We start from the raw sequence: 204144 nt of genomic DNA, 5'->3' as shown, positions 1-204144 counted from the left end.
CCCCACCAAATCCCCCTCTACTAAAACCCCCGCGGGGGGCGGCGCGCGCGGGTGTCTTCTCGCGCGCGGGGGGGGGGGGGGCGGGGCCGCCGCCCCCCCCCCCCCCCCCCACCAGGATATGTTTTTTCTTGCCGAGTGAAAGCTTTACGACCTTTTCCGGACTCAGGTCCTGAAGCGTCACCGTGCGTCGCTCGTCGGTAATAGCTTCGTCGTTGAGCCGCACTGCACCGCCCTGTACGTGGCGGCGCGCCTCGCCATTGGAGGCGGCGAGTCCGGCCCGTACTACCAGCGCCAGCAGGCCGATGCCGCTCTCCAGTTCGGAGCCCGGCACTTCGATTGACGGCAGATTGTCGGCCAGCGCGCCTTCCTCGAACGTTTTGCGCGCTGTCTCAGCGGCTTCTTCGGCGGCAGCTCGACCGTGCACGATGGCTGTCACTTCGGTGGCGAGCACCTTCTTCGCTTCGTTGAGCTCCGAACCGCCCAGCGTTTCCAGCTTCGCGATCTCCGCGAGAGGTAGCCGCGTGAAGATCTTGAGGAAGCGGCCGACATCGGCGTCCTCCGTATTGCGGAAATACTGCCAGAAATCATAGGGGCTGAAGAGATCCCCGTTGAGCCAGACCGCGCCCGACGCGGATTTGCCCATCTTCTCGCCCGAGGATTTGGTGAGCAAAGGCGTGGTCAGCGCGTAAAGCTGTTGACCGCCCATGCGATGGTTGAGGTCGACCCCGTTGATGATGTTGCCCCATTGGTCGGAACCTCCCATCTGCAGCACCGTACCGTAGCGCCGGTTGAGCTCGGTGAAGTCGTACCCCTGCATGATCATATAGTTGAATTCCAGGAACGATAGCGACTGCTCGCGATCGAGCCTGAGCTTGACGCTGTCGAAGGAGAGCATCCGGTTGACCGAAAAATGACGGCCGACGTCGCGCAGGAATTCGACGTAGTTGAGCTTCAGGAGCCAGTCGGCATTGTTGACCATGATGGCGGGGTTCGAGCCGTCATAGCGCAGGATATTGCTGTAGACTTTCTTGATGCTCTCGATGTTGGTGGCGATCTTTTCCGGGGTCAGTAGCTGACGCTGTTCGTCGCGGAAAGAAGGGTCACCCACCATAGAGGTGCCGCCCCCCATCAAGGTGATTGCCTTGTGGCCGGTTTCCTGCAGCCAATAGAGCATGGTGACGGTGATTAGGTTGCCGATGTGGATCGAGGTCGCCGTGGCGTCATAGCCGACATAGCCGCAGATCTGGCCCTTGCTGGCCAGCGCATCCAACCCTTCCGGATCGGAAATCTGATGGATGAAACCACGTTCATCGAGAACGCGCAGAAAGTCGGACTTGAAAGCAGGCATGACGAGATTCCGGAACAACAAGAAAACAGCCGGACCTTTGGCGCGGGCTGCCCCGCGCCCTTTAGCATCGCCGGGCCCGATGTCACAAGAATGTCGGTCGAGAATGCTCCAATCTGCATGAGCGGCTGGCGAGAATGTTTCGAGGTTGCTGGCTTCGATGGCGCAGCGCAGTCTTGGGCGAATGCAGGACGCCGCCGAAATTCACCCCTCGGATATGGAAGGCTCATCCAGGCGGGATGATCACGCGTCCGTGAAAGCTGTTGCGGCATGTCCTGAGCTTGCCACGGTCCGGCCGCTGGCGTAAGGAAAGCCCGCGTTCCGGTGGACGCGCCGCCGTTCCAAAGCACGCGTCGGGCCGACCGCGTCGCTTGACATCCGTGAAGCTATTCCGGCCGATCTGATTGCCATGGCGGACGCCTTGATCTCCATTGTTATTCCAGGCCGCAACGAGGCGGCCAATCTGCCACTGCTGATCGACGAGATCGCAACCGCCATGAGGGGGCGCGAATTCGAGGTGATCGTCGTGGATGACGGTTCGACAGACGACACTGGGACGGTGCTTGCTGCTCAAGCTGCAGCACGACCTTTTCCGGTTCGTCACATTCGCCATGACAAGTCGTCCGGCCAGAGCCTTGCCGTTCGTTCCGGCGTCTGGGCGGCGCACGGCGACATCGTCGCCACCATTGACGGCGATGGTCAGAATGATCCGCAATATATTCCCGTTCTGGTCGATGCGCTGCGTGAGGCAGGGCCAGAGATCGCTGCCGCTCAAGGACAACGGCTCAAGCGGCGCGACAGCAAGGCCAAGCAGCTTGCGTCGCGTTTCGCCAATTGGCTGCGCAACGCGATCCTACACGATCAGACACGCGATACCGGCTGTGGGCTGAAGGCCGTTCGCACCGACGTGTTCCGCAAGCTTCCATTCTTCGATGGCACGCATCGCTTTGTGCCGGCGCTGGTCATCCAGGAAGGTTATGGTGTGGTACATCGCGACGTGGTGGACCGCTCGCGCCGCCACGGCAAATCCAACTACGGCATTTTTGATCGGGGCCTACAGGGTGCTGCCGATCTGCTTGGGGTCTGGTGGCTGCGCCGCCGCCGCCGGCGCATGCCAAGGGCAAGGGAAATCGCGCATGGATAATGTGTTCCAGGAGTTGTTGACCTGGATGCACGAAGTCTTCGTGCTGCAGTTCGATGGCTGGGTTCTGCTAGGTTTTGTTGCCCAGATGTTCTTCACCATGCGCTTTGTGGTGCAATGGGTGGCGTCGGAACGTGCCAAACGCTCGGTGGTACCGATCGCTTTCTGGTTTTTCTCGCTGGGCGGCGGCGCTTTGCTTTTGGTCTACGCGATCGCGCGTCGCGACCCGGTTTTCATCGCTGGGCAAGGCCTGGGTCTCTTCATCTATATCCGCAATCTCTGGCTGATCGCCAACGAGCGTAAAGCCGCCATGAGCAAGGTAGACTGACCTCATGGTACTGCCGTCCACGGCGGGTCAATCTTTGAATAAGGGATCGGGCGCGTGGAGATGACCCGGAAATACCTTTTCCTTTTCCTCTTCAGCCTCGTGCTTTCCGCATCGGGGCTGGCCAGCCTGCCGGTCGTGGACCGCGATGAAGCGCGCTTCGTCCAGGCCACCAAGCAGATGGCCGAGAGCGGCGATTACATGGATATCCGCTTCCAGGAGGCCTCGCGCTACAAGAAGCCGATCGGCATTTACTGGCTTCAGTCGGCGGCAGTTGCGCTGAGCGGGGAGGGCGCTGCTGCGCCGATATGGGTTTATCGCCTGGTTTCTGCCCTCGGCATCGCCATTGGAGTGGTCGCCACCGCGTGGACGGCTACCGTGTTGTTCGGCACCAACGCCGGCATGGCTGCAGGGCTGGTTGTGGCGGCGATTTTCGCAACTGCCTTCGAAGGACGTATCGCCAAGACCGATGCATTCCTTCTTGCCTGCTGTGTGCTCGCGCAAGGCTCGCTGGCGCAGATCTATGTCGCGGCCCGCCGCAGTGAGCCGTCGGCGAACTATCTCCCTTGGCTGTTCTGGATAGCGCAAGGGGTGGGTATTTTGATCAAAGGGCCGATCACACCGGCCATCTCGCTTCTGACCGTTCTGGTTCTACTCGCGTTCGAGCGGGATGCCCGATGGCTTTCGCGCCTCAAGGCCGGGCGTGGGCTTTTGCTTACGGTGCTGATCGTCGTGCCGTGGCTCGCCCTTATAACCTGGAAGAGCGGTGGTGCCTTCTGGCAGGAAGCGGTCGGCAAGGATCTGGTCGGCAAGGTCGCCGATGGCCAGGAATCGCACGGCATGCCGCCGGGCTACTATTCGCTGACCTATTCGCTTTTCATGTGGCCGTTCAGCCTGATCGCCATTGGCGCCGGGCTGGCTGCCCTCAACCATGTGCGCGGTGATCCGCGCCTTCGTTTCTGTCTTGCCTGGTACATACCATTCTGGCTCTTGCTCGAGCTCGTGCCTACCAAGCTGCCGCACTACGTGCTTCCGGCCTATCCAGCGGTAGCGCTGCTGGTCGGCTGGCTGCTCACCTTGTCGCCTGAACAGGCTGCACTGAAACGCTGGCAAACCTGGCTCTATTGGGCGACCGCCTTTGGGCTCGTCGTAGTGACGCTCGGCCTGGCAGCGATCGCGGTCGGGGCGCCGCTTTATCTGACCGGCGTGTTCAATCCTTGGAGCATTCCGACCGCCATCTTTGCACTCGCGACGGGCTATCTGGCATTTCCGCGCCAAACGCGGCTTTCGCTCGGTCGTATCGGCGCTGCCGCTGCGGCGGCCGGCGCGACCTATGCGCTTTTGATCGGTCTCGTCGTGCCGAGTTTGACGCCGATTTGGCTGACGCCGCGCATCGTTGCGGCGATCGACCAGTATCGGCCATGCGAAAAATCCGTCCTGGCGTCTTCGTTATATCACGAGCCGAGTCTGATTTTCATGGCAGGCACCGGCACCAAACTGACTGATGCCGAAGGTGCCGCGGCCCATCTCGCAGCCGATTCGGCCTGCGCGCTCGCTTTGGTTCCGATTGCCGATGAAACGACGCTTCAGTCGAGATTGGCAAGTTCGGGAAAGACCGCCACGCGTCTGACGGAAATCGACGGCATCAATTATTCATCCGGCGACAACTTGGCCCTCGGGCTCTATAGGGTCGCCAGCCCTTGATCATTCATTAGCCAGACCTTGATGATCTGTCATGATAGCGTCACTCTATCGATGTGTTGCTGCCACCATGTGGCAAGACGGGGTCGAGGGGCTAAGATCATGAAGGACGCCGGCGTGCCGTCGCGGCCGCTATTCCTGCGCATGCTTGCGCGCAGCCGGGAAAACTCGGGTGCTACTTTCGCGGTGATTGCCCGACGCTTTCGCCAGCGCCCGGCGCGATACGACCGTATGTTCTGGCTCTCCTGGACGCTCGCCTGCGTTTTGCTCGCGGGGCTGGCAGCAGTCTTCCTCGATCACGCCGCCGTGAGAAGCTGGCCACCGGCCTTCAGCGCCTTGGCGGAAATTTCCACGCCTCTCGGGCTTGGCGAATGGTATCTCTGGCCGGCGGCTGCCTGGCTCCTGATCGCCAACCAGATCGATTGGTCCGGTCTAGGGCGCAAGCAGCTTATCGCAGTCTACAACCGCACTTGCATAGCACTGTTCGTGCTCGTGGCAGTTGGTCTGCCTGGTCTGCTCACCATTGTGCTGAAGATATTGATCGGTCGCGCGCGCCCAGCGCTCTATGACCAATATGGCGCGTTTTCATTCCATCCATTCACGGTGAAGGCGGTCTTCGCCAGCTTTCCCTCGGGTCACGCCACCACGATCGGCTCGGTCACTGCCGTCCTCATCCTTTTGTTCCCGCGCGGAAAGTACATTTTCTTGTTGCTGGGATTCTGGTTTGCCTCGACGCGCATCCTTGTCGGTGCCCACTATCCAAGCGACACCATTGTCGGCTTCGGCCTTGGCTTCGGCTTGGCCGTGATGGCGGCGGTTATCTGTGCCCGACTGGGTTTCCTGTTCCGCTCCAATCCGGTTGGACTGCCACGGCTGAGACGAACGGTGTGGTGCACGCCGAAAGCCGAGCGACACCTAAGCTCGTACGCTGTTCATGGTCAGGCGGTAACCCTGCACTAAACAGGTTTCGCAGAGATGCCTCCCAGGATCAGAACCCGCGACGAAACAAATGCGCCAAGCTGACGAACCAATGGCGTACCACGCGCGTGTCTTCGCTCGGCATCATTCCCCATTCAGCCCACCGTATCGCCGCACGAGGGTGGCCATATCCGGTGACTGGGGCGAGGCTTCATGGTCAAGGCCCCTTGCCACACCCTCGCGGTCCGCGATCGGCCGGTTCTGACTCACTTTCCATTTGCCGGTGATGTCCTCGATGGTGATTTCCAGCCCGACAATGCCTTTGATCTGCGCCTGGATAAAATCCGGCGGAGCGTCGGTGACGGCCCAGGCCTGCTCGCGCCCGTCCTCGTGCTGACCGGTCAGATCGGCGATTTGGCGGGCAAGCCAGGCGCCGTCGTCGATGATCTTTGCCGTGCCGCGCACCTGTACGATGGCATAGTTCCAGGTCGGTACCACCTTGCCGGTCTGCCGCTTGGTTTCATACCAGGAGGGCGTGACGTAGGCATCGCTGCCCTGGAAGACGATCAAGACCTTGTTCGCCGGATTGTCTGCCAGCAGCCGCCAATGCGGATTGGCTTTGGCCAGATGCGCTCTCAGCTTACCGTGAGTGTCGATTTCTGCGTCGAGCAGGAATGGGATCGGATCGGCGACCGGCCCGCCGACGCTATTCGAAATCAACAGTCCCAGCGGATGCGCGCGGATCAGTGCGTGCAGGACCTCGGGGCGTGTCTCATTGAAATGCGGCGGCTGATACAAGGGTAAGATCCTTCTTCCTGAGGACCACCCTGAAGTCAATGCGCCCCTGAGGCAATGCGCCTGTCGCGGTTTACGGCTGTCTCAGCCGAACTGCGCGAGATGCAGCAGCGGGAAGGGTTTTCCCGTACCATCGAATTCGGACCGCCCGACTTGGGTGAAGCCGCATTTGAGATAGAAGGCAAGTGCGCCGGGATTCTGTTCGTTGACGTCGACCTTGAGTGGCCCCTTCAGCGCGACGGCATGGTCAACCAGCAGTTTGCCGATGCCGAACCCATGGTGAGCGGGATCGATAAACAGCATCTCAAGGTTTGCGCCGTCCAGTCCGGAAAAGCCTAGCAATTGGCCGTCATCGTCTTCTGCAATATAGACTTCCAGCGCGGGTATGTATTGGTCGCGCAGCTTTGGGAGGAAGAACTGGATGTCTTCCTCGGTCAGGAACTCATGGGTGGCGCGCACGGCTGCGAGCCAGATATCGACGAGGCGCGCATTGTCCTCGTCCGAGTAGGGCCTGATTTTCATGTCCGATCCTGTGCCGGCGGGGCCGGTAGGAACCTTTAGCGCAGCCGCTTCGGCCGCGGGTCAGCCAACTCACCGGCGAGACGGCGGTCGAGATAGTCCGCGCATTCCTCGATCAGCAATTCGGCGTCGTTGGCAAAAAAATGGTTTGCGCCTGGAAGCGTCTTCTGGGTGATGGTGATGCCCTTCTGGGTATGGAGCTTGTCGACCAGACCCTGCACGTCCTTGGCTGGTGCAACCTTGTCGGCGTCGCCATGGATGATCAGGCCGGATGACGGACAAGGCGCCAGGAAGGAGAAGTCATAGGTGTTGGGCTGCGGCGCCACTGAGATGAAACCTTCGATTTCCGGGCGACGCATCAGCAGTTGCATGCCGATCCAGGCGCCGAAGGAATAACCGGCCACCCAGCAGCTTTTGGAATCGGGATGCAGGGATTGCACCCAGTCGAGTGCTGCAGCGGCATCCGAAAGTTCACCTGTGCCGTGATCGAACTCGCCCTGGCTGCGACCGATGCTGCGGAAATTGAAGCGCAGCGTGGTAAAATTGCGCTTCTGGAACATGTAGAAGAGGTCGTAGACGATCTTGTTGTTCATCGTCCCGCCGAATTGCGGGTGCGGATGAAGGACGATGGCGATCGGCGCGCTCTTTTCCTTGGAGGGCTGGTAGCGACCTTCAAGGCGACCGGCCGGCCCGGCGAAAATGACCTCTGGCATAAATAACTCCTGGTGTACGCTCTAGAGTGCCGCACGTCCTTTTGGACGCCAAAGGACGCTCTAACACTTTGGTTTAGCACATGATCCTTTCCGAAAGTCGATTCCGATTTTCGGGGTCATATACTGGGCGTCCGAACAATTCCCGCTCCGGCCCCAATCCAAGCTTGACGCAAGGCGAGCGTCTACCTAGAAGCTAGTTTAGAACTGTTCAAAACTGCATGGCTGAGATGTAAGGCTCTGCCATTGCTGCCGCAAGCCGCGTAATAGGACGGCTGGCCTTGGAATTTCAAGGAAATAACGCTTCTCTCGACGAGAGCGGGTTTTGAAGGGAAAACGCTAAGCGAAATGGCCGAACCTCGCGCCTATCTCGACTACAATGCCAGTGCACCGCTGCTTCCGGCGGCGCGCGTGGCTGTGGTCGCTGCGTTGGATGCGGCAAATCCCTCCTCGGTGCATGCCGAGGGCCGTGCGGCGCGGCGTTTGATCGAGGATGCGCGCCGCGATGTGGCGGCGCTGGTCAACGCCAAACCCGACCATGTCATCTTCACTTCCGGTGCGACAGAGGCGGCGGTGACGTTGCTCTCGCCAGACTGGCGCATGGGGCGTGCGGCGTTGCGCATGGCACGCCTCTATGTTTCGGCTGCCGACCATCCATGTGTGCTGAACGGTGGCCGCTTCACGTCGGACAAAGTTACGCGCATTGGCGTGACGTCCGACGGTCTCGTCGATCTGGATGCTTTGGGGGCGGCACTTGCCGGGCATGACAAGGCCGAGGGTCTTCCTCTGGTTGCCATCCACGCCGCCAACAACGAAACCGGTGTGATCCAGCCGGTGGCCGCGATCGCCGCAACCGTGAAAGCGGCCGGCGGTGTCCTGGTGGTCGACGCGGTGCAGGCTGCGGGGCGTTATCCGCTCGATATGTCAGTGCCTTACGCGGATTACTTGATTCTCTCCTCGCACAAGATCGGCGGTCCCAAGGGGGTGGGCGCGATCGTTGCCGCTTCCGATCTGATGATGCCGCAGCCGCTGGTTTCGGGTGGAGGGCAAGAGAAGGGCCATCGTGGCGGCACGGAAAACCTTGCTGCCATCGCGGGGTTCGGCGCAGCCGCGCGTGAGGCACGTGCAGGTCTCGGCGGTATCGAAGCCGTACGGCAGCGTCGCGACGCCATTGAAACGATCGTTGTCGAACTGGTGCCGGACGCTGAAATCTTCGGAAAGCGCGTGGAGCGTCTTGCCAACACGACGTTCTTCGCTATTCCGGGCGCCAAGGCCGAGACGGTGCAGATCGCCTTCGACCTGGCGGGTGTTGCATTGTCGGCGGGCTCAGCTTGTTCGTCCGGCAAGGTCGGCCCCAGCCATGTGCTGAAGGCCATGGGCTATGGCGAGGAGGGTGGAGCTCTGCGCGTGTCGATCGGCGCTCATTCGAGCGCCGACGACGTCGAACGGTTTCGCAAGGCGCTGGAGAGCATTGTCGTTCGCCGCGCAGCACGGGAAAGAGCCGCCTGAAGGTGGAAAGAATTCAGGCTTCGGCCTGGTAGAGCCGTGTGTTCCTGTTGGCCGGGTGTTTTCTTGGCCGGAGCACACTATATGGAACTTACGCCGCCACACGGTCCGTATCGGATCGGCGGTGCCATAGTTTGAAAACGGCCGGGCCTTGACCTCGGCATGGATGGAGAACGCTTATGCCTGCTGTGCAGGAGACGATCGATCGAGTCCGAAAGATCGATGTCGACCAATATAAATATGGCTTCGAAACGACGATCGAGACCGACAAGGCACCCAAAGGCCTTTCGGAAGACATTATCCGTTTCATTTCAGAAAAGAAGAACGAGCCGGACTGGATGCTGGAATGGCGTCTTGAAGCGTATCGCCGCTGGCTGACGCTGGAAGAGCCGACCTGGGCGCGCGTCGACTACCCCAAGATCGACTTCCAGGACATCCACTACTACGCCGCGCCGAAGAACCAGTCTGGTCCGAAGTCGCTGGACGAGGTCGATCCCGAGTTGCTCAAGGTCTACGAGAAGCTCGGTATTCCGCTGAAGGAGCAGGAAATCCTCGCCGGCGTGCAGAAGGAAAAGGCACCGGTCGACGGACTGTCGGATGAGGATGCCAGCGACAACGTCTACAAGTCCGGTCGCGTCGCGGTCGATGCTGTCTTCGACTCGGTTTCTGTCGTTACCACCTTCAAGGAAGAGTTGGCCAAGGCAGGTGTGATCTTCTGCTCGATTTCGGAAGCGATCCGCGAACATCCGGAACTGGTGAAGAAATATCTGGGCTCGGTCGTGCCGACTTCGGACAATTTCTACGCCACGCTGAACTCGGCGGTCTTCACCGATGGCTCCTTCGTTTTCGTGCCGAAGGGCGTTCGTTGCCCGATGGAGCTTTCCACCTATTTCCGCATCAACGAGAAGAATACCGGCCAGTTCGAACGCACGCTGATCATCGCAGAGGAGGGCGCCTACGTCTCCTATCTGGAAGGCTGCACCGCGCCGCAGCGCGATGAGAACCAGCTTCATGCTGCCGTCGTCGAACTGGTTGCGCTCGACGATGCTGAGATCAAATATTCGACCGTGCAGAACTGGTATCCCGGCGACGCGCAGGGCAAGGGCGGCATCTACAACTTCGTCACCAAGCGTGGCGACTGTCGCGGCCATCGTTCGAAGATCTCTTGGACGCAGGTCGAAACCGGCTCGGCGATCACCTGGAAGTATCCATCCTGCATTCTGCGCGGCGACGAGAGCCAGGGTAATTTCTACTCGATCGCGGTCTCGAACGGTTATCAGCAGGTCGATAGCGGCACCAAGATGATCCACCTCGGCAAGAACACCAAGAGCCGGATCATTTCCAAGGGCATCGCGGCCGGCTTCAGCCAGAATACCTACCGCGGCCAGGTCTCGGCTCATCGCAAGGCGACCAACGCGCGCAATTTCACCAACTGTGACTCGCTGCTGATCGGCGACCAGTGTGGCGCGCACACGGTTCCTTACATGGAAGCCAAGAACGCGACCGCCAAGTTCGAGCATGAGGCGACGACGTCGAAGATTTCCGAAGACCAGAAGTTCTACGTCATGCAGCGAGGCATTCCCGAAGAGGAGGCTATCGCGCTGATCGTCAATGGCTTCGTCAAGGATGTCATTCAGGAGCTGCCGATGGAGTTCGCCGTCGAGGCGCAGAAACTCATCGGCATTTCGCTCGAAGGCTCGGTCGGCTGATCGCTTAAAAAGATTCAGGAAGAACAAATGCTTGAGATCAAGAACCTGCATGCCCGCATTGCCGAGGACGGCACCGAGATCATTCGCGGCCTGAACCTCACGGTTAACAAGGGGGAAGTCGCAGCCATCATGGGCCCGAACGGCTCCGGCAAGTCGACCCTGTCCTACATCCTCGCCGGCCGCGAGGACTATGAGGTCACCGAAGGCGACATTCTCTATAATGGCGAGTCGATCCTGGAGATGGATCCGGCCGAGCGCGCCGCCGCCGGTATCTTCCTCGCCTTCCAGTACCCGATGGAGATACCGGGCGTGGCCACGATGGAGTTCCTGAAGGTGGCCATGAACGCGCAGCGTAAAGCGCGTGGTGAAGAGCCGCTGAAGGTGCCGGAATTCCTGAAGCTGGTGAAGGAAGCTGCGGCCTCTCTCAACATGGACATCGCCATGCTGAAGCGTCCGCTCAATGTCGGCTTCTCCGGCGGCGAGAAGAAGCGTGCCGAGATCCTGCAGATGAAGCTGCTCGAGCCGAAGCTGTGCGTGCTTGACGAAACCGACTCCGGCCTCGACATCGACGCGCTGAAGATCGTCTCCGATGGCGTGAATGCGCTGCGTTCGCCCGACCGCGCCATTGTCGTGATCACGCACTACCAGCGCCTGCTCCAGCACATCGTGCCGGACAGCGTACACGTGCTCTACAAGGGCCAGGTCATCAAGTCCGGCGACAAATCGCTGGCGCTCGATCTCGAAGCCAATGGTTACGCCGGCGTGATCGGCGAGGCTGCGTGAGGGGACTGTCATGAACGCACATGTTCCACAGCAGCTGACGCAGGCCGAGACGTCACTGATCGATGCGTTCGGCGAGCGGCAGTCGCTGCTGCCGGGTGACGGCGAAGTCATGGTTCGGCGCGACAACGCCGTCGAAGCGTTGAAGGCTGGCCTGCCCACCAAGCGCATCGAAAGCTGGCACTATACCAATTTGCGCACCTTGCTGCCGGCAGTTCCTGGCTTTGATCCGTCCGCTGCCGCCAAGGCGGTGACACCGGTGATCGAAGATTCGACCGTGGTTTCGGTGCTGAACGGCGCCTCCACCGCCAAGTTCCCGACGCTTGAGGGTGTCTCGTTCGCCCGCCTATCGGACAAGCTGACCGACGGCAGCTTCGCTCCGGCGCTCGATCTGTATGGTGCCGATGATGCTATCGGTGCGCTGAACACGGCTTTTGTCGCCGACGGCGTGTTTGTCGACATCGCTGATGGGGTCGAACTGAAAAAGCCGATCGAACTGCAGAACGTGCAAGCCGGTGGCCAGAGCCATGTGCGGCTGCCGGTGCGCGTCGGCAAGGGTGCCAAGGCGGTTATCGTCGAACGTCAGACCGGCGAGGGCACTGCACTCACATCGTCCATCAGCCAGCTGACGCTGGACGAGGGTGCGGAAGCGACCTGGTTGATCGTGCAGGAACAACCGGAGACGGCGTCGCATCTTGCCCAGTTCAAGGCCTGGATCGGCAAGGACGCCAAGCTCACCTTGTTCTTCCTGAATGCCGGTGGCAAGCTGGTGCGCCAGGAAGTCGTAGTGGCGACCAAGGGCGAAGGCGCTGATTTCAAGCTGCGTGGCGTCAACCTTCTGGCTGGTGACACCCATACCGACGTGACCATGGTGCTCGACCATGCCGTGCCGCACACGACGTCGACGGAAGTGATCCGCAACGTCGTCACCGGCAAGGCGCGCGGCGTTTTCCAGGGTCGTATCAATGTGCATCAATATGCGCAGAAGACCGATGCCAAGATGGCCTGCAACACCTTGCTTTTGTCTGATGACGGCGAGTTCTCGACCAAGCCGGAGCTGGAAATCTTCGCCGACGACGTCCAGTGCGGCCACGGCGCGACTGTCACCGAGATCGACCACGGTCATCTCTTTTACCTGATGGCGCGCGGCATCGACGAGAAGACCGCGCGCGGCTTGCTGGTGAAGGCCTTCGTCGCGGAAGTGATCGAGGAACTGGAAGACGAGCAGATCGTCGAGACGCTGGAAGGCAAGCTCGATGAATGGTTCGCGACGCACGGGTAGTGAGTAGCGAATAGTGAGTGGTGAGTAGAGGGGAACCATGCCGCCGCTGACTGACAACTACTCACTATTCACTTTGGGTAGGAAATGGACCAAGTGCTGAACACCACCCCCTACGATGTCGAGGCGATCCGCCGCGACTTCCCGATCCTGTCGCGCGAGGTCTACGGCAAGCCTCTGGTCTATCTCGACAATGGTGCTTCGGCGCAGAAACCGCAGGCGGTGCTGGACGCTGTCCAGCACGCTTATTCCAAGGAATATGCCAACGTTCATCGTGGCCTGCACTTCCTGTCGAACACAGCCACCGATGCCTATGAAAATGCACGCGAAACCGTGCGGCGCTTCCTGAATGCGCCGAGCACCGACAACATCGTCTTCACCTCCAACACCACTGCCGCCATCAATACGGTGGCCTACGGCTGGGGCATGCCGAATATCGGCGAAGGCGACGAAATCGTGCTCTCCATCATGGAGCACCACTCCAACATCGTGCCATGGCATTTCATCCGCGAGCGCCAGGGCGCCAAGCTGGTCTGGGTGCCCGTGGACGATTTCGGGGCATTCCACGTCGAGGAATTCGAGAAGCGGCTGACCGACCGCACCAGGCTTGTCGCCATTACCCAGATGTCGAACGCGCTGGGCACGGTGACGCCGATCAAAGAGATCTGCCGGATCGCGCACCAGCGTGGCATTCCGGTTTTAGTCGACGGCAGCCAGAGCGCCGTGCACATGCCGATCGACGTCCGGGATCTCGACTGCGACTTCTTCGTTTTCACCGGCCACAAGGTCTATGGTCCTTCCGGTATCGGTGTCCTCTACGGCAAGAAGGAGCGGCTGGAGGCCATGCGGCCTTTCATGGGCGGTGGCGAGATGATCGAAGAAGTGACGGAAGATATCGTCACCTACAACGATCCGCCGCATCGCTTCGAGGCCGGCACGCCGCCGATCGTGCAGGCGATCGGCCTGGGTGCCGCGCTCGAATATATGGAAAAGGTGGGTCGGGAGCGGATCGCGGCGCACGAGGCTGATTTGAAGGCCTATGCGCATGAAAGGCTGCGCTCCGTCAACTCGCTGCGCATCTTTGGCGACGCGCCGGACAAGGGCGCCATCATCTCCTTCGAACTCAAGGGCATCCATGCCCACGACGTGTCGATGGTGATTGACCGGCAGGGTGTTGCGGTCCGCGCGGGCACGCATTGTGCCCAGCCGCTGTTGAAACGCTTCGGTGTCACCTCCACATGCAGGGCATCCTTCGGCATGTACAACACGCGTGCGGAAGTTGACGCGCTTGTCGAGGCGCTGGAAAAAGCACGGAAATTCTTCGGGTAAAGCTATGGAAGACGCCGCGATCACTGAAACGGAAACGCCGCAGGCCGTCTCAGCCGAGACTGCTCCCGTTTCGGCTATTCCAGCAGACGAACTGGCGCGTATTACCGACGACATCGTTTCGGCGCTGAAGACGGTCTATGATCCGGAGATCCCCGCCGACATTTATGAACTCGGGCTGGTCTACAAGATCGACATCGAGGATGACCGCACCGTCAAAATCGACATGACGCTGACTGCCCCGGGCTGTCCGGTGGCCGGCGAAATGCCTGGCTGGGTCGAAAATGCCGTCGGCGCCGTGGAGGGTGTCTCAGGCGTCGAGGTCAAGATGGTTTTCGATCCGCCATGGACGCCCGACCGCATGTCGGAAGAGGCTCAGGTCGCGGTGGGGTGGTACTAAGCCGTCTTGCACGGCTGTAAAAACTTCACCATCTTATAGCTAGACTTTGTTCCGTGGGCCTTGAACCCGCGTGAAACTGGAGAATGACATGGGACGCTTCGCCGTCATCTCAATGACCGACAAGGCCGCCGAGCGCGTTCGCGAGATCATGGCCACGCGTGAGAACGCGCAGGGCATCCGTCTCGGCATCAAGAAGGGCGGCTGTGCCGGCATGGAATACACGGTCGACCTTGTGACCGAGCCGAATCCCAAGGACGACCATGTCGAGCGCGACGGCGCGCATGTCTATGTCGCCCCGGAAGCAGCGTTGTTTCTGTTCGGTACCGAGATGGATTTCGAACGCACCACGCTGCGCACCGGCTTCACTTTCCGCAACCCGAACCAGTCCTCGGCCTGCGGTTGCGGTGAGTCCGTGGAATTGAAACCAGCCGACCTCAAGGCACTGGCCGAAGCCCGCGCGCAGAGCGCTGCCTGAAATCTTTCAGCGGTGATGCAGGAGAGGCGGGCATGATCTCCATCCGCCCTGCTGAAAAGACCGACTTGATCAAGCTTGCCGCGCTCTTCGAACAGATGCAGCAACATTATGGCGTGCCGTGTCCGGCAAAGGATGTGATCCTCGCCGATCTCGCCAGCTTGCCGGCAGGCGTCGAAATTCTCGTCGCTGAAACCGACCGACTGATCGGTTTTGCCACCTTCTCGACGATTTATCCCGGTCCTGGCCTGAAGAGCGGGTTCTTTCTTAAGGATCTGTTCGTCGCCGAGGCGGTACGCGGCCGCGGTGTTGGTCAAGCCCTCTTGCGGAGACTTGCCCGCCTCGCCGTTGCACGCGGCCTCTCTCGCGTCGACTGGACTGCTGACCGCAACAATGTCCGGCTGCTCGCTTTCTATGATGAGACGGGCGCCATGCGGGAGGAGGAGAAAGTGTTCTTCCGCCTAACGGGGCAGGCGCTTCAAGATTTTGCCGGCGAAGACTAATCCTTCTCTTCTCCGTTAATTGAAGAATCGAACTTACTCCACCCACATACCGGTTCTTCGGTGCCAGTCGGCAATCGATTCCTCAGGGTAGAGATCGAACACTTTGTCGCCCTCGTGGATCTCTGGTTCCACCCAACTTGCCTTGTACTTCAGCATCAGATGCGTGCGCTCCGGTGGCACGGGCAAGTCTGTATCGATGGCTGACGCAAATGGATGCACGAGTTCCGGCCAGGTTGGGTCGTAGAGCCACAGCGCCGAACCGCACTTCCTGCAGAAATTGCGTTCGCCTGTGGACGTCTCGCACACCGGGCGTTCGTCGTCCTGAATCTCAGCGCGATAGACGCCGAGGTTTTCGCTCCCGGTTATCTTCAAGGTGGCGGAGTCTGCACCAAGGTTGATCGCATATCCGCCTCCGCCCTGCTGTTTGCGGCAGATCGAACAATAGCAGAGCTGGTAAGGCACTGGCGTCTGGCTTTCCGCCTGGAAATTGACGGCGCCACAACGGCAGGAGCCTTTAAGAAGCAGGGGCATGATCGTTTCCTCGAAATTCTAGATCCTGTGAGGGTTAAACCTGTCAGGAGAGCTTTGGTTGCGCCGTGACGACCGCTGGAGCATTTCCATTTTTCATGGAAACGGGGAGACGCTCTAACCCTTTGTTTTGACAAAGTTCCTGATGGAAAACCGGCGCACACTTTTCCTGGAATTGCCCTGAGGTTCATGACAAGATCGGCCATGGACAATGACGCGATCACAGACCTTTTCGCGGGCCTCGGCCCTGTCAGCATCCGCCGCCTGTTTGGCGGCAAGGGCATCTATTTCGATGGCGTGATCGTCGCCATCGAACTGCGCGGCGAGCTGATGCTGAAGGGGGATGCCGAACTTGCCCGCGAGTTCGACGCAGCCGGCTGCACGCAATGGACCTATATTGGCTCGCACCATGGCAAGCAGGTTGCTATGCCTTACTGGACATTGCCGGATGGAGCCGCAGACGATCCCGATGAAATGGCCATCTGGGCGAAGAAGTCTTATGAGGCTGGTCTGCGCTCCGGAAAATAACTGTCCGGTCGCTTACAGTGCCTTGGCGACCCTTGCCGCAACGCGGGCATTGTTTTCCACCAGGGCGATGTTGGTCTTCAGACTGCGGCCGTTGGTGATCTCGAGGATCTTGCCGAGCAGGAACGGCGTCACCGCTTTGCCGGTTACGTTCTGCGCTTCCGCCGCTTTCTGCGCTGCCTCGATATAGCCTGCCATCTCCGCGGCAGGGATTTCGTCGGTCTCCGGAACCGGATTGGCCACCAGCATGCCGCCGTCGACACCAAGCGCTTGGCGCGTCTTGAACAGTTTGGCGATCTTTTCGGGTGCATCCAGCGTCAGCGGTGCCCGGAAGGGCGATTGACGCGACCAGAAGGCCGGCATCGTCTCGCAGCCATGGCCGATCACCGGCACGCCGCGCGTTTCCAGAACTTCCAGCGTCTTTTCAATGTCGAGGATGGCCTTGGCACCGGCCGACACAACGATGACCGGCGTGCGCGCCAATTCGTCGAGGTCGGCGGAAATGTCGAAGCTCTTCTCAGCGCCCTTGTGCACGCCGCCGATACCACCGGTGGCGAATACCTTGATGCCGGCCATATGCGCCGCGATCATGGTGGCCGCCACCGTGGTGCCGCCGGTACGACCTTCGGCGACGGCAAAGGCAAAGTCGGCGCGCGATAGCTTCATGGCGTCGTCGGTCATGGCGAGCGATTCCCGTTCGCCGTCGGACAAGCCGATCTTGATGCGACCGTTGACGACCGCAATCGTCGCCGGCACCGCGCCTTCATCCGAAATGATCTTTTCGACATTGGCCGCCATCGCGCCATTGTCTGGGTAAGGCATGCCGTGGGTGATGATGGTCGATTCCAGCGCCACCACCGGGCGACCCGCGGCCAATGCCTCGGCCACTGGGGCGTGGATGTCGATATAGGGGCGGGCGGTTTCGAGCATCATCTTGGTCTCCGGTCGCGGCGTCTGCCCTCGCGGGGCGCCGCTCGACAGTCTGATTGAGCCGTCCTCATGCCACTTCCCGCGCCTCCGGCACAAGGGCCAGGGCTGCGGCAAAGGATGCCTGGGTGAAGTCGGGCACCGCCAGCGGGCTTTCGATGGCGAGCCTTGCTGCGGCAACACCTTCACGCAACGCGATGCGCAGCGGCAGGCCGCGCAGCAGTGCTGCGATGGTGGCTCCCGCCAACGCATCGCCCGCGCCGGTCACGTCGACCACGGCCCCGGGCGGAGGCGGGGTGATCGAAAAGGCGCCGTCCTTGTCGAAGCCGAGGGCTGGGCGGTCCCCCGCGGTCACCACGCCGCCGCGCATGCCGATGCCTCGCAGGCCTGCCACCAGTTCGCTTTCTGGCGCTTCGCGCGAGAGGCCGGTCAGCGCGGCAGCTTCGCGACGGTTCATGAATACCAGCGTCGGCCGCTCGAACAACGAGGCGAGACGCACCACTTTCGCCGGAGAAATGGCGATCACAAAGAGCGGCCGAACTCCAGCCAGTGCCACCAGCCGTTCGAGCGCTGCGGTTGGCAGGTTCGCATCGCACAGCACGGCATCCGCCATCTCGACTGCGCCACGGATGTTGGCGCGTCGCATCTGCTTTGGAAAGGCGAGGTCGTAGAGCCCCATATCGGCAAAGCCCACCACGAGCTCGCCCTCATTGTCGAGGATCGCCGTGTAGCTCGGCGTGGCACGGTCAAGGAAGGTCACAGAGAGGTCTTTGATGCCCGCCTGCGCGACCGCCCGGGCAACTGTCTCTCCCGCCGTGTCGCCGCCCCGCACCGACATCAGCGAAGCGGAAACCCCGCGTCGCACGACCGTACGCAATGCATTGAAGACACCGCCGCCGACATCCTCACGCATCGTGCCCGGGTTGGACGCTGCCGGCACATAGAGGCCGCTGACCTGTCCGCGCCGGTCGATATGCGCGCCGCCGGCGGCGAAAAGCTTCGGCGTGGGGCTCATGCATGCACCGCTGCACGGGTGGTCCCGCAATGGCTGGCCAGCAGGTCAGTACCGAATCGGCGCCGTCCGCCTCGCGCCAATGTGACGTGCGCCGGTAAGAATGTTTTTCGGATGCTCCTGACAAAACAAAAAAAGAACAAATGCAGATTTATCATATTTTTCAAATATTTGGTGCGGCTTGCCAAAACAGAACAAAAAGGGTACATATTCACAAGGGATCCCGGACTGTCCGGCCTTCATTGACGACCAAGGGGTGATGTATCATGGCTCAGAATAGCTTGAGGCTTGTAGAGGACAATTCGGTGGACAAATCAAAAGCGCTCGACGCTGCGCTGTCGCAGATCGAACGGGCATTCGGCAAGGGCTCGATCATGCGGCTCGGTGCCAATGAGCAGGCAGTCGAGATCGAGACGGTGCCGACAGGCTCTCTGGGGCTCGACATCGCGCTTGGCGTTGGCGGCCTGCCGCGCGGCCGTATCGTTGAAATCTACGGGCCGGAAAGTTCGGGTAAGACTACGCTGGCGCTTCATACGGTGGCCGAAGCACAGAAGAAGGGCGGCATCTGCGCCTTCGTCGATGCCGAACACGCACTCGACCCGGTCTATGCCCGCAAGCTGGGCGTCGATCTTGAAAACCTTCTGATCTCGCAGCCGGATACCGGTGAGCAGGCGCTGGAGATCTGCGATACGCTGGTACGTTCCGGCGCCATCGACGTTCTGGTGGTCGATTCGGTTGCCGCGCTTACCCCACGCGCTGAAATCGAAGGCGAAATGGGTGACGCTCTGCCAGGCCTGCAGGCTCGCCTGATGAGCCAGGCGCTGCGCAAGCTCACCGCGTCGATCTCGCGCTCCAACACCATGGTCATCTTCATCAACCAGATACGCATGAAGATCGGCGTCATGTTCGGTTCGCCCGAGACGACCACCGGCGGTAACGCGCTGAAGTTCTATGCCTCGGTGCGCCTCGATATCCGGCGCATCGGCTCGATCAAGGACCGGGATGAGGTGGTCGGCAACCAGACCCGCGTCAAGGTTGTCAAGAATAAGCTTGCCCCGCCCTTCAAGGTGATCGAATTCGACATCATGTATGGCGAAGGCGTCTCCAAGACCGGTGAGTTGATCGATCTCGGCGTCAAGGCTGGCATTGTCGAGAAGTCGGGAGCTTGGTTCTCCTACAACTCGCAGCGTCTCGGCCAAGGGCGTGAGAACGCCAAGATGTTCCTGCGTGACAATCCGGATCTTGCCCGTGAGGTCGAGCAGGCGCTGAGGCAGAATGCCGGACTGATCGCGGAGAAGTTCCTCGACAATGGCGGCGACAGCGACAACGATCTGGACGACGCCGCGGAAGGCTAAGCCACGGGGCGCTCTGAAGCCTGTCGCCTGACGATGTTGTTCAACCGCCGGCCTTGTGCCGGCGGTTTGCGTTTGGGCGGTAGCTCCGGTCTCCGCCGGGCAGGTCTTTCCTGTTTCTGGACAGGCTGGAAGGCTGTCGCTAAAAGGCCTAGTCCATCACCGCCGGCTTGGCTGGCGGCTTCACCATAAAGGCAGTTTCGATGAGTGGCGTGAACGATATCCGGTCGACCTTTCTCGACTATTTCCGCAAGGAAGGCCACGAGATCGTCGCCTCCAGCCCGCTGGTGCCGCGCAACGATCCGACATTGATGTTCACCAATGCCGGCATGGTGCAGTTCAAGAACGTCTTCACCGGTTTGGAAAAGCGCGCCTATTCGCGCGCCGCGACCGCGCAGAAGAGCGTACGCGCTGGCGGCAAGCACAACGATCTCGACAATGTCGGCTATACCGCCCGCCATCTCACCTTCTTCGAGATGCTCGGCAACTTCTCGTTCGGCGATTATTTCAAGGAGCGTGCGATCGAGCTCGCCTGGAACCTGATCACCAAGGACTTCGGGCTGAAAAAGGACAAGCTGCTCGTCACCGTCTATCACACCGACGAAGAGGCTGCCGGCTACTGGAAGAAGATTGCGGGCTTCTCGGATGACCGCATCATCCGCATCGCGACCTCGGATAATTTCTGGGCGATGGGCGACACCGGTCCGTGCGGTCCATGTTCGGAGATCTTCATCGATCGGGGCGAGCACATCTGGGGCGGCCCTCCCGGCAGCCCGGAAGAGGATGGTGATCGCTTCCTGGAGTTCTGGAACCTGGTCTTCATGCAGTATGAGCAGGTCACCAAGGACGAGCGCATCGACCTGCCGCGGCCGTCGATCGATACCGGCATGGGTCTGGAGCGCATGGCCTCCATCTTGCAAGGCGTGGAAAGCGTTTTCGAGACCGATCTGTTCCGGCATTTGATCGACGCGGCTTCCTCTGCGCTCGGCCATGGCCCGAACACCGAGAATGTCGCTTCCTACCGTGTGATCGCCGACCATTTGCGTTCCTCGTCCTTCCTGGTGGCCGATGGCGTTCTGCCTTCTAACGAAGGTCGCGGTTATGTTCTGCGCCGCATCATGCGTCGCGCTATGCGCCACGCGCAGTTGCTGGGTGCCAATGAGCCGTTGATGTGGAAGCTGGTGCCGGCGCTGGTGCGCGAAATGGGCCAGGCCTATCCGGAGCTCGTCCGCAGCGAAGCCTTGCTCACCGAAACGCTGAAGCTGGAAGAAACACGTTTCCGCAAGACGCTGGTGCGCGGCCTTGGCCTGCTCGCCGATGCCACCGACAAGCTCGGTGCCGGCGACATGCTGGACGGTGAGACCGCCTTCAAGCTTTACGATACCTACGGCTTCCCGCTGGACCTCACGCAGGATGCGCTGCGCCAGCGCAGTATCTCCGTCGACCTCGCCGGTTTCACCGATGCGATGGAACGGCAGAAGGCCGAGGCGCGTGCCAGCTGGGCCGGTTCTGGTGAGGCGGCAACCGAGACGGTGTGGTTTTCTGTGCGCGACAAGACCGGCGCGACCGAGTTCCTCGGCTACGAGACCGAAAAGGCCGAAGGCATCGTCACCGCGATCCTGCGCGACGGCAAGGTCGTCGACGACGCCAAGGAAGGCGACAGCGTCGCGATCATCGTCAACCAGACGCCGTTCTACGGCGAGTCCGGCGGTCAGATGGGCGATACCGGGACGATCACTGGCGAAGGCTTCCGAATTGAAGTTACCGACACGCTGAAGAAGGCAGATGGTCTCTTCGTGCACCAGGGCAAGGTGATCAAGGGGTCCCTGAAAACTGGGGCGGCCGTCGAGCTCGAGGTCGACCATGCACGCCGTGGACGGCTGCGCTCCAACCACTCCGCAACGCATCTCATCCATGAGGCGCTCCGCGAAGTGCTGGGCACGCATGTTGCCCAGAAAGGTTCCTTGGTGGCACCGGACCGCCTGCGCTTCGACATCTCGCATAACAAGCCGATTTCGCCGGAAGAACTGGAAGAGGTCGAGCGCATGGCCAACGAGATCGTCGTCCAGAACAGCCCGGTGACGACTCGGCTGATGTCGGTCGATGATGCGCGCGCCGAAGGTGCGATGGCGCTGTTCGGCGAGAAGTACGGCGACGAGGTGCGTGTCGTGTCGATGGGCACGGCACTGCATGGCGAGAAAGCGAACCGGCCGTATTCGATCGAGCTTTGCGGCGGTACCCACGTGAAGGCGACCGGTGACATCGGCCTGGTGCGCATTATCTCCGATAGTCCGGTGGCAGCCGGTGTTCGCCGTATCGAGGCGCTGACCGGCGAAGCGGCACGTCGCCACCTCGACGAACAGGACCGGCGTCTCAAGGCGGTCGCGGCTGCATTGAAGATTGCGCCGGCTGATGTGCTCGCGCGGGTGGAAACGCTGCTGGAGGAACGCAAGAAGCTCGAGCGTGACCTGACCGACGCGCGCAAGAAGCTCGCCATGGGTGGCGGTTCCGCCGGTGCAGCTGAAAATGCCACTGAGACCGTTGCAGGCGTCGGTTTCCTCGGCAAGTCGGTCAGCGGTGTATCGCCGAAGGACCTGAAGCCGCTCGCCGATGAAGGCAAGAAAGCGCTGGGTTCCGGTGTCGTCGTGCTGGTTGGCGAAGCCGAAGGCAAGGCGAGCGTGGTTGTCGCGGTTACCGACGACCTGACGGGTCGCTTCAGCGCCGTCGATCTGGTGCGCGTCGCGTCTGCTGCGCTCGGCGGGCAGGGCGGCGGCGGTCGGCCGGATATGGCACAGGCCGGCGGTCCCGACGCTTCCAAGGCCGATGACGCCATCGCTGCGGTCAAGGCGGCGCTGGCCGCCTAGACCGCAAAGCGGACTACCAACTGACAGTTTGGGTGATTGTCGGTGCCGGGTGAAACATCCGGCATCTTCTATTGTGGGGCAGCCAGTGCGGGGCCGATCCGGTCGACGCGGTTGGTCCAGATCGCGCCGTCGAAACGGGCGGGCAACTTGTTGAACGTCGCGATGTCGTCGACGCCGGTCGAGTACTTCGAACCGTCATTGTCGCCCAGAATGACAAGCGTCGAACCGTTGGCCTCCAGCCGCTCGCTGAGCCGGTTGGGAAAGCCCCAGGCGAAGGGAGCGTAGTTGGCCGGCAGCATGAACAGCGTCTTGCGGCAGTCCTCTGGCACGTAGCCGCTCCAGCCGAGCGCGGCATAGCGCAGCAAGCAGGGAACGACGCGGTCCGTTCCCAGCACGACTGCGTCAGGCAAGGCGGCCTTGTAGGCATCGATCGCCTTTCCGCCGCCATAGACCATGATGAGTTTTTGCTGCTCCGGCGACAGCGCGCCGATCTTTCTCGCCAGCAGGCGGCCCTCGGCGATGTCATCGCTCTTGATGTTGATCAGGAAACGCTTGTCCGGAAATGCGCTGAGCACCTCGCCAAGGCTCGGCATCTTTCCGATTCCCATGCCGCGGAACGGAAAGCTCTTGCCGCCATCGGCAGTATAGCCATAACCGATATCGAGCGCCTTCAGCTCTTCGAGGCTCTTTTCGCGCGTCACGCCCTTGCCGTTCGTACGGCAATCCAGCGTCCAGTCATGGAACACTGCGAAATCGCCGTCGGTGGTCGGATGGACGTCAAGCTCCACTATGTCTGCACCGGCTGCAAATGCCGCTCGGAAACCTTCGATCGTGTTTTCGAGATGTGGGTGCTCTGGCGGATAGATGCGGTCGGCCGTGCAAGTGTCGTTGCCGATGCCGACGGGAGAGAAGGTTTGTCCGAGTCCGCGATGCGCGATCAACATCGGCTGCCGCTTCGTGCTGTCGGCAAGCAGACTGCTGTTCAGCGCCCAAATGACGGCGGCGGCGACGAGTACCCCGAACAAGGCGACGGTTCGTTTGCGCATGATTCCCCCGATTGGCGGAAAGACTATGCGGAGAACCGGGACGAAATCTGGACGAAGCTGCGCCGCTTGAAGGCAGCCGCGAAAATGGCTGGCGCGTTCCGGCGGAACGCGCCAGAATTTGAGCTACCCGACCGCGAATGTGTCCGGATCCGGGCCGATCTTGCCCTTGGCGCTGTCCAATTTCTCGATCTCGGAAATGTCTTCCGGCGCCAGTTTGAAATCGAAGACCTGGAAATTCTCGACAATGCGTGACGGTGTCACCGACTTCGGGATGACGACATTGCCGGTGTCGAGATGCCAGCGCAGGATTACCTGGGCGGCGGTCTTGTTGTGCTTTTTCGCCAGCGCGACAAGCACCGGATCCTGCAGCAGCGTGCCTTGGCCGAGAGGACTCCATGCCTCAGTCACGATACCCTCCTTGGCGTGGTAGGCGCGCAGCTCTTTCTGCTGGAAGCGTGGGTGCAGCTCCACCTGGTTGATCGCGGGTACCACGCCGGTCTCTGCTTTCAGCCGCTCAAGATGGGCGATCTGGAAGTTGGAGACGCCGATGGAGGCGACGCGACCGTCTTCGCGCAGCCTGATCAGCGCCTTCCAGCTGTCGACATACCGATCGCGTGACGGCACCGGCCAATGGATCAGATAGAGATCGATCTTGTCGCGACGCAGTTTCTTGAGACTGGCATCAAAGGCCTTCAGCGCTGAATCGTAACCTTGCTCCGAATTCCAAAGCTTGGTGGTTAGGAAGATGTCGGAGACGCTTGAAGCGGCGAGCGCGTCCCCGACGCCTTGTTCGTTGCCATAGATGGCGGCGGTGTCGATCGAGCGGTAGCCGGCTTCGATGGCTGCTGTCACAGCAGCATTGGCGCCTTCGTTAGGTACCTGCCAGACGCCGAAACCGAGTTGCGGGATGGCCTTGCCGTCATTGAAACGGATTGTCGGGCTCATGGGTCTCTTTCCTAGAATGTGTTGAAAGGACAGCGATTGGTAGGCGTCCGCTTCAGGCAGTGACCTGCAGATCTGAAGGACGCTGGCGGCGAGAACAGCCGCTGTATCTATTTGGGCGCTTGACCGGCGAGGGCAAGAAAACACGCTGCCCTTTTGGCAGCCTATGGCAAAAAATCTTCCGGATGCCCGGCTAGCTGGTCGGGTTCGTGGCCGTGAAGCTTTCCCGGGCCTGTATCGCGTGCCACCGGTCCAGAAGCGCGGGATGCCTGGAAAGCATCGGTGCTGCGACGTTGCACCGGCCGCGCTGTTGATCGACATCCATCTGCCGCTGGCCTGAGAGGCTGACGTCTCGCGCCCTGCCGAGGATCGGGTCAGTTTCCAAACAAAAAAGCCCCGGATCGCTCCGGGGCTTTTCCAATCCTGTAACCGCCAGGATCAGGCCATGGCCTTCTGCAGGTTCTCGTCGATCTTGTCGAGGAAACCGGTGGTCGACAGCCAGGGCTGGTCCGGACCGATCAGCAGCGACAAATCCTTGGTCATGTGGCCGCTCTCCACGGTCTGGATGCAGACCTTCTCCAGCGTCTCGGCGAAGCGCTTCAGTTCGGCATTGTCGTCCAGCTTGGCACGGTGTGCGAGACCGCGGGTCCAGGCGAAGATCGAGGCGATCGAATTGGTTGAGGTTTCTTCGCCCTTCTGGTGCTGGCGATAGTGGCGGGTGACGGTGCCGTGCGCGGCTTCCGCCTCGACCGTCTTGCCGTCCGGAGTCATCAGCACGGAGGTCATCAGACCCAGCGAACCGAAGCCCTGTGCAACGGTGTCGGACTGCACGTCGCCGTCATAGTTCTTACAGGCCCAGACATAACCGCCCGACCACTTCAGCGAGGAGGCAACCATGTCGTCGATCAGGCGATGTTCGTACCAGATCTTCTTTTCCTTGAAGGCGGCCTCGAATTCCTTCTCGTAGACTTCCTGGAAGATGTCCTTGAAGCGGCCGTCATAGGCCTTGAGGATGGTGTTCTTGGTCGAGAGATAGACGGGATAGCCGCGAAGCAGGCCGTAATTCATCGAGGCGCGCGCGAATTCGCGGATCGATTCGTCGAGATTGTACATGGCCATTGCCACGCCGGCGCCCGGTGCATCGAACACATCATGCTCGATCACCTGGCCGTCCTCGCCGACGAACTTGATCGAAAGCTTCCCTTTGCCTGGGAATCTGAAATCGGTCGCCTTGTACTGGTCGCCGAACGCATGACGGCCGACGATGATCGGCTTGGTCCAGCCCGGCACCAGGCGGGGAACGTTCTTCATGATGATCGGTTCGCGGAAAATGACGCCGCCCAGGATGTTGCGAATGGTGCCGTTCGGGCTCTTCCACATCTTCTTGAGCTTGAATTCCTCGACGCGGGCTTCATCGGGCGTGATGGTCGCGCACTTCACGCCGACGCCATATTTGTTGATGGCGTTGGCGGCGTCGATGGTGACCTGGTCGTTGGTCGCGTCGCGGTGCTCGATGCCGAGATCGTAATAGTCCAGGTTGAGGTCGAGATAGGGGTGGATCAGCTTGTCCTTGATGAACTGCCAGATGATGCGGGTCATCTCGTCGCCGTCGAGTTCGACGACGGGGTTAGCCACCTTGATCTTCGCCATGGAAAGAAGCCTCGCTGCTGGTCGGGAAGGGCCTCGCGTACGGCTCGGCCAAGAGATGCGGCCCCTATATCAAAGCGCGGTTAGGGGTGCAAACGCTGAGAACAGATGTTTGGCCCGCAAGTCGGCATCAGACGCTTGACCGCGGAGACACACGCCGGCTGGCGGTACGTTGCTTTTCAACCGAAACAGTGATGCTGTGGCGGTCATCGACGGGGAGCTCACACATGATTGATCTGGCCACGCTCATTTCTTATGTCGCGATCGTGTTCGGCTTTGTCTTCATACCTGGGCCGGCGACGCTTCTGACCATTGCGCGCTCGACCAGTTCGGGCACGAGAGTGGGCGTGGCTACCGGCGTCGGTATCGCCGCGGGTGACATGGTCCACACCGTGCTGGCGATCGCAGGCATATCGGCCATCATTGCCGCGTCGGCCATGCTCTTCAGCGTCGTCAAATATCTCGGGGCCGGCTACCTCATCTATCTCGGCATCCGTACCATACTGGCAAAGGCTCCGACAGAGCTGGCCGCAAACACGTTGCCGATCAGCGCCGGCAAGGCTTTTCACCAAGCGATCCTGGCGGAAGTCCTCAACCCGAAGACCGCGCTGTTCTTCCTGGCCTTCCTTCCCCAGTTTGTGCGGCCGGAGAATGGGCCGGTTCCTCTCCAACTGCTGAGTCTCGGTGCCATCTTTGTCGTGTTGGGACTGGTGAGTACGCTGGTTTTTGCGTTCGGCGCAGGCGCGCTCGGCAATCTGCTGCGCCGCAATCCGACAATCCTGAAATGGCAGGGCAAGGTCGTCGGCGCCATCTATTGTGCGCTTGGCGTGCGCCTGGCGTTGCAGCATCGCTGAAACGCCTGCGGTCGGAGGGAGCAGGCAAAGCTTCAATTTCGCGACCGGATGTGGCAGGGGACGCGACAGTGCCGCAAATGAGCGTTTTGTCATGACGAATTCCCCTGAACAGGCCGCTGGCCCCGCCATCATCCTTGTCGAGCCGCAGCTCGGCGAGAACATCGGCATGGTCGCACGGGCCATGGCGAATTTCGGCCTGGGCGAGCTGAGACTGATCAATCCGCGTGACGGCTGGCCGAGCGAGAAGGCCCGTGCGGCCGCCAGCCGAGCCGACCATGTCATTGACGCGATCAAGCTGTATGACGACCTGCCGTCGGCGATAGCCGACCTCAATTTTGTCTTCGCCACCACTGCGCGTGAGCGCGACGGCTTCAAGCCGGTGCGCGGACCGGTGGAGGCGGGCCGGTCGCTGAGGGCTCGGACTCGCGATGGCCTGAAGACAGGCATCCTGTTCGGGCGCGAGCGCTTCGGGCTCTATAATGACGAGGTCGGTCTTGCCGACGAGATCGTCACCTTTCCGGTCGACCCTGCCTTTTCCTCGCTCAATATCGCCCAGGCAGTGCTTCTGATGTCCTATGAATGGATGAAGTCCGGCTTGGAAAAGGAAACCGATACCAATTTCTCCACTCCGGAGATGCTGCCGGCCACCAAGGAACAGCTGCACGGCCTCTTCGCCCATCTCGAGGCAGCGCTCGAGGCGCGCGGTTATTTCCGGCCCGCCGCAAAGAAGCCCAAGATGGTCGACAATTTGCGCGCGGTCTTGACCCGCGCCGGCTTCGCCGAGCCGGAGCTGAAGGTGCTGCGTGGCGTTGTTGCGTCGCTTGATTATTTCTCGCCGAAGGAGCCGCGCGGCGCCGGTTATCCCGAGCGCAAGGCTAAGGCCGATCGCGCCGCACACCCCTCGGAGGATGGCGACGATGCCGACACCCTGCCACCCGTCTGCGGCAAGGGGTTGGACAACGATTGAGGCATAAATGACCGAGCAGCCGATCCTGATATTCGATTCCGGTGTCGGCGGCCTCACCGTGCTGCGCGAAGCGCGCGTCTTGATGCCTGATCGGCGCTTCATATACATCGCCGATGACGCAGCCTTTCCTTACGGCAATTGGGAAGAGCCGGCGCTGAATGCACATCTTCTGGCGCTTTTCGGGCAATTGCTCGAGCGCTATCGGCCGGCTATTTCGGTCATCGCCTGCAATACCGCCTCCACGCTGGTCATCGACGCGTTGCGCGTGGCGTTCCCCGATCATCTTTTTGTCGGCACGGTGCCCGCCATCAAGCCTGCAGCCGAGCGCACGCGCTCCGGTCTGGTTTCGGTGCTGGCAACGCCCGGCACGGTCAAGCGGCAATACACACGCGACCTGATCGGCAAATGGGCGCAAAAATGCCATGTCCGGCTGGTCGGTTCGACTGCGCTGGCCGGACTTGCCGAAATCTACATGCGCGATGGTTTCGTCGATGAGGAGGCCGTGCGCAACGAGATCGCCCCATGCTTCATCGAACAGGACGGCCGATTCACGGACATCGTGGTGCTGGCCTGCACCCACTATCCTTTTCTCGTCAACCGCATGCGCAAGACTGCGCCATGGCCGGTTGACTGGATCGACCCGGCGGAAGCGATCGCGCGTCGCGCATTGTCCCTGTTGGAGGATGGACGCCCGAAGGAAACGATGGATCTCCCAAGCACAGGTGCTGATTTCGCCGTCTTCACCTCGGGCAAGCCGAATTTCGCAACGCGACGGCTGATGCAGGGTTTCGGGCTGACCACTTCCTGAAATTACCGGAACGCACAGCCGAGCGCGGCGTTTCCAATCCAGATGGAAACGGGAGAAGCAGCGATGCCCGCAACTTCCAAGGCCCAGCAGCGTGCCGCAGGTGCTGCACTTGCCGCCAAGCGCGGCGAAATCAAGAAGAGTGAACTCATCGGCGCGTCGAAGCAGATGTTCGAATCGATGAGCGAGAAGGAACTGGAGGAATTCGCGGAAACCAAGCGCAAGGGCTTGCCGGACAAGAAGTCTTAAAGACTAATCCTGCCCGGCAGGACATACGCGTTCGGGATCCTGTCGAGGCCGTTTAGTAGCCTAGTGTGAAACGCTTGCGGGTATGCTTCGGCGTCTCGGCTTCATCGAGGATGGCATAGGCCAGGTCTTCGACCGAAACGTGACTTTCGCCCTTGGCATCCAGCACCGGTTCGTCGCCCCCCAACCGAAATTTGCCCGTGCGCTCGCCGGGGGCGATATGAGCCGCAGGCGACACGAATGACCACTCCAGTCCGCTTTCCTTGCGCAGTTCGGCGAGGACATCGCGGGCGGCACGGGCGCCATCCTTATAGGCTTCCGGGAAATCGGGGGAATCGACGAACTGGCTGCCGTCCGGCGCGTGCAGGCTGCCCGCGCCTCCAACCACGATCAGACGCACGCCGACCTGCTTGGCAGCCGCCGCGATGGAGCGGGAGCCGGTGAGATGCTTGTTGTAGATTTCAGGATCGCCCCAGCCGCCGTTGAAGGCTGAGATGACGACGTCATGACCGGCGAGCTGAGCGGCAAGCTGCTTGACGTCGTTGACGTCGCCCTTGACGGCGGTAACACCGGAAGTTGCGGCCACCTTTTCCGGATTGCGTACGATGGCGGTGACGCTATGGCCACGGTGGATGGCTTCCTTAAGCAGCGCGCCACCGACGAAGCCGGAAGCTCCGATGAGAGCGATCTTCATGGTTGGTCTCCTTGTCTTGTCCCTTTCCCTCTTCAGGAAAGATGGATATTTTGAGTAATCAGGTTATCGCCGGTAACTACATAGCTGCGACCGGGAACCGCGAAAAGAACGCATGATTTTGTGCCCAGGTTACGCCAAGGGAACCATATGAACGCCAGGACGAACGAAGAGGGTGTGCCGCTGCTCTACACCACACCGGGTTTCGCCACCGATGCAGGTGGCAGCTGCCCCATCCGAGAGGTGCTCGACCGTGTCGGTGACACCTGGAGCATCCTGGTCATTCTCAACCTGCAGCCGGCGTCGATGCGGTTCAATGCACTCAAGCGCACGATCGAGGGCATCTCCCAGCGCATGCTGACGGTTACGCTGCGTTCGCTCGAGCGAGATGGTCTGGTCAGTCGAACCGTGCGCCCGACCACTCCGCCGGAAGTGGAATATGCGCTGACAGAACTCGGCCAGTCACTCGCGGTGCCGATCGCTGCTCTCGGTGCATGGGCCGCTGGCAACCGCGACAACCTGCATTCTGCCCGGGCTGCTTTCGACGCTGCAGCCTGAACCGGCGTGTTCGCCTGCGTCAACTTTGCCAACGTTGCCGCATTCGCTTGCTTGACAGGAAGATGACAGCGGTCTATCGAAGCCGCGCAACGCCGGGCCGTGAGGTCCGGTGCTTTGTTTTATGCCGCAAGATCTGACGATGCCATAGGTTTCCAGGGTTTTGCATCACTGACGTGTCCCGTGGGTTTTCCAGTCGCTTGCGCGGAAAACCCTGTCAGGTCTCGAAAACGGAGGCCAGAGGAGGGCGCGTTTCCTTCGCCCGGACCGTGGTGGTTCGGGTCTGTTGTTTTGAAAGGGAATGCGATGAGCAAACGCGAATCCGCAAAATACAAGATCGATCGCCGTCTTGGTGAAAACATCTGGGGTCGCCCGAAGTCCCCGGTCAACAAGCGCGAATACGGCCCCGGCCAGCACGGTCAGCGCCGCAAGGGCAAGCTTTCCGACTTCGGCCTGCAGCTGCGCGCCAAGCAGAAGCTGAAGGGTCACTATGGTGACGTTTCGGAAAAGCAGTTCCGCAAGACCTACGAAGAGGCCAACCGCCGCAAGGGCGACACCTCCGAGAACCTGATCGGCCTGCTTGAGTCGCGCCTGGACGCCGTCGTCTATCGCGCCAAGTTCGTGCCGACCATCTTCGCCGCACGCCAGTTCGTGAACCACGGCCACATCAATGTGAACGGCAAGCGCACCAACATCGGTTCGTATCGCTGCAAGCCGGGCGACGTCATCGAGGTGCGCGAGAAGTCGAAGCAGCTCGTCATCGTTCTGGAGTCCGTCGGCCTCGCCGAGCGTGACGTGCCGGACTACATCGAAGCCGACCACAACAAGATGACCGCGACCTTCGCCCGCGTTCCAGGCCTGGCGGACGTTCCGTTCGCCGTCCAGATGGAGCCGAACCTGGTCGTCGAATATTATTCGCGCTGATCAAGTCCGCGAATTCGAATGCAGAAAGGCCGCCTTCGGGTGGCCTTTTTTGTTTCAGGTATTTGTTTGACGAAGCGAGCCCCGGTATAAGGCGCGGCATCAACTGCGGAACGCAACACCATGAACGCACCAGCAGACACGATTCCCGATCTCGACGGTGGTTGCCACCCGTTGTTTCGCGACGTGCCGTCATCGGTGGAATTCAACAAGCTGCGCAAGCGCCTGCTCAGGCTGACACGTCAGGCCATGGATGATTTCGCCATGGTGAAGCCCGGCGAGCGCTGGCTTGTAGCGCTATCAGGCGGCAAGGATTCCTACGGACTGCTGGCGCTCCTGCTCGACCTCAAATGGCGTGGCCTGTTGCCGGTCGAACTCATCGCCTGCAACCTCGATCAGGGGCAGCCTAATTTTCCCAAGCACATCCTGCCGGATTACCTGACGGCCAACGGCATTGCGCACCGCATCGAGTATCAGGACACCTATTCGATCGTCACCGACAAGCTGCCGGAGAACTCGACCTATTGCTCGCTATGCTCGCGGCTGCGGCGCGGCCATCTCTATCGCGTTGCGCGAGAGGAGGGCTGCTCGGCACTGGTGCTCGGCCATCATCGCGAGGACATTCTCGAAACCTTCTTCATGAACCTTTTCCATGGCGGACGGCTGGCAGCGATGCCGCCCAAGCTGCTCAATGACGAGGGCGACATGATGGTGCTGCGCCCGCTCGCCTATTGCGCCGAGGATGATCTGGAGAAATTCGCCAACGCCATGGCGTTTCCGATCATCCCTTGCGACCTCTGCGGCAGCCAGGAGGGATTGCAGCGCAACGCCATGAAGGCGATGCTGGACGATATCGAGAAGCGCATGCCCGGCCGCAAGGATACGATGATCCGCGCCATGACCAATGTGCGGCCATCGCATCTTCTGGATCGCAAGCTGTTCGATTTCGCGGCCTTGGCGCCTTCTGCCGGGAATACCGATGCGCTTTGACGATCGCGATGTCGAATGGTTGAGCGGGGTTCTGGCCGACGCGGCTGAGCGCGAGATCATGCCGCGTTTTCGCCGTCTCGGTGCAAATGACGTGCAGCAGAAGAAGTCGGCCGCCGACCTCGTCACCCAGGCGGACATTCATGCGGAACGGGTGATAACGCAAGCGATCGCTACACGATATCCGGACGCTCTGATCGTCGGCGAAGAGGCTTGCGAGGCCGACAGGACATTGTTGGCGAAGCTCGGCGGCAGCAGGCTGGCCTTTGTCATCGACCCGGTCGACGGCACATATAACTTCGCATCCGGCGTGCCGGTGTTCGGCGTCATCCTGGCGGTGATCAGAGACGGCGAGACGATCGCCGGCATCATCTACGATCCGGTCGGCAAGGACGCATTGATCGGTGTTCGTGGGGCAGGCAGCCACATGGTGAGCAGGCAGGGGCGAGAGCGCGTGACCGTGGCCGAGCCGGTGCCGTTCTCGCAGATGACCGGTGCGCTTGGCTGGCAGGCCTTTGACGAACCGCAGCGCTCGCTGCTCGCGAAGAACCAGGCGAAATGCCTGTCCTACATCGGCTACCGCTGTTCGGCGCACGAATACCGCGTACTCGCCGGCGGACACGCGCATTTCATCGTCCAAAATGTCATGATGCCGTGGGACCATCTGGCCGGCGTGCTGATCCACCAGGAGGCGGGTGGTCATGCAGCACGCTTCGACGGGAGCGCTTACCTGCCATCCCATATCTCAGGCGGCCTGATTGTGGCGCCCGACGAGGCAAGCTGGGCCGAAATCAAACGCGAGCTGTGGGCAGAATAATGCCGGCAGGATGACTGCCGGCCGTATTCTCAATGGGAAGGCTCTGCGCTGACGGCTTGCTGCGCACTCGGAGCGGTAAAAAGCTTGCCCCGTTCCGCAATCAGCACGAACACCAGTCCGACGATGCCTACGCCGCAGAAGCCGGCGGCCAAGGGGGTGACCGTTCCATCGAAGGCCTGCCCGATGATTGCGCCGACGAGACCGCCGCCCAGCGTCTGGATAAAGCCCTGGATTGATGCCGCCGTACCTGCGATGTGGCCAAGCGGTTCCATGGCGATAGCGTTGAAATTCGAACCGATCCAGCCGAACTGGAACATCGCCAGCGCGAACAGAAGCACGAAGAGCGGCAACGGTACCGGTCCGAACAGCGATATCACGAACCAGACCGTCGAAACGATGGTGAAGCCGATCAGCGCTCCGTGCGACAGGCGGCGCATGCCGAGACGCATGACCAGCCGGGAGTTCAGGAAAGACGATACCGCCATCATGCCGGCAATCGCCGCGAACAACACCGGAAACCAGTAACCGAGCTGGTAGATGCCGATATAGACCTGCTGTGCGGAGTTGATGAAGCCGAACAGGGCGGCAAACACCGAAGTCGACGCCAGCGTGTAGCCGAGCGACAGCCGGTTTGACAGCACGATCCCGAAACCCTGTACGAGGGAACCGAGATCGATCTGCCGCCTATCTTCCGGATGTTGCGTTTCCGGCATGCGGATGAAGGTCCAGAGCGCGATCGCCGTGGCGATCACCGCCATCACCATGAAAATCATGTGCCAGTTCGCAAAGATCATCACCAGCTGTCCGATCGATGGCGCCACCACGGGAATGACCATGAACACCATGAAGATCAGGGACATCACCTCGGCCATGGCACGGCCACCGAAACGGTCACGCACCATGGAGACCGCGATGACGCGGGTCGAGGCGGCTCCTATGCCCTGGATGAAACGCAACAGGAGCAGTATCTCGAAACTGGGCGCGAATACCGCACCGGCAGCAGCACAGATATAGATGACAAGTCCAACCAACAGTGGCTTCCGGCGGCCGAAACGGTCCGACAGCGGCCCGAAGAAGATCAAGGCGGCTGCCAGACCGCCGAAATAGGCCGAGATCACATATTGCCGGTGGTTCTCGTTGGAGACGCCGAGACTGGAGCCGATCTCCTGCAGGCCGGGCAGCATGATGTCGATGGCGAGAGCATTAAGGGCCATCAGTGCAGCGCAGATGCTGATGAATTCCCAGCGTGGGATCGCAAAGGCCGCTTGTCGGGCGTCTTGCTGGGCTTGCGTGTCCATGAGGATCCCCCAATGCCGAAACGCCGATGCACCGTTGGCCGGCACATCGGCTTGATGTCCTGAAGCGGACGATTTGGTTCAGCCGGGCAGGGGGCTGCCCGGCGAGGATCAGGTCAGGCTGCGCCTTTGACCTTGATGCCCTTCTCGTCGAAGAAGGCCTGCAGTTCGCCGGCCTGGAACATTTCGCGCACGATGTCGCAACCGCCGACGAACTCACCCTTCACATAAAGCTGCGGGATGGTCGGCCAGTTGGAATAGTCCTTGATGCCCTGGCGCAAATCGTTGGAGGTCAATACGTTGACGCCCTTGTAGTCTACGCCGATGTAGTCGAGGATCTGCACGACCTGACCCGAGAAGCCGCACTGCGGAAAGCCCGGCGTGCCCTTCATGAACAGGACGACGTCGTTGCTCTTCACTTCGCTGTCGATGTAGTCGTTGATTCCGCTCATGGGCCAAAATCCTTCTGCGCCCGCTGGAGTCGGGCCTGTAACATCATCATGAGATAACCCCGACAGCGAGCTGAAACAAGATGTTTGCCGATCACCATTCCGAAATGGCGCAAGCAACGGCCGGTTGCTGGGCCAAGCAGAACGGAGTCTTCAGCAGCCGATGACACGCTGGACCCGGCTCGTTCTCCTGATTTTATTGCTGGCCGGCGTTTGCTTGGCGGGCTGGCTCGCCCTGCGGCCGCAGCGGTTCGAGACTGCCAGCCAACCTCCAGCCCCACCGGCATCACCGTCGGCTCCGCAATCTCTGCCTTCGGATCTGCAGCCCGCTCCACCTCCCGCGTCGACAAAGGCAGCATTGCCCGAACCATGCCGCGACCTCACGTTCGAAGCGGTGACCTATGTCGTGTGCGAGGTGAATCTACGTCGGTATAGGGTTTCGCTGCACAGGCTGGATGCGACAGCCAAACCATACGGCTCCGTGACAAAATTCGCCCAAACCATGCACGCGGCCGGAACACCGGTGCTGTTCGCCATGAATGCCGGCATGTACCACAAGGATCTGTCGCCGGTCGGTTTGTTCGTCGAGAACGGTCACGAGGAAACACCGCTCAACCGCGATGATGCAGAAGGCAATTTCTTCCTCAAGCCGAATGGCGTTTTTTATGTCGGCACCGACGGCAAGCCAGGCGTTCTGGAAACCGGCGCTTTTGCTGCTGCCAAACCAGCAGCCGCATATGCCACGCAATCCGGCCCGATGCTGGTGATTGATGGTACGCTGCATCCGCGCTTCGAGCCGAACGGCACCTCACGCTATATCCGCAACGGCGTCGGCGTGCGCGATCCTGATACGGTGGTGCTGGCGATCTCGCGCAGTGAGGTCAGTCTTGGTAGTTTTGCGCGGCTGTTTCGCGATGCACTGGGCTGCCGCAACGCGCTGTTTTTCGACGGTGCCGTGTCCGCGCTCTCCAATGGCACGGCCTCGATTGTCGGAGGGTCGTTTCCAGCCGGACCCATTTTGGCCGTGGAGAGCAGTGAGCATTAGAGCGTTTCCGTTTTTCACGGAACCGCGGAAACGCTCTAAGTTTTTGTTTTCCTCGCATTTTTGTAACGCCAAGTGATTCCACTTGGCTAAAAAATGCATTAGCCCTTCATGAGGGCTGAGATTACTCCGGCACGCTGGTTTGAAGGGCGAGGGCATGCAGGACACCGCCCATGTTGCCCTTCAGCGCGTCATAGACCATCTGGTGCTGCTGCACACGATTCTTGCCGCGAAAGCTCTCGGCCACGACTTCGGCCGCGTAGTGATCGCCATCGCCTGCGAGATCGCGGATCGTAACCTTGGCGTCCGGAATGCCTTCCTTGATCAACCGTTCGATGTCGCGGGAGTCCATAGCCATGGGACGTTCCTTTTTCTCTAGTTCCCCATGAAGCGAGGAAACCAGGATTCGTGCGCCGCTTTCAAGTCTTTGATTGATATGGCGCGTGCCGAACCCAGTTTCAATTCGCTGCCGCCGGTGTTTCCGATCCACGGCGCGAAGATGCCGAGCGCCTTGGCCTCGTTCCACAGCGCCTGCAATTCTTCAGACTGGCCGCCGAATTTCACCGTGACCAGATAGCGGCCCTGGTCCTCGCCGAAGAAGACCGGGATCGGATTTGCATCGCTCAGGCCGGGCACCGTTGCGCCGATGCCGGATGCCATCGCCATTTCGGCCAACGCCACGGCAAGGCCGCCATCCGATAGATCGTGAACGGCGGTTGCCGCTCCGCTGCGGATCAGCTTGCGCACGAAGTCGCCGACTTTCTTCTCATGCGCGAGGTCGACCGGCGGCGGCGGACCGTCGCTGCGATTGTGGATGTCGCGCATATAGATCGACTGGGCGAGGTGGCTGCCCCAGCCGGCAGGGCCGCCGATGAGCAGGATGACTTCGCCTTCAGCGCCGAAGCCGACCTTGGCCATCTTCGACCAGTCGTCGATCAGGCCGACGCCGCCGATGGTTGGGGTTGGCAAGATGCCTTGCCCATTGGTTTCGTTGTAGAGCGAGACGTTGCCCGACACGATCGGGAAATCGAGCGCGCGGCAGGCGTCGCCGATGCCGGTGACCGCCTTGGCGAACTGGCCCATGATCTCGGGCCGTTCCGGATTGCCGAAATTGAGGTTGTCGGTGGCTGCGAGCGGCAGCGATCCCGTCGCGGTCAGGTTGCGCCAGCATTCAGCGACCGCCTGCTTGCCGCCTTCATAGGGGTCGGCCTCGCAATAGCGCGGCGTCACGTCGGAAGAGAAGGCCAGCGCCTTAGTGGCATGGCCGTCGACGCGCACCACGCCGGCGTCACCGCCCGGGATCTGCAGCGAATTGCCCTGGATCAGCGTATCGTACTGCTCCCAGACCCAGCGGCGGGACGAAAGGTCCGGGCCGCCGAGCATCTTCAGCAAGGCGTCGGCCACGTCCGCCTGCGGGATGTCGTCGGCCGCCAGCGGTGCGCGCTTGGCTGGCTCAACCCACGGGCGGTCATATTCGGGAGCCTGATCGCCGAGTTCCTTGATCGGCAGGTTGGCGACTTCCTCGCCCTGGTGCAGGACGCGGAAGCGCAGATCGTCGGTAGTCTTGCCGACGATGGCGAAATCGAGCCCCCATTTGCGGAAGATCGCTTCGGCTTCCTGCTCCTTTTCCGGGCGCAGCACCATCAACATGCGCTCCTGGCTCTCGGAGAGCATCATCTCATAGGCGCTCATGCGTTCTTCGCGCACGGGCACTTTGTCGAGTTCGAGTTCGATGCCGAGGTCGCCCTTGGCCCCCATCTCGACGGCCGAGCAGGTGAGGCCGGCTGCACCCATATCCTGGATCGCGATGACGGCACCGGATGCCATCAACTCCAGGCAGGCTTCCAGCAGGCACTTCTCGGTAAAGGGATCGCCGACTTGCACGGTCGGGCGCTTCTCGTCGATCTTGTCGTCGAATTCGGCCGAGGCCATTGTGGCGCCGCCAACGCCGTCCCGACCGGTCTTGGCACCGAGATAGACGACCGGCAGGCCAACACCCTTGGCTTGCGACAGGAAGATGCCATCGGCTTTGGCGAGGCCGGCCGCGAACGCGTTGACCAAAATGTTGCCATTGTAGCGGGCGTCGAAATTGACCTCGCCGCCGACAGTCGGCACGCCGAAGGAATTGCCGTAGCCGCCCACGCCGGCAACCACTCCGGCAACGAGGTGACGGGTCTTGGGATGGTCGGGTGCGCCGAAGCGCAGCGCATTCATCGCCGCAATGGGACGTGCGCCCATGGTGAAGACGTCCCGCAGGATACCGCCGACACCGGTGGCCGCGCCCTGATAAGGCTCGATGAAGGAGGGGTGGTTGTGGCTCTCCATCTTGAAGACCACGACATCGCCGTCGCCGATATCGACTACGCCGGCATTTTCGCCAGGGCCCTGAATGACCTGGGGGCCCTTGGTCGGCAGGGTGCGCAGCCACTTCTTGGAGGATTTGTACGAGCAGTGCTCGTTCCACATCGCCGAAAAGATACCGAGCTCGGTGAAGGTCGGCTCGCGCCCGACAAGGTCGAGGATGCGCTGGTATTCGTCAGGCTTCAGCCCGTGGGCGGCGATCAGTTCCGGCGTGATCTTCACGGTGTTGGAGATGGTCATGGTGCTGCAGGCAACTCCGAGAGCGTGTTGGGGCCCCTATAGCCGAACAGTCGGCGCTGCGACACTGCCGATTTCAGAAAAATGGCCGCATGCCACAGGCAGTTTGGTTGAAACCTATGCCGAGCGACCTGTGCGAAGCGTTTTTGAGCGGCTCAGCCGAAGGAATCGTAACCGGCGCGACCTTCTTCCAGCAGCCTGCGGATGATCTCTACGCCGCGCGCCACATCGGCACGCTGGCTTGGCGCTGAGATGCCGAAGCGTACGGCATGGAACACCTGTTCGGATCGGCCGGCCTTGAACTCGTCCTCATCGTCGAGCAGCACGCCGTTCTCGTAGGATGCATTTTTGAAGGTGCCGGAAAGCCACGGGTCCGGCAAAGTGAGCCAGACGAAGGGCACGTTGTCCCGGGCTTGGAAGGCAAAGCCGGCGAGCTTCTCGCGCACGATGGCGATGCGGGCATTGATCTCAGCGATGCTGTCACGGCGAATTTCATGCGCCTTGCCGGACAGCACCAGCCTGGAGCCGACTTCGGCGAGCAGGAAGGGCATGCCGCCGGTCAGCATCTTGTGCGCCACCTGAATGCGGTGCCGGTAGGCTGGCGGGCACGAGAGCCAACCGCCGCGCACGCCTGCCGACACCGATTTGGACAGACCGCTGGCAACGATGGTGCGCTCCGGTGCGAATTCGGCAAGCAGCGGCGTCTTGTCTTCGGTAAGGCCGCCATAGAGATCGTCCTCGACCAGCAGCACATTGTATTCGCGCGCGATCAGGGCGATGTCGCGACGGCGACCGACATCGATCGTTGCCAGCGTCGGATTCTGCACCGTCGGCATCAGGAACACCATCCTGGGATGTTTCTGGGCGCAGACGCGCTCGAAATCCTCGGGATCGATGCCCTCGGCATCTGACCCAACCAGCGCGATACGTCGCCCGACCAGCCCCGCGCTGCGCGAGACCTGCGAATAGGTAAGGTGTTCGAAGGCAATGTAGTCGCCGGGTGCGGTCAAGGCTGCAATTGCGGCCATCACCGCCGCATGCGTGCCGAGTGTCGGCACGATGCTGTCAGGGGCAGGACGGAAGCCGTTTCGGGCAAGCCAGAGGCTGCCGGCATCCATCCAGCGCTGAGGGAAGTCGCGCGTATAGCTAGCGATTTCATAGGCGTGGTCGCGCGTGATTTGCGCCAAGAGCTCGGTGATGATGCCGCCTTGGCCGGTGTCGGGCGCTGCCGTGCTGTCGAGGCGCAGCTTCCCGGGCGGTGCGACTGCAAGGCGCGTCCCTTCCGGATGAGAGGGCAGGGCCGGGCCATCCTGCTGTGAGTCGTCCGAATGCCGTCTGAGCACGTATGTGCCGCGTCCGACCTCGCCGCTGACCAGGCCGCGCTCGCGCAGCAGCTGATAGGCACGGCCGATCGTGCCCACTGTGGCGCCGATGTCGTAGGCGAGATCGCGCTGTGGCGGCAATTTTGTTCCCGCTGCCAGCACACCGCGGTCGATATCGGCTTCGATGCGGTCGGCGAGGCGCTGGTAGAGCGGGCCTGCGCCGGATGAAAGGTCTGGTAGCCAATTTGTCATGGTGACAATTTAGTATATTGTATCGATTTCAGAGTCAATACATATGCATTGCACCGCGGTTGTCGCGGCGATTGTGACAATGGTGCTGCTATGGCGAGTGCAATAGAGACAATTTCCAGGAGACAATCGTCTTCGGTCCTCCATGGAGAGCGGCTGTCGGGCTTCTCGGGTTTCTGCCGTCGCGTGACGGTGATGATGACTTCGTCCACAACCTGGCTTGGCCAGGCACTGGAGCGCCGCCGCAGCCGCTTGGCGCTGCTCGAAATGACCGACGAGCAGCTGAAAGACATCGGGGTCACTCGTTCCGACGCCTATCGTGAAGGAACGCGTTCCTTCTTCGATTGAGCAGCCGGTTCCACTTGAAGGCAAGTACGATGGAACGGAAGAAAAGATACCCTGCGCCCATACATTCCACCGATCCGGCGCGGGCGCCTCTCGCAAGGTTGATCGAAAGGCTGGCGCGCGGCTGGAACGCGCTCCCGCAGCATCAGCTTACGCGCCGAGGGCTGATGGAGCTCGGTGAGGAGGAGCTTGCCGAACTCGGCATGCCTCGGCGTAAAAGGGTGAAATGAAGACAGCCGGAGCGGCTGTGCCGGAACTCGCGCGATCGAAATCCTGGTACGCGCTGCGCAGGTCAGGCCTTGGCACCGCAATCGCTGCTGCCGGTCTGCCAGCGCGCGATGTCGGAACCGATGCGACCACCAAGTGACTCGCCCATCAGCGGGCCGAACACCTCGACGCGATTGGAGTTGCCGCGCGCCTGCACCACCAGCAGCGGCTTGCCGCCATAATGTTTCGCCGGCACCAGCAGGAAGCGGGGGGTGCCGCCGAAATTGTTGAGCTCGTTGGCCATCTGATAGGATTTGAAGGCGGGGTCCTTAGACGCGATCCAGCATTTGTGCGCTGCAATCGCAACCTGCTCCATGGCCCGTAGCGAAGCGCTTTTGCCGCCGCCAGTGGGGGCGGAATTATAAGACTTCGACTGGCAGCCCACCAGTGCGAGGCCTGCCAGGGCAACCAAACCGAAGCGGATGGCCATTTTTGCTGCATTCATCGTTTCGGCTTTCCCAAGTCGAGATGAAGTTTTGTCGGAAGAAGAGATCACCAACTCAGGCCGCGACGCCCAGCGCGCCTTCGAAGAGGGCTCGGCCATCATTGCCGCCATGTGCCGCTTCGATCAGATTCTCGGGATGCGGCATCAGGCCGAGCACATTGCCCTTGTCGTTGATGATGCCGGCGATGTCGTTGATCGAGCCGTTCGGATTGGTGCCTTCCGCGTAACGGAACACGACGCGGCCTTCGCCTTCGATACGCGCTAGCGTGTCGGCGTCAGCGAAATAATTGCCGTCATGATGCGCGACGGGGCAGCGAATGATCTGGTTCGGCTGATAGCCGCGGGTAAAGGCCGTGTTGGCATTGGCGACCTGCAGCTTCACCTCGCGGCAGACGAATTTCAGCGAGGCATTGCGCATCAGAGCGCCGGGCAAAAGGCCGGCCTCGACCAGGATCTGGAAGCCGTTGCAGACGCCAACGACCATGACACCCTTTGCGGCCTTCTCGGCCACAGCCCGCATCACCGGCGAACGCGCCGCAATCGCCCCGCAGCGCAGGTAGTCGCCGAAGGAAAAGCCGCCCGGAATGGCGATCAGGTCGACATCTGGGATTTCAGTGTCGGTCTGCCAGACGGTTGCCGGCGCAGTGCCGGAGATCTTGGTCAGCGCCGCGATCATGTCGCGGTCGCGATTGAGGCCGGGGAGGAGGACGACGGCTGTTTTCATTGTCTATCGCACAATCTGTGGAGCAATTTTCTGGAAGGCGAGGGCGCCGATGCGCTTGGCCTCGGCACGGCTGCCGGCGATACAGCGCATAAGCAGGAGCTGGTCATCCTGATAGAGCGTATAGGTATTGGCGTAGATATTGTCGGAGATCTTTACGTCGCTGACAAAACCGACTGCGCTTTTAAGGTTCGATTTTTTCAAGCCGTAGCATTCAGTGCCGCTTTTGGCGGCATTTTTCCTACAGATATCGAGCATCGTCTGCGCTGTGGTCTTGCCTGCGCGAACCCGATCCTCCATCCCAGCCGGCGCTTTCGAAAGCTGGACATCGATTGCCGTCAAGCCCCTGCAGTCGCCGCAGGACAGGACGAGCCGATTGCTGCCCTCGGGTTTTGCGGACCATTTGCCGGCAAGCGCTTTGGTATCGACCTTACTTAGGTCGGTAAGCTGCAGCGCAACGGCCGGACCTCCCAGCGACATCGAGGTGAGGAGCAATGCCGCAATGAGCTTCAGCATACTTTTGCTCATCACCCTTGCCATCGGCTAGACGAAGCTCACCGAATAGTTCTCGATCACCGTGTTCGCCAACAGCTTGTCACACATGGCCTTCAGGTCGATCTCGGCTTGAGCCTTGTCGGTGCTGTCGAGTTCGATGTCGAATACCTTGCCCTGGCGCACCTGGCCGACGCCGCCGAAGCCGAGGCCGCCGAGCGCATGTTCGATCGCCTTGCCCTGCGGGTCGAGCACACCATTTTTCAGGGTTACGGTGACGCGGGCCTTAATCACGCTATGCAATCCTCATTTCGATCGTTGTCGGCTCGTGGAAAACTGTTTTCCGGAAACCAGATGCACCGACCCCGATGGAAGCCGGCGCGGTGTTCATCTCAGTGCTTGGTGTCCTTGGGGCCGCTGGAAGCGACCAGGACAGGCCCGGTCGGGCGCATCGGTTCGTTCTCGTTCATGATGCCGAGGCGGCGCGCCACTTCCTGGTAGGCTTCGACCAGCCCGCCCATATCCCGGCGGAAACGGTCCTTGTCTAGCTTGTCCTGGGTGGCGACGTCCCACAAGCGGCAGGAGTCGGGTGAGATCTCGTCGGCCACGACGATGCGCATCATATCGCCTTCGAACAGCCGGCCGCATTCGATCTTGAAATCGACAAGCTGGATGCCGACGCCGAGGAACAGGCCGGAGAGGAAATCGTTGACGCGGATGGCGAGTGCCATGATGTCGTCGATTTCCTGCGGGCTTGCCCAGCCGAAGGCTGTGATGTGCTCTTCGGACACCATCGGATCGTCGAGCGCGTCGGCCTTGTAGTAGAACTCGATGATCGAGCGCGGAAGCACGGTGCCTTCCTCGATGCCGAGCCGCTTGGACAGCGAGCCGGCGGCAACGTTGCGCACCACCACTTCCAGCGGAATGATCTCGACTTCCTTGATCAACTGCTCGCGCATGTTGAGCCGGCGGATGAAGTGGGTCGGAATACCCATGCGGTTGAGATGGTTGAAGATGTGCTCGGAAATGCGGTTGTTGAGCACGCCCTTGCCGTCGACCACTTCGTGCTTCTTCTTGTTGAACGCGGTCGCATCATCCTTGAAGAACTGGATCAGCGTTCCGGGCTCGGGTCCCTCATAAAGGATCTTGGCCTTGCCTTCATAAATGCGGCGGCGTGACTTCATTTGATTTTTTCTCTGGTTGGAAGGGCAGGTAGCAACGACCGGTCCCTTTCTTTCGCGGCACATTGGCGCGTCTATGGTCTCAATCGCGGTCTCTACCGCAATCGCGGACATCGCTCAATCGGCAAATCGGTTGAATCACTGCTTTCCGGGCTGAAATGCCGCAACGCAACAAGCGAGCATCGGGCAAGATCGCATATTGACCGCGCGCCAGCCATTTGGTTTGAGAAATCCCGATAGGGATATATCGACCACCAACCGAATCGGTTCCACCGGAGGATTTGCGATGAGCAGCATGAAGGACCGCGAAGAGGGCTTCGAGCGCAAGTTCGTCTTCGACGAGGAACTGCGTTTCAAGGCGAATGCGCGCCGCAACAAGGCGCTCGGCCTGTGGGCGGCCGAAAAGCTGGGCAAGACCGGTGCCGATGCCGAAGCCTATGCCAAGGAAGTCGTGGTTTCCGACATCGAGGAGGCTGGCGACCACGACGTGTTTCGCAAGATCCGTAAGGATTTCGATGCCGCTGGCATCGACCAGTCCGATCATCAGATCCGGCGCACCATGGACGAGTTGATGGCGGAGGCCATCGAGCAGATCAAGAACAGCTGATCGCCGGACAACGAGACCGGCATAGCTGGACTAATGGACCGCCCGGTTTTTCCGGGCGGTTTTTCTTTGCCTTTTCCGTCATTTCCGGTTGAAACTGGATTCAAATCAAGAGGAAATTGCCGATGTCCCTGAGAGCTCGCCTGGAAGCCGATGAAACGCTGTGCACCGCCTGGTCTGGCGTGCCGGACGCGCTGACTGTCGAGATTGTCGCCAGACAGGGCTTCGACGCGGTGACACTCGACATGCAGCATGGCGGCCACAACGAAGACAGTGTGCTGCGCTCGATCGCGCCGATCCAGTCCGTCGGCAAGCCTGCGCTGGTGCGTATCCCGGTCGGCCGTTTTGACATGGCCAGCCGCGCGCTGGATTTCGGCGCCGAGGCGGTGATCGCGCCAATGGTCAATTCGGTGGCCGACGCCAAAGCTTTTGCCGCAGCGATGAAATATCCACCGCTTGGCGAGCGCTCCTGGGGCCCGACCTATGCTTTTCCGCGCCATGGCCAGGGCACGCAGGCCGACTGGCTCAAGGACAGCAACCAGCGGACGCTGGCTTTTGCGATGGTCGAGACGCGCGCGGCGCTCGCAGCATTGGATGGCATTCTGGAAACCCCTGGCATCGACGGCATCTTCGTCGGCCCCTCGGATTTCTCGATTGCCTGGAGCAATGGCGCGGTCGTGGACTCGACGCTCGAGGACATGATGGAAACCGTTGCGCTGATCGCCGAACGCAGCCGTAAGGCAGGCAAGCATGCCGCTATCTACGTTCTGGACACTGGCCTCAGTGGCCGTCTGGTCAAGATGGGCTACCGGCTGCTCGCTATGGGCTCCGAACAGGCATTGGTTGGCCTGGGCGCCAAAACGCTGTTGGCGGGTGTGAAAGCGTCGATTGGGCAGTGAGTAGTGAAATAGCGAGTAGCGAATAGGGGTAAGCCACCAATTTGCTACTCGCTACTCTCTATTCGCTCACAATCTCGACAGGAAATGCGCGAAGGTCATCGAACCTTCCGGCCACGGCCCGTGGCCGGATTCGGAATTGAGATGTCCGGTCTCGCCGGCATCGATAAACAGCGAACCCCATGCGCCTGCCAGGTCTTCTGCGATTTCGAAATCGCAGAACGGGTCGTTGCGGCTGGCGATCACCATTGAGGGGAAAGGCAACGGGTCGCGCGGGTAGGGGCCGAAAGTCATCAGGTGTTTCGGCTTGATCTTCGGATTGGCCACGTCCGGTGGCGCCACGAAGAAACCGCCGGCAATCGGCTTCTTGCACAGCGGCAGTGCCTGGATCGCAGTCGGAACGCCGAGCGAATGCGCCACCAGCACGACCGGTTTGGTTGCTTCGTTGACGGCCTCGGCCACACATGCCGTCCAATCTTCACGTACAGGTTTCGACCACTCGGCCTGCTCGACGCGGCGCGCTGTCGACAGTTTCGCCTCCCAACGGCTTTGCCAATGGTCAGGCCCCGAATTGGTGTAGCCGGGTACGATGAGGATGTCGGCGTCCTTGACTTTCATGGCCCCGATGTAGCGAGCGGCGTCGCCGGGTGCAATGGTGTGGTATCGTCGCCGAGATGTGAACGACGTGTTCGATTTTTGCCAGCTTGTGTGAACGATGGAAATCTTCCATTTGCTAGCCAGCACAATTACCGCCGCGTGCCTTCGGAGAATTGGGATTTGCGACTGACGCGACGTACAATGATGGGCGCATCCGGTGCGCTGGCTTTGGGAGCCATCACTGGCGCGGCCCGCTCGGAGACCAGAATGAGCACTTTGCCTTTTGCCGCCACCACACCGGTCAGCGTCGCCCGCGTCGGGTTGAAAGCTCGTGATGCCGACAAGCTTGCTGCATATTACAGCGCAGTAGTCGGGCTGGAAGAACTCAGCCGCGACGGCGAGACAATCACGCTGGGTGCGGCCAGTCGCCCGCTTCTGGTGCTCGAGCGCGACCCGGCCGCCAAGCCGGACGATCCGCGCAGCGCCGGACTGTTCCATACGGCCTTTCTTCTGCCCAGCCGCGCCGATCTCGGCCGCTGGATCAACCACGCCATTGAAAACAAGATCGCGGTCGAAGGCGCTTCGGACCACCTGGTCTCCGAGGCGGCCTATCTCACCGATCCCGAGGGCAATGGCATCGAAATCTATGCCGATCGTCCGCGCGAGACATGGAAGTGGAATGGCCCGACCGTCGAGATGGCGACGGTCCGCATGGATATTCCCGGTGTGATCGGCTCCGTACCTTCAGGCGACGCCGGCTGGAAGGGCGCGCCTGAAAACACGGTGGTCGGCCATGTTCATCTGCGGGTAGGCGATCCCAACCAGGCCGAGGCCTGGTGGAATAAGGAATTTGGCTTCGACACGGTCACCAAGTATGGCACACAGGCGGTGTTCCTGTCGTCTGGCGGCTATCACCACCACATCGGTGCCAACACTTGGCAGAGCGCTGGTGCGGGCAAGCGTGACGCCGGCCGTTCAGGTCTGTCCTGGGTGGAGATGCGCTCGTCGGAAACCACGACGCCGTCGACCCATATCGATCCGTGGGGTACGGTGATCCGCTCGGTTCCTGGAGTTCCTGCATGACATGTTGATCCGGTCCGAAACGCCCGCTGATCATGACGCGATCCATGAGCTTACCTGGGCTGCGTTCAAGCCGATGCCGTTCAGCGACGATACGGAAGCCGATATCATTCGAACCCTCCGTGCGGATGGCGATCTGGCAATTTCTCTGGTCGCTGAGGACGGCGGCGAAATCGTCGGCCATGTGGCGTTTTCCCGGGTAACTATCGACGGAGTCGATGACAACTGGTTTGGCCTCGGCCCGATATCGGTCAAGCCCGGCAGGCAGCGCCAGGGTATCGGCAAGGCGTTGATCGCTGCTGGGTTGAAGCTGCTCGATGAGCAGGGCGCCAGCGGATGTGCGCTGATCGGAAGTCCGGATGTATACAGCCATGCTGGCTTCGTGAGCGATGGACAGCTGACTTACCTGGATATCGATACAAGATATGTACAGCGGCTGGTGCTGCGTGGACCCGTGCCGCGCGGTGCGCTCAGCTTTGTTCGCGCTTTCGGCGGATGAAGGCGACCTTTTAGCCGGGTCTTCCTGCAGTTTCTCTTCCGACAACATCGCGCCAAAACAGACATGAAGCCTTGGCATTAACCCGCTATCTGGTTTTATCACCGATGTGTCAGGTGCCGATGGCGTCGGCTGCGAAGCCAGTCGAGAGCCCGTGCGCCCAGTTGGTGAAGCCAGCGGCGTCGGCACGGCGAGCGGCCTCCGCCCAATCATAATCGATGGCGCGCAGTTCGAATGACCACCTGCCGTTCCGGCGTGTGGCCAGCGCGTAACGCGCGTGCGGGCTGCCGGTAGCGGTTAGACCTGGAAAAGCCTGCACGCCGACGCTGCCCGGGTTGAGGATGCTCTGATCCTTGGTGGCCTGGACAACGCGCGGCGTGTGCGAATGACCGCACAACACCAGTTCCGCTGTGACATTGCCCAGCTTGAGCCGGACCGCGCTCTCTGTGGATGGGAAGAAGTGATTGCCACCGTCGTCCTCCAGCAGAAAGATTTCGTCGCTGGACGGACTGCCGTGGCAAAGAAAGATATCCGACTCTACGCTCATCGTGGCCGGTAAAGCAGAAAGCCAGTCCTGCGAAGCCTTGCTGAGATGACGATGCGCAAAGGCATCGATCGTGTCGAGTTCGGCAGCCGGCGTTTCGGCAAGTTCCCGATCATGATTGCCGCGCACGGTCGGCCAGCCGTGAGCGGCAAGATATTGTGCGGTTTCCTCCGGCCAAAGCGGGCCGGACAGGCAGTCGCCCAGATTGACGATCAGGTCGGGCGCGGCGGCCTTGATCTCACGGTGCACCGCTTCCAGTGCGCGCAGATTGCCGTGGATATCGGAAACGACTGCCAGCCGCATGACGTGTTATCCAAAGACGCGCTTGAAGATCGTGTCGACATGCTTCGTATGGTAGCCGAGGTCGAATTTCTCGCGGATTTCAGCTTCCGATAGTGCCGCCGTCACTTCCTCGTCGGCAAGCAGTTCCTCGAGGAAATCAGCGCCCTGTTCCCAGACCTTCATGGCATTGCGCTGGACGAGCCGATAAGCATCCTCGCGGGAGACGCCGGCTTGCGTCAAAGCCAGCAACACGCGCTGCGAGTGGACCAGTCCGCGGAACTTGTTGAGGTTCTTGTCCATGTTTTCCGGATAGACAAGCAGCTTGTCGACAACACCGGTGAGCCGCGCCAAGGCGAAGTCGAGTGTTACCGTCGCATCCGGCCCGATCATGCGCTCGACAGATGAGTGCGAGATGTCACGTTCGTGCCAGAGCGCCACATTTTCCATCGCAGGCAGAGCCATGCCACGCACCAGCCGGGCCAGTCCGGTGAGGTTCTCGGTCAGCACAGGGTTGCGCTTGTGCGGCATCGCTGACGAGCCCTTCTGTCCGGGCGAGAAGTATTCTTCCGCTTCCAGCACTTCAGTGCGCTGCAGATGGCGAATTTCGGTGGCCAGGCGCTCCACCGACGAGGCGATGACGCCGAGCGTGGCAAAGAACATGGCGTGACGGTCGCGTGGGATGACCTGTGTCGACACCGGCTCCGGCTTCAGGCCAAGTTTCTTGGCGACATGCTCTTCGACATAGGGTTCGATGTTGGCGAAGGTGCCGACGGCGCCGGAAATCGCGCAGGTGGCGATATCCTCGCGCGCATGGACGAGACGCTCGCGGCAGCGGCTGAATTCGGCATAGGCCTGCGCCAGCTTGACGCCGAAGGTGGTCGGCTCGGCATGGATGCCATGGCTGCGGCCGATGGTGACGGTGTCCTTGTGTTCGAAGGCGCGACGCTTCAATGCCGCCAGCAAGGCATCAATGTCGGCCAGCAGGATGTCGCTGGCGCGGGTGAGCTGCACGGCTAGGCACGTGTCGAGGACGTCGGACGAGGTCATGCCCTGGTGGATGAAACGTGAATCGGGGCCGACGAATTCAGCCAGGTGCGTCAGGAAGGCGATGACGTCATGCTTGGTGACGCGTTCGATCTCGTCGATCTTGTCGACGTCGAATTTGGCTGCGCCACCTTTCTCCCAGATGGTCTTGGCGGCTTCTTTCGGAATGACGCCGAGTTCCGCTAGTGCGTCGCAGGCATAAGCCTCGATCTCGAACCAGATGCGGAAGCGTGTTTCCGGCGACCAGATGGCGACCATTTCCGGCCGGGAATAGCGTGGGATCATCGGTCCGTCCTGATGTCTCGGGAAAACTTACGCCGCCTCCTAACAGAGCAGAAGAAAATGCTCAACGCGGCTGACGGACAAACCACAGTCCGGCAGCAAACAGTGCAATGAATCCGAGCGGGAAATAGAAGCGAATGCCGAGGATGGCGAACTGGTAGAGCGCGCCTGCACTGGTAAAGGCGAACTGAAGGAACCAGCGCACGCTGAAGGGCGTGCCATGCCATTCGGCATAATAGGAGCGATACTGCAGGACATAGAGCCCAGCGGTGAAACCAAGCGTTGCCGCGAGCAGGCAAGCAAACAGGGCGGCAAAGGCAACTTCGCCGGATCGGCCAAGCGAAATAAGCCGTGCGGTATACAGGCCGAGCGGAAAGGCGAGGGCGGCGCCGGCAGCAAACAAAAGGACGACCGTCACGATGCCGCCTGGCGTCTGCCATTCGGCCATCCACAGTTTGGCAAAGGCGCTTGTACCCATCAAAAAGGCCCAGGTAAGGGCGCCGAAAAGCGCGGTAGGCAATGTTGGGAGGGCCAGGCGCATACGTGCCGCTACCGCACCGCGCGCGCGGATGATTGGAACTGGTGGGGCGGAAGCGCTCACAGCCGCCCGGTCACCGCAATCCAGCGATAGTCCGGGCCTTCGAAGCCGTAACCGCGGGTCCAGATCAGCACGGCATAAGCCGACAGGCCATCGCCACCATAAGCCTGCACCGCGCCGATGCCGTAGCCATTTGGGCAGCCGCGGCTTTTCGGGATGGATTTGTCCTCGTGCAACAACTTCGTCGTGCCATTGGCGCTGGCTTCGATACGCAGCAGACGAAACCCCTTGGTTTCGCCCTGGCTGGCGCAGACGTCGTCGCCTTGTAGCGCGAATTCGTTCAGCCGGAATTCCATCGGCTCATCGATCGCCGGAAAGACGGGGCGCGGATTCACGACCATGCGCTGCGGGTCAGCCGACAGTTCGGTCACCGGGTTGCTGCCGGCGGTAACACCCGCATTGGCGTCAAGTTCGGCCTGCTTGACAACCGCCTCGCCCCGTTCGCGCGCCTTGTTGCGGGCCGCTTCCAAGGTGGCATTCTCGTCATCGAGCCGCACACGCACCGGCGTTCCTTTGACGAAAGTGTCAGTAGCGGTGTCGATGTAGTAGCGATTGGCGTAGGGAAAGCCGGAGCCGTCCTGAACGCCGTATTCTTCGAAGGCAAAAATGCCGCCGCCTTTGCTGAACCCGAGGATTTGCAATTGCGCAACATCCCCAGCCCAGGCGACGCCGGTCCCCAACCAAAGCACGCTTGCCAAGCCGACAGCGTTCGCGTTTTTCACGAAAACGCGAAGCCGCTTTAACTCTTTGTTTTTGCGTAATTCCAGACGGAAAACCGCTGCGCACTTTTCCTGGAATTCCTCTATGAGTTTCGCTAGCCGCATCATTTGCTCCTCTCGAACTCCGGCCGCAATATGCATGCCAGCGCCGGTCGCTGTACACTCAGCCTTTCAACGAAGACCAGGTTGGAAAAAGGTCACCTGCCGACGGTGTGGCATTGTAGACGGCACGCGCAATCGCCCGTGCCATGGTGGCGCCGGCTGCGGCATAGAGGTCTATGGCTTCGACCGGGGAGGGTGCGATACCGCTTCTGCCTGTCGCCAGGCCGAAGACGAGGTCTCCGTCCACTGGCGTGTGTGTCGGCCAGATGGCGCGGGCGAAGCCATCATGCGCTGCGATTGCAAGCCGCTTGGCTGCGGCTTTGGGCAACACCGCGTCCGTTGCGATGATTGCGATAGTGGTGTTGGCGCCGACCGGATTGTCGCGGAACTTCAACCGGATTTGCCGGCTGTCTTCGGGCAGGGGACAAGGATAGCTCAGCCCGCCGAATTCGTTGTCGATCTCGAAGGGAGCTGCCCAGAAATGGCGGCTACGGCCGACCGTCACCGAACCCGTCGAATTGGCGGCAACCAGAGCGCCGACGGTGATGCCGTTGTCCAGCAAGGTCGAAGCGGAGCCGAGCCCGCCCTTCAGGCCGGAAGTCAGGGCTCCGATACCCGCGCCGGCGGTGCCGATTTCGAAATCCGCTGACGCCGCAAGCGCTGCTTCATGCCCGAATTCGCGATAGGGCGGATAACGGCCCCAATTCTTGTCGCCGTTGTTGGGGAGGTCGAACAGGATCGCTGCCGGCACGATTGGTACGCGGAAGCCCGCGACCTCGAAGCCGATACGTTGTTCGCGCAGTGCTGCCTGCACGCCGGAAGCGGCATCGAGACCGAAGGCGGAGCCGCCGGAAAGCACCAGCGCATTGATGGTCTCGACCGAATTGTACGGCTCCAGCAGATCCGTCTCACGCGTACCCGGTGCGCCGCCCAAGACCTGCACGCCGGCCACCGCCGGCTCGTCGCAAACAAGGACCGTGCTCCCCGACTTCAGCTTGGCGTCCCCGGCGTTGCCGACACGCAAGCCGGCCACGTCGGTGATCAGGTTGCGTTGACCGGTGCGAAACATCATTGCTCCTCGAGAGGGACGAAGCGTGTGCCGTCAAAGCGAAAGGCACGATAGGGATTGTGGGTCAGGTCGCCTTTCTGGTCGAAGGCGACAGGGCCGATGGATGTCGTGAAAGTCCGGCCGGACAATAAAGCCGGCAGCGGTTTGCCATCGGCTTCGGACGCTTTCTTGGCCGCATCCAAGATCTCGACGGCGGCAAAAGCGGGCAACGCGTAGCCTTCGGGCTGGAGCTTGCCAGTGGAGAAGAGATCCAACGTCTTCTTGTCCGCCACATCTGCCCATTCCGGCATGGCGATCATCAAGGTGCCGGTCGCGTAAGGCAGCTCACTTGCGGCTTCGCGCAGCGCCTCGCCGCCGGCGAAGACCATTTCTGAGCCCAGCTTGGCAGCGTCACGGGCCATAATGGCCACGTCGCGGCCGTCGCCTCCGACAAAGACGGCGTCGGCTCCGGCTTTGCGCAGACGGCCGACCAGCCCGACCTGGTTGTCGAGCTCGGGGCGGAACGTGTCGGTGAACACCGGTTTCAGCGCGGCTTGCTGCGTCGCGACGCGCACCGCCTCTGCCAATTCGCGCCCATAGATAGTGCCGTCATCGACGACGGCAAAAGATGCTTGGCGCCACAGCTTGGACAGGATCATGCCGGCAGCATCGCGTTCTGCGTCTCCACGTGGACCGAGCCGAAATACCGGCCAGCCAGTCTTGGCGCGTCGGTCCGTGAGACTTTCCGTGCGCACTCCGAGCGTGATCACCGGAATGCCGGCCTGTTTCAGGATCGGCATGGCTGCCTCGATCGCCTCTGTGCACAGGAAACCGACGACGGCATCAACCTTGCGAGATACGAATTGCGCGGCGGCTGCCGCACCTCCTTCGGCGTTGCATCTGTCGTCGACAAGGGTTGTTTCGGCACCGACAGTGCCGGCGCCCAGCCGGATACCGTATTCGATCTGCCGCCCGAGGATTGTAGAGGAGCCGGTTAAAGGTGCCGCAACGCCGATGTTGAGTGGAGCGGCAATGGTTGCGCCGGTCAAGATCAACCCGGCAAGCAGGCCGCCCAGTGGGGCTATGAGTGCGTGCGGCAGTCGCATACCGATGAATTGTCTCCCCCGCTGACCACAGGACCAGCTTCGGTCAAGACCTAAAGGCTGCTAGGTCTTGGTGCAACAAGGCAATTTCGACAAGCCGCATCAACCACTTCGCTTGTGGTGCGCAAGGTACAGCCATATATAGCGGTGGGGGTTTGATGTCTGGAAATCGCCTGTGTTGATGAAGAACAATGTCGAGCCGCAAGCCTATCGCGACGCGATGAGCCATTTTGCCGGCCACGTCCACGTGATTACCACCGATGGGGTCGCCGGCCGACGTGGCGCCACCGTCATAGCAGCCTGTTCGGTATCGGACACGCCGCCGATGGTGCTGGTGTGCCTCAACCGGGTCAATCCTAAGAACGAGGCATTCGTCCAGAACGGCAATTTCGCGCTGAATACCTTGTCTTCGCATCATCAGCCGTTGTCTGCCGGCTTCTCGGGCATAACCGGTCTTTCGCTTGAGGATCGCTTCGCTCTCGGGCAATGGGATACGATATCGACAGGTGCCCCGACGCTGTCAGACGCGCTCGCTGTTTTCGACTGCGAACTGTTCGATACCAAGGACTTGGCCACCCATCGTGTGCTTTTTGGCAAGGTGACAGGTCTGCGCATCGGCGATAATTTGAAGCCGCTTATCTATCATAACCGCGGCTACCGCATCCTGCAGGACTAGGAAGCGGGCACTCACGGAGCCAGGATGACCGAGCTGAAACCGCGCCCCGCGCCGGCGACGATCGACGAAACGCTCGATCTTCTGACCGGCGCGGACTACGTCGCCGACCGGTCGCTGGCGACGGTGCTGTTTCTGTCGCTGCGCATGAAGCGGCCGCTTTTCCTTGAAGGCGAAGCTGGCGTAGGCAAGACCGAGATCGCGAAGGTTTTGGCAGCGGCCCTTGGCAGGCGGCTGATCCGTCTGCAGTGTTATGAAGGGCTCGACGTTTCCTCCGCGGTCTATGAGTGGAATTACGCCGCCCAGATGATCGAAATCCGTATGGAGGAAGCTGCGGGCAAGGTCGAGCGCTCCACCATGGAACGCAACGTCTTCTCGGAAAAATATCTGATCCGCCGCCCGGTGCTCGATGCTTTGACCGGCAAGGAAGGGGCCGCTCCCGTCTTCCTCATCGATGAACTCGACCGCACGGACGAGGCTTTCGAGGCCTTCCTGCTTGAGATCCTGTCCGACTTTCAGGTGACCGTGCCTGAACTCGGTACCATCAAGGCTGAAGAGCCTCCGATCGTCATCATCACCACCAACCGCACCCGCGAGATCCACGACGCGCTGAAGCGCCGCTGCCTTTACCATTGGGTCGACTATCCAAATGCGGCACGCGAGCTGGAGATCGTCAGGCGCAAGGTGCCGGGTGCCAACAAGCGCCTGTCGGCTGAAGTCGTCGCCTTCATCCAGAAGCTGAGACAGATCGAATTGTTCAAAGCACCGGGCGTGGCGGAAACCATCGACTGGGCTGGTGCGTTGACGGAACTCGACAAGGTCGCGCTCGACCCGGAAACCGTATCGGACACGATCGGTGTGCTGCTGAAGTACCAGGACGACATCGCTCGCATCGAACAGGGCGAAGGACGGCGCATTCTCCAGGAGGTCCAGGCGGAACTCGCCTCGGCGGCGGAGTAGGATCAAATGAAAGGCAGCCAGCCGGAAGGCCGGATCGCTGACAACATCGTCTATTTCGCGCGAGCTCTGCGCAAGGCGGGCATGCGGGTCGGGCCTGCGTCGGTGAAGGACGCCATGGAGGCGGTGCTCACCGCCGGCATCGGCAGCCGCGACGACTTCTACTGGACCCTGCACGCGGTGCTGGTCACGCGCCATGAGGATCACGCCACATTCGACGAGGCATTCCGCCTGTTCTGGAAGTCGCGTGAACTCGTCGAAAAACTGCTCGCCATGTTTTCACCGGTGGCACTGGAGAATCGCGAACGTCAGAAGCCGCGCGCCGCTGAGAGCCGGGTAAGCGACGCGATGTTCGAAGGACATCAGAACGCGACGCCGCCGCGCGAGGTGCCGGACATCGAAATCGATGCGCGCTTCACGGTCTCCGGCAATGAAATGCTGCGCGGCAAGGATTTCGCGCAGATGAGCGCGGCAGAATTGGTCGATGCCCGCAGGGCGATCTCGGAATTGCGCCTGCCGTTCGACATGGTGGCGACGCGGCGCTTCAAGGCTGATTCATCCGGCCGACGAGTCGATCCACGCGCCATGATGCGGGCGTCGGCGCGCACCGGCGGGGCGCTGATCCTGCCGAAGTTCCGCTCGCCGCGTGAGATCCACCCTCCGCTGGTGGTGCTAGCCGATATTTCCGGCTCGATGAGCCAGTACACGCGCATCTTCCTGCATTTCCTGCATGCGTTGACGGAGAAACGACGGCGCGTGCATGCCTTCGTCTTCGGCACGCGGCTGACCAATTTGACACGCCAGATGCGGCATCGCGATCCGGATCAGGCTCTCGCCGATGCCTCTGCTGCTGTGAAGGACTGGTCGGGCGGCACCCGCATCGGCCAGACGCTTGCCGACTTCAATCGGCTGTGGTCGCGGCGTGTGCTGGGCCAGGGGGCGGTCGTGCTTCTGATCACCGATGGGCTGGAGCGCGATGATGTCGACGGGCTCGCCGGCGAAATGGAGCGCCTGCACAAATCCTGCCGTCGCCTGATCTGGCTGAACCCATTGCTGCGCTTCGATGGTTTTGAGGCACGTGCGCGCGGTGTGCGGGCGATGCTGCCGCATGTCGACGAATTCCGACCCGTACACAATCTGAACGCGCTTGCCGATCTTTGCGTATCGCTGGGCCGCAGCCAGCGGCGCGAGAACGACCCGCGCCGCTGGCTCGATGCCGTGACGGCAAGGGCAGCCTAGCCGATGTCTGGAGGAATGGCCATGAACAGTACCTATCTCGATGAGGTTCGCGACCCGTTGCTCATCGCGGAGGACTGGATGAAGAACGGCAAGGACGTCGCCATCGCCACGGTTGTCGAAACCTGGGGCTCGGCGCCGCGCCAGGCCGGCAGCCATCTGGTCATCGACGCGGAAGGCAATTTCCACGGCTCGGTCTCCGGTGGCTGTGTCGAAGGAGCCGTGGTCGCCGAAGCGCTGGATGTCATTGGGTCCGGCAAGGCCAAAATGCTCGAATTCGGCGTTGCCGACGAAACGGCATGGCAGGTAGGGCTTTCTTGCGGCGGGCGCATCAAGGTCTATCTCGAACGGCTGGGTTAGCACGTCACATGGATCCCTATGTTCTCAAGACATTGAACGCAGAGCGCCGCGCGCGCCGTGCCGCGGTGCTGGTAACCGATCTTGGCGACGGGCGCGATCGTGTCGTGCGCGAGGGCGATACGGTTGCCGGAGAATTGGGCGCCGCCATTGAACGGGCCTTTCGCACCGGACTTTCCGGTTCCGTGGAAGCGGAGGGACGTAGCTTTTTCCTCAATGCTCATTTGCCGCAGCCGCGCCTGGTGGTGATCGGCGCCGTTCACATCAGCCAGGCCCTTGCGCCGATGGCCAGGATTGCGGGCTATCCGGTCGAGATCATCGATCCGCGCAGCGCTTTCGCGACGCCCGACCGCTTTCCGGACGTACCGCTGCATGCCGAATGGCCACAAGATGTGCTGGCACGGCAACCGCTCGATGGCTACACCGCTCTCGCTGCCGTCACCCATGATCCCAAGATCGACGATTTCGCACTGAAGGCAGCGCTCGAAGCGCGTTGTTTCTATGTTGGTGCACTCGGCAGCCGCAAGACGCACGCCAAGCGTGTCGAGCGCCTGTTGGCCCTCGGTGCGGGCGTCGAGGATATCGCTCGCATCCATTCGCCGATCGGCGTTGATATCGGCGCGGCGAGTCCGGCCGAGATCGCAGTGGCGGTTCTGGCCGAAGTGATCGACGCCTTCCGCTCGCGTGGCCTTCAGCGCAAGGGCGAAGCAGCGTGAAATTCGGTTCTGTGCCGTTGGAGGAAGCCGAAGGCGCAATCCTGGCCCATTCGACCGTGGTCGGCGCAAAGCGCTTCCGCAAGGCGCGTGTCCTCTCTGCCGAAGACGTCGCTGCGATGCGGGACGCCGGCTTGAGAGACATCATCGTTGCGGTGCTGGCCGAAGACGATGTCGAGGAGAATGCTGCCGCAGAACGGCTGGCCGCAGGCCTTTCCTTCGCCGGCATTGAGGCTAGGCCGGCGGCCACCGGCCGCGTCAACCTTCATGCCACGGTTTCCGGCGTCTTCACGGTCGATCGGCAACTGATCGATGCCATCAACCTCGTCGACCCGGACATCACCATCGCCACCATGCCGCCCTTCGCGCCGATGGTGGAGGGACAGATGGTGGCAACGATCAAGATCATCCCTTTTGCGGTCTCGGAAAACGTGCTGGAGCGCGCACTTGAGCTGGGGCGGGGCCGGGAAGCCTTCCGCATGCATCCCTACAAGCCCTTCAGGGTGGGCGTGGTGCAAACCGTTCTGCCTTCGATCAAGAGCAGTGTGCTGGACAAGACCCTCCAGGTTACCCAGGAGCGCCTGGGGCGTACCGGAAGTTCGATCTCGGGTGAGATCCGCACGCCGCATTCCGCACCGGAAGTCGCCAGCGCCATCGAACAACTGGCCGCCAGCAGTGACATGGTGCTGGTGTTCGGCGCTTCAGCGATGAGCGATCCGGATGAAGATGTCATCCCGGCCGCCATCCGTGCCGCCGGCGGGATCGTTCACCGCTCCGGCATGCCGGTCGACCCCGGCAATCTTTTCGTGCTGGGCGAGCGGCAGGGCAAACCCGTGCTCGGCGCGCCGGGCTGTGCGCGCAGCCCAAAGCTGAACGGTTTCGACTGGGTGCTGGATCGATTGATGACCGGCATTCCGGTGACGAAAGAGGATATCGCCGGCATGGGAGTGGGGGGACTCCTGATGGAGATCCCGACCCGGCCGCAGCCCCGCGAACTTGTCTCCGGCAAAGGTGGGGCGAAAGAGGTAGCCCTGGAAGTGCCGGTCGTGCTGCTGGCGGCCGGTCGCTCCAGTCGCATGGGTGGTCCGAACAAGCTTCTCGCGCTTTTCGGCGGCACGCCGTTGGCGCGGCTGAGCGCAGAGCGGGCTCTTGCCTCAAAGGCAAACGGCGTCCTCGTGGTCATTGGTCATCAGGGCGAGCGCGTGAAAAATGCGCTCGCTGGTCTCCAGGTGACCTTTGTCGAGAATCCGCATTTCGCCGAAGGATTGTCGACGTCACTGAAGGTGGGTGTCTCCACGCTTGCTGATGATGCAGCGGGGGTCCTGGTGGTGCTTGGCGACATGCCTGGCGTATCGCCATCGGATCTCGACCGGCTGATCGATGCCTTTCGCGCGTCCGGGGGGCGTTCGGTGGTGCGTGCCTCACATAATGGCCGGCGGGGTAACCCCGTGATCCTGCCGCGTTCGCTGTTCTCTGCCGTCAGCCATCTCGAAGGCGACACCGGAGCGCGCCATATCGTTGAGGCGGAAGGGTTGGATATCATAGACGTTGAGATCGGTGCAGGCGCTTTCGTCGATGTCGATACCCGCGAGGCGTTGGCAAACGCTGGCGGTGTGCTGCAGGATTGACAAGAGGGCCTGCGGCAAAGCAACCCTCTGCATATGAACGCGATCGTTACCTCTTCCTTCACATCAAGCCTTGCGCGGTGCCTCCGCTTTCCGCTGGTGCTCCTGCTGTTATCTGCCTCGACAGTCGTTTTCGCCGAAGCGCAAGCGTTGAAGCCCTTCAAAGACGAGCTTTTTGCCTATCCGGGCATTCTTTCCGCTGAAAAGGGCGACGTCTATCGCGTGGTCGACTACCGCGAGATGCGCGATATCAACGAGCGCGATGCGGTGCCGGAGCGGCGGGTGCGTCCGCAATACACCTCGACCGCCGTGCGCAGTATGCAGCAGGATCTGGCGCTGAAGCTTGATGCCGGCACGTTGCGCCATGTCGCCGTCGGCAAGACGGAAGGAGCCGCCATCATCGTGCTTTACCTGCACGGGCAAGGCGGCAGCCGAAAGCAGGGCGTCGATGATTTCACCTTCGGCGGCAACTTCAATCGTCTCAAGAACCTGATGGCCAATAATAACGGCCTGTATCTGTCGCCGGATTTCACCGATTTCGGCGACAAAGGGGCGGGGCAGGTGGCGGCGTTGATCGGCTACTATGCCGAGCGTTCGCCCGGCGCGAAGATATTCGTCGCCTGTGGTTCGATGGGCGGAGCGCTGTGCTGGAAACTGGCGGGTCGCCCTGACACCGGCAACCGTATCGACGGGCTGGTGCTGCTCGGGTCGTTGTGGGACGAAAATTTCTTCACCAGTCCCGCCTTCAAGCGGCGCGTGCCGGTGTTTTTCGGTCAGGGCAGCAAGGATCCGGTCTTTCCGGTCGAAAACCAGGAGACCTTCTTCCGTTCGATCCTCGCCAAATCAAAGGCTTACCCGACCCGTTTCGTGCGCTTCGAGACGGGTACGCACGGCACACCGATCCGCATGACCGACTGGCGCGAGACACTGAATTGGATGCTGTCGCGGTCCAAATAGAGCGACGGAGATCAGGGCGCGGTGTTGTAGTCGATCACCGTTTCCGGGTTGACCTCGCCATCATAGCTCGCATCGACATCGTACTGCACCAGAGCGAATACCCCGTTGCGAAACAGGTACGTGCCGTCCGATGATGCATCACCGACGCCACGCCATTTGTCATGAGAGACAATCGTGTGATTGTTCTCGTCGTAGCTCGCATTGATAAGCCGATCGACGGTGCGGAACCCGACGATGCCGACATGCTCGACCTTGCCTTCGGTATTGCCGTTTTCATAACGGATATCGAGGTCCGGCACTGCGAACTGCAACTGGTTCACGCTCTGCTCGGCATCCGAAAAATAGAAGATCGAACTTTCGTTGTAGGCCGCCATCGAGCAAAAGAACTGAAAGAGCCGCGCCGTCTTCTCCGGCTGATCGTCCGCGGACTTGTAGCGGATGTCGTAGACGGTGGGATCGCCGATTTGGCGGCCAGCAGGACCCTCTGGATCGCATGCCTCGCCATAGCTTGCGAGAAAGGCTCTTTTTGCCTGATCGAGTTCCGCATCCTTCTTTGGAATTGGTGGGCTGTCGCCACAGCTTTCCGGCAAAGCCTCCCCGAATTCCTTATCGGAAAGCTTCAGCGCTCCTTTCTCGATGCGAATAGGGTTGAACGGCGGTGCTTGAACTTCGGCATTGACCTGCCGCAGCGTGTAGCAGCCGGCGAACACCTTGCCATTGCCGGCTTTGTCGACGGCACGGATCGCAACCGGAATGGTATAGTAAATACTGCCGGCCGCCCCCTCGCTGCCCGCATTCCCGGTCAGTACCTCAACCGTCTCAGTCCCCTCATATCCCTTGGTGAAGCTGTCGAAATCCTTGGCTGGCTTCGTGTCCCCAAAATAGTCCCAGGCACGCGCATACTCGTGGCGGCTGATGGCGTTATACAGCGAGCGGATGATAGCTGCGGCATCGGTCCGGTCGTCGAGGTAAGGCGGTTCGGCTGCTCGGACAGCTTGACCGAACACGGCAACGCCGATGATTGTGGTCGCGGCAAAAAAGGCGCTTTTCATCGGAGAATCTCCACTCGACCCGACCAGCATCGGTGCCGAATGAGGCAGGCGCGTGACGGCTCGGCGACACTTGAAGAACCGCCGGCGAAAGCGCTACGTCTCGATCGGCAGCAGGGAAAACGGTTATGGCGATATCCATGTATGACGCGTCGGTCGCGGTGTTTCAGGCCAGGCTGAAGGCATTGGCCGGCGTGTTGGAAGCTGCTGAGAAGAATGCGGCCGAACGCAAGATCGATCCGGAAGTCTTTCTTTCTGCACGTCTGGCGCCGGATATGTTCCCGCTGACCCGGCAAGTGCAGATCGCGACCGATCACGCCAAGGGTGCAAGCTCGAGGCTTGCGGGGCGTGATGCGCCGCGATTCGAGGACGACGAGCAGACTTTCGATGATTTGCACGCTCGTATCGGCCGTACGACGGATTATCTGGCGACGTTCACCGCGCAAGACATTGCTGGATCCGAGGAAAAGACGATTGAGCTTCGGCTGGGTGGCCGGCAACTTTCAATGCCCGGCTTGCAGTATCTGCTGCACTTCGCCATGCCCAACTTCTATTTCCATGTCACCACCGCCTATGACATCCTGCGCCACAATGGCGTGCCGCTGGGCAAGGTCACCTTCATCAGCGGTGGGCAACAACGAGCCTGAGATTAAGCACCTCTCGGCAAATCCCGATTGCGGCGCCGGTCAGCGAAGCGCGGGAGTTCGGGCGATACGGGGAAAATCCGCCGGCTTGATGCCAGACTCAGCGCGGTCGGCACGGTTCATCGCATAGATGAGTGCTAGCGAGGCACGATAACCCACCTGTTCTTGCGGGCGTGGACGGGCGAACATCTCGGTGAAGAACCCCATGGTTCTCGGCTCCGGTTGGTCCTCCCACTTCAAATATAGGTGATTCAGGATCGTTGTTGCAGTGCAGCATAGTCACATTGGCCGGGTTTATGCTGCGCTGCACAATATGTCGCAGCCCTCAACGGGCATCCGAAAGCGTCTTCGACGACGTTCTCAGGGCGGATCATCGCTAAAAATCCTGTCGCCGATGGCATGCATTCTTAACGAGCCGGATGTATCGTTCGCGCACGTTGGCGCGCATTGCTGGGAGGCTGACATCGCTACCGGAGCCAAGCGGGATTTCGCTTCCTTGCTCGACGATCTCTTTGTCGCTTCAGGAGAAGCGGACGAGGCTGGAGCAAAACCGACCATTCCCTTCGACTATCTTTCCGTTGTCGACGAGCTGCATTCCGGTCGCATCAAGGTGTCCGGCGAGGCGGCGGCAGCCGAATATCGTGAAAGCGGTGCTGACCTGGCAGCCGAATTCTCGGCTTTGCTTGACCAGGCGCGAGTCGTGCTGGCGGACGAGCATCCCAAACCGGAAGAAGCGCTGCCGCCGATCGATCCCGACGCGATTGCTTCGGAACTCGGCCTCGGCCATATAGCGAAAGCGGCTGACCTTGCGCGCCTGCGCCGTGATTTCGCGTTCGCCAATCATCCGGACCGGGTTGCGCCGCATCTGAGGCAGCGCGCCATGATCCGCATGCAGGTGGCCAACATGCTTATCGACGAGGCCAAGAAAAGGGCCTTGGCCGCCACCCGCCGCCGTTAGACCAGTCCACCCCAGCTTGTGTGGCCGGGCCGGCTTGGCCTTCGAGCCGGCCACGCCTATGCTTGGTTCCATCCCGCTTTGCAGCGCATCCAGACCAAATCCGCTCCGGAGAAAAAATGCAGAAACGCCGTCTCGGTCGGACAGATCTTCTCGTCTCCAAGATCTGTCTGGGTTCCATGACCTGGGGCCAGCAGAACACATCAGCCGAAGGGCATGCGCAGATGGATCTGGCGTTCGAGCGAGGCGTCAATTTCATCGATACGGCTGAACTTTATCCGATTCCGCCTAAGGCGGAGACGCAAGGGCATACCGAAACGATCATCGGCAGCTGGATCAAGGCACGTGGCAACCGCGACAGGGTTGTTCTGGCCACCAAGGTGGTTGGCCGCACCGCCAACGAATGGTTCCGTGGGGGGCGGCCCTCCAGGCTGGTGCGCGTCGACATTTTCGATGCCATCGACAAGTCGCTGGCTAGGCTCGGCACCGATTATGTCGACCTGTACCAAATACACTGGCCGGATCGCGATGTGCCATGGGGCGCCAATCCCACGCGCATCGGCGGTACGCAGCTGCGTGCGGATTCGCCTGGCGGCGAGGAAACGCCGATCGGCGAGACGCTGGCCGTCTTCGACGAGCTTGTGAAGGCCGGTAAGATCCGCCATCTCGGTCTGTCGAATGAGGGTTCCTGGGGCATAATGCGTTTCCTGGCCGAAAGCGACAAAGGCGTGGGGCCGCGTGCCGTTTCACTGCAGAATGCCTACAACCTCGTCAACCGGACTTTCGAGGTGAACCTCGCCGAGGTCTGCGCCCGCGAAGACATTTCCCTGCTTGCCTATTCGCCGCTGGCGCAAGGCTATCTGACCGGCAAATACGACCATGGCGCTCGCCCGGCGGGTTCTCGTTCGCAGCTCTTCAATCGAGGTCAGCGTTACGAGACGGCAAATGCCGCCGAAGTGCTGCTCGAATACAACGAACTGGCACGGTCCTTCGGTGTGGAGCCGGCACTCTTTGCCGGCGCCTATGTGGTGAGCCGGCCTTTCGTCACGTCGAGCATTGTCGGTGCCACCAGCGTCGCTCAACTCGAAACTGCACTTGCCGCTGCCGACGTCATCTGGACCGAAGAGATGCAAAAAGCTGTCGACGCCGTGCATCAGCGTGTCGGCAATCCCTGTCCCTAGTTCCGCGCTGGCCTATGCAGCATGAAGGGGTGGACAGACTGAGGGAGGACAGGATGGACTTTCCGATCGAGACCGTACGCGCAGCATTCCCGGCGCTTTCGCTGACCGATAATGGGCGTCGGCGCATCTATCTCGACAATCCGGCTGGTACGCAGGTGCCGAAATCGGTTGCCGAGGCGGTGTCGCGGTGTCTTCTCAGCACCAATGCCAATCTCGGCGGTTTCTTCGAGACGACAGTGGCCGCCCAGAAGGTCGTGGACGATGCTCACGCCGCCATGGCGGATTTCCTCGGCGCGGAAACGGCCGAGGAGATCATTATCGGCGCCAACATGACGACGCTGACCTATCACCTCTCGCGCACCCTCGGCCGCGGTTTTGCGCCGGGCGACGAAATCATCCTCACCCGCATGGATCATGAGGGCAACGTTTCGCCCTGGCTGCAACTGGCCGAGGATCGCGGCCTTGTCGTGCGCTGGTTGCCTTTCGATCAGGAAAGCTGGCAGGTCGAGCCGGCTGCCTTGGCGGCACTCCTGAGCGATCGAACGAAGCTGGTGGCGTTGAACTATGCTTCCAACCTCACCGGTTCGATCAATCGGGTGAAGGAGCTCACCCATATGGCCCGGACTGCCGGTGCGCTGGTCTATGTCGATGCCGTGCAGTTCGCGCCGCATGGGCTCGTCGACGTCACCGAAATAGGCTGCGACTTCCTGGTCTGCTCGGCTTACAAGTTCTTCGGCCCGCATATGGGCATCCTCTGGGGTCGGCGCGCGGTCATCGACGCCTTGCAGCCCTACAAATGCCGGTGTTCTTCCAACGAACTGCCGGAACGGTTCGAACTCGGCACGCCGCAAATCGAGTTGATGGCTGGGCTGACCGCGGCGATCGGCCATTTCGAGCAATTGGGCCAAGCAGCCGGTTCGAAAGGTTCGCGGCGCGAGAAGATAGCAGCAGCCTTCAGTTCCTCCATCGCTTACGAGAATGTGCTGGCGTTACAACTGATCGAGGGGCTTTCCGCCATTGAGGGACTGACCATCCATGGCATTACGGGTCCGGCGCGGGTGCATGAACGGGTGCCGACCGTCTCGTTTACAGTCGAAGGCATCGAGCCGGAGAGCATCGTAAAGCCTGTGAACGGCGAAGGGATTTTCCTGTGGTCAGGCCACAACTACGCCTGGGAGATCGTTCACCAACTTGGCATTCCGGCCGACCAGGGTGTCGTGCGCATCGGCATCGCACACTACAACACCGCTTCGGAGATCGCTGAAACGCTGGAAAGCGTGACCCGCACCATCGCCATGCTGCGGCAGCAGCGCCGAGTGTAACCGGCACTATACCGATGATTATTGCCGAAACCGGTGAGGAAGCTGGTCAGGTTGGCATTGAGTGCATCGCACAGACGGCAGGCCACAGCGCGTAGGCTGCGGGTTTGCCTGAAAGCCCGGCTTCAGCAGCCTCGACGGTACTCCAGGCGCTCCAGAACGCGCTGCTCCAGATGTCTACGGAAATCGGGCAAGCCGTGTCGGCCATGTGATAACCGGCCTGGCTGCAGAGGCGGGGGTAGGAGCCGGTGCGCGCAAGTGGATTGATGTTCGGCATCACCTCCGCTGAGGTGCCTTCGAAGCGCTTCCAGCGCTCGAAGATATGTTCGAGCAAGTCGAGATAGTCCGGCGTGAGTAAGACCGCGTTTCAGTTCATCGGCGTAAAAGGCCTTCACGTCCCGTTCCGCAATTCCTTGCCAGTGGCAAAGGCGAAGAACGCATCGCCGATGATCCTGTGGACATGATCGTCGGCCTGATGGGTGATGCCGATGCGTTCATAGAAGCGTTGTGCGCCGACATTGCCGCTGTCGACAGCGAGTTCCAGATAGGCTCCGCCTTCGTCATTGACCTGTTGTGCCAGATGCCGCAGCAGCTTTTCGCCAACCTTCTTCCCACGGAACCTTTCCGTCACAAAAAGATCCTGAACGAAGGCGCCGGGGCGACCTCTCCAACTAGAGTAGATCGGAAAATACAAGCACATGCCGGCGAATTCTGAATCGATTTCCGCGATCAGGACGTGGAAATGTCGCCTGTCACCGAACCCATCACGCCGGATGTCGTCGGGCGTCGACCGCATTTTGTGCAGTTCGCCAACCGTCTTGGCGATACCCAGAAGGCCCGCGTGAATGTTATCGGTGTCTTCGGCGCGAGCAGGGCGGATGTTAACAGGCGCGTCTTCTATGCCGGTCATCTGAACGCCACCCGGTTCCCGCCCTTGAGCGTCTGCGTAAAACAGGCGATCGGGGTAAGCCCAGATTTCGCCGCGCGCGCCATCCATGTCGGCTTCTCGCAATAGTGACTGCGCACTGCAGTGTGGCGCTGCTGCGCGGTCAAGCCGAAGTCCGAGAATGTCGCTGGCAATCGGTTCATGGCAGGCTCTTGAGTATCCAGTCATTTCGGCCATTGCTCCATCGGCCGTCAAATGGAAAGCATCGGGCCAGCTTGGTCCAGGCTCATAAACCGACTATCTAGGACGCGCGGATGTTTTTCCTGGGAGCGGCCATGCTGAGAGTTCAAAAGGTCAAGGTCGATGACATCTACGTGCCAACGGCGCGACGTAAGACCTTGCATCCAGAGACGGTTCGCCATCTTGCCGAAGACATTTTGGAAAACGGCATGAAGATGCCGATCCAGGTTCGCCATGACGGCAAGCGCCACGTCCTGGTCGAAGGGCTGCATCGGCTGGAGGCTGCCAAATGGCTGGGTGAGGAAACCATTGACGCTTATCTGGTGCAGGCGAGAAAGCATTGACGCTCTGCCTCTGCCCGCAAACGCCTGAAATGAGTTCGGTTTTCACATCTCCCACAAAAAAATTTCGAGGAAGATGTCGGATCGCTGCCAGGCAATCCGTCCTCGGTGCGAAGACCGAAATCAACCCATCCAGGAGAGTACACAGTGACCACCAAACTCGACATCGCCCCCTCTTCGGAGAACGAACTGGTGCTGGCGCGTATCATCGAAGCACCACGCGAAGCCGTATACCGCTGCTGGACCGACCCGACGCTGATGACGCAGTGGTTTGCGCCGAAACCTTGGACGACGCCGCGCGCCGAAGTAGACCTGCGCGCCGGCGGGGCATCTCTGGTGGTCATGGCTGGACCGGACGGCAGTGAATTTCCCAATGCCGGCCAATATCTCGAAGTGGTTCCCGGCCGGAAGCTGGTTTTCACCGACGCTTATGTCGGTGACTGGCAGCCTTCCGAAAAGCCCTTCATGACCGTCGTGCTGACTTTCGAAGACGAGGGCGCCGGCAAGACCCGTTACATTGCGCGCGTTCGCCATTGGACTGCTGCCGACCGTGAGCAGCATGAGCAGATGGGTTTCCACGAAGGCTGGGGCATCTGTGCCGATCAACTCGAGGAACTGGCCAAGACACTTTGATCGACGACGTGAATAAGCCGCATCACGGCTTTTCATTTGACGGCACGGAGCGGCAAGCTACCGTGCCGTTTCTTTTTTGAGGATGCCGGAACGACGATGAAATACCAAGGTGGATGCCTGTGCGGCGCGGTGCGCTATTGCGCTGACGGCGAGCCGATCAATCAGCGGATCTGCCATTGTCGCCTTTGCCAGAGGGCGATCGGCGCGGCGTTCAACGCACGGCTCTTGTTTCGTATCGATGCAGTGACTGTCGACGGGCCGTTGGCCTTGGCCAGTTCGTCTGCCGAAATCAAACGGGGCTTCTGTCCGCATTGCGGCACGACGTTGTTCTCTCGGCGCGAGAAAGCCGGCGTCATGGGGGTGACTTCGGGTTCGCTGGATGATCCGTCAGCCTTCGCGCCCCAGATGCATATTTTCACCGGTTCAAAGCAGCCTTGGCTCGTCCTCGACGACAACTTGCCGCAATTCGAGGATGCACCGCCACCCGTATGAACGGCCGCTGCCATCAGCCTGCGAGCTCTTCGACGAAATGTGATGCACGTCGCAGACGCTGCCGCAATTTTTTCTTTAAATTCCTCGAAATAGCCGACGAACCATCATTGGGTTGCCATGTTTGGCGCCCTATTTATGCATCGCGGGTGGCCTTCGAAGAGGCAAGACATGGGCGAGCACAAAGAGACACTGGAAGAGCTTTTGGGCGACCAGATCGTGCAACTCGTGATGGAGCGCGACGGTTGGCGAGCGGAGCACGTGCGCCTGCTTCTCGAAAGGGCCAGAATGCGTTCCGGCATCGAGACGACGATCCCGCCGGCACATATCATTGCCAAGGCCTGCTTGCCGCAATGGATGGGTGGCTAAGCGAGATTTGCCGGCTAGCCATTTGAGTATGGCAATCACGACGCTTGTCAAAGTTTATCGGCCCCGACAACGAGCGGGGCCGTTTTCATGATGGCGTTTCTGCTCTCGCGGAAGTGTTCGGGGCGGCCTTAGTGGCAGCTGCCGCAGCAGGTGACGGCCAGCTTCTCATTGGCATAGCCTGCCTGCTGGATCGCAGCCGAAACCGCTTCCTCATCGCTGGCGCCGTCGATCGAAACGGTGGACGCGCCAAGGTCGATCGTGACTTTGGCCTTTGGATCGACGCCCTTCACCGCCTTTTCGACTGTGCTGGCGCAGTGGCCGCAGGTCATCTCGGGGACTTTCAGATTCAGCATCGCAAACACTCCTTTCGTGGGCTGATGAACCGGTTGTGGGGCTTGCCATGCTGGGAAGGTCAAGCGCCCGGCGCGACATGCTCACGATGCAGGACTTGCGTGCCGATGAAATTCTGAAAACGAACGCTTGACCTTCCAGTCACTGGAAGCTCTATCTGCTTCAGCAACAACCGGAAAGGGAGTTGCAAAGCTCATGATTCTGTTAGCCTTGTTCATCCACCCACAAGCCGTCGCTTGTCCTGGCGAGACGGAGGTGGGTCGATGAACATCGGACAAGCAGCCAGCGCGTCAGGCGTGTCGGCCAAGATGATCCGCTACTACGAACAGGTTGGATTGATCGCCAGCCCGGCGCGGACCGAAGCTGGCTACAGGGACTATTCGCCAGACGAGGTGCACATGTTGCGCTTCATCCGGCGCGCGCGCGATCTCGGCTTCTCCGTCGAGCAGATGACAAATCTGCTTGCGCTGTGGAGCGATCGTTCGCGCGCCAGCAGCGACGTCAAGCGGTTCGCGATGGCGCATGTCGTTGAGTTGGAACGCAAGATGCGCGAGCTGCGCGCCATGGCGGATACGCTGCGGCATCTGGCCAAGACCTGCCATGGGGACGAACGGCCGAACTGCCCCATCATCGAAGAGCTTTCGAGTGGCCACGAAGCAGTTCCGCCGAAACCCAAACGTGCCTCCTCGAGACGCTACGGCGCGCACTGAGTCTAGACAGCAGAGAACATCGCAAAGGAGTTTTCCCATGCACCGCCGCACCTTTCTGACGGCTGGTATCGCTACCCTCGCGACTGCCGGTCACGCCTTGGCGCAGATGAAGATGGACGACATGAACGCAATGCCGGGCATGGATCATTCTGCCCACGGCATGCCGGCTAAGCCGGCCAAGCCTGCGGTGTCGCTGACGTTGAAGGAAGGCGAGGCATTGCGTGAATTGCCTCGGCTGGCCAGTCAAGCCTCCGACGCAGGGCTGTTCCAAGCAAAGCTGACTGCTGCGCCGACGACGGTCCGATTTGCCGAGGGCGTTGAGACACAGGTCCTTGCCTATAACGGCATGGCGCCCGGCCCGCTGATCGAGGCATTTGAAGGCGATCGTATCGAGATCGACTTCACCAACGATATTCCCGGCGAGGACAGCACCATCCACTGGCACGGAATGCCGGTGCCTGCCGACCAGGATGGCAACCCCATGGATCCCGTCGCCTCTGGCGCAACCCGCGGCTATGCATTCGATCTGCCAGCTGGCAGTGCTGCTTCCTACTGGTTTCACCCGCATCCGCACGGCAAGACAGCCGAACAGGTCTATCGCGGGCTGGCCGGCATCTTCCTGGTCAAGCCGAAAGCCGATCCGGTTCCAGCGGCCTATGGCGATACGGTGCTTGTCTTCACGGACCTGCGCCTCGGTGCCGATGGAGCCATTTCCGAAAATTCGATGGTCGACCTGATGAATGGACGTGTCGGTGACCACGTCCTGGTCAATGGCCAGAAGAATCCGGTGCTCGACGTGCCTCTCCGCGCCAAACGCCGCTTCCGCCTCTACAACGCAACCAACGCACGCTTTCTGAAGCTCTCTTTCGGTGCGGCTGCCATGACCGTCATCGGCACGGACGGGGGGCTGCTGGAGGCTCCGTTCGCGGTTGACGACGTATTGCTGGCGCCGGCGGAACGGCTCGAACTGGTGGTGTCGTTTGAAAGGCCCGGGACCGTGCAACTGCAAACGCTAGCCTATGAGCGCGGCTGGATGGGGCCCGGCAAGCCAAACGACGCCGGGCTTGCGCTGCTGACGGTCAACGTCTCGGATACGCCGGGCGAGCCAATGCCGCCGCTGCCCGAAAAGCTGGGAACCCTGGCGGCCCTTGGCACTCCTGTGGTCAACCGCCGCTTCGTCTTCACCGAGAAGATGGGCATGAGCGCCGGCGGTATGGAAATGGGTTTCTTCATCAACGACGTGGCCTTCGACATGAACCGCGTCGACGTCACCGTCAAGGCTGGCGACGTCGAACTCTGGGAAGTGATCAACAGGGCTGACATGGATCATCCTTTCCATGTCCACGGCACGCAGTTCCAGGTGGTCGAGCATGAACGCGACGGCAAGGTGACGCCGCCTGCCTATCGGGCATGGAAGGACACCATCAACGTCGCACGAGGCGAAACCGTGCGACTGTTGTTGAAGCAGGATTTGCCGGGGCAGCGCATGTACCATTGCCATATTCTCGAACACGAGCAGCTTGGCATGATGGGCATTGTCGACGTAACGGTCTGACGGGCGTCAAGGCGAAATGGTTCGCGGGCAATATGATTTTAATGGAAGTGCTCGCACCCTATGGAGCGTTGTTCGCAAGCGCGTTTCTCGCTGCAACGCTGCTGCCGGCGTCGTCCGAGTTGGTCCTGCTCGGACTGCTCGCCGCCGGCCGTGGCGATCCAACACTTCTTGTCGTCGTCGCCACCATCGGCAACACGGCGGGATCTGTAGTGAATTGGGCGATCGGCCGCGGCGCCGAAGTGCTGCATGGTCGTCGCTGGTTCCCCGTATCTCGCGAACGGTATGAAAAGGCCGGAAGCCTGTTCAGGCGCTACGGCCTCTGGACATTGCCTTTCGCTTGGCTGCCGATCATGGGTGATGCTCTGACTGTCGCGGCGGGGGCGGCTCGCGTCAGCCTATGGCTTTTCGTGGTGTTGGTCGGGTCTGGAAAGGCTGCCCGCTATGCCGCTATCGTTGCGGGACAGGCATGGGCAACCGGCTAGAGCATTTTGTAGCCAAGTGGAATCACTTGACGTTACAAGAATGCGACGAAAAAACTTAGAGCTTTTACGCGTTTTCGTGAAAAGCGGAAACGCTTCAGGGGCGGGCGAAGACGCGCTCGAGCTGCGCCGGCGTGTTGCCGGTGAGGCGGCGGCTTTCCCGCACAAGATGCGCCTGATCCGCATAGCCAGCTTCCACCGCGAGCAAGGCTGTCGAGGCTTTCGAGTTTCGCGACAGCCGCCGGAAGCGTTGATAGCGCAGGATCCGGTCGAGCGTTTTTGGACCGTAGCCGAAACTCTCATCGAAGCGCCGTCTGAGTGTGCGCTCGCTCATTGCCAGTGCTCGCCCCAGCCACGGAATGAGGGGTGCATCCGGAGGAGGGCCGGCCTCAGTCAGGCGGAATGCGGCTTGCATGGTGTGGTCCGCTGCATCGCGACGACTATGACCTGCAATGCTTTTCTCAACCGACGCGATGAGTGAGGCGAGATCAGGCTGATTTCGGATATCGGCACCCAGCAGCCGTCCTGTTCGACCCAACACGGTCTCAAGCGCCAGCCGCTGTCCAAGCAACTCGACGGCAGGAACGCCAAGCCAAGCGGCGGCGGCTGCGGGCTGGAAGCGGAAACCGATGACTGCTGTGCCGGCTGGGATCGTCTCGGTTTGCGGCGCCCGGTCGGGACCGGCAACCCGGAAATGTCCGTCGATCCATTGTAAATCGATTGTGCCATCCGGCGCGATCACCACCGGCGGAGCCTCGCCCTGCGGCAAATGGTGTACCCAGACAGCGGAGAACCAGTCGCGCAGGAAATGCGCGGCTGGACGTTCATGATAATGGCCGGCTGCCTGTGCTGGCACCGCCTGCATGATAATCTCCCTGGCCGTCCAACTTGGCCGGTCTCTTCTGCAACAGGTACGCGCGGCAGGCTCGAGGTTCAACCTACGGATTGTTCCGAACGGTGAGATTGGCCGAAATGTTCAAGCAACACCGGCCGCTTGGGAGCAGATAGGAGGAGAGCCGATTCAGCATCGGCCAACAACTGCAAAGTTTGGAAAGGCCAGAACCATGAAACAAAGGATCAGCGTCATCACCCTCGGCGTCGACGATCTCGAAGCGTCGCTTAAGTTCTACCGTGACGGTTTGGGGATGCAGACAGAAGGCATTATCGGTACTGAATTCGAGCATGGTGCGGTTGTCTTCTTCGACCTGCAGGGCGGGCTGAAATTCGCGCTTTTTGCGCGCGACGACATTGCCCACGATGCAGGGATCGCGAAAACCGGGCGCAGTCCCACAGAGCTCACGCTTGGCCATAATGTAGCGACGGAAGCCGAGGTCGATGCCGTGATGGAAAAAGCCATCGCTGCCGGCGCTCGACTGGTGAAGCCGGCGCAGAAAACGTTCTGGGGCGGCTATGCCGGCTATTTCCAGGACCCGGACGATCATCTTTGGGAAGTCGTCTACAATCCGGCGTTCATCCCCGAGGAATGACTCATCGGGATGTTCGCCCACGAGACCTGGCGAACGCGTGTTATTCCGAGCTGTTGCCGCGATTCCAATAGGATACCACCAGGTGCTCATCCTTCTTGAGCCGCAATTCGGTGCGGCAATAGCTGCGGATCTGCCGGAACGTGGCGAATTCGCAGCCAGCCCAGATGTAGACGGATGATTCGTCATCCGGAGGCGCGCTGCTTCGCACAGCATCGACAAGCAACGATGTCGTTCCGGCAGCGGCACCGTTGCGATAAAGCCAAGTCACCTCGATGCCGGCCCGGAAGTCAAGATGCTGGACTTCGCATTCGTCAGCAACCTCGATGAAGGCCTTGCCTCGCGCCTGTGCAGGAAGACGTTCCAGCATGCGGGCGATGGCGGGCAGGGCAGTTTCGTCTCCGGCAAAGAGGTACCAGTCGGCATCGACAAGGCCGCCGCCGCCGGGGCCGATGACGCCGATCTCGGCGCCTATTCGTGCAGCCTCGGCGAGTGCGGACCCGGGACCGGCGTCCGCGTGGAGCACGAAGTCGATGTCCAGCCTGTTGGCGGCGACATCGAGCGAACGCACAGTGTATTTCCGCAAGCTTGGACGTCTCGACGGATCTTCCCACTGGGCAAGTCCGTTGCTGCCGACTGTCGGCCATTGCGGTGCCGCGAGATCGGGATGCTGGCACAGGACGTTGAGATGCAGCGCGTTCATTCCCGCGAAACGCGCGACATTGTCGCCGTGAAATGAGATCCGGCGCATGTGCGGCGTGATGTCTTGTACGTCGGTTATGCGCAGGATTTGGAAATTCGGCGGACGCGCCAAATCGCCGCCGTCGCCGCTCCAGACGATGGTGGGAGTGGCGGGCTCGGCGAATTCGAGGATGTGCGAGGCGACGGCAACACGTACGAAATAGAGGTTCTCCAGGCTGTTGGCCTCGACATCCACCAATGTGCCATCGTCCATCAGGCTGAACCGCACACGAGCCCCGGAGAATTCGAGAATGCGGACGCCGTCTTCCATTCGCGCGATGCCCCCATGCTCGAGCATATGTTCGCACACCGGTGCGACGATTGCCTCGGGATCGGAAAGCACCACGCGGGTCTGGGCGGAAAATGTCATCATGATCAAAGCCTTGCACTCAAGCTTGGGTTCTGTCACGCGCTCGAACTGCTATACTGCGGGCGTCCAGACGAAGTCATTGCGCGGTTGCTGCGGCAGCTTCCTTCAACCCGATCCAGAACGTGCCTTGCAGCGGCACGGCCATGAAGCGTTCGTTGATCTCGGCCAAGGTGTGGTCCGGATCGAGGTCATCGAAGAGCTCCGGATGCAGCCATTTGGCGAAGCACTCGAAAACAAGGAAGTTGAGGGCGGAGATGGAAAGCTGGTGTGACACGGCATAAGCGCGTCCGTTGCGCACCGCAGTCAACTCGCCGCGGAAATCCCGGCCGATCGCCATCTGCAGCGAAGCGCGGGCCGCTTGCGTATTCACGTCGCCGCCAACCACCAAGCCACCTTGCGCGGCAAGGTGCGGGCCCCCGGTCGCGATATAGACCTTAGGGTCGATGCCGAGAACAAACTCAGCGCTGAGTTGCCCGTCATAGCCGGGAATATCGGCGCCGATGCTGCGGCCACCGGCCATTTCGATGGCTTCGGTCATACGGTTGCTGGCACCGGGCGACGAGCAGCAGACCGTGCCGGCATGGGCGTCGATCAAGACGCTAGGCCGTTCCTTTGCACCCTTGAGCCGTTCTTCGATCAGACGATATCTATCCTTGACGTAGCCGGCGAACTCGCTTGCCTTTGCTTCCTGGCCGATCGCCTTGCCGAGCAATGTCATCGAGACGGCGGTCACCTCGGCAGGACTGAGGGTGCTGTTCTTCGGGCTGTCCAGGAAGATCGTGGGGACACCCGCGGATTTGAGGATCTCGACGATGTCGTTCCAGCCCGGGTCCCAGATGCTGACGACGAAGAGATCTGGCCGGGCGCTCAATATAGCTTCTGCGGAACTTTTCGTGGGCAGCACGCCGCCCACTTCCGGGATGTTTGCCGCCTGCGGAAACTTCCGGCGGAAAGCGGCATAGACACCGCTGTCGAGACGTCTGGGAGCAGCCCAGCCCGCGATCTTCGCCGCGGGATCAGGGTCGATCAGTGCCAGGGAAAGCAGCAGCAGGCTTTCGTTCGTCACGATCCGCGTTGCTGGTTTCGCAAGCCGAACCTCACGGCCGACGGCATCGGTCACAAGGATCTCCGCGCGCGCCGGTCCCGCCATGAGGCCACACAGAAAAAGGCCGAGCAGCAGAGCCGACGAACGCAGAGAGCCGCGACCTGTCAAGGCGGAACGGAGCCTGCCGACCGGGCCGACCGAAACGGTCACCATGTGTAGTTGATGCCTGCGGTGATGGTCCGTCCGGCGCCGTAGTTACAGCTGCCGCCGGTCAGATTCAGACAGTGCGAGACATATTTCTTGTCGAGCAGGTTGCTGACGTTGACCTGCAGTTTGGTCCCCTCGAATGTCTTGTCGACGGCGCCGAAATCGTATTCCGCGCCGATATCGACGAGGGTACGCGCCGGAATACGCAGTTGCGCCAGATAGGTGCTGTCAGTCTGGTAGGACGACATGGCGCGCACGCCGGCGCTGAGCGCAAGGCCCGGCACGTAGCTCGGCCGGTAGATCGCCCACAAGCTGGCTTGGTGTTCGGGCAGCCTGAGCATCTCACGGCCCAGCTCTACAGCTCTGTTCGAACGCAGCACTTCCGAATGCGAGTAGGCATAGGCGCCAAGCACGTCGAGTTCAGGCGTAAGTTCCATCTTGGCTTCGAGTTCGACGCCCCGAACACGCTGCTTGCCGGACTGCACGGAAAAACGCGTGTCGGTCGGGTCAGGGGTCAGCGCATTTTCGAGCGTGAGGTCGAATACGGACACGCCGACCATGCCGCGTGCTCCGACCGGTTCGTATTTGACACCGACTTCGAATTGCTGAGCGGTCTGGGCGCGGAAAGGATTGTTCGACTTGTCGGTTCCTAAGGTCGGCAGGAACGATGTCGTATAGCTCGCATAAGGTGCCAGGCCGTTGTCGAAGAGGTAGGTGACGCCCGCACGCCAAGTGAGGCGGCTATCATCCGTCTCAACAGGCTGCGACCCGGACAGCATGCGGTTCGTGCTTTCGATGCTGGAGCGATCGTATCGCAATCCGAATGTGCCGACCCAGCGGTCGTAGCGGATCTGATCCTGAGCGTAGAAACCGATCTGGTCCTGTTTCTGCAAGCCCGAGCGCTGTATCGGCGCAGTCGGAACCGGCAGCCCATAGATGGGGTTGAGGAAATCAAGCGGTGGGACGCGAACGCCGGCACCGGTATTGCCGAAGTTGGTGTCCGTGACGCTGTGCACGTAATCAAGACCGAAAAGAACGGTGTGGTTGAGCGCGCCGGTATCGAACACCGCTTCGGCCTGGGTGTCGACCGCAAAGGTGGACAGCTTGTCGTCCGAGACACCGCTCACCCTGTTCAACTGGCTGGACGGCGCTCCTGTATAAGCGAAGGCCGGGTTGACGAGGGCCAGGAACATGTCCTGCTCGGCACGGGCATAGCGAAGGTTCTGACGCACGGTCCAGGTTTCGCTGAAGCGATGCGAAAACTCGTAGCCGGCGGCGAAGAAGTCGCGGTTGAACTGGTTCGCGTTGGGATCAGCCAGAAAGACATCACGCGGGATCTGCCCTGCCGGATTGGGCAGCAACGTGCCGATTGCCGGATAGAAACGCGGGCTGAAGATATCGCGGTCGCGTTGGTAGTAACCGTAAAGGGTGAGCGAGGTGTCGGTGGACGGATTCCAGGTCAGACTCGGAGCCAGCATGATCTTGCGATCGCGTTCCATATCGATCTGGGTATGCATGTTCTTGGCCAGGCCGGTGAAGCGATACAGCCATTCGCCATCCGGCGTTAGTGGTCCCGTCACATCGATGGCGCCTTCGACGCCACCAAAGGCGCTGGTTTTGATCGAAGCTTCGCGATGCGCCGTTTCCTGGGGACGCTTGCTCACCAGATTGACAAGACCGCCTGGCACGGTGCGTCCGTAGAGAACGGATGCAGGCCCTTTGATCACTTCCACCCGCTCGAGAGCGAAAGGATGAATTGTCGGCGTTGCGTAACCCGTGGGGTCGCCCGGCAGGATAAGACTATCCAACCAACTTGTGCCGAACGTATTGTAGCCACGAATGTAAAGCCAGTCGTAGCGCACATCCATGCCGTTCGGGTCGGGCAGCACGCCGGGCGTATAGCGCAATGCATCCGCGACGCTGTCAACGCCCTGAGCCTTCATCTGGTCGCGCGTGACGACGCTGACGGCTTGCGGCGTTTCCTTGAGCGGGGTGCTGGTCTTCGACGCGCTGGTGCTCTGCTTGGCGACGATGCCTTTGTCGGGCCCGCGGGCACTTTCACCTTCCAGGGTGATCTTTTCGAGCTGGGTGGGTGCCGAAGCTTCCTGGGCGCTTGCCGGCAGCGGGAGCACCGACATGATCCCGAAAGTCAGGACGGAACCGCGCAGCAGCCAACTGCGACAGCCGGATGTAATCCGTCCCCCAGGGTATGCCGTGACGCCAATTCGAACCATTCCAAGCCCCAAATAAATTTGACTACATTTGTCAAGTTAACGTAGTGGATAGGGCAGCAAAGCATATGTGACAACGCCGGTACCTTTGCCGGACGCTCAGACATCTTTGCGCGGGAATGATTCTTCAGCCTTGTAATATCGGCGAGCGGTATGCGAGCGGAAAGCGATGTCGACAGTGGCGCGAACCGATAAGGAAATTGATTCCCCGGAGTTCGGGAAGCGGGTCCGTGTTCGCGATTTCATGGCCAGGGACGGCGTCGTTCTCGACTGCCCCGATGATCGTCTTGCCGATGAGGACACGCTGATCGAGGGTAGGCTGCTGCATCAGGAATTGCGAAGCGGCCTCTTTCTCCATGGCGGTGATGTCGTGGAGGAACGCATGTTCACCGTGACCTCCCATCTCAAGGAGGGCTTGTCTTGCATCATCTTCCTCGATGGCCAGGTGGATCTCGACATCGGCGACCGCCATTTCGAGTTCAAGGGAGACCCGAGAAGCGCCATGCGGGGCAGCGCCATCATGAGTGTCAACGCGGAAAGTTTCAGGCGAGCCTCGCGCGGCCGCCAGCACGTTCGCCATCTCGTAGTCTCAGCCACCCCGGAATGGTTCGATCAGGATGGGCTTGAAGAGATGCAGGATGCACGACTGGCGGGGCGCTTTCTGAAGGATCATCTCGCCCATCATGCCTGGACACTGACACCACGCGTCATCGATCTTGTCCAGCAGGTCATGACACCTTCGGGACTCTCACCGGCATTGCACAAGCTGTATCTGGAGGGCCGTGCGATCGAGATAATTCTTGAGACGCTCGCCGCCGTGACAAAGTCTGGGCGCAGACCGTCGTCGGGCGGCGGCATCGCCCGCCAGGACATCATGCGGCTGCGGCGAGCCAAGGAGCTTATCGACAACCGTCCGGGCAACTCCCTGAGTGTGGAGATGATCGCCCGTGCCGCCGGCATCAGTGCCAGCGGCCTGCAGCGACTGTTCCGTCAGGTCGAAGGCACCAGCGTGTTCGAATACATTCGCGAGCGAAGCCTGGAGCGTGCCTTCCTTGCCCTGCAAACTGGGGAGGTGACTGTGCAAGGCGCTAGCGATATCGCCGGCTATACAAGCCCCGCAAATTTCGCAACCGCGTTCAGACGCCGCTTCGGCGTGACGCCAAGAGAGATCGTGCCGTCGCGTCAATAGTTGTTGCCGTCGTGGCACTTGATCTGGTTTGCAGGCATGCGCATCATGCGCCAACTTTGGATTAAGTTATTGAATTAAAGAATCAGGCCGTGACCCTCAAAGGCGATCAAAGCACCACGCGCGCGCTGAACAGGCGGCTGATTCTCAACTGCCTCCGCCGCGAAGGCAGCCTGAGCCGTGTGGAAATCGCCGCCAAGACCGGGCTTAGCCCTGCGGCCGTGACCGGAGTTACTGCAGAACTCATCAACGAAGGCATGCTCGTTGAAGGCAAGGGGATGCAAAGCACCGGTGGGCGCAAGCCAATCCCGCTCAACATCGATTATCGGCAACGCTGGTCGATCGGCTTCAAGCTTACACATGACAAGGTGGAAGGCACGCTGACGGACCTATCCACGCAACCGATCGGCACATGCGAGATCCCATTATCCAGCCATGATCCTGCTGCCGTCGCCGCGGCGGTGGAGGATGGCGCTTCGATGTTGCTGCGCGAGCAGAAAAGCAATTCAGGCAAGCTTGTCGGTATCGGTGTCGCTATGCCGGGCCTGATCGATGTGGATCGGGGTGTCTGCCTTGAATTTCACGACTTCGGCTGGGTCAATGTGCCGATTGCCGAACTGATAGCAGCGCGCACGAGTGTTCCGGTCTGGGTGGACAACGACGTCAATGCTTTTGCGATCGCTCAGCAACTGTTCGGATATGGTCGCACCCGCGGTTCGGCTCTGGTGCTGGTCATCAGCACGGGTGTGGGAGCTGCGCTGGTCTTCAATGGCCAGATCCATCGCGGCGCGCGCTTTGCAGCAGGCGAAATCGGCTTCCTGCGCAGCGACAAGGACAGCTGGGCGACAAGCGATCGGTTGAGCTGGAATCGGCGCCTTTCCGAGCCGGGGATTATAAGGGGCTGGCGGGAGCTGCGAGGTCCAGAAGCCCCAGATCTGCAGGAGGCGGCCGCCAATGGCGATCCGCTTGCAACGATCTATCTGGGCAAGATCGGACGCGAAATCGGCGAGCGGCTGGTGAGCATGATCGACCTTGTGGATCCAGCGGTCGTCATCGTGGGCGGCGAAGCGGTCCGGTTCGGAAGGGCACTGGTCGATCCGCTCGCCAGGGCGGTGAGGGAGAATTCCTTCGGAACGCCGCCGCCGCTGGAAGTGGATTGGGGCAACAATGTCTGGTTGCGGGGAGCGTCCGCACTTGCCATCCAGAAGTTCTTCGATTTCGAAAGTGCGGCCGGGTATCAGCGAAAACTGGCCAGTTGACAGCCTGGAAATAGACCGGCCCCCTCTGCCTGCCGGGGCTACAGCTTCCCGGCTGGGCCGATGATGAATCGATGCATGTGCTCGAGCGCCGTCCTTAGTTGAGATGAAACCTGCGAATCTTGCAGGATCCCGTCCGCATCGAGGTTTCGTCCCAGCAAAGGTAAGGTGATCGACGCTTCCTCGACCAGTCGGGCCGACATCGTCTCCAACGTCAGGCGTAAGGCGGCATCGGCATGAGTCGAGCGCTGCGAAGCGTTGATGACGGCGACCGGCTTGTCCGGAAATTCGAAACTGCTCACCAGCCAATCCAGCGCATTCTTCATGACGCCGGCAACGCCACGCGCGTATTCAGGACTGCATATGAGCAGTCCGTCGGCGCGACCCACAGCCTCTCGCAACTTCAACACCGGGGAAGGAGGGATTTCCGTGTCCCGGTCCGGATTGAAGTGGGGCAGCGCCTCAAGGCCATCGAAGAGGGTGATGTCGAGCGATTGGGGCGCGAGCATTGTTGCAGCCTGGAGGACGGCAAGGTTGGAGGAACGGGCGCGCAGGCTGCCGCAGATTGCCAGGATTTTCATCGTTTCTTCGCTAGGCCGTGCTTCCGTCGCCGCCCACGGAATCAGCATAGCTTAGGACGAAAACGAAGCTAGCAGCAGCGCCGAAAGATAGAGCCCAACACCAAACGAGAAGTGCGCCATCAAGCTGCGTTGTCGGGCAATGGCAGGCTTGGGCGTGCGAGAGGCGGCGATGCCGAAACCGAAAGCCGGCTGCATCAGGAAGAAGGGGATAACCACGGTGACGACGCCGAACGCGATGGCGGGCAACGGTGTCGGACTTTGAGGCCAGTCGACCCCGGCGAGCGTCAGAAGAAGACCAGCGAAAACGATACCGATGGCATAGTGAGCACCCCATCCGAGGATGGCTTCGCCCGGAACGGTGGCGGCCTGTCCGATATTTGCATGCGCGAAGCGGCCGTTTCGAAAATGACCGATCCAGCGTCCGACCCACGCATAATCCAGGGAGGGGATGCTGAACGCCCGCTTCAGGAATAGCGCCCAAAGATCCATTACTGCGGTTGCCCCCACGCCGATCGCAATGGCCCGCAAAGCAAAGTCCAAACCGCTATCCATCATGCACTCCTGGCAATGTGAGATGCCGTTCATAAAGCATCAAAAATCATCATTCAATAGATTGATTGAATGATTGAGTGATGTTAGAAAGCGTTCATGACAGATAGTGACACCCATCATCCTATTTTCGACTTGTCTGCCGACATTGCGCGTACGCTTGGACATGCCCATCGGCTTGTTCTGCTCAATCACATCGCCGAAGGTGAGAAAGCGGTAGAGAGGCTGACGGATCTGACCGGGCTCGGTGTTGCCAACACCTCCCAGCACCTGCAGCATCTCAAACGCGCCGGCTTGGTGCAGACCAGACGAGACGGCAAAAGAGTGCTCTACCGGCTGGCAGCCGGGCCGATCGAAATGGTGCTGGCAGCCCTGCGCAGTCTAGCCGAACACAACAACGCGCAGTTGCGCGAACTGGTCGAGGGCGGTGCAGCCAACACAGCCGCGCGGCTGGAGAACATTTCCCGCGAAGAGCTCATACGGCGCATGAACGAGGATTCCATCGTGCTTCTCGACGTGCGACCCGCAGACGAATTTGCGACCGGACGCCTTCCGCGGGCGATCAATATTCCGGTTGAGGAATTGGAACTGCGCCTTGCCGAACTGCCGCGCGACAAACTGGTCGTCGCCTATTGTCGAGGCGTTCGCTGCGTCCTGTCTGCCGACGCGCTGGCCATCCTGCGGGCTCATGGCTGGGTTGCGCGCCGTTTTGAGCAGGGTTTTCCTGATTGGCTTGATGCCGGATTGGACGTCGAAGACGGACATTACAACAGCGGCTGATCGCTCCTGAGCAATCAGACTGCGCTTTCAAAAAAGTTGGACTGCGGGCTCGTGCGAAACGGGCCGTGGCCTTTTGCGCTCCATGAAAGGAATTGAAATGGCGACCTCACCAGCGGCACGTCTCGCCTTCGCAATGCTGGCTTTCGTACAGTCCTCGCTGATCTTCACGATCGCTCTGATCATGGTGCCGCTGCCAAAGATTGCTGCCGAGTTCGATCTAACCGCGACAGACGTGCTGACGCTTCAGGTCGCCTATGGCTTGCCCTTCAGCGGCTTGCTTCTTTTCGGTGGCCGATTGGCCGATCGCTACGGCGGCAGGCGTATGTTCATACTTGGCCTGATCTTGTTTGGGGGAGCTTCCGTCATCGCCGCGATAGCGCCGACCTACGGACTGCTGACGGCAATGCGTTTCCTCGAGGGCGTCGCCGGGGCGATGATCGCACCGGCCGCGATGTCGCTGCTGCATCGGCTGTTTCCTGACCCAAAGGATTTCGGTCAAGCCATGGCAACATGGGGTGGAGTGTCGGTACTGGGTGCCATCTTGGGCTTCGTTCTTTCAGGAATTGTAACGACTTGGATTTCCTGGCGCTGGATGTTTGCCGTCCCCATCCTGGTTGCATTGGTCGCTTTGATCAGCACCAGCGTGCTGCTGCCGCGTCACGGCGACGAAAATCTTGCTGCCAGGCCGCGTCTCGATCCACTCGGAGCATTGCTGGCAACAGCAGGCATCGTTCTCGGCAGCTACGGGCTGATCATGACCGGTGATCATCCCTGGGCATCAGCACCAGTCTTGGCGCCATTGACCATTTCCGCAATCCTCCTCGCCGTGTTTTTTGCCGTGGAAGGGAAAATGCGCGATCCCATGCTGCCGCCGGCCTTCCTTGCCGATCCTTGCCGTATTACCGGGCTTCTCGGCATGATGTTGGCCGCCGTCGGTTCGATCGCGATCGAATATATCCTGTCGCTCTACCTGCAACAGGTTCGGGGCTGGTCGCCGCTCACGACGACACTGGCTTTCCTGCCCTTCGCCGTGACGCTGATCGTTACGAACCATCTTTCGCCAGCTCTGGTTAGCCGTTTTGGCGCGGTGCAGATCACCATCGCCGGTCTGGTCGTTGCCGCATTCGGGCTTGGGCTGCTAGCAGGGCTTGCCAGCGACTCGAGCTATCTCGTCGGTCTGATGCCCGGAACCCTATTGGTCGCGATCGGCATGTCGCTGATGTTCTCGGGCTCGGCCGTGTTGTCCATGACGAATGTGCCGCTACGCCAGGCCGGATTGGCAGGGGGCGTCATGAACACCGCGATGGAACTGGGGCCAACAGTCGGGTTGGCGGTGCTGATGTCGGTAGCCGCGACGCAAGGCGATGTGGTGCGTGGCTATGGCTGTGCCTTTGGCGCTGCAAGCTTATTCTACATCATTCTCGCAGTCTTCGCGGCTCGTTCCGGCAGACAAGGCGCCTGTGCCGTCGCCGGTGGTTGATCTGCGGAAATCCCGGCGGCAGTCTATTGCTGCGGCTTCGGGTTGGCCGGGTGGTCGCTTTGCGCACTCTCCTTGGGCACGTGGGTGTAGTCGGGCGTATTCGCGCCGTAGAGATCATTCTCTGCCATCTCACGCCAGTGAGCGTCGACGTCTTCAGGCGTAGACGCCTTGTGCCTCCTGTAGCGGGTTTTGAGATGTCGCACCCAACGGGGCATCATCTGTTCGAACCGGTTCGCCGTATGTGACATCGGATTGCTCCTCTCATTTATGTTCAACGAACGTCATGTCATTGCCCGCCACCGCTCCGGCAGGCTGACGACGTTGTTGGTTTCGATGGGGTTGCCTGCGCCGGGGAGTTCGACCTCAGCGCGCTTGCGCAGGCGCGCTGCGTCCAGAAGCATGCTGCCGGCCCAGCGATAGACATTGTTGTCGCGCACGATTTCGCGCATGCGCCGCATGCGATCGCGTTGTTCGTCGGAGCTCATCGCCAGCGCATGCTGCAGCGCTTCCCCCATCGTCGCAGCATCGAACGGATTCACGATCAGCGCCTCCAGCAATTCCTTTGATGCGCCCGCAAACATGGAAAGGATCAGCACGCCCTGTTCGTCGTCGCGTGCCGCGACGAATTCCTTGGCGACGAGGTTCATGCCGTCGTGGAGACTGGTGACCATACAGACATCCGCGGCGCGATAAATTTCATAGACTTGGCGCTGCGTGTGATGTTCGGCGATGAAGAGTACGGGCGTGTAGCCCTCGTAGCCGTAGCGCTGGTTGATCTCTTCCGCACAGCGTTCGCATTCGCGGTGCAGTCTTTCATAATCCGGCAAGGTGCCGCGGCTAGGCGCCGCGATTTGCAGAACAGTCACCTTGCCGATCCACTCGGGATGCCGGTTGAACAATTCGTCCAAGGCGCGGAATCGATCGACGATCCCTTTCGTGTAATCGAGCCGCTCCACGCCTACGCAGAGCTTGACGCCTTCAGCAAGGCCGAGCCTGGTGCGGACGCGATCCCGGCACTGCTGGACCGCTGGCACCTTGCCCAATTGGGCCGGGGGCCACTCGATCGAGATCGGATAGGCGTGAACCAGGCTGGTTCGCCCCTGATAGGAGATCGCGGCGTCCTCGCGCTCAATGCGGGTTTCCAGGAAGCGGTCGACGCTTTCTATGAAATTGTTGCAGTGGAACTGGGTGTGGAAGCCGATGATGGAGCTGCCCAGCAATCCGTCCAGGATGCGCTCGCGCCAAGGGCAAATGCTGAAGACTTCCGAGTTCGGCCACGGAATGTGCCAGAAGGTGATGATGATCGCATCCGGAAGTTGCTCTCGCAGCATGCGCGGCAGGAGCGCGAAGTGATAGTCCTGTACCAGCACGATCGGCCGTTCGTTCCGGGCTTCCGCAACGACAGCATTGGCGAATTTGCGATTGACGCTCTGATAGGTCTCCCAGTCTGCCGCCCGGAAGTTCGGGCGCGTGAAAGCGATATGGCACAGCGGCCAGAGCCCCTCATTGGCGAAGCCGAGATAATAGCCCGCATGCTCTTCATCGCTTAGCCAGACGCGCCGAAGCATATAGGAGGGGTCATCGGGCGGCACTGCGACGCGGTCGTTTTCATCGACAGTGAGGTGGTCTGCCGAGCCGCCGCCATAGGCCACCCAGGTGCCGGCGCAGGCACGGGTGATCGGCTCAAGTGCCGAGACCAGTCCACTCGCTGGTACAACCAGCTCGACCTCGTCCTCCTTGAGGTTATGGATGTAAGGCTCGCGGTTCGAGACCACGATCACCTGTGCATCGGGCAATTCGGTGGCGAGAATTTTGCGCAGCGTGTCGGGCGACCATTTGACGAGGGCCGCGTCGGCCGAATGGCCGTTTTTTTCGAATTCGCGCAGCAGGGTCCGCACCGTGTCAGGCGTCGTGTCCGGCGTTACTGGCGGCTGTCTGGACTTTCCGGTTCGTATCAAGGCTGCTGCAAGTGCCGCTCCTGCCAGACAGAAGGTCGCCAGAACTGCAAGCCACAGGGCAGGGAGCGAGTGAACGAAATCGCTGGTTGTCATCAATGCTTTCGGCTTCCGACCCGGCCGTCGGTTGCATCTCCTGGCTCGTGAAGAATTCCCTGCCTGGCAGGTATGGTGGAACGCAGCCTGACCGCGATGGTTCCGATTTTCAGCTGCGGACAATCAGCGGCACGGACCCTTCGTGCTGATCGGAGAGGAATGCGCCGATACGATCGCCAACACGCTGGAAAGTCAGGTCGACGGCGACCGTACCGACTTGGATATGACGGACCATCAGATTGTCGATACCGATCGGGAGGCGAGGGCGCGTCACCTCGATCGAGCCCGTCCATCCATCCACCCGCAGGCCAAGGCAGGCCTGCATCAGCATGAAAGCCGCCCCTGCCGACCACGCCTGAGGCAGACAGGCAACCGGGTAAGCGATCGGAGCTTCGCCGGGCGCGCGCGTGAAGCCGCAGAAGAGCTCGGGCAATCGCATGTTGAAATGCACCGCCGCTTCGAATGTGCCGCTGGTGAGCCGTACCACGTCGTCGCGTACACCATAGCGGGCAAGCCCTGCTGTGCAGATCGCGGTGTCGTGCGGCCAGATCGAGCCGTTATGATAGGACATCGGATTGAAGAAAACCGCATCGTCGGCCAACGTCCGCAAACCCCAGCCGGAATGGAACGAAGCCGACAGCAGTTGCTCGGCAACTTTCGCTGCACGTTCAGCACTTGGCAGACCGACATAGAGCAGATGTCCTGCGTTCGAGGTGCGTACCCGGCATGGCTCACCCTCGCCATCCAGCGCCAAGGCGTAGTAGTCGAGCTCGTCCATCCAGAACCGTTGTTCGACCCGTTCCCGCAGCGCTTCCGCGAGACGGTTCCACTCTTCCGCCTGTTCCGCTTCCTCACGGCGCTCGGCTAGCCCCGCCAGACCGCGCAAGGCTGCGAAGACGTAACCTTGCACCTCGACCAGGGCGATAGGGCCTTTTGGAATACGTCCATCGGCGTGGAAAACGGAATCGTAGCTGTCTTTCCAGCCCTGGTTGGCAAGGCCGGATGCAGCGGCCCGTTGATAGGTCACGAAACCGGTGGCCCTGGACGCTTCGACTATCCAATCCGCGGCCGCCCGCAGCGATGGCCACAGCCGGTCGATGAAATCCATGTCACCGGTTCTGTCGGCATAGGAGCAGGCGAGCAGGATGTAGAGCGGTGTCGTGTCGACGCCGCCATAGTAGCGGCCAAAGGGTAGTTCACTGAGCGCGACCATTTCCCCCTTGCGGGTCTCGTGCATGATCTTGCCTGGCTGGGCATCGCTGAACGGGGCTGTCTCGGTAGCCTGGTGTTGCGCGAGAAAGGCCAGCACGCCGCGGGCCAGTCCCGGATTGAGCCAAAGCATCTGCAGCGCCGAGACCACTCCGTCGCGGCCGAAGGCGGTCGAGAACCAGGGAATGCCGGCATAGGGATAGGGGCCGGTTTCCAGCTCCGTGGTCAGCAGAGCGACATCGGCTCGCGCTCGGTTGATCCAATCGTTGAACACCCGGCCGGAGCTGTGAACCGTGGCGCCGTGGCGTCGTTTGGCGCGCATGGCGAAGCGCGCGCGAGCCGCCGCCGCCCGAAACCGCTCTCGATCAGGCGCAGCAACGGCGGTGCCGACTTCCACGTAAAGCGTCTGCTTGCCGCGCTTGGCGATTGTGAGGAAGAAGTCGGCCTGATCCGGCATCAATTGATCCGGCATCTGCGAGAACGAGATCGCCGAAACCCGTTCGACGTCATCCAGGCCCTGATAGCGCAGCACGATGGAATTCTGACCGGCCTCGGCCAGATGTGCAGTACCGCGCTTTTGCCGGACCGTACCTCGAACTTCGAACATGTCACGGAAATCGGCGGCAAATCTGAGCGAAAGCAGGATAGCGGACTGCTCCTGACCATAATTGGAAAGCGTCAACCGCTCGTAGAGCCTGTCCTGCCATATCAATCGTACCCGTTCGATATGGATCGCACCTTGTCGGATCTCTTTCCCGTCGATGGCCTTGATCGGCAGGTTTGTCAGGTTGGCGGAAAACAGCACATTGTCCTGGCTGAGGGAGGCGCCGAGAAGCGACGTCGAGCGCCCGCCAAGGGTGAGCCGGAACTCCGACAGCATACGCATATCATCGCGGAAGAACCCGTCGCCGACCCCGCGTATGTCGCCATAGGCATCGGCTACGGCAAAGGAGTCGCCATGCTTCAAGGCGAACAGACGATGCGGTTCCCTTGGCGCCGCCTCATCCAACGAGGCCAACGCAATGGCCGGATCGAGCTTCTGCTCGTCAAGCGGCACGGTATTCAATGGATCGCTCCAAGGAGATTCCGGTCGGAGGTGCGGGACGTGGTCTCGGCAGGCAAGTCGAGCAACTGACGATAAGCGGCCACGTAATCGCGCGCCATGCGTGAGGCGGAAAAGCGTTCCTCGAACGTCGTCCGAACGCGGCGCCGGTCAAGAGACAGCAACTCGGGCATGGTTGCTATCGCATCCTCCATACTCTCGACCAGAATGCCGGTAACGCCGTGATCGACGACCTCCGGCATGGCGCCGCAGCTCCAGGCCATGACTGGAGTGCCGCAGGCCATTGCCTCGATGACCGCAAGCCCGAACGGTTCTGGCCAATCGATAGGGAAAAGCAGGCCCGCGGCGTTGCCGAGGAACTCGTTTTTGCTGTGCTCGGGAATTTCGCCGATATATTCGATCTGGTCGCCGTCGATCAGCGGTTCGATCACTTCATCGAAATAAGCGCGATCGCCATCGCCGATCTTCGCCGCGAGCTTCAGCTTGAGCCCTGTGCGACGAGCGATCTCGATGGCTCGATCCGGTCGTTTGTCGCGGGAAAGCCTGCCAAGAAAAGCCAGATAGGTTCCGGTTGCGCTGACCTCTGAATCAAGCGTGTAAAGTTGCGGAGGAATGCCATGGTGGATGGTCGCGAGCCAGTTGGCGTCCGGCAGGCCCGTTTTTTGGCTCTGCGAAATCGAGATCATCGGAAACTTCGGAAAACGTGCATAAGTCGGTGCCAGGTCTGCGTAGTCCAGCCTGCCATGCGGTGTCGTCACCGTCCGTTCCGGCATGTCCTCGAAGAAAGGAAAGTGCTGGAAATGGCTCAAGTGGAAATGAATGACGTCGAACTCGTCGGCGCGAGCTCTGACGTCGTGCAGCATTGCGAGATGAGCGGCGATTTCCGACTTGAGTGGATGGGGATCCAGCCGCAATGCGCGCTCGCGCCCGGGCACAAGGGTTGCGGATGTTTTTGCATCTCCCGCCGCGAACAAGGTCACCTCGTGGCCGAGTTCGACAAGGGCTTCGGTGAGATACGAGATGATGCGCTCGGTGCCGCCATAAAGCTGAGGGGGGACAGATTCAAAAAGCGGTGCGACATGGGCAATTCTCATGGCCCGGCAGTCCTCCTACGGTCGGTGATGAAAAGCCAAATGCATCAGCGTCGGGATCGTTCCGACAGAATATGATGTGACGACGTCAGGATCGTGCAGATGGCTCTCGGGATGACTCGCTCATTGCGTTCGCCGCTCGCCCCGCGGGTTACCCTTGAGCCACCCGTGCAATCGCAACGTCATTTGTCTCCGCGTCCGCGGTCGTGACATCGCCTCGCAGGATATCGTCGATGATTTCCCTGACGCCGTCCCCGGCGGGTGCGAGCGTCACGCGGTCTGCCGTTTCCTTGAGGCTGGGCAGCGCATTGGCAACAGCGACGCCGTAGCCTGCTCTGCGCAGGAAGTCGTGATCGTTCTCGGCGTCGCCGATCGCTACCACTCCATCGACGGGCAGGTTCAGATCGTCCAGCGCAGCCATCAGGCCTGTCGCCTTGTTGACGCCGCTGGGCAGCACCATGACAGCGCCTTTGTTGAAGATGATTTCGAGTTCGAGGCCGTGGCGACGGATTTCATCGAGAACGATCATCTCGTTCGGCACCAGCGTGCCGATCACCGAGCGGCCGACAAGAAGTGGATCCACACCACGCTCGCGCAAGCTATCGACAAAGGCTGGCGGATAAACGGGAGCCAGGAGCTGCTCTCGGCCGGTGGCCGGATCATGCAGGATGGCGCCATTTTCTGCTACGACCCGGTCGAAGATCCCCAGATGTGGGAAAACCCTCTTGAGATCGGGCAGCTGCCGCCCTGACACGAGGATAAGCTTGCGTTGGCTTTCCTTCAGCTTCTGCAGCGCGGCAAATGTCGTTGCCGACACCAGGCCTTCTTCCGCAAGAGTTTCGTCATAGTCGGTGGCGAGCGCCGTGACATCCATCAAGAGACCTCTCCTTTTCGGTTTGGTTTCTCAACTATGCGAGCGCGTGATGGTTCCCCAATCAGGGAGCTTCTTTCGGCCTTGGCGGTGCCCAGTAGCGTGCCCTGAGCGAGCCGTGGGGGAGACATTGGATTGAAATTCAAGCTGTTAAGGCCTTGCGCTCCTCCAGGATGTAAATCAGCCCCGGCTGCACGATCCATTCGCCGGGCCTTAGATTTTCCACGGCGAATCTGCCCATACGTGTGCGTGGCATCACTCCGGCGAAGCGATAGCGTCGGCCATCATGATCGATGACGGCTTCGCGGATCGGCTTGCCCGCAAGATGACCAACCACCGGACCGTCAGCACGCAGGTTCGCCAGGATGAAATACTCGGTTGGGATCGCGGTCGTTCTGGTCGGCCACCACAGGGGGAGGGGTTTGAGCATGGGAGAAAGGTAGCTCACATCGACATCAAAATTCGATTGGGGACTGAGCGGGTTCGGATCAAGGAAACATCAATAGGCTGTTGATGGGGAAGAGCCGGAGTGTTTGCCATGCCCGGCATTTCGCGGAGGAAATGCAGTGACCACACGGACGCATCAACGAGGAAAATCATTGCAGGGACGGGTTTTGTTTTGAAACAAAAACTGCCTGTCAAAGCCCGGCTCAGGCGCCTATGTAATTGGTCCGCGAGGGTGGCCATTCATGAAGTCAGCCATCCGCCGATCCGATGGGAGCCGTTGATGTCAGAACAATCCGCATACACGCCGCCGAAGGTATGGACTTGGGACAAGGCCAATGGTGGTGCCTTTGCCAGCACGAACCGCCCGATCGCAGGCGCAACGCACGAGAAGGAATTGCCTGTCGGCAAGCACCCGCTGCAGCTCTATTCGCTCGGAACTCCCAACGGCGTGAAGGTTACCATCATGCTGGAGGAATTGCTGGCTGCCGGCCACCAGGGCGCTGAATACGACGCATGGCTGATCAAGATCGATGGCGAACAGTTCGGGTCGGGTTTTGTCAACGTCAATCCGAATTCGAAAATTCCGGCGCTGGTCGATCGCAGCGGCGGCAAATCCGTTCGTGTTTTCGAATCCGGCGCGATCCTGACCTACCTCGCTGAAAAGTTCGACGCCTTCTTGCCGACCGAACAGCCGGCGCGAGCAGAGACGCTGTCCTGGCTGTTCTGGCAGATGGGGTCGGCGCCGTTCGTCGGCGGCGGCTTCGGTCATTTCTATGCCTATGCGCCGGAGAAGATCGAGTATGCGATCAACCGCTACGCCATGGAAACCAAGCGTCAGCTCGACGTGCTCGACCGCCGGCTGGCTGAAAACGAGTATGTGGCGGGCAGCCAGTACACCATCGCGGATATGGCGATCTGGCCCTGGTATGGCGGCATGGTGAAAGGCTGGAACTACGGCGCAGGCGAGTTCCTCTCCGTGCACGAATACAAGAATGTGCTGCGCTGGGCGGACCAGCTTCACGCGCGGCCGGCCGTGAAGCGCGGGCGCATGGTCAATCGCGTTTCCGGCGACCCCGCCGGCCAACTGCGCGAGCGGCACGACGCCAGCGACTTCGAGACGAAAACGCAGGACAAGGTGGCGGCGGAATAGAACCCCGAAGAGTCATGACCCGTCATCGAAATAACGGCCGGGCGTAACGCCAAAGGCTTTGCGGAAACCGGCTACGAATGCACTGGGCTGTTCGTAACCCAGCCGCTCTGCGATTTCGCCAACCGGGAGGCCGAGCGAAAGCCATTCCACCGCCTTCATCAGTCGTGCTTGTTGCCGCCATGCCCGGAAGCTGATGCCTGTTTCGGCACGGAAGTGGCGCTCGAAGGAGCGTTCGGAAAGTGCAGCCTTTCCGGCAATCTCGGCAAGGCTGTCTATCAGCGACGGATCGGCGGCAAGCCCGGACACCGCGTGGCGCAAGCGAGTGGACGCGGGCATTGGCAGATGCAGAGGCGCGGCCGGCTCAGTCGCCAGCTGGTCGAGGATGACGGCGCCGATGCGTGCCGCGGGACCGGTGGTCGCTTCTTCTCGGCCATAACCCAGGAAGGCGACAATGAGCTCCCGCAGCAGGGGCGACAGGCGAATGACCGCCGGAACAATCGGCAGATGCCGCACGGCTTCCGGGCGGAAGAACAGGAAACGTTGTGCCGTGTCCTGCAGATAGGTCACGGCGTGTTCGACGTCGCAGGGAATCCAGACTGCCCGTTCCGGTGGCGCGACGAAGGTGCCGCGCTCGGTTTCGACGGTGACCGCACCCGACACGATGTGAAAGAGTTGCGCTCGGCGATGGTGATGTCGGTCGTAGTGTGTGCCTTTCTGGATCGTTCCGTCATAGCCGACAATTGCCGCCGGATAATCCTGCCGCGCTGTGAGGCCGAGATCTGGATGAATGTGGTTGTCTGGGTGGATCATCTGGCGGTTCGCAAACATAAGTCGGCGATATGACGATAACACGAAAGCGCCAGTTGCGGTAACATCTGTACGAAATCGATCACGCGCAGCGAACAGACCGCGGAACCATGGTTCGGCGGAGCGGATCTTCTTTGCGCAAGGGTCGATGCTTCGAAAGGAGACGATCATGAATGTCATGAGCACACAGGCGCCGATCGTGTCTCGATGGGCTCTGGGAGCACGGGATAAGCCAAGGGATCGCGGCAGCTGGCTGGACAGGCTGGTTTCCGGGATACGGCACGGGAGAGCCGTGCGCCGCACCCGCAAGAGCCTCTCGGAACTCGATGACAAAGCGTTGGCCGACCTCGGCCTCTGTCGCGACCAGATCGGACTGGTGGCGCAGCGCGGCCGCCTGCCGGACTGGGACGAGAATGTAGCTTAGAGCAACATGCAAGGGCGGGCCGCTGCGTTGACCCGCCCGCTTGCTGTTGCGTTCAGTAGTTCGTGGTCTCGATGACGGTCAAAGACCTTTCCATGGCCTTATTCAGCGATTGGGCAAGGGATGTGTCACCGAGTTCCCAAACACTGACGGCGAGCCGCGCGGCAAAGCCGAGATGAAACTCGACAAACCATTCCGGGTGCGGTTCGGGCTCCGGGATGGGTGGCCACCACGGTGGGAGCTTGATCTTTTTCGGCCGCGTCGGGCACCAGTCGTCGAGGTCATCGAAGACTTGCTTCAGATCGAGCGAGCCTCGGTCGGCCAGCCAGGCAGACCGGATGAAATCCGTCGCCAGGGCAGCGCCCAGATGTCCGGGCGGCAGTGGTTGCGGGTTGAGGGCAACCTGCGAGATCCAGCCCTGTGGCCCTCGCGGGATGACGTCGTAAATGGCGGGGATACGTTTGCCGATAATGGCGAGCAGTTTGGCATTCAATTTCATCGGAACCTCCTTCCGCGAGCGGCATACGCGCTGACTGGTGTTAGGGGCGGGGACCTTGGTCCACGTCATCGCCGCGTCGGGAGGATGCAAGCCGGCAGGATCGCCATCTATGAACGGCGTTACATAAAACGATGAAAGTTCACCGATCATTCCCGCGGCTACGATCGGCGGGAATGACTGGAATTGCTCCGAAAGCCTTGTGTTCGATGCCACGCCTGAATCGAAAACCCCGCCGAGGGCGGGGTTCCGATTGCTGCTCTACGGTCTATTGCACCGGCGCCGATTGCGGCGTCGTGGTTGGCGCTGGCGTCGTCATAGTGCTCGGCGGTGGTGCGACGGTCGTGGACGGCGCCTGTGTGGTTTGCGAATCCGTCTGGCTGCATGCGGCGAGCGCAAATGCCGCGATTCCAAGCACTGCGAGCAAATGAGGTTTGGAGGTCATTACTGTCCCTTCGACTACGCCCCCACGGGCGGACATCATCGGGACTGAGACTGTCAGGTCAACATTTGCGCGATCAAAGGTTCTTACGGAGTGTAAGACAGGAGGCCTGCGGGGCAAAGGAAAGTGGCCGAGCCGAATGCAAGAGACTAAGTCATTTCCAGCTCGGTGCTCGTCCAACCGTCTCAACGACCGCACTCGACAGGATTTCATCGAGATGCAGCAGGACCAACCGTTCTTTCGCCGGTGATGCCTGCAGGAGGTGGACGATCGTGTGGTGGATATTGTCTGCCTTGACCATGAATTTTTCTGCGTCGATCGCAGCCGTCAGCGGCGGCTTGTAGACCATGGTGGTGAGTGCGATTTGCTGCATTGCTGTCTCGGGTGATGACTGGAGTTATGAGGCTGTCTCTCGCCGCCCGTCAGGCTCGGGCGATGAGAAGGTCTTCTATGCGGACCGGAAAGCGTCGCACGCGAACGCCTGTGGCATGCCACACTGCGTTGGCAATGGCCCCTACGGTGCCGGTGATGCCGATCTCGCCAACGCCTTTGATGCCGAGCGGGTTGACGTAGGGATCATCCTCCTCGATCAGGATCGCGTCCAGCGAAGGCACATCCGCGTTGACCGGTACGTGATATTCGGCGAGATCGGCATTCATGATCCTGCCGGTTCGACGGTCGGTTACCGCTTCTTCGTGAAGCGCGAAGGATGTCCCCCAGATCATGCCGCCGAAATACTGGCTGCGGACGAGACGGGGATTGATCACGCGGCCGGCCGCGAAAGCGCCGACCAGGCGCGTCGCACGGATCTGCCCGAGATCGGGATCGACCTTCACTTCGGCGAAGACGGCGCCGTGAGAAAACATCGCATGGGCCTCCGCGATTGCCGGATCGCGTGCCGCCTTGGCAGTTCCGATCACTTCGGCCTGGCCGGCGCGGGCAAGGATATCGACATAGCTTTCGCTGCGCCCCTCGTCGTCGATCCTGTGGAGCCGCCCGGACCTCGCTACCACACCGATATTGCCGGCACCGAAAAGCGGGGACGCAGGGTCGGCGGTGGCGATTGCAGCGAGTTTGGCGATCGCGTCCTCACCGGCATTGTTCAGCGCCAGACCGGCACTCGCCGTATGACCGGAGCCGCCGGCGATGCCGCCATCGGGCAAGGTTGAAATACCCGAATGGAATTCGACCTGATCAGGATCGAGGCCCAGCGCCTCCGCCGCGATCTGGGCAAGCGCCGTCCACGCACCTTGCCCCATGTCGGCACCAGCGGTCTCGACCAGGGCCGTACCGTCCGCGCGCAGTGTGGCGCGTGCTTCTGCAGGGAAATGCGGGCAGTGGAAAACGGCCGTGCCCATGCCCCAGCCGACGAGGAAACCGTTCTCGTCACGCATTTGGCGCGGTTCGAGCGGTCGCCCGGCCCAGCCGAAGCGTTTGGCGCCCTCTAGATAGCACTCCCGCAGCGCTTTGGACGAGAACGGCCTGCCGGTGCCGGGTTCGGTCTCGGCGTAGTTCGCCAGCCTGAACTCGAGCGGATCCATGCCGCAGGCAACGGCAGCCTCGTCCATGGCAACTTCGAGCGCCGCCGAACCGGAAGCCTCGCCGGGCGCGCGCATTGGCCCCGGTGTGCCGATATCCAGCCTGAGGCCTTCATGTTCGACAAGAATGGCAGGACTGTCGTAGAGCGGCAGGGAGGCATTCGCCGCCGGTTCGATGAATTCGTCGAAGCTGGAGGTGGCGCAAAGGGCGTGATGATGCAGGGCGGTAAGGCGGCCCTGGGCGTCGGTGCCGATGCGCAGTTTCTGCCAGGTGTGGCCGCGATGCCCGACCGGCCCGTACATCTGCGTCCTGGTGAGGACCAGCTTCACCGGTCTTTTGAGCATGCGGGCGGCAAGAATGGCCAATATCTGCGGTCCGTTGAGGATGGCCTTCGAGCCAAAACCGCCGCCCAGGAAGGGCGAACGGATCAGCACGTTTTCGGCCGGGATGTCGAAATAGGCGCCATAGGCCGCACAGCTCAGCGCCATGGCCTGGTTGGGCATGTCGAGGGTTACCCGGTCTCCATGCCATTCAGCCACCACCGCGTGAGGTTCCATCGCGTTATGGTATTGCGCCGGCGTTTCGTATTCAGCCTCCGTCACATGCGTTGCGGCAGCCAGGCCCGCCGCGAGATCGCCATGGACCGTGCGCGGTGGCGCACCGATCCCGACCGCGGCGAGGCCGAAACGGTCGCCATTCGAGCGATCGGTGCGCGCATCGGCAATTTCATATTGCGGATCGAGCAGGGCCGCTGCTTCCGTTGCCGCCTCAAGTGTTTCAGCGACGACCAGTGCGATCGGCTGGCCGACATAGCGCACGGTGTCATCCTGCAGCACTTCCACCCGGAAGCCGAAAGGCGGCATCTTTTCATCCGGGTCATGTGCCAGCGGCGGACGATTGGCTGGAGTGAGCACCTCGACGACGCCGGCATGCGCCCTGGCGGCGCCGACATCGAGTGCTGTGACGCGTCCACGGGCGATGCGGCTGATGGCGGTAACGGCGTAGAGCATGCCGTCTGGATGGTTATCGGCGGCATAGGTCGCACGGCCGGTAACCTTGAGCAGTCCATCGCGGCGAGTCAGTGGCTGGCCGGCATTGGAGCCGTGGCGGCGGGCGGTTGGGGAAGCGGTATCAAGCGACATGGATTGCTCCAGCGGTTGTGGAGAATGGTGAGGCCGGCAGTGCCGGCATGACCTCGGGCGTTCCTTCGAAAGCGAGGCTCAAGGCACGGACGACGATGCGGCGCGCCAGTTCGATCTTGAAGGCGTTGTCGCCGGACGGAAGCGCATCGGCGAGCGCGATTTCGGCTGCTTTTGCAAAGGCTTCCGCCGATGCCGGCATGCCGGTCAAGGCTACCTCCGCTTCTCGGGCGCGCCAAGGCTTGGCAGCGACACCGCCAAGCGCGACGCGCGCCTTGCGGATCAGCTTGCCTTCCAGTTCCAGCGCCGCAGCCGCCGAGACCACAGCAAAGGCATAAGATGTGCGTTCGCGCAGTTTCAAATAGCGGGCATTGCCAGAAAAATCGGCAGCCTCGGCCGGCAGCCTCAGGGCAACGACCAGTTCACCTGGGGCCAGCGCGGTTTCCCGCTCCGGCGTCGCGCCGGGCAGGGCATGCAGCAGGTCGACCGGTATCTCGCGGGCGCCATGCGGCCCCTCGACCTCGACCAAGGCGTCCAGTGCGACCAACGGCACACAGAAGTCGGACGGATGGGTCGCAATGCAATGCTCGCTCCAACCAAGCACAGCATGGAGGCGATTTTCTCCATCGCGCGCATCACAGCCCGATCCCGCAACCCGGCGATTGCAGGCGCTCGCCAGGTCGTGGAAATAGGCGCAACGCGTGCGCTGCATCAGGTTGCCGCCAACGGTGGCGGCATTGCGCAACTGGGCCGAAGCGCCTGAAAGCAGCGCTTCCGCCACCGCCGGGAAGGTCCGGGCGAAGCGTTCGTCATACGCAAGGTCGGAATTGCGGACCATCGCAGCGATCCGCACGCCGCCATCCGGCAACCATTCGATGCGGTCAAGCCCCGGCAACCGTGTGATGTCGATAACGCGCTCCGGCCGCGTTGTGCCCACCTTCATCAGGTCGAGCAGGTTGGTGCCGGCTGCGAGATAGGCCGATCCCGGTACGGCTGCTGCCGCGATCGCCTCGGACACGCTGACCGGGCGTATATAGTCGAAGCGGTTCATGCCGCGTCCCTCCGGTTGGCTTCGGTCGATGCTTTCTGGGCTTCGAGGATTGCTTCTGTGATGCCCTGATAGGCACCGCAACGGCAGATATTGCCGCTCATCAGTTCGCGGATACGCTCAGGATCGCCATTTGCATGACCCTCCTTGATGAGTCCGACCGCGCTCATGATCTGGCCAGGCGTGCAGTAGCCGCATTGGAAGCCGTCATGTGCGATGAAGGCGGCCTGCACCGGATGCAGCGCTTCGCCTTCGGCGAGCCCTTCGATCGTGGTGACCTCGGTGCCATCCAGGCTTGCTGCCAGCGACAAGCATGAATTGATGCGCCGGCCGTCGACGAGCACGGTGCAGGCACCGCATTGGCCGCGGTCACAGCCTTTCTTGGTGCCGGGAAGGTCCAGTCGCTCGCGCAGGAGGTCGAGCAGCGTCACGCGTGGGTCATCGAGCACGACCGTGCGCGCTTGACCATTGATGGTGAGGCTGATGGAGAGTGACATCGCGGTACTCCATTCAGTGATCGTGATATATGGAAGCCGCTGTCCAGCGGCGAAGGATGCGGGCGCGCGGAAAGATCTGGTGCGAAACGGTCCGTTGACCCTGACCGGGATTGTCTTTGCAATGTCCCGATCTGCAACACTATATACGGAGGGTGCCTCCGTTTATCAAGGGGGAATGTGTCCCGTTGGAGAAAATGGAACCGAAGACCGAAAAGACAAGGCGTAAGCCGCGTGCGGATTCAATTCGCAACCGCGAGCTGCTGCTCGAGGCGGCGACGCAGATATTCAGCACCGGCGGCCCGCAAGCCAGCCTTGAAGCGGTGGCACGGCAGGCAGGAGTCGGCATCGGCACGCTCTACCGCCATTTTCCGACGCGCGAAGCCCTCTTCGAGGCGGTCTATCGCCACGAGGTCGACCAGTTGACGGATCTTGCCGAACGGTTGGCCAAAGATATCGAGCCGGTCGAAGCATTGCGCAGATGGCTGCATGCCAACGTCCGCCTCGTCGCTACCAAGAAAGGTATGATCGAAGGGCTTCAGCTTGTGGCGCACGGCTCGTCCGAGCTGAAGGCCTACTCGTTCGAGCGACTGACGGCGGCCATTGCCCTGCTGCTCGAACGCGGTGTCGCCTCCGGCGAACTGCGTTCCGACATTTCGCCGGAAGACCTGCTGCGGACCCTGGTCGGCATCTTCTATTCGCAAGGTGCGGCCGAATGGCAACCCACCGCGCTTCGTCTCGTCGATGTCTTCGTAGACGGGTTGCGCCGGCGCTGAGGCCTGCCTGTGCGCGGCCTGGTATTAAGCGGATTTTCCTGACCAAGGACCTTGCTGCGTAGCGTGACGCTTCGGCGAGGCGACAGCTTCATCATCTTCCGGACCGCCAGTGCGCGAGCCGTCTGGCGAGCCGATTGTGAAATCCGGAATGCGCTGATGTATGGTGCAGTTACTGATTCTTTCGGTGAAGCTGGCTGATCGATATGAAAAAAGCTGCTGCCGCAGTGATTGCCGTCGTTGCGGCCGTCATTGGCCTGCTCCTCGTCCTCCCGACGCTGGTTTCGACGGACTGGGCCCGTTCTGAACTCAGCCGGCAACTGTCGTCGGCAAGCGGCATGGCTATCGGTCTGAACGGTCCGGTGCGGCTGTCTTTCCTGCCTAGTTTGTCCGTAGTGACAAAGGACATCACCATCTCGTCCGAAACAGGCGATCTTTCTGCGAAAGTGCCCGAGTTTTCGACCGAGATCACGCTTTCGTCGCTGTGGTCCAAAAAGCTCGAAATCCAGTCCATTGCGCTGGTCGATCCCGCCATCACCATCAAATCATCAGCCGACGGCGCGACTGTGCAGTCGGCGCCGTCGGATCAGGCTGACCGCGATCCCTTTGCTGCGCTGATCGGCGCGCTGGAGCGACTGGCCGTCAATCGGATCACCATAGAAAATGGCAGCCTCAGCTCGACCGATGGAAGCGGCGCGGCAAGCACCGTCGGTGCGATCGATGTTGATCTTAAGGCACCTGATCTGGACGGCGAGGTGGTGTTCTCGCTGGCTGCCACGCAGGATGGCCGACGCTTGCAACTGGAGGGTACCCTTTCGGCGCTGAGACCAATTCTTCAGAGACAACCGGCCAAAGTCGTTCTTGCTGCGAAAATCGATCCCGCGCCGTCTCCTTTGCTTGCTTCGGTCAAAGCAAGCGGTGAAATCCGGCTGAATGAAAATGGCGGCTATCAGATCCTGGGCGGGCAGTTCGAGCTTGCTGACCAGTCTTTCCAACTGGACGCGCTGTTCAAACCCGGCAAGCCGCATCGCTTCCTGGCGGACCTCTCCGCGAAACGCATCGATATCGGCGTGCTAGCCCCTGCCGAAAACGGGAAGGCGGAGCCGGAGAGTGAGGGCGAACTCAGCTTGGCGATGCTGTCGAACGTCGACGCCGATGTCAGCGTCACGGTGGATCAAGTGGTCAGCGGTGCCCTTGCCGCATCCGATGTTCAATTTGCGGCGACCCTGCGCAGCGGACATCTTGAAGCGAGCCTGCAACATCTCGGTCTCGATGCAGGCAGTATCGCGGCTTCGGTTTCGACGGACGTGACCAAGGCTTCGCCTACTTTCCAGGGCAAGCTCACCAGTTCGGGACTGGATATCGGCGCCATGGCAAAGCTCGCCGGCCAGTCGGTCCCACTGTCTGGAAAGATAACGCTGGATACCGCTTTTGCGTTTCGCGGGATGAGCGCGCGCAAGATGCGCGAGAGCCTCAACCTGCGCGGGAAGGTCGGCATTCGCCAGGGCAAGGTCCCGCTGACGGCGGTTACCGGGCAAAAAAGCGGTGACATCACCGGTCTGAGCCTCGACGCAAAAATTCAAGACATTGCCGAGCCGGTCGATGTCGCGGGAAAGCTGACCTGGAAGGGGCAGGAGATCGCTTTCCAATCCAAGGTTGCACCAGCCGATTTCCTTTCCAGCCCATCGATTGCCGAGGCGTCGGGGCCGGTCAGCCTTTCCATAACGTCGAAGTTGTTGCGCGCGAGCGCGAACGGCACGGTGGCTGCTGGCGGTACGTTCAAGGGGCAGGTTTCCGCCACGACGTCATCGCTGGACAAGCTGCTGCAGTGGTTGGGGCAGGGCGCTTCCGGCGGCCTGCGGGATTTCGACTTCAAGGGTACCGTTGACGCCGGTCCGGCAGGCGTCTCGTTCGCAAAGGCCAATATTGGCCTCAATGGGATCAAGGCATCGGGCGACGGCGCGATCAAACTTGGCACGCCGCTCGATATTCGCACCTCGCTCCAGTTTGCGACGCTGGATTTCGCCGCGCTCACGGGAGGGGAGCAGGCCGCCGCCGGTGCAAAGCAAGGCGCAGCCGGTCCCAGCGACGCTCCCATCGATCTTGCCTTCCTCAAAGGGATGGATGTGAAGATCGATGTCGCGGCGGACAAGATCGGTTATGGCAAGGTCTTTGCAGGGCCGGTCAAAACAACGCTCGTGGTGGCGAACGGAGATGCCGATCTGACCGTGCCGCAAAGCCCGTTCTACGGAGGCACCATTGCGGCAAAAGTGACCGCGAGCGGATCGAGCGAAGTCCCGGCGATAAAACTGGACCTTGCAGTCGCCGGCGCGACCGCTGCGTCGCTGCTCCACGATGCGGCCGGGTTCGACAAGCTGGAGGGCCGGCTCGATACGAACGTCGCCGTGTCGGGTGCTGGGAAAACCACCAAGACCCTGAGGCGGTCGCTTGAAGGTCAAGCCTCGCTGAAACTCAGCGATGGTGCGCTGCGCGGCATCAATATCGCGGAGGTCTATAACAATTTGGCTGGACTGCTTGCCGGCGGCTTCAAGTCGGACGACAACAAGAAGACGACTTTCACCGAACTTGGCGCTTCTTTTGCTATCGAGAAGGGTATCGCACAGACACAGGATATCAGCCTGCTCGGACCGCTTGTGCGAATGGACGGCACAGGCCAGATCGACCTTGCGGAACAGACACTTGCAATCAATCTCAATCCACGGGTCGTTGCTTCGCTCTCCGGGCAAGGCGGCGACATCGCGGCAAAGGGTATCGGTGTGCCGGTCATCGTGGACGGTTCGCTGTCGGCACCGCGCATCTATCCGGATCTGCGCAAGCTGTTGCAGGATCCGAAGGGTGCGCTGGAGATGCTGAACCGCCTCGGATTGCCGACCGGCAAGCTCAACCTCGACAAAATCCTCCCGGGAGAAGCCGGTACCGACAAGGGAGCCGGCGATCTTATCGGCGACCTGATCAACGGCGCCGTCAAGGACAAGGGCGATAAATCCGGGCTGACCGACATCATAAACGGCGTCTTGCCGGGTCAGAAGCCCGATCAAGGAGCCCTGGATCAAAGCCCTCCGGAGGCGCCGCAGGACTCCGAAGGGGCGGCGCAGGGCGAAATGGAGCCCGCAGCGGACCAACCGCCTTCGCCAGAGGCACCGAAGAAAGACAAGATCGAAACAATCCTCGATCAGATTCTACGCTAGCGGCAGCGCCGATATCGGCCCAATCGATATGATCGTCGGCTCAGGCCCTTCCTCGTAAGCGCAGGTTTAGACTCCCAGATACGCAGCACGTATGCGCTCGTCCGCGATGAGTTGCTCGGCCGGGCCGGACATTGTGATGCGTCCGGTTTCCATGACGTAACCGCGATCGGCCACCTGCAATGCGGCATAGGCGTTTTGCTCGACCAGCAGCACGGTGATGCCAAGCGCCTTGAGGTTCTTCACCACGTCGAGGATCTGGGCGACGAGGATCGGTGCCAGCCCCATGCTTGGTTCATCGAGCAGAAGGCAAGCGGGCCGCGCCATCAAAGCGCGGGCGATCGCCAGCATCTGCTGCTGGCCGCCTGACAGCCCGCCGGCGGCGAGGTTGCGTTTCTCCTTCAAGATCGGAAACAGCGCGAACGCCTCGGCCATGTCCGTCTCGACCCGGGCGTCCGAGAAGAGATAGGCGCCGAGACGCAGGTTTTCCTCTACGGTGAGATTGGTGAAGATCTGTCGGCCCTCAGGCGATTGCGACAGGCCGAGCGCCACGCGGCGGTGCGCGGAGACGGTTTGCAGCGGCTCTCCGCGGAAAACCATCGAGCCGCCGCTGATCGGCTGCACGCCGGAAATACAGCGCAGCAGCGTGGTCTTGCCGGCACCGTTGGCGCCCACCACCGCGACGATCTCACCCGAACGCACGTCGAGGTCGACGCCATGCAGCACCTCGATGCGGCCGTAGCGCGAACGCAGGTTCTCAACCGAGAGCATGGCCGCCTGCCTCCTTCGGCTGAACGCCCAGATAGGCTTCGATCACCTTCGGATCGCGCGACACCTCGCCGGGTCGGCCTTCGGCTATCTTCTCGCCACGGTCGAGCACGACGATGTGGTTGGAGATGCGCATGACCAGCTTCATGTCGTGCTCGACGAGCAGGATGGCGACGCCCGACTTTGCGACGTCCGCCACAAGATGATCGATCTCTTCGGTCTCGACGGCATTGCAGCCGGCGGCCGGCTCGTCGAGCAAAAGGATACGCGGCTCAAGCGCAAGCGCCCGTGCGATCTCCAGCCGCTTCAGCGCACCGTAGGACAGCGACGATGCTTCCTTGTCGGCTGCGCAATCGAGGCCAACGCGTTCGAGCAGCTTCAGGGCAGCAGCACGTGTCTCGGCGCTGCGCTTGCGGGAGGCTGGGGTGGAGAACAGATCGGCCAGCAGGCTGGCGCGCTCCTGCAGATGGCAGCCGACCATGACGTTTTCCAGCACGGTCATTTTCTGGAAGATCTGCAGGTTCTGGAATGTGCGCGACAGGCCGCGCCGGGCAAGCAGATGCGGCACCATGCCCGTCACGATCTCGCCGTCCAGCGAAACCGCGCCGCGCGCCGGCTGGTAGGCGCCGCTGATCATGTTGAACAGCGTGGTCTTGCCGGCGCCGTTAGGACCGATGACCGAAACGATCTCACCCGGCTCGACCTGGAAACCGACATTGTCGACGGCGCGCAAGCCGCCGAAATCGATGCCGAGACCTTCGACGCGAAGCAGCGGCATCATGTTCTCCCGCGCAGCAGCCGTGACAGGCTGGGCACAAGCCCGGACGGCATGAAAATCATGACCAGCATCATGATCAGGCCGAGGATCATATGCTCGTAGTCCTGCAGGACAGTCAGCACCTGCGGCAGCATGGTAAGCAGCGCCGCTCCGGCAACCGCACCCGGCACCGAGCCCGCGCCGCCCAGCACCGTCATGGTGACAAGCTCGATCGAGTGCAGGAAACCGGCAGCGTCGGGTGTGATGAACTTGTTCATCAGCGCCAGAAGCGAACCGGACAGGGACGCATAGACCGCAGAGAGGACAAAGGCAGAGAGTTTGTAGCGCGTGACATCGACGCCCACCGTGCGGGCAGCGATCTCGGAATCGTGCAGTGCGCGCAACGCCCGGCCCGACGGGCTGTCGTGGAGATTGAGCGCAAGCCAGGTTCCGGCCAGCAGGAACAGGCCGGTGAATGCATACCAGAACTGGGCATTGGAAAGGTCGAGACCAATCGTCTCGAGCAGCTTCCTCAGGCCAAGCTCCGGTACTTCGTGGCCGTCCGGCCCGCCGGTGATCGGTGCTTCGTTTGCCAGCACCATCGAGACCAGGATGCCGAAGCCCAGCGTTGCAACCGCGAGGTAGTAACCTTGCAGACGCAGGATCGGCCGGCCGATCAACCAAGCGATTGCGGCGCTCAGCGCGGTTCCGAGCAGCATGGCGAGTGCCGGATGCAGGCCGAGATATTGCGGGGCCAGCGCGCAGGCATAGGCACCAATGCCGGCAAAGCCGGCATGGCCCAGGCTGATCTGGCCGGCAAATCCGATCAGGATGACCAATCCCGTCACCGCCAGGCCGTTTACGAAGATCAGCGAGCCGATGCGGTAGTAGAAGTTCGACGGGAAGCCGAACGGCGCGATGAGAATGATCGCGGCCAGGACCAGCAGGGTGAGATGCTTGGAGGAGGAAAGCCGCATCGTCACACCCGGTCGGTCGATTTGCGGCCGAACAGGCCTTGCGGCATGGCAAACAGCACGGCGAGAATGACGATGAAAGCGACGGCGTCCTTGTAGACCGAACTGACATAGCCGGCGGTGATCGCCTCGATCAGGCCGAGCATGAGACCGCCCACGAGCGCGCCGGCCGGCACGCCCATGCCGCCCAGCATGGCTGCGGCGAAGCCTTTCAGGGCATAGGCCACGCCGAGATCGTAGCTGGTCAGCGTGATCGGCGTCATGAGCACGCCGGCAAGCGCGCCGATGGCGGCGGAGAGCGCGAAGGACAGCGTCATCATGTAGTCGGTGTTGATGCCGACCAGCCGGGCCGCGACGCGGTTGTTGGCCGTGGCGAGGATCGCTTTGCCGGTCAGCGTGCGCGTGAAGAAGAGGTAGAGCAGGGCAAAGACCGTCGCCGCACCGGCGACGACCCACAGGCCCTGCGGCAGGATGGTGGCGCCGCCGATCACGAGCGGTTCGTCGCCGCTGAAAGCCGGAAAGCGATGCAGTTGCTTGTCGAAGACCAATTGCGCACCGCCGCGCAGGAAGATGGAGGCGCCGATGGTGATGATGATCAGGCTGACCACCGGAGCACCGCGCGCGCGTTCCACCGCGAGCTTGTTGAGTGCCACGCCGACGGCGGCCGCTGCGAGGATCGCCAGGGCCGCGGCAAGCGGCAGCGGCAGGCCTGCCTGCCATGCGAAGAAGGTGATCATGCCGCCCAGCATGACGAACTCGCCCTGGGCGAAATTCACGACATTGGAAGCGTTGTAGATGATGGTGAAGCCGAGCGCGACAAGCGCGTAGACCGCGCCGACCGTCAGGCCAGACAGCACATATTGCAGGAGCTCCGTCACTGCGACCCCTTCCGCTTGTCGTGAGGGCAGGAAGCGCGGCAGCCAGTGCCGCGCCGTTGTCCGTGCGTGGGCCTGTTACTGCGCCAGCGCCCAGTCACCATCCTTGATCTCGAGCATGCGGAAGGCCGTGAGATCGAGGCCGAGATGATCGGTGGCCGACATGTTCACCACGCCGGTCACGCCGACAAAACCCTTGGTCTGCTCGATGGCATCGCGAATTGCGGCCGGCTCGGCCTTGCCTGCGCGGCCGATGGAGTCGACCAGAAGCCGCAACGCGTCATGCGCATAGCCGCCGAAGGTCGAGGCGGGCGAACCGGTCTTCTCCTCATAGGCCTTCTTGTAGGCGCTAACCACGGCGTATTGCGGATCGTCCTGCTTGAGCAGGTTGGCGACCAGGATGGCCGTGCCGGGCAGCTTGACGCCGTTGGATGCCGGCCCGGCAAGCTCGATGAAGGCTTTGGAAGCGACACCGTGGGACTGGTAGAGCGGCGTCTTGATGCCGAGCTGGCCGTAATTGCGCGTTACGATGGCCGGGCCCTGTCCGAAGCCGGCGTTGAGGATCGCCTGTACACCTTCCTTGCCGCGGATGTTGGTGAGCTGCGGCGTCATGTCGGCGTCGTTGGGGCCATAGGTCTCGTCGATCAGCACCTCGATGCCGTAGTCGCCGATGATCTGCAGGCACTGCTTGTGCATGGAGGCACCGAAGCCGTCGGAACCTGAGATCATGCCGATCTTGGTGACGCCTGCGGCTTTCATGTTCTCGAAGATCTTGGCGCAGGCCATGCGGTCGGTGTGCGGCGTCTTGAACGTCCACTGCTGCACGGGATCGACGATCTCGATCGCGCCGGCCAGCGAGATGAAGGGGATCTCCGCATCCGCCACCACTTGCATGATCGACATGGTGGTGCCTGTCGTGGAGCCGCCTATGATGGCAACGACCTCGTCGTCTTCGATCAGGCGTGTTGCAAAGGTGCGTGCCTTGTTCGGGTCGCCGGCGTCGTCATAGGCGACCAGCTCGATCTTTTCCCCCAGCACGCCTCCAGCGGCGTTGATCTCTTCCACCAGCATGCGCAACGTCTTGGCCTCCGGGTCGCCCAGCGACGAGGCAGGGCCCGTTTCCGAAACTGTTGCTCCGATCTTGATATCGGCAAGGGCAGGCGATGCCGCACCGAGCAGAAGCACTGCTGCGGCGGTCCTCAAGGCAAAGTTCATCAGTTTCCTCCCGGGTTTTGAACTATGCGTTCCCAGGCCGCAGGCGGCCAAAATTCTTCTTTTGCGGTATTATTGACCGACCGGTCGGATTATGCAAGCGCTTTCGGGCCGTTGAGCCCAAATCTGTCGAGGCGAAGGTCGGGAGATGACTAATGTCTTTGGGGTGGTGTTGAATCGGGACAACAAAAAACCTCCGTCACTTTCGCGACGGAGGCTTTTTCAGGAAGGATACGATGTATCCCGGTCAAGTTTACCCTTTTGACAATCAGCTGCACCCGCTCGTGGCGCCGCAGGTGTCGCACTTCTCGCAGGTGCCGTTGCGCACCATCGTGAAGTTCTGGCACTCGGAGCAGCTGTTGCCGGTGTAGCCCTGCAGCAGCGACTTGGCGCGGCGGTCGGCGGCGAGCTTCTTCGCCTCCGCGGCTTCATGCGCGGCCGCGTCGGTGAACAGCGCCGACGTCGGGGTTTCTTCCTCGGTGACTTCTTCGAAAGCGATGTCCTCGGCCAGTTCCTTGGCGCGCTCCTCATAGTCGCGCTTGTAGGCGAGCGCGTCGTCGGCGCTCGGCTTCAGCGCCAGCACGTTGGAGCCTGCGAAGGCGGTCGATGCCGGGCGGGCAGGGGCCGCAGGCGCCTGGCTGCCACCAAAACCCTTCGGCTCGGCGCCGAGGTTCGACACCAGCTTCACCGGCGAGGCGCCGCGATAGAGGCCCTTGGAGAAGGGGGTCGTCTTGCCTTCGGTGATGCCCTTGCCGAGCGAGGTCTTGTCGAGATCCGACTGGTCGACATGGGCAAGGTCGTGACGCGACAGGTAGGAAACCGCCAGTTCGCGGAACACATAGTCGAGGATCGAGGTGGCGTTCTTGATGGCGTCGTTGCCGACGACCATGCCGGCCGGCTCGAACTTGGTGAAGGTGAAGGCCTCGACATATTCGTCCAGCGGCACGCCGTACTGGAGACCCAGCGAGATGGCGATGGCGAAGTTGTTCATCATGGCACGGAAGGCGGCGCCTTCCTTGTGCATGTCGATGAAGATCTCGCCGAGGCGGCCATCGTCGAATTCGCCGGTGCGCAGATAGACCTTGTGGCCGCCGACGATCGCCTTCTGGGTGTAGCCCTTGCGGCGGTTCGGCAGTTTTTCGCGGTCGCGGTAGAGACGCTCCACTACGCGCTCGACGATCTTTTCCGTCACCTGCACGGCCTTGGCGGCAGCAGGCGCGGCGATCAGCGCCTCGACGGCATCGTCTTCGTCCTCGTCGTCATCGGCGATCAGCGAGGCATTGAGCGGCTGCGACAGCTTCGAGCCGTCGCGGTAAAGCGCGTTGGCCTTCAGCGCCAGCTTCCACGACAACATGTAGGCGCTCTTGGCGTCTTCGACCGTCGCTTCGTTCGGCATGTTGATGGTCTTGGAGATGGCGCCCGAGATGAAAGGCTGGGCTGCCGCCATCATGCGGATGTGGCTTTCCACCGACAGGTAGCGCTTGCCGATCTTGCCGCAGGGATTGGCGCAATCGAACACCGCATAGTGCTCGACCTTGAGGAAAGGCGCCCCTTCCAGCGTCATCGCACCGCAGACATGGACGTTGGCAGCCTCGATCTCCTTCCTGGAGAAGCCGAGCGCCGGCAGCATCTCGAAGGAGAAGTCGCCGAGCTGCTCGTCGGTGAAACCGAAGGTCTCCTTCACCCAGTCGGCGCCGAGCGTCCACTGGTTGAAGACGAACTTGATATCGAAGGCGCTCTTGAGAGCCGCGTTCACCGCCTCGATCTTCTCGTCGGTGAAGCCCTTGGCCTTCAGCGATGACGGGTTGATACCGGGCGCCTGGTTGAGGTTGCCGTGACCGACGGCATAGGCCTCGATCTCGGCGATCTGGCTCTCCGAATAGCCCAGCGTGCGCAGTGCTTCCGGCACGGCGCGGTTGATGATCTTGAAATAGCCGCCGCCGGCCAGCTTCTTGAACTTCACCAGCGCGAAGTCGGGCTCGATGCCGGTGGTGTCGCAATCCATCACCAGGCCGATCGTGCCGGTCGGCGCGATAACGGTTGCCTGCGCATTGCGATAGCCGTGCTCCTCGCCGAGTTCGATGGCGCGGTCCCATGCTGCCTTGGCGTGCTGGCCGAGTTCGGTCTGTAACAGATCGGCATGGACGAGCGGAACGGGGTTGACGGCCAGCTTCTCGTAGCCATCCTTATCGCCATAAGCGGCGCGGCGATGGTTGCGCATGACGCGCAGCATGTTGTCGGCGTTGCGGTCATAGTCCGGGAAGGCGCCGAGTTCGGAGGCCATTTCGGCCGAAGTGGCGTAGGCGACACCGGTCATGATCGCGGTCAAAGCTGCGCAGATGGCGCGGCCTTCGTCCGAGTCATAAGGAATGCCGGAGGTCATCAGCAGGCCACCGATATTGGCGTAACCGAGGCCGAGCGTGCGGTATTCGTAGGAGAGCTTGGCGATCTCCTTGGACGGGAACTGCGCCATCATCACAGAGATTTCGAGCACGATGGTCCACAGACGCGTGGTGTGCTCATAGGCTGCGATGTCGATCTCGCCATTCTCCAGGCGATAGGGAAGGAGATTGATGGAGGCGAGGTTACAGGCCGTGTCGTCCAGGAACATGTATTCCGAGCACGGGTTGGATGCGCGGATGGCGCCCGCCGAAGCGCAGGTGTGCCAGTCGTTCATGGTGGTGTTGAAGTGCAGGCCCGGATCGGCCGAAGCCCAGGCGGCGTAGCCGATCTTTTCCCAGAGGTCGCGGGCCTTCAGCGTCTTGTGCACCTTGCCGTCGATACGGCGGATCAGGTTCCAGTCGCCGTCGGCTTCCACGGCACGCAGGAAATCGTCCTTCAGCGAGACCGAATTGTTCGAGTTCTGGCCGGAGACGGTCAGATACGCTTCCGAATCCCAGTCGGTGTCATAGGTCTTGAAGTCGAGCGCGGTGTAACCCTGGCGTGCGAACTGGATGACGCGTTGGATGTAGTTTTCCGGCACGGCATTCTTCTTGGCGGCCTTGATCTCGCGCTTGAGCGCTGTGTTGATGGCCGGGTCGAAGCAGTCGTCATCCTGGCCTTCGCAGTTGACGCAGGCCTTCATGATGGCGTCGAGATGCTTCTTGACGATCTTGGAGCCGGCGACCAGCGAGGCGACCTTCTGCTCTTCCTTCACCTTCCAGTCGATGAAGGATTCGATATCCGGATGGTCGGCGTCGACGATGACCATCTTGGCGGCGCGGCGCGTCGTGCCGCCGGACTTGATCGCGCCCGCTGCGCGGTCGCCGATCTTCAGGAAGCTCATCAGGCCGGACGACTTGCCGCCGCCCGACAGCTTTTCGCCCTCGCCACGCAGGTAGGAGAAGTTCGAGCCGGTGCCCGAGCCGTATTTGAACAGGCGTGCTTCACGCACCCACAGGTCCATGATGCCGCCTTCATTGACGAGATCGTCACCGACCGACTGAATGAAGCAGGCATGCGGCTGCGGATGTTCGTAAGCGGACTTCGACTTGGTTAGCTTGCCGGTGAATGGGTCGACATAATAGTGGCCCTGGCCGGGGCCATCGATGCCATATGCCCAATGCAGGCCGGTGTTGAACCACTGCGGCGAATTGGGTGCCACGCGCTGGGTGGCGAGCATATAGGCGAGTTCGTCGCGGAAGGCGGCTGCATCTTCCTCGGACGCGAAATAGCCGCCCTTCCAGCCCCAGTAGGTCCAGGTGCCGGCAAGACGATCGAAGACCTGGCGGGCGTCGCGCTCGGAACCATAGCGCTCGTTCTCAGGCAGTTTGGCCAGCTCGGCTTCATCGGCGACGGAACGCCAGAGGAACGAGGGGACGTCGTTTTCCTCGACCTTCTTCAGGCGTGCCGGAACGCCGGCCTTGCGGAAATACTTCTGCGCCAGGATGTCGGCAGCAACCTGCGAGAATTGCGCGGGCACATCGATGTCGTCGAGGCGGAACACCACGGAGCCATCCGGATTCTTGATCTCGGAAAGCGCCTTGCGGAATTCGATCTCCGCATAGGCCGATTGTCCTTGCTTGGTGAAACGCCGCTCAATGCGCATCGTCGTGGTTCCTTCTCGTCTATATATAGCGCTTTTCGCGGGAGATTTCCCGGTCCCTTCCCAAAAAGCGCACGTCCCAGCTTTCCGGCTGCCTCGCAACAGCCGGGGTTCCTCTCCGCACCCTGCTGTCGACCTGCTGTTCTCCGCTTCTGCGAAGCCTTTTTTCAGCCTGTCGACGGACCGGCGCGGGTCCCTCAAATCTCTAGAATTTCCGATTCCCTCGTCCGAGGGCCTTTACATTATCTAGGGCTGAGCTTCGCTGCAAACACTAAATATAGTGTTAACAGGTCATTTATTCCAGCCGTAAAAGTCTCCTTTTCAGTGTTTCTCGCTCGACGAAAAGCACGCCTCCGCCGGCCCTGTGGTTAAGGCGGAAAACGAGCGAAAACGCACAAATTCCTGGAAAAAAGACCGGGCTCTAAACTTTCCGGTCGCGCCCGAAACGCGAGCACATGACCTATAAAAGTCGACTCGCCCCGAAGCGTCAAGGGTTCGTTTTTGTAGATTTTGTGACCCCAACATATTGTGTGTCACATATGTGGATAATGGGGAGAAAATGCTCCCGGCAAAATGACCGGTTGCGTCAGGATTTTGCCCGCAACGGCTTGCTTGTTTGGCCCGTGTGCGTAAAAGAGGCGCGGGGGAGTATGGCTGAGAGGGAACAGCCGTCACGTGTTGGGGTGACAGTTGAAAGCCTATTTCGTCCGCAAGTCTGTCGACTGCGAGGTCGTCGGGCTGTTTGTTGCTCCGTCACTCGTCTTGCTCGCCGCGCTGGTCGACGAATGCTGCGACCCTGCGGTCTGCGACTATGCCCCGGCCCCGATGGGTGGCCTGTTTGTGCCAGGTCCCACGCAGACGCAATGGCCGTTGAGCGAAGATGACCCCGAAAGCGGTTTCGAGAATGTGGCCCTGTCCCAGCAGTGGGATGACGAACTTCGCGAAGGTGGTAACCTGGAATGGAAACCGCTGAAGGCGGCGGCGCTCAAGATGTTGCGCGACTGGTCGGGCAAGGGGCCCTCGGTTTCCGGTAGTTCGCCGAAGCGCGTGGCGCCTGACGAAGCTGGCAAGTCTGTCGCCTAGAGCATTTTGTAGCCAAGTGGAATCACTTGGCGTTACAAAAATGCGACGAAAACAAAAACTTAGAGCGTTTCGGCGTTTCCGTGAAAAACGGAAACGCTCGAAGGCGCGTCGCGATCATTCAGATTCGCTCCTTGCGCATCAGGTCTATCGTTTTACACATGTCGTTATCGCAAAAACCGCGGCACGCTTTTATGCGACCTGCTTCAGCAGGCTCAGGCCGAATAAGACACGCCGCGATAACGCATGCCCAACTGAACGAAACCGACGATGGCGCGCGACAGAACTTCCATGTCGGGTGGCATGTGGGGGCGCCATACATCCAGAAGCAGAGCCACACGCGGCTTGTCGGAAAGGTTGATGACCTCGTGTGGATAGGTGTCGTCCCACAGCAGGCATTCGCCATCCGAAATACGGTGGTCTTCACCGTTGATCATCATGATCGCGGCCGGTCGGCCGTCGGGCAGGCGCGGTATCTGCAGGCCGAGATGGAAGCGCATGATGCCGCGGAACGGACCGCGATGACGGGGAATATGCTTGTGCGGGGCCAGGAAGGAAACGGTGGCAGATTTGACCTCCGGGCAGCCTGCGAGGATGGTGCTTAACACCGGCATGCGCGCGAGATTTTCCGGGACGCCGACGTCGTAGGCCTTCAGCACGAACATGCGCCAATCCAGCCCGTCATTCGCGGATATATCAGCCTGTTCAGGCATGATTTCATGGAAGCGCGGCACTGTTTCCATCCGCACGGCAAGCGCCTCGTCACGAATTGCCTGCCATGCTTCGGTGAAACGTTCCGCGTTGGGGAAATCGACCACGGTATCAAGGATGGGCGGTGCGTCGATCCGGCTTTCGTAGATGCGCCGCACCAGACCGGAAGCACTGTCATAAAGCGAGATCGCCCATCTCCAGCTCAGCCCGAGACAAAGACGACACTAAACTCGACGGAACCGTCTTGGTTCCGCCGGAGGCGGCAGCCGGGGATCAGGCTGCGAATCGTTTCGGGTTTTCTCCGAAAAACGCGATGATCTGGCTAAGGTCCGGCTCGTTGACCATGCGCGCGGCTTGCATGGGTGTCACCCATTTGCGCTCGCGCTCGTGCCGTTCCTTCCATTTGGCGGCAACGTTGGTGACCTTGAGCGGAAACACCAGCACCTCGCATGGCACTTGTTGGCCGGTGGAAAGCGCCTTCGCATAGAAATAGCGGCCGGCTTCCATCGTCGAGACGGTGCCGGTCAATCCAGCCTCTTCTCCGGCTTCGCGGGCGGCTGCCTCGCAGAGTGGTTCACGCGCTTCCGGCCAGCCCTTGGGCAAAACCCATCGGCCGGTATCGCGGCTTGTGATCAGCATGACTTCGATGGAACCGGCTTGCCGGCGCCAAGGCAGGGCAGCCACTTGAAGCCGCAAGGGCACCGTGCCGAACAGTTTCCTTACCCGTTCAGCCAGATTGGCGTTTTCCAAAGGTCCATTCAGCATTCGAAAGTCACTGCCAAGAAACCGAAACTTCTTTGCCGTCTCACGAAATATGGACGCTATTTTGCGAAACAAAAGTAAAAACCGCACAGAACTGTCGCGAAATGCGCATGGAAGCAGAAAAAACTGTGCAAGCGAGACCGCAGAACGGGATGATCCCACCTTGCGGATGGCAAATGACTGCACGTTGAGCCCCATCTGCACATTCCTGATTCGGATGCGCAAACTGGTCGACCGCGGCTCAAGCAGCAAAAAATGACTGATCGGCTCAGCCGACGTGGTCGTCGGCGATCGGCTTCTGATAGGTGAAGCCCATGTCCCAGGGGAAGTAGATCCAGGTGTCCTGACTGACCTCGGTAACGAAGGTATCGACCAGCGGGCGGCCCTTCGGCTTGGCATAAACGGTGGCGAAATGCGCTTTCGGCATCATCGCGCGCACGACACCAGCGGTCTTGCCCGTATCCGTGAGGTCGTCGATGATGAGCACGCCGGCGCCGTCATCGGCAAGCAGGGAAGGCTCGATCTGTTTCAGCACTTTCAGCTGCCCTTGGGACGTATAATCGTGATAGGAGGCCACACATACCGTCTCGATGATGCGGATGCCGAGTTCGCGCGAAATGATCGCCGCAGGCACCAGGCCTCCGCGGGTGATGCAGACGATCGCCTTCCATTGCCCGTTGACACCGGACAGTCGCCAGGCGAGCGCACGCGCGTCGCGATGGAATTGGTCCCAGGAAACGGGAAAGGCCTTTTCGGGAAGGGACATCGGGCACTCCACGGGCGCGCCAGCCGCGCGCAGGATCTAAGGAATGCGGGCGGAATTAGCCGGAAAGCTGCGCCTTTGGCAAGTGGCACGTGCGCAGGCACGTATGTTGCGCGAGATATCCACACGGTCTCGATGCGAGTCGCGCGATGGATCGACGTTCAGGGCAGTGGTGATCCTTACCTCGACAGGAAAGCGGTTACCGGTGAAGAGCGCAGTACCGTCCGCGTTACGCCGCCATAGAGCAATCGGTGCAGCCAGGAATGGCTGTAGGCCCCGATCACGATCATATCAGCTCCGGTTTCGATGAGGCGGTTCTGAACCGCGTCCTCGACAGTGCCACCCTTTGTCTGCCGCGTCGCCACGCTGGCCTTCACGCCGTGACGGGTCAGGGCGGCGGCGATGCCCACGCCTGCCAATCCCTCGTCGTCGCTGTCTTCGTCAGGATCGACCACGAAGATCTCGACTTTTTCGGCTTCGATCATGAAGGGCAGGGCGTCGAAAGCTGCCCGCGCCGCTTCACGGCTGCCGTTCCACGCAAGCATGATATGGCGAAAGCTCGCAGCAACGGGCCCTGCATGAGGCACAACGAATACTGGCCGGCCGGCGTCGTAGACGAGCGAACCGATATCGGCGTTGGTATCGCTGCCAGCCTCGCGCTGCGCCGCCACCACGATATCAGCCGCGCGCACGCTGGCGAGGCTGGAAAGCGCGCTGTCGCCGGAAAAGGTCTCCTCGGCCCGCCATTCGAAGGAGAGACCGGAGGGCTGCAGTTTCTTCTGGAAGAGGGTTCGCAGCTTCGCCGACCGCTCCTTGTTGAGATCCGCCGAGACTTGCATGAACTCTGTATCGGGGAAGCCGGTTGCCGACGTATATGGCATCGGCAGGGCTTCCGCGTGGACCCCGATTATGTGCGCGCCGAAGCGGGAAGCGAGCGCGATCGCGCCGTCCAGAACGCGCTCGGCGTCCTGTTCGCTCTGCACGATGGCAACGATGGTCTTGAATGACATGGAACCCTCCTGCTGCACGCTCGCACCGCCGTCATGAGCGGGCCCGGATAGAACGCTGAGGATACAGGACAGGTTCCCGCCCGGCCAGCGGGCTCAACCGTCTTTGGCGAGCCCTTGCACCATGGCTTCGATTTCGGCGCGGACGGCTTCCAGCACTTTGGGCGACCGGGCACGCACAACCAATTCCGTCCAGAACGCACCGTCGGCATATTTCGGATAAGAGCCGATGATGGTGTCGGGATGCGCCTTCTGGATTTCGGCGAGTGGTCCGCCGATACGACCCTCGCCATACGGGCACTGCACGGTGGCGGAGAGCAGCTTGGTTCCGGTTTTCAGCGTTGGCACGACATTGTCCAGCATCGCCTGGAATATCGAGGGCACGCCGGCCATCACGTGAACATTGCCGATCCGGAAGCCAGGCGCCACCGAAACGGGATTGTCGATATGCTCGGCACCGCGCGGCATGCGTGCCATGCGCTTGCGGGCGTCATTGAATTCGATGCCGCGCTGTTCATAGCTGGCGGCAAGCAGTGCAAGTGCCTTTGCATCATACTCGCACGGCACGCCGAAGGCCTTGGCAATCGAGTCCGCGGTGATGTCGTCATGTGTCGGCCCAATCCCGCCGGTGGTGAAGACATAGGTATAGCGGGCACGCAGCGCGTTGACGGCATCGACGATCTCATCTTCCTCGTCGGGAACGACCCGGACTTCCTTCAGATCGATGCCGATCGCCGTCATCATGTCTGCCAGGTGTCCGATATTCTTGTCCTTGGTCCGACCGGAGAGGATTTCGTCGCCGATGACGATCATGGCGGCTGTGACAATATCTGGCATGGCGCACTCCGGATGGGATGCCGTCGAAATAGCGCGGCGGCTGGGTACGGGCAATGCTTCTGAAACGGTGAACAGTGCGTGTCAGAATTGCCTGCTTTCGGTGAACGGTCCGCGCACTAGATTGCGGCGCTGGGGGACGGGCCGTTTCCCGGAAACACCGCAAGGAGTTGCGCGCATGGCAAAGGTACTGGTACTTTATTATTCGAGCTGGGGACATATGGAGCAGATGGCCAAGGCCGCTGCCGAGGGTGCACGGGAAGCTGGCGCCGATGTCACGATCAAGCGGGTACCTGAACTGGTGCCGGAAGCAGTCGCAAAGGCCGCTCACTACAAGCTCGATCAGGATGCGCCGATCGCCGATCCGCTCGAACTGGAAAATTATGATGCGATCATCTTCGGTGTCTCGACCCGCTACGGCAACATGGCCGCGCAGATCAAGAATTTCCTGGATCAGACCGGCCCGCTCTGGGCCCGCGGCGCGTTGGTCAACAAGGTTGCGTCGGTGATGTCCTCCACAGCCACGCAACATGGCGGCGCGGAGTTTGCGCTGATCAGCACGCAGGTCTCCCTGCAGCACCATGGCATGATCATCGTGCCGCTGTCTTATGCGTATCAGGATCAGATGGGCAATGATGTGGTGCGCGGCGGTGCGCCATATGGCATGACCACCACATCCGACGGTGATGGCTCGCGCCAGCCATCGGCGCAGGAATTGGACGGCGCGCGCTTCCAGGGCAAGCGGGTGGCTGAAATCACTGCCAGGCTGCACGGCTGAGCGTCTCACGGCCGGCACATGGCAGGCGGGCGGCTCGCAAGCGCCGCCCGCTTTTTTATCCGGTCGGCAAGCACTCCGACCTCCTGGTGCTGGTATTTCATCTCGGGTTGATCACAGCGGATGATATTTCCGTGAGGTGGGAACGCCGTTGAGGAGGGCGCATTTCTTTTGGCGGATCGGGAACTTCCGGCGAGGAAAGCAAAAATCGCGACAGGTGGAACCAGACGATCCAGCAGCGGAACGGGCTGCGGAGCGGACGTTGCTTGTTCTCAATCGCAGAGGAACAATCATGTCTCCTATCTCATCCAGACTTATTCTTGCCTCCGTCGTTGCATTGTTTCCGGTTGCTGACGGTGCATTTGCCGCTGAACATCATCATGCCCGCGTGACCACGCATGCGATTGCGGTATCCAGTTTCGAAAACGGCATGGCACGGGCGATCTACAATCAGGCCGACGGTGTCCGTCAGGGCATCCGCGATGCCGAGCGGCTCAATCTCATCGACACTTCGAAGGCAGGAGAATTGGCGTTCCAGGCTCGGGAGATCCGCAACGAAGCAGCGCGCGGCGACGGCTCACGTGCGTTGCTTGCCCGCCTTGACGATGTCTCGCAGAGTCTTCGCGCAGCCACCGGCGAAGCGACACCGAACTCCAATGGCGGCGATGGCGGATATTATCCCGACGGGTATAGCTCGAGCTTTCCACGATAGGTGATCGCCTGCGTCGACGCCAAGTCTGGCGTGCATCGTCGGCTTGGCAACCGGCAATCGAACAGCACGCCCGCTCCGACCGTGCCAATCGGGGCGGGTGTCGTTCTATGTGTAATGGTACCGAGCCGCCGCGGTCTCCGTCCGGTGGATATACGGCATTTGCCGTATATCGCCACGTAATCCGGATTAGTATTCTTCCAATGCGTGCTCTGATTTGGGCGGGGCGTTCAAGGACATGCAGAAAGTCCGGACCGGAAACGGTTCGGATTTTTGCGTTTCGGCTCTGCGAACGGTCCGCTTTTCTGCTGCCTTTATCTCCGTACTCCCGTGCCGCGATAGCGCTGCTTGACAGAAGAGAGCGGGGCAAGTCGATATGGCATAGTCAATTTGCAGGCTGCCGATGTTACTGACCGCGCTTCTCTGGCTGCTTGGGGCTGTTGTCCTGGCTTGCCTCGCCATCGTCGGTTTTTTCGTCTTCAAGACACGGCGCATCGCCGCATGGGTCGAGCGGACGATGCCACCGGCCGGAAAGTTCATCGACATCAACGGCAACCGCATCCACTATGTCGACATCGGCGAGGGGCCGCCGATCGTTTTCCTGCACGGGCTCGGCGCACAGCTGCACCATTTCACCCATCCGCTGTTCAAGGTGTTCGGGCCGGGCTACCGGCTGATCGCGCTCGATCGGCCCGGGTCCGGTTATTCGACACGTGCGCGCGGTTCGACCGGGCGCTTGCCGGAACAGGCCGATATCGTCTGCGCCTTCATGGAAAAACTCGGGCTCGAAAAACCGGTCGTTGTCGGCCATTCACTCGGCGGTTCGGTGGCGCTGGCTATCGCGGTAGAACATCCGGATGCGATCTCAGGTCTGGTGCTGCTGGCGGCACTCACCCACAAGGAGGTCGATCTCAGGCTGGAATTCAAGGCGCTGTTCGTGTCTTCGCCGCTGAAGCGGTTCGTCCTCGCGCATACGATCTCAGCGCCGGCGGGACTGAAATACGGTATGAAAACGATGGGCCTGATCTTTGCCCCGCATTCGCCACCGGAAAACTACATGACCGAGAATGGGGGGTATATCGGGCTGCGTCCGAGCCACTACTACGCCAGCGCAACCGATTTTACAGTCATCGAGATGGATCTGCCGCGGCTGTCGGAACGCTACAACGAGATCAAGGTACCGTCAGGGCTGCTGTTTGGCGGCGTCGATCCGATCATCTCGCTGGAGGTGCAGGGCACGCCGGTCAAGCAGAAGATCGAAGGACTGGACCTGGAGATTGCGGAAGATCTCGGGCATATGCCCCAGTTCATCGGCCCGGAGCAGGTCACCGCTTTCATCCGGCGGATTGCCGAGCGAGCATTCGCCGACCGTGTATCCGCCTCGAACATCTAGAGCGTTTCCGTTTTTCACGGAAACGCGGAAACGCTCTAAGCTTTTGTTTTTGCCGCATTTTTGTAACGCCAAGTGAATCCGCTTGGCTACAAAAATGCTCTAGCTAAAGACGGTTCAGCGTCAGGCGGCCGGATCATCCTGCACTTCGGTCTCTGGCCGATCGCGCCCGTCGGCCAATTCCGAATGCCACTTGCCGTTGACATCCTCATATTCGATGCCGTCGGTCTGACCGGCGATCTGTTGCTCCGACGAGGCGATCCTGGCCGCTTGAAGTGCATCGGAATGGCTTGGAAAGGTTTCCGAATAAGTGTCGCCCACCTTGTAGGCCCACCCTCCATCATGCTCGACGATCCTGTAGGTCAACTTCGCCATGAAAGCCTCCGGTGACGGCACTCCTCCCATCCGAGACTTTCCTGCACTTTGAAACAGATTTCAACCTTTTGCGGCCTTAGCCGGCAAGTCTCAATCCTCGTCGCGGATCCAATGCTCCATGGTGGTGACGGAACGGGCAAGCTGCGGCGCCGGCTGGATCTTTTCGCCGAGGCTTGCCGCAGCGCGCCAGCCCCAGCGCGGGTCGGCCAGGAAAGCGCGTCCAAGCGCCACGATGTCGGCCTTGCCCTCGGAGACGACAGCATTGGCGTGCTCCGGATCGGTTATGAGACCGACGGTGCGTGTGGTGATGCCGACGGCCTTGCGCACCGCTTCGCCAAGATGCACCTGGTAGCCCGCGCCGGTCGGCAGCTTCTGCAGCGGGGAATTGCCGCCGCTGGAGCAGCAAAGATAAGCGAGCCCAGCGTCCTTTAGCGCTTTTGCCACTTCGATTGCATCCGGTACGTCGAAGCCGCCATCGACCCATTCCTTCACCGAAAGCCTGGCGCCCAGCATCAGCTTGGGTGCTGCCGCCTTCACCGCCTTTGCGATCTCCACCGCAAAACGCATGCGGTTTTCCAGCGAGCCGCCCCAACGGTCGGTGCGGCGGTTGGAGAGCGGCGACAGGAACTGGAAGATCAGGTAGCCATGGGCCGCGTGCAGTTCGATGAAATCGAAGCCGGCGCGTTCGGCGCGCCTGGCCGCCTCGGCGAACCGTTGGATGACACCAAGCACTTCCTCGTCGCTCAGTTCGTGCGGCACCTGCCAACCGGTGTCGTAGGCGATGGCGGAGGCCGAGACGACCGGCCACGGATCCTGTTCCGGCTTCAGGGGGCCACCGCCTTCCCAGGGCCGCTGGCATGAAGCCTTGCGCCCGGCATGGGCGAGTTGCACACCGAACTTGGCTCCCGGCAGCGCGACGCGCCTCGCAGCATCCAGCGTGCGCTTGGCCGCGGCCTCATTGTGATCCGAATAGAGGCCGAGGCAACCATGGGAGATGCGGCCGCGGCGCTCGACATCAGTCATTTCAACGGTGATCATGCCGGCGCCCGACATGGCTAGGTTCATCCAGTGATACAGGTGCCAGTCCGTAGCGGAGCCGTCATCAGCGGAGTATTGGCACATTGGGGCCACGGCGATACGGTTCGGCAGGTCGAGGCCATCGAGCGTAATCGGCTGGAAGAGAGCGGCGGTCATTATGGCTCCGATTTTTTGATATGAAGGCCTTCTAAGCTGAAGTGGTCTTGCCCGCCAGATTGTTTGCAAGTCAGGTGCTGATCTAGTCAACCTGCATCATTGCGGTCTGACGCTTCGCGCGTTATCCCAGCCCATCCCCCGAGACGAGGCAAGCATGGACGACCGCATCCGTATCCTGTCGCAGGAAATCCTTTCCGACGATTGGGCCATCCTGAAAAAGACCACCTTCGACTACCGCCGCCGCGATGGTGTCTGGGAGACGCAAGTGCGCCAAACCTACGACCGCGGCGATGGCGCCGCCATTCTTCCCTTCGATCCCGACCGAGGCACGGTGCTTCTGGTGCGGCAGTTCCGTTGGCCGGCTTTCGTGACCGGCCATAAGGAACCGCTGATTGAAGTCTGTGCTGGACTGCTGGACAAGGACGACCCTGAGACATGCATCCGCAAGGAGGCGGAAGAGGAGTTGGGCTACCGGCTGAACAGCGTCAAGCTCTTGCTTACGCCCTATATGAGCCCAGGCAGCGTCACCGAGCGGCTTTGGTTGTTCGCAGCGCGTTATTCGCCGGCCGACCGCATTTCGGAAGGCGGCGGTGCGCCGGAAGAGGGCGAAGACATCGAGGTGCTCGAAATGCCGGTCGACGATGCGATAGCTGCGATCTCCGACGGCCGGATCATCGACGCCAAGACGATCCTGTTGCTGCAACATCTCAAGTTGAACCCGGCGCTATTCGGCTAGGAAGCGGAACCTGCTGCCGGTCCGAATGCCCTAAAGTTCGCCCCGGCAGCGCTGTTTTCGGCTTGCTTCGATGGCCGCTTCCTGCGCTTGCAGCCGTTCGATCTCGGCAGTTCGGCGATCCTTCAGCACGGACACCGCTTTCTGTCCGCCAGGCAGCCAGAACGGGATGCGGGCATTTGAGATATTGCCGCGACTGATCGCGGTGGACGTCACGCCTTTTGCCAACTCACCGAGCGCAACGTTGAGCTCGGTGCAATTCATCGACCCATATTGCGACGGATCGACCGATTTCATCGAACCGCAGGCCGCCAACAAGGGCAGGCCAAGCAGAAACGCGGTTGCCAAAGGCTTCTGGGCGATCGCTTTCATGACGACAGGCTAGCAACTGCGTTCACGAAAGGGAACGGGTAAGCGGCCGCAGTGGTAAGGAGGTGGTGCGGACGACGGGAATCGAACCCGTACGATCGAGGATCGAGGGATTTTAAGTCCCTTGCGTCTACCAGTTCCGCCACGTCCGCACGCGCCGTCACATCAATGAGTTGGCGTGCGTAGTCAACACATGTTTTGCGCCGGAGCGAAACTGCTCTGCACTTCGAGCATTCGCGCGTGGGCCGTTGGCGTCATGCTACAGGGCAAATCCACCAAACCCTGCAACGCTGGGCTTCACGGTGATGTTTTTGGTGTCCTCGGGAACGAGGATCTTCGAACGTCGGGCGAAAACAAGGAACGCTTCACGTGCGGTCTGAGGGTCGAGCTCTCCCGCCTGCGCGGCGTTACAGGCCTTCATCGCAATTTCCCACGTCTTGCTTTCGCCGGTCTTGGCCCACTCGGTCAGGAATTCGATCATGTCGCAGAGCGAAGAGATTTCGCGCTTGTCGCCAACTTCAGCAGTGACAGTGACAGGCGTGAACGCCAGCAAATTGTGCATGGGAAGGCCTTTCTGAAAATGGAAGGGAGGCCAAAAGAACGCCGGCCTCGGCAGGGAACGCACATGAACGTCCCAACACGCTAGTGGTTCCGTGCTATATCCATCTTCCATCAAACGCAATTCGCCGATTAAGCCTTTAGAAAATCGTCGGGCGAAAAGGCTGCGGTGAAAACCTGTCGCAACGTCGCGGAAGTCAGCGGGTTGAGCATGGGCAAACGCCCCAGCTTCCTGGTTCTGCCGATCTCGCATATGATGCTTTCGGTCTCGGGTTCGGCGCCTCCTATAAAGGCAACGCCTAGAACCGGAACATTGCGGGCACGCAGGGCTTCCAGCGACAGAAGCGTGTGGTTGATTGTGCCGAGCCGAGTGCGCGCGCATAGCACCACCGGCAATCTCCAACGCGCGAAGATGTCGGCGAAGGTGGTGGTCCGTGTCAGCGGCACCAGCACACCACCAGCGCCTTCGATAACCAGTGGCCCGTCGACTTCCGGCACCATCAACGCTTCGGGGACGATAGCGACGCCGTCGATCGCCGCAGCACGGTGTGGAGAAGCAGGCGTATTAAGTCGCCATGTCTCGGGCAGGATACGGCGCGGCGAAATCTCGCCAAGCCGCCCTACGATATCGCTGTCAGTCTCGCCGCCAAGTCCGGCCTGCACCGGCTTCCAATAGGATGCGCCAAGCAGGCCGGTCAGCCCTGCCGCGAAGACCGTCTTGCCGATATCCGTATCGGTGCCTGTAACGACGATGCGGGTATTCAAAGCGCGTCTGTCGCGAGCGAGGGCAGGGATGGCCGAGAGCGGGGTTGGCCCGGTCGGGTGCTTGCATGGACTGGAGCTTCGGCCGTGCGCATGCCGAGTTTTTTCAGCAGCGCGAAATCCTTGTTGCGCTCCGGGTTGCCGGTGGTCAGAAGCACGTCGCCGGTAAAGATCGAATTGGCACCGGCCTGGAAGCACAGCGCCTGCAACTCATCGCTCATGGCGTGACGGCCGGCTGAAAGCCGCACCACGCTTTCCGGCATGAGAATGCGCGCCAGCGCCACCAGCCGCACGAAGGCGATCGGCTCTACCGGCTGGCTCTTTGCCATCACAGGCGTACCCTGGATCTCGTTCCACATGTTGATCGGAACGCTTTCCGGGTGCCTTTCCAGGGTGGCCAGGATGACCAGCATCGCGATGCGGTCGGTCATGGTTTCGCCCATGCCGACAATGCCGCCGGAACAGACCTTGATGCCGCCGGAACGCACCAACGCCAGCGTCTCCAGGCGGTCGTCCATGCTGCGGGTGGTTGCGATCTCGGGATAGTATTCCCGAGAGGTGTCGATGTTATGGTTGTAGTAGTCGAGGCCTGCTTCGTTCAGCCGCTGGACCTGAGCTGTAGTGAGCATGCCGAGCGTCACGCAGGTTTCCATGCCCAGCGCCCTGACGCCTTCGATCATGGCGCAGACACGATCCATGTCGCGGTCCTTGGGGCTGCGCCAAGCAGCCCCCATACAGAAGCGGGTCGCGCCGCCAGCTTTGGCGCGCTTTGCATCTTCGATCACGCGCTCCACAGCCATCAGCTTGGTTGCCTTGACGCCGGTGTTGTGATGCGCGCTTTGCGAGCAATAGCCGCAATCCTCCGGGCAGCCGCCGGTCTTGACGCTGAGCAGGCTGGCGGTTTCGACCACGGTCGGGTCGAAGCGGCTGCGGTGAACGTTTTGTGCCCGGTGGAGCAGGTCGGGCAGCGGCATCGCGTAGATCGCTTCTGCTTCCGCCTGCGTCCAGTCGGTGCGGACATCGTCCGTCTCGATGAGAGACGAGCGATCCGGTGGGGCCGACGCGGTCACCGACCGATCCTCCCGAGGAGACGCGCCGGGATCATCGCCGAGCCGACGGCAACCATGGCGATATTTATGAGGTCGCCCAGAATGAACGGGGTGAAGCCCAATGGAATGACATCCTTGGCGGGGATGTAGAGGCCGAGCCAGGGGAGGCCGACTGCGTAAGTGACTGCAAGGCCTGCCAGCATGGCCACGGTGCGGCCGAACATCTGCCGGCCTTCAGCCAGCCGGCCAGTCAACCAGCTGGCGACGAGATAGCCCAGCAGATAGCCGCCCGTCGGCCCCATCAGATAGGCAAAGCCGACACCGCGCTCCGGCGAGCCTGAGAAAACCGGCAATCCGGCAGCACCGACCGCCAGGAAGGTAAAAAAGGTGGCTGTCGCCATGCGTGGGCCAGTGGCAACTGCGATGCCCATGACGGCCAGTGTGTAAAGGGTGAGCGGCACCGGCCAGAACGGGATGCGCAGCTTGGCGCAGAGCGTGATCAGGGCGACGCCCGCGATGATGATCGCAGCAGTTCTTGCCGCCTTGCGCGGCTGGACGCCGCGCAGCGTGAGGGTCTGGCTCATGATGTTCCTTTCGTAAATTATAGATAATTTATAATCTATATCTACATTGAATCCACAAAAGGAAGCGAGTCGCAACAGAATTATAGATATTATTATCCGACTATCGCGAATGCGTCGCGAACGCTGCCGCTAGCCGATTTTTGGGGCCGGCGACCAATCCATTGAACATGACCGGCCAGCGTGGTGCAGGCCGCGTCGATCTGGCCTTTGCGCAAGGCGGAAAGGATGGTGCGGTGATCGTGATCGGTCCGCGCTTCCCAATCGGATCGCCATGCGGCGAAAAGAAAGCGCGCGCTGGCGGCATGCAGGTCATCGATGGCCGACAGCAGCCTCGGCATGGCGCAGGGTTCCAGGATGAGACGGTGGAAGCGGCGGTTCGCCTCTTCCCAGGAACGCACATCTCGGGAGTTGTCGCCGGCCTTGGTGGCTTCTTCGGCTGCGTCGAGAATGGCAGGCGTCAGATGCGGCGCGGCATGGCGCAGCGCCAGCACCTCGAGCGCCGCGCGCATTTCCGCCACTTCCTTCACTTCGGCGAGGTCGAAGCTGGCGACGCGCACACCGCGACGCGGTTCACTGACAGCGAGACCTTGTGCCTCCAACCTACGGAAAGCCTCGCGCACCGGCACATGGCTCGCGCCGAATTCCTCGGCGACATGATCCTGCCGCAGCCGTGAGCCGGGCTCGATCTTGCCCGCTATGATGCGGTCAGCCAGCGTCTTCGAGATGCGAACCGCGAGAGTGTCTTCTTTTTGTGCGCCCATGTTTCATAGATAATTTGGCGCACAGGACTTGTCGATTGGCGGACGGGACAAGTCACAGGGCAGGGGGCGGTGGACGCCCAGCATTCTCCTTTCCGCCAAAAAAGAAAGGCAAGGTGCTGGTGGCGCCTTGCCTTGCGGAAATCGAGATCTGCGTGGTTAGCGGCGTGCCACCGGCGGCACGTAGTGCTCGAGCTCCGGTGCAGGGAAACGCACCGTCTCACCGGTTTCTGCCGATTTGTAGAGGCCCATCATCATCTCCACCACGGCAAGCCCGTCATGGAAGGTTTCCAGCGGCGTCTCACCCTTGCGGAAACACTCGGTCATGTGGCGGTTTTCATCGGTGTAGCCATAGACACCGGCTTCGTCTTCCAGCACCGGCATCAGGCCCTGCTCGGCATTCTGCTTCTCGACGAGATCCTCGCCTTCCGAACCTTGCACGGCCCGTGACATGAAGATCTTCAGGCCGGAGCCCAGCGAATTGAACTCCATCGCATATTCGGGGCCGAGCAATTCGAGCTGGATGCGCAGGCCGGCGCCGACATAGGCCCAGGAGGTCGTGGCTTCGATCATCAGTTCGTTGCCGGCCTCGTCTTCCAGCGCCACCACGCCACGGGCAAAATCCTCGGAGGGATGGTTGCGATAGTCGACGCCGGAGCCGAAGCGACGGGCGAGGTCGTCTGCATACTGCGGCCGGGTCCATTTCAGGTTGGCGACTGTGCCATTGACTGACTTGACCTTCAGCGAACCACGCACGGCGCCCGGCGCGGTCAGCAGATGGCGCGCTACCTCGAGGCTGTGGCACATCATGTCCGACAGCACACCGCCGCCCTGCTTGTCGCCTTGCCAGAACCAGGCCTCGTGTGGACCGGAATGCTCTTCGGCGGCGCGGGCAAGATAGGGGCGGCCAGTGGTCGATGCGGCGCGGCGCCAGATGATTTCCTTGCCGCGAATGACCGGCGTCGCGAACACTTGGTTTTCGAGATAGCCATGGTTCAACCCGGCATCTTCAGCGAGCTGTAGCATTTCACGTGCTTCGGCAACGGTGCGCGCCAGGGGTTTCTCACACGCGACCGCAAACACTTTGGAGCGCCCGGCTTTCACTTCGGCATGCAGCGTGCGCATGACGTCGAGACGCGTGTAGTTCGGCGAGAGGATCCAGATTGCGTCGAGTGTCGGATCCCCAAACAGACTTTCCAGGCTGTCGTGGTTTCTGCAGGCGCCGAGACCGAGTTCCTCCGCCAGCTTGACGAAATGCTCCCGCTTCTCGTTGCTGCGGCTGTAGACGCCAATGACATCGATGTTGCGTACGCCGACCAGCGATTTCAGGTGGAACTGGGCGATGAAGCCCGTGCCCACGAAGCCGACGCGCAATCTTTCCTTAGGCAGCTGTGCCATGGTCGTCCTTTCTGCTTGTCTTTCAGATTGATCTTGGCCGGGCAGTTGAGCCACGGATCTGCAGCGTCGTCGGCATTTCCAGCGTCTCAGCTTCGACTTTTTCTCCAGCCAGCACCCGCAGCAACTGCCGCATCGCTTCCTGACCGATCTCCGCGCGCGGCTGGCGTACAGTCGTCAGCGGCGGATAATAGGCCTGGCTGAGGAACAGATCGTCGAAACCGACCACGGAAACGTCGCTGGGAACATCGAGGCCCAGTCGGCGCAATTCGTTGATCGCACCGAAGGCCATTTCGTCGTTGGCGACAAACACCGCGGTTGGCCGGTCGGGCCGTTCGAACAGCTCGCGGCACAAGGCTTCGCCCGAGTGCAGCAGGTAGTCGCCGACGGGTTCATAACCGTCGGGTATGGCGATCCCTGCCGCTCGCATCGCTTGGCGAAAGCCCTCACGGCGACGAACTGCCATGATTTCGGGGATGGGTCCGCAAATATGCGCGATTGCGCGATGGCCGAGCCCGATCAGATGTTCGACGGCAGCCCGCGAGGCGCCGACATTGTCGATCTGCACATGCGGCAGCCCCATGCCTTCGATCGTTTCCAGGGCCACCACAACCGGCAGGCCCTGCAGATGGGTTCGGCTTTCTTCCGCCGACCACGGCAATTTGCCCGTGATCAGGATCATGCCGTCGGCATGGCCGTCGCGCAGCATGTCGAAATATTCGACTTCGCGCTCGGCATTGTTTTCCGTATTGCCCATAAGCACCGAATAGCCGGCGGCTCGTGCGGTTGCTTCAACACCTTTCATGATCTCCAGGTAGAAGGGGTTGCCGACATCGCGCACCACCATCAGCACAGCCATGGATTTCTGCGTGCGCAGATTGCGGGCGCTGACATTGGGGCGGTAGTTCAGCATCTGCGCCACTTCGCGGATGCGTGACAATGTTGGTTCCGCCACCAGGCCGGTATCGGAAAGCGCGCGCGAGACCGTGGCTGGCGACACGCCGGCGCGTGCAGCGATGTCCTTGATCTTGGCGGGCCCGGCCATGCCGATCAGCCCCGCATCGCCTTGGCGCGTCCGTAAAACAGCATCAGCGCCACCAGTGTCGCGCCGAACACCATCTGCCGGCCGGCTTCGTCGATATGGACCGTGGTGAGGATGCTCTGGAGCAGCACCAGCAGCACGGCGCCGGCCATCGTGCCGGTGTAACCACCCTTGCCGCCGGAGAGCGGCGTACCGCCCAGAACCACGGCGATGATCGAAGGCAGCATGTATTGCTCGCCGACATTGGCGAAGGACGAACCGGAATAGCCGAGCAGGCACATGCCGGCGATGGCTGCGAAAACACCGGAGAGCATGAACAGTGCGACGCGGGTCGTCTTCACTGGCATGCCGGCCATGAAGGCAGCCTGCTCATTGGAACCGATCGCATAGACGCGGTAGCCGAACACGGTTCGGCGCAGCAGGAAAGCCATGGCAAGCCCGATCAGCAGCCACAGCCAGATGATGCCGGGCAGACCGAGCAGGAACGGCTGGACGACGAAGTCGGACAGGCCGGGAGCGGCACGGCCCGACGGGATGCCGTTGCGGATCACCACCAGAAGGCCCTGCAGCACGCCGAGCATGCCGAGCGTCATGACCAGTGGAGGGATGCGTAGCAGCGTCACGCCAACACCGTTAATGAGACCGAACAGGGCACCGACAATGACGCAGACAAGGATTGCCGGTAGGATTCCGCCATCGGCACCGTTCATGACATTGCCGGCCAGGATCGCTGCCAGCGAGACGATACCGCCGACCGAAAGGTCGATACCTTCACGTCCGCCCAGGATGACGAGGTTCTGTCCGGCCGCGACGATGCCAAGCAGGGCTGCGACGATCAGCAGCCGCAGGATCTGCCCGGGCGATGCAAAGCCTGGCGACAACCATTCGCCGACGGCAAGCAGCAGCACGATCAGGATCAATGCCACCACGAGCGGCTTCTTCAGGAAAGCCAGTGCCGCGTTCCCGGCGGACCTGGAGGGGAGGGCGTCCGTGCTCATGCCCGTGCTCCGCGGCTGACGAGGATGCCGGCCATCAGAGCCAGCAGAATGGCGAGGCCCTGGACGAAGTTCTGCCATTCTGACGGCGTGCCCACGAAGAAGACCAGCGCGTTGATGAGGCCGATGATGAGGGCGCCGATCAGCGACCCCGTCACTGTGCCGAAGCCGCCCGCCAGCGCCGAACCGCCCAACACCACGGCGGCGACCGAATAAAGCGTCATCTTGCCGCCGACCAGCGGATCGCCGCTTGCGGTGTCGCCGGTGATGCAAAGTGCGGCGAGTGCCGCGAACAGGCCGCAGAAGACATACCCCTTGATGCGGATCGCGGTCACCGGCAGCCCGGTCTGGAACGCCGCCTGCTGGTCATCGCCAACCGCCAGCATCTGCGTGGTCAAACGCATGCGCATCAGGATGGCGAGCAGGATTGCTACTGCAGCGACGGCGTAAAGCACAAACGGAATGCCGAAGAAGCGGCCGCCATAGGTCGTCCAATAGGCCTCCGGCGCCGGCGTGCCGGCAACGGGCAAAACGGTGAGTGCCAGGCCGGTGAAGAAAATGGAGGTTGCGAAGGTCGCAACGATCGCTTGCAGTCGCAAGCCTGCGACGACGATGCCGTTGACCAACCCGCAGGCCAGCCCGATCAGGGCGCCGACAAGGCAGGCGGCAATGACGGCGAACCCATCGCCGCCCCATTTTTGCATCAGCGCGATCACCGAGACATTGACCAGCGACACGATGCTGCCTGCCGAAAGATCGATGTCGCCCGAAAAGACCACATAGGTCTGCGCCACCGCCAGCATCATCAAGGCCAGATAGGTCGAGACGAGCCCGGTCATCGAACGGAAACTCAGGCTGCGTGGTTCGAAAACGCCGTTGAGGGCTAGAAGCAGTACGAGGATGATCAACGCCGGCAGGAAAGGATAACGCCGGATCAGGCGACCAAGGCCGCCGGTGCTGGTCTGGGTTGCTGTGTTGCTCATCAGGCAGCCTCATATGCGGCGTGATAGAGATTGTAGCGGGTGCGCTCCTCGCCCTGCAGTTCGCGCGTCACCACGCCCGAATTGAAGACCAGGATGCGATCGGCATTGGCGAGCAGTTCGGCATCCTCCGAAGAATAGAGCACAATGCCCATGCCTTCGGCAGCAAGGGAGCGGATGAGCTGGAAAAGGTCGGACTTCGCGGCAAGATCGATGCCCTTGGTGGGGTCGTCGAGCAGAAGGACCGAAGGGCGATCGATCAGCCAGCGGGCGATCACCACTTTCTGCTGGTTGCCACCGGACAGCGAATTCACGGGCTGACCGATATCCTGGAATTTGGTCTTCAGTGCCTTCAGCGGCCCTTCGACAAGTGCGGTTAGGACACTGGGACGGGCAAGGTGGAGCCGGTTGCGCAGGAAATGGATCGGCGTGACGTTCTCCAGGATCGGCCTGCCAGTCAGCGTGCCGTCGCGGCCACGATCTCCGGAGACGTAGGCGATGCCGTTGCGGATGGCCTCGGCTGGCGTGCGTGCAGCACAAGCTTTGCCGCCGACTTCGATCGCACCGGTGTGGTGAGCCGAGGCGCCGAAAATGGCGCGCAGCACGGAAGATTGACCCTGGCCGTGCAAACCGCCGAAGCCGAGAATCTCACCTTTGCCGACGGTAAAGGAAACGTCACGGAAGCCGACGCCGCTCAGATTGGCAACAGACAGCATGGGTTCCCCGGCTGCGGCTGGCACCGGCGGTTTGCTTTCGGCCGACAGCGCCTCGCGTTCGCCCACCATCTGGCGGATTACCTCATCGGCGTTCGTCTCGGCGATGGCTGACGAGGCGACAGTGGCACCGTCACGGATAACTGTGACCCGGTCGCCGATCGAAAAGATCTCATCCATACGGTGCGAGATGAACACCATGGCGCGGCCCTCCTGTTTCAGGCGACGCAGGATCTCGAAGAAGCGATCGACCTGGGCACGATCGAGGGCGGATGTCGGTTCGTCGAAAATGAGAATAGGGGCTTCGCTGGCGAGGGCCTTCATGATCTCGACGAGCTGGCGCTGGTCGGCACGCAACCTGTCCACGGTCACGTCGGCGGCAAAGCCTTCGCCGGCAACATCCTGGAACTCGGCGATGATCCGGGCGGTTCGTTCTTCGAGTTCGGTGCGGTCGACGAATATGCCGCCTTTTACCGGCATTGCCGGCAGCAGGATATTCTCAGCCACCGTGCGGCGGGCAGCCAGGCTGAGCTCCTGGTAGAAAATGCCGATGCCGAGCGCCCGCGCTGCGCGTGGCCCGTCGATTGTGACAGGCTTGCCGTCCAGCAACACCTCGCCGGCGTCCGGCTTCACGCTACCGGCGACGATCTTGCACAGCGTGCTTTTGCCTGATCCGTTCGAGCCGATCAGCACATGCACTTCGCCGGGTTTGAGATGCAGGTCGCCTCGGCTCAGCGCAACCGTTGCGCCATAAGCCTTGCGCGCGCCGCGAACGATAAGTTCGGACATCGAAGCCGTTCCTCCGGCTGCTAGAGCAATTCCAGCAAAAATGAAAAGCGGAAACGCTCTGGGGGTAACCCTGGATCGTCAGCTTACTCGAAAACCTCGTCCTTGGCCCGCCCGGAGCATGAGCTGCCGGGCGGAGGTCCAAAGACCGGTTATTTGAAAAGCTTTTCCGCGTCTTCGATCGAAAGCTGGCTGGTGAAGGAATAGTAGCCGGGTTTGCCGTCCACCGCCTTCACCGCATCGTCGAGGCTCTTGTTGTCGATGAAGGGGATCGGCAGATACATGGCGTTGCCATACTGACCGGCTGCGGCAGGTTCCTTCAACTCCTTGCCCTGCAGCATAAGGACCGCCACGTTGAGTGCACTGGCCATGACGCCGGGCGGGTTCACCGAGGCACCGGAATTCAGCTTATCCTTCTTCCACAAATCAATGAAATCCTTGCGGATTTCACCCGTTGCGGCAATCGAGGACTGCTTCTTGGCATCAATGATCGACTTCCAGGCACCGGCAGCCATGCCATCCTGCACCCACACACCCGTGATGTCGGGGTGGGTGGCGAGCAGGTTCTGCATAGCCTGCTGGCCTTGCGCCTGATCCCAGTTGGCGTTCACTTCGTTGACGATCTTGATATCGGGATACTGACCGAACACTTCCTTGTAGCCGGCAACGCGCATCTCGTTGGCCGGATGGCCGGCGACGCCGTTGATGGTCACGACATTGCCCTTGCCGCCGAGCGTTTCAGCAAGCCACTTGGCACCGGCAGCCCCCCAGGCCTTCTGATCGATGCCGACATAGGTGGCGTCCTTGGAGGAGACTTCCGAGTCGGTGGCGATCACCAGGATGCCGGCGTCCTTGGCCTGCTTGAAGATCGGGTCGAACGCGGTCGGGCTGTTCGGGTTGATGATGATGGCGTCTACGCCCTGGCTCATGAAATTGCGCACCTGCGCGATCTGCCCGGGCACGTCGACATTGGCGCTCTGCACCACGACTTCGACGTTGACACCCTTGTCCTTCCAGGCGGCTGCCGCGGTCTGGGCTTCTTCGATCATCTGCGTGCGCCATTCGGAGCCGACCCAGCCGTTGGAAAGGCCGATCTTGAAATCTTCTGCGTAGGTGGAAAACGTCGACACGGCCAATGCGGTGGTGGCCGTCAAAGCTAATACGATCGTTTTCTTCATTTTGATCCTCCCTGAGTGCGATGGTGGCGACATTATCAGGAATGAAATCGATTTCAATACAGGTTTCAGGGCTTTTCGGCAGGAATTTCGCACTTTTCCGGCGGGTTTTCGGAAAGATCAGCCGAGTTGCCGCCCAGACCAACGGGCAGCGCGATGTCTACCTGGCGTCGAGGAACTCGAGCACGGCTTTGTTGTATTCGTCCGGTGCCTGCAGCATCGCGAAATGGCTGGCATTCGGCAGGATGACTTCCGTTGCGCCCGGTATCGTCTTGGCCATGGCGTCGGTGTGCTCACGCTTGATTGCCTCGTCATGATCGCCTGTAACAATGGCGATTGGTGTGGTGATCTTTGCGAGCTGATCGGTGTTCCAGTTCGGCTGGGTTTCCCACATCTTGCTGATCTGGCCGACGAAGGCATCGTACTGGTCGGGTGTCTTGGAGAGCTTTTTGTAGTCGCGGCCCGAGCGTTCGATATAGGCGGCGAAAGTCTTGTTGGTCAGCACACCCGGATCGACGCCGTCCGTTGTGACATTGGCGGCCTGCGCGAATACGCGCGTCAGCCGGTCAGGATGGTTCATGGCAAGGTCGATGCCGATGATGCCGCCGTCGCTCCAACCGACGAGTGCGGTTTTATCGATCTTGAGATGGTCGAGCAGGGCAATGTAGTCCGATGCCATCAGGTCGTAGCCGAACGGCTCTTCCGTGCGGGTCGAGCGGCCATGGCCGCGGCTGTCGGCAACGATCACCTTGCGTGTCTTGGCAAGTTCCGCCACCTGGCTCGACCAGATGTCGGCGTGACCGAGCCCCCCATGGATGAGCAGCACCGGCTCACCCTTGCCATAGACCGCGTAGAACATCTGGATGCCGTTGACGGGGGCAAAACCGCTTTCGTCGGCTTTAGGCATCGGCGCAGGTTCGGGCAGGGTCTGCCAACGTTCCTCGGCGTTGGCCACGCCGGCGAACAGCAGGAATGCAGCAACGCTCAGGCAAGTCCACAAACGCGACATCGGGCGATCCTCCAGAAGGGAAGGCGAGATCAACCGCCTTGCCTCCAGAAAAGTCAACAGCGACGGCACCGCCGTCGCTGTCGTTGAATGCCCTCATGGAACGTTAGGTCAGGCGTCTTCCTCGACGAAAACCTCTTCGCGCTTCTTGCGGACTGAAGGCAATAGCACCACGATCAGCACGAGAGCCGCGGCAAGCAGCAGGATGGCGCTGATCGGCCTGGTGACGAAGATCGTCGGATCACCTCGTGACAGGATCATGGCACGGCGCAGGTTTTCCTCGAACAGCGGACCAAGCACGAAGCCGAGGAGCAGGGGAGCCGGTTCGCAGCGCAGCTTGGCAAGCAGATACCCAACGAAGCCGAAGAAGGCGACCGAGTAGAGGTCCCAGGCGCTCGACTTCACCGAATAGACGCCGATCGCCGAGAACGCCATGATCGCCGGGAACAGCACCTGGTAGGGCACGGTCAGCAGTCTTACCCATAGACCGATCAGCGGCAGGTTGAGCACGATCAGCATCAGATTGCCGATCCACATCGAGGCGATCAGTCCCCAGAACAGTGCCGGCCGTTCGGCGGCCACGTCGGGCCCCGGAACGATGCCCTGGATGATCATCGCGCCGATCATCAGCGCCATGACCGGGTTGGCCGGAATACCCAGCGTCAGCATCGGAATGAACGAGGTCTGTGCCGCGGCATTGTTGGCCGATTCAGGCCCCGCCACCCCTTCGATTGCACCCTTGCCAAATTCCTCAGGGTTCTTGGCGACGCGCTTTTCCAGTGTGTAGGAGGCGAAAGAGGCCAGAATGGCGCCACCACCGGGCAGAATGCCGAGCACCGAACCGAGGCCGGTGCCGCGCAGTACGGGTGCCGTCATGCGACGGAAATCCTCCCGCGTCGGCATCAATCCGGTCACCTTGCGGATCATGACCGAGCGGTCATGTTCATTTTCCAGGTTGCGCAAGATTTCGGCAACGCCGAAAACACCCACCGCTACCGCGACGAAGTTCAGCCCGTCTGCAAACTCGCGGATACCCAGCGTGAAACGTGGCGTGCCCTCGAATATGTCGGAGCCGACCAGGCCGAGCAGTAGGCCGAGTACGACCATGGCAAGCGCCTTGATCACCGAGCCATGGGCAAGCGCAATCGAGGAGACCAGCCCGACGACCATCAGCGAGAAATACTCCGCCGAACCAAACTGCAGCGCTATTTTTGTCAGCGGCGGTGCGAACAGCGCGACCAGGAAAGTCGCAACCGTACCGGCGAAGAAGGAGCCGAGAGCGGCAGTGGCCAGAGCTGCTCCCGCGCGACCGTTACGCGCCATCTGGTAGCCGTCGATGGCGGTTACCGCGGAAGAGGATTCGCCGGGCATGTTGATCAGGATGGCAGTGGTGGAGCCGCCATACTGCGCGCCGTAGTAGATGCCGGCGAGCATGATCAGCGATGATACCGGATCACCGATCTGGAAGGTCACCGGCAAAAGCATGGCGATGGTCGCGGTTGCGCCGATGCCGGGCAGCACGCCGATCAGCGTGCCGAGCAGCACGCCGGTCAGGCAGAAGAGCAGGTTCCACAGCGTCGAAGCGGTGATGAAGCCGAGTGCGAGATTGTCGAAGAGATCCATGGCTTATGCTCCCACCCAAGGTATCCACGGGCCAAAACGCTGGAACGGCAAGCCAAGCGCGTAGCTGAACACGATCGTGGAAAAGATGGTGAGCGCCAAGGCGACGATGAGCGCCGTACCCGGCCGCATGCGCTGCGAGGCGAAGGCCGCGATGAGCGCGGTGACGAACAGCGCCGGCACGAAGCCCAGCCCCCGCACGGTTAGTCCGAAGAAGATTGGCGCGGGTAGAATGAAAATCATGCCGCGCCAGGCGATCTGCCCGATCGGTTCGCCGGTGACACGCGTTGCCTGTACGACGATGATGGCGCCCAGCAGGATCAGAATGCCCGACAAAACGAGCGGGAAATAACCTGGTCCCATTCGAAAGGCGTTGCCGATTTCCTGGCCGAGCGATTGATAGCCGAAGAACAGGCCGACGGCGATGAAGATCGCCCCGCACGCTCCGTTCGTTGGATCGATGGAAAGCTTGTTCACTGTTCCCTCCGAAGGCCGGATCATTGGATTTCCGTCATCCAACAGCGGCCATTTCCTCCCTGTCGGGAAGTTTTTGCGGTGCCGGTGTCTGAATATGCGTCCGACAAAGAAGACCGGGTGAGGGATGCTCGCCCGGCCTTCTAATGGCGTTAGTCCGCGTATTGTCCGGCAGCCTCGATCACCGGCTTCCAGCGGGCGACCTCGCTTTCAAGTTTGGCCTTGAGCGCTGCAGGCGTGGCATCCGCCTCGGATGAGGGCTTGGTGCCCAGTTCGGCAAAGCGGGCGATGACGTTCTCATCCTTCAGCGCCTTCTGCAGCGACTTGCTGAGCTTGTCGAGCACCTCCGGCGACGTGCCTTTCGGCGCGTAGATGCCGTGCCAGATGCCGACCTGGAAGTTCGGCAGGCCGGCTTCCTCAGTGGTCGGGATGTTGGGCAGCACGTCGAGACGAGCAGGCGAGGTGACGGCATAGGCCTTGATCGTGCCGCCCTGGATCTGCTTGGTCGTATTGGTGGTCTGGTCGCACATGATGTCGACTTGGCCACCGAGCAGATCAGTCATCGCCGGACCGGTGCCCTTGTAGGGAACCGTCACGAACTGTGTCTGGATCGCATTCATGAACATCATGCCGCACAGATGCGATGCAGCGCCGATGCCCGCATTGGCGAGCGTCACCTTGTCTTTGTTGGCCTTCACATAATCGATCAGGCCCTTGAGATCGGTGGGCTCGAAATCCTTTCGCGTGACGATCGTCATCGGCACCTCGGTGACGAGGCCGACATAGTCGAAGGCGTTCAGCGTATCGTAGGCAAGCTTCCGGTAAAGCGTGGCGCTGGTGGCCATGCCGATATGGTGGAGAAGCAGCGTATAGCCATCAGGATCGGCTTCAGCGACGCGTGCCGCGCCAAGCGTGCCGCCGGCTCCGCCGACATTTTCCACGATCACTTGCTGGCCGAGGTCCTTCGACATCGATTCGGCGACAAGCCGGGTCACCGTGTCGGTCGGGCCGCCTGCTGCGAACGGCACGATCATAGTGATCGTCTTATCAGGATAGGTCTGTGCCGTGGCGGAGCTTGCCAGCATGGCAAAGGTCGCAGCAGCCGCCAGCGAGGCGATAAGCTTCTTCATGAAATCCTCCCAGATCCTTCGTTTAGAGCGTTTCCGTTTTCGACGGAAAACGCTCCGCTCCCTTTCACGCAATTCCGGACGGAAAACCGCTACGCACTTTCCTTGAATTGCTTTGGCGCAGGTCTCCTCCAGCGCCAAGAACGGATGGCCAATAGGAAGAGGCTTTGTTGCATTCGGCAATGTCCAAATGCGGAAAATGCCCGTATTGCCGACCAAACATCTCGACAATGGGTGGAAGTCGTAACATTGCTGTCCGGCAATGTGTGGATTTCCACACATCCGGCTAGTCGGCGGCTTCCGGCGCGCCAAGCTGTCTTTTGTCGAGTCCATAACGCTGCATCTTTTCGTAGAGCGTCTTGCGAGAGATTCCGAGCTGTTCATAGACCGGCTTGAGGCTGCCGCCATGGGCGACAAGCGCTGCGGAAATGACATCCTTTTCGAATTCCGCAACACGATCCGCCAGGCGAAGATCGCCGTTGGCGGTTTCGGTTGCCTGAGTGGTGGCGTGCGTGCTGAGTCCTAACACGAAACGGTCCGCTGCGTTCCTGAGTTCACGGACGTTCCCGGGCCACTCCCGCCCAGCGATATCGGCAATGACATGCGGCGGCACGTCGACATCATCGCGGCGATAACGTCCGGCGGCCTCACGGACCAGTTGCAGGAAAAGCAGCGGCACATCCTCGCGCCTTGCCACGAGTGCCGGCATTCTCAGCGTCACCACATTGAGATGGTAAAGCAGATCGGCACGAAACCGCCCGGCTGCGACTTCCTCGTCGAGATCGACCTTGCTGGTGGCGATGAAGCGCACATCGAGCGCTATTGGTTCGTTGGAGCCCAGCCGATAGATGACCCGATCCTGTATGACCCTCAACAGCTTGGCTTGAAGGTCGACGGGCATTGAACCGATCTCGTCGAGTAGAACGGTGCCGCCTCTTGCATGCTCGAACTTTCCGAAGCGTGGCCGCAAGGCACCCGGAAAGGCACCGGCTTCGTGGCCGAACAGCTCGCTTTCGATCAACGTGGCGGGCAGCGCTGCACAATTGATGGCGATGAAGGGTTTTGTCGCACGGCCGCTGATGTCGTGCAGCGCGCGGGCTGCCACCTCCTTGCCCGTGCCGGTATCGCCGATGATAAGGATGTCGGCATCGGTAGCCGCAATGGCCCGCAGCTTGTAGCGCAGTTCGACCATGACCTGGGTACGGCCGGGCAGGCGGGTCTCGAGGTCATCATTCTTGCCGGCTGCCGCACGCAACTGCCGGTTCTCCAGAACGAGACTGCGTCGGTCGATGGCCCGCCCCGCCATTTCGATCAGGTGCTGCACGACATAGGGCTTTTCGAGGAAGTCATAGGCGCCTTCGCGCATCGCGCGCACGGCAAGCTGGACATCGCCATGGCCGGTGACGAGGATGACGGGAATATCCGCGTCGATCTCGCGAATGCGGGCAAGAAGCGTCATTCCGTCCATTCCCGGCATGCGGATGTCGGACACGACGACGCCGTTGAAGCCTTGCGTGATGAAATCGAGCGCGCGTTCAGCCGAGGCGCACTCCTGCAATGCAAGTCCTGCGAGATCGAGTGACTGAGCCGCAGCTCGGCGCGGTTCTTCCTCATCGTCTACCAGGAGCACGATCGGCGGCTTCATTCGGCTGCCTCGCGCACCGTGTTGCGCATCGCTTCGAGTTCGATCGTGAACAGGGCACCACCTTCGGGATGATTCAAGACACCAAGGCTTCCGCCGAAGTCCTTGATGATGTTGTAGGAAATCGAAAGGCCCAGCCCCAGCCCCTTGCCGACGCCCTTTGTCGAGAAGAACGGATCAAAGATCCGTTCCGCGATGGCATCGGCAACGCCGGAGCCGTGATCGCGCACCGTTATGAGGACTTTACCCGCCCTGCGCCGCGCCTGGAGTTCGATGCGCCTGTCCGGCAGGCCTTCGACGGCGTCGGCTGCATTGGTGATGATATTGACCAGCACTTGCTGAAGCCGAACAGATCCCGCTTTGACAGCCAGTGGAGTGCGGCCGAGGTCGACAAGCAGCGTCGCATTGGCCGCCTTGAGGCGCCAGGCCACGATTTCCTGCGTGTCGCGCACCACCTCCGCCAGATCGACGGCGCCGAGTTTCTCGTTCGGCTTGCGCGCGAAATTTCGGAGATGACGACTGATCGACGCCATGCGGTCGGCGAGGCTCGAGATGCGTACGACGTTGTCGCGAGCTTCGGCGGCACGGTCGCGCTCGATGAGGACGGCGGCATTGTCGGCATAGGTCTTCACCGCTGCCAGAGGCTGATTGAATTCATGCGACAAAGCCGCCGACATCTGGCCGAGCGCGGCCAGTTTGCCGGCCTGGATGAGATCCGCCTGTGTTTGCCTCAGCTGTCGTTCCGTGGTGCGTCTTTCAGCGACTTCTGTCTCAAGCCGCGTGTTGACCAACGCAAGGTCATGCGTGCGCTCTTCGACCCGACGCTCCAACTCCTCGCGGGCAAAGCGCTGCATCTCCATGCGTTCGGCCAGCCGTGCCCGCCGCTGTAGCAAAACAAAGCCGCCCAGGGCAGCCAGCCCCAAAGTCAGCAGTGCAGCGGCGACTGTGGTCAATGCCTGTGTACGCGCCGAGCGCGTGTCGAGCAGCACGTTGATCGTCCAGCCTGCATCCGGCATGACCTCCGACAGGACCAGATACTCGCTACTCTGCCTTTCGAAGTTGACGGTCATCAGGGAGAGCCGGTTTTCGAAATTACCGCGTGCGACCGGCAGCTCGCGCAACGTCGCGTTTGCATAACGCCGCGAGGCGGCCGTGCGGGCGCGTCGTTCCGGCGTCAGCGGCAGCAAGCTGGCATAAAGCCACTCCGGCCGCTCCGCCATGAAAATGATGCCTTCAGGATCGGTAACGATGATCTCATCGTCCCCGCCAAGCCAGGATGCCTCGATGGCGTCGACCTCGACCTTGAACACCACGACGCCGCGGATGGCGCCGCCGACATGTACGGGAGCCGAGAAATAATATCCGCGCTTCAACGAGGTTGTGCCGAGAGCGAAGAAGCGACCGCGCTTGCCCTTGATCGCGTCCTGGAAATAGGGGCGGTAGGAAAAATTCTCTCCCACGAAACTGACGGGCCGGTCGAAGTTGCTGGCGATGATCGTTTCGCCGTCTGGTGCTATCACATAGATGTCGGAAGATTGCAGCAATGTGTTGATTTGCCTGAGATAAGCGTTGCCACGATCACGCAGTCCCGGATCATTCGGGGCCGCCAGCAACTCCTTGATGTCGTCGTTGTCAGCAATCAGGGAAGGGAGCGGTTCGAAGCGGTTCAACTGCCCTTGCAGTGCGGCCACAGCCAGCCTCAGCGTGGTTTTTCCGCGCGTCGCCGCCTGGTCGAGATAGGCTCGTGTCGCGAAGGTGCTGCCATAGAAAGCGAGCGCCGCCGCGAGCGCGATCAGAAGCGCAATCCAGAACCAGCGTCTATTGGAAAGTGGCTTGAGCATCAGCGTCGCCGGTTGACCGGCAGGCAGTATAGCCTGCGTGCCATCTTGTACAACGGACCGGCAGGCTGTGAGAGAACCGGATGTGATCGCGGGCGTATTTCGGCACATCCGCTGTTCCCGCAACAGCGTTGGATGAGCGGGCGGCAGTTCCGATATGCGGATTCCTGTGGACCAGGACAATGGAGCGCGCCATGACGAACCGACCTGACGAATTGTCTGCAAACATCACCGCAACGCTGATCGGCGGTCCGACCGCGCTGATCAGCATTGGCGGCCTCAATCTACTTACCGATCCGGCCTTCGATGCGCCGCAGGCCTATGATGGAGGGGTGCGCCTGGTGAAGCTGACCGGCCCGGCCTTGCCCCCCGGAGAATTGCCGCCCATCGATGCCGTTCTTCTGAGCCACGACCAGCATTTCGACAATCTCGACCATGCCGGCCGCGCTTTCCTGCCGAAAGCCGGCCGTGTGCTGACAACGACTGCCGGGGCAGAACGCCTGGGAAATCTCGCTGAAGGTCTCGATCCCTGGCAGAGCGTGGACGTTCAGACGCCGCAAGGCCAGCGGCTGGTAATAACGGCGGCTCCCGCGCGCCATGGCCCGCATGGCTTCGAACCGATCAGCGGCGATGTCATCGGTTTCGTCATTTCGCTGGGCGATGAGAAGGGACCGAGCATCTATATTTCCGGCGATACAGTCTGGTTCGATGGTGTCGCCGAGGTCGCCAAGCGCTTCGATGTGCGCCTTGCGGTTCTGTTCACAGGATCTGCGAAACCGCGCGGTGCCTTCCATGTCACGATGGATGCCAATGACGCGATCGAAGCGGCTGCCGCCTTCGCGAAGGCCACCATCGTCGCGATACACAATGAAGGCTGGGAGCATTTCACCGAAACCCAGGAACAGCTCGCTCACGCCTTCAAGGCCCTGGGCATCGCCGATCGGCTGAAAGTGCTGGAGAAGGGCACGCCGACTGACTTTAAGATTTAAATTCAGCGCTCTGACGTGACTTCCTTGGTTCCCTGCTTCATTCGCGATTGCCTGATTGAGGCAATGTGTTTGCGGGCGGGGAAGCAAATGAACCGTTAGCTCGTCATCATCGAACTGGTTTCCGACCTGCAGTTTTGCCAGAGTGGCAAATCCAGTGCGATCGACGGAAGCGAAACGTGATTCCAGTAAAATTCTCCCGACCAAAACCCTGGACCGAAATGGCGACGCTGCTTGTCGATGTGGCCACCGGGCGCAAGCCAGCCGATCTGGTGGTGCGCAACGGCCGCTGGGTCAATGTTCATTCGGGAGAAATCATCAGCGGCACCGACATTGCCGTGATCGGCGGTCGTTTCGCCTATTGCGGGCCGGATGCTTCCCATGCCGTCGGGCCGGAGACGATAGTGGTCGATGCCGGCGGGCGTTATCTCGTACCCGGCCTGTGTGACGCGCACATGCACGTCGAAAGCGGCATGGTGACCGTCACTGAATTCAGCCGTGCCGTCATCCCGCATGGTACCACCTCGATGTTCATCGATCCGCATGAGATCGCCAACGTGCTCGGCCTGCCTGGTGTCCGGCTGATGCATGACGAGGCGCTGGCCATGCCTATCAACGTGCATGTGCAGATGCCGTCCTGCGTGCCTTCCGCGCCGGGGCTGGAAAATGCGGGTGCGGTGCTCACTGTCGAAGACGTCGCCGAGGCGATGACCTGGGAGAACATCATCGGCCTCGGCGAAGTCATGAATTTTCCTGGTGTCGCCGCCAACAACCCGGTCATGTCGGGGGAGATTGCTGCGACGGTCAGGGCTGGCAAGGTGGTGGGCGGCCACTATGCGTCGCCGGACCTCGGTCTGCCGTTCCACGGCTATGTCGCCGGCGGGGCGGAGGATGATCATGAGGGCACGCGCGCCGAGGACGCGATTGCCCGCGTGCGCCAGGGCATGAAGGCAATGCTGCGGCTTGGCTCTGCCTGGTACGACGTTGCCGAACAGATCAAAGCCGTTACGGAACAAGGTATTGATCCGCGCAACTTCATCCTTTGCACCGATGACAGCCATTCCGGGACGCTGGTGAATGATGGCCACATGGACCGCGTCGTCAGGCATGCCATCCAACAGGGCTTGAAGCCGGTGACGGCAATCCAGATGGCAACCATCAACACCGCCCAGCATTTCAGGCTGGAGCGTGAGATCGGGTCGATCGCGCCGGGACGCCTGGCCGATTTCCTAGTCGTATCGAATCTTGCCGAAATGACCATCAATGAGGTCTATGGCCGTGGCGTTCGTCTCGCGGCGAACGGCAGGCTAGAGGCCGATATTCCAGCCTATGACTATCCTGCGAGCGCCAAGAACACGGTGAAGCTCGGCAAACGCCTTGCCGCGACCGATTTCGACATCAAGGCACCGGAAGGGGCCAACAAAGTGCGCGCCCGGGTCATCGGCGTCATCGAGAACCAGGCGCCGACCCGTGCGTTGGAGGCGGATCTGGCCGTCGAAGATGGGTTGGTCACCAGCGACCGGGTGGGCGATGTCTGCCAGATCGCGCTGGTGGAACGCCATCGCGGCACCGGGGGCGTCACCAACGCCTTCGTGTCGGGCTTCGGCTACATCGAGGACTGCGCAATGGCTTCGTCGGTCGCGCATGACAGCCACCATATCATCGTCGTCGGCACCAACAAGCAGGACATGGCTCTCGCCGCCAACCGCCTCGCCGAGGTCGGCGGCGGCGTGGTGCTCTATTCGAAGGGCGAGGAACTAGCGCTGGTCGAAATGCCGATCGCCGGCCTGATGTCGGACGAGCGCGCCGAGATTGTGGCGGCCAAGGCCGAGAAGCTGACCGAGGCGATGCGCAAGATGGGCTGCTCGCTGAACAATGCCTACATGCAGCACTCGCTTCTGGCCCTGGTGGTGATCCCGGAATTGCGCATCTCGGACGTCGGATTGGTCGATGTTAGGACTTTCGAGAAAGTCGATTTGTTTGTTTGAGCGGTCGCTCAGCTCAGCTCAACGCGTTTTCCGCTTTCGGCGGATTTCTCTATCGCTGCTATGATACGGTGAACCGCAACCGCGTCGTCGAAGCTTGGTGCGGTGCGCGTGCCGTTCTGCAGGTCGTCTGCCATGCTGGCGTAGAGGCGGGCAACATTGCCTGGCTCCACTTCCCGAGGCCAGCCGGCGCGGTGTGAGGCAGGGACCTCCAATGGCCGAAACACTTTATCCTCGCCACGAGCTCCTTGGAGCGAGAGCTGGACCATCTGCGTATGGCCGGAAGCGCCTGTGATGCGGATGTCGCCTTCCGTGCCGTGGATTTCCCAAAACAGGCCATTGTCGTCCCGTGCCGGGCCGCCACGATAATGAATGGAGATGGGCGCGCCGCTCGCCATGACGCCACTGACCAGAATCTGGTCTGGGGCTGATACCGGCAGCCACTCCTGTGTATCGACTGCAAACGCCAGAGGTCGTTTTGTAGCCAACAGGGCAGAGATTTCCGCGACCTCACCGAGCACGTCGCGCAGGGCTGCCAGCGTATGCCCCACCGGGATCGTGAGCGCGTTGGCGCCGTTGGCACGATCGAGCAGATAACCGTAGGTTCTTTTCTCCGAAATGATACCAGCGCCGAGTGCAGCCCCGGCGCGGGCGACCAAAGTGGTCGACAGCACGTCGCCGACAAAACCGTCGGCGATAAGTTGCCGTAGATACTTGATTTCCGGAGCGAGGCGTGCCTGGGTTCCAACCACGCCCAGCACTCCCTTTTCCCGCGCAAGGGTTGCCATGGCCTCGGCTTCGGCCAGACCATTGCCGAGTGGCCATTCGCAATAGACATGCTTGCCGGCGGCGATCGCCGCTTTCACGATGTCGAAATGCGGCGGCACCTTCACTGTCACTGTGACGATGTCGACATCCGGCGCGGCGACCAGTTCGGCAACGCTGGCGAAGGGCGTCGAAGATAGGCCCATTTCGGCCACCGCCGCCTGCGCGCTCGACAAGCTGGTATTGGCAACGCCCACGATCTCGAAAGTGTCGGACAGGGCCTGCAACGCAGGCACGTGCGCTCTGGCAGCCCAACTCCTTCCCGCTTGAAGGCCTACGATGCCAACTCTCAAGCGGCGTTCGGTCATGTCGCGATCCTCATTTCGTATTTTTCTGGTGACCGAAAGTACATCGGTGCATACCATGCGAAAATTCGGCATATCCGCAGATCAACCTTGAGAATTTGCACAGATGATCGATTGGGAAGACGTCCGGCATTTCCTCGCTGTCGCACAGGAGGGGACGCTATCTGGGGCAGCCCGCTACTTGAAGGTGGACCACGCCACAGTAAGTCGGCGGCTTGCGTCGCTGGAGGCAGCACTCGAGGTGAGGCTCATCGATCGTCTGCCGCGATCCAGCCGCCTGACCTCGCTGGGCCGGCAAGTGTTCGAAAGGGCTCTGGAAATGGAGAGCGCGGCAGACGGCATCGCCCGGCTGGCTAAAGCCGCTCAGGCGCCGCTTGTCGAGCGGATCGCGCTCAGTGCTCCGCCCGTTCTCGTCACGCATCTTCTCACATCACATCTGGCGCGCTTCAGGGCGGAACATCCTGACATCAGGCTTTCCATGTCGGCGCAACCTCAACGCGTTTCGCTTGCGCGACGTGAAGCCGACGTCGCAGTGCGGTTCGTGAAGCCCGACGAAGCCAGCAGCGTGACGCGAAAGATCGGCACGATGCCCTTCGGCCTCTACGCGCACCGATCCTATGCCCATCTTGCCGCCCCGGAGCGTTGGGAATTCATAGTCTGGGATGCGACCTATGCTCATACACCGGCGCAGTCGTGGCTGCTCGGCATCGTTGGTGACCGACCCGTGGTGTGCGAGCTGACCCATTCCAGCGAGCACCTTATTGCCGTCAAGGCTGGTTTAGGTGTTGCCAGTCTGCCTTGTTTCATCGGGGAGCAAGATGGTGACCTGATCAGGGTCGAAAAGGATGCTCCATCCTTCGCACGTGACGTTTGGCTGGCGGTTCACAGTGACTTGCGCAAAATGCCCGCGGTGCGCGCGGTGATGGATTTTGTGACGGCCGTTGTTTCTGAACAGCCATATCTGTCTTTCCGCTAGCTCTTGCCCTTCGCAGGCGCCTATTGCCCGCCTGTGACGACTGTCAGCACCTTGAACGGCGTGGTGATGACGATTTCGGCTACGGAACCGACGGCTTGGCCAAGGCCGGTGCCCAGCTGTTCGATTGGCTGATTGCTCGCCGGCTCGGCCGCCGCGAGCGCTGCCGGCGTCTGAAGTTGCTTGCCCAGCAACTGCACCAGAAGCGGGTTATCGGCGAATTTGGCGTGATTCAGTCTGTCACCGCTAGTGGTCTTGGTCAGGTCGACGACCGTGACGCCATACTGAGCAAGATCGGAGGCGTTGCCGTAATCACCGACACGGGGTTTGGCCCCGGAAATGAAAGAAGAAAGCTGCAACGCGCGATCGTCGGCCGACAGGAGCACAGTGAAGGGCCGGTCCGGCTTGCCGTAGCGCATCATCTGCTTCTTGAACACGTCGACATCGATGTCCGGTGAGGCGAGCACCACATAGCCGAGCTTGCCGGACAGGTCGCGGTCGCCGGTGATTGCCAACTGCCGCAAAGCCTCCATTGCCACCCAGTTGCCCATGGAATGCGCGATGATATCGATGCTCTTGGCTTTGGTTTTGGCCAGGAGCCGCAGCGTTGCCTCAAGATCGTCGCGTGCGGCGTTGGCGCTCTCCTTATCGTAGATGTAGCCGGTGGTCTTGCCGGCAGAGGCCCAGGAGAACAGCACCGGTGTGCCTGGATAGTCGGTGTCCTGCACGATCTGCGTCAAACGAAAGACACCATCGTCGAAACCATTGTTGTAACCATGCACGAAGACAAGCACGCGTCCATCACCGCCTGCGATGTCGGTGCTCACAGCATGCTCGAACTCCTTGGCGTTGCCGTAGAGCGTCGCGCGCGTTGCGGTGAAGTGCTTGGCTGGATTGCTCTGGGCGCGGCCTCTCGCCCGTTCGATCTGACCCACTTGATGGATCTTCGGTACGGAAACGTCGATGCGGGCATATTGCGTGCGCAATGAGCGTTCACTGGCAAATACCTGGCGCGGCTCGATTTTTGCCGCCTGACGTGTGGTCGCGACATAGATGTCGTGCGTGGCAGCGATCGCCGAAGCCGGCGCTTCGATCGCAGTCTTGTTGAGAAGATCGTGCGAATTGGACCCGGCGCAACCGGTAACCGAAAGCGCGACGGCGACAACGAACAATGCCTTCCAGCGCATCAAGCCGCTCCCGATGCCTTCTCGCCCAAGGGTGGCGCTTCCGACTTCGAATAGAGGCAGAATCCGCCCCCGTCCAGATCAATTGAGCCGCAGCTCACATCATGCCGAGCTGCTTCATACGGTCTGTGACCGAACGATCACTGGCGTAGCCATCGTCCTCGCGCAGGCGCTGGCCAAGCAGTTTGATCATCTCGGGATTGTCAGCGAACTTGTTGTGGTTGAACCTGTCCGTACCGGACTTGGATGACAGGTCGACAACGGTCACGCCATAGTCGGCAAGCTCGGCAGCATCCTTGTAGTCGCCTAGGCGCGGTCGCGAGCCGGCAATCATGCCGGACAATCGCAGCGCGCGGTCGTCGTCGGACAGAAGTACGATGAATGGCTTGTCAGGCTTGCCGTAGCGGCGCATCTGGCTCTTGAACACGTCGACGTCGATATCTGGCGAGGCGAGTACGACATCGCCCAGCTTCCCGTTCAGGTTGCGGTCGCCGGTGATTGCGAGTTGGCGCAACGCTTCCATCGTCACCCATGTACCCATGGAATGCGCCACGATGTCGATGCGTCGTGCCCCCGAACGAGCCAGTGTACGCAAAGTCACTTCGAGCTGGTCGCGGGCGACGCTGGCGCTTTCGCGATCATAGACATAGCCCGTCGTCGAAGCGCCGGAAGCCCAGGAGAACAGGACCGGCGTGCCGGGATAGCCGGAATCGTTGACGATCTGCGCCAACCTGTAAACGCCATCGTCGAAAGAGGTGTTGTAGCCATGCACGAACACCATGGCGCGGCCGCCGCGGGCCGCGATGTCGGCATTGAGCGCGGCTTCAAACTTCGGCTCGGTGTCATAGCCGACCATCTGGGAAGCCATGAAATATTTTGACGGATCATCGGATCTGCCACGGCTTTTACGCTCGATCTGACCGACCTGGTGGATCTTTGGCACGGTGACGTTGACGCGCGCATAGTTCAGCGTCGAAGAACGGTCGCCGTCGAAGCCCTGGTTGGGATCGTCGGAACGTTTGCGGGTGGTGGTGATGAAGATCGCGTGATTGCCGACGATGTCGGAAACCGCGGCTGTCACCATGGCGCTGCCCAGAACCTCCTGCGGCCCCTGGCTGGCACAGCCGGCGGCAACAAGCGTCAACGCAACGATCAAGAACCTTCTCAAACGCACGATACGTCCAGCCCTGCTAAATCCGACTCCAGCCGGTTTACTCTTTTGAAAGCAGTCTCCGGACAGGCGAAGTGCGGCTAAAGTAAGTCCTTCACCACGAAAGTTGCGCTGCGGGGTGTCCGTCGGGTGCAAGGTGTTGCGTCAAAGCCAAAATGGCGTCAGGAACGATTGCTGTAATTTCTACAAGGGCTTGCCTCATGACCAGCTTTGTCGATCGGGTTGCCAACGCAGCTGCTGCGGTGCGCCAGATCTTCCCCGAGACGCCCTTGCAGGAGAATGATTATCTATCGCGCAAATACGGCGCGCGCGTGCTTCTAAAGCGCGAGGATCTGACGCCGGTGCGCTCCTACAAGATCAGGGGTGCCTTCAATTTCTTCCGTAAGACGCTGGCGGAGGGCAACGAAGCCGAACTGTTCGTCTGCGCCTCGGCGGGTAACCACGCCCAGGGCTTTGCTTTCGTTTGCCGGCACTTTGGGCGCAAGGGCGTCGTCTTCATGCCGGTGACGACGCCGCAGCAGAAGATCGACAAGACGCGGCTGTTCGGTGGCGACTTCGTCGAGATCCGGCTGATCGGCGACTTCTTCGATGAGTGCTACCAAGCCGCTTTCGAATTCACCGAACAAAGCGGCGCGCACATGGTGCCGCCCTTCGACCACAAGGATATTATCGAGGGGCAGGCGACGGTCGCTTACGAGATTGCCGACCAAATGCCAGGCGCACGGCTACCCGATATCGTCATGCTGCCGGTGGGCGGCGGCGGACTGGCGGCAGGTGTCACGCACTATTTCGCACAAGCGGGCAGGACGCCACGCTTTGTCTTCTGCGAACCTGCCGGCGCGCCGAGCCTCAAGGAAAGCCTCGCTTCTGGCAAGCGCGTAAAGCTCGCGAAGGTCGACAATTTTGTCGACGGCGCCGCGGTTGCCGAGATTGGCCGCGAACCGCTCCGCAATCTGAAGGGATTTTCTGAGGGCGATGTGCGGCTGGTCCCGGAGAACCGCCTCTGCGCTACCATGGTCGAAATGTTGAACGTCGAAGGTGTGGTGCTGGAGCCCGCAGGCGCGTTGGCGATCGATGCTCTGAAGGATTTTCCCCGCAGGGAAATCAGGGGCAAGACGGTCGTGGCCGTGGTGTCGGGCGGCAATTTCGACTTCGAGCGGCTGCCCGACGTCAAGGAGCGGGCTCTCCGTTTCGAGGGATTGAAGAAATATTTCATCATCCGCTTCCCGCAGCGGCCCGGTGCATTGCGTGATTTTCTCGAAATGCTGGGACCAGACGATGATATCGCCCGCTTCGAATATCTGAAGAAATCGGCGCGCAATTTCGGTTCTGTGCTGATCGGCATCGAAACCAAGGATCGCCGAAATTTCGATCTGCTGATCGCCAATTTCGATTCACATGGCGTGCAGTATCAGGACATCACCGACAACGAGACGCTGGCAGGCTTCATTATATGAGCGAGAATGGTTTCGTAGCGCTGTTTTCCGGCATCAATGTCGGCGGCAACCGCATCGTCAAGATGGCCGAACTGCGCGCTTTTTTCGAAGAGCTCGGTTTCACGGATGTTGCAAGCTATGTGCAAAGCGGCAATGTGGTCTTCCGCTCGGCGCAGACTGACATTGCGGCGCTTACCCAGACGTTGGAAGAGGCGTTCGAAAAGCGCTGGGGTTTTCACTCCCGTATCATGGTGCGTGATGCCGCCTGGTTCGCGCGGCTGGTTGCGGATAATCCTTATCCCGAGATTGCGGAAGCTCCGACCAAATTGCACGCGATGACGCTTGAGCGCGAACCGACGTCCGATGAAATCGGCAGGCTCGCAGAAAGATGCACCGGACCAGAGCGCTTCGAGGTCAAAGGCGATATCCTTTACCTGCATGCACCGGATGGATTGGGCAAATCAAAATTCGCCGAAATCCTGCCACGCACGCTGAAAGTGCCGGGTACCATGCGCAACTGGCGAAGCGTTCTTGCGCTCGCCGAGATGATCGGTCCGACGCGCTGAGATCAAGCTGCCGGGCGCTGCCAGCTGAAGATCAGCTCCTCGCGGAAGGCGAACCGTTTGATGTGGTCTTCCACGACGCGTTCAAGCTGTTCCATTTGGGCGGCGTCGCCTGCCGTCAAGGCTATGTGCAGCGCGGTCGCATCGGCGTCCATTATGGTGCGGCCGATGGTCAGTTCGATTTCCCCGTGTTTCGGATCGAAAGTGACGGGAAACTTGTGTGCCCAGTGCTTGCAGAGCTGCTGCAGATAGCGGCTGGCATGTTCGGTAGCGACGTCGGCATTGCTGGTCGACATGGAATTCTCCGTTCGGCTGTCTGGCTGGCGTCGTGCTGGCTGAAGGGAGCGGGCCGGTTCATAGAGGCCGTGCCCGCGAGAAGTTAGGCGGCGGTGGTTCCGCTCGTTCCGAAATCACCAGGTGCCGGTATTGGCCATGGAGGCCCAGGGTTCCGCCTTTTCCTTGGCGGCGCCCTTCTGCAGAAGCTCGATCGAGATGCCGTCGGGCGACTTGATGAAAGCCATGTAGCCGTCACGTGGCGGGCGGTTGATGACCACGCCCTGTTCCTGCAGGCGCTGACAGGTCGCGTAGATGTCGTCGACTTCATAGGCGAGGTGGCCGAAATTGCGGCCGCCCTTATATTCTTCGGGATCCCAATTGTAGGTCAGCTCGATCAGCGGTGCGCGTGCTTCGACGCCGCTCTTCTCATCCTCGGACGCAGCGAGGAAGATCAAGGTGAACCGGCCTTGCTCGTTTTCGATGCGGCGGACTTCCTTGAGGCCGAGCTTATTGCAGTAAAAATCGAGGGATTCATCGACATTGGTCACGCGGACCATCGTGTGCAGATAGCGCATTTTTCGTCTCCAGCCTTGGGTGGGCGCAACATAGGGGGCTCAGTTCCGGGTCGCAACGCTGAAACACCGAAAAGACGGAACGGCCTCGGCAGGTGACGTTTTTATTAGGCCGGCTGAATATATCTCTGTATGTCACGGTGAAAAAAGGCACGTCAGGTCTTGCACACCCCGGAAGGCCAAGTGTTAATCTCATATAAAGAATCAGTTGCGGCAGTTTCGGAGAAAGGGGGCGTTCTGATGGGGGAAAAAGCCTCTCTGACCGGGCGGGATATGCTCCGCAGTACCGCTGGTCATGACGAAATCGGCGAGTCCACGGATCTGCAGGAGGTTTCCGGTGCGATCAAGTGGTTCGACGTCGCCAAAGGTTACGGCTTCATTCTTCCAGACGATGGCGTTTCCGGCGATATCCTGCTGCATGTGACTTGCCTGCGGCGTGATGGCTTCCAGACCGCGCTGGAAGGCGCGCGCGTGGTGTGCCTCGTCAAGCAGGGCGACCGTGGCCTTCAGGCTTTCCGCGTTCTGTCGATGGACACCTCTACTGCGGTCCACCCAGCGGAACAGCAGGAACAGCGCACGCACGCTACGGTGACACCTGAAAGTGGCCTTGAGCGGGCTCTGGTCAAGTGGTTCAACCGCACCAAAGGTTTCGGTTTCCTGACCCGGGGCGAGGGCACCGAGGACATTTTCGTGCACATGGAAACGTTGCGCCGCTACGGAGTGACGGAATTGAGACCCGGCCAAGTGGTACTCGTGCGCTTCGGCCGTGGTGACAAAGGCTTGATGGCCGCCGAAATTCATCCGGACATGGGAACATTGCCGGTCGCCCACTGAACGCAAGGCAATCAGGGCTAGAGGCCGCGCCCGCGCGGCTTTTTTGTTGTCTTGCTGGTCTCGATGACCATGAACTGCCGACAACTTATCATATTTAGTTATTCCTGCTTGTCTCGCACCACGTTGCAACACGCTTGCGCAGGTTTGCGAGCCGTCTAGGGTGAAGCTGTGGAGCGGACTCGCGCAAGGATTGGAAATGGTTCGATTTTCGCTACGGCAATTCCTCTTCGCTGTCGTTGCCATCGCCTGTCTTGTCGCCGGGAAGTCCTTGGCTGCGGAAGGGCAGGCGATGATGTTGCCCGTCGACCCTGCGCCACTGGTGGCGGTGACAGCCAAGGGTGACCGTGCTTTCCAGATAGAGATTGCCGATGACGGAGGTGAACGCGAAGCCGGATTGATGTTCCGCGAGACCATGCCGGACGATCGCGGCATGCTGTTCGTGTTCCCTCAGACGCAAGGGGTGGGCTTCTGGATGAAGAACACGCCGATGGCGCTCGATCTGCTGTTCATCGGCCAGGATGGCCACATCAAGGCGATCCGCCAGGGTGCACCGCATTCGGAAGCCGTTATCGCGCCCGACCAGCCCGTGCGTTTCGTCCTGGAGCTGAAGGCGGGCACGGCTGCGCGCGAAAACATCAAGGAAGGCGATCTGGTGAAGCATCCAGCCGTCAATGCCGTCTCAGGCGTCAACTGAAGGTAGTCCCGCTCAATGCAGTTTTTCAGCCATGACGGCTTCGAACTCGCCTTTCTCGATCGCCAGCCGGCTACCGGCAATGGTGATCCGGTGTTGATGATCCACGGCTTTGCTTCCAGCCACTATGTCAACTGGGTGTCTCCTGGCTGGTTCAAGACATTAAACGATGCCGGCTACCGCGCCATCGCTTTTGACCATCGTGGACATGGCGCCTCGACCAAGAGTTACGAGGGCGCCGACTACACGCCAGACAAGATGGCTTCGGATGCGGCAGCGCTGCTCGATCATCTGGGTATAGAGCGTGCTCATGTGATGGGCTACTCGATGGGCGCGCGTGTATCGGCGTTCCTCGCACTTTCCGATCCTGACAAGGTCGCTACGCTGGTACTGGGTGGTCTGGGCATCGGCATGGTCGATGGCGTCGGTGACTGGGATCCGATCGCCGAGGCCCTCATGGCGCCCGATGCTTCCGCAATCACGCACAGGCGTGGCAAGATGTTCCGCAGCTTTGCCGACCAGACCAGGAGCGATCGTCAGGCGCTCGCCGCCTGCATCGTAACGTCCCGCGAATTGCTTTCTGAAGACGAGGTTTCGCGTATCGCGCAACCAACGTTGGTGGCGGTCGGCACGACCGATGATATAGCAGGCTCGGCCGACGATCTTGCAGCGCTGATGCCTAACGCGGAGGCATTTCACATCGAAGGACGCGATCACATGCTGTCGGTAGGCGACCGCACTTTCAAGAAGCGGGTTCTGGAGTTCTACGCCGAACATCCGCTTTGAACCTATCGACTCACAATATCCACGATCCCTAACTGGCTCTGAGCGTATCGATCGATCGTCTGAGGTTCTCTCTTGCTTGCTTCTCAAAGCGATCGCGAAAGATGTCGGTATGGAAGATATGCTCGCGCTCTAGGAAGGTTTTCAGAACAGCGCCGCGCCCGGCAATCCACAATGGCTGTTCTACCCAGGCATATTCGCGCCGCACCGCCGCCTCATAGGCATCGAATGTTTCCGGTGCTGTACCGAGGATCGATAGATCCATGTCGAGCAGCAGAGCTGCGTCGCGTCTCGCGGCTGCAGGTTTGATATCGGGAATCGTATGCGTCGCGGTTGCCTCGATCATGCGGGCGATGCGATCAAGTCGCTCGTTGCTGACGCTCCCAGCGAGTTTTTCGCGAGCGAGGTCGGCACTCCGTGTCTCATTGTCTTTGGCGCGGCTGTCGTAGATCGCGTCATGGAACCAGATCGCAGCCTCGACCGCTGCAGGATCCGAGAAGGCGGAATGGTATTCGTCGAGCAGGCTGAGCAGGGCTTCGATGTGGGTGATCCCATGATAGTGGCGATCGCCAGCGCGATAGAGCGCCGACAGTTCGGCTTTCAGAACTGGTGCGATCAGCGAGGCGCTCATCGGCCGATGAACTCCGGCTTGCGGCGCGCTTGGAAGGCGGCGCGGCCCTCGGCATAATCTGCACTGGCGAAGGTCAGATCGCCGGCCTCCCGGGCGAGTTCGGCATCGACTGCGTTGCCACTCAGTTCGGCTTGGATCGCCAGTTTCGAGGCACGCACCGAAAGAGGGGCATTGGCGGCTATGGCTGCCGCGAGTTTGGCCACGCGTGGCTCAAGCTCGTCGGGAGCAACGACTTCGAGCAGAAAACCCATCCTGAAGGCTGTCCCCGCATCGACACGATCGCCGGTGAAGGTAAGGTAGCGCGCCATCTGTGAGCCCAATGCGGCAACGATATCGTGCATGTCGTCCTGCGGGTAGGCGAGGCCGAGCTTGGCCGCAGGCACGGCAAATAACGCATCGGTTGCCGCGATCCTCAGATCCGCAGCGGCGGCGAGGCCAAACCCACCGCCGAAGCATACGCCCTGAAGCGCTGCGATCACGGGCACCCGAGCGCCGCGCACAGCGGCAAAGGCCGCGGAATTAGCGGATTCGTAACTGCGCGCATTATCGCCGGCACGCAAGGTGTCGAATTCAGCGATGTCGGCGCCAGCCGAAAAATCAGCTCCCGTGCCGCTCAACGTGATCGCCCGCACAGACGGATCGGCCGACAAAGTCTCGAATGTCTCTGCAAGTGCCTGCCACATGGCGAAGGTGATGGCGTTCTTCTTCAGCGGCCGGTTGATGCGTACGGAAGCCACATTATCGGCGACCTTCACGATCAAGGGTTCGTTTTCCATGCCAGGTTGAAATCCAGCCAGCTAAAACCATTTGAACAAGCACTAAGGAAAATTGAGTTCACCCGTGCTATGTTATGGCTTATAGGACCGGCCGGATAAGACAAGCCGCCAGCGGAGACTATCCATGAACAGTGTCAGCATCGCCCGCTCCAGCCTGTTGCAGCCTGTCGACCCGATATGGCGGTCGATCCGCGATGAGGCTACCGAGGCGGTCAATCGCGATCCGTTGCTGGCCGCCTTCCTCTACGCAACCATCCTCAATCAGGAGACGCTGGAAGAGGCCGTGATCCACCGCCTGGCCGAACGGCTCGCACACCAGGACGTCGGCGCCGACTTGATCCGCCAGACCTTCAAGGCGATGTTGGACGATCAGCCCGAATGGTCCGATGTCGTGCGTACCGACATCCAGGCCTATTTCGACCGCGATCCCGCCTGTGATCGCTATCTTATGCCGGTCCTCTATTTCAAGGGTTTCCATGCCATCCAGACGCACCGCCTGGCCCATTGGCTGTGGAATCATGGCCGGCGGGATTTTGCGCTCTATCTGCAGAGCCGTTCGTCATCGGTGTTCCAGACCGACATCAATCCGGCTGCTCGGATCGGCAAGGGCATCTTCCTAGACCATGCCACCGGTTTTGTCGTCGGCGAGACGGCAGTTATCGAAGACGACGTTTCGATCCTCCACGCAGTCACGCTTGGCGGCACCGGCAAGGCTGGCGGTGACCGCCATCCCAAGATCCGTCATGGGGTGCTGATCGGCGCCGGCGCGAAAATCCTCGGCAACATCGAAATCGGACATTGCTCAAAGGTCGCAGCGGGTTCCGTCGTGCTCTCGGCTGTACCGCACAACAAGACGGTCGCCGGTGTGCCGGCGCGTGTTGTCGGCGAAACCGGATGCGATCAGCCTTCACGCCAGATGGACCAACTGCTGCCGTCGCAATCGATGGAGCATGTCATCTCCTTCGACATCTAGGGCATTTGGCGTCGATCGCCCGAAAAGAAGCCGGTCTGGAGGGGCCGGTTTTTTGCGCATGGTGATCCTTGGGTGAATGGCGGATTCATCGGAGCTTCGGCCCGATCTGAGGTCAGCCTTCATTCGGAGCAAGCGGCGCACGGGGAATGATCCGTCCCGGTGCGGCGAGCTTTTTACAACGTCACCAATCAGCCGCTCTGCCTTTACATAGCCATCGTTACCGTGCCAGAAGCGCGGAACGCCATGAGCGCCGTTCGGTGCCGGGCAGCCATTTCCTAAGCGGAGAAAGCCGTTGAAACCCGACGAAATCAGAAAGCTGGATGCCTATTTCAAGCGCGTCTTCCAGAACCCGAACCTCGAGGTGAAAGCGCGCCCGCGCAAAGAAGATTCAGCCGAGCTTTATGTCGGCGACGAGTTCCTGGGCCTGATCTACAAGGATGAAGAAGAAGGCGATTACAATTTCTCGATGGCGATTCTCGACATCGACCTGTAATGCGGTAAGGCGCCTCCGATTGGAGGTGCCGGTTATTTCTTCAGCGCGACGCTCGTCTTGAGGCTGCGCGCTGCAAAGGCCAAGACTGCTGCGTCGAGCGCTGACCAATCAGCCAGGAATTCCTTCGGAAATCGATATGTGAGGCTGAGGCGTTCGCCGATCAGCACGTCCCGCTCGCAGGGTGCAAGCGATTGCTCGGCGCTCGGCCCGGCAAGGCAACGCGCAACGAACGGTACTTGTCCCGGACGTTCGGCGACCGCCAGTGTCTCATTGAGATAACCGGACTTTTCGGTGAACGCATAAAGCGTCGTGCCGGCGGGGCCAGGCGTGCCGGGCTGCAAGATCAGCGATGAGTAGATCGGGGCATAACGGCCGCTCATGTCGCGCGACATTGCTTGCTGTTCAATGGTCATGAACAGGATAGTGCGCTGGCCGCGTGCATTGTTGAAGTCGTCGCGCGCCGCAGCGCTGTAACCGTCCATTTTCGGATAGCGAAGATAGAGATCGAGCCGATCGGTGACGCCATCGCGACGCGCCTTCTCAAAGCGAATGATATTGGCCGGTACAGCCATTACGTTATTGCCGATCACGACTTCATGCATTTTTGTGTCGTCGGAATAACCGCCCATAGCGATCGAGTGACCAAACCATTTACCGGCGACGCTGATGGCGACCGAGATAAGGGCGATAAGAGCAAAGGCATAGAAGACCTTCACCATCATTGCCGAATCGACCACCCTGAATTCGGACGTGTCGGCTGCAGGTTTGCTCATCTTATTTCCGGGTTGCTGCCTAGCCTTGGTGCGATTCCGGGCGAGGCGCTGATCAAGGATGACTGTGGGGATTTATGGTAAACGGACGGTAAAGATGGGCATGCGCTTGTCAGGCTTGCTGGCGGTCCTTTACTGTCCGCGCGATCCGAACCAGGGGACTTGAGCAAGATCATGCCGCTCTATGCATTGGACGGAAAGGCGCCGCGCTTTGTCGAGGCGGAAAGCAATTGGATTGCACCCGACGCGACCTTGATCGGCGATGTCCATCTCGGCCGCAACGTTGGCATCTGGTTCGGCGTGGTGATCCGTGGCGACAATGAGCCGATCGTGATCGGCGAAGACAGCAACGTCCAGGAACATACCGTCATGCACACCGACATCGGTTTTCCGCTGACCATCGGCGTCGGCTGCACCATCGGGCATCGCGCCCTGTTGCATGGCTGCACCATTGGCGACAATACTCTGGTTGGCATGGGTGCCATCGTGCTGAACGGCGCCCGGATCGGCAACAATTGCCTTGTCGGTGCAGGTGCGCTGGTTACCGAAGGCAAGGTCTTTCCGGACAATTCACTGATTGTCGGGTCTCCGGCCCGAGTGGTTCGAACCCTCGATGAGCAGGCCGTTACAGGCCTGCGTAGCTCGGCTAAGCATTACGTTGATAACGGCAGACGATTCAGGGCGGGGCTGAGTGAGGCCTGATCCGCTGGAAGCGGAGACCAGCCAACGGGTATTCCAATTCAAAAACGGCGGAGCCGGCCCGGGGACGGGGCCGGCTCCTTCACCCGGTCGTCGGGGACGGGGAGAGTGGGGACTCGACCGGGTTTTCCGACGCGTCCTGGACGAGCGAGGCCGGGTCGCCGCCCAGCCCCAGGCGCATCAGCGGACGCTCGCGACCGCGTCGGCGCGGCCGTCGGTGATCGTCACCCAAACGCCGGAATTCGTCTCGGACTGGCGCTTGAGATAGGTGTAAGGCGTGGCGCTCCAAAGCAGAACCTTCGGCTGCAGATTGTCGAGCACGAAGTCGCCCATCGACGTGCGCACCGTCAGCACGGCGTGGCCGTCGCCATTCGGCTGGCGGGCGACCGTGATCAGGAGATCGCCCGCCGGAACGCCGGCCTTCATCAGCTGGCGGCGCTTCTCCAAGGCATAATCCTCGCAGTCACCGTAGCCCTGATCAGGATAGGCCCAGTATTCCTCGACGCCATAGGCTTCGAGGTCGGTGACCGGCTTCACTTTCGTGTTCACGCCATTGTTGATCGAGATCATCGTCGCCCACAATTTGCGTGAGAGCTCGATCGGTGCTCCTTTCGCGGTGCGCTGACTGCATTCTTCCGGCAATTGCTTGCACAGTTGATAGTGGCCAACGGGCTGCGTCGTGCGAGCGCCGGTCGGCATGGAGTCGCCGCCAGCCTTTGCGGTCCCCACCGCGCCGACCAGCGCCGCCACTGCGAACAGCAGCTTGCGTCCAATTCCGTCCATCTTGTCGTCTCCCCGTTTGAGGGGACAATGCCACGGTCGAATTTATTTGACGCAAAATCACGCAGTAGATATTGAATAAAAGGAAGAACGATTTGAAAACTATTTCAAATACAATAAGTATAAAATAGTTACGATTTTTATCATAATTCATTAACCGTACTTTCCATGTCTGCTGCCGGTCACTCTGATGATTTGAGCGGTGGGCAAATTCGATGGTGAGGCTTATACCTCATTGAAATTGCTGGAAAGCGCGGCGCCCTGCGCCTTGCGCGGAGGACTTGCCTTTCGCGTGATGGAGGCGCAAGTCTTGCCCTGTTAAAGCGAGTTCATGCCACTTGAAGTTGTTGAGGGCAGTCAAGAAGCGGCAGATGGATGAGAACGCCAGTCTAAAGTCTGATCGTCACAAGGCGATGGTTCTTCTCGAAGGTGACAGTCTGCTGCGCTGCATCGTCGACCGAGCCGCCATAGCGATGGCATTGCTTGGTGAAAAAGGCCGCTGCCTGTACGCCAATGTGGCATTCGGTGCGCTGATCGGTCGTGATCCCGTAGAGGGCGACGAATTCTACCTGGCGGATATCGTACATCTCGATGATCGCATCGGCATTTCCCAGCCATTGGTTGCGGAAGCGAGCGTAGAGCGCTGCTATCTTCGCGCCGACGGCAGCGTCTTTCATGGCCTCACCAGTATCTCATCGCTGGATCCGGTAACGGAGGACACCCCGTTTCGTTTCATCCTGCAGATCGTCGATATCGATACACGCAAGCTGGGCGAACAAGCGCTGGCCGAGAACGAACGACGTCTGACCGAAGCTTTGCTCGGATCGGAACAGGCCGTTTGGGACAACGATATTCTTGCCGGCCGGATGTGGGTTTCTGCGCAGATGAGGGTCATGCTTGGCCTCGAAGCCGGCGAGATGACCGTCAGTGCGGAGGAGTGGCAGGAAAGGGTACATCCCGACGATCGCGACCGCGTCGCGCGGGCCGCGTTGGGCGTCGTAAAAGGGCTGCTGCCTGCCCATGACGAGACATACAGGCTTCGTCACGAAGACGGACACTGGGTCTGGGTGCGCGCGCGGGGTAAGGTGCTCACGCGGACACCGGAAGGGCGATCGCACAGGCTCGTTGGTACGATCACCGATATTTCACGTCAAAAAGAGATGGAGGCGCAACTCGCCAGTGCGTCACAGCGGCTAGATATCGCACTGGAGGCAGGCGGTATCGGGATTTTCCATGTCGATTATCCATCGGACCTTCGGCATTGGGACGCGCGTACACACGAGCTGCACAACGTAACGGCTGAAACGTTCGACCATACGCAAGAGGGCTTCGATCGGCTGTTGCATCCCGACGATGTCAAAAAACTCGAGCGCATCCGCGAAACAGCGCTGAACGGTGGCGAAACGCATTATCAGGCGGACTACCGCGTCAAAAATCCAGAATCCGATACTTACAGGCACATCCGCGTTTCAGTTCAGTTGGAACGGGATTCGGACGGCGTGGCCCGTCATGGCATCGGCGCTTGCTGGGATGTCACTGCCGATATCGAGCGGACAGCGCAACTGAAGGACACGTTGGAACAGCTTTCCAGTGCGACCGATCATCTGCAGCTCGCGCTCGAGGCAGGCCAGATCGGCACATTCGATCTCGACCCCGCAACGGGCATACGCAAATGGGATCATCGCACCTGTGCCTTGCATGGCGTGACACCGGAAACCTTTGACGGATCACGCGAAAGCTTCTCGCGCTTGCTGCATCCTGACGACATTCCGCGCGTGCGGGAGCGGACACGTCTCTTCGCGGAATCGCGTGATACACTCACCTCGATCGAATACAGAGCAATTCACCCGGCTTCCGGCGAAGTTCACCACATCCGCGTTGCAACCAAGGCGATCCGCGAAGCCGATGGTGTTGTCCAGCGCTTTGTCGGTGTTTGTTGGGATATCACCGAACAGATCGAACGCTCCAAGCAGCTGCATGATGCGCTCGCGCTCCTGGAAGCCGTGATGCGGGGCACGCCGGACTTGATCTACGCCAAGGATCTTGAGGGGCGTTATCTGCTCACCAACAAGTCGGTCGAGCAACTGGCCGGCCGGTCAAGTGCCGAAATCCTCGGCCAGCTGGATCATCAAGTCTTCCCAAAAAAGACGGCGGACGCCGTGGTTCTCCATGACAGGCACGTCATGGCAACGGGAAAGCCATTTACCGTCGAGGAAACCGTTATGGTCGATGGGGTGCTGCGCACTTATTCATCGACCAAGGCGCCACGCCTGGATGAAAAGGGCGAGATCGTTGGCATTATCGGCATTTCGCGCGACATCACCGAGGCCAAGGCGGCAGAGGCCGCGCTACGCAGAAGCGAGATGCGCTGGCAGTTTGCCGTCGATGGCGCCGGTGACGGGGTCTGGGATTGGAATCTGGAGACCGGCTACGTCTTTTACTCCCAGCGCTGGAAGAGCATGTTGGGTTACGAGGAAGACGATATCGGCAACACGGTCAGCGACTGGTCGGAGCATGTCCATCCCGAGGACCTGCCGCGCTGCATGGATATCATCGAAAGACACTTCCGCAATGAGACGGTCGACTTTGTTCTCGAGCATCGCATGCGCGCCAAGGACGGCACGTGGCGCTGGATCTATGATCGGGGCAAGGTGATCGAAAGGGATGAGGCAGGCAAGCCGCTGCGCTGCATTGGCACTCATACCGACATCACCGCGCGCAAGGAAACGGAACAGGCGATCGTCGCTTTGAACCAGCGCCTGCAACTGGCCGTCGAAGCATCCGAGGCCGGTATTTTCGAACTTGACTTCGCAACAGGGCAGTTCACCTGGGACGAACGCATGTACGAGCTGTATGAGCTGTCGCCCGAAGATTTCGACGGCACGCTCGAGCATTGGATGACCTTCATCCACCCCGACGACGTACCTGAAGTGCTGCGTCGCTATGAGCTCGGAGTTCAGGAAACGTCGATATTTTCCATGGATGTACGCATTCGGCGCCAGCATTCGGGCACGATGCGTCACATCCGGTCACTCGCCAAGCTATCACGGGACGAAAGCGGAGCGCCCCTGCGCGCCGTCGGCATGAATTGGGACATCACCGACCACGTCGAACTGACTCAGGCGGTGTTCGAGGAAAAGGAGCGGCTGCGTATCACGCTTCACTCGATCGGCGACTCGGTGATTTCAACAGATGCACAAGCGCGCATCACGTTCATGAATCCGGTCGCCGAACAGATGACAGGCTGGTTGGCGAGCGAGGCGGCCGGCATGCCTTTGCGCGAGGTTTTTCGGATCGTCGACGAACAGACCGGCAATCCCATTCCCGACCCTGTCGAGACCTGCCTCGATCGGCTCCAGCCTTTCTATCTCAGCGACGCTGCAATTCTGATCGGGCGCGACGGCGAGCGCAGGAGCATTCGAGATTCCGCTGCCCCGGTGCGTACCGCGTCGGGCGAGGTCATCGGCGCAGTTCTGGTGTTCCAGGATGTGACCAAGGCGCGCACACTCCAGCAGGCGCTGGAGCATTCCGCCAACCATGACAGCCTGACCGGCCTTCCCAATAGGGGCGCTTTTGAACGGGGGCTGAGGATCGCCTCCGAACAGGCTCGTTTACATGGGCAGGAACACGTCATGTGTTTCATCGATCTCGACCGCTTCAAGCTGGTCAATGACACCGCGGGTCACGCTGCGGGCGATGCGCTGTTGCGTGAAGTGGCCAATGTGATGCGCAGGTCGTGCCGCGAAGACGACATCGTCGCCAGGTTGGGAGGCGACGAGTTCGGACTGCTGCTTTATGGATGCGGTGCCGCCGAGGGCGAAAGGCTTATGATGCAGTTGTTGCGTCAGCTCTCCGCGCTCAAATTTGTCTGGGACGAGCAGACCTATCAGATTGGCGCCAGCGTCGGTCTTGCGGTGATAGGACCTGGCGCGCTGCGCATCGACGAATTGATGAGCCAGGCCGACATTGCCTGCTACACGGCAAAGACGGCTGGCCGCAACCAGGTTTCCGTCTATGGTGGTGCCGGCAGCGAGGCGCATCGCAACCATCGGCAGGTTCAGGTAGCAGCCGGCATCCGCAATGCCATCGAAGCAAACCGGTTCCGGCTCTTTGCGCAGGAGGTGCGCGATCTAAACGCTGGCGCTGGCGGTGCGAGCCACTATGAAATCCTGCTCAGAATGTTGGGAGACGACGGCGGCATCGTCGAGCCGTCGGCGTTTATTCCTGCCTCTGAACACTACGACCTGATGGGCAACATCGACCGCTGGGTCATTCGCACGGCATTCCGTGACTACGGGGATCGTCTGGCCTCAGCGGAGCAATTGTCCTTTGCCATCAACCTGTCTGCCAATTCACTGAACGATCCCTTCCTGTGGCCATTCCTCCAGGAGGAACTGGATCGCTCCGGACTGTCGCCGGGACGATTGCATTTCGAGATCACCGAAACAGCGGTCATGAACAATCTTTCCGCCGCCAAGCACTTTCTGTCCAAGGCGCGCACGGCCGGTTGCGGCGTGATCCTGGATGATTTCGGCACGGGCCTCAGCTCATTCAGCTATCTCAGGCAGTTTCCGGTAAACGGTCTGAAGATTGATGGCAGCTTCATCCGGCAGGTCACGGAAAACGATCTCGATCGCGCCATCGTGGAATCAATCAACGCTGTCGGCCATCGGCTGGGTGCCGTCACCGTCGCCGAACAGGTCGAGGATGAAAAGACACTTGAACTCGTGAAAGCTATAGGTGTCGATCAGGCGCAAGGCTTCGCCATTGCGATGCCGCGGCCGCTTGAAGCCATCTTCTGAATCGTGCCGGCCGGGACGAGCTACGCGCGGGGCCTGTTGAATTCTGAATCGAGTGTTTCGGGACGCTGCACCACGGCAAACTCGATCGCGATGCCTTCTTCGAAATGGCGCACCACCTGTCCGCGCATGGTGCCGAGTACCACCTGCACGCCCTTGGCCGGCTTGACGTCGATCTCGATAGCCGCGCCCGATAGCGAAAGGTCGATGATACGGCACGGATATTGGCGTCCATCGGAAAGCTGCAGCACGCTCATCGGGTTGCGCGGCGCGACGCGTTCGTGACGGCGATCCTCCGGCAGGTCGAGTTCATGCTTGTTCGCAAGCCAGGTCAGCTGCGCGGCCAACTTGTCGCGTTTCCGGTCGGAGGCGATGACAGTCATGGCGAAGCCGTCCTGCAGGCGTCGAGTGATGACACCTTCGATACGGCCGATATGGTCGAGATAGGCGATCACCTTTTCGCCAGGGTCGCCGACGCGATCGGCGCGCAGAGCGACATTTCCGGGCGACATGTCGATGACCTGGCAAGAATGCTCGGTGCGATCTTCGAGCATGAAACGGCCATAGATCTTCACCCGGACACGCTGAAAGTTGCGCCTCTCAGCTGCCGTCGGCGCCTGTTCGATCGCCGCTGACCTTATCACCGCTCAATACCTCGTTGGCATTCCTGCACCGTCGCGAGGAATTTCGGCGGAACGCTACATGAGGAGAGGTTAAAAAAGCTGAAAATGTTAACGTCGGCTTATAGCATTTCGGAGCGGCTGAACGACGCGTTTTGATGCGGCGGCCGAGAGATCATTCATCCTTGCGCCCGCCGTCGAGCACGACAAGGTGGCGCACGTGTCGCGCGCTGCCGAACCGTCCGTGAGCTTGAGGGCGGCCGAGTTCCGCTGGTGCAAGCGAAGGGGCGGCAATCGTGGTGCGATTGGCCAATGCGGCAACTTCCTTATCCGGATCGATCACGCGAACCGAACCGATCGTGGCGTCCGCGATCGGGTCGGCGCCCAGCCAGAACGGTTTTTGGATTGCGCTCACGACGCCCAGGCAACGTGGGTGTTCCGCGCCACCGTCGATCGGCAGGGCCAGAAGTTCGAAGCCGCACGCATATCCGCCCCGGCTTGTCCCATCATAGGAAACGAGGACTGCTGCGTTTCGCTCGAACACGTCCTGCATAAGCCGCGATACAAGCCTCTGGTCTTTCTCGCGCCACAATGAAGGGAAGGAGAAGCCTTTCAATTCGCGGCCATAGGTCGCGCACAGCCGCGTGCCGGCCAACCGGAAGACGGCCTCGCCACGTGTGTCCTTTTCCAGGATGAACGTATCGGCGAGCAGCGTTTTGATGTCTGCTGGCTCGATTTCAGTCCGTCGTGGTGCCGGACGGCCGTTGCGCAGACGGTTCCAATATTGGAACAGTGCGATCGATCCGTTCAAGTTCATAGCCGATATGCTCCGCGCCATCCTTTCGTCGGTGTGCCATCGGGGAACAGGAGTGCGTTTTCCGATGACCTACATGGGACGCGGAGCAGGATGCGTGCCAGCCTGGATGGCGTTTGTTAACCGGCCGGGGTCATTAAGGTTAACAAACGGTTTAGATTGCTGCTCAAACTTGTTCGTGCGAGATTGAAATCACTCCAGTTTTCGTCATCGCCCGCTTGGGCGATGGAATTCAAGTCGAAGGCTTTCAGGGGAGCAAGGGGGCTCGACCGTCCGTCCGAAGGAAACTTCGGACGGTTTTTTTCTGTGATTCCCGACCTTTGATTCGCCCAGCCCGGTGCTGTTTGTCTAATGCACCGCCTTGGCTTACATGCACGCGGACCGGAAACAGGGATGACGAGATGAACGAGACGACAGGGGCGGGGCGGCGGCCGACGGATGATGACATTCCGGCTCGCGAACCGATCTTCAATCTGCCGGCCATCGTGTTGGCGATCATGGCCTTGTGTGTCGGTGTCCATGTCCTGCGCCTTTACGTGCTGACACCCCAGCAGGATCTCGAGCTACTGGTCGACACGGCATTCATCCCTGTTCGCTACTCCGGTCAGTACGGCATCGATTTCTATGCACTTACGAGCCCGATAACCTATACGTTCCTGCATGGCGGATGGGCGCACCTCATCGTCAACATGATCTGGCTGGCGGCGTTCGGTTCACCGCTTGCCAATCGCATCGGCGCCTTCCGCTTCGCGCTTTTCTTCGCGGTGACGGGGATCGCCGCGGCGTTCTTCTTCTACGCCATCCATCCGCAAATGCAGGCGCCCCTGGTTGGTGCTTCCGGTTCGATTTCCGGCATGATGGGCGCTGCCGCACGCTTTGCCTTTCATGTCGACCGCTCGTCCGGCAAGGGTGCGTTCGCGGGACCGCTGCTGCCTTTCGGCGCGGTCTTCCGCTCGCGCGCCACGCTGAGCTTCCTGGCCGTGTGGATGATCATCAACATCGTCACCGGCGTGGTCGGTTTTGTGCCGGGCGAGGACAGCCAGATCGCATGGGAGGCGCATATCGGCGGTTTTCTCGCCGGCTTCCTCGGTTTGCGTTTCTTCGATCGTCGACAAGCCCACTACGGTTGATCGCAATACTTGAAAAGCGCTCCGTCCCGGCGCACCATGCTCCTGCTTGACGTCGGTACCGCCGGCTGGGAAGCCGACGGTGATGGTTGCAGAGGAGGACGCCATGACTGTTAAGGCAATTCTTGAGGCTAAGGGCCACGCGGTGGTCACGCTTGGCCCCAACGCGACGCTGGCCGAGGCGGTCGGACTGCTTGCCGAAAGGCGAATTGGCGCGCTGGTCATCACCAATGGCGACCGAAAGATCGTCGGCATCCTGTCGGAACGGGATGTCGTGCGTGTCATTGCCAAGGAAGGATCTGCAGCACTCGATCTTCCTGTGCGGGCTGTGATGACGCCGAAGGTTAAGATCTGCAACGCCAGCCATACCGTGAATGAAGTCATGGAAATCATGACCAATGGCCGCTTCCGGCATCTGCCGGTGGAAAAGGATGGCTTGCTTGACGGTATCATCTCGATCGGCGACGTCGTCAAACGGCGCATCGAGACGGTCGAGCGTGAAGCCGAGCAGATCAAGGCCTATATCGCCACGGCCTGAATTCGTCCCGGAATCTGGGACTTGAACAGAGGAGCCTCCCTACGCCGCAACGAACCGGGCAGGGAGGCGCCTTTGTCAGACGGGGTCTTCCTGCTTTCAACGGTTGTCGAGTTGCGACCGCACCAGCCTCAAGCCTTCGCGCGTGATGCGATAAGGTCCGCCATTGCTAGAAGCCACTGCCTTCTTGCGCTTTAGCTTCCTGAAGAGCGCGATGTCGAAGCCTGGATAGCGCCAGCCCTCGCGGGTGAGGCAATATACGGCTTCGATTTTCTGATCGTCGTCTTTTTCGATTTCGATGCGTCCGCCCTGCGCCAGAAGGTGCAGGATGCGCTGTTCCAAGCGCGAAATGTCCATGTGATTGATCCTGGGAAAACCTGGCCCGCATCGGTCCGAAATCGATGCGATTTCGGTACGCGGATGCGAATTGGCCAAAACAAAAAACCGCAGCCGCCGAAGCGGCACGGGGTTTCAGGTTTTCACGCCCCGCCTTCAGGAGAAGGTCGGGGCCTTAGCGGGACTCAGACGAAGTAAACATCCACACTCCATGGGATGAACGCCATATAGGCGAAGCCGCCACGGAATGCCAGTCTGCTCGAGACGTGCAGGATCAAGCGCGATGGTCGAGACGTGCGACCAGCCGATCGCCCAACCACTGAATACCGTACACCAGCACGATCAGAACCGCGACCACCACGAACATGACGGTGGTTTCAAAGCGCTGGTAGCCATAGCGGATGGCAAGGTCGCCAAGGCCGCCGGCACCGATGGCGCCAGCCATTGCAGAGGCTCCGACCAGCGTGATCAAGGTCACCGTGAAGCCAGCGACGATGCCGGGGAGGGCCTCGGGTACGAGCACCTCGCGGATGATCGTCCAGCGATTGCCGCCCATGGCGCGCGCCGCATCAATGAGGCCGCGGTCGACTTCGCGAAGCGACACTTCGGCGACGCGCGCATAATAGGGAGTGGCTGCGATCGCCAGTGGCACGATCGCCGCCCATGTGCCGATGGAGGTGCCGACGATCAGCCGCGTCACGGGGATCAGAGCCACGAGCAAGATGATGAACGGAACCGAACGGAAACCATCGACGATGATCCCAAGGATGCGGTTCACCCAGCGGTTTTCGGCAATGCCGCCACGCTCGGTCGCGATCAACGCCAGGCCAAGCGGCAGGCCGGCGACCAGCGATATCAGGCCCGAGGCCGCGGTCATCAGTACGGTCTCCCAAATCGACCGCAGCAAGAGTTGGATCATGACCTCAGACATAGCCGAGCACCTTTGCCTTGGCATCACGGGCGGTCAGGAAATCAAGTATCTTGGCGACCTGGCTGTCCTTGGCCGCAACGCCGATGAAGAGACTGCCGATGGGCTCGCCCTGGACATGGTCTACGCCGCCATGGATCAGCCGGAAGCGGCCGGGGACGGCGGAGGCCAATTCCGAAAGCAGCGGACGTCTCGCCGCATCACCGGCGACGTCTACGCGCAAGATGGCCTCCTTGCCTGGAACGGACGAGAGCTTTTCGGCGATTTCCTTTGGCAATTGCGGGCGGATCCCGCCGAGCAAGCTTTGCGTGATCTCAGACTGCGGATCGGCGAAAACTGACCAGACCGGTCCTTCCTCGACAATGCGGCCAGCATCGATCACAGCGACGCGGTCCGCTATTGCCCGGATCACTTCCATTTCATGGGTGATGAGCAAGATGGTGAGACCGAAGCGCTGGTTGATGTCCTTCAGCAGAGCCAAGATGGAGCGCGTCGTTTCAGGGTCGAGCGCCGAGGTGGCTTCATCGGATAATAACAGAGCCGGCTCGGCAGCAAGCGCTCGGGCGATGCCGACGCGTTGCTTCTGACCGCCTGACAGTGAGGATGGATAGGCCTTGGCTTTGGCGGACAGGCCGACCAGTTCGAGCAGTTCGGCTGCACGCGCCCGGCGTTCGGCTTTCGGTCGCCCAGCAATTTTCAGCGGCAGCGCGACATTGTCTTCCACCGTCTTGGCTGAAAGCAGATTGAAGTGCTGGAAAACCATGCCGATCCGACGTCTGAGCGGCTGCAGTTCGTTCTCGCCGAGCCGGCTGATTTCGCGCCCTTCAATATGGACTTCACCGGAATCTGGCCGCTCCAGTCCATTGAGGCAGCGGATGAGGGTGGATTTGCCGGCACCGCTGCGGCCGATGATGCCGAGGATTTCGCCCTTGCGCACGGTCAGCGATACACCCTCGAGCGCCGGAGTCTCACCGAAGCGGCGCTTCAAATCGACCAGCCGCACGATCTCGTCGCGCGCCGCCGTATGAGTGGTCGAGCGTGTGGGGGTATCGTCTTCCGCTGTGTCAGCCAAAAGCGGCGTCTCCGCCAGAACATGCTGGTTCACGAAATATCCTTTTTGCCCCCGCGTTGCCAGAAGCGATGCATCAAACGGCTCCAAACCAAGCAGCCCGCCTGCCGAAAGGCCGCGGGCTGCTCGCCGTTCCAAATAAGGTTGCATCGGCCTCAGTAGGCGCTGACGCCCGTGCCCTTGTAGACGCGGTCGAATTCCGCTTTCACCGTCGGGTTCTGATAGGCCGCGACCAGTGCCTTTACCCAAGGCTCGTTTTCACTGCCCTGCTTGACGGCGATGAAGTTGCGATAAGGGTTATCGGCGACCGCTTCCTGGGCTATGCGGTTCTCGGCGGTGAGCCCGCTTTTCAACGCCCAGTCGGTGTTGACCACGGCGGCATCGAGGTCTTCGACCGAGCGGCCGACAATGCCGGCGTCCAATTCCTTTATTTCGATGCCGCTCGGGTTTTCGGCGATGTCCGCGATGGTGGCGAGAATGCCGGTGCCGTCCTTCAGCTTGATCAGCTTCTGGCTCTCCAGAACGCGCAATGCTCGTCCTTCGTTGGAAGGATCGTTCGGAACGCCGACCACTGAGCCTTTGGTCAGCTCAGTGACCTTGGTATGCTTCTTGGAGTAGAGACCGATCGGCCACAGGCCGGTATAGCCTACTGGAACAATGTGATAGCCCTGCGTTTTGATCTGGTTGTCAAGATAAGGCTGATGCTGGAAAGCATTGGCGTCGATTTCGCCGCGCTCCAAGGCTTCATTGGGCTGGGTATAGTCGTTGAAGACGACAGTCTCGATGGTCAGTCCCGACTTCACCGCTTCCGCGGTGGCGACACGCCAGACATCCTCGTCTTCGCCGGACATGATACCGACCTTCACGGTCTTCTTGTCTTCGGCATAAGCGGACGACGGCGCGGCCAGGCTGACCAGTGCGACGGCGGAAGCCAGCAATGCGGCAAGCCCGGCGCGGCGGGTAATCGGGCTTTTAAAGGCGGTGGTCATAACAGTCCTCGGTCAAAAACAGCCTTGGGAGGCGAAAGGGTTGGCTGCACGGAATGCGAAGCCTGTCCTTATCGTCCACAAAGCCGGCTTCTCGTTCAAAGGATCGCTTTGCCCGACAGGTGGACCGGACAGGAATTTCGTCTCAAAATTTGCGGCTTTCGGAGTAGAAAAGATTTCTCTTTCGCAGGTGCGAAATGGTGGCGCGCAAAGTTATTCTGAAACCGATGCGCGAGACAGCAACGAAGCTTCGATCCCGAAGCCTTGCCTCGCGCCGCCGGTTGCGCTAGCCCAAATTCACGCAAAAAGCGATTTTCACGTTTCCTGAACGCAGGCCTCCATGACTCTCATCGACACTCGCACGCCCGATCCCAAGCGGTTGATTCCCGGCGCCACCGGCGACTGGGAAGTCATCATCGGCATGGAAGTCCATGCGCAGGTGACCTCAGAGGCCAAGCTGTTCTCGGGTGCATCGACTGCGTTCGGCGCTGCGCCCAATGCCAATGTCTCGCTTGTCGATGCCGCAATGCCCGGCATGCTGCCGGTGATCAACGAAGAGTGCGTGCGCCAAGCCATCCGCACCGGGCTCGGTCTCAAAGCCCAAATCAACCACAAATCGGTTTTCGACCGGAAGAACTACTTCTATCCGGACCTTCCGCAGGGTTATCAGATTTCGCAGTTCAAGCAGCCGATCGTCGGCGAGGGCACGGTTATCGTCTCCGTCGGCCCGGACAAGAAGGGCGAGTTCGAGGACATCGAGGTCGGAATCGAGCGTTTGCATTTGGAGCAGGATGCGGGCAAGTCGATGCACGACCAGCATCCGACCATGTCTTATGTCGATCTCAACCGCTCCGGCGTAGCACTGATGGAGATCGTGTCCAAGCCTGACATTCGTTCATCCGACGAGGCCAAGGCCTATATCACCAAGCTGCGCACCATCGTTCGTTATCTCGGCACCTGCGATGGCAACATGGACGAAGGCTCGCTGCGCGCCGACGTCAACGTTTCCGTACGCCGGCCGGGCGAAGGCTTCGGCACACGTTGCGAAATCAAGAACATGAACTCGATCCGCTTCATCGGGCAGGCCATCGAATACGAGGCGCGCCGCCAGATCGCCATCCTGGAAGACGGCGGCAAGATCGATCAGGAAACTCGCCTGTTCGACCCGGTGAAGGGCGAAACGCGCTCCATGCGCTCCAAGGAAGAAGCGCATGATTATCGCTACTTCCCGGATCCGGATCTCCTGCCGCTGGAGTTCGACCAGGCTTATGTCGAAGAACTTGCCAAGCATCTGCCGGAATTGCCGGACGACAAGAAGACACGTCTTGTCGAAAAGCTTGGCCTCTCCGCCTACGACGCCTCGATCCTGGTTTCGGAAAAGGCGATTGCCGACTATTTCGAGCAGGTGACGGCGGGCCGTGACGGCAAGACGGTGGCGAACTGGGTCATCAACGACCTTTTGGGCGCCTTGAACAAGTCCGGCAAAGCCATTGAAGAGACTCCGGTTTCCCCCGCTCAGCTCGGTGGCATCATCGACCTGATCAAGGAAGGCACCATCTCCGGCAAGATCGCCAAGGACCTGTTCGAGATCGTCTGGAACGAAGGGGGCGATCCCAAGGAACTCGTCGAGACGCGCGGCATGAAGCAGGTCACCGACACGGGTGCCATCGAAAAGGCAGTGGACGAGGTGATCGCAGCCAACCCGGATAAGGTCGAGCAGGCCAAGGCCAAGCCGTCGATGGCCGGCTGGTTCGTCGGTCAGGTCATGAAGGCGACCGGCGGCAAGGCCAACCCGCAGGCGGTGAACGACTTCGTCAAGGCCAAGCTCGGCATCACGGAATAGCCCCCATGTTCGTGCGCACGGCGAGCGAGCGTGATCTCGAAACGGTCAAGGCGCTGCTCGCCGCGACATGGCATGCCACCTATGACGCGATCTATGGCGTGGAGCGGGTGAACGAGATCACCAGCCAGTGGCATTCGACCGCCTCGCTCAAAGCGCGCTTAATGCAGCCGAACTCAGAATTCCTGGTTGCCGATGACGGCAAGATTATCGCTGGAGTGGCCTTTGCTGCCGCCACGGATGATGCCAAGGTGGTCGAGTTGCGCCAGCTTTATGTGCTGCCCGCTTTCCAGCACAAAGGCATCGGCAGCATGCTGCTGGAAGAGATCGAAGACAGCTTTCCGGAAGCCGATACGCTGCGGCTGGAGGTGGAGGGGGCCAACGCGCCGGCAATCCGCTTCTACAAGGCCAACGGTTTCATCGAGATCGGGCAGACCGGCGATTGCGGTGCTGCCGGATCGGGCATCCCGGCGCTGGTGTTCGAGAAGCGGCTGGGCTGACGGAATGCCAGATTTGTTTGTACTAGCTCCTCCCATCATTTGAAGGTCCGTCGATCCCTGTCTATCGCTTCGGCTGACGAAGGAAGACAATCGATGTGGATGCAAACGAGAGTTTTGGCGCTAACCTTGAGCTGGGTTCTGATTCAAACCGCGGACGGTATCGCACAGGAAGTTTACAGCCCCAACTACGTGCCGGCCTGGAACGATACCTACATCATGCGGCACAAAGGCAGCGTGAGCGGCAAATCGCCAAGATTCCGGACGGACAAGAAGGCAGTTGGTTCTCGTGACCAATTGATGACCCAGTATCACCGCATGCTCGCGCCTGAATACAAACGTCGGCTGAAACGCGATGGCAGGGCAAGCGCAGATCGCTGGCTGGCTGCGACCGCTCGCGAACTCGGCCGCCGCGACGCCAGAAAGCGTCGCTGGTGACGGGCGACAACCCGACTGAAATATCTATTTCACTCCATCTATGCAAATGGAGAGAAGGTCGCCATTGCTAAACGTCGTCTTGCCGCGCTGGTTTGATTGCAGCTTGGATCGTCGTTATCTGTAACTTCTCCGCCGAGAGTGTGCGGTTGGCCGGCGCCTCTCCCTTGCCGGGTCAAACGGCGGCGATTTCCACATTGTCGATCAGCCGTGTCGCGCCAAGACGAGCGGCAACGAGGATTCGGCCATCGCGGTCGCGTCGCCAGGGCGCCAGTGTGTTGCTCTCGCGCGCTTCGACATAGTCGACACCGTCGAATCCGGCATTGATGATTTGTCGGCGGGCTTCGTCCAACGTTTCTTGCGGCTCGGCGCCCAACTGCAGAGCCTGCGCCGTCTTTCGAAGGATTTTGTTGAGCTGTCGTGCTTGGGTAAGCTCAACCGGCGAGAGGTAGGCATTGCGCGACGACATGGCGAGACCTTCGGTATCCCGTATCGTCGGTGCGCCGATGATCTCGACGGGAATATCCAGATCGCGGCAGAGCTTTTTCACGACGCAGAGCTGCTGATAGTCTTTCTCGCCGAAGACCGCGCAGTCGGGCAAAGTCTGCAGGAAAAGCTTGGCGACCACCGTGGCGACGCCCTCGAAGAAGGTGGGTCGGAAATCGGTTTCCATCCCAGCCGAGGGACCGCCAATCGTCACCTTGGCATCGAAGCCTTGCGGGTACATTTCCGCCGCTGTCGGCGTGAAGGCGAGCTGCACGCCGGCATCCGCTAGCCGGTCAAGGTCGGCGGCGAGCTGGCGCGGATATTTGTCGAGGTCTTCGGTTGGTGCGAACTGCGTCGGATTGACGAAGATCGACACCACGCATCGATCGGCGCGTTCGAGCGCGATGCGTGTGAGTGAGACGTGACCGTCGTGCAGCGCCCCCATGGTGGGCACCATGGCGACGCTCAGGCCCTGTCGGCGCCACTCCCGCACGACGGCGCGCAGATCGGAAACGGTTTCAACGACTTGCGGGCGTTTCATGATTCTTTCGTGCCCTTCGGTTGAAAAACATGTTCCGGCCCTGGGAAGGTGCGTGCGCGCACCTCCGAGGCGTAGCGGACTGCGGCTTCGCTCACCGTGTTGCGAAGGTCGGCATATTCCTTGACGAATTTCGGCACCCGATCGACGGTCAGGCCGATCGCGTCGTCGGTGACAAGGATTTGGCCGTCGCAAGCCGCGCTCGCACCGATGCCGATGGTGGGGATTGTGGCCCGTCGCGTGATTTCGGCCGCCACCGGCTCCATAGTGCCTTCGACGACCATCGAGAATGCGCCTGCGCGCTCGACGGCTTCAGCGTCTGCCAGCAGTGCCGCGATTGCGGCATCTGTGCCGCCCTTGATCTTGTAGCCGCCGTCCTTTTCCACGGATTGTGGCTGCAGCCCGATATGGCCCATGACGGGGATGCCGGCGCTGGTGATGGCGGCGATCTGCGCTGCCACGTCAACTCCACCCTCCAGCTTCACGGCATTACAGCCGGTTTCGCCGATCAGGCGGCGGGCAAAGGCCAAGGCAATTGCGGGCGAACCCTCATAGCTGCCGGCTGGCATGTCGAGCACCACACAGGCATGGCGCGATCCGCGCATCACCGCCTGACCGTGCAGGATCATCATGTCCATCGTGGCACCAAGCGTCGTCTTGTGGCCGTGCAGGACCATAGCCACGCTGTCGCCGACCAGAAGAAGATCGACATGCGGATCAAGCAGGTAGGCAACAGGGTAGGTATAGGCAGTCAAGCAGACGATCGGCGTGCCGCCCTTGCGGGCCGACAGCTCGACAGGCGTAATGCGGGGTGCGGCCGCAGTCGCATCGGAAGCCATCTTTTCCTCCCTCAGCGGACAGGTGAACCTGTCCGAGAGCCCGGTAGACCGAGCCTACCTACGGATACGGAGCGGCTAATTGTTTTGCAAGTGCGAGATGGATTTGAGCAGTTGCGAAATGAAGAGGCGATTTTCCCATTTCCTCCAGCGAAGGCGAGGGAACTCCGCCCCGCGCGACGATCTAAACCCTTGCCTTCCGCCCGGCAGGGCGGCATAAGCAGGCAACGGCAAACGCCCGCGAGGACCAGCATGGCAGGCTTTCTGACGCAGTTTTTTACCTGGTGGAACGGCCAGACGCTGGGCACGCGTTTTCATACCTGGCGTCATGGCAAGAAAGTCGGCCAGGACGAATTCGGCAACATCTATTACGAAGGTGGCGTCAATTCCGACGGACAGACCCGCCGCTGGGTGATTTATGCCGGCAAGTCGGAAGCTTCAGCGATCCCGCCCGGCTGGCATGGCTGGATTCATCACCGCGTCGACGTTGCGCCTGCCGACGAAACCTACAAACCGCGTGATTGGCAGAAACCGCACCAGCTCAACCTGACCGGCAGCGCTGCGGCCTACCGCCCGAAGGGCTCGCTGTTGGGCAGCCAGCACCGTCCGCAGGTGACGGGCGATTACGATGCCTGGACGCCGGGCTCCTAAGCCGGCATCGGTTCGGGTTCTCGCCACATTTGCTGTTTAGCTGGTTCGCTTCGTCGGAACGCTCTACCTTTGGGCGTCGAGAATCACCCAAAGACGGGCCGTCCGTATGAGATCTTTCAACCGCCTTTCGACCGGCGCCTTGGCAATGATGCTGGCGGTTGCTTGCCCGCTCCATGCGAATGCACAGCAGATGCCCTGGGATCCGCCTGCCGGGGAGACGCCGGCCCAGATACCGTTCGAAATCCAGCCGGACGCCAACCAGGGACAGCCTACCCAGGAACAACCGGCGGAGGAACCGGCTCCGCAACAACCCGCGCAGACTGACCAGCCTGGTCAGCAGCAGCCGGCTCAGAGCAAGCCGACTCCCGAGGCCAAGGTTGAACGCGTCGCCAATCCGGTCGCCGAGTTTTCCGGCATCGACAAGATCACCGGGCGCATCATCAATTTCGACGTCTACATCGACGAGACAGTGCAGTTTGGGGCGCTGCAGGTGACGCCACGCGTGTGTTATTCGCGCCCCGGCGCCGAGGCCCCGAAGACGGATTCCTTTGTCGAAGTCGACGAAATCACACTCGACCGCAAGATCCGGCGCATCTTCACCGGCTGGATGTTCGCAGAAAGCCCCGGCATCAACGCCGTCGAGCACGCCGTCTATGACGTGTGGCTGAAGGGCTGCAAGCAAAAGTCCGACGTACCGGCGCCGGCTGCAGCAAAGCCGTCGTCCAATGGCGCGCCAGCGAAGGTAAATAGTACGCAGTCGACCAACTGAGCTGCCGAGTCCCTCAGGCCGGCCTTGGGTTAAAGGTTGCCTTGCCCTGCAAAGCGGCAGCCAGCATCTTTTCGTAGCGGCTGCGTGGCACGTCGACAGCGCCGAAACGCTTCAGATGATCGGTAGTGAACTGGGTGTCGAGCAGGGCAAAGCCGCGCTCCTTGAGCCTTGCGACCAAATGGACAAGACAGACCTTTGAGGCATTGGTCTCGCGCGAAAACATGCTTTCACCGAAGAAGACCCGGCCGATCGATACTCCGTAGAGCCCGCCCACAAGACGTCCTTCCCGCCAGGCTTCAACCGAGTGGCAATGATCCATCTGGGCAAGCTGCAGATAGGCCTCGCGGATAGGCGCGTTGATCCAGGTCGACTGGCGCTCTTCCCGCTGCTCGGCGCAGCCGTCGATGGTCGCCGCGACATCATGGTCGAAGCGGATATCGAAAGGAGCTTTGCGGACCGTCTTGGCGAGACTTTTCGGGATATGGAAATCGTCGAGCGGGATGATGCCGCGCTTTTCGGGCCGCACCCAGAACACTTCGGGGTCGTCCGCACTTTCTGCCATCGGGAAGACACCCGAGGCATAGGCCTTGAGCAGAAGGTCGGTCGGAATGCGATAGCCGGGCGCGAAAGGACGAGTCATCTCAACGTTGTGTCCAGGCATGATCCCGAAAAGCTGCGGACTTTTCGATAAAGATCATGCGACAAGACAAAGAGATAGAGTCAGGATTCATCTCGACTGCAGCCGCCCTACAGGTACGTCCTTCGAGCAATCGTCGAAGGACGCGCCGTCTTTCAATCCGCCTTGGCCAGATATTTTTCCAGCCAGTGGATGTCGTAGTCGCCGTTGGCGATATCGGGATTACCGACGAGGTCGCGGAATAGAGGTAGCGTGGTGTTGATGCCATCGACCACGAACTCGTCAAGTGCCCGGCGCAGGCGCATCATGCATTCGACACGGTTGCGGCCGTGTACGATCAGCTTGCCGATCAGGCTGTCGTAGTAAGGCGGGATTCGATAGCCGGAATAGACACCGGAATCGACGCGGATGCCAAGACCGCCTGGCGTGTGGAAGTGCGTGATGGTGCCCGGCGAAGGCGTGAAAGTGCGCGGATCCTCCGCATTGATACGGCATTCAATGGCGTGGCCGTTGAACTTGATATCTTCCTGCCGCACCGAAAGCCCGCCGCCAGAGGCGACACGAATCTGCTCGTGCACCAGATCGATGCCGGTGATCGCTTCCGTCACCGGATGCTCCACCTGGAGACGCGTGTTCATCTCGATGAAGTAGAACTCGCCGTTCTCGTAGAGGAACTCGATGGTCCCGGCACCCGAATAGCCGAGATCGGCCACCGCGTTTGCGCAGATACCCCCGATGCGAGCACGCTCTTCCTCGTTGAGGGCAGGGGAGTTGGCCTCCTCCCACACCTTCTGGTGGCGGCGCTGCAGCGAACAGTCACGCTCGCCGAAATGCACTCCCCTGCCTGCGCCATCGCCGAACACCTGCAATTCGATGTGGCGCGGTTTTTCCAGGTATTTCTCGATATAGACCGCGTCGTCGCCGAAGGCCGCTCCCGCTTCGGAACGGGCGGTCGCCAGCGCCACTTCCAGATCGGCTTCCGTGCGGGCCACCTTCATGCCTCGGCCACCGCCACCAGCGGATGCCTTGATAATGACCGGATAGCCGATCTCGGCGGCGATACGCTTGGCTTCCTTCTCTTCGGAAACCGCACCGTCCGAGCCTGGAACGACCGGAATGCCGAGGCGCTTGGCGGTGCGCTTGGCCTCGATCTTGTCACCCATGATGCGGATATGGTCGCCCGAGGGGCCGATAAAGGTGATGTTATGGGCGGCAAGGATGTCGGCGAACTTCGCGTTCTCCGACAGGAAGCCATAACCCGGATGCACGGCATCGGCACCGGTGATCTCGCAGGCGGCAACGATCTGATGGATGTTGAGATAGCTGTCGCGCGACGGCGGTGGGCCGATACACACGCTCTCGTCGGCGAGGCGAACATGCATGGCGTCGGCGTCGGCGGTGGAATGCACGACAACGGTCTTGATGCCGAGTTCCTTGCAGGCACGCAGCACCCGAAGCGCGATTTCGCCGCGATTGGCGATGAGGATCTTCTGGAACATTCCGTCCGTCCCCGCGCCTTATTCGATCACGACGAGCGGCATTCCGTATTCGACCGGCTGCGCGTCCTCGACCAGGATCGCCGTCACCGTGCCGGCGCGGGGCGAAGGGATCTGGTTCATCGTCTTCATGGCTTCGATGATCAGCAGCGTCTGACCTTCCTTCACCTTCTGGCCGATTTCCACGAAAGGCTTGGCGTCAGGCGAGGGAGCGAGGTAGGCAGTGCCGACCATCGGGGAAGGCACGGCGTTCTTGGCCGCTTCAGCAGCAGTCGGCGCGGCTGGCATCGCCGTTGCGGCGACCTGTGGGGCAGCGGCTGCGACGATCGGAGCGGGTGCTGCGACCGCGTGCACCGCTGGCGCATGGCGCGAGACGCGCAGCTTAAGATCGCCGAGTTCGACCTCGATTTCGGTCAGGTTGGTGTCGTTCAGAATGCCCGCGAGATCGCGGATCAGCTGCTGGTCAACACCGGTTTTTTTCGTCGTCATGTCCGACCCTTCTTGTTGTCCGCCCATTTCAGACACGGGCGGCGAGCGCCTGCAGCGCCAGCGTATAGCCAAGCGGCCCGAAGCCGCAGATCATGCCCACGGCGTGCGGGGCGATCCGGGATACATGCCGGAACGGCTCGCGTGCGTGGATGTTGGAAAGATGCACCTCCACCACCGGCAGCGGGGCAACACCCCGGATGGCGTCGTGGATGGCGATAGAGGTATGGGTATAGGCGCCGGCATTGATGACAACCCCCGCAGCAGCCTCTCCCGCTTCCTGGATCCAGTCGACCAGATGGCCCTCATGGTTCGACTGGCGGAAATCGACGGTCAGTCCGAGATCCTGACCTGCCTTCACGCAATCGGCAGCGATGTCGTCCAGCGTCTTGTCGCCATAGATTGACGGCTCGCGCCTGCCGAGCATGTTGAGATTGGGACCGTTGAGGACGAAAACCGTTTTCAAAAATGGCTACCTTTACCCTCGCGCCGAATATCGCTGGCGCGCCGGACCTCTATAATGGGCATAAACGGCCGCGAAAAGAGCGCAAGTGTCATCTTGCCCTGTCCACAACGCCGGTTTGACCGGACCCGGCCTTGCCCAGTCCGGGTTTCTCGATCCTCGATGCTCAGAGTGTCGGCTTCGCGGCCTTGATCTTTTCAGTCAAAACGTCCGCACCGAGTGCGCCAAACACCACTTCATTGCCGATGACGTAGGAGGGGGTGCCGGTGATGGCCAGCTTGTTGGCCAGATCATAGGTCTTTGCAAAGCGTTCCATGATCGCCGGGTCCTTCATCGCCTCGCGCAACTTCGTCTCATCGGCACCGAGTTCCACGGCGACCTTGATGGCCGTGTCTTCCGTGGCGCGGGTCTGGCTGCCCAGCAATTCGAGATGGAACTCGCCGGCCTTCTCCGGCATCAGTTTCTGGAAGGCCTGCGAGACGATATGGGCTTTCTGGGAATCCGGGCCGAGGATCGGGAATTCCTTCAGCACGAAGCGCAAGTCGGGATTGGCCTTCGTGAGTTCCGACATGTCGGTCATGGCGCGTTTGCAGTAGCCGCAATTGTAATCGTAGAACTCGACAATGGTGATCTTGCCGTTGGGATTGCCGACGACGGCATCATAGGAGGCGTTGAAGATCTCGTCCTTGTTCTCCTTGATGACGCCGAGCGAAGCAAGCTTCTGCGCCTCCTTCTGCTTGGTCTCAAGCGCATCCTGCACTTCCAGCAGGATTTCCGGGTTCTTCAAAAGATAGTCCCGAACAATCTCTTCGACCTGAGCGCGATCAAGCTTGGTATCCGCGAAAGCTGGCCGGGTGTCGCTCGCTGTGAAGCCCACTGCGAATGCGGCAAGCGCAATGGCCGCTCCGGCGGTGCTGAGCAGATGGGCTTTTTTCATGGTCGTCTTCCTTTGCCTGTCGTGGCCGCCGCAGCGGGGATATTGCTGCTCATCCGTATTCAGTTTGATTTCTTGGATGGCGCTTTGGCGCCGATGATATCCTGCGCCCGCACCCAGGCCGGTTCGCCGGGCTTTAGCAGCTTCTGCGCACGCATGGCGAAGATTTTGGCGTCCTTGATGGCGCCTTGGTAATAGTAACCTTCGGCAGTTGCCAGCTCCGCCTGGCCGACGTCACCGAGTTCGCCATAAGCCTGCGCCAGGAAACGGTAACCGGCGGCGTTCTCGCGGTCGCGCTCAAGGCCGTTGGAGAGCTGTGTAATGGCTTTTTTCAAAGATTCCGGCGTGCGCTGTGCAAGCAGCGCCTGACCATAGGAGACCGAAAGAAGGCCCGACTTCACCGGATCGAGACTGACGGCCTTGGCATAGGCAGCGGCGGCGTCCTTGGGCTTGTTCATCTTCATCAGGATATCGCCACGCAATTCCTGAAGATAGGCGTTCTTTGGCTGCGTCTTGATCAGTGCGTCAGTCTTGGACAGCGCTGAACTCGGATTGCCGTTGAGATAGTTCGATATCGCCTCGCCATATTGAACGGCAACAGGATCCGGGCTCTTGCGCAAGAGCCGGGAGGTCGCTGCCTGGCCTTGCGTGAAGGCAGCGATCTTGACGCGCATCATGTTGTGACGCTGCTGCAGGGCAGGCGGATCCTTGGCGTCGAGATAGGGGCTTTTGCTGACGAGATCCTGCAGGTTCGAGATGCGATCCTGCGGCATCGGGTGACTGACGCGGTAGGGATCGACACGCGCGCCCGACAGTGACAGCGCGCTCTGGAAACGCTGGAATGTCTTCAACATGCCGGCGCCGGACTGGCCGGTTGCGTTGAGGTAGGTGATGGCGGAACGATCGGCCGTCATCTCCTCGCCGCGCTGATAGGCGAGCAGCGAACGCTGCGCCAACTCGGTACCGCCGGTGGCGAGCCCCATACCGGCGCCAGCCAAGCCCTTGCTGTTGCTGGCAGCACCTGCGACCAGTGCTCCGGCGCCAAGCAGGCCGGCAACGATCGCCATGGTCTTGGCGCGTTCAAGCTGATCGCGCAGCCTCTGCTGGTGGCCGCCGGCGATGTGCCCGGTTTCGTGCGCCAGCACGCCGATCACCTCGTTCGGCGTTTCTGCCTGCATCAACGTGCCTGTGTTGATGAAGACCCGGCGGCCCGCCACAAAGGCATTGAAGCTTGGATCGTTGACCAGCACGATCTGGATGCCGGCATTGGAAAGACCGGCCGCCTTGAAGATCGGTTTGGCATAGTCGCGAACCAGCGCTTCGATCTCGGCATCGCGCACCACTGGTACGTTCTGGGCAAACGCATTGACGGTGCCATTAACGGCGATAACCGCGCCAAGTGCTAACGCCGTCAGGGCGCGTGCGCTCCTGGCGATCCTCTGTCCGTGGCGTGAAAGGCTCAACATGATGCGTACACTGGTAGACGAGGCGGTTGACGATGAAAAGCCGGCGCGCGAAAACTTACCGAACTTGTGATCCCCATCAATCGGGCAATTGTGCGGCGCGATCCAACAGCCGGACGCGGATGATGGGGCATCGTTACCCGGGAGTTTCGTCGAAAAATGGTCGTTTCGCTATCACTGCGCGGGGACGTCGAGCCGTTCCATGCCATGGATGTTCTGGCCGGTGCCAACAAGCTGAAAGGCGAAGGCGCGCCGGTGATTTCCATGGCTGTCGGTCAGCCATCGGATCCGGCGCCCGCCGTTGTGCGGGAGGCTGCCGTTGCCGCGTTAAAGACCGGACGCATCGGCTATACCGATGCGCTGGGCCTGGCCGATTTGCGCCGTGCCATCGCTGACCATTATCGCGATCATTACCGGATCGAGGTTGCGCCGGGGCGCATCGCCGTCACGACGGGATCTTCCGCCGCCTTCAATCTTGCTTTCCTCGCCATGTTCGACGCCGGCGACCGGGTCGCCATCGCCGCGCCGGGCTATCCAGCCTATCGCAACATCATGGCAGCTCTTGGCATAGAGGTTGTCGAGATCGAACTGGATGGTGCCGCTTATCTCCACGCCGAACATCTGGCCGCTGCTCATGCCGAGAAACCGCTGAAGGGCGTGCTGTTCGCGAGCCCGGCCAATCCTACGGGCGCGGTCATCCCGAACGAAGCGCTGAAGCTGCTGGTCCAAACGGCCGACCGACTTGGCATCGCGGTGATCTCCGATGAGATCTACCACCGCCTGGCCTATGGTGCGCCCGATACTACCGCACTCACCTTCGGTAGGGATGTCACGGTGATCAACTCCTTCTCGAAATATTATTGCATGACCGGCTGGCGTATCGGCTGGATGGTGCTGCCCGAAAAACTGGTGAGACCGGTCGAACGCATTGCGCAGAGCCTCTATATTTCGGCCCCGGAACTCTCTCAGGTGGCAGCCATCGAAGCCTTCGAGGCAACCGAGGAGCTTGAAGCGGTGAAGGCGCGTTATGCCTGGAATCGCGATTTGCTGATGAAGCGCCTCCCGAAACTGGGCTTTATGCTGGCAGCCCCGATGGACGGCGCCTTTTACGCTTTCTGCGATGTCTCGCGCCTTACGAACGACAGCATGGCATTTGCCGGCAAGATGCTGGCGGAAGCCCATGTCGCGGCAACGCCAGGTCGCGATTTCGATCCACGGCAGGGGCACCGCTTCATGCGTTTCTCCTATGCCGGAAGCCATGATGAGATGGTGGAAGCCGTATCGCGGCTCGAGCGCTGGCTGAAATAGTAACGAGCGGGCCTGACGCCGTCTTCACGATTTCGCGATTGGGTGGAACCTCCCTGGATCGACTTGCGTTTTTTGCGTCAGGCAACAAACTCATGGAGGCACCAATGCGCGCCATGAACCTTGTGACCCTCGTCCTGATCATCATCGGCGGCCTGAACTGGCTGGTTATGGGTGTCGTGGGCTACGACGTCCTCGGAACACTGTTCGGAGGAACCGGCACCCCGCTGGCTCGACTGGTCTCTGTCATCATCGGCCTTTCGGCCGTGTGGCAGCTCATGCCGTTCGTTCAGGCTTTCAGCGAGGGTGAGGTTTCGGCGGAACGTCATATCCGCCATCACTAGAGCGCTTCCGTTTTTCACGGAAACGCGGAAACGCTCTAAGTTTTGTTTTCTTCGCATTTTTGTAGCCAAGTGATTCCACTTGGCCCCAAAATGCTCTGGGCCAATTCCAGAAAGTGCGTAGCGCTTTTCCGTCCGGAATTGCTTGAAGACAAAGCCTTGGAGCGCCCATGGCGAAAACGCCAAGGCAACCAAAAGAAAACGGCGACACTTGGTGCCGCCGTTTTTCTCTGGTCGCTGTTTAGCCTTGTGGCGTACCTGCCGGGCTAATTTGCCGCCTCAAAAGAACCCCTTGCGTTGCCACCAGCCGGCGCGCTTCGGCTTCTCCTCCCCACTGTCGTCGGCTTCGGCCGTGACAGTCGAGGATACAACCGGCGCCGCCGGAGCTTCGGCAGCAACTGCCTTGCGGCGCGACGCACGGGGCTTCTTCTCGGCGGGAGCCTTTTCTGCCTTTTTCGTCTCGACCACGATTTCCGCAGGAACTTCAGCCACTGCTTCAACCGGGGCCGTGTCGGCAGCAGCCTCGGCTTTTTTCGACTTGGCTGTGCGACGCGGCTTCTTCGGCTTCTCAACTGGCGGCTCCGCGGCAGCCCCGGCTTCCTCGGCGGGCGCCACTTCGAGCGCGGGCTCCACAGCGGCGGCCTCGGTGACTACCGGTTCGGTCTCGCCGTTTGTCGCTGCCTCAACGGTGTCCTCGCCATCTTCCTTGCGGTTACGCTTGCCTCCGCGCTTACCGCGCCGACGCTTCTTGGCCGCACTGTCGTCGGAAGCCTCGGCAGCGACGACTTCGGCTTCAGTCTGTGCGGCGACGGCGTCATCCGCGACTGCTTCGTCACCAGCTTCGTCATCGGCGTCTGCCGAAACGCTCTCGCCGTTGTCTGTTGCCGTGGTCTGGTCGCGATCACGGCCACCGCGGCGACGACGACGGCGACGGCGCTTGCGATCGCGCTGGCTATCGCCATCGCGCGCGTGCTGCTCTTGGCGCGGCTGTTCCTCTTCGATTTCGTCCTCTTCCTCGACGACGATCTCGTCTTCCGGCTCCTCGGGTTCGACAGGGATCGATTGCGGCTTGGCTTCGATGAAGCCTTCCGGCTTCTCCGCAATTGCACCTCGGACGATCAAATAGTGCTGCGAGCCGACCGTTTCGTCGGCTTCGATGGTGATGGTGAGCCCGAAACGCGCCTCCAACTCCACCAGCGTCGAACGCTTATGGTTGAGCACATAGAGTGCGGTCGCCGCCGGCGTACGCACCGTGATGTGGCTGCGAGAATCCTTGAGCAAGAACTCTTCGATGCCCCTTACCACGAGCAATGCGACGGACGAGTCGGAACGGACATGGCCCGTGCCCCCGCAATGCGGGCAGGGCTTCATTGTCGATTCCAGCACCGAAGCGCGGATGCGCTGGCGGCTCATTTCCATCAGGCCGAAATGCGAGATCCGGCCGACCTGAATGCGGGCGCGGTCGTTCTTCAGGCAATCCTTCAGCTTCTTCTCGACCGCCCGGTTATTCCGGTTCTCTTCCATGTCGATGAAGTCGATGACGATAAGACCGGCGAGATCGCGTAGCCTGAGCTGGCGGGCCACTTCCTCCGCCGCCTCCAGATTGGTCTGAAGGGCGGTGTCCTCGATCGAATGTTCTCGGGTCGAACGGCCTGAGTTGACGTCGATCGAGACCAGCGCCTCGGTCTGGTTGATGATGAGATACCCGCCACTCTTCAACGTCACCTGCGGCTGGACCATCTTGTCGAGCTGCGCCTCGATGCCGTTGCGCGCAAAGATCGGCGAGGTATCGCGATAAGGCTGGACCATCTTCGCATGGCTGGGCATCAGCATACGCATGAAGTCCTTGGCTTCGCGATAACCCTCTTCGCCGGCGACCAGGATCTCGTCGATCTCCTTGTTGTATAGGTCTCGCACTGAACGCTTGATGAGCGACCCTTCCTCGTAGACCAGGGCAGGGGCGGTGGATTTGAGCGTCAGGTTGCGGACGTTCTCCCACAACCGCATCAGATATTCGTAATCGCGCTTGATCTCGGCCTTGGTGCGGCTCTCACCGGCGGTGCGCAGGATCACGCCCATGCCCTGCGGCACGTCGAGGTCCTGCACGACTTCCTTCAGCCTTTTGCGATCCTGCGCGTTGGTGATCTTGCGCGAGATACCGCCGCCGCGGGCAGTATTGGGCATCAGCACCGAATAGCGGCCAGCGAGCGAGAGATAGGTGGTCAGCGCCGCACCCTTGTTGCCCCGCTCTTCCTTGACGACCTGCACCAGCAAGATCTGGCGACGCTTGATGACCTCCTGGATCTTGTACTGCTTGCGCACCGGCCTGCGCCGGTCGCGGATTTCCTCGAGCGCGTCTTCCGCGCCGACGGATTCGATTTCGTGGTCATCGGAATGCGCGTGCGACACCTCCTCAACGGTGCCGCGGTCGGCATCGGCGGAAGGGGCGTGCTCGTCGTTGCTGCTGTCTTCCGCAGCCTCGACCTTTTCCTCGCTTGTTTCCTCGGCGATTTCGACTTCTTCCGAGATCACATCGACTTCGACGCTGGCCGCGATCGAACCGCCTTTGACGGTATCGTCAACATCACCATTCTCTTCGATTGTCTCGGTTTCGGCGGATGCCAGATTGTCTTCGGAGGTCTCCGCGACAGCCTCCTCGTTGACCTCGCCGTTTTCGTCGGCGGCTGCATCGCGCTTGCGCTCGCCACGGTCGCGGTTGCGACCGCGCCGCCGGCCGCGGCGGCCACGATTGCGCTCCTGGCGCTCGTCGCCATTCTCGCCGTTTTCGTCCTCGTCCTCTTCCTCGTGCTCCTGAGCCTCGGCGCGCAACAGCGCCTGCCGATCAGCGACCGGGATCTGGTAGTAGTCAGGATGAATCTCGGAAAAGGCCAGGAAACCGTGGCGGTTACCACCGTATTCCACAAACGCCGCCTGCAGCGACGGCTCCACTCGCGTGACGCGGGCGAGATAGATGTTTCCTTTGAGTTGCTTCTTGTCCTGTGATTCGAAGTCGAATTCTTCGATACGGTTACCGCGTACGACGACTACGCGTGTTTCCTCCGGGTGGGAGGCGTCGATTAGCATCTTGTTGGGCATTATGATGTTTCCTCCCGGCAGCCGCCAGCTGCGGCCGACGGGACAATGCCCGTTGCCGTGAAGCTGTCTGTGCGTGCGTGCCGGATATTTGTTCGTCCGCCGTGGGCCGCTTCAGGGTGATGGCGGTGCCGCCCGCAGCCGTGTTGGCGCGGTTGAATGCGGACCTTTCCAATGTAGTACCTGAAACCGTCAAAACCGAACGGACCTTTTTTGAACCTAAGCCCGGAAAACCCGGACCAGCTTGTTTGCTCCTGTCGAGCCGGCGCGGGATACCCCCTTGCCGTTTTCCTGCCGCAACCGCTTCCCCCGCCTCGGGCTTGCGGCTGCGAAATTCGTCGCGATCGCCTGTATTCCTGTCGCCTTGGCGAGAACCTGACCTCTCACCAGGCCCAGCAGAAAGCTGAGGGGAAAGGTGGTCCCAGGATTGCAGTGACCCACCGTCGCTTTTATGATTTGACGCGTAGGAAGGCAACCCTGATTTCCATGCCGGCAAAGGGCCGCTCCGTCAGCGAAATCTCTCCTGAAAGGCTTGGTTAACCTTCTCTGGATACCAATCGTTAATCGAGTTCACGGCCTAAGCGGCGTCTTCGATCGAACAACCGGGCTGGTTTTACCGGACCGGGCAGCGACTGGAAATGAGATGGGGCTGAGAGCGACTACCAACAAGAGGCTTGGCGGCTGGGTCGGCGTGGCGTGCTGCGCGCTATTCGTCCTGTTCGCCAGCCTGATTCTGCCGGCAATCGCGCACGCTGGCGAGGCGCCGCTGGCCGCCACCGGCTACAAGATGGCGGGCGACGCCACAAAAATGCGGATCGTGGTTGATTTCGATCGCGAGCCCAATCCGCGCTGGTTCCTGCTGCGCGGCCCGCATCGCCTGGTCATCGATGTGCCCAACGCCAAGCTGACTTTCTCCGCGAAGGACCTAAAGGCGCGCGGGCTGGTCAAGAGCGTGCGCTATGGCCAGATCGAGAATGGTGCTTCCCGGCTGATCCTGATCAGCAAGGGACCGTTCCGGGTCGACAAGCTGGACGTGCTCAAGAATGAAGATGGTTCCGGTTACCGCATGGCGGTCGACATATCGGCGGTTTCTGACCGTGAGTTCGATGCGGCGCTGGCCGATCAGGCCGTTACCACGTCCTCGACTGTTTCTCCAGACAAGCGCGAGCGCCTGGCCAAGCCGGTGCCGGCGGTAACCTCCCACAAGTTCACCATCGTCATCGATCCGGGCCATGGCGGCGTCGACGGCGGCGCTGAGGGACTGAACGGAACGGTCGAAAAGAACGTCACCTTGGCCTTTGCGAAAGAACTGCGCGACAAACTCTCTGCGGAAGGCAAGTACGACATCTCGCTTACCCGCGAGGATGACACCTTCCTGCGTCTCGACGATCGCGTGCGCATCGCCCGCCAGCGCGGCGCAAATCTCTTCATTTCCATCCATGCCGATACAATCCGCCTGAAAGGTATTCGTGGCGCGACGGTCTACACCGTCTCCGACAAAGCCTCCGACCCCGAAGCGCAGGCGCTGGCGGATCGGGAGAACCTTTCCGATCAGTTCGCCGGTATGGAGATCAAGGAAGACAGCCAGGAAGTTACCGATATCCTGATCGACCTGATCCGCCGCGAGACCCATTCTTTTTCCATGGGTTTTGCCCAGACCCTGGTTGGTGAGCTTTCGACCACGGTCGGCCTGATAAACAACCCGCACCGCTTTGCAGGTTTCCGCGTGCTCAAGGCGCCGGATGTGCCATCCGTTCTCGTCGAACTGGGCTATCTCTCCAATGCCAAGGATGAGGCTCAGCTTACCAATCCCGAATGGCGTGGCAAAGCGGCCGAAAGCATCAGCAAGGCGGTTGCGACCTTTGCGGCTTCCCGGGTAAATGCGGGCGGCTGAGTCCACCTCGAAGAGGGAGTGTGTTTCCATTCGGCCCGTGGTGGCGTTGCGCCTTCACAACACCGGGTGTTAATATTCTGGCCGGTTGGCCAAGAATTTTGCGATTGCCGCAATTTGCCCACATCGCCCAGACAAAGGACGGCGAGCGGGCTGGGGTGCTCCCCAAGCCTTGCGTGGCAGGCAGTATCGTTTATGGCGTCTCGTGAAACGGCAGGACGCAAGGATTGCCGGAACGCATGAATGAGGCGCAGACGCGTCCGGGAAATCCTTTCCGATTTCCGGAACCATGCGCTAGGGAAATCCTGGGCCACGGACTGGAGTGGGCATGATTCGTCTTATCGGCTATTTCTTCGGCATCGGCACGATGCTGGCTCTGCTGGCCGCTGCGGTCGTCGCGATCTATGTAGGCAGCTTGGCCAAGGAGCTGCCGGACTACGAGGTGCTCGCTAAATACGAGCCTCCTGTCACCACCCGTATCCACGCTTCCGACGGCGCGCTGATGGCGGAATATGCGCGTGAACGCCGCCTTTATCTGCCGATCCAGGCCGTGCCGGACCGTGTCAAGGCGGCTTTCCTCTCGGCCGAAGACAAGAATTTCTATTCGCATCCCGGTATCGACATCACTGGCCTCGGCCGCGCCATTATTGTCAACGTGCAGAACTGGGGTTCACGCCGCCCCGTCGGTGCTTCCACGATCACCCAGCAGGTGGCGAAGAACTTCTTGCTTACTGCCGACCAGACGATCGACCGCAAGATCAAGGAAGCGATCCTCGCCTTCCGCATCGAGCAGGCCTATTCCAAGGACCGTATCCTTGAACTTTATCTCAACGAGATATTCTTCGGTCTGAACGCTTACGGCGTCGCTGGCGCCGCGCTCACCTATTTCGACAAGTCGGTCAACGAGCTGACTGTGGCGGAAGCTGCCTATCTGGCCGCGCTGCCGCGTGGTCCGTCCAATTATCATCCCTTCCGCCACACCGAGCGTGCCATTGAGCGCCGCAATTGGGTCATCGACCAGATGGTCGACAACGGCTACGTGACGAGGGAGGAGGGCGCCAAGGCGAAGGCCGAACCGCTCGGCGTCAAGCCTCGTCGCAATGGCACCTACCTTTTCGCTGGCGAGTATTTCACCGAGGAAGTTCGCCGCCAGATCATCGCTCGCTATGGCGAGAACGCTCTTTACGAAGGTGGCCTCTCCGTTCGCACGACTCTTGATCCCAAGCTGCAGTTATTCGCCCGCAAGGCCATGCAGAACGGACTGATAAAGTTCGACACGCTGCGCGGTTATCGCGGGCCGGTCACTCACATCGAGGTCGCCGGTGACTGGGGAGTCCCACTGGGCGCCGTCAAAGGCTTGAGCGATGTGCCCGAATGGTCGCTTGCCGTTGTTCTCGACAGTTCGAGCGACGGTCTTTCGATCGGCCTGCAACCCGATCGCGAAGCTTCCGGCGATCTGGTCAAGGAACGCATCGAGGGAACGGTATCGCGCGAAGATATGAGCTGGGCCATGCGCTACAAGCAGGACGACAAGACGCTGAAGGCAAAGTCGCCGGCAGAGGTCCTGAAGCCCGGCGATGTGGTCTTTGTCCAGAAGAAGAGTGACAGCGGCTCCAGCTACCTGCTGCGCCAGGTTCCGCAGGTCGAGGGCGGCCTCGTCGCCATGGATCCGCACACCGGCCGCGTGCTCGCCATGGTCGGCGGATTCTCCTATGCCGCTTCGGAATTCAACCGGGCAACGCAGGCGATGCGCCAGCCAGGTTCTTCGTTCAAGCCGATCGTTTACGCGGCGGCGCTGGATAACGGCTATACGCCAGCATCCGTCATCATGGACGGCCCGATTACCATCCAGTCCGGTAACACCACCTGGACTCCGAAGAACTATGACGGCAACTCGGCAGGTCCTTCGACCTTGCGCAACGGCATCGAGCGCTCACGTAACCTCATGACGGTGCGACTTGCCAACGACATGGGCATGAAGCTGGTCGCGGAATATGCCGAACGCTTCGGTGTCTATGACAAGCTGGCGCCGTATCTGCCGATGGCGCTTGGATCCGGTGAAACCACCGTCATGCGCATGGTTTCGGCCTATGCGATCATGGCCAATGGCGGCAAATCGATCAAACCGTCAGTTATCGACCGCATCCAGGACCGTTACGGTAAGACGGTATTCCGTCAGGATGAGCGCACCTGCGAGAATTGCAACGCGACCGAGTGGAAGAACCAGGCCGAGCCGGAGTTGACCGACAATTCCGAACAGGTGCTGGATCCGATGACGGCCTACCAGATCACCTCCATGATGGAAGGTGTCATCAAGCGCGGTACCGGCGCTACCGTTGCCGAACTCGGCTACCCGATGGCAGGCAAGACCGGCACCACCAACGACGAAAAGGATGCATGGTTCATCGGCTTCACGCCGAATCTGCTGGTTGGCCTTTATCTCGGCTACGATCAGCCCAAGCCGCTCGGTAAGGGCATCACCGGCGGCGGCCTCGCGGCGCCGATCTTCAAGGACATGATGCGCGATGCGCTGGTTGGTCAACCGAAGATCGCGTTCAAGGTGCCGGAGGGCATGACCCTGGTCGCAATCAACCGAAAGACCGGCATGCGCGCCAATGAAGGCGACCCCAACACGATCATGGAGGCCTTCAAGCCAGGCACTGGACCGGCCGACAGCTACTGGGTCATCGGCATGGGTTCGGACGGTTCGAATGGTCCTGGATCCGGGATTTCGCCTCAGGCATCGCAGGCTATCCAGTCTGGTGGCGGCGGCCTCTACTGACAAGATTGCAGTCGCCGATCGGCCGGCCTTGTGCCGGCCATTTCGCTTTACAGGCGGCGGAGCGATGCCTATGTATCGCGCCAACTTGGACGAGGTGAGATTCAAGCCGTAGAGAGATCCGGCATTTCCAGGCGGATTGTTCGAATCTCAAAGCAGTTCCCGAATTGTGACAGTTGTCACTTCGTATCGGAAAAGACACTTCTCATAACCGGAAAAGAAAAAAGAGATCATGCGCGCGGAAACGCAGAACATTGTCGACGAAATCAGGCAGGCGATAACCCTGCTGAGGAGGCATCTTTGACTGGGATCAGGCGCTAAAAAGGCTTGAATACCTGAATGTGCGTGCCGAGGACGCCAGCCTCTGGAACGACCCGCAGGAAGCGCAGAAGCTGATGCGTGAGCGCCAGGGGCTCGAAGAGGGCATCGGCACGGTCAATGGCGTGACCCAGGCGCTGGAAGACAATATCGGTCTGATCGAACTCGGCGAGGAAGAAGGCGACGAGAGCATTGTCCAAGAAGCCGAGGCGGCGATCCGTTCGCTGGCCGGCGAGGTCAGGGCGCGTCAGATCGAGACCATGCTCTCTGGCGAAGCCGACGCCAACGACACCTATCTGGAAGTCCACGCCGGCGCAGGCGGCACTGAAAGCCAGGATTGGGCGAATATGCTTCTGCGCATGTACACGCGCTGGGCTGAACGCCGCAAATTCAAGGTCGAGGTGCTTGAAGTCCACGATGGCGAAGAGGCAGGCATCAAGTCGGCGACCGTGCTGATCAAGGGCCACAACGCCTATGGCTGGCTGAAGACGGAATCGGGCGTGCATCGCCTCGTGCGTATCTCGCCCTACGATTCCAACGCGCGCCGTCACACCTCGTTCTCGTCTATCTGGGTCTACCCGGTGATCGACGACAACATCCAGATCGAGGTGAGCGAGTCCGATGTGCGCATCGACACCTACCGTTCGTCGGGTGCCGGTGGTCAGCACGTCAACACCACCGACTCGGCCGTGCGCATCACGCATATCCCGACCGGCATCGCGGTCGCCTGCCAGGCGGGCCGTTCGCAGCACCAGAATCGTGCCAAGGCGTGGGAAATGCTGCGTTCCCGCCTTTACGAGGAAGAGCTGAAGAAGCGCGAGGCTGCAGCCAGTGCAACGGAAGCGGCCAAGACTGACATCGGCTGGGGCCACCAGATCCGATCCTATGTGCTCCAGCCCTACCAACTCGTGAAAGATCTGCGCACGGGCGTCGAATCGACCAGCCCGTCCGATGTGCTCGACGGCGATCTCGACGACTTCATGGAAGCCTCGCTGTCTCAGCGCATCGAAGGCGGTGTGTCGCAGCCCGTCGCGGACATCGACTAGGGTTCATAGGCGCCGTTGTCATGCCTCCTGACGTTAAGTTGTCAGGAGGCGATCTCTATGCTGTGTTGCTAATTCATCGGCACAGCGAGGAGAGCCCAATGGTCATCAAAGGAAGCTGTCACTGCAAGGCTACGACCTTCGAGGTGTCGGAAGCGCCGCAAACGGTGACACAGTGCACCTGTTCCTTCTGCTCTAAGCGCGGCTCGCTCTGGGCCTACTACACGCCGGATAAGTTCAAACTGACGAGCCCGGCTGAAAATGTGAGCTTCTACCGCTGGGGCTCGAAGACCATAAAGCACGGTTTCTGCGCGACATGCGGCTGCGGTACCTTTACCGAGACACCGGATTGGTCGACCGGTGAACCAGACTTCGACAATCCGAAGATCAGCATCAACTCCCGACTGTTCGATGATTTCGATCTCGACAAGGTCGAGGTGGTGGTCATCGACGGCAAGAACCTATGGTAACCGTCACCTTGCCGACGTTTTCGACTTGATGTGGTGATGCCGAAACGGTGCGGAAAACCCTGCGCTGCGCCATTTCATGCTCCGGTTTTTGCCGCAATTCGTGCTAGAAGGGCGGCTAAGGACTGGCCCGGTGAGCCGAGTCGCGGCCGCTGTTTGGAGAGGGATATCCTATGAAGAAGATTGTGCTCAGCGTGGTGGCTACGGCTGTGTTGGCCAGTGCTTGCACGACCGACCCCTACACGGGTGAGCAGAAGGTTTCCAACACCGCAGGTGGCGCGGTGCTCGGCGGCTTGGCCGGTGCGGCACTCGGTACGTTGGCTGGCGGTAATGACCGTCGCAACGCACTGATCGGTGCCGGTATTGGCGCATTGGCCGGCGGTGCCATCGGATCGGTGATGGACCAGAACGAAAACGCGCTGCGTCAGCAACTGCAAGGCACCGGTGTTTCGGTTACCCGCGTGGGCAACCAGATTGTTCTCAACATGCCCTCGGACATCACCTTTGCCACCGATCAGGACTCCGTCAAGGCGAGCTTCTATCCGGTGTTGAATTCGGTCGCGCTGGTGCTGAAGAAGTACAATCAGACGATTGTCGACGTGTATGGCCACACCGATTCGACCGGCTCGGACCAGCATAATTTCGACCTGTCGCAACGCCGTGCGTTGTCCGTTGCGAATTATCTGTCGGGGCAGGGGGTCGACTCGCGGCGCTTCGCGGTCACCGGCTTCGGCGAGACCAGGCCGATCGCCTCCAACAACACCACCGAAGGCCGGGCGCAGAATCGCCGCGTCGAGATCCAGCTTTCCCCGCTTACCTGAGGCAACGCCTTGCGGATCTAAAAATGGCCCCGACGGGGCCATTTTTGTTTTGATGTCAAAGGATTGTCCGGAAGGCCGGTGATCGAAGAGAGACGGGAAACCCGTCGCAGAGGAATTAAACCCTGGCGACGATCTTCATGAAGGCCGGCACGTCGTCGCCAAAGCCGATCGTCTTGTCGTCTTCCTCATGGCGTCGGGCAGGACGGTTGTCGCGCTGCTGGCGATGGTCCTTGCGGTCGGCATTTTCGCTACGGATCGCTTCCTTGCGCTGGCGCTTGTCGTCACCGTCTGCGGTCTTGGCCTCGCCGTTTTCGTTGGCGGCGTGCTTGTCGCTGCGTTTGTCCTTGCGGCGATCGTCGCCATCCTTGCGGCCGCCCTTGCGCTTGTCGCCTCGGCCCCGGCGAGGCGTTTCATCGGCCTCTTCGCTCGCTGCGAGCGTGGAGAGATCGCCGTCCAGCCAGTCGATCTGTTTTCCGATCAGCCTCTCGATGGCATCGACATATTTGGTGTCGCCCTTGGTAGCAATCGTGAAGGACTTGCCGGAGCGTCCTGCACGGCCAGTGCGACCGATACGGTGGACATAATCCTCGGCGTGGATCGGGACGTCGTAGTTGAAGACGTGGCTGACATCGGGGATGTCGAGACCGCGGGCTGCCACATCCGATGCGACCAGCAACTTCAATTTACCGTCTCGGAAATTGGACAACATGGTCATGCGTGCACGCTGATCCATGTCGCCATGCAGCGCGCCGGCGTTGAAGTCGTGCTTCAGCAACGAGCGGAACAGTTCGGAGACCTCGACCTTGCGGTTGCAGAAGATGATGGCGTTCTTCAAGCCATCTTCTTCGGCTCGGATCAGGTCGCGCAACACGGCGCGCTTGTCCCAGGGTTTGGAGCCGGCCTTGACCAGACGTTGCGTCACCGTGGAGGCCGTCGTGGCCGCCTTGGCAACCTCGATACGCACCGGAGCGTGCAGGAACTGTTCGGTGAGCTTGGTGATTTCCGGCGGCATGGTCGCCGAGAAGAACAACGTCTGCCGGGTGAAGGGGATCAGCTTGCAGATGCGCTCGATGTCAGGGATGAAGCCCATGTCGAGCATGCGATCGGCTTCATCGATGACGAGGATCTCGACACCGGTCAGAAGTAGTTTGCCGCGCTCGAAATGGTCGAGCAGGCGGCCGGGCGTGGCGATTAGCACATCGGCGCCGCGCTCCAGCTTCTTTTCCTGGTCCTCGAAGGACACGCCGCCGATGAGCAGCGCCACGGTGAGGCGATGGTTCTTACCGTATTTGACGAAATTCTCTTCGACCTGCGCGGCGAGTTCGCGCGTCGGCTCGAGGATCAGCGTGCGCGGCATACGTGCCCGTGCCCGACCCTTTTCAAGCCGCGTCAGCATCGGCAATACGAAGGATGCGGTCTTGCCGGTACCTGTCTGAGCGATACCCAGAACATCCTTGCCTTGCAAAGCATGCGGGATCGCTCCGGCCTGGATCGGTGTCGGCTGCGTATAGCCGGCATCGGTGACGGCCGAAAGCACCTTGGACGAAAGGCCGAGGTCGGAAAAAAGCAACGCTTCTTGAGCGGTCTGGGTGTCTGAGGACAAGTTTCGCTGTCTTTGGCTTGTACTGGGAGCGCGGCGGCTTCCGTCGCGGCAGACGCCCCGCGTCTGCAATATCGTGAACGCCGATAGGCGCAAGTCTACGTTTTGTCAACACAAACGGGCGTGAAACCGGGGTTCGCGCGGCGTTTGCCTTTAGTTAGTGGCGGCTGGACACGCTTCAACCCGAAGCGAAGCTCAATAACGGAACTGTTCGGCCAAAATGCGCTCATCCCAGGAATGGTTGGGATCGAACAGCACCGTGGCGGTTGCAGTCAGCGATTCCCGTACAGTCACCGAGGCCACGGCCTTCACTTCCGTGTGGTCCGCGGCGGCGTTCACGGGGCGCTTTTCGGCCTCGAGGATGTCGAAACGCACAGTCGCCCTGTTGGACAAAAGCGCCCCCCGCCAGCGTCGCGGCCGGAACGGGCTCACCGGCGTGAGCGCCAGAAGCGGTGCGTCGAGGGGCAGGATGGGGCCGTGGGCGGACAGATTATAGGCAGTCGAGCCCGCCGGCGTCGCGATCATGACGCCGTCGCAGCTCAGCTCCTCGAGGCGGACATGGTCGTCAACGGCAATGCGGATCTTTGCCGTCTGGTAGGATTGGCGCCACAGTGCCACCTCATTGATTGCAAGCGCCTCGATGGTTTCGCCTTCGGCGTTGGTCGCGGACATCTCGAGCGGGCGGATGGTTTCCGGCACCGCCCTGGCGATGCGCTCGATCAGGCCCTTTTCCCGGAATTCATTCATCAGGAAGCCGATCGTGCCGCGGTTCATGCCGTAGACGCGTTTGCCGCTGCTCATCGTATCGCGTAGCGTCTGCAGCAGAAAGCCGTCGCCGCCGAGCGCAACGATGGTATCGGCCTCATCGACGGGAACCTGACCATAGCGCGCGCTCAGCCGTTCCAGCGCGGCCTTGGCGTCGGCGGTCTCGGAAGAAACGAAGGCGAGGCGGCTTGCGGTGTTCGTCATGGCTCCCGGCTGGCGATGGCTGATCCCCGACATCGACCAGCGCGGCGTAGCATGGTCGACCCACGCCTGCAAAGAGCGTGATGATGCTGGTCACGCGCAGCCGCCCGCTGGCGTCCCCGAATCACAGCCGCTCCGTCTCCATGGCGAAACATGGTTAAATTCCGTCTTAATTTTTCTGAAATTTGCATTGGTCATGCTTGCGGCCAGCGATCGGTTGGCGGGGGCCAAGTCGAGAGCGTTCCCTTTGTCGATGTCACGCCTGATGATCCTCTTCCTGATGCTCGGCTCCTTTGCCGTGATGTTTTCCATCGTGGTGCGGGCATCCGGCCAAATGAATCAGCCGGTGGTGTCATCGAAATGCACGGGCGTGCTGATGCCGTGCCTGACCAGGCGCTGATGAGGGTTGTGAACGGGAAGGGGAGTGGTGCGCTTCTGCGGCGAAGCATCGAACCTGGCGGAGTTCGCAAGGGCGACAACCCGTCGGCCAATCAGGCTGCCTGCCGGAGCAGCGGGCGAAGCGAACTGGCGTGAGATGGAAAAACTGGTGCCCCCGGCAGGGATCGAACCCGCGACCTTCGGTTTACAAAACCGCTGCTCTACCAGCTGAGCTACAAGGGCATGGCGCACCGGTTAGCACATTTGCTGCGCCAGTAAAGATAATTGTCGGCAACATCTGCACCGATATAGGCAGTCGTGCCGTTTGCTGGGCATGAAATCGGCGAGTTTCAGACCTATATCCCTGTAGTATGCCGTGAATGGGCTGAGGGATTGTCCGTGATCCGAATCGTCATAGTCGGTTTGATCGTGCTCGCCGTCTGGATGCAAATATCGATTGGACGGGGGTCAGTTTCGCAATCGGGTTTATCGTGCTGGCTTTCTGGCTGTGGCACGTCACGGGCATGGGGTGAGCGGCTCAGGGTTTCGTACTGCCGCCGATCATCTTGGTGATCTCGACTGCAGCATCTCGCACCAGGGGGCCGATTTCGGCCAACCTTTCCGGAGTTACCCGCGCCGTCGGGCCTGAAACCGAGACGCCGCCGACAGGTTCTCCATATTCATTGAAGATTGCTGCTGCCACGCAGCGCATGCCGAGATTTCGCTCCTCGTCATCGACAGACCAGCCGCGCTCGCGGATATCTTTCAAATCGAGCGCCAGTGCGGGCAGGGTGGAAAGTGTCTTGGGCGTAAAAGCTTCCAGCCCGGCTCTCCGGCTAATGGCTGCGACGCGGTCGCCGTCAAGATAGGCCAAGACCGCTTTGCCAATCCCGGATGCATGGAAGGGGCTGCGCGTGCCGGGACGAAAAAAGGCGCGGATTGCCTCATGGGTCTCGACCTGGCTGACGAAGACGACGCAATCATCTTCGGCCAGTCCGAGGTTGGCGGTCTCGCCAGTTTTTTCCATCAGTTCCTGCATGACGATGCGGGCACGGTCGACCAGCTTGCGGCGACGCAGGAAGGCGGCGCCCATGCGATAGGTCTCAACGCCGATGGACCAGAGCTGGTCGGTCTTGTCGAATTCGACCATGCCATGCGCTTCCAGTGTGGTCAGCATGCGATAGGCGGTCGAGGCCGCGATGCCGGAAGCGTTGGCGACCTCCGAAAGCGACATGCCGCTGGCTTCCGCGACGATCGCAAGGATGCGCAACGCGCGATCCAGTGACTGAACCTGGGCTGCATCGGCGGGAGCATTGAAGGCGCGTGGGCGCCCACGCTGGCGTTTTTCCGTCTGTTCCATATCCGCATTGTCGCTAAAACCGATCCTGCAGCAATAAAAAAATTTTCCGAATTGCTTGCGACAGTTTATTTGGAAAACAAGAAAACATTTAAAAACAATGGGAAGATGATAATTCTGAATAATGAAAAATTATTCTGAAAAAATTGAAAAATACGTCACCCGCTGGCAGACTCCGACCATTCGAACATCACCGTTTTTGGAGGGCTCAGATATGGCCAGGATGCGCGCAGTCGATGCGGCGGTTCTCGTTCTCGAGAAAGAAGGGATCAAGTGCGGCTTCGGCGTTCCGGGTGCTGCCATCAACCCATTCTATTCGGCTCTCAAGGCACGCGGCACCATTGGCCACGTCCTGGCCCGCCACGTCGAAGGTGCCTCCCACATGGCGGAGGGCTACACCCGCGCCAAGGCCGGCAATATCGGCCTGTGCATCGGTACCTCCGGTCCGGCCGGCACGGACATGATCACGGGTCTTTATTCGGCCGCAGCGGACTCGATCCCGATCCTTTGCATCACCGGCCAGGCGCCGCGTGCCCGCCTCACCAAGGAAGACTTCCAGGCCGTTGACATTGCTGCCATCGCCGGTCCGGTCGCCAAGTGGGCGGTGACGGTCATGGAACCATACCTGGTTCCGATGACGTTGCAGAAGGCTTTCTATCTGATGCGTTCGGGCCGCCCGGGTCCGGTTTTGGTCGACCTGCCGATCGACGTCCAGCTCGCCGAGATCGAGTTTGACATCGACGCCTATGAGCCGTTGCCGTTAGCCAAACCCGCATTGACCCGCGCGCAGGCCGAAAAGGCGCTGGCGATGCTGAACGGGGCCGAAAAGCCGCTGATCGTCGCCGGCGGTGGCATCATCAACGCCGATGCGTCCGACCTGCTCATCGAATTTGCCGAGATCACCGGCGTCCCGGTTGTTCCGACCCTGATGGGCTGGGGGGCTATTCCCGATGACCACGCGCTGATGGCAGGCATGTGCGGTCTGCAGACATCGCACCGCTACGGCAACGCGACCATGCTCGAAGCCGATTTCGTGTTCGGCATCGGCAACCGCTGGGCCAACCGCCACACCGGTTCGGTCGATGTCTACACCAAAGGCAAGAAGTTCATCCACGTCGATATCGAGCCAACCCAGATCGGGCGCGTCTTTGCGCCGGATCTTGGTCTGGTCTCGGATGCCGGTGCCGCGTTGAAGGCGCTGCTGGATGTCGCCACCGAGTGGAAGACAGCCGGCAAGCTGCGCGACTGGTCGGGCTGGGCAAAGGAATGCCAGGCGCGCAAGAAGACCCTGAAGCGCAAGACGCATTTCGAACAGGTCCCGCTGAAGCCGCAACGCGTCTACGAGGAGATGAACAAGGCATTCCCGCGGGACACCACTTACGTTACCACGATCGGTCTCAGCCAGATCGCCGGCGCCCAGTTCCTGCACGTCTACAAGCCGCGCAACTGGATCAATTGCGGCCAGGCCGGCCCGCTTGGCTGGACGTTGCCGGCCGCCCTCGGCGTCCGTGCCGCCAATCCGGATGCTTATATCGTAGCGCTGTCGGGTGACTATGATTTCCAGTTCATGATCGAGGAACTGGCGGTCGGCGCTCAGCACAAGCTGCCTTACATCCACGTCGTCGTGAACAATGCCTATCTCGGTCTCATCCGCCAGGCGCAGCGGGGTTTCCAGATGGACTACGAAGTCAGCCTTGCCTTCGAAAATCAGAACAGGAAGGATGACCCCCAGGCTGGTTACGGCGTCGATCACGTGGCGGTCGCCGAGGCGATGGGCTGCAAGGCCATCCGGGTCCGCAAGCCGGAAGAGTTTGCAGGTGCTTTCAAAGAAGCCGAACGGCTGATGAAGGAGCATCAGGTTCCGGTCGTTCTGGAATTCATCCTGGAGCGAGTCACCAACATCTCCATGGGCACCGAGATCAACAACATCACCGAGTTCGAGGAATTGGCCGAGAAGAACGAAGACGCTCCGACGGCGATCGTGCTGCTCGATTGAATCTGTTCCTGAAGTCGTTGATTCAATTTCCAAGGAAATTCTGCTATGCCACGGTTTTCAGCCAATCTTTCGATGCTCTTCAACGAGCATGAGTTCCTCGACCGTTTCGATGCGGCCGCCCGCGCCGGTTTCAAGGGGGTCGAATATATCGGCCCTTACGATCACACCCCCGAAGCGGTCGCCGCCCGGTTGAAGAAGAACGGCCTGACACAGGTCCTGTTCAACTTACCGGTCGGCGACTGGGGCAAGGGCGAGCGCGGCATCGCCGTGCTGCCAGAGCGCATCCATGAGTTCCGCCAGGGTGTTGCCAAAGCCATCACCTACGCTCAGGCGCTGGGCTGCAGTCAGGTGAATTGCCTCGCCGGTATCGCGCCGGCCGGCGTGTCGCCCCAGGCCTTGGAGAACGTCTTCATCGAGAACCTCGGCTTTGCCGCCGAAAAGCTGGAGCAGGCCGGAATCAAGCTGTTGATCGAGCCCATCAACACTCGCGACATCCCAGGCTTCTTCCTGACCAACACCAAGCAGGCGCTTGATATCATCGAGCGCGTCGGCTCGAAGAACCTCTATCTGCAGTATGACATCTACCACATGCAGGTCATGGAGGGGGATCTCGCCCGGACCATCGAGGCCAATCTCAGCCGCATCGCGCATATCCAGCTTGCGGACAATCCCGGACGCAACGAACCGGGGACGGGCGAGATCAACTATCCGTTCCTGTACGATCACATCGACCGCATCGGCTACTCAGGCTGGATAGGCGCCGAATACAAGCCGAAAGCCGGCACAGAGGCCGGACTGGCCTGGTTCCAGGCTCTGACCGGCAAGGGCAGCGCCGCGGCCTGACAGCCCGCTTAAGAAACACTTCTGCTTCGTTCAGCGGCGCCGGCCGAGGGACGGGAAGACGACTGATATTGAAAGGATGATCAACAATGGAAAAGATCGGTTTCATCGGCCTGGGTATCATGGGCACGCCGATGGCTGGACATCTGCTCGATGCCGGCTACGAGGTGGTGACAACGGACCACTTCGCGAAGCCGGCACCAGAGCTTGCCGCCAAGGGCATCAAGGTCGTGAGCGGCAATGATGCGGTAGCGCGTGCGGCCGACATCATCATTCTGATGGTCCCCGATACCCCTCAGGTCGATGAGGTTTTGTTCGGGGCCAGCGGTGTCGCAGAGGGCTTGTCGAAGAACAAGCTTGTCATCGACATGAGCTCCATCTCCCCCATCTTCACCAAGGAGTTTGCTGCCAAGATCAAGGCGACGGGCGCAGACTATCTCGACGCTCCGGTCTCGGGTGGCGAGGTCGGTGCCAAGGCAGCATCGCTTGCGATCATGGTCGGCGGTGAGGAGGCTTCGTTCGAGCGCGCCAAGCCGATTTTCGACAAGCTTGGCAAGAACATCACCCTTGTCGGCCCCAACGGCTCCGGCCAGACCGCCAAAGTGGCCAACCAGATCATCGTCGCGCTCACCATCGAAGCGGTTGCCGAAGCGCTGGTGTTCGCCTCGAAGGCAGGTGCCGATCCGGCCAAGGTCCGCCAGGCGTTGATGGGTGGCCTGGCCAATTCGCGCATCCTGGAGGTTCACGGCGAGCGCATGATCAAGCGCACCTTCGCGCCGGGCTTCCGCATCGAACTGCACCAGAAGGATCTGAACCTGGCACTCGAAGGCGCGAAATCGCTGGGTGTCGCTCTGCCCAACACCTCGACCACGCAGCAGCTTTTCAACACCTGTGCAGCCAATGGCGGTGCCAAGGATGATCACTCCGGAGTGGTCAAGGCTCTGGAGTTGATGGCCGGACATCCAGTGGCTTGATCTTCAGGGAACCTCTCCTGGGCGCATCCTCTGGGGATGCGTCCTTTTTGAGGCTACCTTGAGCGTCTTTTGGCACCGACGTGCCGAGGAGACGCCCGGTGGTCCCGAACGAGGGGTATTCCTGCTTGCGGTTCGGCTGGGAGCGGCGGACCGCCTCCACCTCGTCGAGATCTCGTACAACGGCGAGGTGGATCGACCTGACCGGTTGACCAATCCCACCCGGACTGGGCGGGGTTAACGTTCAGGCGCAAGCCCTTGCCCTCGATCCCAACGCGAGGGGCGTTTTTTTGCGGATCAGCCGAGAAAGCGCCGCACGGCGTATAGCGCCACCGCGGCAGCGTTGGAGACATTGAGCGAACGGATGGAGCCCGGCATATCAAGCCTGGCCAGCGCCGTCACGGTTTCGCGTGTCCTCTGGCGCAGACCCTTGCCTTCGGCACCCAGTACCAGGGCGATCCTGTCACCCGAGAAAGTTTTCTCGAGTTCTGCCGGGCCATCCGAATCGAGGCCGATCGTCTGGAATCCCGCCTTGTGCAGTTCACCGAGCGCATCCGCGAGGTTTTTCACCTCGATATGGTCGATGTGCTCAAGTGCGCCGGACGCTGATTTCGCCAGCACGCCGCTTTCTTGGGGGCTGTGACGCGCGGTGGTGATCAGCGCGCCGGCACCGAAGGCGACGGCCGAGCGCAGGATCGCACCGACATTGTGGGGATCGGTGACCTGGTCGAGGACCAGCACAAGGTTGCTGTCTCCAAGCGCATCGAGCCGTTTCGGCTTCAGCGGTTCAGCCTCGACCAAGACCCCTTGATGCACTGCGTCCGATCCGGTCAGCTTGTCGATGTCGCGCGGTTCGACAAGTTCAGCCCCGAAGGGGAGGGCATTAAGATCTGGGATACCGAGCCGCTCCTGTGCATTTCTTGTGACCATCATTGAGCGAATGCGGCGATTTGGATTGTCGAGCGCAGCGCGCACCGTGTGCAGGCCGTAGAGCCTCACAAGCCCGTTTGCTGGCCCTTCACCTGGTGCAATCTTCGGCCGTGACCGGAAAGCAGGAGCCCCGCCTGTCTTTTCCTCACGATGCGCACGCCGCAGCCGCGCGTAGTGGCTGTCCTTCGGCGTTCCCTTCTTAGGGTCGTTGCTCATCGGGGGCTCCAGCATGGTGCAAGTGGTTTACCGGAAATGTCGCGGCAGCGTTCAAAAGTAAACCTGGGCGGCGTCTTTTCTTTCCGGCGCAGTGATGTGGGGCGTTGATGACCAGGGGATGATCGAACCCAGTAAGCGCCGATATCATTGCACCGCCGGCCGATTCTGTTGCCGATATCAACGCGGTGATGACGCCGATTTTGTCATGAAAGATGGGGAAACCTGGGACCAGGACGGCCGTCCGGTGATTAACTGAGGCCTTCGGCATCGACCGGATGCGTGGCCGAAAGGTGCCAAATTTTTCGTTTGAGATGTTAGCCGCGAAGTTTGGTTGGAGCAGGTGCGGCCCTATATAAAGAAAATCATCTTGGTGGTTGCCAGCCGTGGTTGACAGGCCGAACCTCAACCGCCATAAGGCACCCGGTTTCCGGCCGGCCTATCCCGTAACAGGGGCAGGCCACGGTTCAGGGAGAATGTCCCGAGCGGCAAAGGGGGCGGACTGTAAATCCGCTGGCTAAGCCTTCGTAGGTTCGAGTCCTACTTCTCCCACCACTTCCTCTTCGCGAGAATTATGGTCGAGCAGCTGCTACGCAGCTGTCGTTGTTCAACCGGCCAAATTTCTCGCATGACGGGCTTCCAGATTGCCGCCATCTCATCTATGGATGCGGACGCGAAGCGGGTGTAGCTCAATGGTAGAGCAGCAGCCTTCCAAGCTGAATACGAGGGTTCGATTCCCTTCACCCGCTCCAATCCACCCCCGCCAGTTTTTCAAAGAAAAGGCCGCTGGAAAGCGCAGCCGACATTGTCCTATGTGCGATTGGCGTCCCGTTGAAGAGACGCCAATCACTGCCGCCGGTCGCTAGAACACAGCCAGGTATTTGAGCAGGGATACGATGCCGATCAGAATCACGATGATCTGCACGATCTGCCGGATGCGGCCATCGAGCGGCAAACGCTGCACGAGATAAAGCACAAGCACGATCACAAGGAAGGTGATCAGGATGCTGATCAGCATGGAAGCAGCCATAACAATCTCCTCACACGGTTAGCAGGGTAGGCTCGGGCACTGAAACGTGCTTACCAGTAGCTATCCCGGCCCGTGTGAGATTTTGCCAAGGCCATTCCGGCAAGCAGCGCCAACACACCTACAACCGCGACGACGGCGGTCGTGGCACGCGGATTTTCGCGAGCAGTCTCGGAAACCGAGTGAGCCTGGCTGCGCAGATGGCGCATTGCCTTGGCAGCCGTTGCCGAAGCGGCGCGATAGGTGCTGTCTGCATGGTCCAAGGCGTCATCAAAAGCTTCGGTGCCACGAGCGGCCAGCGATTTGTTGAGCTTCGCGACTTCGCGGCGCAGTTCCGCCAGCTGGCCTTCAAGTGCCGCCTGGATGTCCGTTCCGTTGGCTTGCGTTTTGGACGTAGCAACCATTTCCACACTCCTTGACTGAATACGCAGTCGAAACGGCAGAGTGGGCAGTTCGTTCCAAAACCAGGCGGAGGGAGAAATAACTTTGCCTGACAATATGTTACAAAAGCTGGGAGACATCTTGATTGCTGTCTGCCCACCACAGAAAACGCCGCGCTTGGCTGGCCAGGCGCAGCGTCATACTAACGGTTCAGCAGGCTCCACGAAGAGTGATGCGGCTAGGCTGTCAGGCGTCCCCATTCTTGGGCCACGGTGAGAGCGGCGCGATCGAGTGCCTCTTCAGTCAGGATACCCTTGTTGTGCGCGAAGCGCTCGAAGGCTGTACGGGCGTCTGCTGCAGGCTGCTTACGGGCGATTGCCTCGCGGCAGGAGGCGATTGCCGCCGCATGTTCGCTGTCGCGCGTGCCATTCCATTCAAGCAACACGTCATAGGCTTCAAGCACGTTCTCCACATCTCGCGGAAAGCCGAGGCCCATAAAGATCGAAACAGGATTGTCGAAACGAAGGTCGGTCATGGATGTCCGTCTCCTTGATGATGGCGCTTTTTGAATGGCCAAAAGGGGCAAGGGAATGGTCGGCGTCGTCACAAATGGAGACGGGATCGTGCGGATGTGTGATGGAACCGATTAAGGTCGCTGCACTGCGCACACTGGACGTCTTCCAAGAGGAAAATTTCGATCAGTGGCGTCCAGTCAGTCAAAAATGAAAAACGGGCGCGAAGGCGCCCGTTTTCATACTCAAATGGCGTTGATCTCAGTTGCCGAACAGTGATTCGAGCTGATTGCGGGGAGGCACCTGACCGTTCGGCGTCAGCTTGTCAACCACGCCGGGCAGCGCGTTCGACAGCTGCTTCAGGAGTTCCTGTTCGTCGAGACCCGTGCGGGCAGCGATCTCACGGATAACCTGTGGTCCCAGTGCCTTGCCGAGCGAGCCTGGGTCGATCGTTTGATTCTGGCCTGTACCGACCCAGGAATCGGCGACCTGTCCGTGACCCGCGTCCTTCAGCTTGTCGAGCAGTCCGCCCAGTCCACCGAGCAGTCCGCCGTCCGCGCCGGTATTGTCGGGTGCTGCAGGTTCAGGCGCCTGCTGCTGTGCCGAACCGCCTCCGCCGAGCATTTTGCCGACCAGCAAGGCGCCCAACGCGATCATCAGAGGTTTGGTGATGTTGCCGCCTGGAACGGCGTTGTCGAACAGTCCCATCGTGGATCTCCATTGTGAACAGTCCTGGCCCACTCATTCCGGCCCAGATGACAATTGCCCCTATACGCGACAATTTCAAGACGAGCTTGAGCTTTGGCGCGCCCTATGGAAATCTCCGCTTGCCTGGGGGCAAACGGAGCAGCGCAATGGGAATCATCAGCTGGATTATCCTCGGCGTCATCGCCGGCTTCATCGGCAGTAAAATCGTCAACAAGAGTGGTCAAGGTTTCCTGATGGATATCGTTCTCGGCATTGTCGGGGCGATTGTCGGTGGTGTGATCTTCAGCGCCTTTGGCGCTACCGGCGTCACCGGGCTCAATATCTATAGCTTGATCGTAGCCGTTATTGGTGCGGTCGTGGTTCTCTGGGGCTATCACGCTTTCAGTGGTCGGCGCGCTTAGCACTTCGGCTCGGTACGACAGGGAAAGGGCCGCGGGCGTAAGTCGCGCGGCCCTTTTTCTTCCTTCACTCGCGATACCCGTTCCGGAATATTATTGCCCCCAGATGCCTTGGCCGTAGCCGGCGTCCGGCATGGTAAATGGATCCTGGTCAGTTGGTGAAACGCGCGGCGCTGCAATCGGCGATGCTATGGAAGAAGTACGCGCAGGATCAACCTGCTCGACAACTCGGTGGCTGGGTTTCTTCACATGTGTCGCATTGGCGGCAAAGGCACTGCCGGAAGCGGCAACCAGGAGGGCGGTTGCGGTGAGAACGATCTTGTTCATGGGGGGAGAACTCCTTGATTTCAAAGCGGTGACACCGTCACAGGCATGAGGAGATATGTGCTGAGCCTTGGCCGGCTTCCAATCACGACCCGATCGCGCACCGTCACGAGATCGTTGGTTGGCTGTGAACATCGACCGGTGCGTCGCGTACTTGCGAACTAGGTTCGAATTCCTACATTTACGGCAAATCCACAGCACTGACCCCCATTCAGTCCATACGGGTAATTCCAACGCCAGCTACAAGAGGCTTGTGTTTTGCAGCCTTTGTCGCTAATCGCCGCGCATCCGACTGAACGTAGGTCCAGGCCGTCCAAGGAAAGAGACTATGGCAAAAGGTAAATTCGAGCGTACGAAGCCTCATGTGAACATTGGCACGATTGGTCACGTTGACCATGGCAAGAC

General features: G+C 60.7%; 208 protein-coding genes, 4 tRNA genes and 2 pseudogenes. 97 read left to right on the top strand and 117 right to left on the bottom strand.

Annotated features, from left to right (window positions below):
• A partial coding sequence (gene tyrS / locus L4923_RS09825) for a tyrosine--tRNA ligase (protein WP_239364209.1) occupies positions 1-1348 on the bottom strand: 1348 nt, incomplete at its 3' end.
• A 406-nt stretch (positions 1349-1754) separates the two neighbouring features.
• Between tyrS and L4923_RS09820 the strand changes: the two genes are divergently transcribed.
• The 4 genes from L4923_RS09820 (at position 1755) to L4923_RS09805 (ending at position 5472) form a co-directional block, all read left to right on the top strand.
• Positions 1755-2489, top strand: a complete 735-nt coding sequence (locus L4923_RS09820; RefSeq protein WP_239364208.1) for a glycosyltransferase family 2 protein — start codon at positions 1755-1757, stop codon at positions 2487-2489.
• Positions 2482-2814: a lipid-A-disaccharide synthase N-terminal domain-containing protein gene (locus tag L4923_RS09815; protein ID WP_239364207.1), complete on the top strand. Its 333-nt coding sequence runs from the start codon at positions 2482-2484 to the stop codon at positions 2812-2814. The genes L4923_RS09820 and L4923_RS09815 overlap by 8 nt, the downstream gene beginning before the upstream one ends.
• Positions 2815-2874: 60 nt before the next feature.
• Positions 2875-4515 carry an ArnT family glycosyltransferase gene (locus L4923_RS09810; RefSeq protein WP_239364206.1) on the top strand — a complete coding sequence of 547 codons (1641 nt, stop codon included), beginning with the start codon at positions 2875-2877 and terminating at the stop codon, positions 4513-4515.
• Positions 4516-4614: 99 nt separating this feature from the next.
• The gene (locus L4923_RS09805) at positions 4615-5472 is read left to right on the top strand and encodes a phosphatase PAP2 family protein (protein ID WP_239364205.1); all 858 of its coding nucleotides are present in this window, start codon (positions 4615-4617) and stop codon (positions 5470-5472) included.
• 102 nt (positions 5473-5574) lie between these two features.
• Here the strand turns inward: L4923_RS09805 and L4923_RS09800 are convergent, their stop codons facing one another.
• The 3 genes from L4923_RS09800 to L4923_RS09790 all read right to left on the bottom strand — a co-directional run bounded on the left by L4923_RS09800 (position 5575) and on the right by L4923_RS09790 (position 7457).
• A complete protein-coding gene (locus tag L4923_RS09800; protein ID WP_239364204.1) occupies positions 5575-6228 on the bottom strand; it encodes an FMN-binding negative transcriptional regulator in 654 nt (217 codons plus the stop codon).
• Positions 6229-6309: 81 nt separating this feature from the next.
• Entirely contained in the window at positions 6310-6747 is a 438-nt protein-coding gene (locus L4923_RS09795; RefSeq protein ID WP_239364191.1) for an acetyltransferase, read from the bottom strand.
• Positions 6748-6782: 35 nt separating this feature from the next.
• Complete coding sequence (locus L4923_RS09790) at positions 6783-7457, bottom strand: alpha/beta hydrolase (protein ID WP_054313999.1); 675 nt, start codon at positions 7455-7457, stop codon at positions 6783-6785.
• Between the two features lie 345 nt (positions 7458-7802).
• On the opposite strand from L4923_RS09790, the gene L4923_RS09785 reads away from it, so the two are divergent.
• The 8 genes from L4923_RS09785 (at position 7803) to L4923_RS09750 (ending at position 15429) form a co-directional block, all read left to right on the top strand.
• Positions 7803-8963 (top strand): cysteine desulfurase family protein, encoded by a 1161-nt coding sequence (locus L4923_RS09785; RefSeq protein ID WP_239364190.1) that lies wholly within the window; start codon positions 7803-7805, stop codon positions 8961-8963.
• 176 nt (positions 8964-9139) lie between these two features.
• The gene (sufB, locus tag L4923_RS09780; protein ID WP_239364189.1) at positions 9140-10669 is read left to right on the top strand and encodes a Fe-S cluster assembly protein SufB; all 1530 of its coding nucleotides are present in this window, start codon (positions 9140-9142) and stop codon (positions 10667-10669) included.
• 27 nt (positions 10670-10696) lie between these two features.
• On the top strand, positions 10697-11452 hold the full coding sequence (gene sufC, locus L4923_RS09775) for a Fe-S cluster assembly ATPase SufC (protein ID WP_239364187.1): 756 nt from the start codon (positions 10697-10699) through the stop codon (positions 11450-11452).
• Positions 11453-11462: 10 nt separating this feature from the next.
• Positions 11463-12731 (top strand): Fe-S cluster assembly protein SufD, encoded by a 1269-nt coding sequence (gene sufD / locus L4923_RS09770; protein ID WP_239364185.1) that lies wholly within the window; start codon positions 11463-11465, stop codon positions 12729-12731.
• Between the two features lie 84 nt (positions 12732-12815).
• Positions 12816-14057 (top strand): cysteine desulfurase, encoded by a 1242-nt coding sequence (locus tag L4923_RS09765; protein ID WP_239364182.1) that lies wholly within the window; start codon positions 12816-12818, stop codon positions 14055-14057.
• 4 nt (positions 14058-14061) lie between these two features.
• On the top strand, positions 14062-14454 hold the full coding sequence (locus tag L4923_RS09760) for an SUF system Fe-S cluster assembly protein (RefSeq protein ID WP_239364179.1): 393 nt from the start codon (positions 14062-14064) through the stop codon (positions 14452-14454).
• An 88-nt stretch (positions 14455-14542) separates the two neighbouring features.
• A complete protein-coding gene (gene sufA / locus L4923_RS09755; protein ID WP_239364177.1) occupies positions 14543-14929 on the top strand; it encodes a Fe-S cluster assembly scaffold SufA in 387 nt (128 codons plus the stop codon).
• A 32-nt stretch (positions 14930-14961) separates the two neighbouring features.
• Positions 14962-15429, top strand: coding sequence for a GNAT family N-acetyltransferase (locus tag L4923_RS09750; protein ID WP_239364175.1), 468 nt, complete (start codon positions 14962-14964; stop codon positions 15427-15429).
• Positions 15430-15462: 33 nt separating this feature from the next.
• Here the strand turns inward: L4923_RS09750 and L4923_RS09745 are convergent, their stop codons facing one another.
• On the bottom strand, positions 15463-15960 hold the full coding sequence (locus L4923_RS09745; protein WP_239364173.1) for a GFA family protein: 498 nt from the start codon (positions 15958-15960) through the stop codon (positions 15463-15465).
• Between the two features lie 201 nt (positions 15961-16161).
• On the opposite strand from L4923_RS09745, the gene L4923_RS09740 reads away from it, so the two are divergent.
• A complete protein-coding gene (locus L4923_RS09740; protein WP_239364235.1) occupies positions 16162-16485 on the top strand; it encodes a TfoX/Sxy family protein in 324 nt (107 codons plus the stop codon).
• 12 nt (positions 16486-16497) lie between these two features.
• Here L4923_RS09740 and L4923_RS09735 read toward each other — a convergent pair whose 3' ends face one another.
• Both L4923_RS09735 and L4923_RS09730 read right to left on the bottom strand, forming a co-directional pair.
• On the bottom strand, positions 16498-17415 hold the full coding sequence (locus L4923_RS09735; RefSeq protein WP_239364171.1) for a pseudouridine-5'-phosphate glycosidase: 918 nt from the start codon (positions 17413-17415) through the stop codon (positions 16498-16500).
• Between the two features lie 64 nt (positions 17416-17479).
• Positions 17480-18424, bottom strand: a complete 945-nt coding sequence (locus tag L4923_RS09730) for a carbohydrate kinase family protein (RefSeq protein WP_239364168.1) — start codon at positions 18422-18424, stop codon at positions 17480-17482.
• Positions 18425-18687: 263 nt separating this feature from the next.
• Here L4923_RS09730 and recA point away from each other — a divergent pair, with 263 nt between their 5' ends.
• Together recA and alaS are read left to right on the top strand one after the other, a co-directional pair.
• Entirely contained in the window at positions 18688-19776 is a 1089-nt protein-coding gene (gene recA, locus L4923_RS09725; RefSeq protein ID WP_239364165.1) for a recombinase RecA, read from the top strand.
• A 200-nt stretch (positions 19777-19976) separates the two neighbouring features.
• Entirely contained in the window at positions 19977-22637 is a 2661-nt protein-coding gene (gene alaS, locus L4923_RS09720; RefSeq protein WP_239364162.1) for an alanine--tRNA ligase, read from the top strand.
• A 68-nt stretch (positions 22638-22705) separates the two neighbouring features.
• On the opposite strand, the gene L4923_RS09715 is transcribed toward alaS, so the two are convergent.
• The 3 genes from L4923_RS09715 to L4923_RS09705 all read right to left on the bottom strand — a co-directional run bounded on the left by L4923_RS09715 (position 22706) and on the right by L4923_RS09705 (position 26275).
• The gene (locus L4923_RS09715) at positions 22706-23683 is read right to left on the bottom strand and encodes a glycerophosphodiester phosphodiesterase family protein (protein WP_239364159.1); all 978 of its coding nucleotides are present in this window, start codon (positions 23681-23683) and stop codon (positions 22706-22708) included.
• A 123-nt stretch (positions 23684-23806) separates the two neighbouring features.
• Positions 23807-24628, bottom strand: coding sequence for an aldo/keto reductase (locus L4923_RS09710; protein WP_239364158.1), 822 nt, complete (start codon positions 24626-24628; stop codon positions 23807-23809).
• A 435-nt stretch (positions 24629-25063) separates the two neighbouring features.
• Entirely contained in the window at positions 25064-26275 is a 1212-nt protein-coding gene (locus tag L4923_RS09705) for an NADP-dependent isocitrate dehydrogenase (protein WP_239364157.1), read from the bottom strand.
• A 224-nt stretch (positions 26276-26499) separates the two neighbouring features.
• Here L4923_RS09705 and L4923_RS09700 point away from each other — a divergent pair, with 224 nt between their 5' ends.
• The 4 genes from L4923_RS09700 to L4923_RS09685 all read left to right on the top strand — a co-directional run bounded on the left by L4923_RS09700 (position 26500) and on the right by L4923_RS09685 (position 29147).
• Positions 26500-27126, top strand: a complete 627-nt coding sequence (locus L4923_RS09700; protein WP_239364155.1) for a LysE family translocator — start codon at positions 26500-26502, stop codon at positions 27124-27126.
• A 91-nt stretch (positions 27127-27217) separates the two neighbouring features.
• Positions 27218-28093, top strand: coding sequence for an RNA methyltransferase (locus tag L4923_RS09695; protein WP_239364154.1), 876 nt, complete (start codon positions 27218-27220; stop codon positions 28091-28093).
• Positions 28094-28100: 7 nt separating this feature from the next.
• On the top strand, positions 28101-28901 hold the full coding sequence (murI, locus tag L4923_RS09690; protein WP_239364153.1) for a glutamate racemase: 801 nt from the start codon (positions 28101-28103) through the stop codon (positions 28899-28901).
• A gap of 63 nt (positions 28902-28964) precedes the next feature.
• Positions 28965-29147 (top strand): DUF3008 family protein, encoded by a 183-nt coding sequence (locus tag L4923_RS09685; protein ID WP_239364152.1) that lies wholly within the window; start codon positions 28965-28967, stop codon positions 29145-29147.
• Positions 29148-29199: 52 nt separating this feature from the next.
• Here the strand turns inward: L4923_RS09685 and L4923_RS09680 are convergent, their stop codons facing one another.
• Positions 29200-29838: an NAD(P)-dependent oxidoreductase gene (locus L4923_RS09680; RefSeq protein WP_239364151.1), complete on the bottom strand. Its 639-nt coding sequence runs from the start codon at positions 29836-29838 to the stop codon at positions 29200-29202.
• Positions 29839-29985: 147 nt separating this feature from the next.
• Between L4923_RS09680 and L4923_RS09675 the strand changes: the two genes are divergently transcribed.
• The 4 genes from L4923_RS09675 to L4923_RS09660 all read left to right on the top strand — a co-directional run bounded on the left by L4923_RS09675 (position 29986) and on the right by L4923_RS09660 (position 33115).
• On the top strand, positions 29986-30393 hold the full coding sequence (locus L4923_RS09675; RefSeq protein ID WP_239364150.1) for a winged helix-turn-helix transcriptional regulator: 408 nt from the start codon (positions 29986-29988) through the stop codon (positions 30391-30393).
• A 303-nt stretch (positions 30394-30696) separates the two neighbouring features.
• Positions 30697-31314 (top strand): 30S ribosomal protein S4, encoded by a 618-nt coding sequence (rpsD, locus tag L4923_RS09670; protein ID WP_239364149.1) that lies wholly within the window; start codon positions 30697-30699, stop codon positions 31312-31314.
• Between the two features lie 120 nt (positions 31315-31434).
• The gene (ttcA, locus tag L4923_RS09665) at positions 31435-32301 is read left to right on the top strand and encodes a tRNA 2-thiocytidine(32) synthetase TtcA (RefSeq protein ID WP_239364147.1); all 867 of its coding nucleotides are present in this window, start codon (positions 31435-31437) and stop codon (positions 32299-32301) included.
• A complete protein-coding gene (locus tag L4923_RS09660) occupies positions 32291-33115 on the top strand; it encodes an inositol monophosphatase family protein (protein WP_239364145.1) in 825 nt (274 codons plus the stop codon). Before ttcA ends, L4923_RS09660 begins: the two co-directional genes overlap by 11 nt.
• A gap of 29 nt (positions 33116-33144) precedes the next feature.
• Here L4923_RS09660 and L4923_RS09655 read toward each other — a convergent pair whose 3' ends face one another.
• Together L4923_RS09655 and grxD are read right to left on the bottom strand one after the other, a co-directional pair.
• Positions 33145-34413, bottom strand: coding sequence for a multidrug effflux MFS transporter (locus L4923_RS09655; protein WP_239364143.1), 1269 nt, complete (start codon positions 34411-34413; stop codon positions 33145-33147).
• A gap of 113 nt (positions 34414-34526) precedes the next feature.
• Positions 34527-34862, bottom strand: coding sequence for a Grx4 family monothiol glutaredoxin (grxD, locus tag L4923_RS09650; protein ID WP_239364140.1), 336 nt, complete (start codon positions 34860-34862; stop codon positions 34527-34529).
• A gap of 478 nt (positions 34863-35340) precedes the next feature.
• Here grxD and L4923_RS09645 point away from each other — a divergent pair, with 478 nt between their 5' ends.
• Positions 35341-35904, top strand: coding sequence for a phosphodiester glycosidase family protein (locus L4923_RS09645; protein WP_239364137.1), 564 nt, complete (start codon positions 35341-35343; stop codon positions 35902-35904).
• Between the two features lie 121 nt (positions 35905-36025).
• Here L4923_RS09645 and L4923_RS09640 read toward each other — a convergent pair whose 3' ends face one another.
• The 3 genes from L4923_RS09640 to L4923_RS09630 all read right to left on the bottom strand — a co-directional run bounded on the left by L4923_RS09640 (position 36026) and on the right by L4923_RS09630 (position 40073).
• The gene (locus L4923_RS09640) at positions 36026-36259 is read right to left on the bottom strand and encodes a BolA/IbaG family iron-sulfur metabolism protein (protein WP_054314029.1); all 234 of its coding nucleotides are present in this window, start codon (positions 36257-36259) and stop codon (positions 36026-36028) included.
• 17 nt (positions 36260-36276) lie between these two features.
• Complete coding sequence (gene purL, locus L4923_RS09635) at positions 36277-38502, bottom strand: phosphoribosylformylglycinamidine synthase subunit PurL (RefSeq protein ID WP_239364134.1); 2226 nt, start codon at positions 38500-38502, stop codon at positions 36277-36279.
• Between the two features lie 152 nt (positions 38503-38654).
• Positions 38655-40073, bottom strand: coding sequence for an aminotransferase-like domain-containing protein (locus L4923_RS09630; RefSeq protein ID WP_239364131.1), 1419 nt, complete (start codon positions 40071-40073; stop codon positions 38655-38657).
• Between the two features lie 195 nt (positions 40074-40268).
• Here L4923_RS09630 and L4923_RS31075 point away from each other — a divergent pair, with 195 nt between their 5' ends.
• Entirely contained in the window at positions 40269-40418 is a 150-nt protein-coding gene (locus tag L4923_RS31075; protein WP_343302930.1) for a DUF1127 domain-containing protein, read from the top strand.
• 289 nt (positions 40419-40707) lie between these two features.
• Here the strand turns inward: L4923_RS31075 and L4923_RS09620 are convergent, their stop codons facing one another.
• The 5 genes from L4923_RS09620 to purC all read right to left on the bottom strand — a co-directional run bounded on the left by L4923_RS09620 (position 40708) and on the right by purC (position 43524).
• Complete coding sequence (locus L4923_RS09620; protein ID WP_239364125.1) at positions 40708-41127, bottom strand: hypothetical protein; 420 nt, start codon at positions 41125-41127, stop codon at positions 40708-40710.
• 55 nt (positions 41128-41182) lie between these two features.
• On the bottom strand, positions 41183-41851 hold the full coding sequence (gene purQ / locus L4923_RS09615; protein ID WP_239364122.1) for a phosphoribosylformylglycinamidine synthase subunit PurQ: 669 nt from the start codon (positions 41849-41851) through the stop codon (positions 41183-41185).
• 3 nt (positions 41852-41854) lie between these two features.
• On the bottom strand, positions 41855-42376 hold the full coding sequence (locus L4923_RS09610) for a hypothetical protein (RefSeq protein WP_239364105.1): 522 nt from the start codon (positions 42374-42376) through the stop codon (positions 41855-41857).
• Positions 42377-42391: 15 nt separating this feature from the next.
• On the bottom strand, positions 42392-42634 hold the full coding sequence (gene purS / locus L4923_RS09605) for a phosphoribosylformylglycinamidine synthase subunit PurS (protein WP_239364101.1): 243 nt from the start codon (positions 42632-42634) through the stop codon (positions 42392-42394).
• Between the two features lie 98 nt (positions 42635-42732).
• Positions 42733-43524 carry a phosphoribosylaminoimidazolesuccinocarboxamide synthase gene (purC, locus tag L4923_RS09600; protein ID WP_239364100.1) on the bottom strand — a complete coding sequence of 264 codons (792 nt, stop codon included), beginning with the start codon at positions 43522-43524 and terminating at the stop codon, positions 42733-42735.
• Positions 43525-43807: 283 nt separating this feature from the next.
• On the opposite strand from purC, the gene L4923_RS09595 reads away from it, so the two are divergent.
• A complete protein-coding gene (locus L4923_RS09595) occupies positions 43808-44128 on the top strand; it encodes a DUF1476 domain-containing protein (RefSeq protein ID WP_239364099.1) in 321 nt (106 codons plus the stop codon).
• A 122-nt stretch (positions 44129-44250) separates the two neighbouring features.
• The gene (locus L4923_RS09590) at positions 44251-45024 is read left to right on the top strand and encodes an HpcH/HpaI aldolase family protein (RefSeq protein WP_239364097.1); all 774 of its coding nucleotides are present in this window, start codon (positions 44251-44253) and stop codon (positions 45022-45024) included.
• Between the two features lie 66 nt (positions 45025-45090).
• On the opposite strand, the gene L4923_RS09585 is transcribed toward L4923_RS09590, so the two are convergent.
• Positions 45091-45639 carry an RBBP9/YdeN family alpha/beta hydrolase gene (locus tag L4923_RS09585; protein ID WP_239364095.1) on the bottom strand — a complete coding sequence of 183 codons (549 nt, stop codon included), beginning with the start codon at positions 45637-45639 and terminating at the stop codon, positions 45091-45093.
• A gap of 159 nt (positions 45640-45798) precedes the next feature.
• On the opposite strand from L4923_RS09585, the gene L4923_RS09580 reads away from it, so the two are divergent.
• Complete coding sequence (locus L4923_RS09580; RefSeq protein WP_239364094.1) at positions 45799-46701, top strand: VOC family protein; 903 nt, start codon at positions 45799-45801, stop codon at positions 46699-46701.
• A gap of 1 nt (position 46702) precedes the next feature.
• Positions 46703-47197: a GNAT family N-acetyltransferase gene (locus L4923_RS09575; protein WP_239364093.1), complete on the top strand. Its 495-nt coding sequence runs from the start codon at positions 46703-46705 to the stop codon at positions 47195-47197.
• Positions 47198-47306: 109 nt separating this feature from the next.
• On the opposite strand, the gene L4923_RS09570 is transcribed toward L4923_RS09575, so the two are convergent.
• From L4923_RS09570 to L4923_RS09545, 6 genes are all read right to left on the bottom strand, one after another.
• Positions 47307-48041, bottom strand: a complete 735-nt coding sequence (locus L4923_RS09570; RefSeq protein WP_239364082.1) for a metallophosphoesterase family protein — start codon at positions 48039-48041, stop codon at positions 47307-47309.
• A 6-nt stretch (positions 48042-48047) separates the two neighbouring features.
• Positions 48048-49349: an adenylosuccinate lyase gene (purB, locus tag L4923_RS09565; RefSeq protein ID WP_239364078.1), complete on the bottom strand. Its 1302-nt coding sequence runs from the start codon at positions 49347-49349 to the stop codon at positions 48048-48050.
• A 61-nt stretch (positions 49350-49410) separates the two neighbouring features.
• On the bottom strand, positions 49411-49824 hold the full coding sequence (locus L4923_RS09560) for a hypothetical protein (RefSeq protein WP_343302922.1): 414 nt from the start codon (positions 49822-49824) through the stop codon (positions 49411-49413).
• Between the two features lie 119 nt (positions 49825-49943).
• Complete coding sequence (locus L4923_RS09555; protein ID WP_239364074.1) at positions 49944-50642, bottom strand: DUF2259 domain-containing protein; 699 nt, start codon at positions 50640-50642, stop codon at positions 49944-49946.
• A gap of 184 nt (positions 50643-50826) precedes the next feature.
• Complete coding sequence (locus tag L4923_RS09550; RefSeq protein ID WP_239364072.1) at positions 50827-51834, bottom strand: P1 family peptidase; 1008 nt, start codon at positions 51832-51834, stop codon at positions 50827-50829.
• Positions 51834-52919: a branched-chain amino acid ABC transporter substrate-binding protein gene (locus L4923_RS09545; protein WP_239364068.1), complete on the bottom strand. Its 1086-nt coding sequence runs from the start codon at positions 52917-52919 to the stop codon at positions 51834-51836. Before L4923_RS09545 ends, L4923_RS09550 begins: the two co-directional genes overlap by 1 nt.
• Positions 52920-53091: 172 nt before the next feature.
• On the opposite strand from L4923_RS09545, the gene L4923_RS09540 reads away from it, so the two are divergent.
• From L4923_RS09540 to L4923_RS09510, 7 genes are read left to right on the top strand one after another with little or no spacing between them, the layout of a single operon-like run.
• Positions 53092-53592 (top strand): flavin reductase, encoded by a 501-nt coding sequence (locus L4923_RS09540; protein ID WP_239364065.1) that lies wholly within the window; start codon positions 53092-53094, stop codon positions 53590-53592.
• 24 nt (positions 53593-53616) lie between these two features.
• Entirely contained in the window at positions 53617-54549 is a 933-nt protein-coding gene (locus L4923_RS09535) for an AAA family ATPase (protein ID WP_239364062.1), read from the top strand.
• Positions 54550-54555: 6 nt separating this feature from the next.
• Complete coding sequence (locus L4923_RS09530; RefSeq protein WP_239364060.1) at positions 54556-55785, top strand: vWA domain-containing protein; 1230 nt, start codon at positions 54556-54558, stop codon at positions 55783-55785.
• 21 nt (positions 55786-55806) lie between these two features.
• Entirely contained in the window at positions 55807-56142 is a 336-nt protein-coding gene (locus L4923_RS09525; protein ID WP_239364058.1) for an XdhC family protein, read from the top strand.
• An 8-nt stretch (positions 56143-56150) separates the two neighbouring features.
• Entirely contained in the window at positions 56151-56855 is a 705-nt protein-coding gene (locus L4923_RS09520) for an XdhC family protein (RefSeq protein ID WP_239364051.1), read from the top strand.
• Positions 56852-58480, top strand: coding sequence for an NTP transferase domain-containing protein (locus tag L4923_RS09515; protein ID WP_239364050.1), 1629 nt, complete (start codon positions 56852-56854; stop codon positions 58478-58480). The genes L4923_RS09520 and L4923_RS09515 overlap by 4 nt, the downstream gene beginning before the upstream one ends.
• A gap of 33 nt (positions 58481-58513) precedes the next feature.
• Positions 58514-59434 (top strand): alpha/beta hydrolase family protein, encoded by a 921-nt coding sequence (locus tag L4923_RS09510; protein ID WP_239364049.1) that lies wholly within the window; start codon positions 58514-58516, stop codon positions 59432-59434.
• Positions 59435-59445: 11 nt separating this feature from the next.
• On the opposite strand, the gene L4923_RS09505 is transcribed toward L4923_RS09510, so the two are convergent.
• Positions 59446-60486 carry a DUF1176 domain-containing protein gene (locus tag L4923_RS09505; protein ID WP_239364046.1) on the bottom strand — a complete coding sequence of 347 codons (1041 nt, stop codon included), beginning with the start codon at positions 60484-60486 and terminating at the stop codon, positions 59446-59448.
• Positions 60487-60611: 125 nt separating this feature from the next.
• On the opposite strand from L4923_RS09505, the gene L4923_RS09500 reads away from it, so the two are divergent.
• A complete protein-coding gene (locus L4923_RS09500; RefSeq protein WP_239364043.1) occupies positions 60612-61130 on the top strand; it encodes a DUF1993 domain-containing protein in 519 nt (172 codons plus the stop codon).
• A 39-nt stretch (positions 61131-61169) separates the two neighbouring features.
• On the opposite strand, the gene L4923_RS09495 is transcribed toward L4923_RS09500, so the two are convergent.
• Positions 61170-61334 carry a hypothetical protein gene (locus tag L4923_RS09495; RefSeq protein WP_239364042.1) on the bottom strand — a complete coding sequence of 55 codons (165 nt, stop codon included), beginning with the start codon at positions 61332-61334 and terminating at the stop codon, positions 61170-61172.
• Positions 61335-61590: 256 nt separating this feature from the next.
• On the opposite strand from L4923_RS09495, the gene L4923_RS09490 reads away from it, so the two are divergent.
• The 3 genes from L4923_RS09490 (at position 61591) to L4923_RS09480 (ending at position 64585) form a co-directional block, all read left to right on the top strand.
• Entirely contained in the window at positions 61591-62085 is a 495-nt protein-coding gene (locus L4923_RS09490) for a hypothetical protein (protein ID WP_425530926.1), read from the top strand.
• A 116-nt stretch (positions 62086-62201) separates the two neighbouring features.
• The gene (locus tag L4923_RS09485; RefSeq protein WP_239364039.1) at positions 62202-63263 is read left to right on the top strand and encodes an aldo/keto reductase; all 1062 of its coding nucleotides are present in this window, start codon (positions 62202-62204) and stop codon (positions 63261-63263) included.
• 53 nt (positions 63264-63316) lie between these two features.
• On the top strand, positions 63317-64585 hold the full coding sequence (locus tag L4923_RS09480; RefSeq protein WP_239364036.1) for a cysteine desulfurase-like protein: 1269 nt from the start codon (positions 63317-63319) through the stop codon (positions 64583-64585).
• 85 nt (positions 64586-64670) lie between these two features.
• On the opposite strand, the pseudogene L4923_RS09475 reads toward L4923_RS09480, so the two are convergent.
• Positions 64671-64946, bottom strand: a pseudogene (locus L4923_RS09475) (histone deacetylase family protein); the annotation flags it as partial.
• A gap of 27 nt (positions 64947-64973) precedes the next feature.
• A complete protein-coding gene (locus L4923_RS09470; protein ID WP_239364231.1) occupies positions 64974-65378 on the bottom strand; it encodes a GNAT family N-acetyltransferase in 405 nt (134 codons plus the stop codon).
• Between L4923_RS09470 and L4923_RS09465 the strand changes: the two genes are divergently transcribed.
• From L4923_RS09465 to L4923_RS09445, 5 genes are all read left to right on the top strand, one after another.
• Entirely contained in the window at positions 65325-65597 is a 273-nt protein-coding gene (locus tag L4923_RS09465; RefSeq protein WP_239364237.1) for a hypothetical protein, read from the top strand. The two genes, L4923_RS09470 and L4923_RS09465, sit on opposite strands and share 54 nt — an antisense overlap.
• A 206-nt stretch (positions 65598-65803) precedes the next feature.
• On the top strand, positions 65804-66052 hold the full coding sequence (locus L4923_RS09460; protein ID WP_239364032.1) for a ParB N-terminal domain-containing protein: 249 nt from the start codon (positions 65804-65806) through the stop codon (positions 66050-66052).
• A gap of 144 nt (positions 66053-66196) precedes the next feature.
• A complete protein-coding gene (locus L4923_RS09455; protein WP_239364030.1) occupies positions 66197-66682 on the top strand; it encodes an SRPBCC family protein in 486 nt (161 codons plus the stop codon).
• Between the two features lie 96 nt (positions 66683-66778).
• The gene (locus tag L4923_RS09450) at positions 66779-67174 is read left to right on the top strand and encodes a GFA family protein (RefSeq protein ID WP_239364028.1); all 396 of its coding nucleotides are present in this window, start codon (positions 66779-66781) and stop codon (positions 67172-67174) included.
• 168 nt (positions 67175-67342) lie between these two features.
• The gene (locus L4923_RS09445) at positions 67343-67540 is read left to right on the top strand and encodes a hypothetical protein (protein WP_239364025.1); all 198 of its coding nucleotides are present in this window, start codon (positions 67343-67345) and stop codon (positions 67538-67540) included.
• A gap of 128 nt (positions 67541-67668) precedes the next feature.
• Here L4923_RS09445 and L4923_RS09440 read toward each other — a convergent pair whose 3' ends face one another.
• Entirely contained in the window at positions 67669-67893 is a 225-nt protein-coding gene (locus L4923_RS09440; protein ID WP_239364024.1) for a heavy-metal-associated domain-containing protein, read from the bottom strand.
• A gap of 261 nt (positions 67894-68154) precedes the next feature.
• Here L4923_RS09440 and cueR point away from each other — a divergent pair, with 261 nt between their 5' ends.
• Genes cueR through L4923_RS09425 form a run of 3 tightly spaced genes read left to right on the top strand, consistent with a single transcriptional unit; the run spans position 68155 to position 70638 of the window.
• Positions 68155-68601, top strand: coding sequence for a Cu(I)-responsive transcriptional regulator (gene cueR / locus L4923_RS09435; RefSeq protein ID WP_239364023.1), 447 nt, complete (start codon positions 68155-68157; stop codon positions 68599-68601).
• Positions 68602-68638: 37 nt separating this feature from the next.
• Positions 68639-70156, top strand: a complete 1518-nt coding sequence (locus L4923_RS09430) for a multicopper oxidase family protein (protein ID WP_239364022.1) — start codon at positions 68639-68641, stop codon at positions 70154-70156.
• A gap of 32 nt (positions 70157-70188) precedes the next feature.
• Positions 70189-70638, top strand: coding sequence for a YqaA family protein (locus L4923_RS09425; protein ID WP_239364021.1), 450 nt, complete (start codon positions 70189-70191; stop codon positions 70636-70638).
• Between the two features lie 94 nt (positions 70639-70732).
• Here the strand turns inward: L4923_RS09425 and L4923_RS09420 are convergent, their stop codons facing one another.
• Positions 70733-71500 (bottom strand): AraC family transcriptional regulator, encoded by a 768-nt coding sequence (locus tag L4923_RS09420; RefSeq protein ID WP_239364020.1) that lies wholly within the window; start codon positions 71498-71500, stop codon positions 70733-70735.
• A gap of 199 nt (positions 71501-71699) precedes the next feature.
• Between L4923_RS09420 and L4923_RS09415 the strand changes: the two genes are divergently transcribed.
• Positions 71700-72122 carry a VOC family protein gene (locus L4923_RS09415; protein ID WP_239364019.1) on the top strand — a complete coding sequence of 141 codons (423 nt, stop codon included), beginning with the start codon at positions 71700-71702 and terminating at the stop codon, positions 72120-72122.
• Between the two features lie 40 nt (positions 72123-72162).
• Here L4923_RS09415 and L4923_RS09410 read toward each other — a convergent pair whose 3' ends face one another.
• From L4923_RS09410 to L4923_RS09400, 3 genes are all read right to left on the bottom strand, one after another.
• A complete protein-coding gene (locus L4923_RS09410; protein ID WP_239364018.1) occupies positions 72163-73233 on the bottom strand; it encodes a siderophore-interacting protein in 1071 nt (356 codons plus the stop codon).
• A 73-nt stretch (positions 73234-73306) separates the two neighbouring features.
• Entirely contained in the window at positions 73307-74488 is a 1182-nt protein-coding gene (locus tag L4923_RS09405) for an ABC transporter substrate-binding protein (RefSeq protein ID WP_239364015.1), read from the bottom strand.
• Complete coding sequence (locus L4923_RS09400; protein WP_239364012.1) at positions 74482-76614, bottom strand: TonB-dependent siderophore receptor; 2133 nt, start codon at positions 76612-76614, stop codon at positions 74482-74484. Before L4923_RS09400 ends, L4923_RS09405 begins: the two co-directional genes overlap by 7 nt.
• Positions 76615-76957: 343 nt before the next feature.
• Between L4923_RS09400 and L4923_RS09395 the strand changes: the two genes are divergently transcribed.
• Both L4923_RS09395 and L4923_RS09390 read left to right on the top strand, forming a co-directional pair.
• A complete protein-coding gene (locus tag L4923_RS09395) occupies positions 76958-77902 on the top strand; it encodes a helix-turn-helix transcriptional regulator (protein ID WP_239364009.1) in 945 nt (314 codons plus the stop codon).
• Positions 77903-77991: 89 nt separating this feature from the next.
• A complete protein-coding gene (locus L4923_RS09390) occupies positions 77992-79158 on the top strand; it encodes an ROK family transcriptional regulator (protein WP_239364008.1) in 1167 nt (388 codons plus the stop codon).
• A gap of 38 nt (positions 79159-79196) precedes the next feature.
• Here the strand turns inward: L4923_RS09390 and L4923_RS09385 are convergent, their stop codons facing one another.
• Together L4923_RS09385 and L4923_RS09380 are read right to left on the bottom strand one after the other, a co-directional pair.
• Entirely contained in the window at positions 79197-79736 is a 540-nt protein-coding gene (locus tag L4923_RS09385) for an NADPH-dependent FMN reductase (RefSeq protein ID WP_239364007.1), read from the bottom strand.
• Between the two features lie 51 nt (positions 79737-79787).
• A complete protein-coding gene (locus tag L4923_RS09380) occupies positions 79788-80288 on the bottom strand; it encodes a DUF2938 domain-containing protein (protein WP_239364006.1) in 501 nt (166 codons plus the stop codon).
• A gap of 96 nt (positions 80289-80384) precedes the next feature.
• Here L4923_RS09380 and L4923_RS09375 point away from each other — a divergent pair, with 96 nt between their 5' ends.
• Together L4923_RS09375 and L4923_RS09370 are read left to right on the top strand one after the other, a co-directional pair.
• Positions 80385-81065, top strand: a complete 681-nt coding sequence (locus L4923_RS09375) for an ArsR/SmtB family transcription factor (RefSeq protein ID WP_239364005.1) — start codon at positions 80385-80387, stop codon at positions 81063-81065.
• A gap of 97 nt (positions 81066-81162) precedes the next feature.
• Positions 81163-82545, top strand: coding sequence for an MFS transporter (locus L4923_RS09370; protein WP_239364004.1), 1383 nt, complete (start codon positions 81163-81165; stop codon positions 82543-82545).
• A 23-nt stretch (positions 82546-82568) separates the two neighbouring features.
• On the opposite strand, the gene L4923_RS09365 is transcribed toward L4923_RS09370, so the two are convergent.
• The 6 genes from L4923_RS09365 to L4923_RS09340 all read right to left on the bottom strand — a co-directional run bounded on the left by L4923_RS09365 (position 82569) and on the right by L4923_RS09340 (position 89260).
• Complete coding sequence (locus tag L4923_RS09365) at positions 82569-82793, bottom strand: hypothetical protein (protein WP_239364001.1); 225 nt, start codon at positions 82791-82793, stop codon at positions 82569-82571.
• A gap of 33 nt (positions 82794-82826) precedes the next feature.
• Entirely contained in the window at positions 82827-84596 is a 1770-nt protein-coding gene (locus L4923_RS09360) for an alpha,alpha-trehalose-phosphate synthase (UDP-forming) (RefSeq protein WP_239363998.1), read from the bottom strand.
• A 109-nt stretch (positions 84597-84705) separates the two neighbouring features.
• On the bottom strand, positions 84706-86871 hold the full coding sequence (locus L4923_RS09355; RefSeq protein WP_275448331.1) for an amylo-alpha-1,6-glucosidase: 2166 nt from the start codon (positions 86869-86871) through the stop codon (positions 84706-84708).
• Positions 86868-87962: a glycosyltransferase family 4 protein gene (locus L4923_RS09350; protein WP_239363995.1), complete on the bottom strand. Its 1095-nt coding sequence runs from the start codon at positions 87960-87962 to the stop codon at positions 86868-86870. Before L4923_RS09350 ends, L4923_RS09355 begins: the two co-directional genes overlap by 4 nt.
• 148 nt (positions 87963-88110) lie before the next feature.
• Complete coding sequence (locus tag L4923_RS09345; protein WP_239364227.1) at positions 88111-88833, bottom strand: HAD family hydrolase; 723 nt, start codon at positions 88831-88833, stop codon at positions 88111-88113.
• A gap of 139 nt (positions 88834-88972) precedes the next feature.
• Entirely contained in the window at positions 88973-89260 is a 288-nt protein-coding gene (locus L4923_RS09340; RefSeq protein ID WP_239363992.1) for a hypothetical protein, read from the bottom strand.
• A gap of 297 nt (positions 89261-89557) precedes the next feature.
• Here L4923_RS09340 and yghU point away from each other — a divergent pair, with 297 nt between their 5' ends.
• On the top strand, positions 89558-90427 hold the full coding sequence (gene yghU, locus L4923_RS09335) for a glutathione-dependent disulfide-bond oxidoreductase (RefSeq protein ID WP_239363987.1): 870 nt from the start codon (positions 89558-89560) through the stop codon (positions 90425-90427).
• A 12-nt stretch (positions 90428-90439) separates the two neighbouring features.
• On the opposite strand, the gene L4923_RS09330 is transcribed toward yghU, so the two are convergent.
• Positions 90440-91237 (bottom strand): AraC family transcriptional regulator, encoded by a 798-nt coding sequence (locus tag L4923_RS09330; RefSeq protein ID WP_239363985.1) that lies wholly within the window; start codon positions 91235-91237, stop codon positions 90440-90442.
• Positions 91238-91403: 166 nt separating this feature from the next.
• Between L4923_RS09330 and L4923_RS09325 the strand changes: the two genes are divergently transcribed.
• On the top strand, positions 91404-91658 hold the full coding sequence (locus tag L4923_RS09325) for a DUF1127 domain-containing protein (protein ID WP_239363982.1): 255 nt from the start codon (positions 91404-91406) through the stop codon (positions 91656-91658).
• 52 nt (positions 91659-91710) lie between these two features.
• Here the strand turns inward: L4923_RS09325 and L4923_RS09320 are convergent, their stop codons facing one another.
• The 5 genes from L4923_RS09320 to L4923_RS09300 form a co-directional block, all read right to left on the bottom strand.
• Positions 91711-92154, bottom strand: coding sequence for a hypothetical protein (locus L4923_RS09320; protein WP_239363980.1), 444 nt, complete (start codon positions 92152-92154; stop codon positions 91711-91713).
• A gap of 593 nt (positions 92155-92747) precedes the next feature.
• Positions 92748-92966, bottom strand: a complete 219-nt coding sequence (locus L4923_RS09315) for a hypothetical protein (protein WP_239363978.1) — start codon at positions 92964-92966, stop codon at positions 92748-92750.
• Positions 92967-93015: 49 nt separating this feature from the next.
• Positions 93016-95274 carry a xanthine dehydrogenase family protein molybdopterin-binding subunit gene (locus tag L4923_RS09310; protein ID WP_239363975.1) on the bottom strand — a complete coding sequence of 753 codons (2259 nt, stop codon included), beginning with the start codon at positions 95272-95274 and terminating at the stop codon, positions 93016-93018.
• On the bottom strand, positions 95264-96322 hold the full coding sequence (locus L4923_RS09305) for an FAD binding domain-containing protein (protein ID WP_239363968.1): 1059 nt from the start codon (positions 96320-96322) through the stop codon (positions 95264-95266). The genes L4923_RS09310 and L4923_RS09305 overlap by 11 nt, the downstream gene beginning before the upstream one ends.
• Positions 96319-96816 carry a (2Fe-2S)-binding protein gene (locus L4923_RS09300; RefSeq protein ID WP_239363965.1) on the bottom strand — a complete coding sequence of 166 codons (498 nt, stop codon included), beginning with the start codon at positions 96814-96816 and terminating at the stop codon, positions 96319-96321. The genes L4923_RS09305 and L4923_RS09300 overlap by 4 nt, the downstream gene beginning before the upstream one ends.
• Positions 96817-97010: 194 nt before the next feature.
• Between L4923_RS09300 and L4923_RS09295 the strand changes: the two genes are divergently transcribed.
• Both L4923_RS09295 and L4923_RS09290 read left to right on the top strand, forming a co-directional pair.
• Entirely contained in the window at positions 97011-97589 is a 579-nt protein-coding gene (locus tag L4923_RS09295; protein ID WP_239363963.1) for a TetR/AcrR family transcriptional regulator, read from the top strand.
• Positions 97590-97792: 203 nt separating this feature from the next.
• A complete protein-coding gene (locus L4923_RS09290; protein ID WP_239363961.1) occupies positions 97793-100795 on the top strand; it encodes an AsmA family protein in 3003 nt (1000 codons plus the stop codon).
• Positions 100796-100861: 66 nt separating this feature from the next.
• On the opposite strand, the gene L4923_RS09285 is transcribed toward L4923_RS09290, so the two are convergent.
• The 6 genes from L4923_RS09285 to L4923_RS09260 all read right to left on the bottom strand — a co-directional run bounded on the left by L4923_RS09285 (position 100862) and on the right by L4923_RS09260 (position 109426).
• Positions 100862-101563 carry an ABC transporter ATP-binding protein gene (locus tag L4923_RS09285; protein ID WP_239363958.1) on the bottom strand — a complete coding sequence of 234 codons (702 nt, stop codon included), beginning with the start codon at positions 101561-101563 and terminating at the stop codon, positions 100862-100864.
• Positions 101550-102338 (bottom strand): ABC transporter ATP-binding protein, encoded by a 789-nt coding sequence (locus L4923_RS09280; protein ID WP_239363956.1) that lies wholly within the window; start codon positions 102336-102338, stop codon positions 101550-101552. Before L4923_RS09280 ends, L4923_RS09285 begins: the two co-directional genes overlap by 14 nt.
• On the bottom strand, positions 102338-103294 hold the full coding sequence (locus L4923_RS09275) for a branched-chain amino acid ABC transporter permease (RefSeq protein WP_239363954.1): 957 nt from the start codon (positions 103292-103294) through the stop codon (positions 102338-102340). Before L4923_RS09275 ends, L4923_RS09280 begins: the two co-directional genes overlap by 1 nt.
• Before the next feature lie 2 nt (positions 103295-103296).
• On the bottom strand, positions 103297-104169 hold the full coding sequence (locus L4923_RS09270) for a branched-chain amino acid ABC transporter permease (RefSeq protein WP_239363951.1): 873 nt from the start codon (positions 104167-104169) through the stop codon (positions 103297-103299).
• A gap of 75 nt (positions 104170-104244) precedes the next feature.
• The gene (locus L4923_RS09265; protein ID WP_239363948.1) at positions 104245-105381 is read right to left on the bottom strand and encodes an ABC transporter substrate-binding protein; all 1137 of its coding nucleotides are present in this window, start codon (positions 105379-105381) and stop codon (positions 104245-104247) included.
• Positions 105382-105646: 265 nt separating this feature from the next.
• Positions 105647-109426 (bottom strand): vitamin B12-dependent ribonucleotide reductase, encoded by a 3780-nt coding sequence (locus L4923_RS09260; protein WP_239363946.1) that lies wholly within the window; start codon positions 109424-109426, stop codon positions 105647-105649.
• Positions 109427-110113: 687 nt separating this feature from the next.
• On the opposite strand from L4923_RS09260, the gene L4923_RS09255 reads away from it, so the two are divergent.
• Complete coding sequence (locus L4923_RS09255; protein ID WP_239363943.1) at positions 110114-110506, top strand: hypothetical protein; 393 nt, start codon at positions 110114-110116, stop codon at positions 110504-110506.
• A gap of 212 nt (positions 110507-110718) precedes the next feature.
• Here the strand turns inward: L4923_RS09255 and L4923_RS09250 are convergent, their stop codons facing one another.
• The 5 genes from L4923_RS09250 to L4923_RS09230 form a co-directional block, all read right to left on the bottom strand.
• On the bottom strand, positions 110719-111372 hold the full coding sequence (locus L4923_RS09250) for an aspartyl/asparaginyl beta-hydroxylase domain-containing protein (RefSeq protein WP_239363940.1): 654 nt from the start codon (positions 111370-111372) through the stop codon (positions 110719-110721).
• A gap of 115 nt (positions 111373-111487) precedes the next feature.
• Positions 111488-111979 (bottom strand): NUDIX hydrolase, encoded by a 492-nt coding sequence (locus L4923_RS09245; RefSeq protein ID WP_239363939.1) that lies wholly within the window; start codon positions 111977-111979, stop codon positions 111488-111490.
• 265 nt (positions 111980-112244) lie between these two features.
• On the bottom strand, positions 112245-112742 hold the full coding sequence (gpt, locus tag L4923_RS09240; RefSeq protein ID WP_239363938.1) for a xanthine phosphoribosyltransferase: 498 nt from the start codon (positions 112740-112742) through the stop codon (positions 112245-112247).
• 176 nt (positions 112743-112918) lie between these two features.
• On the bottom strand, positions 112919-113749 hold the full coding sequence (locus L4923_RS09235; RefSeq protein ID WP_239363937.1) for a universal stress protein: 831 nt from the start codon (positions 113747-113749) through the stop codon (positions 112919-112921).
• A gap of 93 nt (positions 113750-113842) precedes the next feature.
• Complete coding sequence (locus tag L4923_RS09230) at positions 113843-114583, bottom strand: competence/damage-inducible protein A (RefSeq protein WP_239363935.1); 741 nt, start codon at positions 114581-114583, stop codon at positions 113843-113845.
• Positions 114584-114758: 175 nt separating this feature from the next.
• Here L4923_RS09230 and wrbA point away from each other — a divergent pair, with 175 nt between their 5' ends.
• The 3 genes from wrbA (at position 114759) to L4923_RS09215 (ending at position 117457) form a co-directional block, all read left to right on the top strand.
• Complete coding sequence (gene wrbA / locus L4923_RS09225) at positions 114759-115358, top strand: NAD(P)H:quinone oxidoreductase type IV (protein WP_239363933.1); 600 nt, start codon at positions 114759-114761, stop codon at positions 115356-115358.
• Positions 115359-115647: 289 nt separating this feature from the next.
• Positions 115648-116067 (top strand): hypothetical protein, encoded by a 420-nt coding sequence (locus L4923_RS09220; RefSeq protein WP_239363931.1) that lies wholly within the window; start codon positions 115648-115650, stop codon positions 116065-116067.
• A 400-nt stretch (positions 116068-116467) separates the two neighbouring features.
• Complete coding sequence (locus tag L4923_RS09215) at positions 116468-117457, top strand: alpha/beta fold hydrolase (protein ID WP_239363928.1); 990 nt, start codon at positions 116468-116470, stop codon at positions 117455-117457.
• 120 nt (positions 117458-117577) lie between these two features.
• Here L4923_RS09215 and L4923_RS09210 read toward each other — a convergent pair whose 3' ends face one another.
• Positions 117578-117829, bottom strand: a complete 252-nt coding sequence (locus L4923_RS09210) for a DUF2188 domain-containing protein (RefSeq protein ID WP_239363926.1) — start codon at positions 117827-117829, stop codon at positions 117578-117580.
• A 90-nt stretch (positions 117830-117919) separates the two neighbouring features.
• Positions 117920-119023: an NADH:flavin oxidoreductase/NADH oxidase gene (locus L4923_RS09205; protein ID WP_239363925.1), complete on the bottom strand. Its 1104-nt coding sequence runs from the start codon at positions 119021-119023 to the stop codon at positions 117920-117922.
• A 154-nt stretch (positions 119024-119177) separates the two neighbouring features.
• Between L4923_RS09205 and L4923_RS09200 the strand changes: the two genes are divergently transcribed.
• Positions 119178-119759: an NUDIX domain-containing protein gene (locus L4923_RS09200; RefSeq protein WP_239363924.1), complete on the top strand. Its 582-nt coding sequence runs from the start codon at positions 119178-119180 to the stop codon at positions 119757-119759.
• Positions 119760-119789: 30 nt separating this feature from the next.
• Here L4923_RS09200 and L4923_RS09195 read toward each other — a convergent pair whose 3' ends face one another.
• The 19 genes from L4923_RS09195 to L4923_RS09105 form a co-directional block, all read right to left on the bottom strand.
• On the bottom strand, positions 119790-120128 hold the full coding sequence (locus L4923_RS09195) for a restriction endonuclease subunit S domain-containing protein (RefSeq protein WP_239363923.1): 339 nt from the start codon (positions 120126-120128) through the stop codon (positions 119790-119792).
• 63 nt (positions 120129-120191) lie between these two features.
• Positions 120192-120277: transfer RNA gene (locus L4923_RS09190), tRNA-Leu, on the bottom strand.
• Positions 120278-120384: 107 nt separating this feature from the next.
• Positions 120385-120750: a DUF982 domain-containing protein gene (locus L4923_RS09185; RefSeq protein ID WP_239363922.1), complete on the bottom strand. Its 366-nt coding sequence runs from the start codon at positions 120748-120750 to the stop codon at positions 120385-120387.
• A gap of 65 nt (positions 120751-120815) precedes the next feature.
• Positions 120816-121448 carry a dethiobiotin synthase gene (bioD, locus tag L4923_RS09180; RefSeq protein WP_239363921.1) on the bottom strand — a complete coding sequence of 211 codons (633 nt, stop codon included), beginning with the start codon at positions 121446-121448 and terminating at the stop codon, positions 120816-120818.
• Positions 121445-122515: a biotin synthase BioB gene (bioB, locus tag L4923_RS09175; protein ID WP_343302895.1), complete on the bottom strand. Its 1071-nt coding sequence runs from the start codon at positions 122513-122515 to the stop codon at positions 121445-121447. The genes bioD and bioB overlap by 4 nt, the downstream gene beginning before the upstream one ends.
• Positions 122512-123078, bottom strand: a complete 567-nt coding sequence (locus tag L4923_RS09170) for a biotin transporter BioY (protein WP_239363920.1) — start codon at positions 123076-123078, stop codon at positions 122512-122514. Before L4923_RS09170 ends, bioB begins: the two co-directional genes overlap by 4 nt.
• Positions 123079-123170: 92 nt before the next feature.
• Positions 123171-123839, bottom strand: coding sequence for a GntR family transcriptional regulator (locus L4923_RS09165; protein WP_239363918.1), 669 nt, complete (start codon positions 123837-123839; stop codon positions 123171-123173).
• 156 nt (positions 123840-123995) lie between these two features.
• Positions 123996-125234 carry a Gfo/Idh/MocA family protein gene (locus tag L4923_RS09160; protein ID WP_239363916.1) on the bottom strand — a complete coding sequence of 413 codons (1239 nt, stop codon included), beginning with the start codon at positions 125232-125234 and terminating at the stop codon, positions 123996-123998.
• 22 nt (positions 125235-125256) lie between these two features.
• On the bottom strand, positions 125257-126276 hold the full coding sequence (locus L4923_RS09155) for a LacI family DNA-binding transcriptional regulator (protein WP_239363914.1): 1020 nt from the start codon (positions 126274-126276) through the stop codon (positions 125257-125259).
• Positions 126277-126281: 5 nt separating this feature from the next.
• Positions 126282-127271, bottom strand: coding sequence for an ABC transporter permease (locus L4923_RS09150; RefSeq protein ID WP_239363912.1), 990 nt, complete (start codon positions 127269-127271; stop codon positions 126282-126284).
• Entirely contained in the window at positions 127268-128251 is a 984-nt protein-coding gene (locus L4923_RS09145) for an ABC transporter permease (protein ID WP_239363909.1), read from the bottom strand. The genes L4923_RS09150 and L4923_RS09145 overlap by 4 nt, the downstream gene beginning before the upstream one ends.
• Positions 128251-129750: a sugar ABC transporter ATP-binding protein gene (locus L4923_RS09140; protein WP_239363900.1), complete on the bottom strand. Its 1500-nt coding sequence runs from the start codon at positions 129748-129750 to the stop codon at positions 128251-128253. The genes L4923_RS09145 and L4923_RS09140 overlap by 1 nt, the downstream gene beginning before the upstream one ends.
• A gap of 149 nt (positions 129751-129899) precedes the next feature.
• On the bottom strand, positions 129900-130925 hold the full coding sequence (locus L4923_RS09135) for an ABC transporter substrate-binding protein (protein ID WP_239363897.1): 1026 nt from the start codon (positions 130923-130925) through the stop codon (positions 129900-129902).
• Between the two features lie 157 nt (positions 130926-131082).
• Positions 131083-131931 (bottom strand): alpha/beta fold hydrolase, encoded by an 849-nt coding sequence (locus tag L4923_RS09130; protein ID WP_239363894.1) that lies wholly within the window; start codon positions 131929-131931, stop codon positions 131083-131085.
• A 108-nt stretch (positions 131932-132039) separates the two neighbouring features.
• Positions 132040-133551 carry a tripartite tricarboxylate transporter permease gene (locus tag L4923_RS09125; protein ID WP_239363891.1) on the bottom strand — a complete coding sequence of 504 codons (1512 nt, stop codon included), beginning with the start codon at positions 133549-133551 and terminating at the stop codon, positions 132040-132042.
• A 3-nt stretch (positions 133552-133554) separates the two neighbouring features.
• Positions 133555-134049 (bottom strand): tripartite tricarboxylate transporter TctB family protein, encoded by a 495-nt coding sequence (locus L4923_RS09120; protein ID WP_275448330.1) that lies wholly within the window; start codon positions 134047-134049, stop codon positions 133555-133557.
• 125 nt (positions 134050-134174) lie between these two features.
• Positions 134175-135152, bottom strand: coding sequence for a tripartite tricarboxylate transporter substrate binding protein BugD (locus L4923_RS09115; RefSeq protein ID WP_239363884.1), 978 nt, complete (start codon positions 135150-135152; stop codon positions 134175-134177).
• Positions 135153-135435: 283 nt separating this feature from the next.
• Complete coding sequence (locus L4923_RS09110) at positions 135436-136794, bottom strand: sigma-54-dependent transcriptional regulator (protein ID WP_239363883.1); 1359 nt, start codon at positions 136792-136794, stop codon at positions 135436-135438.
• A complete protein-coding gene (locus L4923_RS09105) occupies positions 136791-138632 on the bottom strand; it encodes a sensor histidine kinase (protein WP_239363882.1) in 1842 nt (613 codons plus the stop codon). The genes L4923_RS09110 and L4923_RS09105 overlap by 4 nt, the downstream gene beginning before the upstream one ends.
• A gap of 191 nt (positions 138633-138823) precedes the next feature.
• Between L4923_RS09105 and L4923_RS09100 the strand changes: the two genes are divergently transcribed.
• Both L4923_RS09100 and ade read left to right on the top strand, forming a co-directional pair.
• On the top strand, positions 138824-139618 hold the full coding sequence (locus L4923_RS09100) for an MBL fold metallo-hydrolase (RefSeq protein ID WP_239363881.1): 795 nt from the start codon (positions 138824-138826) through the stop codon (positions 139616-139618).
• 218 nt (positions 139619-139836) lie between these two features.
• Positions 139837-141603: an adenine deaminase gene (gene ade / locus L4923_RS09095; RefSeq protein WP_239364223.1), complete on the top strand. Its 1767-nt coding sequence runs from the start codon at positions 139837-139839 to the stop codon at positions 141601-141603.
• A gap of 8 nt (positions 141604-141611) precedes the next feature.
• Here ade and L4923_RS09090 read toward each other — a convergent pair whose 3' ends face one another.
• Complete coding sequence (locus L4923_RS09090; RefSeq protein WP_239363880.1) at positions 141612-142733, bottom strand: Gfo/Idh/MocA family protein; 1122 nt, start codon at positions 142731-142733, stop codon at positions 141612-141614.
• A 103-nt stretch (positions 142734-142836) separates the two neighbouring features.
• Here L4923_RS09090 and L4923_RS09085 point away from each other — a divergent pair, with 103 nt between their 5' ends.
• A complete protein-coding gene (locus L4923_RS09085; protein ID WP_239363879.1) occupies positions 142837-143706 on the top strand; it encodes a LysR family transcriptional regulator in 870 nt (289 codons plus the stop codon).
• Between the two features lie 20 nt (positions 143707-143726).
• Here the strand turns inward: L4923_RS09085 and L4923_RS09080 are convergent, their stop codons facing one another.
• Complete coding sequence (locus L4923_RS09080; protein ID WP_239363877.1) at positions 143727-144890, bottom strand: alpha/beta hydrolase; 1164 nt, start codon at positions 144888-144890, stop codon at positions 143727-143729.
• Between the two features lie 94 nt (positions 144891-144984).
• Entirely contained in the window at positions 144985-145971 is a 987-nt protein-coding gene (locus L4923_RS09075; protein WP_425530925.1) for an alpha/beta hydrolase, read from the bottom strand.
• 287 nt (positions 145972-146258) lie between these two features.
• Here L4923_RS09075 and ilvA point away from each other — a divergent pair, with 287 nt between their 5' ends.
• Together ilvA and L4923_RS09065 are read left to right on the top strand one after the other, a co-directional pair.
• Positions 146259-147515 (top strand): threonine ammonia-lyase IlvA, encoded by a 1257-nt coding sequence (ilvA, locus tag L4923_RS09070; RefSeq protein ID WP_239363873.1) that lies wholly within the window; start codon positions 146259-146261, stop codon positions 147513-147515.
• Positions 147512-148060: a DUF1697 domain-containing protein gene (locus tag L4923_RS09065; protein ID WP_239363871.1), complete on the top strand. Its 549-nt coding sequence runs from the start codon at positions 147512-147514 to the stop codon at positions 148058-148060. The genes ilvA and L4923_RS09065 overlap by 4 nt, the downstream gene beginning before the upstream one ends.
• 2 nt (positions 148061-148062) lie before the next feature.
• Here L4923_RS09065 and L4923_RS09060 read toward each other — a convergent pair whose 3' ends face one another.
• Together L4923_RS09060 and gloA are read right to left on the bottom strand one after the other, a co-directional pair.
• A complete protein-coding gene (locus L4923_RS09060; RefSeq protein ID WP_239363868.1) occupies positions 148063-148353 on the bottom strand; it encodes a DUF2218 domain-containing protein in 291 nt (96 codons plus the stop codon).
• A 114-nt stretch (positions 148354-148467) separates the two neighbouring features.
• Complete coding sequence (gloA, locus tag L4923_RS09055; RefSeq protein ID WP_239363867.1) at positions 148468-148908, bottom strand: lactoylglutathione lyase; 441 nt, start codon at positions 148906-148908, stop codon at positions 148468-148470.
• Between the two features lie 270 nt (positions 148909-149178).
• On the opposite strand from gloA, the gene L4923_RS09050 reads away from it, so the two are divergent.
• From L4923_RS09050 to L4923_RS09040, 3 genes are all read left to right on the top strand, one after another.
• The gene (locus tag L4923_RS09050; protein ID WP_239363866.1) at positions 149179-149739 is read left to right on the top strand and encodes a cold-shock protein; all 561 of its coding nucleotides are present in this window, start codon (positions 149179-149181) and stop codon (positions 149737-149739) included.
• Positions 149740-149935: 196 nt separating this feature from the next.
• Positions 149936-150433, top strand: a complete 498-nt coding sequence (locus L4923_RS09045; protein ID WP_239363865.1) for a DUF192 domain-containing protein — start codon at positions 149936-149938, stop codon at positions 150431-150433.
• A gap of 15 nt (positions 150434-150448) precedes the next feature.
• Complete coding sequence (locus L4923_RS09040; protein WP_239363864.1) at positions 150449-151216, top strand: alpha/beta fold hydrolase; 768 nt, start codon at positions 150449-150451, stop codon at positions 151214-151216.
• Positions 151217-151244: 28 nt separating this feature from the next.
• On the opposite strand, the gene L4923_RS09035 is transcribed toward L4923_RS09040, so the two are convergent.
• Both L4923_RS09035 and L4923_RS09030 read right to left on the bottom strand, forming a co-directional pair.
• On the bottom strand, positions 151245-151844 hold the full coding sequence (locus tag L4923_RS09035; protein ID WP_239363863.1) for an HD domain-containing protein: 600 nt from the start codon (positions 151842-151844) through the stop codon (positions 151245-151247).
• Positions 151841-152620, bottom strand: coding sequence for an enoyl-CoA hydratase-related protein (locus L4923_RS09030; RefSeq protein ID WP_239363862.1), 780 nt, complete (start codon positions 152618-152620; stop codon positions 151841-151843). The genes L4923_RS09035 and L4923_RS09030 overlap by 4 nt, the downstream gene beginning before the upstream one ends.
• A 124-nt stretch (positions 152621-152744) precedes the next feature.
• On the opposite strand from L4923_RS09030, the gene cysE reads away from it, so the two are divergent.
• Positions 152745-153593 carry a serine O-acetyltransferase gene (gene cysE / locus L4923_RS09025; RefSeq protein ID WP_239363861.1) on the top strand — a complete coding sequence of 283 codons (849 nt, stop codon included), beginning with the start codon at positions 152745-152747 and terminating at the stop codon, positions 153591-153593.
• Positions 153594-153885: 292 nt separating this feature from the next.
• The gene (locus tag L4923_RS09020; RefSeq protein WP_239363859.1) at positions 153886-154086 is read left to right on the top strand and encodes a DUF3126 family protein; all 201 of its coding nucleotides are present in this window, start codon (positions 153886-153888) and stop codon (positions 154084-154086) included.
• A gap of 32 nt (positions 154087-154118) precedes the next feature.
• Here L4923_RS09020 and L4923_RS09015 read toward each other — a convergent pair whose 3' ends face one another.
• A complete protein-coding gene (locus tag L4923_RS09015) occupies positions 154119-154859 on the bottom strand; it encodes a hypothetical protein (protein WP_239363857.1) in 741 nt (246 codons plus the stop codon).
• A gap of 171 nt (positions 154860-155030) precedes the next feature.
• On the opposite strand from L4923_RS09015, the gene L4923_RS09010 reads away from it, so the two are divergent.
• Positions 155031-155558 (top strand): gamma carbonic anhydrase family protein, encoded by a 528-nt coding sequence (locus L4923_RS09010; protein ID WP_239364221.1) that lies wholly within the window; start codon positions 155031-155033, stop codon positions 155556-155558.
• A 177-nt stretch (positions 155559-155735) separates the two neighbouring features.
• Here L4923_RS09010 and L4923_RS09005 read toward each other — a convergent pair whose 3' ends face one another.
• Entirely contained in the window at positions 155736-156338 is a 603-nt protein-coding gene (locus L4923_RS09005) for a transglutaminase-like cysteine peptidase (protein WP_239363853.1), read from the bottom strand.
• Between the two features lie 368 nt (positions 156339-156706).
• On the opposite strand from L4923_RS09005, the gene L4923_RS09000 reads away from it, so the two are divergent.
• On the top strand, positions 156707-161137 hold the full coding sequence (locus L4923_RS09000; RefSeq protein ID WP_239363850.1) for a PAS domain-containing protein: 4431 nt from the start codon (positions 156707-156709) through the stop codon (positions 161135-161137).
• Positions 161138-161157: 20 nt separating this feature from the next.
• On the opposite strand, the gene L4923_RS08995 is transcribed toward L4923_RS09000, so the two are convergent.
• Together L4923_RS08995 and L4923_RS08990 are read right to left on the bottom strand one after the other, a co-directional pair.
• Positions 161158-161775: a PilZ domain-containing protein gene (locus L4923_RS08995; RefSeq protein WP_239364214.1), complete on the bottom strand. Its 618-nt coding sequence runs from the start codon at positions 161773-161775 to the stop codon at positions 161158-161160.
• Positions 161776-161929: 154 nt separating this feature from the next.
• Entirely contained in the window at positions 161930-162571 is a 642-nt protein-coding gene (locus tag L4923_RS08990; RefSeq protein WP_239363847.1) for a PAS domain-containing protein, read from the bottom strand.
• A gap of 398 nt (positions 162572-162969) precedes the next feature.
• On the opposite strand from L4923_RS08990, the gene L4923_RS08985 reads away from it, so the two are divergent.
• Both L4923_RS08985 and L4923_RS08980 read left to right on the top strand, forming a co-directional pair.
• A complete protein-coding gene (locus L4923_RS08985; protein WP_239363840.1) occupies positions 162970-163698 on the top strand; it encodes a rhomboid family intramembrane serine protease in 729 nt (242 codons plus the stop codon).
• A gap of 103 nt (positions 163699-163801) precedes the next feature.
• Entirely contained in the window at positions 163802-164233 is a 432-nt protein-coding gene (locus L4923_RS08980; protein ID WP_239363834.1) for a CBS domain-containing protein, read from the top strand.
• 96 nt (positions 164234-164329) lie between these two features.
• On the opposite strand, the gene L4923_RS08975 is transcribed toward L4923_RS08980, so the two are convergent.
• From L4923_RS08975 to L4923_RS08960, 4 genes are all read right to left on the bottom strand, one after another.
• Positions 164330-164587 carry a YjhX family toxin gene (locus L4923_RS08975; RefSeq protein ID WP_239363831.1) on the bottom strand — a complete coding sequence of 86 codons (258 nt, stop codon included), beginning with the start codon at positions 164585-164587 and terminating at the stop codon, positions 164330-164332.
• A 253-nt stretch (positions 164588-164840) separates the two neighbouring features.
• Positions 164841-165497 (bottom strand): methionine ABC transporter permease, encoded by a 657-nt coding sequence (locus L4923_RS08970; protein ID WP_239363828.1) that lies wholly within the window; start codon positions 165495-165497, stop codon positions 164841-164843.
• Positions 165490-166599: a methionine ABC transporter ATP-binding protein gene (locus tag L4923_RS08965; protein WP_425530923.1), complete on the bottom strand. Its 1110-nt coding sequence runs from the start codon at positions 166597-166599 to the stop codon at positions 165490-165492. The genes L4923_RS08970 and L4923_RS08965 overlap by 8 nt, the downstream gene beginning before the upstream one ends.
• Before the next feature lie 119 nt (positions 166600-166718).
• Positions 166719-167552 (bottom strand): MetQ/NlpA family lipoprotein, encoded by an 834-nt coding sequence (locus L4923_RS08960; protein ID WP_239363826.1) that lies wholly within the window; start codon positions 167550-167552, stop codon positions 166719-166721.
• 40 nt (positions 167553-167592) lie between these two features.
• Between L4923_RS08960 and L4923_RS08955 the strand changes: the two genes are divergently transcribed.
• The 4 genes from L4923_RS08955 (at position 167593) to L4923_RS08940 (ending at position 170324) form a co-directional block, all read left to right on the top strand.
• On the top strand, positions 167593-167877 hold the full coding sequence (locus L4923_RS08955) for a hypothetical protein (RefSeq protein WP_239363825.1): 285 nt from the start codon (positions 167593-167595) through the stop codon (positions 167875-167877).
• Between the two features lie 12 nt (positions 167878-167889).
• On the top strand, positions 167890-169392 hold the full coding sequence (gatB, locus tag L4923_RS08950; protein ID WP_239363824.1) for an Asp-tRNA(Asn)/Glu-tRNA(Gln) amidotransferase subunit GatB: 1503 nt from the start codon (positions 167890-167892) through the stop codon (positions 169390-169392).
• A 5-nt stretch (positions 169393-169397) separates the two neighbouring features.
• A complete protein-coding gene (locus tag L4923_RS08945) occupies positions 169398-169889 on the top strand; it encodes a GNAT family N-acetyltransferase (protein ID WP_239363823.1) in 492 nt (163 codons plus the stop codon).
• 126 nt (positions 169890-170015) lie between these two features.
• Positions 170016-170324 (top strand): hypothetical protein, encoded by a 309-nt coding sequence (locus L4923_RS08940; RefSeq protein ID WP_239363822.1) that lies wholly within the window; start codon positions 170016-170018, stop codon positions 170322-170324.
• Between the two features lie 172 nt (positions 170325-170496).
• Here the strand turns inward: L4923_RS08940 and panC are convergent, their stop codons facing one another.
• Positions 170497-171348: a pantoate--beta-alanine ligase gene (gene panC, locus L4923_RS08935; protein WP_239363821.1), complete on the bottom strand. Its 852-nt coding sequence runs from the start codon at positions 171346-171348 to the stop codon at positions 170497-170499.
• On the bottom strand, positions 171345-172184 hold the full coding sequence (gene panB / locus L4923_RS08930; RefSeq protein ID WP_239363815.1) for a 3-methyl-2-oxobutanoate hydroxymethyltransferase: 840 nt from the start codon (positions 172182-172184) through the stop codon (positions 171345-171347). Before panB ends, panC begins: the two co-directional genes overlap by 4 nt.
• Positions 172185-172433: 249 nt before the next feature.
• Here panB and L4923_RS08925 point away from each other — a divergent pair, with 249 nt between their 5' ends.
• Together L4923_RS08925 and L4923_RS08920 are read left to right on the top strand one after the other, a co-directional pair.
• Positions 172434-172832 (top strand): NADH:ubiquinone oxidoreductase subunit NDUFA12, encoded by a 399-nt coding sequence (locus L4923_RS08925; RefSeq protein ID WP_239363814.1) that lies wholly within the window; start codon positions 172434-172436, stop codon positions 172830-172832.
• Between the two features lie 106 nt (positions 172833-172938).
• Positions 172939-173601, top strand: a complete 663-nt coding sequence (locus tag L4923_RS08920; protein ID WP_239363813.1) for a DUF2155 domain-containing protein — start codon at positions 172939-172941, stop codon at positions 173599-173601.
• 13 nt (positions 173602-173614) lie between these two features.
• Here the strand turns inward: L4923_RS08920 and aat are convergent, their stop codons facing one another.
• The 6 genes from aat to L4923_RS08890 all read right to left on the bottom strand — a co-directional run bounded on the left by aat (position 173615) and on the right by L4923_RS08890 (position 179083).
• Positions 173615-174241 carry a leucyl/phenylalanyl-tRNA--protein transferase gene (aat, locus tag L4923_RS08915; protein WP_239363812.1) on the bottom strand — a complete coding sequence of 209 codons (627 nt, stop codon included), beginning with the start codon at positions 174239-174241 and terminating at the stop codon, positions 173615-173617.
• A 152-nt stretch (positions 174242-174393) separates the two neighbouring features.
• Positions 174394-175737 (bottom strand): acetyl-CoA carboxylase biotin carboxylase subunit, encoded by a 1344-nt coding sequence (gene accC / locus L4923_RS08910; protein ID WP_239363811.1) that lies wholly within the window; start codon positions 175735-175737, stop codon positions 174394-174396.
• Between the two features lie 18 nt (positions 175738-175755).
• Entirely contained in the window at positions 175756-176223 is a 468-nt protein-coding gene (accB, locus tag L4923_RS08905) for an acetyl-CoA carboxylase biotin carboxyl carrier protein (RefSeq protein WP_239363809.1), read from the bottom strand.
• A gap of 28 nt (positions 176224-176251) precedes the next feature.
• The gene (gene aroQ / locus L4923_RS08900; protein ID WP_239363806.1) at positions 176252-176686 is read right to left on the bottom strand and encodes a type II 3-dehydroquinate dehydratase; all 435 of its coding nucleotides are present in this window, start codon (positions 176684-176686) and stop codon (positions 176252-176254) included.
• 163 nt (positions 176687-176849) lie between these two features.
• Positions 176850-177620, bottom strand: a complete 771-nt coding sequence (locus L4923_RS08895; protein WP_239363805.1) for a DsbA family protein — start codon at positions 177618-177620, stop codon at positions 176850-176852.
• Between the two features lie 59 nt (positions 177621-177679).
• Positions 177680-179083, bottom strand: coding sequence for a M48 family metalloprotease (locus tag L4923_RS08890; RefSeq protein WP_239363803.1), 1404 nt, complete (start codon positions 179081-179083; stop codon positions 177680-177682).
• Positions 179084-179239: 156 nt separating this feature from the next.
• Here L4923_RS08890 and L4923_RS08885 point away from each other — a divergent pair, with 156 nt between their 5' ends.
• On the top strand, positions 179240-180388 hold the full coding sequence (locus tag L4923_RS08885) for a pyridoxal phosphate-dependent aminotransferase (RefSeq protein ID WP_239363801.1): 1149 nt from the start codon (positions 179240-179242) through the stop codon (positions 180386-180388).
• 104 nt (positions 180389-180492) lie between these two features.
• Positions 180493-180729 carry a DUF378 domain-containing protein gene (locus L4923_RS08880; protein ID WP_101934606.1) on the top strand — a complete coding sequence of 79 codons (237 nt, stop codon included), beginning with the start codon at positions 180493-180495 and terminating at the stop codon, positions 180727-180729.
• 276 nt (positions 180730-181005) lie between these two features.
• Here L4923_RS08880 and L4923_RS08875 read toward each other — a convergent pair whose 3' ends face one another.
• Positions 181006-183822, bottom strand: coding sequence for an Rne/Rng family ribonuclease (locus L4923_RS08875; RefSeq protein ID WP_239363793.1), 2817 nt, complete (start codon positions 183820-183822; stop codon positions 181006-181008).
• A 640-nt stretch (positions 183823-184462) separates the two neighbouring features.
• Here L4923_RS08875 and L4923_RS08870 point away from each other — a divergent pair.
• The 5 genes from L4923_RS08870 (at position 184463) to L4923_RS08850 (ending at position 191138) form a co-directional block, all read left to right on the top strand.
• On the top strand, positions 184463-185713 hold the full coding sequence (locus L4923_RS08870; RefSeq protein WP_239363791.1) for an N-acetylmuramoyl-L-alanine amidase: 1251 nt from the start codon (positions 184463-184465) through the stop codon (positions 185711-185713).
• A gap of 325 nt (positions 185714-186038) precedes the next feature.
• The gene (locus L4923_RS08865; RefSeq protein WP_239363789.1) at positions 186039-188492 is read left to right on the top strand and encodes a penicillin-binding protein 1A; all 2454 of its coding nucleotides are present in this window, start codon (positions 186039-186041) and stop codon (positions 188490-188492) included.
• Positions 188493-188721: 229 nt separating this feature from the next.
• Positions 188722-189853, top strand: a protein-coding gene (prfB, locus tag L4923_RS08860; protein ID WP_239363787.1) for a peptide chain release factor 2 whose coding sequence is annotated in 2 segments (ribosomal slippage) — positions 188722-188787 and positions 188789-189853 — 1131 coding nt in all. Because the reading frame shifts where the segments join, the coding sequence is not laid out codon by codon here.
• A gap of 98 nt (positions 189854-189951) precedes the next feature.
• On the top strand, positions 189952-190320 hold the full coding sequence (locus L4923_RS08855; protein ID WP_239363785.1) for a GFA family protein: 369 nt from the start codon (positions 189952-189954) through the stop codon (positions 190318-190320).
• A 170-nt stretch (positions 190321-190490) separates the two neighbouring features.
• A complete protein-coding gene (locus tag L4923_RS08850) occupies positions 190491-191138 on the top strand; it encodes a YiaD family glycine zipper/OmpA-like lipoprotein (RefSeq protein ID WP_239363783.1) in 648 nt (215 codons plus the stop codon).
• Positions 191139-191253: 115 nt separating this feature from the next.
• Here L4923_RS08850 and L4923_RS08845 read toward each other — a convergent pair whose 3' ends face one another.
• Both L4923_RS08845 and L4923_RS08840 read right to left on the bottom strand, forming a co-directional pair.
• Positions 191254-192741 carry a DEAD/DEAH box helicase gene (locus L4923_RS08845; protein WP_239363780.1) on the bottom strand — a complete coding sequence of 496 codons (1488 nt, stop codon included), beginning with the start codon at positions 192739-192741 and terminating at the stop codon, positions 191254-191256.
• A gap of 192 nt (positions 192742-192933) precedes the next feature.
• The gene (locus L4923_RS08840; RefSeq protein WP_239363777.1) at positions 192934-193707 is read right to left on the bottom strand and encodes an NAD kinase; all 774 of its coding nucleotides are present in this window, start codon (positions 193705-193707) and stop codon (positions 192934-192936) included.
• Here L4923_RS08840 and L4923_RS08835 point away from each other — a divergent pair.
• Positions 193697-194104, top strand: a complete 408-nt coding sequence (locus L4923_RS08835; RefSeq protein ID WP_239363773.1) for a hypothetical protein — start codon at positions 193697-193699, stop codon at positions 194102-194104. The two genes, L4923_RS08840 and L4923_RS08835, sit on opposite strands and share 11 nt — an antisense overlap.
• 145 nt (positions 194105-194249) lie before the next feature.
• Here the strand turns inward: L4923_RS08835 and L4923_RS08830 are convergent.
• Both L4923_RS08830 and bhcR read right to left on the bottom strand, forming a co-directional pair.
• Positions 194250-194325: transfer RNA gene (locus L4923_RS08830), tRNA-Thr, on the bottom strand.
• 295 nt (positions 194326-194620) lie between these two features.
• The gene (bhcR, locus tag L4923_RS08825) at positions 194621-195442 is read right to left on the bottom strand and encodes an HTH-type transcriptional regulator BhcR (protein WP_239363770.1); all 822 of its coding nucleotides are present in this window, start codon (positions 195440-195442) and stop codon (positions 194621-194623) included.
• A 211-nt stretch (positions 195443-195653) separates the two neighbouring features.
• Here bhcR and gcl point away from each other — a divergent pair, with 211 nt between their 5' ends.
• From gcl to L4923_RS08810, 3 genes are all read left to right on the top strand, one after another.
• Positions 195654-197435, top strand: coding sequence for a glyoxylate carboligase (gcl, locus tag L4923_RS08820; RefSeq protein ID WP_239363767.1), 1782 nt, complete (start codon positions 195654-195656; stop codon positions 197433-197435).
• A 45-nt stretch (positions 197436-197480) separates the two neighbouring features.
• Positions 197481-198278 carry a hydroxypyruvate isomerase gene (gene hyi, locus L4923_RS08815; protein WP_239363765.1) on the top strand — a complete coding sequence of 266 codons (798 nt, stop codon included), beginning with the start codon at positions 197481-197483 and terminating at the stop codon, positions 198276-198278.
• 86 nt (positions 198279-198364) lie between these two features.
• Positions 198365-199249 carry a 2-hydroxy-3-oxopropionate reductase gene (locus L4923_RS08810; protein ID WP_239363763.1) on the top strand — a complete coding sequence of 295 codons (885 nt, stop codon included), beginning with the start codon at positions 198365-198367 and terminating at the stop codon, positions 199247-199249.
• A 294-nt stretch (positions 199250-199543) separates the two neighbouring features.
• Here the strand turns inward: L4923_RS08810 and L4923_RS08805 are convergent, their stop codons facing one another.
• Positions 199544-200392 carry a TrmH family RNA methyltransferase gene (locus L4923_RS08805; RefSeq protein WP_239363760.1) on the bottom strand — a complete coding sequence of 283 codons (849 nt, stop codon included), beginning with the start codon at positions 200390-200392 and terminating at the stop codon, positions 199544-199546.
• A 467-nt stretch (positions 200393-200859) separates the two neighbouring features.
• Here L4923_RS08805 and L4923_RS08800 point away from each other — a divergent pair.
• A tRNA-Tyr gene (locus L4923_RS08800) sits at positions 200860-200944 on the top strand.
• A 123-nt stretch (positions 200945-201067) separates the two neighbouring features.
• Positions 201068-201141 (top strand) — tRNA-Gly (locus L4923_RS08795).
• Positions 201142-201251: 110 nt separating this feature from the next.
• Here L4923_RS08795 and L4923_RS08790 read toward each other — a convergent pair.
• From L4923_RS08790 to L4923_RS08775, 4 genes are all read right to left on the bottom strand, one after another.
• Positions 201252-201419 carry a Thivi_2564 family membrane protein gene (locus L4923_RS08790; protein WP_239363757.1) on the bottom strand — a complete coding sequence of 56 codons (168 nt, stop codon included), beginning with the start codon at positions 201417-201419 and terminating at the stop codon, positions 201252-201254.
• A 50-nt stretch (positions 201420-201469) separates the two neighbouring features.
• Positions 201470-201820 (bottom strand): hypothetical protein, encoded by a 351-nt coding sequence (locus tag L4923_RS08785; protein WP_239363754.1) that lies wholly within the window; start codon positions 201818-201820, stop codon positions 201470-201472.
• Positions 201821-202035: 215 nt separating this feature from the next.
• Positions 202036-202332: a DUF982 domain-containing protein gene (locus L4923_RS08780; protein WP_239363752.1), complete on the bottom strand. Its 297-nt coding sequence runs from the start codon at positions 202330-202332 to the stop codon at positions 202036-202038.
• 238 nt (positions 202333-202570) lie between these two features.
• Complete coding sequence (locus L4923_RS08775; protein ID WP_239363751.1) at positions 202571-203017, bottom strand: YidB family protein; 447 nt, start codon at positions 203015-203017, stop codon at positions 202571-202573.
• Positions 203018-203163: 146 nt separating this feature from the next.
• Here L4923_RS08775 and L4923_RS08770 point away from each other — a divergent pair, with 146 nt between their 5' ends.
• On the top strand, positions 203164-203418 hold the full coding sequence (locus L4923_RS08770) for a GlsB/YeaQ/YmgE family stress response membrane protein (protein ID WP_239363750.1): 255 nt from the start codon (positions 203164-203166) through the stop codon (positions 203416-203418).
• 90 nt (positions 203419-203508) lie between these two features.
• Here L4923_RS08770 and L4923_RS08765 read toward each other — a convergent pair whose 3' ends face one another.
• Entirely contained in the window at positions 203509-203742 is a 234-nt protein-coding gene (locus L4923_RS08765) for a hypothetical protein (RefSeq protein ID WP_239363749.1), read from the bottom strand.
• A 325-nt stretch (positions 203743-204067) separates the two neighbouring features.
• Here L4923_RS08765 and L4923_RS08760 point away from each other — a divergent pair.
• A pseudogene (locus tag L4923_RS08760) lies at positions 204068-204144 on the top strand (GTP-binding protein); the annotation flags it as partial.

Origin of the sequence: Terribium retamae (genome assembly GCF_022347545.1) — a bacterium.
Taxonomy (GTDB): Bacteria; Pseudomonadota; Alphaproteobacteria; order Rhizobiales; family Rhizobiaceae; genus Mesorhizobium; species Mesorhizobium retamae.
The sequence above is the reverse complement of the archived record's forward strand: the minus strand, read 5'-3'. Positions and strand labels throughout refer to the sequence as shown.

Coding starts and splice junctions, on each gene's coding strand:
- L4923_RS09810 (WP_239364206.1), top strand. CDS start 2,875: ATGACCCGGAAATACCTTTTCCTTTTCCTCTTCAGCCTCGTGCTTTCC.
- L4923_RS09290 (WP_239363961.1), top strand. CDS start 97,793: ATGAAAAAAGCTGCTGCCGCAGTGATTGCCGTCGTTGCGGCCGTCATT.
- L4923_RS09065 (WP_239363871.1), top strand. CDS start 147,512: ATGAGCGAGAATGGTTTCGTAGCGCTGTTTTCCGGCATCAATGTCGGC.
- sufC (WP_239364187.1), top strand. CDS start 10,697: ATGCTTGAGATCAAGAACCTGCATGCCCGCATTGCCGAGGACGGCACC.
- L4923_RS09365 (WP_239364001.1), bottom strand. CDS start 82,793: ATGTCACATACGGCGAACCGGTTCGAACAGATGATGCCCCGTTGGGTG.
- gatB (WP_239363824.1), top strand. CDS start 167,890: ATGACTCTCATCGACACTCGCACGCCCGATCCCAAGCGGTTGATTCCC.
- L4923_RS08790 (WP_239363757.1), bottom strand. CDS start 201,419: ATGGCTGCTTCCATGCTGATCAGCATCCTGATCACCTTCCTTGTGATC.
- L4923_RS09700 (WP_239364155.1), top strand. CDS start 26,500: ATGATTGATCTGGCCACGCTCATTTCTTATGTCGCGATCGTGTTCGGC.
- L4923_RS09195 (WP_239363923.1), bottom strand. CDS start 120,128: ATGAAAGCGATCGCCCAGAAGCCTTTGGCAACCGCGTTTCTGCTTGGC.
- L4923_RS09235 (WP_239363937.1), bottom strand. CDS start 113,749: ATGTCATTCAAGACCATCGTTGCCATCGTGCAGAGCGAACAGGACGCC.
- L4923_RS09820 (WP_239364208.1), top strand. CDS start 1,755: ATGGCGGACGCCTTGATCTCCATTGTTATTCCAGGCCGCAACGAGGCG.
- L4923_RS09155 (WP_239363914.1), bottom strand. CDS start 126,276: ATGGCCGGGCCCGCCAAGATCAAGGACATCGCTGCACGCGCCGGCGTG.
- L4923_RS09275 (WP_239363954.1), bottom strand. CDS start 103,294: ATGCGGCTTTCCTCCTCCAAGCATCTCACCCTGCTGGTCCTGGCCGCG.
- cysE (WP_239363861.1), top strand. CDS start 152,745: ATGAACAGTGTCAGCATCGCCCGCTCCAGCCTGTTGCAGCCTGTCGAC.
- L4923_RS09535 (WP_239364062.1), top strand. CDS start 53,617: ATGACCGAGCTGAAACCGCGCCCCGCGCCGGCGACGATCGACGAAACG.
- L4923_RS08895 (WP_239363805.1), bottom strand. CDS start 177,620: ATGAAAAAAGCCCATCTGCTCAGCACCGCCGGAGCGGCCATTGCGCTT.
- L4923_RS09805 (WP_239364205.1), top strand. CDS start 4,615: ATGAAGGACGCCGGCGTGCCGTCGCGGCCGCTATTCCTGCGCATGCTT.
- L4923_RS09075 (WP_425530925.1), bottom strand. CDS start 145,971: ATGGTGACAGCCGCGGTTTCCGACATCGTCGGCAATCACGCGATCTTC.
- L4923_RS09375 (WP_239364005.1), top strand. CDS start 80,385: ATGACAGATAGTGACACCCATCATCCTATTTTCGACTTGTCTGCCGAC.
- L4923_RS09660 (WP_239364145.1), top strand. CDS start 32,291: ATGCGCTTTGACGATCGCGATGTCGAATGGTTGAGCGGGGTTCTGGCC.
- murI (WP_239364153.1), top strand. CDS start 28,101: ATGACCGAGCAGCCGATCCTGATATTCGATTCCGGTGTCGGCGGCCTC.
- L4923_RS09525 (WP_239364058.1), top strand. CDS start 55,807: ATGAACAGTACCTATCTCGATGAGGTTCGCGACCCGTTGCTCATCGCG.
- L4923_RS09465 (WP_239364237.1), top strand. CDS start 65,325: ATGTCGCCTGTCACCGAACCCATCACGCCGGATGTCGTCGGGCGTCGA.
- panB (WP_239363815.1), bottom strand. CDS start 172,184: ATGGCTTCCGATGCGACTGCGGCCGCACCCCGCATTACGCCTGTCGAG.
- sufD (WP_239364185.1), top strand. CDS start 11,463: ATGAACGCACATGTTCCACAGCAGCTGACGCAGGCCGAGACGTCACTG.
- L4923_RS08810 (WP_239363763.1), top strand. CDS start 198,365: ATGGAAAAGATCGGTTTCATCGGCCTGGGTATCATGGGCACGCCGATG.
- alaS (WP_239364162.1), top strand. CDS start 19,977: ATGAGTGGCGTGAACGATATCCGGTCGACCTTTCTCGACTATTTCCGC.
- L4923_RS09675 (WP_239364150.1), top strand. CDS start 29,986: ATGAACGCCAGGACGAACGAAGAGGGTGTGCCGCTGCTCTACACCACA.
- L4923_RS08880 (WP_101934606.1), top strand. CDS start 180,493: ATGCGCGCCATGAACCTTGTGACCCTCGTCCTGATCATCATCGGCGGC.
- L4923_RS08975 (WP_239363831.1), bottom strand. CDS start 164,587: ATGGACATTTCGCGCTTGGAACAGCGCATCCTGCACCTTCTGGCGCAG.
- L4923_RS09125 (WP_239363891.1), bottom strand. CDS start 133,551: ATGGATCTCTTCGACAATCTCGCACTCGGCTTCATCACCGCTTCGACG.
- L4923_RS09450 (WP_239364028.1), top strand. CDS start 66,779: ATGAAATACCAAGGTGGATGCCTGTGCGGCGCGGTGCGCTATTGCGCT.
- L4923_RS09460 (WP_239364032.1), top strand. CDS start 65,804: ATGCTGAGAGTTCAAAAGGTCAAGGTCGATGACATCTACGTGCCAACG.
- L4923_RS09010 (WP_239364221.1), top strand. CDS start 155,031: ATGCCGCTCTATGCATTGGACGGAAAGGCGCCGCGCTTTGTCGAGGCG.
- gpt (WP_239363938.1), bottom strand. CDS start 112,742: ATGTCCCTTCCCGAAAAGGCCTTTCCCGTTTCCTGGGACCAATTCCAT.
- L4923_RS09170 (WP_239363920.1), bottom strand. CDS start 123,078: ATGAGCCAGACCCTCACGCTGCGCGGCGTCCAGCCGCGCAAGGCGGCA.
- L4923_RS08855 (WP_239363785.1), top strand. CDS start 189,952: ATGGTCATCAAAGGAAGCTGTCACTGCAAGGCTACGACCTTCGAGGTG.
- L4923_RS09415 (WP_239364019.1), top strand. CDS start 71,700: ATGAAACAAAGGATCAGCGTCATCACCCTCGGCGTCGACGATCTCGAA.
- L4923_RS08770 (WP_239363750.1), top strand. CDS start 203,164: ATGGGAATCATCAGCTGGATTATCCTCGGCGTCATCGCCGGCTTCATC.
- L4923_RS09790 (WP_054313999.1), bottom strand. CDS start 7,457: ATGCCAGAGGTCATTTTCGCCGGGCCGGCCGGTCGCCTTGAAGGTCGC.
- rpsD (WP_239364149.1), top strand. CDS start 30,697: ATGAGCAAACGCGAATCCGCAAAATACAAGATCGATCGCCGTCTTGGT.
- L4923_RS09200 (WP_239363924.1), top strand. CDS start 119,178: ATGGACGACCGCATCCGTATCCTGTCGCAGGAAATCCTTTCCGACGAT.
- L4923_RS09595 (WP_239364099.1), top strand. CDS start 43,808: ATGAGCAGCATGAAGGACCGCGAAGAGGGCTTCGAGCGCAAGTTCGTC.
- L4923_RS08885 (WP_239363801.1), top strand. CDS start 179,240: ATGGTCGTTTCGCTATCACTGCGCGGGGACGTCGAGCCGTTCCATGCC.
- L4923_RS09590 (WP_239364097.1), top strand. CDS start 44,251: ATGTCCCTGAGAGCTCGCCTGGAAGCCGATGAAACGCTGTGCACCGCC.
- L4923_RS08765 (WP_239363749.1), bottom strand. CDS start 203,742: ATGAACAAGATCGTTCTCACCGCAACCGCCCTCCTGGTTGCCGCTTCC.
- L4923_RS09695 (WP_239364154.1), top strand. CDS start 27,218: ATGACGAATTCCCCTGAACAGGCCGCTGGCCCCGCCATCATCCTTGTC.
- L4923_RS09510 (WP_239364049.1), top strand. CDS start 58,514: ATGAACGCGATCGTTACCTCTTCCTTCACATCAAGCCTTGCGCGGTGC.
- ade (WP_239364223.1), top strand. CDS start 139,837: ATGGCGACGCTGCTTGTCGATGTGGCCACCGGGCGCAAGCCAGCCGAT.
- L4923_RS09305 (WP_239363968.1), bottom strand. CDS start 96,322: ATGAACCGCTTCGACTATATACGCCCGGTCAGCGTGTCCGAGGCGATC.
- L4923_RS09530 (WP_239364060.1), top strand. CDS start 54,556: ATGAAAGGCAGCCAGCCGGAAGGCCGGATCGCTGACAACATCGTCTAT.
- L4923_RS09495 (WP_239364042.1), bottom strand. CDS start 61,334: ATGGGGTTCTTCACCGAGATGTTCGCCCGTCCACGCCCGCAAGAACAG.
- L4923_RS09485 (WP_239364039.1), top strand. CDS start 62,202: ATGCAGAAACGCCGTCTCGGTCGGACAGATCTTCTCGTCTCCAAGATC.
- L4923_RS09320 (WP_239363980.1), bottom strand. CDS start 92,154: ATGAAATTGAATGCCAAACTGCTCGCCATTATCGGCAAACGTATCCCC.
- L4923_RS09405 (WP_239364015.1), bottom strand. CDS start 74,488: ATGGTGACCGTTTCGGTCGGCCCGGTCGGCAGGCTCCGTTCCGCCTTG.
- L4923_RS09520 (WP_239364051.1), top strand. CDS start 56,151: ATGGATCCCTATGTTCTCAAGACATTGAACGCAGAGCGCCGCGCGCGC.
- L4923_RS09750 (WP_239364175.1), top strand. CDS start 14,962: ATGATCTCCATCCGCCCTGCTGAAAAGACCGACTTGATCAAGCTTGCC.
- L4923_RS09640 (WP_054314029.1), bottom strand. CDS start 36,259: ATGGCTATGGACTCCCGCGACATCGAACGGTTGATCAAGGAAGGCATT.
- L4923_RS09760 (WP_239364179.1), top strand. CDS start 14,062: ATGGAAGACGCCGCGATCACTGAAACGGAAACGCCGCAGGCCGTCTCA.
- L4923_RS09085 (WP_239363879.1), top strand. CDS start 142,837: ATGATCGATTGGGAAGACGTCCGGCATTTCCTCGCTGTCGCACAGGAG.
- L4923_RS09135 (WP_239363897.1), bottom strand. CDS start 130,925: ATGAAGAAAACGATCGTATTAGCTTTGACGGCCACCACCGCATTGGCC.
- L4923_RS09430 (WP_239364022.1), top strand. CDS start 68,639: ATGCACCGCCGCACCTTTCTGACGGCTGGTATCGCTACCCTCGCGACT.
- purL (WP_239364134.1), bottom strand. CDS start 38,502: ATGACCATCTCCAACACCGTGAAGATCACGCCGGAACTGATCGCCGCC.
- L4923_RS08875 (WP_239363793.1), bottom strand. CDS start 183,822: ATGCCCAACAAGATGCTAATCGACGCCTCCCACCCGGAGGAAACACGC.
- L4923_RS09285 (WP_239363958.1), bottom strand. CDS start 101,563: ATGCTCTCGGTTGAGAACCTGCGTTCGCGCTACGGCCGCATCGAGGTG.
- L4923_RS09470 (WP_239364231.1), bottom strand. CDS start 65,378: ATGCGGTCGACGCCCGACGACATCCGGCGTGATGGGTTCGGTGACAGG.
- L4923_RS09210 (WP_239363926.1), bottom strand. CDS start 117,829: ATGGCGAAGTTGACCTACAGGATCGTCGAGCATGATGGAGGGTGGGCC.
- L4923_RS09310 (WP_239363975.1), bottom strand. CDS start 95,274: ATGTCGCTTGATACCGCTTCCCCAACCGCCCGCCGCCACGGCTCCAAT.
- L4923_RS09265 (WP_239363948.1), bottom strand. CDS start 105,381: ATGAACTTTGCCTTGAGGACCGCCGCAGCAGTGCTTCTGCTCGGTGCG.
- L4923_RS08960 (WP_239363826.1), bottom strand. CDS start 167,552: ATGACCACCGCCTTTAAAAGCCCGATTACCCGCCGCGCCGGGCTTGCC.
- L4923_RS09090 (WP_239363880.1), bottom strand. CDS start 142,733: ATGACCGAACGCCGCTTGAGAGTTGGCATCGTAGGCCTTCAAGCGGGA.
- L4923_RS09620 (WP_239364125.1), bottom strand. CDS start 41,127: ATGAATGCAGCAAAAATGGCCATCCGCTTCGGTTTGGTTGCCCTGGCA.
- L4923_RS08780 (WP_239363752.1), bottom strand. CDS start 202,332: ATGACCGACCTTCGTTTCGACAATCCTGTTTCGATCTTTATGGGCCTC.
- cueR (WP_239364023.1), top strand. CDS start 68,155: ATGAACATCGGACAAGCAGCCAGCGCGTCAGGCGTGTCGGCCAAGATG.
- aat (WP_239363812.1), bottom strand. CDS start 174,241: ATGACTCGTCCTTTCGCGCCCGGCTATCGCATTCCGACCGACCTTCTG.
- L4923_RS08890 (WP_239363803.1), bottom strand. CDS start 179,083: ATGTTGAGCCTTTCACGCCACGGACAGAGGATCGCCAGGAGCGCACGC.
- L4923_RS09500 (WP_239364043.1), top strand. CDS start 60,612: ATGGCGATATCCATGTATGACGCGTCGGTCGCGGTGTTTCAGGCCAGG.
- L4923_RS09410 (WP_239364018.1), bottom strand. CDS start 73,233: ATGATGACATTTTCCGCCCAGACCCGCGTGGTGCTTTCCGATCCCGAG.
- L4923_RS09815 (WP_239364207.1), top strand. CDS start 2,482: ATGGATAATGTGTTCCAGGAGTTGTTGACCTGGATGCACGAAGTCTTC.
- L4923_RS09115 (WP_239363884.1), bottom strand. CDS start 135,152: ATGAAGAAGCTTATCGCCTCGCTGGCGGCTGCTGCGACCTTTGCCATG.
- L4923_RS09040 (WP_239363864.1), top strand. CDS start 150,449: ATGCAGTTTTTCAGCCATGACGGCTTCGAACTCGCCTTTCTCGATCGC.
- panC (WP_239363821.1), bottom strand. CDS start 171,348: ATGAAACGCCCGCAAGTCGTTGAAACCGTTTCCGATCTGCGCGCCGTC.
- L4923_RS09325 (WP_239363982.1), top strand. CDS start 91,404: ATGAATGTCATGAGCACACAGGCGCCGATCGTGTCTCGATGGGCTCTG.
- L4923_RS09685 (WP_239364152.1), top strand. CDS start 28,965: ATGCCCGCAACTTCCAAGGCCCAGCAGCGTGCCGCAGGTGCTGCACTT.
- L4923_RS09705 (WP_239364157.1), bottom strand. CDS start 26,275: ATGGCGAAGATCAAGGTGGCTAACCCCGTCGTCGAACTCGACGGCGAC.
- L4923_RS09050 (WP_239363866.1), top strand. CDS start 149,179: ATGCTCCGCAGTACCGCTGGTCATGACGAAATCGGCGAGTCCACGGAT.
- L4923_RS09105 (WP_239363882.1), bottom strand. CDS start 138,632: ATGCTCAAGCCACTTTCCAATAGACGCTGGTTCTGGATTGCGCTTCTG.
- L4923_RS09360 (WP_239363998.1), bottom strand. CDS start 84,596: ATGACAACCAGCGATTTCGTTCACTCGCTCCCTGCCCTGTGGCTTGCA.
- L4923_RS08945 (WP_239363823.1), top strand. CDS start 169,398: ATGTTCGTGCGCACGGCGAGCGAGCGTGATCTCGAAACGGTCAAGGCG.
- purQ (WP_239364122.1), bottom strand. CDS start 41,851: ATGAAAACAGCCGTCGTCCTCCTCCCCGGCCTCAATCGCGACCGCGAC.
- L4923_RS08850 (WP_239363783.1), top strand. CDS start 190,491: ATGAAGAAGATTGTGCTCAGCGTGGTGGCTACGGCTGTGTTGGCCAGT.
- sufB (WP_239364189.1), top strand. CDS start 9,140: ATGCCTGCTGTGCAGGAGACGATCGATCGAGTCCGAAAGATCGATGTC.
- L4923_RS09735 (WP_239364171.1), bottom strand. CDS start 17,415: ATGATGCTCGAAACCGCCCGCCCCTATATCGACATCCACGCCCCAGTG.
- L4923_RS09570 (WP_239364082.1), bottom strand. CDS start 48,041: ATGCGGCTGGCAGTCGTTTCCGATATCCACGGCAATCTGCGCGCACTG.
- hyi (WP_239363765.1), top strand. CDS start 197,481: ATGCCACGGTTTTCAGCCAATCTTTCGATGCTCTTCAACGAGCATGAG.
- L4923_RS09420 (WP_239364020.1), bottom strand. CDS start 71,500: ATGCAGGCGGTGCCAGCACAGGCAGCCGGCCATTATCATGAACGTCCA.
- L4923_RS09120 (WP_275448330.1), bottom strand. CDS start 134,049: ATGATCCGGCCTTCGGAGGGAACAGTGAACAAGCTTTCCATCGATCCA.
- L4923_RS09045 (WP_239363865.1), top strand. CDS start 149,936: ATGGTTCGATTTTCGCTACGGCAATTCCTCTTCGCTGTCGTTGCCATC.
- L4923_RS08805 (WP_239363760.1), bottom strand. CDS start 200,392: ATGAGCAACGACCCTAAGAAGGGAACGCCGAAGGACAGCCACTACGCG.
- L4923_RS09060 (WP_239363868.1), bottom strand. CDS start 148,353: ATGTCGACCAGCAATGCCGACGTCGCTACCGAACATGCCAGCCGCTAT.
- L4923_RS09350 (WP_239363995.1), bottom strand. CDS start 87,962: ATGAGAATTGCCCATGTCGCACCGCTTTTTGAATCTGTCCCCCCTCAG.
- L4923_RS09245 (WP_239363939.1), bottom strand. CDS start 111,979: ATGCTGAATGGACCTTTGGAAAACGCCAATCTGGCTGAACGGGTAAGG.
- L4923_RS09215 (WP_239363928.1), top strand. CDS start 116,468: ATGTTACTGACCGCGCTTCTCTGGCTGCTTGGGGCTGTTGTCCTGGCT.
- L4923_RS09000 (WP_239363850.1), top strand. CDS start 156,707: ATGGATGAGAACGCCAGTCTAAAGTCTGATCGTCACAAGGCGATGGTT.
- L4923_RS09480 (WP_239364036.1), top strand. CDS start 63,317: ATGGACTTTCCGATCGAGACCGTACGCGCAGCATTCCCGGCGCTTTCG.
- L4923_RS09765 (WP_239364182.1), top strand. CDS start 12,816: ATGGACCAAGTGCTGAACACCACCCCCTACGATGTCGAGGCGATCCGC.
- L4923_RS09655 (WP_239364143.1), bottom strand. CDS start 34,413: ATGGACACGCAAGCCCAGCAAGACGCCCGACAAGCGGCCTTTGCGATC.
- L4923_RS09440 (WP_239364024.1), bottom strand. CDS start 67,893: ATGCTGAATCTGAAAGTCCCCGAGATGACCTGCGGCCACTGCGCCAGC.
- bhcR (WP_239363770.1), bottom strand. CDS start 195,442: ATGGAACAGACGGAAAAACGCCAGCGTGGGCGCCCACGCGCCTTCAAT.
- L4923_RS09745 (WP_239364173.1), bottom strand. CDS start 15,960: ATGCCCCTGCTTCTTAAAGGCTCCTGCCGTTGTGGCGCCGTCAATTTC.
- L4923_RS09370 (WP_239364004.1), top strand. CDS start 81,163: ATGGCGACCTCACCAGCGGCACGTCTCGCCTTCGCAATGCTGGCTTTC.
- L4923_RS09015 (WP_239363857.1), bottom strand. CDS start 154,859: ATGAGCAAACCTGCAGCCGACACGTCCGAATTCAGGGTGGTCGATTCG.
- L4923_RS09560 (WP_343302922.1), bottom strand. CDS start 49,824: ATGGGTACAAGCGCCTTTGCCAAACTGTGGATGGCCGAATGGCAGACG.
- L4923_RS08775 (WP_239363751.1), bottom strand. CDS start 203,017: ATGGGACTGTTCGACAACGCCGTTCCAGGCGGCAACATCACCAAACCT.
- L4923_RS09395 (WP_239364009.1), top strand. CDS start 76,958: ATGGCCAGGGACGGCGTCGTTCTCGACTGCCCCGATGATCGTCTTGCC.
- L4923_RS09110 (WP_239363883.1), bottom strand. CDS start 136,794: ATGAAGCCGCCGATCGTGCTCCTGGTAGACGATGAGGAAGAACCGCGC.
- sufA (WP_239364177.1), top strand. CDS start 14,543: ATGGGACGCTTCGCCGTCATCTCAATGACCGACAAGGCCGCCGAGCGC.
- L4923_RS08980 (WP_239363834.1), top strand. CDS start 163,802: ATGACTGTTAAGGCAATTCTTGAGGCTAAGGGCCACGCGGTGGTCACG.
- L4923_RS09380 (WP_239364006.1), bottom strand. CDS start 80,288: ATGGATAGCGGTTTGGACTTTGCTTTGCGGGCCATTGCGATCGGCGTG.
- L4923_RS09740 (WP_239364235.1), top strand. CDS start 16,162: ATGGACAATGACGCGATCACAGACCTTTTCGCGGGCCTCGGCCCTGTC.
- L4923_RS09680 (WP_239364151.1), bottom strand. CDS start 29,838: ATGAAGATCGCTCTCATCGGAGCTTCCGGCTTCGTCGGTGGCGCGCTG.
- L4923_RS08985 (WP_239363840.1), top strand. CDS start 162,970: ATGAACGAGACGACAGGGGCGGGGCGGCGGCCGACGGATGATGACATT.
- grxD (WP_239364140.1), bottom strand. CDS start 34,862: ATGAGCGGAATCAACGACTACATCGACAGCGAAGTGAAGAGCAACGAC.
- L4923_RS09575 (WP_239364093.1), top strand. CDS start 46,703: ATGTTGATCCGGTCCGAAACGCCCGCTGATCATGACGCGATCCATGAG.
- L4923_RS09130 (WP_239363894.1), bottom strand. CDS start 131,931: ATGTCGCGTTTGTGGACTTGCCTGAGCGTTGCTGCATTCCTGCTGTTC.
- L4923_RS08865 (WP_239363789.1), top strand. CDS start 186,039: ATGATTCGTCTTATCGGCTATTTCTTCGGCATCGGCACGATGCTGGCT.
- L4923_RS08870 (WP_239363791.1), top strand. CDS start 184,463: ATGGGGCTGAGAGCGACTACCAACAAGAGGCTTGGCGGCTGGGTCGGC.
- L4923_RS08990 (WP_239363847.1), bottom strand. CDS start 162,571: ATGAACTTGAACGGATCGATCGCACTGTTCCAATATTGGAACCGTCTG.
- L4923_RS09710 (WP_239364158.1), bottom strand. CDS start 24,628: ATGAGCCCGACAATCCGTTTCAATGACGGCAAGGCCATCCCGCAACTC.
- L4923_RS09035 (WP_239363863.1), bottom strand. CDS start 151,844: ATGAGCGCCTCGCTGATCGCACCAGTTCTGAAAGCCGAACTGTCGGCG.
- L4923_RS09315 (WP_239363978.1), bottom strand. CDS start 92,966: ATGCAGCAAATCGCACTCACCACCATGGTCTACAAGCCGCCGCTGACG.
- L4923_RS09785 (WP_239364190.1), top strand. CDS start 7,803: ATGGCCGAACCTCGCGCCTATCTCGACTACAATGCCAGTGCACCGCTG.
- L4923_RS09300 (WP_239363965.1), bottom strand. CDS start 96,816: ATGTCACTCTCCATCAGCCTCACCATCAATGGTCAAGCGCGCACGGTC.
- wrbA (WP_239363933.1), top strand. CDS start 114,759: ATGGCAAAGGTACTGGTACTTTATTATTCGAGCTGGGGACATATGGAG.
- L4923_RS09295 (WP_239363963.1), top strand. CDS start 97,011: ATGGAACCGAAGACCGAAAAGACAAGGCGTAAGCCGCGTGCGGATTCA.
- L4923_RS09160 (WP_239363916.1), bottom strand. CDS start 125,234: ATGGCACAGCTGCCTAAGGAAAGATTGCGCGTCGGCTTCGTGGGCACG.
- L4923_RS08970 (WP_239363828.1), bottom strand. CDS start 165,497: ATGTCTGAGGTCATGATCCAACTCTTGCTGCGGTCGATTTGGGAGACC.
- L4923_RS08925 (WP_239363814.1), top strand. CDS start 172,434: ATGGCAGGCTTTCTGACGCAGTTTTTTACCTGGTGGAACGGCCAGACG.
- yghU (WP_239363987.1), top strand. CDS start 89,558: ATGTCAGAACAATCCGCATACACGCCGCCGAAGGTATGGACTTGGGAC.
- L4923_RS08840 (WP_239363777.1), bottom strand. CDS start 193,707: ATGACGAACACCGCAAGCCGCCTCGCCTTCGTTTCTTCCGAGACCGCC.
- L4923_RS08785 (WP_239363754.1), bottom strand. CDS start 201,820: ATGGTTGCTACGTCCAAAACGCAAGCCAACGGAACGGACATCCAGGCG.
- L4923_RS09795 (WP_239364191.1), bottom strand. CDS start 6,747: ATGAAAATCAGGCCCTACTCGGACGAGGACAATGCGCGCCTCGTCGAT.
- recA (WP_239364165.1), top strand. CDS start 18,688: ATGGCTCAGAATAGCTTGAGGCTTGTAGAGGACAATTCGGTGGACAAA.
- L4923_RS09545 (WP_239364068.1), bottom strand. CDS start 52,919: ATGCGACTGCCGCACGCACTCATAGCCCCACTGGGCGGCCTGCTTGCC.
- L4923_RS09260 (WP_239363946.1), bottom strand. CDS start 109,426: ATGCGCATTGAGCGGCGTTTCACCAAGCAAGGACAATCGGCCTATGCG.
- L4923_RS09730 (WP_239364168.1), bottom strand. CDS start 18,424: ATGAGCCCCACGCCGAAGCTTTTCGCCGCCGGCGGCGCGCATATCGAC.
- L4923_RS09445 (WP_239364025.1), top strand. CDS start 67,343: ATGGGCGAGCACAAAGAGACACTGGAAGAGCTTTTGGGCGACCAGATC.
- L4923_RS09220 (WP_239363931.1), top strand. CDS start 115,648: ATGTCTCCTATCTCATCCAGACTTATTCTTGCCTCCGTCGTTGCATTG.
- gcl (WP_239363767.1), top strand. CDS start 195,654: ATGGCCAGGATGCGCGCAGTCGATGCGGCGGTTCTCGTTCTCGAGAAA.
- accC (WP_239363811.1), bottom strand. CDS start 175,737: ATGTTCCAGAAGATCCTCATCGCCAATCGCGGCGAAATCGCGCTTCGG.
- ttcA (WP_239364147.1), top strand. CDS start 31,435: ATGAACGCACCAGCAGACACGATTCCCGATCTCGACGGTGGTTGCCAC.
- L4923_RS09425 (WP_239364021.1), top strand. CDS start 70,189: ATGATTTTAATGGAAGTGCTCGCACCCTATGGAGCGTTGTTCGCAAGC.
- L4923_RS09385 (WP_239364007.1), bottom strand. CDS start 79,736: ATGAAAATCCTGGCAATCTGCGGCAGCCTGCGCGCCCGTTCCTCCAAC.
- L4923_RS09550 (WP_239364072.1), bottom strand. CDS start 51,834: ATGTTTCGCACCGGTCAACGCAACCTGATCACCGACGTGGCCGGCTTG.
- L4923_RS31075 (WP_343302930.1), top strand. CDS start 40,269: ATGACTTCGTCCACAACCTGGCTTGGCCAGGCACTGGAGCGCCGCCGC.
- L4923_RS09610 (WP_239364105.1), bottom strand. CDS start 42,376: ATGAGCAAAAGTATGCTGAAGCTCATTGCGGCATTGCTCCTCACCTCG.
- purC (WP_239364100.1), bottom strand. CDS start 43,524: ATGAAGTCACGCCGCCGCATTTATGAAGGCAAGGCCAAGATCCTTTAT.
- L4923_RS09345 (WP_239364227.1), bottom strand. CDS start 88,833: ATGGATGTCACGGCGCTCGCCACCGACTATGACGAAACTCTTGCGGAA.
- L4923_RS09205 (WP_239363925.1), bottom strand. CDS start 119,023: ATGACCGCCGCTCTCTTCCAGCCGATTACGCTCGATGGCCTCGACCTG.
- L4923_RS09505 (WP_239364046.1), bottom strand. CDS start 60,486: ATGAAAAGCGCCTTTTTTGCCGCGACCACAATCATCGGCGTTGCCGTG.
- L4923_RS09165 (WP_239363918.1), bottom strand. CDS start 123,839: ATGGGCGCACAAAAAGAAGACACTCTCGCGGTTCGCATCTCGAAGACG.
- L4923_RS09100 (WP_239363881.1), top strand. CDS start 138,824: ATGACGAACCGACCTGACGAATTGTCTGCAAACATCACCGCAACGCTG.
- L4923_RS09330 (WP_239363985.1), bottom strand. CDS start 91,237: ATGATCCACCCAGACAACCACATTCATCCAGATCTCGGCCTCACAGCG.
- L4923_RS09005 (WP_239363853.1), bottom strand. CDS start 156,338: ATGGACGGAATTGGACGCAAGCTGCTGTTCGCAGTGGCGGCGCTGGTC.
- accB (WP_239363809.1), bottom strand. CDS start 176,223: ATGACGACGAAAAAAACCGGTGTTGACCAGCAGCTGATCCGCGATCTC.
- ilvA (WP_239363873.1), top strand. CDS start 146,259: ATGACCAGCTTTGTCGATCGGGTTGCCAACGCAGCTGCTGCGGTGCGC.
- L4923_RS09080 (WP_239363877.1), bottom strand. CDS start 144,890: ATGCGCTGGAAGGCATTGTTCGTTGTCGCCGTCGCGCTTTCGGTTACC.
- L4923_RS09340 (WP_239363992.1), bottom strand. CDS start 89,260: ATGCTCAAACCCCTCCCCCTGTGGTGGCCGACCAGAACGACCGCGATC.
- L4923_RS08920 (WP_239363813.1), top strand. CDS start 172,939: ATGAGATCTTTCAACCGCCTTTCGACCGGCGCCTTGGCAATGATGCTG.
- L4923_RS09630 (WP_239364131.1), bottom strand. CDS start 40,073: ATGACAAATTGGCTACCAGACCTTTCATCCGGCGCAGGCCCGCTCTAC.
- gloA (WP_239363867.1), bottom strand. CDS start 148,908: ATGCGCTATCTGCACACGATGGTCCGCGTGACCAATGTCGATGAATCC.
- L4923_RS09140 (WP_239363900.1), bottom strand. CDS start 129,750: ATGTCCGAACTTATCGTTCGCGGCGCGCGCAAGGCTTATGGCGCAACG.
- L4923_RS09230 (WP_239363935.1), bottom strand. CDS start 114,583: ATGCCAGATATTGTCACAGCCGCCATGATCGTCATCGGCGACGAAATC.
- L4923_RS09150 (WP_239363912.1), bottom strand. CDS start 127,271: ATGAGCACGGACGCCCTCCCCTCCAGGTCCGCCGGGAACGCGGCACTG.
- L4923_RS09145 (WP_239363909.1), bottom strand. CDS start 128,251: ATGAGCAACACAGCAACCCAGACCAGCACCGGCGGCCTTGGTCGCCTG.
- L4923_RS09030 (WP_239363862.1), bottom strand. CDS start 152,620: ATGGAAAACGAACCCTTGATCGTGAAGGTCGCCGATAATGTGGCTTCC.
- purB (WP_239364078.1), bottom strand. CDS start 49,349: ATGATCCCACGCTATTCCCGGCCGGAAATGGTCGCCATCTGGTCGCCG.
- L4923_RS09585 (WP_239364095.1), bottom strand. CDS start 45,639: ATGAAAGTCAAGGACGCCGACATCCTCATCGTACCCGGCTACACCAAT.
- L4923_RS09715 (WP_239364159.1), bottom strand. CDS start 23,683: ATGCGCAAACGAACCGTCGCCTTGTTCGGGGTACTCGTCGCCGCCGCC.
- L4923_RS09280 (WP_239363956.1), bottom strand. CDS start 102,338: ATGCCGCTGCTTCGCGTCGAAGGTCTCGGCATCGATTTCGGCGGCTTG.